Annotated in this window: 277 protein-coding genes (1 of these 277 only partly in view); 215 read left to right on the forward strand and 62 right to left on the reverse strand. The window is 54.6% G+C overall.

Annotated features, from left to right (window positions below):
• Positions 1-270: 270 nt before the first annotated feature.
• From rnhB to AC07V9_RS05445, 3 genes are read right to left on the reverse strand one after another with little or no spacing between them, the layout of a single operon-like run.
• On the reverse strand, positions 271-900 hold the full coding sequence (gene rnhB, locus AC07V9_RS05435; RefSeq protein WP_495014689.1) for a ribonuclease HII: 630 nt from the start codon (positions 898-900) through the stop codon (positions 271-273).
• A gap of 4 nt (positions 901-904) precedes the next feature.
• Positions 905-1,543, reverse strand: coding sequence for an SMI1/KNR4 family protein (locus AC07V9_RS05440; RefSeq protein ID WP_495014690.1), 639 nt, complete (start codon positions 1,541-1,543; stop codon positions 905-907).
• A gap of 31 nt (positions 1,544-1,574) precedes the next feature.
• On the reverse strand, positions 1,575-2,177 hold the full coding sequence (locus AC07V9_RS05445) for a hypothetical protein (protein ID WP_495014691.1): 603 nt from the start codon (positions 2,175-2,177) through the stop codon (positions 1,575-1,577).
• A 319-nt stretch (positions 2,178-2,496) separates the two neighbouring features.
• Here AC07V9_RS05445 and AC07V9_RS05450 point away from each other — a divergent pair, with 319 nt between their 5' ends.
• Complete coding sequence (locus tag AC07V9_RS05450; RefSeq protein ID WP_495014692.1) at positions 2,497-2,802, forward strand: hypothetical protein; 306 nt, start codon at positions 2,497-2,499, stop codon at positions 2,800-2,802.
• A gap of 103 nt (positions 2,803-2,905) precedes the next feature.
• On the opposite strand, the gene AC07V9_RS05455 is transcribed toward AC07V9_RS05450, so the two are convergent.
• A complete protein-coding gene (locus AC07V9_RS05455) occupies positions 2,906-3,322 on the reverse strand; it encodes a TraR/DksA family transcriptional regulator (RefSeq protein WP_495014693.1) in 417 nt (138 codons plus the stop codon).
• Positions 3,323-3,471: 149 nt separating this feature from the next.
• Here AC07V9_RS05455 and AC07V9_RS05460 point away from each other — a divergent pair, with 149 nt between their 5' ends.
• The 28 genes from AC07V9_RS05460 to AC07V9_RS05595 all read left to right on the forward strand — a co-directional run bounded on the left by AC07V9_RS05460 (position 3,472) and on the right by AC07V9_RS05595 (position 28,265).
• Positions 3,472-3,834: a hypothetical protein gene (locus AC07V9_RS05460; RefSeq protein WP_495014694.1), complete on the forward strand. Its 363-nt coding sequence runs from the start codon at positions 3,472-3,474 to the stop codon at positions 3,832-3,834.
• A 31-nt stretch (positions 3,835-3,865) separates the two neighbouring features.
• The gene (locus AC07V9_RS05465) at positions 3,866-4,186 is read left to right on the forward strand and encodes a hypothetical protein (protein WP_495014695.1); all 321 of its coding nucleotides are present in this window, start codon (positions 3,866-3,868) and stop codon (positions 4,184-4,186) included.
• Positions 4,187-4,311: 125 nt separating this feature from the next.
• Positions 4,312-4,587, forward strand: a complete 276-nt coding sequence (locus AC07V9_RS05470) for an HU family DNA-binding protein (RefSeq protein ID WP_495014696.1) — start codon at positions 4,312-4,314, stop codon at positions 4,585-4,587.
• Positions 4,588-4,843: 256 nt separating this feature from the next.
• On the forward strand, positions 4,844-5,338 hold the full coding sequence (locus AC07V9_RS05475; RefSeq protein ID WP_495014697.1) for a hypothetical protein: 495 nt from the start codon (positions 4,844-4,846) through the stop codon (positions 5,336-5,338).
• Between the two features lie 2 nt (positions 5,339-5,340).
• Positions 5,341-7,551: a helix-hairpin-helix domain-containing protein gene (locus AC07V9_RS05480; protein ID WP_495014698.1), complete on the forward strand. Its 2,211-nt coding sequence runs from the start codon at positions 5,341-5,343 to the stop codon at positions 7,549-7,551.
• The gene (locus AC07V9_RS05485; RefSeq protein ID WP_495014699.1) at positions 7,526-9,328 is read left to right on the forward strand and encodes a type IV secretory system conjugative DNA transfer family protein; all 1,803 of its coding nucleotides are present in this window, start codon (positions 7,526-7,528) and stop codon (positions 9,326-9,328) included. Before AC07V9_RS05480 ends, AC07V9_RS05485 begins: the two co-directional genes overlap by 26 nt.
• A 39-nt stretch (positions 9,329-9,367) precedes the next feature.
• Positions 9,368-9,709 (forward strand): hypothetical protein, encoded by a 342-nt coding sequence (locus AC07V9_RS05490; RefSeq protein ID WP_495014700.1) that lies wholly within the window; start codon positions 9,368-9,370, stop codon positions 9,707-9,709.
• Positions 9,710-9,798: 89 nt separating this feature from the next.
• Complete coding sequence (locus AC07V9_RS05495) at positions 9,799-10,149, forward strand: hypothetical protein (RefSeq protein ID WP_495014701.1); 351 nt, start codon at positions 9,799-9,801, stop codon at positions 10,147-10,149.
• The gene (locus tag AC07V9_RS05500; RefSeq protein WP_495014702.1) at positions 10,109-10,531 is read left to right on the forward strand and encodes a hypothetical protein; all 423 of its coding nucleotides are present in this window, start codon (positions 10,109-10,111) and stop codon (positions 10,529-10,531) included. The genes AC07V9_RS05495 and AC07V9_RS05500 overlap by 41 nt, the downstream gene beginning before the upstream one ends.
• Before the next feature lie 11 nt (positions 10,532-10,542).
• Positions 10,543-10,926 carry a hypothetical protein gene (locus AC07V9_RS05505; RefSeq protein WP_495014703.1) on the forward strand — a complete coding sequence of 128 codons (384 nt, stop codon included), beginning with the start codon at positions 10,543-10,545 and terminating at the stop codon, positions 10,924-10,926.
• A 2-nt stretch (positions 10,927-10,928) separates the two neighbouring features.
• Positions 10,929-11,561, forward strand: coding sequence for a hypothetical protein (locus AC07V9_RS05510; RefSeq protein WP_495014704.1), 633 nt, complete (start codon positions 10,929-10,931; stop codon positions 11,559-11,561).
• Between the two features lie 2 nt (positions 11,562-11,563).
• A complete protein-coding gene (locus AC07V9_RS05515; RefSeq protein WP_495015105.1) occupies positions 11,564-12,352 on the forward strand; it encodes a hypothetical protein in 789 nt (262 codons plus the stop codon).
• The gene (locus AC07V9_RS05520) at positions 12,349-13,911 is read left to right on the forward strand and encodes a conjugal transfer protein TraB (RefSeq protein ID WP_495014705.1); all 1,563 of its coding nucleotides are present in this window, start codon (positions 12,349-12,351) and stop codon (positions 13,909-13,911) included. The genes AC07V9_RS05515 and AC07V9_RS05520 overlap by 4 nt, the downstream gene beginning before the upstream one ends.
• 9 nt (positions 13,912-13,920) lie before the next feature.
• Positions 13,921-14,250 (forward strand): TraV family lipoprotein, encoded by a 330-nt coding sequence (locus AC07V9_RS05525; RefSeq protein WP_495014706.1) that lies wholly within the window; start codon positions 13,921-13,923, stop codon positions 14,248-14,250.
• A complete protein-coding gene (locus AC07V9_RS05530; RefSeq protein ID WP_495014707.1) occupies positions 14,238-14,714 on the forward strand; it encodes a hypothetical protein in 477 nt (158 codons plus the stop codon). The genes AC07V9_RS05525 and AC07V9_RS05530 overlap by 13 nt, the downstream gene beginning before the upstream one ends.
• Positions 14,707-17,586, forward strand: coding sequence for a VirB4 family type IV secretion system protein (locus AC07V9_RS05535; RefSeq protein WP_495014708.1), 2,880 nt, complete (start codon positions 14,707-14,709; stop codon positions 17,584-17,586). Before AC07V9_RS05530 ends, AC07V9_RS05535 begins: the two co-directional genes overlap by 8 nt.
• Positions 17,570-17,953 (forward strand): hypothetical protein, encoded by a 384-nt coding sequence (locus AC07V9_RS05540; RefSeq protein ID WP_495014709.1) that lies wholly within the window; start codon positions 17,570-17,572, stop codon positions 17,951-17,953. The genes AC07V9_RS05535 and AC07V9_RS05540 overlap by 17 nt, the downstream gene beginning before the upstream one ends.
• Complete coding sequence (locus AC07V9_RS05545) at positions 17,946-19,328, forward strand: hypothetical protein (RefSeq protein WP_495014710.1); 1,383 nt, start codon at positions 17,946-17,948, stop codon at positions 19,326-19,328. The genes AC07V9_RS05540 and AC07V9_RS05545 overlap by 8 nt, the downstream gene beginning before the upstream one ends.
• Positions 19,309-19,968, forward strand: a complete 660-nt coding sequence (locus AC07V9_RS05550; protein ID WP_495014711.1) for a hypothetical protein — start codon at positions 19,309-19,311, stop codon at positions 19,966-19,968. The genes AC07V9_RS05545 and AC07V9_RS05550 overlap by 20 nt, the downstream gene beginning before the upstream one ends.
• Positions 19,965-20,651, forward strand: a complete 687-nt coding sequence (locus tag AC07V9_RS05555) for a lysozyme family protein (protein WP_495014712.1) — start codon at positions 19,965-19,967, stop codon at positions 20,649-20,651. The genes AC07V9_RS05550 and AC07V9_RS05555 overlap by 4 nt, the downstream gene beginning before the upstream one ends.
• On the forward strand, positions 20,620-21,417 hold the full coding sequence (locus tag AC07V9_RS05560; RefSeq protein WP_495014713.1) for a sel1 repeat family protein: 798 nt from the start codon (positions 20,620-20,622) through the stop codon (positions 21,415-21,417). The genes AC07V9_RS05555 and AC07V9_RS05560 overlap by 32 nt, the downstream gene beginning before the upstream one ends.
• 7 nt (positions 21,418-21,424) lie before the next feature.
• Positions 21,425-22,306 carry a conjugal transfer protein TraF gene (gene traF / locus AC07V9_RS05565; RefSeq protein ID WP_495014714.1) on the forward strand — a complete coding sequence of 294 codons (882 nt, stop codon included), beginning with the start codon at positions 21,425-21,427 and terminating at the stop codon, positions 22,304-22,306.
• A gap of 1 nt (position 22,307) precedes the next feature.
• A complete protein-coding gene (locus AC07V9_RS05570; protein WP_495014715.1) occupies positions 22,308-23,720 on the forward strand; it encodes a hypothetical protein in 1,413 nt (470 codons plus the stop codon).
• Complete coding sequence (locus AC07V9_RS05575) at positions 23,720-25,852, forward strand: G protein-coupled receptor family protein (RefSeq protein ID WP_495014716.1); 2,133 nt, start codon at positions 23,720-23,722, stop codon at positions 25,850-25,852. Before AC07V9_RS05570 ends, AC07V9_RS05575 begins: the two co-directional genes overlap by 1 nt.
• Positions 25,853-26,035: 183 nt before the next feature.
• Positions 26,036-26,986, forward strand: a complete 951-nt coding sequence (locus tag AC07V9_RS05580) for a hypothetical protein (protein WP_495014717.1) — start codon at positions 26,036-26,038, stop codon at positions 26,984-26,986.
• A 176-nt stretch (positions 26,987-27,162) separates the two neighbouring features.
• Positions 27,163-27,531, forward strand: a complete 369-nt coding sequence (locus tag AC07V9_RS05585) for a hypothetical protein (RefSeq protein WP_495014718.1) — start codon at positions 27,163-27,165, stop codon at positions 27,529-27,531.
• A gap of 42 nt (positions 27,532-27,573) precedes the next feature.
• The gene (locus AC07V9_RS05590) at positions 27,574-28,020 is read left to right on the forward strand and encodes a hypothetical protein (protein ID WP_495014719.1); all 447 of its coding nucleotides are present in this window, start codon (positions 27,574-27,576) and stop codon (positions 28,018-28,020) included.
• Positions 28,017-28,265, forward strand: a complete 249-nt coding sequence (locus AC07V9_RS05595) for a hypothetical protein (RefSeq protein WP_495014720.1) — start codon at positions 28,017-28,019, stop codon at positions 28,263-28,265. The genes AC07V9_RS05590 and AC07V9_RS05595 overlap by 4 nt, the downstream gene beginning before the upstream one ends.
• Before the next feature lies 1 nt (position 28,266).
• Here the strand turns inward: AC07V9_RS05595 and AC07V9_RS05600 are convergent, their stop codons facing one another.
• Complete coding sequence (locus tag AC07V9_RS05600) at positions 28,267-28,869, reverse strand: hypothetical protein (protein WP_495014721.1); 603 nt, start codon at positions 28,867-28,869, stop codon at positions 28,267-28,269.
• Entirely contained in the window at positions 28,862-29,932 is a 1,071-nt protein-coding gene (locus AC07V9_RS05605; RefSeq protein WP_495014722.1) for a ParM/StbA family protein, read from the reverse strand. The genes AC07V9_RS05600 and AC07V9_RS05605 overlap by 8 nt, the downstream gene beginning before the upstream one ends.
• A gap of 168 nt (positions 29,933-30,100) precedes the next feature.
• Between AC07V9_RS05605 and AC07V9_RS05610 the strand changes: the two genes are divergently transcribed.
• Both AC07V9_RS05610 and AC07V9_RS05615 read left to right on the forward strand, forming a co-directional pair.
• The gene (locus tag AC07V9_RS05610) at positions 30,101-30,325 is read left to right on the forward strand and encodes a hypothetical protein (protein WP_495014723.1); all 225 of its coding nucleotides are present in this window, start codon (positions 30,101-30,103) and stop codon (positions 30,323-30,325) included.
• A gap of 1,140 nt (positions 30,326-31,465) precedes the next feature.
• A complete protein-coding gene (locus tag AC07V9_RS05615) occupies positions 31,466-31,948 on the forward strand; it encodes a helix-turn-helix domain-containing protein (protein ID WP_495014724.1) in 483 nt (160 codons plus the stop codon).
• 2,291 nt (positions 31,949-34,239) lie between these two features.
• On the opposite strand, the gene AC07V9_RS05620 is transcribed toward AC07V9_RS05615, so the two are convergent.
• On the reverse strand, positions 34,240-34,575 hold the full coding sequence (locus AC07V9_RS05620; protein WP_495014725.1) for a hypothetical protein: 336 nt from the start codon (positions 34,573-34,575) through the stop codon (positions 34,240-34,242).
• A 464-nt stretch (positions 34,576-35,039) separates the two neighbouring features.
• Here AC07V9_RS05620 and AC07V9_RS05625 point away from each other — a divergent pair, with 464 nt between their 5' ends.
• From AC07V9_RS05625 to AC07V9_RS05645, 5 genes are read left to right on the forward strand one after another with little or no spacing between them, the layout of a single operon-like run.
• Positions 35,040-35,771, forward strand: coding sequence for a helix-turn-helix domain-containing protein (locus tag AC07V9_RS05625; protein WP_495014726.1), 732 nt, complete (start codon positions 35,040-35,042; stop codon positions 35,769-35,771).
• Positions 35,768-37,156, forward strand: coding sequence for a hypothetical protein (locus AC07V9_RS05630; protein ID WP_495014727.1), 1,389 nt, complete (start codon positions 35,768-35,770; stop codon positions 37,154-37,156). The genes AC07V9_RS05625 and AC07V9_RS05630 overlap by 4 nt, the downstream gene beginning before the upstream one ends.
• Positions 37,149-37,460, forward strand: coding sequence for a hypothetical protein (locus AC07V9_RS05635; protein ID WP_495014728.1), 312 nt, complete (start codon positions 37,149-37,151; stop codon positions 37,458-37,460). Before AC07V9_RS05630 ends, AC07V9_RS05635 begins: the two co-directional genes overlap by 8 nt.
• 9 nt (positions 37,461-37,469) lie before the next feature.
• The gene (locus tag AC07V9_RS05640) at positions 37,470-38,132 is read left to right on the forward strand and encodes a hypothetical protein (RefSeq protein WP_495014729.1); all 663 of its coding nucleotides are present in this window, start codon (positions 37,470-37,472) and stop codon (positions 38,130-38,132) included.
• A gap of 12 nt (positions 38,133-38,144) precedes the next feature.
• Positions 38,145-39,383: a hypothetical protein gene (locus tag AC07V9_RS05645; protein WP_495014730.1), complete on the forward strand. Its 1,239-nt coding sequence runs from the start codon at positions 38,145-38,147 to the stop codon at positions 39,381-39,383.
• 62 nt (positions 39,384-39,445) lie between these two features.
• Here the strand turns inward: AC07V9_RS05645 and AC07V9_RS05650 are convergent, their stop codons facing one another.
• Entirely contained in the window at positions 39,446-41,002 is a 1,557-nt protein-coding gene (locus AC07V9_RS05650) for a GGDEF domain-containing protein (RefSeq protein WP_495014731.1), read from the reverse strand.
• Positions 41,003-41,218: 216 nt separating this feature from the next.
• On the opposite strand from AC07V9_RS05650, the gene AC07V9_RS05655 reads away from it, so the two are divergent.
• From AC07V9_RS05655 to AC07V9_RS05715, 13 genes are all read left to right on the forward strand, one after another.
• Positions 41,219-42,361 (forward strand): hypothetical protein, encoded by a 1,143-nt coding sequence (locus AC07V9_RS05655; protein WP_495014732.1) that lies wholly within the window; start codon positions 41,219-41,221, stop codon positions 42,359-42,361.
• A gap of 295 nt (positions 42,362-42,656) precedes the next feature.
• Positions 42,657-43,382 (forward strand): DUF8359 domain-containing protein, encoded by a 726-nt coding sequence (locus AC07V9_RS05660; protein ID WP_495014733.1) that lies wholly within the window; start codon positions 42,657-42,659, stop codon positions 43,380-43,382.
• 394 nt (positions 43,383-43,776) lie between these two features.
• Complete coding sequence (locus AC07V9_RS05665; protein WP_495014734.1) at positions 43,777-44,238, forward strand: hypothetical protein; 462 nt, start codon at positions 43,777-43,779, stop codon at positions 44,236-44,238.
• Positions 44,239-44,481: 243 nt separating this feature from the next.
• Complete coding sequence (locus tag AC07V9_RS05670) at positions 44,482-45,117, forward strand: hypothetical protein (protein WP_495014735.1); 636 nt, start codon at positions 44,482-44,484, stop codon at positions 45,115-45,117.
• 119 nt (positions 45,118-45,236) lie between these two features.
• A complete protein-coding gene (locus AC07V9_RS05675; RefSeq protein WP_495014736.1) occupies positions 45,237-45,461 on the forward strand; it encodes a hypothetical protein in 225 nt (74 codons plus the stop codon).
• A gap of 314 nt (positions 45,462-45,775) precedes the next feature.
• On the forward strand, positions 45,776-46,300 hold the full coding sequence (locus AC07V9_RS05680) for a hypothetical protein (RefSeq protein WP_495014737.1): 525 nt from the start codon (positions 45,776-45,778) through the stop codon (positions 46,298-46,300).
• Between the two features lie 93 nt (positions 46,301-46,393).
• Positions 46,394-46,927, forward strand: coding sequence for a hypothetical protein (locus tag AC07V9_RS05685; protein ID WP_495014738.1), 534 nt, complete (start codon positions 46,394-46,396; stop codon positions 46,925-46,927).
• A 137-nt stretch (positions 46,928-47,064) separates the two neighbouring features.
• On the forward strand, positions 47,065-47,412 hold the full coding sequence (locus AC07V9_RS05690) for a hypothetical protein (protein WP_495014739.1): 348 nt from the start codon (positions 47,065-47,067) through the stop codon (positions 47,410-47,412).
• Positions 47,413-47,589: 177 nt separating this feature from the next.
• Positions 47,590-48,156, forward strand: coding sequence for a hypothetical protein (locus tag AC07V9_RS05695; protein ID WP_495014740.1), 567 nt, complete (start codon positions 47,590-47,592; stop codon positions 48,154-48,156).
• Positions 48,157-48,534: 378 nt separating this feature from the next.
• Positions 48,535-50,406: a hypothetical protein gene (locus tag AC07V9_RS05700; protein ID WP_495014741.1), complete on the forward strand. Its 1,872-nt coding sequence runs from the start codon at positions 48,535-48,537 to the stop codon at positions 50,404-50,406.
• A gap of 245 nt (positions 50,407-50,651) precedes the next feature.
• On the forward strand, positions 50,652-50,993 hold the full coding sequence (locus tag AC07V9_RS05705; RefSeq protein ID WP_495014742.1) for a hypothetical protein: 342 nt from the start codon (positions 50,652-50,654) through the stop codon (positions 50,991-50,993).
• Positions 50,994-51,294: 301 nt separating this feature from the next.
• The gene (locus tag AC07V9_RS05710) at positions 51,295-52,710 is read left to right on the forward strand and encodes a hypothetical protein (protein WP_495014743.1); all 1,416 of its coding nucleotides are present in this window, start codon (positions 51,295-51,297) and stop codon (positions 52,708-52,710) included.
• 488 nt (positions 52,711-53,198) lie between these two features.
• Positions 53,199-55,304 (forward strand): hypothetical protein, encoded by a 2,106-nt coding sequence (locus AC07V9_RS05715; protein ID WP_495014744.1) that lies wholly within the window; start codon positions 53,199-53,201, stop codon positions 55,302-55,304.
• Positions 55,305-55,375: 71 nt separating this feature from the next.
• On the opposite strand, the gene AC07V9_RS05720 is transcribed toward AC07V9_RS05715, so the two are convergent.
• On the reverse strand, positions 55,376-55,834 hold the full coding sequence (locus AC07V9_RS05720) for a hypothetical protein (RefSeq protein ID WP_495014745.1): 459 nt from the start codon (positions 55,832-55,834) through the stop codon (positions 55,376-55,378).
• A gap of 37 nt (positions 55,835-55,871) precedes the next feature.
• Positions 55,872-56,150 (reverse strand): hypothetical protein, encoded by a 279-nt coding sequence (locus AC07V9_RS05725; protein WP_495014746.1) that lies wholly within the window; start codon positions 56,148-56,150, stop codon positions 55,872-55,874.
• A 474-nt stretch (positions 56,151-56,624) separates the two neighbouring features.
• Between AC07V9_RS05725 and AC07V9_RS05730 the strand changes: the two genes are divergently transcribed.
• The 5 genes from AC07V9_RS05730 to AC07V9_RS05750 all read left to right on the forward strand — a co-directional run bounded on the left by AC07V9_RS05730 (position 56,625) and on the right by AC07V9_RS05750 (position 60,980).
• The gene (locus tag AC07V9_RS05730; RefSeq protein WP_495014747.1) at positions 56,625-57,143 is read left to right on the forward strand and encodes a hypothetical protein; all 519 of its coding nucleotides are present in this window, start codon (positions 56,625-56,627) and stop codon (positions 57,141-57,143) included.
• Between the two features lie 322 nt (positions 57,144-57,465).
• Complete coding sequence (locus AC07V9_RS05735) at positions 57,466-57,666, forward strand: hypothetical protein (RefSeq protein ID WP_495014748.1); 201 nt, start codon at positions 57,466-57,468, stop codon at positions 57,664-57,666.
• 101 nt (positions 57,667-57,767) lie between these two features.
• Positions 57,768-58,130: a hypothetical protein gene (locus AC07V9_RS05740; RefSeq protein ID WP_495014749.1), complete on the forward strand. Its 363-nt coding sequence runs from the start codon at positions 57,768-57,770 to the stop codon at positions 58,128-58,130.
• Between the two features lie 112 nt (positions 58,131-58,242).
• Complete coding sequence (locus AC07V9_RS05745) at positions 58,243-58,683, forward strand: hypothetical protein (protein ID WP_495014750.1); 441 nt, start codon at positions 58,243-58,245, stop codon at positions 58,681-58,683.
• 239 nt (positions 58,684-58,922) lie between these two features.
• A complete protein-coding gene (locus AC07V9_RS05750) occupies positions 58,923-60,980 on the forward strand; it encodes a hypothetical protein (protein ID WP_495014751.1) in 2,058 nt (685 codons plus the stop codon).
• Positions 60,981-61,044: 64 nt separating this feature from the next.
• Here the strand turns inward: AC07V9_RS05750 and AC07V9_RS05755 are convergent, their stop codons facing one another.
• Together AC07V9_RS05755 and AC07V9_RS05760 are read right to left on the reverse strand one after the other, a co-directional pair.
• Positions 61,045-61,605, reverse strand: a complete 561-nt coding sequence (locus AC07V9_RS05755) for a M48 family metallopeptidase (protein ID WP_495014752.1) — start codon at positions 61,603-61,605, stop codon at positions 61,045-61,047.
• 94 nt (positions 61,606-61,699) lie between these two features.
• Positions 61,700-62,485 (reverse strand): hypothetical protein, encoded by a 786-nt coding sequence (locus tag AC07V9_RS05760; RefSeq protein ID WP_495014753.1) that lies wholly within the window; start codon positions 62,483-62,485, stop codon positions 61,700-61,702.
• 290 nt (positions 62,486-62,775) lie between these two features.
• Here AC07V9_RS05760 and AC07V9_RS05765 point away from each other — a divergent pair, with 290 nt between their 5' ends.
• The 5 genes from AC07V9_RS05765 (at position 62,776) to AC07V9_RS05785 (ending at position 65,652) form a co-directional block, all read left to right on the forward strand.
• Positions 62,776-63,204 carry a hypothetical protein gene (locus AC07V9_RS05765; protein ID WP_495014754.1) on the forward strand — a complete coding sequence of 143 codons (429 nt, stop codon included), beginning with the start codon at positions 62,776-62,778 and terminating at the stop codon, positions 63,202-63,204.
• Positions 63,201-63,569 (forward strand): hypothetical protein, encoded by a 369-nt coding sequence (locus AC07V9_RS05770; protein ID WP_495014755.1) that lies wholly within the window; start codon positions 63,201-63,203, stop codon positions 63,567-63,569. The genes AC07V9_RS05765 and AC07V9_RS05770 overlap by 4 nt, the downstream gene beginning before the upstream one ends.
• 461 nt (positions 63,570-64,030) lie before the next feature.
• Complete coding sequence (locus AC07V9_RS05775) at positions 64,031-64,591, forward strand: hypothetical protein (protein ID WP_495014756.1); 561 nt, start codon at positions 64,031-64,033, stop codon at positions 64,589-64,591.
• A gap of 328 nt (positions 64,592-64,919) precedes the next feature.
• Positions 64,920-65,453 carry an N-acetyltransferase gene (locus AC07V9_RS05780; RefSeq protein WP_495014757.1) on the forward strand — a complete coding sequence of 178 codons (534 nt, stop codon included), beginning with the start codon at positions 64,920-64,922 and terminating at the stop codon, positions 65,451-65,453.
• A 37-nt stretch (positions 65,454-65,490) separates the two neighbouring features.
• Positions 65,491-65,652: a hypothetical protein gene (locus AC07V9_RS05785; protein WP_495014758.1), complete on the forward strand. Its 162-nt coding sequence runs from the start codon at positions 65,491-65,493 to the stop codon at positions 65,650-65,652.
• Positions 65,653-65,820: 168 nt separating this feature from the next.
• Here the strand turns inward: AC07V9_RS05785 and AC07V9_RS05790 are convergent, their stop codons facing one another.
• The 6 genes from AC07V9_RS05790 to AC07V9_RS05815 all read right to left on the reverse strand — a co-directional run bounded on the left by AC07V9_RS05790 (position 65,821) and on the right by AC07V9_RS05815 (position 69,390).
• Positions 65,821-66,504: a hypothetical protein gene (locus AC07V9_RS05790; protein WP_495014759.1), complete on the reverse strand. Its 684-nt coding sequence runs from the start codon at positions 66,502-66,504 to the stop codon at positions 65,821-65,823.
• A 196-nt stretch (positions 66,505-66,700) separates the two neighbouring features.
• Positions 66,701-67,153, reverse strand: coding sequence for a hypothetical protein (locus AC07V9_RS05795; protein WP_495014760.1), 453 nt, complete (start codon positions 67,151-67,153; stop codon positions 66,701-66,703).
• Between the two features lie 206 nt (positions 67,154-67,359).
• Entirely contained in the window at positions 67,360-67,836 is a 477-nt protein-coding gene (locus AC07V9_RS05800; RefSeq protein WP_495014761.1) for a hypothetical protein, read from the reverse strand.
• A gap of 117 nt (positions 67,837-67,953) precedes the next feature.
• A complete protein-coding gene (locus tag AC07V9_RS05805) occupies positions 67,954-68,343 on the reverse strand; it encodes a hypothetical protein (protein WP_495014762.1) in 390 nt (129 codons plus the stop codon).
• Between the two features lie 430 nt (positions 68,344-68,773).
• Positions 68,774-69,019 (reverse strand): hypothetical protein, encoded by a 246-nt coding sequence (locus tag AC07V9_RS05810; RefSeq protein WP_495014763.1) that lies wholly within the window; start codon positions 69,017-69,019, stop codon positions 68,774-68,776.
• Between the two features lie 8 nt (positions 69,020-69,027).
• A complete protein-coding gene (locus tag AC07V9_RS05815) occupies positions 69,028-69,390 on the reverse strand; it encodes a hypothetical protein (protein ID WP_495014764.1) in 363 nt (120 codons plus the stop codon).
• 251 nt (positions 69,391-69,641) lie between these two features.
• Between AC07V9_RS05815 and AC07V9_RS05820 the strand changes: the two genes are divergently transcribed.
• Both AC07V9_RS05820 and AC07V9_RS05825 read left to right on the forward strand, forming a co-directional pair.
• Positions 69,642-70,130, forward strand: coding sequence for a hypothetical protein (locus AC07V9_RS05820; protein ID WP_495014765.1), 489 nt, complete (start codon positions 69,642-69,644; stop codon positions 70,128-70,130).
• A 74-nt stretch (positions 70,131-70,204) separates the two neighbouring features.
• Positions 70,205-71,458 (forward strand): hypothetical protein, encoded by a 1,254-nt coding sequence (locus AC07V9_RS05825; RefSeq protein WP_495014766.1) that lies wholly within the window; start codon positions 70,205-70,207, stop codon positions 71,456-71,458.
• A gap of 735 nt (positions 71,459-72,193) precedes the next feature.
• On the opposite strand, the gene AC07V9_RS05830 is transcribed toward AC07V9_RS05825, so the two are convergent.
• From AC07V9_RS05830 to AC07V9_RS05850, 5 genes are all read right to left on the reverse strand, one after another.
• Positions 72,194-72,418: a hypothetical protein gene (locus AC07V9_RS05830; protein WP_495014767.1), complete on the reverse strand. Its 225-nt coding sequence runs from the start codon at positions 72,416-72,418 to the stop codon at positions 72,194-72,196.
• A gap of 635 nt (positions 72,419-73,053) precedes the next feature.
• The gene (locus AC07V9_RS05835; protein WP_495014768.1) at positions 73,054-73,281 is read right to left on the reverse strand and encodes a hypothetical protein; all 228 of its coding nucleotides are present in this window, start codon (positions 73,279-73,281) and stop codon (positions 73,054-73,056) included.
• 14 nt (positions 73,282-73,295) lie between these two features.
• Complete coding sequence (locus AC07V9_RS05840; RefSeq protein ID WP_495014769.1) at positions 73,296-73,706, reverse strand: hypothetical protein; 411 nt, start codon at positions 73,704-73,706, stop codon at positions 73,296-73,298.
• 13 nt (positions 73,707-73,719) lie between these two features.
• The gene (locus tag AC07V9_RS05845) at positions 73,720-74,136 is read right to left on the reverse strand and encodes a hypothetical protein (RefSeq protein WP_495014770.1); all 417 of its coding nucleotides are present in this window, start codon (positions 74,134-74,136) and stop codon (positions 73,720-73,722) included.
• 38 nt (positions 74,137-74,174) lie between these two features.
• Positions 74,175-74,357 (reverse strand): hypothetical protein, encoded by a 183-nt coding sequence (locus tag AC07V9_RS05850; RefSeq protein WP_495014771.1) that lies wholly within the window; start codon positions 74,355-74,357, stop codon positions 74,175-74,177.
• Positions 74,358-75,524: 1,167 nt separating this feature from the next.
• Between AC07V9_RS05850 and AC07V9_RS05855 the strand changes: the two genes are divergently transcribed.
• The 6 genes from AC07V9_RS05855 to AC07V9_RS05880 all read left to right on the forward strand — a co-directional run bounded on the left by AC07V9_RS05855 (position 75,525) and on the right by AC07V9_RS05880 (position 78,736).
• A complete protein-coding gene (locus AC07V9_RS05855; protein ID WP_495014772.1) occupies positions 75,525-75,989 on the forward strand; it encodes a phage protein NinX family protein in 465 nt (154 codons plus the stop codon).
• A 28-nt stretch (positions 75,990-76,017) separates the two neighbouring features.
• The gene (locus AC07V9_RS05860; protein WP_495014773.1) at positions 76,018-76,248 is read left to right on the forward strand and encodes a hypothetical protein; all 231 of its coding nucleotides are present in this window, start codon (positions 76,018-76,020) and stop codon (positions 76,246-76,248) included.
• A 4-nt stretch (positions 76,249-76,252) separates the two neighbouring features.
• The gene (locus AC07V9_RS05865; protein WP_495014774.1) at positions 76,253-76,453 is read left to right on the forward strand and encodes a hypothetical protein; all 201 of its coding nucleotides are present in this window, start codon (positions 76,253-76,255) and stop codon (positions 76,451-76,453) included.
• 48 nt (positions 76,454-76,501) lie between these two features.
• Positions 76,502-76,843 (forward strand): HNH endonuclease family protein, encoded by a 342-nt coding sequence (locus tag AC07V9_RS05870; RefSeq protein ID WP_495014775.1) that lies wholly within the window; start codon positions 76,502-76,504, stop codon positions 76,841-76,843.
• 122 nt (positions 76,844-76,965) lie between these two features.
• Positions 76,966-77,409, forward strand: coding sequence for a hypothetical protein (locus AC07V9_RS05875; RefSeq protein ID WP_495014776.1), 444 nt, complete (start codon positions 76,966-76,968; stop codon positions 77,407-77,409).
• 205 nt (positions 77,410-77,614) lie between these two features.
• Positions 77,615-78,736 (forward strand): J domain-containing protein, encoded by a 1,122-nt coding sequence (locus AC07V9_RS05880; protein WP_495014777.1) that lies wholly within the window; start codon positions 77,615-77,617, stop codon positions 78,734-78,736.
• A gap of 14 nt (positions 78,737-78,750) precedes the next feature.
• Here the strand turns inward: AC07V9_RS05880 and AC07V9_RS05885 are convergent, their stop codons facing one another.
• Together AC07V9_RS05885 and AC07V9_RS05890 are read right to left on the reverse strand one after the other, a co-directional pair.
• A complete protein-coding gene (locus AC07V9_RS05885; protein ID WP_495014778.1) occupies positions 78,751-79,050 on the reverse strand; it encodes a hypothetical protein in 300 nt (99 codons plus the stop codon).
• A 166-nt stretch (positions 79,051-79,216) separates the two neighbouring features.
• Complete coding sequence (locus AC07V9_RS05890; protein WP_495014779.1) at positions 79,217-79,555, reverse strand: hypothetical protein; 339 nt, start codon at positions 79,553-79,555, stop codon at positions 79,217-79,219.
• A 293-nt stretch (positions 79,556-79,848) separates the two neighbouring features.
• Here AC07V9_RS05890 and AC07V9_RS05895 point away from each other — a divergent pair, with 293 nt between their 5' ends.
• From AC07V9_RS05895 to AC07V9_RS05905, 3 genes are all read left to right on the forward strand, one after another.
• Positions 79,849-80,541: a hypothetical protein gene (locus tag AC07V9_RS05895; protein ID WP_495014780.1), complete on the forward strand. Its 693-nt coding sequence runs from the start codon at positions 79,849-79,851 to the stop codon at positions 80,539-80,541.
• A gap of 106 nt (positions 80,542-80,647) precedes the next feature.
• A complete protein-coding gene (locus tag AC07V9_RS05900) occupies positions 80,648-81,283 on the forward strand; it encodes a hypothetical protein (RefSeq protein WP_495014781.1) in 636 nt (211 codons plus the stop codon).
• Between the two features lie 134 nt (positions 81,284-81,417).
• Positions 81,418-81,792 carry a hypothetical protein gene (locus AC07V9_RS05905; protein WP_495014782.1) on the forward strand — a complete coding sequence of 125 codons (375 nt, stop codon included), beginning with the start codon at positions 81,418-81,420 and terminating at the stop codon, positions 81,790-81,792.
• A gap of 139 nt (positions 81,793-81,931) precedes the next feature.
• Here AC07V9_RS05905 and AC07V9_RS05910 read toward each other — a convergent pair whose 3' ends face one another.
• The gene (locus AC07V9_RS05910; RefSeq protein ID WP_495014783.1) at positions 81,932-82,615 is read right to left on the reverse strand and encodes a GNAT family N-acetyltransferase; all 684 of its coding nucleotides are present in this window, start codon (positions 82,613-82,615) and stop codon (positions 81,932-81,934) included.
• Positions 82,616-82,833: 218 nt separating this feature from the next.
• On the opposite strand from AC07V9_RS05910, the gene AC07V9_RS05915 reads away from it, so the two are divergent.
• Together AC07V9_RS05915 and AC07V9_RS05920 are read left to right on the forward strand one after the other, a co-directional pair.
• Positions 82,834-83,070, forward strand: a complete 237-nt coding sequence (locus AC07V9_RS05915; RefSeq protein WP_495014784.1) for a hypothetical protein — start codon at positions 82,834-82,836, stop codon at positions 83,068-83,070.
• A gap of 112 nt (positions 83,071-83,182) precedes the next feature.
• Complete coding sequence (locus tag AC07V9_RS05920; RefSeq protein WP_495014785.1) at positions 83,183-83,671, forward strand: hypothetical protein; 489 nt, start codon at positions 83,183-83,185, stop codon at positions 83,669-83,671.
• Between the two features lie 826 nt (positions 83,672-84,497).
• Here the strand turns inward: AC07V9_RS05920 and AC07V9_RS05925 are convergent.
• The 6 genes from AC07V9_RS05925 to AC07V9_RS05950 form a co-directional block, all read right to left on the reverse strand.
• On the reverse strand, positions 84,498-84,950 hold the full coding sequence (locus AC07V9_RS05925; RefSeq protein ID WP_495014786.1) for a hypothetical protein: 453 nt from the start codon (positions 84,948-84,950) through the stop codon (positions 84,498-84,500).
• Between the two features lie 11 nt (positions 84,951-84,961).
• On the reverse strand, positions 84,962-85,201 hold the full coding sequence (locus AC07V9_RS05930; protein ID WP_495014787.1) for a hypothetical protein: 240 nt from the start codon (positions 85,199-85,201) through the stop codon (positions 84,962-84,964).
• Positions 85,202-85,246: 45 nt separating this feature from the next.
• Positions 85,247-85,615 carry a nitroreductase family protein gene (locus tag AC07V9_RS05935; RefSeq protein WP_495014788.1) on the reverse strand — a complete coding sequence of 123 codons (369 nt, stop codon included), beginning with the start codon at positions 85,613-85,615 and terminating at the stop codon, positions 85,247-85,249.
• Between the two features lie 653 nt (positions 85,616-86,268).
• Positions 86,269-87,006: a hypothetical protein gene (locus AC07V9_RS05940; RefSeq protein ID WP_495014789.1), complete on the reverse strand. Its 738-nt coding sequence runs from the start codon at positions 87,004-87,006 to the stop codon at positions 86,269-86,271.
• Between the two features lie 198 nt (positions 87,007-87,204).
• Positions 87,205-87,435 (reverse strand): hypothetical protein, encoded by a 231-nt coding sequence (locus tag AC07V9_RS05945; protein ID WP_495014790.1) that lies wholly within the window; start codon positions 87,433-87,435, stop codon positions 87,205-87,207.
• 100 nt (positions 87,436-87,535) lie between these two features.
• Positions 87,536-87,715, reverse strand: coding sequence for a hypothetical protein (locus tag AC07V9_RS05950; RefSeq protein WP_495014791.1), 180 nt, complete (start codon positions 87,713-87,715; stop codon positions 87,536-87,538).
• A gap of 243 nt (positions 87,716-87,958) precedes the next feature.
• Between AC07V9_RS05950 and AC07V9_RS05955 the strand changes: the two genes are divergently transcribed.
• The 11 genes from AC07V9_RS05955 to AC07V9_RS06005 all read left to right on the forward strand — a co-directional run bounded on the left by AC07V9_RS05955 (position 87,959) and on the right by AC07V9_RS06005 (position 96,935).
• Positions 87,959-88,258: a hypothetical protein gene (locus AC07V9_RS05955; RefSeq protein ID WP_495014792.1), complete on the forward strand. Its 300-nt coding sequence runs from the start codon at positions 87,959-87,961 to the stop codon at positions 88,256-88,258.
• A gap of 263 nt (positions 88,259-88,521) precedes the next feature.
• Positions 88,522-89,559 carry a hypothetical protein gene (locus AC07V9_RS05960; RefSeq protein ID WP_495014793.1) on the forward strand — a complete coding sequence of 346 codons (1,038 nt, stop codon included), beginning with the start codon at positions 88,522-88,524 and terminating at the stop codon, positions 89,557-89,559.
• Between the two features lie 100 nt (positions 89,560-89,659).
• The gene (locus AC07V9_RS05965; RefSeq protein ID WP_495014794.1) at positions 89,660-90,172 is read left to right on the forward strand and encodes a hypothetical protein; all 513 of its coding nucleotides are present in this window, start codon (positions 89,660-89,662) and stop codon (positions 90,170-90,172) included.
• A gap of 369 nt (positions 90,173-90,541) precedes the next feature.
• Positions 90,542-91,111, forward strand: a complete 570-nt coding sequence (locus tag AC07V9_RS05970; protein WP_495014795.1) for a hypothetical protein — start codon at positions 90,542-90,544, stop codon at positions 91,109-91,111.
• Positions 91,111-91,599 carry a hypothetical protein gene (locus tag AC07V9_RS05975; protein ID WP_495014796.1) on the forward strand — a complete coding sequence of 163 codons (489 nt, stop codon included), beginning with the start codon at positions 91,111-91,113 and terminating at the stop codon, positions 91,597-91,599. The genes AC07V9_RS05970 and AC07V9_RS05975 overlap by 1 nt, the downstream gene beginning before the upstream one ends.
• Before the next feature lie 143 nt (positions 91,600-91,742).
• Positions 91,743-92,909, forward strand: coding sequence for an ATP-binding protein (locus AC07V9_RS05980; RefSeq protein WP_495014797.1), 1,167 nt, complete (start codon positions 91,743-91,745; stop codon positions 92,907-92,909).
• Positions 92,910-92,928: 19 nt separating this feature from the next.
• Complete coding sequence (locus AC07V9_RS05985; protein WP_495014798.1) at positions 92,929-93,207, forward strand: hypothetical protein; 279 nt, start codon at positions 92,929-92,931, stop codon at positions 93,205-93,207.
• Between the two features lie 157 nt (positions 93,208-93,364).
• Positions 93,365-94,099, forward strand: coding sequence for a hypothetical protein (locus AC07V9_RS05990; protein ID WP_495014799.1), 735 nt, complete (start codon positions 93,365-93,367; stop codon positions 94,097-94,099).
• 133 nt (positions 94,100-94,232) lie between these two features.
• On the forward strand, positions 94,233-95,033 hold the full coding sequence (locus AC07V9_RS05995) for a hypothetical protein (protein ID WP_495014800.1): 801 nt from the start codon (positions 94,233-94,235) through the stop codon (positions 95,031-95,033).
• 146 nt (positions 95,034-95,179) lie between these two features.
• On the forward strand, positions 95,180-96,433 hold the full coding sequence (locus AC07V9_RS06000) for an HNH endonuclease (protein WP_495014801.1): 1,254 nt from the start codon (positions 95,180-95,182) through the stop codon (positions 96,431-96,433).
• Between the two features lie 100 nt (positions 96,434-96,533).
• Entirely contained in the window at positions 96,534-96,935 is a 402-nt protein-coding gene (locus tag AC07V9_RS06005; RefSeq protein WP_495014802.1) for a hypothetical protein, read from the forward strand.
• 110 nt (positions 96,936-97,045) lie between these two features.
• Here the strand turns inward: AC07V9_RS06005 and AC07V9_RS06010 are convergent, their stop codons facing one another.
• Both AC07V9_RS06010 and AC07V9_RS06015 read right to left on the reverse strand, forming a co-directional pair.
• Positions 97,046-97,354, reverse strand: coding sequence for a Txe/YoeB family addiction module toxin (locus AC07V9_RS06010; protein ID WP_495014803.1), 309 nt, complete (start codon positions 97,352-97,354; stop codon positions 97,046-97,048).
• The gene (locus tag AC07V9_RS06015) at positions 97,326-97,604 is read right to left on the reverse strand and encodes a type II toxin-antitoxin system Phd/YefM family antitoxin (protein WP_495014804.1); all 279 of its coding nucleotides are present in this window, start codon (positions 97,602-97,604) and stop codon (positions 97,326-97,328) included. Before AC07V9_RS06015 ends, AC07V9_RS06010 begins: the two co-directional genes overlap by 29 nt.
• A 390-nt stretch (positions 97,605-97,994) precedes the next feature.
• On the opposite strand from AC07V9_RS06015, the gene AC07V9_RS06020 reads away from it, so the two are divergent.
• On the forward strand, positions 97,995-98,903 hold the full coding sequence (locus tag AC07V9_RS06020) for a methyltransferase (RefSeq protein WP_495014805.1): 909 nt from the start codon (positions 97,995-97,997) through the stop codon (positions 98,901-98,903).
• Here AC07V9_RS06020 and AC07V9_RS06025 read toward each other — a convergent pair.
• Positions 98,900-99,415 carry a glyoxalase superfamily protein gene (locus tag AC07V9_RS06025; protein WP_495014806.1) on the reverse strand — a complete coding sequence of 172 codons (516 nt, stop codon included), beginning with the start codon at positions 99,413-99,415 and terminating at the stop codon, positions 98,900-98,902. The genes AC07V9_RS06020 and AC07V9_RS06025 overlap by 4 nt on opposite strands.
• A 328-nt stretch (positions 99,416-99,743) precedes the next feature.
• Between AC07V9_RS06025 and AC07V9_RS06030 the strand changes: the two genes are divergently transcribed.
• Positions 99,744-99,905, forward strand: a complete 162-nt coding sequence (locus AC07V9_RS06030) for a hypothetical protein (protein WP_495014807.1) — start codon at positions 99,744-99,746, stop codon at positions 99,903-99,905.
• A 124-nt stretch (positions 99,906-100,029) separates the two neighbouring features.
• On the opposite strand, the gene AC07V9_RS06035 is transcribed toward AC07V9_RS06030, so the two are convergent.
• Together AC07V9_RS06035 and AC07V9_RS06040 are read right to left on the reverse strand one after the other, a co-directional pair.
• Positions 100,030-100,716, reverse strand: a complete 687-nt coding sequence (locus AC07V9_RS06035; protein ID WP_495014808.1) for a hypothetical protein — start codon at positions 100,714-100,716, stop codon at positions 100,030-100,032.
• A gap of 63 nt (positions 100,717-100,779) precedes the next feature.
• A complete protein-coding gene (locus AC07V9_RS06040) occupies positions 100,780-101,283 on the reverse strand; it encodes a hypothetical protein (protein WP_495014809.1) in 504 nt (167 codons plus the stop codon).
• Between the two features lie 404 nt (positions 101,284-101,687).
• On the opposite strand from AC07V9_RS06040, the gene AC07V9_RS06045 reads away from it, so the two are divergent.
• Entirely contained in the window at positions 101,688-102,092 is a 405-nt protein-coding gene (locus tag AC07V9_RS06045; protein WP_495014810.1) for a hypothetical protein, read from the forward strand.
• Between the two features lie 151 nt (positions 102,093-102,243).
• On the forward strand, positions 102,244-103,395 hold the full coding sequence (locus AC07V9_RS06050; protein WP_495014811.1) for a hypothetical protein: 1,152 nt from the start codon (positions 102,244-102,246) through the stop codon (positions 103,393-103,395).
• A 713-nt stretch (positions 103,396-104,108) separates the two neighbouring features.
• Here AC07V9_RS06050 and AC07V9_RS06055 read toward each other — a convergent pair.
• Positions 104,109-104,606 carry a hypothetical protein gene (locus AC07V9_RS06055; protein WP_495014812.1) on the reverse strand — a complete coding sequence of 166 codons (498 nt, stop codon included), beginning with the start codon at positions 104,604-104,606 and terminating at the stop codon, positions 104,109-104,111.
• A gap of 53 nt (positions 104,607-104,659) precedes the next feature.
• On the opposite strand from AC07V9_RS06055, the gene AC07V9_RS06060 reads away from it, so the two are divergent.
• The 4 genes from AC07V9_RS06060 (at position 104,660) to AC07V9_RS06075 (ending at position 106,441) form a co-directional block, all read left to right on the forward strand.
• Positions 104,660-104,854, forward strand: a complete 195-nt coding sequence (locus AC07V9_RS06060; protein WP_495014813.1) for a hypothetical protein — start codon at positions 104,660-104,662, stop codon at positions 104,852-104,854.
• Positions 104,832-105,122, forward strand: a complete 291-nt coding sequence (locus AC07V9_RS06065; RefSeq protein ID WP_495014814.1) for a hypothetical protein — start codon at positions 104,832-104,834, stop codon at positions 105,120-105,122. Before AC07V9_RS06060 ends, AC07V9_RS06065 begins: the two co-directional genes overlap by 23 nt.
• 38 nt (positions 105,123-105,160) lie before the next feature.
• Complete coding sequence (locus AC07V9_RS06070; RefSeq protein WP_495014815.1) at positions 105,161-105,553, forward strand: hypothetical protein; 393 nt, start codon at positions 105,161-105,163, stop codon at positions 105,551-105,553.
• Positions 105,554-105,628: 75 nt separating this feature from the next.
• Positions 105,629-106,441: a hypothetical protein gene (locus tag AC07V9_RS06075; protein ID WP_495014816.1), complete on the forward strand. Its 813-nt coding sequence runs from the start codon at positions 105,629-105,631 to the stop codon at positions 106,439-106,441.
• Between the two features lie 267 nt (positions 106,442-106,708).
• On the opposite strand, the gene AC07V9_RS06080 is transcribed toward AC07V9_RS06075, so the two are convergent.
• Positions 106,709-106,897: a hypothetical protein gene (locus AC07V9_RS06080; protein WP_495014817.1), complete on the reverse strand. Its 189-nt coding sequence runs from the start codon at positions 106,895-106,897 to the stop codon at positions 106,709-106,711.
• A 43-nt stretch (positions 106,898-106,940) separates the two neighbouring features.
• Positions 106,941-107,789: a hypothetical protein gene (locus AC07V9_RS06085; protein WP_495014818.1), complete on the reverse strand. Its 849-nt coding sequence runs from the start codon at positions 107,787-107,789 to the stop codon at positions 106,941-106,943.
• A gap of 161 nt (positions 107,790-107,950) precedes the next feature.
• Here AC07V9_RS06085 and AC07V9_RS06090 point away from each other — a divergent pair, with 161 nt between their 5' ends.
• The 10 genes from AC07V9_RS06090 (at position 107,951) to AC07V9_RS06135 (ending at position 114,142) form a co-directional block, all read left to right on the forward strand.
• Complete coding sequence (locus AC07V9_RS06090; RefSeq protein WP_495014819.1) at positions 107,951-108,262, forward strand: hypothetical protein; 312 nt, start codon at positions 107,951-107,953, stop codon at positions 108,260-108,262.
• Between the two features lie 27 nt (positions 108,263-108,289).
• Positions 108,290-108,583: a hypothetical protein gene (locus tag AC07V9_RS06095; protein ID WP_495014820.1), complete on the forward strand. Its 294-nt coding sequence runs from the start codon at positions 108,290-108,292 to the stop codon at positions 108,581-108,583.
• Positions 108,584-108,941: 358 nt separating this feature from the next.
• Positions 108,942-109,832, forward strand: a complete 891-nt coding sequence (locus AC07V9_RS06100) for a hypothetical protein (RefSeq protein WP_495014821.1) — start codon at positions 108,942-108,944, stop codon at positions 109,830-109,832.
• Positions 109,819-110,469: a hypothetical protein gene (locus tag AC07V9_RS06105; protein WP_495014822.1), complete on the forward strand. Its 651-nt coding sequence runs from the start codon at positions 109,819-109,821 to the stop codon at positions 110,467-110,469. Before AC07V9_RS06100 ends, AC07V9_RS06105 begins: the two co-directional genes overlap by 14 nt.
• Entirely contained in the window at positions 110,466-111,230 is a 765-nt protein-coding gene (locus AC07V9_RS06110) for a hypothetical protein (RefSeq protein WP_495014823.1), read from the forward strand. The genes AC07V9_RS06105 and AC07V9_RS06110 overlap by 4 nt, the downstream gene beginning before the upstream one ends.
• The gene (locus tag AC07V9_RS06115; protein ID WP_495014824.1) at positions 111,223-112,407 is read left to right on the forward strand and encodes a hypothetical protein; all 1,185 of its coding nucleotides are present in this window, start codon (positions 111,223-111,225) and stop codon (positions 112,405-112,407) included. The genes AC07V9_RS06110 and AC07V9_RS06115 overlap by 8 nt, the downstream gene beginning before the upstream one ends.
• A gap of 82 nt (positions 112,408-112,489) precedes the next feature.
• Positions 112,490-112,810, forward strand: a complete 321-nt coding sequence (locus AC07V9_RS06120; RefSeq protein ID WP_495014825.1) for a hypothetical protein — start codon at positions 112,490-112,492, stop codon at positions 112,808-112,810.
• 31 nt (positions 112,811-112,841) lie between these two features.
• Positions 112,842-113,468: a DUF6012 family protein gene (locus AC07V9_RS06125; RefSeq protein WP_495014826.1), complete on the forward strand. Its 627-nt coding sequence runs from the start codon at positions 112,842-112,844 to the stop codon at positions 113,466-113,468.
• Between the two features lie 111 nt (positions 113,469-113,579).
• Complete coding sequence (locus tag AC07V9_RS06130; RefSeq protein WP_495014827.1) at positions 113,580-113,843, forward strand: hypothetical protein; 264 nt, start codon at positions 113,580-113,582, stop codon at positions 113,841-113,843.
• Between the two features lie 20 nt (positions 113,844-113,863).
• Positions 113,864-114,142 (forward strand): hypothetical protein, encoded by a 279-nt coding sequence (locus AC07V9_RS06135; RefSeq protein WP_495014828.1) that lies wholly within the window; start codon positions 113,864-113,866, stop codon positions 114,140-114,142.
• Between the two features lie 482 nt (positions 114,143-114,624).
• On the opposite strand, the gene AC07V9_RS06140 is transcribed toward AC07V9_RS06135, so the two are convergent.
• Positions 114,625-114,852: a hypothetical protein gene (locus tag AC07V9_RS06140; protein ID WP_495014829.1), complete on the reverse strand. Its 228-nt coding sequence runs from the start codon at positions 114,850-114,852 to the stop codon at positions 114,625-114,627.
• A gap of 373 nt (positions 114,853-115,225) precedes the next feature.
• Here AC07V9_RS06140 and AC07V9_RS06145 point away from each other — a divergent pair, with 373 nt between their 5' ends.
• Entirely contained in the window at positions 115,226-115,582 is a 357-nt protein-coding gene (locus tag AC07V9_RS06145; protein WP_495014830.1) for a hypothetical protein, read from the forward strand.
• A 93-nt stretch (positions 115,583-115,675) separates the two neighbouring features.
• Here AC07V9_RS06145 and AC07V9_RS06150 read toward each other — a convergent pair whose 3' ends face one another.
• The 3 genes from AC07V9_RS06150 to AC07V9_RS06160 form a co-directional block, all read right to left on the reverse strand.
• The gene (locus tag AC07V9_RS06150) at positions 115,676-116,356 is read right to left on the reverse strand and encodes a DUF4262 domain-containing protein (RefSeq protein WP_495014831.1); all 681 of its coding nucleotides are present in this window, start codon (positions 116,354-116,356) and stop codon (positions 115,676-115,678) included.
• A gap of 109 nt (positions 116,357-116,465) precedes the next feature.
• Complete coding sequence (locus tag AC07V9_RS06155) at positions 116,466-117,434, reverse strand: hypothetical protein (protein WP_495014832.1); 969 nt, start codon at positions 117,432-117,434, stop codon at positions 116,466-116,468.
• A 466-nt stretch (positions 117,435-117,900) separates the two neighbouring features.
• Entirely contained in the window at positions 117,901-118,479 is a 579-nt protein-coding gene (locus tag AC07V9_RS06160; protein WP_495014833.1) for a hypothetical protein, read from the reverse strand.
• A gap of 24 nt (positions 118,480-118,503) precedes the next feature.
• Here AC07V9_RS06160 and AC07V9_RS06165 point away from each other — a divergent pair, with 24 nt between their 5' ends.
• Complete coding sequence (locus tag AC07V9_RS06165; RefSeq protein WP_495014834.1) at positions 118,504-118,968, forward strand: hypothetical protein; 465 nt, start codon at positions 118,504-118,506, stop codon at positions 118,966-118,968.
• A 69-nt stretch (positions 118,969-119,037) separates the two neighbouring features.
• A complete protein-coding gene (locus tag AC07V9_RS06170) occupies positions 119,038-119,820 on the forward strand; it encodes a hypothetical protein (RefSeq protein ID WP_495014835.1) in 783 nt (260 codons plus the stop codon).
• A 1,286-nt stretch (positions 119,821-121,106) separates the two neighbouring features.
• Here AC07V9_RS06170 and AC07V9_RS06175 read toward each other — a convergent pair.
• Positions 121,107-121,841 carry a hypothetical protein gene (locus AC07V9_RS06175; RefSeq protein WP_495014836.1) on the reverse strand — a complete coding sequence of 245 codons (735 nt, stop codon included), beginning with the start codon at positions 121,839-121,841 and terminating at the stop codon, positions 121,107-121,109.
• Positions 121,842-121,903: 62 nt separating this feature from the next.
• Complete coding sequence (locus tag AC07V9_RS06180) at positions 121,904-122,296, reverse strand: hypothetical protein (RefSeq protein WP_495014837.1); 393 nt, start codon at positions 122,294-122,296, stop codon at positions 121,904-121,906.
• A 195-nt stretch (positions 122,297-122,491) separates the two neighbouring features.
• Here AC07V9_RS06180 and AC07V9_RS06185 point away from each other — a divergent pair, with 195 nt between their 5' ends.
• From AC07V9_RS06185 to AC07V9_RS06195, 3 genes are all read left to right on the forward strand, one after another.
• Positions 122,492-122,821 (forward strand): hypothetical protein, encoded by a 330-nt coding sequence (locus AC07V9_RS06185; protein ID WP_495014838.1) that lies wholly within the window; start codon positions 122,492-122,494, stop codon positions 122,819-122,821.
• Positions 122,822-122,987: 166 nt separating this feature from the next.
• Positions 122,988-124,817 carry a phosphoadenosine phosphosulfate reductase domain-containing protein gene (locus AC07V9_RS06190; RefSeq protein WP_495014839.1) on the forward strand — a complete coding sequence of 610 codons (1,830 nt, stop codon included), beginning with the start codon at positions 122,988-122,990 and terminating at the stop codon, positions 124,815-124,817.
• A gap of 131 nt (positions 124,818-124,948) precedes the next feature.
• A complete protein-coding gene (locus tag AC07V9_RS06195; RefSeq protein WP_495014840.1) occupies positions 124,949-125,131 on the forward strand; it encodes a hypothetical protein in 183 nt (60 codons plus the stop codon).
• Positions 125,132-125,284: 153 nt separating this feature from the next.
• On the opposite strand, the gene AC07V9_RS06200 is transcribed toward AC07V9_RS06195, so the two are convergent.
• Positions 125,285-126,289 carry a hypothetical protein gene (locus AC07V9_RS06200; RefSeq protein WP_495014841.1) on the reverse strand — a complete coding sequence of 335 codons (1,005 nt, stop codon included), beginning with the start codon at positions 126,287-126,289 and terminating at the stop codon, positions 125,285-125,287.
• A gap of 140 nt (positions 126,290-126,429) precedes the next feature.
• Here AC07V9_RS06200 and AC07V9_RS06205 point away from each other — a divergent pair, with 140 nt between their 5' ends.
• The 15 genes from AC07V9_RS06205 (at position 126,430) to AC07V9_RS06275 (ending at position 134,418) form a co-directional block, all read left to right on the forward strand.
• Entirely contained in the window at positions 126,430-126,897 is a 468-nt protein-coding gene (locus AC07V9_RS06205) for a hypothetical protein (protein ID WP_495014842.1), read from the forward strand.
• A gap of 293 nt (positions 126,898-127,190) precedes the next feature.
• Complete coding sequence (locus AC07V9_RS06210; protein WP_495014843.1) at positions 127,191-127,559, forward strand: hypothetical protein; 369 nt, start codon at positions 127,191-127,193, stop codon at positions 127,557-127,559.
• Between the two features lie 129 nt (positions 127,560-127,688).
• Positions 127,689-128,186, forward strand: coding sequence for a hypothetical protein (locus tag AC07V9_RS06215; protein ID WP_495014844.1), 498 nt, complete (start codon positions 127,689-127,691; stop codon positions 128,184-128,186).
• A 53-nt stretch (positions 128,187-128,239) separates the two neighbouring features.
• Positions 128,240-128,476, forward strand: a complete 237-nt coding sequence (locus AC07V9_RS06220; protein ID WP_495014845.1) for a hypothetical protein — start codon at positions 128,240-128,242, stop codon at positions 128,474-128,476.
• 73 nt (positions 128,477-128,549) lie between these two features.
• Complete coding sequence (locus AC07V9_RS06225) at positions 128,550-128,831, forward strand: hypothetical protein (RefSeq protein ID WP_495014846.1); 282 nt, start codon at positions 128,550-128,552, stop codon at positions 128,829-128,831.
• A 157-nt stretch (positions 128,832-128,988) separates the two neighbouring features.
• A complete protein-coding gene (locus tag AC07V9_RS06230) occupies positions 128,989-129,516 on the forward strand; it encodes a hypothetical protein (protein WP_495014847.1) in 528 nt (175 codons plus the stop codon).
• Between the two features lie 40 nt (positions 129,517-129,556).
• The gene (locus AC07V9_RS06235; protein WP_495014848.1) at positions 129,557-129,928 is read left to right on the forward strand and encodes a hypothetical protein; all 372 of its coding nucleotides are present in this window, start codon (positions 129,557-129,559) and stop codon (positions 129,926-129,928) included.
• Between the two features lie 99 nt (positions 129,929-130,027).
• Positions 130,028-130,453, forward strand: a complete 426-nt coding sequence (locus AC07V9_RS06240) for a hypothetical protein (RefSeq protein ID WP_495014849.1) — start codon at positions 130,028-130,030, stop codon at positions 130,451-130,453.
• Between the two features lie 97 nt (positions 130,454-130,550).
• Positions 130,551-130,811, forward strand: a complete 261-nt coding sequence (locus AC07V9_RS06245) for a hypothetical protein (protein WP_495014850.1) — start codon at positions 130,551-130,553, stop codon at positions 130,809-130,811.
• A 337-nt stretch (positions 130,812-131,148) separates the two neighbouring features.
• The gene (locus AC07V9_RS06250) at positions 131,149-131,847 is read left to right on the forward strand and encodes a hypothetical protein (RefSeq protein ID WP_495014851.1); all 699 of its coding nucleotides are present in this window, start codon (positions 131,149-131,151) and stop codon (positions 131,845-131,847) included.
• Between the two features lie 108 nt (positions 131,848-131,955).
• On the forward strand, positions 131,956-132,279 hold the full coding sequence (locus AC07V9_RS06255) for a hypothetical protein (RefSeq protein ID WP_495014852.1): 324 nt from the start codon (positions 131,956-131,958) through the stop codon (positions 132,277-132,279).
• A gap of 10 nt (positions 132,280-132,289) precedes the next feature.
• A complete protein-coding gene (locus tag AC07V9_RS06260) occupies positions 132,290-132,616 on the forward strand; it encodes a hypothetical protein (protein ID WP_495014853.1) in 327 nt (108 codons plus the stop codon).
• 168 nt (positions 132,617-132,784) lie between these two features.
• Positions 132,785-133,564 (forward strand): hypothetical protein, encoded by a 780-nt coding sequence (locus tag AC07V9_RS06265; protein ID WP_495014854.1) that lies wholly within the window; start codon positions 132,785-132,787, stop codon positions 133,562-133,564.
• Positions 133,561-133,872 (forward strand): hypothetical protein, encoded by a 312-nt coding sequence (locus AC07V9_RS06270; protein ID WP_495014855.1) that lies wholly within the window; start codon positions 133,561-133,563, stop codon positions 133,870-133,872. The genes AC07V9_RS06265 and AC07V9_RS06270 overlap by 4 nt, the downstream gene beginning before the upstream one ends.
• 72 nt (positions 133,873-133,944) lie before the next feature.
• Complete coding sequence (locus tag AC07V9_RS06275) at positions 133,945-134,418, forward strand: hypothetical protein (RefSeq protein WP_495014856.1); 474 nt, start codon at positions 133,945-133,947, stop codon at positions 134,416-134,418.
• Between the two features lie 38 nt (positions 134,419-134,456).
• Here AC07V9_RS06275 and AC07V9_RS06280 read toward each other — a convergent pair whose 3' ends face one another.
• Complete coding sequence (locus AC07V9_RS06280) at positions 134,457-134,675, reverse strand: hypothetical protein (protein ID WP_495014857.1); 219 nt, start codon at positions 134,673-134,675, stop codon at positions 134,457-134,459.
• Positions 134,676-134,908: 233 nt separating this feature from the next.
• Between AC07V9_RS06280 and AC07V9_RS06285 the strand changes: the two genes are divergently transcribed.
• Both AC07V9_RS06285 and AC07V9_RS06290 read left to right on the forward strand, forming a co-directional pair.
• Complete coding sequence (locus tag AC07V9_RS06285; protein ID WP_495014858.1) at positions 134,909-135,259, forward strand: hypothetical protein; 351 nt, start codon at positions 134,909-134,911, stop codon at positions 135,257-135,259.
• A 428-nt stretch (positions 135,260-135,687) separates the two neighbouring features.
• Positions 135,688-135,867: a hypothetical protein gene (locus AC07V9_RS06290; RefSeq protein ID WP_495014859.1), complete on the forward strand. Its 180-nt coding sequence runs from the start codon at positions 135,688-135,690 to the stop codon at positions 135,865-135,867.
• Positions 135,868-135,944: 77 nt separating this feature from the next.
• On the opposite strand, the gene AC07V9_RS06295 is transcribed toward AC07V9_RS06290, so the two are convergent.
• Complete coding sequence (locus AC07V9_RS06295; protein ID WP_495014860.1) at positions 135,945-136,349, reverse strand: hypothetical protein; 405 nt, start codon at positions 136,347-136,349, stop codon at positions 135,945-135,947.
• Between the two features lie 225 nt (positions 136,350-136,574).
• On the opposite strand from AC07V9_RS06295, the gene AC07V9_RS06300 reads away from it, so the two are divergent.
• Positions 136,575-137,219: an SOS response-associated peptidase gene (locus tag AC07V9_RS06300; protein WP_495014861.1), complete on the forward strand. Its 645-nt coding sequence runs from the start codon at positions 136,575-136,577 to the stop codon at positions 137,217-137,219.
• A gap of 93 nt (positions 137,220-137,312) precedes the next feature.
• Here AC07V9_RS06300 and AC07V9_RS06305 read toward each other — a convergent pair whose 3' ends face one another.
• Together AC07V9_RS06305 and AC07V9_RS06310 are read right to left on the reverse strand one after the other, a co-directional pair.
• On the reverse strand, positions 137,313-137,681 hold the full coding sequence (locus AC07V9_RS06305; RefSeq protein ID WP_495014862.1) for a hypothetical protein: 369 nt from the start codon (positions 137,679-137,681) through the stop codon (positions 137,313-137,315).
• Positions 137,682-137,815: 134 nt separating this feature from the next.
• Positions 137,816-138,226 carry a hypothetical protein gene (locus AC07V9_RS06310; protein WP_495014863.1) on the reverse strand — a complete coding sequence of 137 codons (411 nt, stop codon included), beginning with the start codon at positions 138,224-138,226 and terminating at the stop codon, positions 137,816-137,818.
• A gap of 151 nt (positions 138,227-138,377) precedes the next feature.
• On the opposite strand from AC07V9_RS06310, the gene AC07V9_RS06315 reads away from it, so the two are divergent.
• From AC07V9_RS06315 to AC07V9_RS06335, 5 genes are all read left to right on the forward strand, one after another.
• Complete coding sequence (locus tag AC07V9_RS06315) at positions 138,378-138,662, forward strand: hypothetical protein (protein ID WP_495014864.1); 285 nt, start codon at positions 138,378-138,380, stop codon at positions 138,660-138,662.
• Positions 138,663-138,987: 325 nt separating this feature from the next.
• Positions 138,988-139,977, forward strand: coding sequence for a ParB/RepB/Spo0J family partition protein (locus AC07V9_RS06320; RefSeq protein WP_495014865.1), 990 nt, complete (start codon positions 138,988-138,990; stop codon positions 139,975-139,977).
• Positions 139,978-140,032: 55 nt separating this feature from the next.
• Positions 140,033-140,308 (forward strand): hypothetical protein, encoded by a 276-nt coding sequence (locus AC07V9_RS06325; protein ID WP_495014866.1) that lies wholly within the window; start codon positions 140,033-140,035, stop codon positions 140,306-140,308.
• 105 nt (positions 140,309-140,413) lie between these two features.
• A complete protein-coding gene (locus AC07V9_RS06330; protein ID WP_495014867.1) occupies positions 140,414-140,773 on the forward strand; it encodes a DUF6283 family protein in 360 nt (119 codons plus the stop codon).
• A gap of 87 nt (positions 140,774-140,860) precedes the next feature.
• Entirely contained in the window at positions 140,861-141,331 is a 471-nt protein-coding gene (locus AC07V9_RS06335) for a hypothetical protein (protein ID WP_495014868.1), read from the forward strand.
• Positions 141,332-141,721: 390 nt separating this feature from the next.
• Here the strand turns inward: AC07V9_RS06335 and AC07V9_RS06340 are convergent, their stop codons facing one another.
• From AC07V9_RS06340 to AC07V9_RS06355, 4 genes are all read right to left on the reverse strand, one after another.
• On the reverse strand, positions 141,722-142,588 hold the full coding sequence (locus tag AC07V9_RS06340) for an ankyrin repeat domain-containing protein (protein ID WP_495014869.1): 867 nt from the start codon (positions 142,586-142,588) through the stop codon (positions 141,722-141,724).
• Between the two features lie 52 nt (positions 142,589-142,640).
• The gene (locus AC07V9_RS06345) at positions 142,641-143,159 is read right to left on the reverse strand and encodes a hypothetical protein (protein ID WP_495014870.1); all 519 of its coding nucleotides are present in this window, start codon (positions 143,157-143,159) and stop codon (positions 142,641-142,643) included.
• 80 nt (positions 143,160-143,239) lie between these two features.
• Positions 143,240-143,683, reverse strand: coding sequence for a hypothetical protein (locus AC07V9_RS06350; RefSeq protein ID WP_495014871.1), 444 nt, complete (start codon positions 143,681-143,683; stop codon positions 143,240-143,242).
• 441 nt (positions 143,684-144,124) lie between these two features.
• A complete protein-coding gene (locus AC07V9_RS06355; protein WP_495014872.1) occupies positions 144,125-144,463 on the reverse strand; it encodes a hypothetical protein in 339 nt (112 codons plus the stop codon).
• Positions 144,464-144,655: 192 nt separating this feature from the next.
• Here AC07V9_RS06355 and AC07V9_RS06360 point away from each other — a divergent pair, with 192 nt between their 5' ends.
• Both AC07V9_RS06360 and AC07V9_RS06365 read left to right on the forward strand, forming a co-directional pair.
• Complete coding sequence (locus AC07V9_RS06360; protein WP_495014873.1) at positions 144,656-145,081, forward strand: hypothetical protein; 426 nt, start codon at positions 144,656-144,658, stop codon at positions 145,079-145,081.
• Between the two features lie 717 nt (positions 145,082-145,798).
• Positions 145,799-146,656 (forward strand): BrxR family helix-turn-helix transcriptional regulator, encoded by an 858-nt coding sequence (locus tag AC07V9_RS06365; RefSeq protein ID WP_495014874.1) that lies wholly within the window; start codon positions 145,799-145,801, stop codon positions 146,654-146,656.
• 61 nt (positions 146,657-146,717) lie between these two features.
• Here AC07V9_RS06365 and AC07V9_RS06370 read toward each other — a convergent pair whose 3' ends face one another.
• The gene (locus AC07V9_RS06370; protein ID WP_495014875.1) at positions 146,718-147,401 is read right to left on the reverse strand and encodes a GNAT family N-acetyltransferase; all 684 of its coding nucleotides are present in this window, start codon (positions 147,399-147,401) and stop codon (positions 146,718-146,720) included.
• A 187-nt stretch (positions 147,402-147,588) separates the two neighbouring features.
• Here AC07V9_RS06370 and AC07V9_RS06375 point away from each other — a divergent pair, with 187 nt between their 5' ends.
• From AC07V9_RS06375 to AC07V9_RS06465, 19 genes are all read left to right on the forward strand, one after another.
• Entirely contained in the window at positions 147,589-148,179 is a 591-nt protein-coding gene (locus AC07V9_RS06375) for a hypothetical protein (protein WP_495014876.1), read from the forward strand.
• Between the two features lie 54 nt (positions 148,180-148,233).
• Positions 148,234-148,635: a hypothetical protein gene (locus AC07V9_RS06380; RefSeq protein ID WP_495014877.1), complete on the forward strand. Its 402-nt coding sequence runs from the start codon at positions 148,234-148,236 to the stop codon at positions 148,633-148,635.
• Between the two features lie 164 nt (positions 148,636-148,799).
• Positions 148,800-149,108 (forward strand): DUF5983 family protein, encoded by a 309-nt coding sequence (locus tag AC07V9_RS06385; RefSeq protein WP_495015106.1) that lies wholly within the window; start codon positions 148,800-148,802, stop codon positions 149,106-149,108.
• Positions 149,109-149,135: 27 nt separating this feature from the next.
• Entirely contained in the window at positions 149,136-149,459 is a 324-nt protein-coding gene (locus AC07V9_RS06390; RefSeq protein ID WP_495014878.1) for a hypothetical protein, read from the forward strand.
• Between the two features lie 424 nt (positions 149,460-149,883).
• A complete protein-coding gene (locus AC07V9_RS06395) occupies positions 149,884-150,426 on the forward strand; it encodes a hypothetical protein (RefSeq protein ID WP_495014879.1) in 543 nt (180 codons plus the stop codon).
• 90 nt (positions 150,427-150,516) lie between these two features.
• Positions 150,517-150,975 carry a hypothetical protein gene (locus tag AC07V9_RS06400; RefSeq protein ID WP_495014880.1) on the forward strand — a complete coding sequence of 153 codons (459 nt, stop codon included), beginning with the start codon at positions 150,517-150,519 and terminating at the stop codon, positions 150,973-150,975.
• 135 nt (positions 150,976-151,110) lie between these two features.
• Positions 151,111-151,908, forward strand: a complete 798-nt coding sequence (locus tag AC07V9_RS06405) for a hypothetical protein (RefSeq protein WP_495014881.1) — start codon at positions 151,111-151,113, stop codon at positions 151,906-151,908.
• A gap of 191 nt (positions 151,909-152,099) precedes the next feature.
• Positions 152,100-152,690 carry a glutathione S-transferase family protein gene (locus AC07V9_RS06410; protein WP_495014882.1) on the forward strand — a complete coding sequence of 197 codons (591 nt, stop codon included), beginning with the start codon at positions 152,100-152,102 and terminating at the stop codon, positions 152,688-152,690.
• Positions 152,691-152,734: 44 nt separating this feature from the next.
• Positions 152,735-153,142 carry a hypothetical protein gene (locus AC07V9_RS06415; protein ID WP_495014883.1) on the forward strand — a complete coding sequence of 136 codons (408 nt, stop codon included), beginning with the start codon at positions 152,735-152,737 and terminating at the stop codon, positions 153,140-153,142.
• 14 nt (positions 153,143-153,156) lie between these two features.
• Entirely contained in the window at positions 153,157-153,657 is a 501-nt protein-coding gene (gene ybiA, locus AC07V9_RS06420) for a riboflavin biosynthesis intermediates N-glycosidase (protein ID WP_495015107.1), read from the forward strand.
• A 57-nt stretch (positions 153,658-153,714) separates the two neighbouring features.
• A complete protein-coding gene (locus AC07V9_RS06425; protein WP_495014884.1) occupies positions 153,715-153,972 on the forward strand; it encodes a hypothetical protein in 258 nt (85 codons plus the stop codon).
• 991 nt (positions 153,973-154,963) lie between these two features.
• Complete coding sequence (locus AC07V9_RS06430; RefSeq protein WP_495014885.1) at positions 154,964-155,461, forward strand: hypothetical protein; 498 nt, start codon at positions 154,964-154,966, stop codon at positions 155,459-155,461.
• An 810-nt stretch (positions 155,462-156,271) separates the two neighbouring features.
• The gene (locus tag AC07V9_RS06435) at positions 156,272-156,523 is read left to right on the forward strand and encodes a hypothetical protein (RefSeq protein WP_495014886.1); all 252 of its coding nucleotides are present in this window, start codon (positions 156,272-156,274) and stop codon (positions 156,521-156,523) included.
• 64 nt (positions 156,524-156,587) lie between these two features.
• Entirely contained in the window at positions 156,588-157,043 is a 456-nt protein-coding gene (locus tag AC07V9_RS06440; protein ID WP_495014887.1) for a hypothetical protein, read from the forward strand.
• Positions 157,044-157,115: 72 nt separating this feature from the next.
• Positions 157,116-157,685: an oligoribonuclease gene (orn, locus tag AC07V9_RS06445; RefSeq protein WP_495014888.1), complete on the forward strand. Its 570-nt coding sequence runs from the start codon at positions 157,116-157,118 to the stop codon at positions 157,683-157,685.
• A 54-nt stretch (positions 157,686-157,739) separates the two neighbouring features.
• Positions 157,740-157,928, forward strand: a complete 189-nt coding sequence (locus AC07V9_RS06450) for a hypothetical protein (RefSeq protein ID WP_495014889.1) — start codon at positions 157,740-157,742, stop codon at positions 157,926-157,928.
• Positions 157,929-158,822: 894 nt separating this feature from the next.
• The gene (locus AC07V9_RS06455; RefSeq protein ID WP_495014890.1) at positions 158,823-159,347 is read left to right on the forward strand and encodes a hypothetical protein; all 525 of its coding nucleotides are present in this window, start codon (positions 158,823-158,825) and stop codon (positions 159,345-159,347) included.
• 514 nt (positions 159,348-159,861) lie between these two features.
• Positions 159,862-160,413, forward strand: coding sequence for a hypothetical protein (locus AC07V9_RS06460; RefSeq protein WP_495014891.1), 552 nt, complete (start codon positions 159,862-159,864; stop codon positions 160,411-160,413).
• A 6-nt stretch (positions 160,414-160,419) separates the two neighbouring features.
• Entirely contained in the window at positions 160,420-161,079 is a 660-nt protein-coding gene (locus AC07V9_RS06465) for a hypothetical protein (protein ID WP_495014892.1), read from the forward strand.
• A 111-nt stretch (positions 161,080-161,190) separates the two neighbouring features.
• On the opposite strand, the gene AC07V9_RS06470 is transcribed toward AC07V9_RS06465, so the two are convergent.
• A complete protein-coding gene (locus AC07V9_RS06470) occupies positions 161,191-161,616 on the reverse strand; it encodes a hypothetical protein (protein WP_495014893.1) in 426 nt (141 codons plus the stop codon).
• A gap of 228 nt (positions 161,617-161,844) precedes the next feature.
• Between AC07V9_RS06470 and AC07V9_RS06475 the strand changes: the two genes are divergently transcribed.
• The 53 genes from AC07V9_RS06475 (at position 161,845) to AC07V9_RS06735 (ending at position 200,471) form a co-directional block, all read left to right on the forward strand.
• Positions 161,845-162,261: a hypothetical protein gene (locus AC07V9_RS06475; RefSeq protein WP_495014894.1), complete on the forward strand. Its 417-nt coding sequence runs from the start codon at positions 161,845-161,847 to the stop codon at positions 162,259-162,261.
• A 327-nt stretch (positions 162,262-162,588) separates the two neighbouring features.
• Entirely contained in the window at positions 162,589-162,873 is a 285-nt protein-coding gene (locus AC07V9_RS06480; RefSeq protein WP_495014895.1) for a hypothetical protein, read from the forward strand.
• 114 nt (positions 162,874-162,987) lie between these two features.
• Positions 162,988-163,569, forward strand: a complete 582-nt coding sequence (locus AC07V9_RS06485; protein WP_495014896.1) for a hypothetical protein — start codon at positions 162,988-162,990, stop codon at positions 163,567-163,569.
• A gap of 93 nt (positions 163,570-163,662) precedes the next feature.
• Positions 163,663-163,941, forward strand: a complete 279-nt coding sequence (locus AC07V9_RS06490; RefSeq protein ID WP_495014897.1) for a hypothetical protein — start codon at positions 163,663-163,665, stop codon at positions 163,939-163,941.
• 74 nt (positions 163,942-164,015) lie between these two features.
• Positions 164,016-164,834, forward strand: coding sequence for a class I SAM-dependent methyltransferase (locus AC07V9_RS06495; protein WP_495014898.1), 819 nt, complete (start codon positions 164,016-164,018; stop codon positions 164,832-164,834).
• 26 nt (positions 164,835-164,860) lie between these two features.
• Entirely contained in the window at positions 164,861-165,181 is a 321-nt protein-coding gene (locus AC07V9_RS06500; RefSeq protein ID WP_495014899.1) for a hypothetical protein, read from the forward strand.
• Positions 165,182-165,240: 59 nt separating this feature from the next.
• On the forward strand, positions 165,241-165,888 hold the full coding sequence (locus AC07V9_RS06505; protein ID WP_495014900.1) for a hypothetical protein: 648 nt from the start codon (positions 165,241-165,243) through the stop codon (positions 165,886-165,888).
• Positions 165,889-166,688: 800 nt separating this feature from the next.
• Positions 166,689-167,099, forward strand: coding sequence for a YoqU family phage-derived protein (locus tag AC07V9_RS06510; RefSeq protein WP_495014901.1), 411 nt, complete (start codon positions 166,689-166,691; stop codon positions 167,097-167,099).
• A gap of 88 nt (positions 167,100-167,187) precedes the next feature.
• Positions 167,188-168,153, forward strand: a complete 966-nt coding sequence (locus AC07V9_RS06515) for a hypothetical protein (RefSeq protein ID WP_495014902.1) — start codon at positions 167,188-167,190, stop codon at positions 168,151-168,153.
• Between the two features lie 113 nt (positions 168,154-168,266).
• Positions 168,267-169,199, forward strand: coding sequence for a hypothetical protein (locus AC07V9_RS06520; RefSeq protein ID WP_495014903.1), 933 nt, complete (start codon positions 168,267-168,269; stop codon positions 169,197-169,199).
• 99 nt (positions 169,200-169,298) lie between these two features.
• The gene (locus tag AC07V9_RS06525; RefSeq protein WP_495014904.1) at positions 169,299-169,901 is read left to right on the forward strand and encodes a hypothetical protein; all 603 of its coding nucleotides are present in this window, start codon (positions 169,299-169,301) and stop codon (positions 169,899-169,901) included.
• Between the two features lie 51 nt (positions 169,902-169,952).
• A complete protein-coding gene (locus tag AC07V9_RS06530) occupies positions 169,953-170,141 on the forward strand; it encodes a hypothetical protein (RefSeq protein WP_495014905.1) in 189 nt (62 codons plus the stop codon).
• A gap of 266 nt (positions 170,142-170,407) precedes the next feature.
• Positions 170,408-170,881, forward strand: coding sequence for a hypothetical protein (locus AC07V9_RS06535; protein WP_495014906.1), 474 nt, complete (start codon positions 170,408-170,410; stop codon positions 170,879-170,881).
• A 232-nt stretch (positions 170,882-171,113) separates the two neighbouring features.
• Complete coding sequence (locus AC07V9_RS06540) at positions 171,114-171,803, forward strand: hypothetical protein (RefSeq protein WP_495014907.1); 690 nt, start codon at positions 171,114-171,116, stop codon at positions 171,801-171,803.
• Positions 171,804-171,831: 28 nt separating this feature from the next.
• On the forward strand, positions 171,832-172,029 hold the full coding sequence (locus tag AC07V9_RS06545; RefSeq protein ID WP_495014908.1) for a hypothetical protein: 198 nt from the start codon (positions 171,832-171,834) through the stop codon (positions 172,027-172,029).
• A 140-nt stretch (positions 172,030-172,169) separates the two neighbouring features.
• Complete coding sequence (locus tag AC07V9_RS06550) at positions 172,170-172,652, forward strand: hypothetical protein (protein WP_495014909.1); 483 nt, start codon at positions 172,170-172,172, stop codon at positions 172,650-172,652.
• A 26-nt stretch (positions 172,653-172,678) separates the two neighbouring features.
• Complete coding sequence (locus tag AC07V9_RS06555; protein WP_495014910.1) at positions 172,679-172,987, forward strand: hypothetical protein; 309 nt, start codon at positions 172,679-172,681, stop codon at positions 172,985-172,987.
• A 918-nt stretch (positions 172,988-173,905) separates the two neighbouring features.
• A complete protein-coding gene (locus AC07V9_RS06560; protein ID WP_495014911.1) occupies positions 173,906-174,262 on the forward strand; it encodes a hypothetical protein in 357 nt (118 codons plus the stop codon).
• A 360-nt stretch (positions 174,263-174,622) separates the two neighbouring features.
• On the forward strand, positions 174,623-174,979 hold the full coding sequence (locus tag AC07V9_RS06565; protein ID WP_495015108.1) for an Arc family DNA-binding protein: 357 nt from the start codon (positions 174,623-174,625) through the stop codon (positions 174,977-174,979).
• A 698-nt stretch (positions 174,980-175,677) separates the two neighbouring features.
• Positions 175,678-176,316 carry a hypothetical protein gene (locus AC07V9_RS06570; RefSeq protein ID WP_495014912.1) on the forward strand — a complete coding sequence of 213 codons (639 nt, stop codon included), beginning with the start codon at positions 175,678-175,680 and terminating at the stop codon, positions 176,314-176,316.
• Positions 176,317-176,818: 502 nt separating this feature from the next.
• A complete protein-coding gene (locus tag AC07V9_RS06575; protein WP_495014913.1) occupies positions 176,819-177,391 on the forward strand; it encodes a hypothetical protein in 573 nt (190 codons plus the stop codon).
• A 208-nt stretch (positions 177,392-177,599) separates the two neighbouring features.
• A complete protein-coding gene (locus AC07V9_RS06580) occupies positions 177,600-178,088 on the forward strand; it encodes a hypothetical protein (protein WP_495014914.1) in 489 nt (162 codons plus the stop codon).
• A gap of 52 nt (positions 178,089-178,140) precedes the next feature.
• Entirely contained in the window at positions 178,141-179,016 is an 876-nt protein-coding gene (gene rpoH / locus AC07V9_RS06585) for an RNA polymerase sigma factor RpoH (protein ID WP_495014915.1), read from the forward strand.
• Positions 179,017-179,528: 512 nt separating this feature from the next.
• Complete coding sequence (locus AC07V9_RS06590; RefSeq protein ID WP_495014916.1) at positions 179,529-180,515, forward strand: hypothetical protein; 987 nt, start codon at positions 179,529-179,531, stop codon at positions 180,513-180,515.
• Positions 180,516-180,716: 201 nt separating this feature from the next.
• Positions 180,717-181,040, forward strand: coding sequence for a hypothetical protein (locus AC07V9_RS06595; protein WP_495014917.1), 324 nt, complete (start codon positions 180,717-180,719; stop codon positions 181,038-181,040).
• Between the two features lie 71 nt (positions 181,041-181,111).
• Positions 181,112-181,432: a hypothetical protein gene (locus AC07V9_RS06600; RefSeq protein ID WP_495014918.1), complete on the forward strand. Its 321-nt coding sequence runs from the start codon at positions 181,112-181,114 to the stop codon at positions 181,430-181,432.
• A 27-nt stretch (positions 181,433-181,459) separates the two neighbouring features.
• The gene (locus AC07V9_RS06605; RefSeq protein ID WP_495014919.1) at positions 181,460-181,903 is read left to right on the forward strand and encodes a hypothetical protein; all 444 of its coding nucleotides are present in this window, start codon (positions 181,460-181,462) and stop codon (positions 181,901-181,903) included.
• Positions 181,904-181,963: 60 nt separating this feature from the next.
• Positions 181,964-182,476 carry a hypothetical protein gene (locus AC07V9_RS06610; RefSeq protein WP_495014920.1) on the forward strand — a complete coding sequence of 171 codons (513 nt, stop codon included), beginning with the start codon at positions 181,964-181,966 and terminating at the stop codon, positions 182,474-182,476.
• 62 nt (positions 182,477-182,538) lie between these two features.
• Positions 182,539-183,003, forward strand: a complete 465-nt coding sequence (locus AC07V9_RS06615) for a GntR family transcriptional regulator (protein WP_495014921.1) — start codon at positions 182,539-182,541, stop codon at positions 183,001-183,003.
• A gap of 509 nt (positions 183,004-183,512) precedes the next feature.
• Positions 183,513-183,755: a hypothetical protein gene (locus tag AC07V9_RS06620; RefSeq protein WP_495014922.1), complete on the forward strand. Its 243-nt coding sequence runs from the start codon at positions 183,513-183,515 to the stop codon at positions 183,753-183,755.
• 26 nt (positions 183,756-183,781) lie between these two features.
• A complete protein-coding gene (locus AC07V9_RS06625) occupies positions 183,782-184,324 on the forward strand; it encodes a hypothetical protein (protein WP_495014923.1) in 543 nt (180 codons plus the stop codon).
• A 199-nt stretch (positions 184,325-184,523) separates the two neighbouring features.
• A complete protein-coding gene (locus AC07V9_RS06630) occupies positions 184,524-185,075 on the forward strand; it encodes a hypothetical protein (protein WP_495014924.1) in 552 nt (183 codons plus the stop codon).
• A gap of 65 nt (positions 185,076-185,140) precedes the next feature.
• Entirely contained in the window at positions 185,141-185,623 is a 483-nt protein-coding gene (locus AC07V9_RS06635; protein ID WP_495014925.1) for a hypothetical protein, read from the forward strand.
• A 452-nt stretch (positions 185,624-186,075) separates the two neighbouring features.
• Positions 186,076-186,420: a hypothetical protein gene (locus tag AC07V9_RS06640; protein ID WP_495014926.1), complete on the forward strand. Its 345-nt coding sequence runs from the start codon at positions 186,076-186,078 to the stop codon at positions 186,418-186,420.
• Positions 186,421-186,492: 72 nt separating this feature from the next.
• Positions 186,493-186,909 (forward strand): hypothetical protein, encoded by a 417-nt coding sequence (locus tag AC07V9_RS06645; RefSeq protein WP_495014927.1) that lies wholly within the window; start codon positions 186,493-186,495, stop codon positions 186,907-186,909.
• Positions 186,906-188,843: a helicase gene (locus AC07V9_RS06650; protein WP_495014928.1), complete on the forward strand. Its 1,938-nt coding sequence runs from the start codon at positions 186,906-186,908 to the stop codon at positions 188,841-188,843. Before AC07V9_RS06645 ends, AC07V9_RS06650 begins: the two co-directional genes overlap by 4 nt.
• Positions 188,844-188,917: 74 nt before the next feature.
• The gene (locus AC07V9_RS06655) at positions 188,918-189,472 is read left to right on the forward strand and encodes a hypothetical protein (RefSeq protein ID WP_495014929.1); all 555 of its coding nucleotides are present in this window, start codon (positions 188,918-188,920) and stop codon (positions 189,470-189,472) included.
• 263 nt (positions 189,473-189,735) lie between these two features.
• Entirely contained in the window at positions 189,736-190,371 is a 636-nt protein-coding gene (locus tag AC07V9_RS06660) for a hypothetical protein (protein WP_495014930.1), read from the forward strand.
• Positions 190,372-190,822: 451 nt separating this feature from the next.
• Positions 190,823-191,287, forward strand: coding sequence for a hypothetical protein (locus AC07V9_RS06665; protein ID WP_495014931.1), 465 nt, complete (start codon positions 190,823-190,825; stop codon positions 191,285-191,287).
• Between the two features lie 58 nt (positions 191,288-191,345).
• The gene (locus AC07V9_RS06670) at positions 191,346-191,717 is read left to right on the forward strand and encodes a hypothetical protein (RefSeq protein WP_495014932.1); all 372 of its coding nucleotides are present in this window, start codon (positions 191,346-191,348) and stop codon (positions 191,715-191,717) included.
• A 72-nt stretch (positions 191,718-191,789) separates the two neighbouring features.
• Entirely contained in the window at positions 191,790-192,182 is a 393-nt protein-coding gene (locus tag AC07V9_RS06675) for a hypothetical protein (RefSeq protein WP_495014933.1), read from the forward strand.
• A 38-nt stretch (positions 192,183-192,220) separates the two neighbouring features.
• Positions 192,221-192,697, forward strand: a complete 477-nt coding sequence (locus tag AC07V9_RS06680; protein WP_495015109.1) for a DnaJ domain-containing protein — start codon at positions 192,221-192,223, stop codon at positions 192,695-192,697.
• 68 nt (positions 192,698-192,765) lie between these two features.
• Complete coding sequence (locus tag AC07V9_RS06685) at positions 192,766-193,737, forward strand: hypothetical protein (protein WP_495014934.1); 972 nt, start codon at positions 192,766-192,768, stop codon at positions 193,735-193,737.
• Positions 193,738-193,926: 189 nt separating this feature from the next.
• Entirely contained in the window at positions 193,927-194,349 is a 423-nt protein-coding gene (locus AC07V9_RS06690) for a hypothetical protein (protein ID WP_495014935.1), read from the forward strand.
• The gene (locus tag AC07V9_RS06695) at positions 194,337-196,010 is read left to right on the forward strand and encodes an SNF2-related protein (RefSeq protein WP_495014936.1); all 1,674 of its coding nucleotides are present in this window, start codon (positions 194,337-194,339) and stop codon (positions 196,008-196,010) included. Before AC07V9_RS06690 ends, AC07V9_RS06695 begins: the two co-directional genes overlap by 13 nt.
• Positions 196,011-196,084: 74 nt before the next feature.
• Entirely contained in the window at positions 196,085-196,516 is a 432-nt protein-coding gene (locus AC07V9_RS06700) for a DUF6283 family protein (protein ID WP_495014937.1), read from the forward strand.
• A gap of 145 nt (positions 196,517-196,661) precedes the next feature.
• Positions 196,662-197,129 carry a DUF262 domain-containing protein gene (locus AC07V9_RS06705; protein ID WP_495014938.1) on the forward strand — a complete coding sequence of 156 codons (468 nt, stop codon included), beginning with the start codon at positions 196,662-196,664 and terminating at the stop codon, positions 197,127-197,129.
• Between the two features lie 197 nt (positions 197,130-197,326).
• Positions 197,327-197,497, forward strand: a complete 171-nt coding sequence (locus AC07V9_RS06710) for a hypothetical protein (protein ID WP_495014939.1) — start codon at positions 197,327-197,329, stop codon at positions 197,495-197,497.
• Between the two features lie 8 nt (positions 197,498-197,505).
• Positions 197,506-197,952 carry a hypothetical protein gene (locus AC07V9_RS06715; RefSeq protein ID WP_495014940.1) on the forward strand — a complete coding sequence of 149 codons (447 nt, stop codon included), beginning with the start codon at positions 197,506-197,508 and terminating at the stop codon, positions 197,950-197,952.
• A 154-nt stretch (positions 197,953-198,106) separates the two neighbouring features.
• Positions 198,107-198,604 carry a hypothetical protein gene (locus AC07V9_RS06720; protein ID WP_495014941.1) on the forward strand — a complete coding sequence of 166 codons (498 nt, stop codon included), beginning with the start codon at positions 198,107-198,109 and terminating at the stop codon, positions 198,602-198,604.
• A gap of 100 nt (positions 198,605-198,704) precedes the next feature.
• Positions 198,705-199,265 carry an Arc family DNA-binding protein gene (locus tag AC07V9_RS06725; RefSeq protein WP_495014942.1) on the forward strand — a complete coding sequence of 187 codons (561 nt, stop codon included), beginning with the start codon at positions 198,705-198,707 and terminating at the stop codon, positions 199,263-199,265.
• A gap of 125 nt (positions 199,266-199,390) precedes the next feature.
• Positions 199,391-200,050 (forward strand): hypothetical protein, encoded by a 660-nt coding sequence (locus AC07V9_RS06730; RefSeq protein ID WP_495014943.1) that lies wholly within the window; start codon positions 199,391-199,393, stop codon positions 200,048-200,050.
• Between the two features lie 64 nt (positions 200,051-200,114).
• Complete coding sequence (locus AC07V9_RS06735; protein WP_495014944.1) at positions 200,115-200,471, forward strand: hypothetical protein; 357 nt, start codon at positions 200,115-200,117, stop codon at positions 200,469-200,471.
• A gap of 88 nt (positions 200,472-200,559) precedes the next feature.
• On the opposite strand, the gene AC07V9_RS06740 is transcribed toward AC07V9_RS06735, so the two are convergent.
• Positions 200,560-201,027 (reverse strand): hypothetical protein, encoded by a 468-nt coding sequence (locus tag AC07V9_RS06740; RefSeq protein WP_495014945.1) that lies wholly within the window; start codon positions 201,025-201,027, stop codon positions 200,560-200,562.
• Between the two features lie 138 nt (positions 201,028-201,165).
• Between AC07V9_RS06740 and AC07V9_RS06745 the strand changes: the two genes are divergently transcribed.
• Positions 201,166-201,579 (forward strand): hypothetical protein, encoded by a 414-nt coding sequence (locus AC07V9_RS06745; protein WP_495014946.1) that lies wholly within the window; start codon positions 201,166-201,168, stop codon positions 201,577-201,579.
• Positions 201,580-201,768: 189 nt separating this feature from the next.
• On the opposite strand, the gene AC07V9_RS06750 is transcribed toward AC07V9_RS06745, so the two are convergent.
• Both AC07V9_RS06750 and AC07V9_RS06755 read right to left on the reverse strand, forming a co-directional pair.
• Complete coding sequence (locus tag AC07V9_RS06750) at positions 201,769-202,149, reverse strand: hypothetical protein (protein WP_495014947.1); 381 nt, start codon at positions 202,147-202,149, stop codon at positions 201,769-201,771.
• Positions 202,150-202,280: 131 nt separating this feature from the next.
• Positions 202,281-203,621 (reverse strand): toprim domain-containing protein, encoded by a 1,341-nt coding sequence (locus tag AC07V9_RS06755; RefSeq protein ID WP_495014948.1) that lies wholly within the window; start codon positions 203,619-203,621, stop codon positions 202,281-202,283.
• Between the two features lie 278 nt (positions 203,622-203,899).
• Here AC07V9_RS06755 and AC07V9_RS06760 point away from each other — a divergent pair, with 278 nt between their 5' ends.
• Positions 203,900-204,709 (forward strand): N-6 DNA methylase, encoded by an 810-nt coding sequence (locus AC07V9_RS06760; RefSeq protein ID WP_495014949.1) that lies wholly within the window; start codon positions 203,900-203,902, stop codon positions 204,707-204,709.
• A gap of 107 nt (positions 204,710-204,816) precedes the next feature.
• Here the strand turns inward: AC07V9_RS06760 and AC07V9_RS06765 are convergent, their stop codons facing one another.
• A complete protein-coding gene (locus AC07V9_RS06765) occupies positions 204,817-205,077 on the reverse strand; it encodes a sulfurtransferase TusA family protein (protein ID WP_495014950.1) in 261 nt (86 codons plus the stop codon).
• Between the two features lie 608 nt (positions 205,078-205,685).
• On the opposite strand from AC07V9_RS06765, the gene AC07V9_RS06770 reads away from it, so the two are divergent.
• A complete protein-coding gene (locus AC07V9_RS06770) occupies positions 205,686-206,075 on the forward strand; it encodes a hypothetical protein (protein WP_495014951.1) in 390 nt (129 codons plus the stop codon).
• Between the two features lie 1,387 nt (positions 206,076-207,462).
• Here the strand turns inward: AC07V9_RS06770 and AC07V9_RS06775 are convergent.
• Positions 207,463-208,611 (reverse strand): replication protein, encoded by a 1,149-nt coding sequence (locus AC07V9_RS06775; protein ID WP_495014952.1) that lies wholly within the window; start codon positions 208,609-208,611, stop codon positions 207,463-207,465.
• Positions 208,612-208,900: 289 nt separating this feature from the next.
• Between AC07V9_RS06775 and AC07V9_RS06780 the strand changes: the two genes are divergently transcribed.
• From AC07V9_RS06780 to AC07V9_RS06815, 8 genes are all read left to right on the forward strand, one after another.
• A complete protein-coding gene (locus AC07V9_RS06780; protein WP_495014953.1) occupies positions 208,901-209,653 on the forward strand; it encodes a hypothetical protein in 753 nt (250 codons plus the stop codon).
• A 629-nt stretch (positions 209,654-210,282) separates the two neighbouring features.
• A complete protein-coding gene (locus tag AC07V9_RS06785) occupies positions 210,283-211,443 on the forward strand; it encodes a phosphoadenosine phosphosulfate reductase domain-containing protein (protein ID WP_495014954.1) in 1,161 nt (386 codons plus the stop codon).
• Between the two features lie 10 nt (positions 211,444-211,453).
• The gene (locus AC07V9_RS06790; RefSeq protein WP_495014955.1) at positions 211,454-211,972 is read left to right on the forward strand and encodes a hypothetical protein; all 519 of its coding nucleotides are present in this window, start codon (positions 211,454-211,456) and stop codon (positions 211,970-211,972) included.
• Complete coding sequence (locus AC07V9_RS06795; RefSeq protein ID WP_495014956.1) at positions 211,969-212,439, forward strand: hypothetical protein; 471 nt, start codon at positions 211,969-211,971, stop codon at positions 212,437-212,439. Before AC07V9_RS06790 ends, AC07V9_RS06795 begins: the two co-directional genes overlap by 4 nt.
• Positions 212,440-212,513: 74 nt before the next feature.
• A complete protein-coding gene (locus AC07V9_RS06800; RefSeq protein WP_495014957.1) occupies positions 212,514-212,822 on the forward strand; it encodes a hypothetical protein in 309 nt (102 codons plus the stop codon).
• Positions 212,819-213,907: a COG3904 family protein gene (locus AC07V9_RS06805; RefSeq protein WP_495014958.1), complete on the forward strand. Its 1,089-nt coding sequence runs from the start codon at positions 212,819-212,821 to the stop codon at positions 213,905-213,907. The genes AC07V9_RS06800 and AC07V9_RS06805 overlap by 4 nt, the downstream gene beginning before the upstream one ends.
• Before the next feature lie 1,153 nt (positions 213,908-215,060).
• Positions 215,061-215,252, forward strand: a complete 192-nt coding sequence (locus AC07V9_RS06810; RefSeq protein WP_495014959.1) for a hypothetical protein — start codon at positions 215,061-215,063, stop codon at positions 215,250-215,252.
• A gap of 66 nt (positions 215,253-215,318) precedes the next feature.
• On the forward strand, positions 215,319-215,627 hold the 5' portion of the coding sequence (locus AC07V9_RS06815; RefSeq protein WP_495014960.1) for a hypothetical protein. It continues 21 nt past the right edge of the window; 309 of the gene's 330 nt are visible here — the first part of the coding sequence; its start codon is at positions 215,319-215,321; its stop codon lies off the right edge, out of view.

The following is a 215,627-nucleotide window of genomic DNA, read 5'->3' on the forward strand; positions in this document are numbered from 1 at the left end:
CTGTCGGAATAGCTGGAGTCTGAAGCGAGCACGCCGTTCACTGGCCCACTGGTAGTCCACTTCCGGCAGCACGAGTTCTGGAAATTCAAATGAGGTCCGGTGAGCTCGTGCTCGAAGGAAGGACACCTGTTCTTCGTGCAACAGCCGTAGAGGTCACCTCTACAGTCGCCGTCAAGACGGCTTTTCAGAAGTCCCGTATTGATCTCCGACACTACGCGGTTTGAATCGATGCGGTACTCCTGAACCTATCAACCCCACCGCCGCGATGCTCTAAGCAATGCTTCCGCGAGTAAGAGCTAATCCATCAATGATCCGCTTCACAGGCGCATAGCTCTTGCGGTGAATTGGTGTTATTCCAAGCCGGCCCAGTGCCTCTAGATGCACTGGCGAGGGGTATCCTTTGTGGCCTGCTAGGCCGTAGCCGGGATATACGAGATCCGCCTCGACCATCTCTCGGTCACGGACTACTTTTGCGAGGATGCTTGCGGCCGAAATCTCCGGGATGAGCCCATCGCCTTTGACGACTGCCTGCGATCGCATGGGCAATGTCGGGCATCGGTCCCCATCGATAAGCGCCAGCGTTGGTTGGATGGACAAGCCTTGTACTGCCCGCTTCATAGCGAGCATCGTCGCATGAAGAATGTTGAGTTCATCGATTTCGGCGACCGAGGCCCGGGCTACGCACCAGCAGAGCGCCTTATCACGAATTTCGTTGAACAGTGCATCACGCTTCTTTTCGGACAACTTCTTTGAATCGTTCAAGCCCAGAATCGGCCTCGCCGGATCTAAAATTACAGCTGCGGTGACAACATCACCACAAAGGGGTCCGCGCCCTACTTCATCGACACCAGCAATGATGTCGCCATCGTAAACATCGACGCCTATCAGTGAGATCGACATGCACTCAGTCCTCCCATTCAGGGCGAACGTCGAACTCGATCTCGAGATCCGAAACAAGGGACTGACCCAATGAGTCAGCGACCTCTTGAGAAAGCAGCGACTGAACAATCCGAGTACCTGTGGGACGCTCGACAATATCACCATTCAGCAGCCCTTCTAGGAGCTCTCGATGCTCCGGCAAAATGATCGATGAGAGCAGACTCACCTCGCCTTTCATTCGAACAACGCCCTCGGCAGGGTCACAGTCCAAGTCTTGAAGATTGAGGCAAGCCTTAACATAGCGGTCTGTGATCCAGTGGCTAACGCTCGGAAACTCCAGGATTGACGTTTCTTCATCATGGATTACCAACGCGATGCCTCGGCCACCCTCCTCGAACTCTACATAGCAAAGCGCGTCCCCTGCACCGGTCTGCGCAAAGGGAAGCAAGGTGTAGTCAGCTCCACGTTGTTTCTTACGCCCCAGCCAATCCCCGAGAATGCGCTCCGCATCGCCAGCGTCAATGAACTCAATATCGGGAATGCTTGAAAGCGGTGCAATCTGACCAGGCTTACTCGGCCGTGCGACGAGCTCGATCAGCTGTCCAAGGTCATCGGGGAGGTCAATACCCAGGTCTTCTGCAATGTCTTCAAAATCAGCAAGCATGTGTAAATCCAAATTGAGTCAAAAAGGTTGGTTATTGGCGGACGTCTTCAGTTTGGTGACGCCAGTCCATTTGCTGAGTGGCCAATTGGGGCAGCATTACAGTGAATTCGGCATGATCAAGGTCGTCCGCTTCTGTCGAGAATTGGTCCCCGGTGCTCAGACGACCGTAAATGAGCGAACGGATAACAGATCTGTCATTGGCGATAAGCAGGGCTTGATAGTCGTCATATTCGGGCTTGGAGGATGCGAGATAAGCTCGGGCATTACTAAGTGCCTGCAGGGCAGCCTCGCGAACTTCCTGATCACCCGGGTGATCTTTCAGCCATCGGTATGCCGCGTTTGCACTGGCCATTCCTCCAAAGTAGGTCGTGCTATCAAGCATTGCTGCAATAGCACAGGCGCGCTCGGCGGTAGAGAAGAATTCTGTGCCTACCTCATCGTCACGACAGCCATTGATTCGGCTCACCTCTGACAAAGCAAACTCAGTTTTGGCCGTGTACGCGTTAATTCTCTCAGGGGATTGCAGCACGCACAATTTCTGCTCATAGGCACTCAGGTCCTCGTGAGCCCAGACCGTCAGCCCCGCAGCAGTTCCAATGACCACAAGGCCGCCCATCAGCTTTCTCTTCTTCATTCCAGGTAGTCCAGACATCCAGCATCATGCAAATAGGATGGGCTTAGGATAAAGAATCACCCTAGATGAACAACCCAAACCCTATGGTCGGAAATCAAAGGGGGACGGAGCCATTTTGAGAAATTCCGCATGCGGAACTTTTGGAATTCCTGCGTGAGGGTTTGTGAATTTCGGACACCTGTTTTGGGGTGCGCACAGGATACAGGTAGGTAGAATCCTGCTGACAGCCGGTCTTAGCGAATCCACTAGCAGTGGACCCCACCGAAAATGCGGAGGCTGACGCTTACGGTTCCTGATTGCGATATGAAAAGGCGTACTTATGAAAATCAAGGTTTCCGCAGCTTTTTTAGCTGTACTGATGGGCGTAGCCGCAGGCGCTTACGCAAACGAGGAAGCTGGTCAACGCCCTCTCCCTCCTCAGCCTCCTGCAGTCGCCTATCAAGCATGCGATGGTCTCGCCGAGGGCGAAAAAGTAGAATTCAGCATGGCCGACGGCCACGAATTCCATGGCGTCTGCACCGCCTGGGAGGGCCGGCTGGTGGCCATGCCTGAACATGGCATGCGCCGACACGAAGGGCGAATGCCAGCCCCACGTGGCGACCACCCGACACAGCCGCGCAGCTGAGTACGTAATAAAAATGCCGCCATTAGAGGCGGCATTTTGCTTTCAGCTATAACAGGATCAAAGCTAAGTTCGGTCAGCCACTACCGCGCAACTGAAGTCGTAGCTATGCGACTTCTGCTCGAACGTGACGACCCAGGCGTTCCATGCGCGCCTGTGCTTCTGTGGTTCTGAGAGCCGTGGGGCTTTTGAGCAATCGAGCAAGTCCGATAGGCTCACCTGTATCCTCACACCAGCCATATGAGTCTTCAGAGATTCGCTCGAGCGCGGCCTTGATCGCGATCGCCTCTGCTCTCTCCCCTTTCAATAGCCTCATTGTCAGAGTCCGTTCTTCTTCGATGCTGCCCGCATCAGAGGCGTCAGCAACCCGCTCGGTCACTCCAAGCGCCCGCTCCCGCTCAGATATTCGAGTGGCAAGCTCCTGGTGTTTTGAATGTAGCAACTCCTTGAAGAACTGGCGCTGCGCCTGGTCCATGTAATTTTCGCTAGGCTGCGCCAGCAGTGCGGATTCATCCAAGGTCATATGTGGGTTCCAGGTAGTCTGCAGATTTTAGGAATGGTCTCAGGGTAACGTCAGAGCAACGGAAGACAAATCCATAAACCATGCGCCAAATTCCACTGGTCTTCCAACCCAGAGACGTTAGGTTAAGGAGTGTCTAATTGGAGAATCACATGACTTTCACCACACACTCTTCCGGCACAGCCCATTTTCAAGCCACGTACGGCGCAGCCTCAATGGCAATTCTGGATCACACGCGCATTATGTATGAGCACCGCTCAGGCGTTGCGGTGCAAGCTTGGTCAACTGGGATTCACGACAACGGCCTCGTCGTGTTGCTGCCAGTATACGACTGCGTCGATGCACAAAAAGCACTGAACGACATCCATCCCGCTGCTGTATTCTCGAAAGCAGCGGCCATGGCCTACGAGGCTTTCTCTGCGAGTGTTGATATGGAGGATGACGATCAGGCCGCTCTTCCAATCATCTTGCTTCGTGCTTCCCGCAATGCAGATCAGTTGGCATCCGTAGCTTGATCTGCTTTGCTGGTTGGAAACCGGAGGGACTATGAACACAGTTGAAAAGAATGAGCCCGGGGACATCAAATTCGGGCGCTTCAGTTATACCCACGCTCGCTTTCTCATGGCTCTCATGTGCTTGGCCGTCGCGGGGTACCTGCTTGCTGACATTTTTGGCACTCCTCTTCAGCCTGGCTCAGGACTGGTGGCGAAGGTGACAAGCCACCAGATGATCTGGGGGCTGCTCATGATTCCCGTGGGTGCATTTGGTTACCTTTCGCTCAAGCGGTCGGGTCATCCTGTCACAGCTCGGTATTGCTTGATCGTGGCGATTTTCTTTGCGTTAGGGTGCGGATACTCGGTTATTTAAGGATGAATTTGGTGACGGGCTTTTGGCTCGCTACCAACCGGTACATCGCTATAATCAGGATTCGACATGGGGCGAATTAACAATATTTCGGCGCCTTGAAACCATCCAAACTGGAGTAGTTGATTTTGAACAAAAGTGAATTCGTGAATGCCGTAGCTGAGCGCGCAGGCCTATCCAAAGTCGATGCCCAAAAAGCAGTAGATGCAGTGCTGGGTACAATTGGCGAAGAACTCAGCCAGGGCGGGACCGTTGAGTTCTCCGGCTGGGGAAAATATTCGGTAAAACAAACACCTGCGCGTCAAGGTCGCAACCCTTCCACAGGTGCAGCCATTACAATCGCTGCCGCGACAAAGGCCGTGTTTACTCCCGGAAAGCAGTTGAAAGAGATGGTAAACAAGTAACCCGGAAGTCCAAAAGCCCTGAGTTTTCAGGGCTTTCATCATTAGCCTAGTACACAATCCAAACTGATGAGCCATTAGTCAAAATCCGACAACGGCCAATCCCTCAACAGAAATGCATCCAATCACTGTCGATACGGTGCACGACACCGGACGCTTACAGTGCCCGGTGTCTAAATTTTTTTCAGATTTCTTTGTTAGACAGGCCGAAAATGGGGCAGTCCATAGCCACTATTGGTTTAAGACCCCGAGGCCGACAATGCAACCAATCCATACCAACGAAGCAAAATCCCTGATCTCCGAGGAGTTCCCGTTTGAACATGGGACCCTTGTGAGAGGGACGCTTCGAAAATTCCTACACGACGGTTCGAGCGCAGTCTTCGCGTGCAAAACGTTTCGCCAACGAAAAGCGGCCTCAACGCTGTTCACGAGCGGCGTTGACGCGGCTACTAAAAAGATCCAGGCACTCGTCGACAAATATGCAGGCTTACCTACCGACGGTCTGTTTGAAGGCCTTGAGCCCGTGCCCGCTTATCCGCAAGAGATGATCTATTGGAATGACCTGCTGCGCGCTGCAGACCTGGTAGCCCTCTTCGATCAACTGATAGCTCTTACCTACAAATATCCAAGCCATCTCGACGAGCCACCTAAAAAGCTTCGCAAAGCCGCGCTGATCGCAACAATGCGCCCCCTGTGCAGGGTCCGCCGCGCCACGCGGATCGCGAATAGCGGCCGGGCTTTTGAACAAGGATGAATATGGAACGTGTACCCGAGGCAGTCGAAGGACTGCTGCGAGAACAAGCCATCCTGAGCTCCATTCAGTACCGCGATCCGTCTGGGCCATGGGGTATCGCGACGTTTCGCCGCGACGACGGGACTACCTTCACAGCTACCGGCAGCTTTGGGCAACCGATCCTCTACGAGGAGTTCATCCTCTACGGTAAGTGGAGCCCTGATATCCCGGGCGGGGATTTTGACACAGCCTCATTTTCGTCGATGCCCCCGAAGGGGCTCGAGACTCTACCCCGCTACCTCACAAGCCTGACGCAGAACCGCGTTCCGATCGCTGCGACGAATAAGGCTGTTCAGCACTTTGGCGAGAACCTGATCGACATCTTGGAGCGAGCGCCGGGCCGGCTTGAAGAAGCAGGCCTTTCAGAGGGGGATGCAGAGTTTCTAAGCTCCACCTGGGCGAAAGAACGCTCGCATCAGTTGGCGCTGGCTCAAATCGACCTTGAAGGTATCCCACCGGCGAAACTCGCCACTCTCCAACGCCGCCTCGGGTACATGACCGATCTGAACCTCGTGTTGCGTGAAGATCCTTACCTGCTCTACGTCCACTTCGACGACATGCCCTTCACGACCGCACAATCACTCGCCAAGCGATTTCGAGTGACAAATGACACTGTGTCCGCGGTGAAGGGTGCAGTTGTCGCTGTGCTTCGTAGAGAGGCCTGGCTGGGCCATAGCTATATTGAGGGTGTGCCGCTCATTGAAGCGGTCTCCAAGCTTCTCAACTTGGACCGACAAACTGTATTCCCCCTGATCAAGGAAGGAGTCACCGAGCTAAGCAAGGCAAAGGTTGCGCGTGCGGATGATCGTAAGCTTCAGCTATTCAACCTTTACGAAATTGAGAAGTCCCTCGTTGAGAAGGCGATTAACTGGACCAAGCTAAACGCTGATGAGCTTGGGGATCTCGTTCCGTCAGAGGAAATGGCTCATAAACTGCTGCGCCCACTGAAACTGGGTGTATCTGCGACGCGCACTTTAGCTGCCGGCCTGAGCAGCCTTATGGCTGAACGCCTGGCGCTGGTGCAATGCGAAACAATTCACGACCAACTGACCATCGTCGAAGGGATACATCTGTATCTGACGGCCTTTGGCTCTGACGCCCTGATCACTACTTCCACCAAGGAAATGGTCTCCGAGCTAAGCCGAGCGCTGGGCGATGAAGCGGCAGTCATTGGGTTTGGCGAATTGATCGGCATCGACCCCATCTCGGGTGTGCCCCAACAGCATCGTTCCAGCCCGATTCACGCTGAAGTTGTTGTGGTGGTGGGCGCTGACTCAATGGGCGTGGAAGATATTCACTATCTCCTAGAGGCCATGCCTAAAGAAGGCCGGCTCTTCATGCTCGGAGCACCAAAAGACCTCCCCTCTCAGAATGTTGGCCAGCCTTTTGACGAATTATCCCAAGTCCCTGAGATTCGAACATTCCTGGCCAGCTTCTGGTTGCCGGCAAGATCTGAACACCGCCTTGCTGCCAAGGCTATTTGGTCAGGTTCTATCCGGCCTGATGACACCTTCGATCCCACAAGACCCATCAGCTGGCTGAATACACCACGGGCAGACATTCCCGATGTCGTCAACGTTCTCTTGAGCGAGCTGGCCAACACGTGCCAGATTTCCCCGTTGCACGACATAAAGCCTGTCGTAGTAAAACAGCATGCTGACGTACCTGGTACGGACGCCATCGCTTGGCTCACCCAGACGATAGCCAACGAATTCGCAGAGCCGAGTGAGGCGATCGAGTTCCAAGGGAAACAACTCTACAAAGGGATGCCAGTTCTTATCCGGCAACCGTTGTCACTCGAGCATCCAGCATTCTCGATTTTCGATGCGACGGAGCTCTCCTCCGAGCGAATGGTTGCAACTCCTCGATCGGGCAACCCCGTAGTGCTCGACCTAAAGCGAAATCTGAACCCGTTTCACGGTGCGGTACTTACTCCGAAATTCATCCGCGGCCGGATCTACGAGTTCGTGATCCTGATTGTGCTCAAAGAACACATGGGCCTTTTCAACGCTGAGCTTTTGTCCACCTTGCTAAACAGTACCAAACGATCACTCGTGCTAGTGGGCGAGCTGGACGGGGTTGCTGAGAGTTTTCCCGGAAGCGAACCGACCAGGGTTCGCTCACTTCTTTCAAAATGGATGGCACAAAATGGCGATCAGATCTGCCCGGCTTGAGGCACAGGACACAGCCAGGCGTAAAACCCAACAAGCTCGAAATGTTGCGCTGAGTTTACCTCTGGTAGGTGCAGCAATTCCGTTCATGCCCCTCCCCCTTTCCATTGCCATTGCAGTCGGTTGCGCCGTTTGGACGCTGTATCTGGATCGGAAGGACGGAGAGGCGACGAAGCCTCTTGTGTGGGATCGCAGTTACACCCAAAGCGATCTCCAGGATTGCGACTTCCAACGTTCCACATTCCTTGGGAAGACCATGCCGTGGGTCGAGTGGAAGGAGCGTGTAGATGAAGTATCCAACCAGAAAGGGGTTTCGAGCGCCGACGACGTGCGTCAAACCCTGATCGAGGCATACCCCGGGATGATCCCATTCATGCTGTCTGATGACATCATGACACGCCACCTAGCGCTGCTGGCCGCCACCGGGACAGGTAAAACTGAGCTGATTTTAAGTATTATCCAACAACAAATCAAAAAAGGGGCAGGCCTACTGCTGGTCGAAGCGAAGGCCGATTCTGATTTGTCCGGGGCGATTTACGGAATGATGCAGGCAGCTGGCCGCCTGGATCAGTTCAAGCTCATCTCGTTTGAGTTCCCTGAAACGAGCCACACCTACAACCCATTCTTTTCGGGCGGCGTACGAGCAACTCTGTCGACCGCGATGAAAATGCAGGCCGCGTCCAAAGAGGAATTCTGGACCGACGTAAACCGTTACTCACTGTCGGCAGCAATTCTGTGTATGAAACTGCAGCCAGGTGAGCCGGCGTTTCACATCAAAGATCTGATTGCCGTACTGTCGGACTTCAACCTCCTACTCCGCTATGTGAAGTCAATTCGCGAGTCGGACTCCGATGCGCATAAAGACGGAAAGGAGTTCCTGTTCTCCTACCTACGGTATTGGTACGACGAAGAGAAGAACGAGTGGAACCGTAAAAACTTCAAAACGATGCTGCAAGGTGCCATTTCCAAGCTTTCTGCGTTCGCCCACTCTGAGTACTCGCGGATCGTTAACACCTACAACCCCGACGTCGATCTGAAGGACGCGATCCTGAATGGCGAGGTTGTAGTGCTGTCCATGTCGGCTCTGGCTGACAAGGATGGCGTTGAGTTGATGGGGAAACTCTTCATCTCGGACCTGGCGCGCGCCATCGGTGAAATCCAGCTGCAGAAGCTGAAGCCGCTGATGATTTGCCCGGCCATCTTCGACGAATACGGTTCCTTCGCAGAAGAAGGCCAGATCACGTTGTTCCAGTTGGCGCGCAGTGCCAACGTTCCGATCATCATCGCTTTCCAAGGCGTTGGATTCTTGCAACAGAAATCGGCGCCTTTCGTGGAAATGGTACTCGGTAACTGTTGGACGCACATCTATTGCGATATCCGTGATGCCGAGACGAGAGCTTTCGCCTGCAAGCTTGCAGGCACAACACTCAGGAAGTTTGAGCAGGAAACGCAAGGCACCAGCTCGGGGGCCAGTCACAGCTCAGAGCAATCGGGCCTGATCTCGAATGAAAACACCGGGGCGAGTTCAAGCGTCGGAGCCAAGTCCACCCGAGAGGACCTGCTCCAGCCGGACGACTTCCAGACACTCGACCAGGGCGACGGAATCATTATCGCCAAGTCCGGTACCTACCGAGTTCGTATGCCTCTGGTCCGTAGCACCTTCCCATCAGTCCATTTCCGCGACATGAAACTGACTCGCCGCCATTCTCGCGGTAAAGCCGGCATCAATGCATGGAAGGACTTCACCGACTTCAACCGGAAATTGCTTGGCGATATCTGACGAAAACATTTCGCATGCGGAAACTTATTGGGGGCGCGAATGACTTGGCTTGAGAAAATCAGAAACTGGGATTACAGCCTCGACGGGGTTATCGAATGGATCTTGAACCTGATGGAATTCCACATCCAGCGAGCTGGGCTACTGGGATACGTTGGGATCGTTCTTTTCATCATCGGAGTTGGTCTGGCATTTCCTGCGACGCGGGGCGTAACCAGCCTCGTAGTAAGTGGCGTTTTCAGGATGTTCTTCACTTTTATCCAGAACGTCCTCACCCTGCTTACGGCAGACCTTTTCAAATTTTTCGGCCGTGTGCTGTTGGCGATGTTCCATCGTACTCGCCGCTGGCTGATTGATCTCGCAGGCCGCGCACGACGCGACTAAAAGAAAACCCGGGCAATCCGGGTTTTTTTTCTTAGAACCATCAGAAATGGGGCAGTCGACTTCCACTATTTAGTGAAAGGAGATCCCTCATGAAAGCCGTCTTTCTAGCCATCTGCATTTTCGGCGTCGCGACCAACGCGGCTGCGTCGGACTATGCGGGTGATTCATACGTCATCGATCAACGAGATCCGAAGTACCAGGCTGCACTCGAGCACCTAGCGAGCGCAGCGCAGGCTCTTCGTCTTGCTCAAGACGAGTTGAAAAAGGCTGAGGCCTCCCACCCCCTTCCTGGATTGGAACTTGTGCGCATGTTGAGCCAAGTCCGGCCAGTGGAAGAAACCATCAACGTGATCCTGCGCCCGGAGAAAAAGCGCCTGCGCTACCAGGAGCTCACGCCAGATGGGCAGTTTTTTACAACCCCACCTCGACTCGGAGATTGAGACGATGACCGTCTATGGAAGTACCTCAAATATACGCCTGGAGGAAATGAGGCGGTTTATGGTCAGCATCCTGTTGCTGATGGCCGTAGCCGCCCTGTTTGTCTTTCCAGAGCTGGCGCACGCCGATGGCTCATGGAACGGCCAATTCGGCCCTGACGCAGCAACGACCAAGAACACCACTGCGAGCTTGCAGGGATGGTGGAAAAGCATCGCTGGTTGGGGCCTGTACATCTCGATTGGGTGCCTCTTGTTCTCCATCTTCTTTGCAGGTGGCAAATGGTGGTGGATCCCTGTCTGCGTTTTCCTGTTGTGCTTGTTCGGTGAAAAAGTGATCTCGCAGGTTGCTACTTGGGCTGGGTTCACAAACTTCACTACGACCTGACGAGACTGAAAATGCGCTTAAGAACCACAACAGATAGCGATACCTACGCCTATGCAACTTCCCCGCTGAATTTTGGCGGCGTGGAAAAAGAGGATCTTTTGATTTGGATGATCCCTATGGCGCTCACCAACTCGATCACGAACGATCCCATAGACGCGTTCGGAGTAGGTTGCTTCTGCTTGTGGCTCTATAAACGACTCACTCGGAATACCGCACCAGGTCATATGGTGCTGCGACTGAGTTTAGGGATGGGAAGAATAGAGAATGGCGAATTAGCTGAGCAGTATCCAGCAGTGAAACGCCTTGCTAGGGGCTTGAACAGTTTCCTGACGAATCTTTGGCTGGAAGTTGGCCTCCTGCCATCTCCAACTTATTGCAACCGATACGAGCCTTAAGAATGAGCGACAATTACGGCGTACCGCTTCAATTTTACAATCTCCTCGGAAGGGGTGAATTGCGGTCCAGCAGGATCATGGTTGCTTTCATTGCCGTATCGGTGGTGCTTACCGCTGTAATCGTGTTCCTCATTAACTCGAACACCAATCTGCAGAACACAAACGTTGAGCTCCAAAAACAGCGCGTTATGTATGGCTATCCAAACGCCGACGGTGTGTTCGTGAGCGAAAATGAAATACCTGAACGTCACATTGTTTCGTTTGTTTCGGTATTTCTGGATAACTTCTACAACTTCACACCTGAGTCCTCATTCGCTAACGCCAATGAAGCTCTGCGCCTGATGTCGCCTCGCCTCCGTGCAGTTCAGGAAGAAACCCTGAAGTTGGTAGCGAAGCAATCATCTGAACAACAGATTACGCAGGTATTTGTCCGCACTACCGCCTACAAAGTCGAGGCATCCCCACAAGGGTATATCGTCTCGTTCCAGGCAACTCGATACCGCGCAACCCTGAACACCGTATTCGGCAAAAGCAAATTCAATGTCCGCATTCTGCTGAAACCAGTTAAACCGTCCAAATACTTCGAGTGGGCTATCGTCGCCGACGACCTGCAAACTCAGGAGATCACCCAGTGAAAATGACACTCCTGGCTGCGATGGTTGCCGCAGTCCTTGCTTCACCAGTTTTTGCAGATGAGGAATGCAACCGTTCCCCCCGTACAGTTGTGTATCAAAACAGCCCCGTTGACGTATTCATTTCCAATGATAGCCAACGCGCGGAGGTAATTTTCCCGGAGTCATACCTGTTCGGTGTTAACCCTGAGGTCCCAACAGGCATGGAACTTTTTCCGACTCCGATCAAAAACAAGCTCGCGTTCACTAGTCAAGACAGCCAATACGTTGGGCTTGTCACAGTCGACGGCGCGTCAGGCCAATCCTATTTGGTCAACCTTATTACCCGTCCAGGATGTGCCGATAGCCAAGTCACCATTGCCCATGAAGCCCCAGTTGATCGATCTCAGCTTGATCGCAATGGCAAGGGGCAAGTTAAAGGGCTGATGAATTATCTGTTCGACGGTAAGGTGCCAAATGGATACCGGAAGAACAGCTTTTCCAAGCTAACTAAAGATCAACGCGTAGTCTTTCGGCAGGGCTCTGTCGAGTTTTCTCTCCAGTCCCAATTGGTTGGTCCTAAATACGTCGGCACCACTTACGAGATCGTAAATCGGGGTCGCACGGCTTTTAAGGTCGCAATTGATCAAATCGATTACTCGAATAAGGCAGTTCAGGAATCACTCGGCACTGCCCGCCAAGTTTCGATGCTACCTACGTCACGCATCCTAGGACCGTCTCCTGAATATGTGTCAGAGGTCTACGGGGACTCTCATCGCGGGTTGCTCTTCATCGTGTCGGAGAAGAGCAAATGAGTGATTCAACTCCTCGGCCGACAGGGCCCAATAAAAAGCTCATTTGGATCATCGCTATTGTTGGCGGTGGCTTATTTCTATTCGGAAAGTTTTACGACAATACCGTTCAGGCTCCCTCAACAAGCCAAACAAGGCCCGCAGCGATCGAAGCTGGCAATGCTGGTATTAACCAGATCACCGGTCAAGATAAGGACGCCGCCCTCACCCAGTTCCGCAAGCAGCTGGAAGCTATGCAGGCGGACGCAAACCGCGCGGAAGCAGATCGTGTAAAAAATGAGAAAGTCCGCGATCAGCAACTGCGCGAGATGCAACAGCAGAACAATGCGCAAAACCGGGCTTTGACCGAGAAAATTGCAGACCTTGAGAAAAAGGGAGTTGACGATCTTTACGCTGCAATAAACAAGAAGGACAAGAGCACCAATAGCCTGCCCGACATGCCAGCAGTATCTGGCATCAAAGTTCCTTCTGGCGGCTTGTCCTTTGACGGTGATCTCGACCTGGGTCCTGCAAGCGCACCATCGGTTGTTGCCCCACAGGCTGCTAAACCATACGGTCCAAATTACATCGTTCTGACCCCTCCAAACCAAGCTCAGACGACATTCCAGGGTAAGAGCGGTGGCGGACCAGGTTCGCAGTCAGAGACAACCCTTTTCAATGACATGTCAGCACCGTCTTCCACGAAAAATGGTGGGAGTTCGAATGCCGGCAACATGGATGCGCAGTTCAACGACGTTTACGGCAAGCCTGCTGGTCAAAATAACCAAGCCGGCCAAGCAAACCAACAAGCTGCAGCGCAGCCTGTTGCGCTGACGGCAGAGCAAGCAAAGGCAAAGAAAAAGGCAGAAGACACATACACGATCGAGGCCTTCTCGTACGTGGAAGTCACGACACTGCACGGTGTCAGCTGTCCTATCGGTGCCAATGCACCGGGCGCCTCAGACTCAACGAAGATCCCGGCGCGTCCTGTGGTGTTGCCAGTGCACGGCATTTTTCGGGGTCCGAATGGAGTCGAGCGCGACATTGGAACCGCTCACTTGATGGGTCTGTGTTCTGGCCGCCGGACGTCATCCTCCAGCACCGGCCGAGCAGTCATTCGAATCGAACAACTGAGCTACTGGGACGCATCGGGCGGCCCTCAATTGGTTAATGCTCCTGGTTACATCGTGGACATGCGCGACAACGAACAGGATGTCTACGGCAAGCTAGACAAGGCATCAGGTCGCACGCTGGCTCTCCAGGCAGCCTCCGCAGCCGCCGCAGCTTATGCAACGACATTGAGCTCGGCTGAGTTCACTAATACCTCATCTACACAAAACGGCACGACCAGCGCCACAAGCCAATTGACTGGTGATGCAACCAAAGCTGCCGTTGCTCAAGGCATTGGCTCGATGTTCCAAAAAATCAGTGAGCGCTATCAGGCGGAAGCTGATGCCGCGGTGGACACCATCTTGGTTGAGCCTGGCATCAGATTGCGATTCGTGACTGACCAACCTATTCGGGTTGTGAAACCACTTGAGCCTTTCGACATCGATGCGTCGATGTACGACACCCTGATTTAAGGACGCCATATGAACTTCAACAAGTTGTTCCTTCTCTCCATGGTTGCCCTGAGCCTCACCGGCTGCGCTGGTGACGAAGCTCCATTCCGCAACGCCGCAACGATGGATCAGATCTACGACACAGTTAACTCCACCGGTGGCCAGGACACAGTTCGACTGCTCCGCGAAGGCCTGCGGGCCAGGCCGGAACTCGGCTCCAGTGATCCGTACTACCCCATCCGCCACCCTGACGTCGTAGCACCGGTATGGGTTGTTCCCTACGCAGACAAGAACACTGGCGTGAAACACGGTGGTCGCTGGGATTACGTGATCATGGAGGAAGCAGATTGGGCAAATTGATCCTTGCCCTTGCAGTCCTGGTCGCTCCTTTGGCACATGCAGAGGGCATCACCCAGTACCACAAGGATGCAATTCGTGAGTACTACGAGAAGCAGATCCTCGGCAGCGGAAAGGATCTGACTGTTCGCCAGCCCGACGTGAATCTCTATCGCAAGATCTTCGAAAAGCCAAATGTGGTTGATACCCGACCGTTACCTCCGCCGGACGAAATCCCATGGCCTCAGATTTTCAAGAATCAAAACCTGACGCTGGGGGAAATCCTCCGGCTTGCATCAGCTGCAAGTGGGTATGAGGCCGAGTTCGACCCGTCGATTGATCAGAACCAAATCGTCCTGATCAACACCGCTCCGAACTCGCTCCGGGACATTGCTGAATACGTTTCACGCGTAAGTACTGCTCAGATAACCGTTTACCCAGAATCTCGAATGATTACTGCGACAAAGAAGGTATCTACCAATGGCTGAGAAGCTCGATCTGCATCTTTTCGACTCCGAGCTAGCCGGTTTGGGGCGCCGCAATTATCAAGGCGGAATGCCTATTCAGCTATTGTCGGACGCCTTCGTATACGAACAGCATGGCCGGTATTTTCACACCCAGGACGGCCGCTTCGCAAAGATCTGGAAGCTGTCAGGTATTGACGCATCAATGCTGAACAACGACGCCCTCTTCGGCGTCACCGGCTGCTTTGCGGACGTGATGAACAAGTATCCCGCAGGCAGCACCGGCCAGTTTCTTCGCCACACGCACCGCGATATCCGCAGCATCATGGCTTTGTACCAAGACCAGATCGACCCCGAAGCTGGAAAGTTTGCGGAGGCTATCGCGCACTCGATCATGGATCGGCAATTCAAAGCGGCTGTCTCATCGAACGGATTCTTCGGCGATGCGTCAGCCGAGACGATGAAGCAAATGCAAGCTGATGCATTGGCAGATCTTGGCGATGAGGTTGACGACGATGTACGGGAGACGGCGTCTGAGGCCATCAAGCGAGAAGTGCGCGAAGGCCGCTTCCCGTTCGTTAGCGACTTTTATCTCGTGTTCATGTGGCAGCCTGAGTACATCTTCGGGAAGTTTTTCGATACTGCATTCAAGTCTGCCCTTTCGGCGGTTGGGCTAGCCGACGCTAACAAGATGACTGAGCGCGCGTACAACTCGCACGCAAAGCTTTTTGGAGGCTTCAGCACGGAGATCGAACAAGCTCTTGCCACCTACAATTTCTACCCAGAAGTATTGACGGGCCAGGGTTTCGTAAACCTCCACTACTCGTTGATGAACCCTGTGCGCAGCTTCGAGATCGAGCCACCAAGATATCGAGCTGACATTCCAGTACTCGAAGCACTCAGCAACCCAAACAGTGTTGAGCACAGGGACAATCTCGCCGCGACGCCGACCTTCGCATATGTGGAAACTGAGCCAGAAGGTTGGACGATTCACGATCGTGGGGTGCCGTATTACATCCGACCTGTTTCTGTAATGGGCAAGCCTATTCGCAGCTCACCAGGCATGCTGCAAGAGGCAATGACCGGTATCGAATCTGAAAGCTTGATTACCATGAACTGGACGGTCCCAAGACCAGTCGTCGTGATGAGTCGACTCGCGATCCGCGGTCGAATGATTGCAGCTAAGGACTCGATGCGCATCGGTGATCGAGAAACACGTGATCGCCAGCGCAGCGACCTTGAGGCTGTTAAGAATAAGGTCTCTTCAGAAAATGCCAGCAGCCGGGAGCAATTTTTCGATCTCTCGGTGCACATCAATTTGATGGGCTTCAACAAAGAAATTATTGAAGACCAGGCCATGTCGCTAGAGCGCCGGCTGTGGCGTATCGGGCATAAAGAAGTTCTTCGGGGTGACGCGGTTGTTCGCAACAGCATGCCGTTCAACTTCCGTCAGACGAGCATGAAGCTGCTGAAACGCAGCATCCCACACCTAACAGAAAGCGCCTCTCACATGGCGCCGCTTTTTGTCGAATATCAGGGTGTGGCTGACCCAGCAATCCTGATGAATAACCGTGCAGGCCAGCCGATCTTTCTCGACCTTTGGGGTAAGGCTGTCAACACAGCCCACTCCTTGATCTGCGGCACTACTGGCTCGGGCAAATCGTTCACCTTCAACAATTTGCTAATGGCGCTTCGTGTCAAATACCGGCCTAAAGTCTGGATTATCGACAAGGGCGACTCATACGAGAGCCTGTGCCTCGTCCTTAACGGCAACTACGTTCGCCTGACCACAGAGCCGTTCAACGAGCCGGTATCGGGGCGTCGTATCGACCCAATTTGCATCAACCCCTTCGCTCTCAAACAGGACGAAGATGGGAACAACATTATGCCAGAGCTTGAGGAGATGTTCTTCATTGCTCGGATGCTGATCATGATGATGGAAGCTGGAGATGGGACAGGTTCAACGAAGTCGAACCTCACAAAGGTTACGTCTTCCCTGCTGTATCGCGCACTGGATGTTTTCTATCGCGATTGGATTCAACAGCGTCCTAAGGATGAACCACGTTTCAGAGACTTCATTCCGCGCTTGATCGAGACAGAGTTCGAAGAGCAAAAGGGCAAGGTACTGGCCGAAAACCTCACGCTGTATTACGGCAATGGTCCCTTCGCTGCAATCTTCGATGGCTTCCTGGCTGTGGATTGGGAAAACGATTTCACGGTGCTGGAAACCCAGCGCATGTCGAAATCACCTGCACTGGGCGTGGTCACCCTCGCCCTCTTCCGTCAAATCGATCTGTATTGCAAGTTCAAGCTCCAGCGGAGCCGCAAAAAGGTTGTGGCGGTCGACGAGGCCTGGGCAACGCTTTCCGATCCAAACGCAGCGAAAGCACTCTCGAGCTTTTATCGGGAACTGCGGCGCTACGGAGCCGGGTGCTTGCTGATCAGCCAGACCGTAAAAGACTTCGTGAACCTCATCAAAGCGGAGACGACAGGCGGCGGAGATTCGCAAGACGGCATTTTGGAGAACACAAGTCACTATTTCTTCCTCGCATGCTCTGAGTCGGACTACCGCGTTGCGCGGGATGAACTCGCGTTCACAGAAGAAGAAATCGATCTGTGGCGATCGCTCGCCTCGCTTCCTCCGATGTATTCGGAAGTGTTCTACCGGATGCGTACGAGCCAGAGCCTCTATTACTCAGGCGTCTATCGGCTTTTCTCTGCGCCAATGACTCTTTGGATCGCCAGCTCGCACCCTGACGACTACAACATGCGCGAAATGAAAGCCAAGGAGATCGTCGACCGTGATCAGGTCGACTCATCCGAAGCTCGCCAACAAGCAATCATTGAACTCTCAAAAACCCATCCATACGGAGCCCGTTATGGCCAAGTTGTTTAAGGCTGCTGCCTTTCTGTGCGTCGCCTTAATGGCTGGATGCTCAGATAAATATGAGCCACGCGAAACGATCGTCGACACCGACACCAAGCCAGTCAAGGAAATGTACGCCCCGAAAACGGAACTCGAGCGCCGTGCATATTCCGAGGGCGTTAGTCAGGTCCTCACGGACATGAAAGGCAAGATGCGGGCACGCGATCGGTTTACCTGGGACGCCCCACAGGTTCAGTGCGGTGTGAGAATTCCCGGCCGCGTGATTAACGGGATGCTTGTCCCGGAACATGAAGAGTGCGTCCAAATTGCGCCAGGCCGCTTCACCGAAGAGGCTCCAACATTCATACCAATGCTCGGGAACGCGACAAATGAGTGATCAAAAAAAGCAAAGTGGCCTCGGCGAAATGATGAGCAAGGTCCGGGCTGGAGCTGCAGCGTTGGCTGCTAAAAAGAAACCGGACCCCGTCCCGGAGACTGAGCCAACAATTGGCGCTGCAGGTGAGCAAGATACGCGCGAAGAGCACCGCCCATTGATTGATGATTTCAACGACTCAATCCTTATCGATGCTCAGGATCAGCCTGAACCGGACAAGCCAGCGAAGAAGCAATGGACGACGAAGAAAAAGGTCGTTCTGGCTGCGGTTGCTGTGTGCGCCGTGGTGATGGCCAAGAACGGTTACTTCACCCCCGGCACTCAACATCACACCCCTGCAAAGGACGTCGCTGCCACAACTCCAGCTCAAACGGCCGGCGGGTTTGGTCAAGAGCAAAAGTCACCTGATAAAGGTTTAGACGTTGGCTTGCCGTCTTTGGGTCAATCTACCGCCGCAGATCCAGCTGTTGGTCAAACCCTTGATCAGTTGAATCTCACTGGCCCTCTTCAGAAGCCTCTGGAATCGCATGACACAATGGCAGGCGTTCCACCTCAATCTCCACCCCCTGGCGATGGGTTTGGTTTCCCAGCTTCACCATCGGGTGCGGAAGCGGCGCCGTTGACTGTATCTGCTCCTGCAGCGATGCCAACTCCGCCACCTGAGCACATCGTAGATAGCAATGCGGGAAGCCCGTTCGCGCCTGATGTGGGCACCAAGTCGGCTCCGGGGACCTCGAGTGTTCCAACAGCTCCTGCAGATACAGCAACCCTGTTTGGCTCTATCCCTACACCGCCCCCTGCCCTCACCCCTACAACAGCTGCGACCCCAAGACCTTCGGCAGATCCAGCACCGATTCCGCCGGCTGAAAAAGGGGCACCTGTTTTGGGTAGCGCTTCATTTCAAAACCCGGATAGTAGTCACCAGCCGAGTTCCCAAGGCAGCAAGGCAGATGTGAAGAAGCTGGAGGCAGAGATCGTTCAGAAGGACAAACAGATCAAGTCCCTGAAAGATCAGCTGGCGAGTAAACAGGCACCAAAATCGGCGCCCGGCACCGCAAAGCACACTGTGGCTTCAGTTCCAAAGCATTCGCCAGTTGTTGCGCAACGATCAACCCCACGTGCGGTAACGCCCGTAGCCAAGATTGTTACGAGACCGAAGCTCTGTGTGAAAGCCGTAGCCCCACCAGCGCGTAACTGCACCACATGCGTAGCGCATGCTTTCGTTGTCGATTCAGGCTCCGAAAACATGGTTGGCCAGGGAGATTTCCTGGACGGGTACCGCGTTTCCATTACAGGGGATCGCCTCGATCTGCAGAACTCGGATGGCCTCGTAGTACACAAGTTCTGGAGTCAACCAAATGGGTGCCCGTCGATTTAACATTCATGAGCAGATCAGCAGCGCAGATGAGCTGTTTTTGGCTCGATTAGCTGCTGAGGTCTCGGAATGTCATTTCCGTTCACCTAACCTGATCGATGTGCGCTGGGGAATCCCCAGCGCAAGCGAAGCAGATGAACCAAAGCTGATTGCCGGGGAGCTGACTCCCGAACAGCTTGAGGCTTTAGAGACTGCGGTCGTGCTGTTCGTTAAGCAAGATTACGCATCAGCACGTGCAGCTCTTGAGCCGTTTGTAGAGATCAAGCACGAAGAGGCTTGCAAGCTCTACATCAAAGTCCTTCAGAAGCTCAGGGTCCCGGACTGGGATGAAATCGCCAGGCGTATAAATCGCGTTAGCACTGACACCCTTTACGTTCCTGCCGGCAGCACAGAAGTCATTGATGGCAAGAAGGTAATTCTGATCCATCAAGGGCTCAGTAAATCGTTGGGTCACGACGCTCCTCGGTGTGTCATCCGATACGTGACGCATCACGAGATGCTTCACGAGCACCTAGGGACTTCATCTGATGACCCGCACCCCCCCCTATTCCGACGCTTCGATCGAAGCTTTCCCGAACGTGCACGGTCGGTGCAGTGGCTGCAAAAACACAGCTTTTCTACGATCGACGGAGGCCGTCAGTGAAGGCCTTTATCGTTCCTTTGTTTATGACTGTTTCGTGTTGCGCGATTGGTTCGCCCTACGATCCTCTGATCGACTACGCCGCGAGGCAGGAAGGCGTAGATCCGATTGTCCTCAGGACGATCGCTGCGCACGAATCCAATAAGAACCCCTGGACATTCAATGCAGACGGCGAACCGTTTCAGTATCAGGACAAAGAGTCCGCAGTGAGGGTGTTGTGGTCACTGACGAAGGCTCCATGGATGGTAAAGGCGGTTCTGAATAGCGGTGAAAGGTCACGACGCTTCTTCGCCTCCGAATCAGCGGCGCTCAATTACGCACAGTACGAGAAATCGGCAGGAAGGCTGTCGATGCGTTCAGACGACAGCAGAGAAGTAAACAAAGGAGAGGTCCGAGTTCGCCAGCTGAGACTGATCAATACCGACATCGGCATTGCACAAGTCAACTACAGGTGGAACGGCCAAGGAATTGCGACGGTTCAGACGTGGTTTGATCCGGCCTACAACCTCACCTTCGCTGCAAAGCGCCTCGCTCAACTCAAGAAATCTCATGGTAGTGATCTTGAAGCTGCCGGCTACTACCACTCAGCGACACCGAAGGCACGCAAGCGCTATCTCGGTTACCTCATTCCCAAATACAAAGAGGAGAAGAGACTTGCGTCCCTATCTTTGGCTGCTGCTCGCTAGCCTGATTTCAACCAACGTTATGGCTGACCTAATCAAGCCAACTGACGACCAGCGCGTTGGCGAGGGGATCATGGCGATTCTCAAGGGAGAGAAGCAAAAAGCCTGGGACATCCTGTTCCCAGAGGCAAAGGCTGGCAATGTGATTGCCATGTATCACCTGGGCGATTTGATGCTTCGCTCTCCCGAATACCCAGACAATCTCACCCGAGCGGCGAAGTTTTTCAAAGCAGCGGCCGATCGCGGGCACAAAGGCAGTGCCGCGATGCTCTCTCAAGTCCAGGGCATGATCGCCAAGCAAGGTGGAGTGCCAAGCATTGCCGGCACTAGCGGACTACCGGTCCCTAAAGACATAGATGCAGCCAAGCAAGCCTTTGCGCGCATGCAGTCCCAAGTTGGACGATTTGTTGGCCAGCAGCCAACCGTTGCTCCCCTTGCGACGATCAAAATGTTCATCACAGACAACGCAAGCTCTGCTAGCGATCTGGTTGAAATAGGAAAGCAAGCCAGGGCTCGTTTCGGCGACAAAGTCGACTTTCAATATTTCGTATTGATCGACCAAGCCAATTGGGACCCTAGAAAGGTGTTCACACCGGCTGCCAGTGCTCTCCCTCTGACCGGGTTCAGACCGGACATGAATGGAGACGAAGCACGTAAATACGGTGTTCGATCGACACCAGCAATCGTGCTGGTTCCGCAGCAAGGGCAACCCAAAATCTTGAGTAGCGCTCAGGCTGTCATACCCGAACTTTCAGCCGCTATCCAGTAAGGACATTATGAAAATCTCATTCAAAATCGCGTTGGCTTTTATCGCGGGCGGCCTGGCCTTAAACGCCCCTTTCGTACTATCCGATTCAACCAATCCAAACGAGGAGCTGACGAATGCTATCGCGTTAGCTATGGCGAAGGTTGATAAGTACAACGAAGATCGTGAAAACGCAGAGCTCGATAAGCTTCCCAATATTCTGGACTGCCAGAAGATGGAATGGATGAAGAACTGCTCTGAGTTAAACCGCAGCGCCAAAAAGAATCCTCAGGCGCCAATGCGCATGCTTGGAAAGAACGGTATTGAGTTCAACTTCCAACCAGGCACGCCTAGTGCAGTAATTCGCCTCCAACTTGAGCAGACCCCAGAAGCCGCAGCAAACCTCGTCGCCTACATGGACAAGACTTGGGGCGAATACCACAAGTCAGCGGACCTGTACAAAATGGCGATGTGGAAGAACGGGGATCTCCAAAACATCAAAGGGCTCGACGCCGCTGCCGAAAAAGCGACCGAGGTCAAATACATCGACACTGACAACGTGAGCATGTCTGTATTTGTTGAGTCCACCTGCCCCGTTTGTGAGAAGCAACTCCAGATCCTCTCAAGCGTTCAGCAAAAATATCCAAAGCTGAAAATCAAGATTTTCCAATTGGACGGCGATCGCGATGCTTTCATCAAGCATGTCACTCAGCGCGGGCTGACTGGTCGGGTCCTCAGTCGTGAAGAGCGAATTAATATCACAAAACTGGGTGTCACCTCCTGGCCAATTTCCTGGATCGATAACACCAAGGTTCAGCGACGCAAAAGTCTCGTAGGCAACCGGACATTAAAACAGCTGGAAGATCAGTTCCAAGCGATGACTTACATCCAGGCAGAAAAAAAGGGCGCGTAAGATGATGAAGCAGAATCTCATTGGTTTGCTGGCGTTTGCTATTGCGTCATTGACCACTTACAGCGCGGTGGCCGCTGAAACTACTATTTCTGCCCCGACGATTTCTACTGGGTCCACATCGGACTCGGGCGACTCGCCCTGGACACGTCGTATGAATGACGTTACCGGTCTCTTCGGTGAGTCGATCAAGGGCAGCGCTGTAAGTGATGCCAGTAAGGGCGGTAGTTTTAGCTTCGATACATTCACGCCCTTTCAAGACTCACGCACTGGTGTAGTCAACGGTTACGGCGCCACCGAGGTTGGTGTTGGGTGCAATGGTTTGAACCTAGGCACCGTGCTTGACGGGCAAATCGGTCAATACCAGGAAATGGTTGAGCAGTTCATTCAAAATGCCCCAGCTCTGGCAATTATGTACCTTGCATACAGCCAGCCGACTGTCAAATCAGTAATCGACCAGCTGAACACTGTCGGTCAATTCGGTCTCGATCTTTCGAACATGACTTGTTCTGGTGTTCGATCGCTTGCTGATAAAGCGTACGAAGAGAAAAAACAAACGCTTGCTGAGGCTGATTGTACAGTCGATGAAGGTTACAAAAGCAGCAAATGCATGGCAGGCGACGGTCTAACTGGTTCCCTGCTTAGTCAAATGACTGAATTCAAGCAAAAGGCCTCCGATCGTGCAAACAGCTTGATGGGCCAGGTTTCGAGTTCAACCGGCGGCTTGGTCGGCTGGCATTCATCGGTATCGGCGGGTACGAACGCTGGGGCTGGAACCGGTTCTGGATCGACTTCAGGCTCGAAATCGTCGGTGTCCAGTAAGTCATGTTCCAACTCGGCTCCAGAAGGGAGCGCAGGGGTGGTACTAGCAGCTTCAGAACTTGGTTGTGATGACATCAAGAAATATGCCGGTTTGATCCCTTCGTACGGAATTGAAGGTGATGCGGCTTCGGTCACCCCCAAAACTGTCACCATCGAAAGCCTTTCAAAATCGCTGACCACGGAATACATGGATTTGTACAAGTCAGTGTATTCTGCTGACTCGACTTCGTTCACCAATACTTCAGCATACAAAAGCCTGGTTTCTCGAGGTGATATCGTGGTGACAGAGGCAGAGCATCAGTACATGAGAAACCTTGCCCGTGCGAATCCTGCTCTTTTCATTTCGACTGAACGTCAGCTGGCCACTCTGGGGATGATGAAAGAGCTGGACGATGTCATCTCTAAAATTGAGATCGGTGTCACCAGCGGCATTGCGAATCAACCGGATAGCGCCGTGCTTAGTGATGAGGTTGTAGGCAGAACCAAATATTCAGTCGTCGGTCTTCGCCAGCAATATCAGGCGCTAGAATCTCGCATCAAACATGATCAAGAACGCAACAAGGTTTTCGCTAGCGCCCAACAGGTAGCGAAATAATGGCAGAAACCAAATCAGAAATTGCTAATTACGACTATCTGCAGTTTGTTAACTCGAATTTTGCCGATCTCGTAAGCCACTACATAAACATGTGGCAAGCGTACAACCAGTCATTCACCCAGGCAGCGATGAACCTCTGTCTATGGGGTGGTTTGGCCTGGGTCAGCGTTCTAGTCCTCAAAGCTCCAGCCGATAAACTAAAAACCGCCGCAAGCGCATTTGGCGTAGTAATGCTTGTGGCAATGTTGCTGCAGCCCGGAACCTACAAAATCGGACCTGCGGGGGGACCAGTTGGACTATCAGCTGGGGCTGGTTGGTCAGTACAAATTGTGGGCAACATTTATCAATTGTTCAAAAGCGCGCTCGACAGCGTGAATAAGGAGCAGGCGCTCTCTCTCGCCTTTGATAATGCATATCACGTGACAGATCAAGGAACCATCGACAAGTTTGCGAAAAGCCCTGTCAAGGAGATGTACCAGGACTACATCGACATGTGTCAAGGAGCAGTCAAGTCGATCGCAGGGTCAGCTCCTGATACTCGCGCGGCCGGTCGCTCTGTAGGTCTATTTGGATCTACTGGGATCAATCAGGTAGAAGCGACAGCGTTGACTAAAGAGGCCTATGACAACTTAAAAAATGGCAAAAAGGTAAGTAGCGGTGCTGTGAACTATTTCCCAGGTTTCGGGGAGCCGAATATATCTGAAATCGTCAGCGATGCCGAGGTTGCACAAGGCGTAGACAAAGGGCGAGAAATGCTTGCAAAGATACCGGATGATGCAAACCCCTTCCGCGGAGCTAATAAGAGCTACGTGATGCCGTCTAAAGAGTATTGGGTAAAGCAGTATTTCCCGAAGCAAGCAAACGATAGCATTGACGAATACGAGAAAATCACGGACGGAGGTAACTCCCTGTACAAAAATCCGGCCTATACTGACGCAAGCACCACGCCACCAGACCTTCAGGCTCGCTTCTATCCTCAAGATTGTCTACAAATGTACGGAATGGTGTCACAGGCAGTTTCCAACTGGACGAAGGCAATTCAGCAAGAAGTTCCCATGGCTAACCAATCAGCTTACTTCCGTGACGGCAAGGAAGCTCAGGAGAAGATGGTTAACGACATCCAAAACATGGTAGAACAGAAAGAAAAGTATGCAGGCACTGACATTCCCGTGCTTGGCTCCATGAAAATGGGACGTCAAGACTTTGATTGGGGTATTGGAAATGCCGCAACTGCGATCATGACCAAAATTCAAGACATAGGTATGAAATTTAAGGAGTGGATGCTCACGTTCAAAATTCCGACAATGATCAACGGATGCGCCATGTTGGCAGCAATCCTCGTTGTTCTTTTTCCGGTTATTTGTGTATTCGCCGTATTTGTGAACCCGAGTATCTTAATTAGTTACGTTAAAATGCTTTGCTTTGCCTTCATGATTCCATTCGTCAACAATCTTGTCCTAACAATGGCTGCTACATTGCTTGCCATGAACAATGAGTTAATGTCTGGTCTAGAAGCTGGCAACGGTGGTCAGAACTATACTCTACTGATTTCAGCGGGTTCGGCTCAGTATATTATTTTCATGGCTCTAACGGTTGTAGAGATCATCATTGCCAAAATGCTGATCTGGGATGATGTCAAAGGTCTTTCTGGCTTCAATCCGGCTGGCGCAGCAACGGGTATGGCTGCCACGGGCGGGGCTGTGGTAGGGGCCGCGATAAAACTTGGAAGCATGGCACTCAGCGTGATGGGCGGCCCTGGCAAAATCGCCGGTGCCATTGGGAAAGGTATCGGCGGTGCGGCAGGTGCAGCTGGTGCAGCAGGCAAAGCAGCGGGGGGAGCAGCTTCTGGCTTAGGTGGATCCTATGGCCTGGCCAACACAAACGTGAGTATGGCCACACCATCAAAAAGTGCATACACGCAAGCTGGACGCCAGCTTTCTATGTCAAAAACACCTGCACCTAAGCAGTCTGGCTCGAGTACAGCCTCATCTACTTCATCGTCAACTCATAAATCGTCGACGACTACATCACCATCTACCACAGGCTCGCCATCGACGCCTTCGACTCCACCCACGTCGCCTCAACCACCACGTACACCACCAAAACCAAGACCGGAAGGACCAAAGAAGTAGGCCCATCTCAGGTATAACAAACCGAAGCCCGCCACCGTGCGGGCTTTTTTTCGCCCACGAGACAGTGTTTTTCGTGATAGCTATCCACACAAATAGCTTTGAAGAAAATAAAATAGGGCCTCAGGCTTGGAATCCTGACGTGGGGCGTTATACAAGTTCGTACCCCGACACCGGAGTTAAAAAATGAAGCAATTTATGGTTGTGGCACTGCTGACGGCATCCCTCGCAGGCTGCGGAAATTCTGAACCACCAAAATCCGTAAGCTGGATCGGTGGATCTTTAAAAGGGGAGCCCGAGTTTCGCATGCCTGGCGCTGCCTACGCTTTGAAAAGCAAAGAGGACAAAACGGCGCAGTCTGGTCGAAGCTGGTTTTTCGAGACTGCCCATTGGAAGCCAAAAGGCTGGTCCCTCTGGGTTGCCTCGAATGTGTACTCAGATTACAAGGCACCGAACAACAACCTTGAATACCTTCGGAAGGGGTTTAGCCGGGCTGATTCTGCAGCTGAGCGAGCTAAACAGGATTCCCACTTCATTGGCGGAATCACTCAATGGCTCAAGGAAAATCGTGTCGATGTAGAGGTCAACTACCTCGGCTACGACGCCATGCCCGCGTCACTGCTCCAAGGGAATGACGTATACAAGGGGTTTTACTGGACCTTTAACAATGCACCTTGTGAAAAGGCCTTTCGACTGTGCGTCAACAATTACTATCTGTCGCCGGCCGCGCGCTTCTCGGGTGATAAACAGTTGGGATTCAAAGAATGGCTCACGCCCTATCTGACCTTTGAGTCCAACACCAGCGGGATGGCTCAAAAGGATGTCATCAAGTCCCAGGGTGGCCTGGACGACGAAAAAAGCCCTTTCTACGATTACTGGCCAACAATGGTTTTCCTTGTGAATCCTGACGGAAATGTTGTGCGTGCATGGCTGCCACAAAAAAACGATGTCGCAACCGTTCAGCGAGTAGAAGGGGCAATCGTCACAGACATCGGAGGTCCGTACAAGGATTTGGAAATTTCCAAGGTTGATATCTCTCCTACCCCCCCGCAGTTCGCTTACTACGGGCAGTATTACATCGAAACTGGTGTGGGCAAGGTCCTCGAAACCTTCAACGAGATTCTCAACGCCAAATGATCGGATCATTATTTTTCGAATCTTCAGGTGCGGTACTACCGACCTACTGCCTGGATCTGCTTGGCAATTTGGTTCGCTGTAATCCGTCAGGGCCAAAGGATGGGCTCGTTCCTTACGCCGTCGAGATCGTGTCCTCGGCCGGGGAGCTGGCATGCCCTTACCCATGGACAGTTACCATGGAGTCCCTGCTCGAGCGACTGGCATTAGTGGCAGTGAGTCGACCTGAAGTGTGCACCGCGTATCCTGGACTGGTGCTACAGGTCGCAGCGTTCCCATTCGTCCCGCACATCGAAGTTGTTGAAACAGATGCACTGGTGCTGGAAGCAATCGAAACGCTGCCAAACCTTTCAGCCGAAGATGCTGCAGCCATAAGAGAACAGCTTAAGGTCTCTGGTGTTTTTGAGATCCCGGCGATGGAAGCTTTCGATGAGAAACTCCACGAGCCAACTGGCGAAGGACTGACAATGCCGCCAATCAAGTATGTGTCTGCTGGGTGGATGTCGAGCATGAAGGTTTACCGGAAGGCTTTGATTCGATCAGCCTAATTTGCTCCTCCCCAATGTGTGCCACCAGCAGGAAAATGAAAAATGTTGATTAAGCTTCGGAGCAAGTCAGAGATGAACATGTACAGCGTCGACACCGACTACCTCCAAGAGGACGATGCGTTCGACGTCAATCGACTGGTGGATGACTGGGAACCCGCGTCAAACGTTTTTCTGAAGCGTTCTGCAACCAAGGCGCAAACCGGTGCGCAAGGGTCTTTGAACCTGGATGAATTCGTACAGTGGGTTGGTGAGTTCGCTCGATCGCTGCCGGCCCACTCTGGTTCGGCCATAGAGTTGGATCTCACCTCTGACGGTTCGGAAGTTCAGGTCAATTACCAGGTCGGTGAACAGGTCTCCGAGATTGCCTCCCCTATCGAAGCGGACAACCCTGGCTTTTTGCGATACGCACTGAAATGGTGTTCAAGCAGGCGCGCCCGCATCCGGATTTATGTGACCGCAGGGTTGTTCTGGGTGGAGAAGCAGGTGTGATGGATTCTCAAGCACTCACCCATTTCATTCAGACCATGGGTAATTTGAATGACGGTGTACACGTTTTCTCGCTCAAGAATGGGAACACCGTTCATACAGACTCAACACCGCAAGTGCCCCTGCTCACCATGTCTGGTGAGCCTGATGATATTCGACGCCTAGTCGATTGCTTCAGTTGCTGGGACGGTGATGTCAGGGTAGCAGCCCTTCAGGACGAAGGGCTGCTAGACGTCTGGGCTTTTTGAATTAGGTGAAGTCCATGGCTGGTAGGCCAGCTAATGGATCGAGCATTTCTTCTTCAACCTTGATCGATGGTGTCTCCGCCTGGTGATCAAACACTTCGATCACTGGATCAGGTTTAGGTGGACTTGCTTTGGAGTTCAAGGCGCCTCCACCTACCTCATTTCTCAGACTAGAGCCGCCATCCACTGGCATTTCAATGGTGTCAGGCAAAGCAACCCCTGAATCAGGCTTTAAGCTCCGCCCCAGCAAAGCAGCGTTCAGCGCATCGTTCACTTTCCCTGGATCTGCATGCCTCATCATTTGATGCCGATTCAGCAAATTGATGATCGCCTGACCTTTCACACCTCTCGGCAACGCCATGTATAGAGCAAAGATCTTCGGATACTTGTCCTCGGAAAGAGTTAGCTTCACAGTCTGGGATTCAGCACCATCACTCACGTTGTAATCGGCCTCGGTGATTGGCCAAAGTCCAAGGCAAGCCTCAGACATGGCCAGCACCACCTGATTACCGGCTTGGCGTGGATACTTCGATAGCACTTCGACCAGGGCATCGTGGGAATCCGGATACAGTTTTTCCCGGATAACGACCCGACGGAGCTTAGCCACGCGGAGCTACCTTCACGCGCGCCTGGTCTTTGAAATACTGAGAGACATAGAAACGCCAGTAGCCGCGTACGATCGAGCCAGCAGGATCCTCTGCCATGAAAATCCGCGTGTTGATGTAATTGGTCAGGAGAGGACGACCGAGCACAGTTGCACCACCACCAGCGGCGATCATGCCATTCAGGAAATCGGTCGAACCCCAGATGTGCTTGATGCATCGAACCACAGCACCATCTGCAAACTCCTGCCGTGCAGGCAAACTGATCGGCTCGATGTCGATACGCTGACCACGCCAAGGGATGTATTTTTTACGCAACCAGGTATCCATGGTGTATTCGGTCGTCTGATTATCGAGAGCGAATTCTTTTGGAAGTCGCGCCTTCGCAGACAGCAACCCGTTCAATACTTCAGGTTGCTTCAGCTGCGCGTAGAGTTTCTTGTGGATGTCAGAGACCCCACTCGATTCACCGAATCGCAGCTTCTCATCACTGCTGACTTTACCGTCGACAAATTGTCCCCCGTCGGTGGTGCCCTGGCCGATGTCGATGATGCCGATTTTTCCCTCCATGACGACCCGCGGATCGATGGGGTTTCCTTCTGGATCAAGCAATTCTGGGTCGAACCACGCCCCTACGTATTGGGGAACGACTTTGACGTCAGCAGGTTGGTAGCCCTCTTCGATCGCCCATTTCCTGAGGTCGGCTGCAAACTCGTTACGACGGATCTTGAAGAACTCCGTAGGCAAGCCGGTCACGATGATTGGATTCTTTTGACCAACCTCTTTCAGGACTTTCAGTAGGAGAACCTTGATGTTGTCCGAGCTGTAGTAGCTGGAGTCCGTGCTGCGAGAGACGGCCCCGTCTTCACGGCAATCGTCGCCGATGTAGAAAGAGCCGAATTTAGTTTTGAACGCTTCACGCGTGAAGCCGCCCCCCAACCCCTGATTGGATTGCGCAGGTGCAACAAGGGAAGCAAATGATCCCCGCTGCTCACCTCCCCCCGCTATGTAGCTGGTCGTACCGTTGCCCAAATCGATGGCAATCAGCTGATCGATGGTATGAGACATGTTTCCTTCCTTCTACTCAGAGCAACGCTCGGATAAGGGCCCTAGATGCTGCCCAGTCTTCCAGAATCGCTGCCATTCTTTTTTGGTGGTTATTGATGCTTCCCGAATGCTTCCCCAGATGACAGTGAGCGATGATCTCCTCTGTCAGCCATGGGGAGGGTTTTCGGTTTGAACCTGACGACTGCAGCTGCGCAATTTCTGCAGCTGTTGGCTCTCGCCCATGCGCTTGTTTCAACTTTTCTTTTGCTTTCTGAAGCTTCAATCGCTGCTTATAAGACGCCACATCTCGACTGCTACGGCGGCCCGTACGCCGATCAAAGTATTCAACGACCCGATAACGCGGTTCAGCAGGTGAAAGCGGATCAAGCGTTGGGCATTCTCGCCTACAAATGATCGACCTGAATCTTACCGGTTGTCGCGCCTCATTGAACTCGAAAACTAGGTTGTCAATTTCATCCTCGAGAGCAAGGAACCTCTCGACCTCACCCGCAGCTCGAACACTCCTTTGCTCGCACAAGCTTGATACGGCAGCAATCCATTTTGCCAACCCGTATCCCTTTGACTTTGGAATGAGGACATCAAGGTCATCACCCGGAAATGCGTTGATCCAACGAACCGCGCGCCGAGCTGCCTCAAGGAAACTTTCCAAATCCTTCGAGAACGATTTCGTTAGCCTCCGACCGATCAACGGTGTCATGTGCTCTACCCGGTCATCGTGTCGACGTAGTGACAACCGCTGAAAGTCTCCATTGGTTTTAGTGCCCCGGGATAGATAGACCTCAATGCAAGAAACGCGGCCAGCTCTCTTGCTGGAACGCCAACTCCACATCAAAGACCATCCGGTCGCCGTGAGACGTTGGCGACGTCCGTTTTCGTATGCGAGAACTCGCTCTGCAGCCTTGCTCAACGAGTCATTAGCAAATGCCATCTGATCAACCAGTTGCAGAAGCGTGTCGAACCGGCGAGATGTCATTTCGGATTGCCGCTGCAAAAAGGGACCCGCCAGGTCCGTATCACGAATGTTCTTGCGCAATTCAAAGCCCTTAAAATCGGTTTTAGCTGTTTTGGACTATTTCGGGTGTTGGACTACACCTTTATTTCCCCTACCGCACCCGCATCACCCTCCCGATTCCCGTCAGATCACTGCGAACATCCTTCGGATGCCCACTGATTACTTTAAGGCTGGGCCAGAGGTTTTGAGCTCCAGCCAAAGACACCCCTGCTGGGACCCCTATCTCACACCTTCAACACCTTCCTGCACCCTTTCATTATCCTGATTATTCCTGCAAGCGCACTCCAAAAGCACCTACCCAAATCAATGGTGCCTAAGCCGATTCTTTTTGCACTTTTTTGTGACAGGACGCAGCAGAATCTGGTTATGATTTGCCCCGCTCAGAGAAAACTGTACGAAGGCAAAGTAGGCTAATTTTCGTCTAAATCCCCGTCTAATGTAATTATACGTCTTCGTTCAAAATCAGAGCGTTAACGCTTTCTGTCTGGTTTTTAACGAATAAATGCCAATGGTGAGTACACATGCCAAAGAAGCAGCCCAATATTTCCGCTACCGACAAGCATTCGGACCGTCTTACGACCACTGAAGTAAGCCAAATCCTAGGTATTCATCGAAACACTTTGCAGCGGATGGCTACATCGTTGCTCCTTCCACCTGATGGCAAAAGTGGAGGTGGACGCAGCTACTGGCTGAGATCCTCAGTGGAGGCGTACCGCCTTGGGACACTCACCGCCGCTACCGTGTGGCACATCAGTGGAAGTCCCATTGAGGAACTCAATCTTGTTCTTCAGACCGGATACCGAATCCTGGGCCAGAGCACTGCCAGTATCCCGTTATCAGCAAATTCAAGGACCGAGGCCCTTGCTCGGCTTCTGTCATTCATTGCCGAAATGAAACTGCATGCCTTGGCGCTTCCCTCGAGCACTGCTGACACCAGTACGCACATGGTTGTGAGAGACGCATGCCACGAAAGCGGGATACCGGTAATCCTCTATCCCGCATGACGGACCTGAGTCGATAACAGCGAACCCCAATGGCACTGCCACAATGACCAGCTGCCAGTGTGATTCCTACGAGTCTCGATCTGCTCTCCCAGGTCAGCGCTCCAGAGCAAGGTGCTCGAGTACCACTTACCTACGGCATCGAACACTGGCGCCCCTTCCCGGACAGGACGCCTGCCAGTAGTTCCCAGCCGCGCCGCATTAGAGTGAGTAAGGCACCCAGCCTTGCCTCAATTGAATGATGTCCCTCGGCTTTGAGGAGGACGACACCCCGATCACTTCGACCCATTTCGGACTATTCCGGCCGCGGCCCACGCCACCCGCCATGTGCGTGACATCCTCGAAAAGATCATGGGCGGGTGGGAGGAACAGCCGGTAACGGAGATCGCTAAAACTTGCGTAGGTACTGGCCAAACATTCCGCTACAGGAGACGGAGACGGAGACGGATCAAAGCGCTACAGAACTGCAGGGTGAGAAGCACTTCAGCCTAGGTGTGGGCCTGCAGTCCTCGGCCGAGATCGGACTCTTGAAAGGCAATCATTGGATGAACATCACGTCGAAACCCGCAACCATGCATCCGACTGGCCGAGCAAGGCCGCCACCATCAAGAGCTTCTTGCATTAGCGAATAGATGCAGCGCGACCGGATTGAATTGCTGAGGCTGTTCTGGCTCTCTAAATCCTGGCACAGGGGTATGCCGGAGGTGTTAGCCGTCTCAAATCCCGGCTTGTTCCATTCAAGCGTCCGAGGCGCGACTTGGTCGTGCGCTCCAGGACATTGCCTGGCCAGCAACACCAGGGCGACTTCACCACCATCTGTATGGGTTGCGACTAACTCAAAGACTTGGTCGCCACATTTGGCTACCACCGCATCACCTTCTACTACCCCGCGATCGTGAGGACAGCGATGCATGGCTAAACGGATTGCGCGAGGAGTTACGCTTTTTTCGACGGGGTTGCGGAGGAAGCGGTGGTCGACGACACAGTCGCTACGCGCATCGTGCCCGTCACCACTACTCTCGGCTGTGGGCACTAGCCGACGAAGACCAATTTCCTCCTTGCGCTTATCGTCCCTAACCCACAAACAACGAAGGATCAGGACGAGCGTCCAACAGCTACGCCAAAGGTTCCCATCACACCAATAGCAGCCATGATCAAGAGCGCAGGCATGCAACTGGACGTCTCAACAATTGACGCCCATATCGGAAGCCGGCTCGATGATTCGCGCATCAAAAGATTCATGGGGCTAGGCAGGAATCACGGCGTGCTGAGGAACACGACGTCTTGTTACTGCTACCGATCCTCAGGATGCGCATTCGGGGACTACCCCTTTCGAGGTTATGCCGCGCTCTACCGCATGAGAGCTTGCAGCGCACTCCCTCGGTTTACGATGAATCGAAAACCGCGACCAGCTCAATCTGGAGCGGATAGCCCAGGGGGGGGGTGGTTAGGCGCAACAACCCCCGATGGGCGCAAAGGGGGAGCCGAATTCCTGGTGCTTTATCGCTCGGCGAGGCTGAAGCACCCACCGAACTATCTCTCACAATCCTCGTGAACACGTCGCCGCTGCTCGTTCCCTTAACACTGGAGCACTGCGTATTGAACTTCCCCAGCAGCGGGCCTTGCGCGCATGTGCAAATGCGCTGGCAAGACTGAACATAGTCGAACACCCCGAGAACATCGTTTTGTCCTGGCCAGCGGTATGGGCAAGACTTAGGTGACTTTGGCATTGGTCTATCGGGCGGCGTTGGCTGGAATCGAGACAGGCTATCTGACCACTGCACCTCCATGCCGCACGCCGGCAGAATTTCCCGAAGGAATACCTCAAGCGTGCGGTGAAGGGTCCACGTCCGTTGGTGATCGACGAGATCGGGTTGCAGCATCAAGGATGTGATGCAGCTAATTAGCTCATCTACGTCGAGGCCTGCCGATCACTCAATGGGCAGGCAGTAGCGCATATGATCAGACGCTGCCGGGCGCGATGCGGAATCGAGTACAACAACACGCGCAGACTGTAGGAAATCCGGCGTCTACTATCCCTTCAAGAATATCTACAAAGCTGGTACCGGCCCTGATTGCGCGCTGACGACCCCGAAGACTTTAAGGATGCAATGCCCTGAGCGAGCTCATAAAAGTACTGGCATCACCGTCGATGCTGAACGATCTGAACCGCGCGTAATAGGCAGAGGTGAATTGTCTGCTCCCGGATGTCACATTGCCCCGGAAGCTAAAGGGGCGGCGTTTGCGCCCATTGGTGCCCGGGCAAGGACACCACACCGTTTGGGACGCAGCCTTTAATGCCTCGTAGAGGGCGTAATATTCAATGCCCCCGCCAGAAGACCAAGACCTTTAGCTCCCTGGCGATACACGTTCGACAAAGCAGAAACAAGTTCAGGGCCAGCGCCCGCGTTCTCATTCAGATGATCAGCCAGCATTGTGATCGCACCTTTAGGATCGGTGCCGGCCCAGACAACGGAGGCATCAACCAGTCCTTCTTCTATATAAGAAAGAGACACGAGCATTGCCTCGGCGTTTTCCCCGTTCAGGACCACCCAGCCTCGAAGCCGATTCCGAATGCTGGAATCCACTTCGCGCGCCGATGAGATTGCCTGCGTATACGCGTTATTCATGTGATCTCCTAACCTGATGAAACCCACCATAACGACCGGATTAACATTTTCCAGGACCGCGACGAACGGTAGTACATTGCCATCATCATCTCGCCTGTGGCCATAGGTGTGCCACTACCGCCGGAATCCAAGCGTCAAATTCCTTACGTGACGGGGGCTGTAGCCGTTTTTTCACTGAACGCTAATGCCCACAGTTGCGTACCTCATGTCTCATTTTCGTGTCGCCATGCTGGTTTTGCCTGAAAAATCAGGGCGTTTTATGAGTTGCCTGTCCCATCCGCGCCCAATAGAATCGCGCTCAATTACTTCGGTACACACCTACGGGGCGTCCGAGGAGCCAAGCGGTTGAGCATTGCTCACCGTATGTAGAAGGGGGTCGGCGGCTGTCGTGGCCACCGAACAAAGCAAATCTGGGGGACTGGATTTGCGCTTAGGAGCCGATCGTATGATCGGAGGAGGGAGGCATGCGCCTCGTTAGGAACAGTTGGCTCGCTGGGCTTACCCGCGACCAGTTCTTGAGTCTTGACCCGTGGGCATTCGTCGTACACGCCGAATCTCAACAGCAATGGGTGGCAGAAATCCGCTCGAAGCTTTCTGTACGTCTTAATGACGTCGAGCTTCTGCAGATCCTGTCAATCGGCCTCTATGAAGCCACCAAGAGTGCGATCAAGAATTACGCAGGCGGCGCCCCTGAGGGTCGCGGCAAGTGTCTGATTGGTTATGCACTCTCCTACATTCGCAAATATGGATGCGCCCTGGTTATCGATGAGGTACCAGGGGCCGGCGCCTACAATTTTGCAGACTTGGACGCGCTCGACTATGCACCGAAGGCGCATGGTTTCGAGCCGGACTATATCAACGCCGCCTCCAACTACACCGACAGCTTGTCGGCACTTCCCCAGTTCCTGTCTGACGGTATTGTCCTGAGTGACGAAGGTCTGCAAAAGCGCCACACATTTGTCGAGAAGTTGCGCCGCTTTCTCACCCACCGCGAGCATCAGATCCTTCGTCTGGCCGTTCTCGAGCAGCACTGTTCTGTAGACATGTGCACCATGCTCGGCCTCGGCGAGAAACAGGTCTGGAAGGTTCGGCGACAGCTGAACAGAAAGCTTTGCGAGATCGCGATTGATCAAGGGATTAGTCCCGAGATGGTCGCGCTCCTCCGTGGGAAAGAGTTGGCGGCAGTAGGCGAATGAAACAGTCGATAACAGATTTCATCAAGGACGTTGTCTATCCACGACTAGATGCCGTTGATCGCGGGTTGCTGAATCACCTCCACCCTAAGCAGCAGTCCGCGAACGGCTCCTACGTCCTCGATTGCCCGGCCTGCAAGAAAGATCGGGCGTTCTATTATCCAACTCGCTCCGGGATTCAATGCAACCGTAAGGGAAATTGCCCTTCGCCGTACACATCCTTGTGGGATGCACTCGCTGACTCGGGATTGTCAAATGGCGACATTGTCAAAGCCCTTTGCGAGGCGGTCGGCGTCGAGCCTCCTGACAATCGCGATCAGGAATCGAGTCAATCTCCTAGCCAGGCTAATGGCGGTCGCCCTCCCCTCACGACAGGGAAGGCAATCATCCACGTCACGCAGCAACTGGCTGTTGCCAACAAGCACATTCTCGCTGAATTCAAGAAAGCACGCGGCTACACCGATGAGGTGATGGCAGCCTTGAGGCTTGGTGTCTTCACAACCAACGAGGAGGTACTTTCCCATCTGCGCGCGCTGGGCATCTCAAAAGAACAGGCGCGAGAAAAGGGCATCGTCACGTTCAAGGACGAAACGCCAGACGATGTCTGGTCAGGCATGGAAGGCCGGGTCATTGGCTACTGGCCTCACCCTGATGGCGATGCTCGCATTTGGGGCCGAATCCCGTCGGGCCCTGGCGAAGGACGTGCAAACCCTAAGTACCGTTTTTCAACAAATTCTTCGAAAGATATCCCTTATCTTTTCAAGCAGCGCCAGAGTTCGATTCTGGTGTGTGTTGAAGGAACCCTAGACGCTTGGGCATTGCAGCTAATCGACATCTGGGGTTGCGCAATTGGGCAGTCTTCGATCAACAGCGCACAGGCAGCATATTTGGTAAGTCAGGGGGTCGTTGAAGCTGCTCACATGGTGGACGGTGACTCGGCAGGTTATGACGGTGCGCTGTCTTCGATTCGCGAAGCGGAGTCCGTTGGCATCACCCTCAGCATTATTGCGCTTGGAAAAGGCATGGATGACGCCGACGCAATGCGCACGGCTGGTCGTATAGATGAACTGCGCAGCCTCATTGCCAACCGCATGAACGCAGGCGAATACCTTGCTCGCTACTGTGCTGCCCTGTTGGACATGCGTATTCCAGATCTTCGCCGCGTAGCAAGAGTCCGTTCTATTGCGAACGCCCTTGGCCCTGTCTCTAAACGAAAGTGGCTCGACTTCAGCACCAGTCTGGGTATTGCTGTAGACGGCACCACAGAAGCAATCCGTGTTTTAAGCAACTTGATGGGCGGCGGTCTTTCGTTCGACGAGGCAAGCAATCTTGTTCAGCGCAAAACCGGGTACCACATCACCATCACTAAGGATGTCGCTCATGGCTGAATCCTCCTCCCAGGGGTCGTCATCCGGCCCGATCGTGAAATCCCTCAAGATCGTGCTCTTCTGCTTTCTTGTGCTCTTCGTTTCGAAGGTGTACTTGCGAGCCCCCGAGTATCGATACATCGAGGTTTGTTACTTCCCACATAAAGTCTTCCAACTTGCTTGGATTGATGCGTGGGGTTTGTTCGTCCCGGACGACAGCGCCAGCTACCTAAGTCACGCGAGTGACGTCAGCGACTTTTTCCGCTCATGCACCCAACAAGCTGCAGGTTGGGATTGGCTGAGAACAATTGGCACCCACCAGTAAGGTACCCCCATGGCTAACGATAACACCCAAGCTCGACCTAACTTCGCACCACAGATTCAAGAACGTACGCTTCGGATCGATGGCGAACGTACCGCCGCGATGTATGCCTTGGCCATCCGCGTGGCCCGTCTCGACAATCGCCTGCGCGATTTGGCGGGCAGCACTACCGTGGAAGGGCGGAAGCAATACCTACAGGCAAGTGAGTCGTTCACCCGCTACCTCGGAGCGTTTGCGGATGGTCTGGCGCTGGTAGAAAAGGACGCAGACATGAACTCGCGCCGTGGCCCACGCGGCCAAAGCAGGCAGCCACGCCGCCAGCCACCGCAGCAGGCCCAAGGTAGCCAAGAGAACGGCCAGAAACCTGCACCCAAGCCAGCAACAGCGGCTGCGACAACCCAGCCAGCTGCAACCACGGCAGCGGAATCTGTCGCGCCTGCTCCCGTTCCGAAGGCAGTAGACGCCCCAAAGCAGCAGCAGAAGCCTGCACCTCAAACTCAGAAGTCCAATGGTCAGCAATCCAAAGGCCAGCAGGCTAAAGGCAACGGCAACGGCAACGGCAACGGCAACGGCAATAAGAACTCGAACGCCGGCGGTAGCAAAGGCCAGCAACAATCCGCGAAACCACAGCAGCAGTCGAAGCAGCAACAGTCTGCGCCCGCCGCCCCTTTGTAACGGAGCAGGACAATGAGCAGTTGGAATAATCTCAAAGATGCGGGCCGGATGCTTCCGGCCTGGTTCTTCCCGTTCCTACTTTCGGGAGCAACCATCGGCCTCTACGTGGTCGCCCGCTACGTCACCACGGATAAACCTGATCAGCTGGTGAGTTTTGCAACCCTGTCCGCCATTGTCCTGTCCTTACTGATCGGATTTGCGTTCATGGTCAGCGCCATTGCCAAAGCGAAAGCTGGCAATGTCGTGGCCGCAATCGGTGAGGGCTTTCAACGAGGCCTTACCTTCGTATGGGTCACCACCGCGATTTGCCTGTGCGCTTACGTGTGTGCTACCCCTGCCTATCGCCTGGTTACCGAGAACGTTTTCTACACGGCAACGACAGTCGGCGTTCTTTGTTTGCTGGCCGTTGGATATTGGGCATCGGGCCTTCGCCCGAAACCCCAAGCAGAACAAACCGGTCTGGGCGCAACACTGGGTACCGCGGTCGCTCTGCCCGCAGCGTTTACCCCGACTACTGAGCAACGGCCGGCTTTTCAGGTAACGATGGCGGATATGAGCCGTCTCATGGTCCATCAGGCTGCACGGATCATTGCGTACAAAGGCAGCAATTGTCTGATTGCCGATTCATTCAGTGCCCACCTGGATCTGAACAAACGTACGGCCAAGATCTTTACTGATCTGAATCTGTTGTCGACAGCGGACATGCTTTACTGGCGGATGCACATGCTGCTGATTGGTAGCGCAGCGGAGCAAATCCTTCTGAAATCCGCGTCTGACGCGGCTATGGACGATCTGCAAAATTTCGACGACCTGGCCCTGCGATATCTGCAGATGACGAACAAAGGCAACTTCTTCAAACCAGTCTCTGACCACGAGACTTTGCTGAAAGCCAACCGATTGAATCTGCTTCGCGGCAACGTAGGCCAGCGCTGCCACGCAGCAGTGGTCCAGAACGAGAAATTGCTTCTTGAACTGGTGAAACTGATGCGGGGCCGCCCTACCCTCCTCTACATGGATATGAAACACATCCTTGATCGGGTGGAGATGCCTCAGGACTTCCCCAAAGCCGAGTTCGATTCCAATGAGGCAATGGAGCGGGTACTGATGCAACTCACCTTTGATGAGCCCGCTGACATCCAAGGGGTAGCAGGTGACGAGGACATTTCAGAAGGTACATTTACAGAGCCCCCGTTGCCATCCAATGTCCACCCTCTCAATGTTCTGCATCCCCAGCAGAGCTTCCAGGCCTGAACCTCGAATATGAAAAAGCCCCTTACGAAGGGGCTTTTTATTTCCAGTGTCAGGCTTCGGAACTAGCAGTCGACTACGACCTGATTCCTTCCCGCATGCTTGGCGCGATACAACGCTTCATCTGCCGCCTTGATCGCCATCGCAGTGCTGGTGGTCAGGGCGGCCACACCCGCGCTGAAGGTGCACGCAAACCATTTGCCGCTCATGCCGCCGTCCTCGAAGCCAGATTCGAATTGAAGACTGCTGAACAGATCCCGAATTCTGTCAATCACATTCCTGGCATCGTCAACGCCAGCGTTGACCATAACCACTGCAAACTCCTCGCCCCCCATGCGCCCGATGAAATCCGTCGACCGCAGGTTGTCCGACAAGATTTCTGCTAGCCCCATGAGCACCTTGTCGCCTACCGGATGGCCGAAGGTATCGTTCACCTGCTTGAAGTGGTCGATATCGATCATCACCATGCTGTGATGGATTGGAACCCCGGCCGAACAAACCCGAGATGCGGATGCGATCAGCTGCCCATGATTTAATAGCCCAGTCAGGGGATCACGGCGCATCCGCGATTCGAATGCTTTGGATCTCGAGATGAGGGCTTTAAGCGCAGTCAAGAACGCGCCCTTCTTCAGCGGCTTCCTGACGAACGCGTCCGCTCCCTTTGAAAGCGCCATCAATTGCTTCTCAGCATTCCGTTCGCTGCTCAGGAAAACGATCGGCATGGCTGAATCATTGTCCTGGCGGATCACGCTGGCCACCTGGTCACCGTTAGCGCCGGGCATGTGAAAGTCGGTTACAACCACATCAGGCCGAAATTCCTCGATGGCATCCAGAACCTCAGCTGGAGACATGATGTGCATGACCTCCATACCCTCTTCACGCATGTACTTGATCGCGTGGTAGGCGTCCGTCCTTGAGTCATCGAGCAGCAGTACTTTGTACCCGTTGATTTGTGAATCACGTGCACGGCTGCGAATAAGCGTTCGCAGAGCTTTGACATCGGCGTCCAGCCCAAGCAGCCTCACCGCGCCAAAGCGAGATGCCACCAGCCGCTGATCAAATGACAACGTCGATTCGACTGCAATAACCACGAGGAGATCACTGTCGTAATGGCTGGCCAGCCGCTCCAGCGTCAGGCATGCCTCGGGGTCGGAAACCACATCACTTCCGACCAGGACCAGACCTGAGGTCGGCATTCGTTCCCCCAGCTCGGCTACCGGATCTGGGCTCGAATTCAAATCCATAGTGAGGATCTGCAACCCCATTGAGGAAAGCCCCTCGGCAAAAAACGAGGCTCGGCTCCCAAAGCTGGGAATGTATATGGCTGAAGGTCCTTGGTCACCGGCTCGAGCGTCACTCGCTCGCCGGCTTGCTGCCTGTAAAGAATCCATCTGCTGATCAATACCTTCTAGTAATCGGTGAGTCAGTGATTGGTTGCTGCTGACCAGGGCTGAAAGAGAATTCAGTTCTGCAACGAATTCCGCTTCTAGGATCTGGCTCGAGTTGACGCGCGCCTTCAACACCACCGTTTTAAACTGCTCAAGCGAGTAGTCATTGGGCCTGGCCAGTACCTGTGAGCGCCAGGCGGACTGAAGGACGAGGTTGAGCGTTTCGTGGTTCATTCTTTCATGTCCTCCATACCCTAATAGTGGCGACCGACAGCCCCAGAATTGAAGGTTTGTAGAAATAAATTATTGGTCCACTTCATTTTGGGGAGGTAGTCGAACATCTACCCCAGGAGGAATGTCTGTTCAGCTTGAAAGCGGACGATTCGAGCAGGATGGCTTCAGGCACGTGGACACTCGATGGATGATTGCCCATCGACCGTAGGAGGCTCAATGGAGACCATCAACACACGCGCCCTGATCAATCGCGAAGCTATGGCCTTGGCCAGCCGCGTCGATCGCGACGTCCGAATTGGCATGACGTTGGCAGCAGCACTTAGGAAACGAGATGTCCCAGACGAGCTCCATGAGGATGTGGCAGCGATCATTGCCGCTGTGGGTGCCGGGTGGTTCGTTCTGCCAAAGGGCAAAAACCTCACGTTTAGCAAGGCCCAACATGGGTCTATGTCCCGGCTCACGGAGAAGGCACCGTGGTTGAACGACCTGATTGTTGAAGCTGATGCCTTTGCAGATCGCATACAGGGCTATGTTTGCATTTCCACACCTGCATTCGGAGTGGAAAGACTTCCCGACCTCAGCAGCGACGCGAGGGCCGCACGCAACCGCCTATCCAGGCTCCCACTGGACCATAGCACTGGCGCAATCACACTCGATTTATGGGTTCAGATCCTGCACGACACACAGAGCAAGGCTGAATACATTCGAAACCGTATTGAATGCCTCAAGCCGGCATGGATGTGGGACGCTGGCCACTCACTGTCTGAACAGGTAGCACGCCTCAAAGCATTCGGGTGCCTTGATCTGCTGATTGCGTTCATCTCCACCACTCAGAACAGATTCATCGACAGATTTGAACGCCGGCTGCTCGAGGATGTGCGCTACCGCGGACTCGGAATACAGGAGTACCAGGAGCGCTGGTGCGCGGAGCTGAAGCGCCGGAAAACTGAAGCAGAAACGGTGTGGAGGCAGAATTACAGCCTCATTCAAACCCTTGCCTCGGTGCTGGATGGAGCCACCAGTTACCACCACGGCACACTGTCTCGGAGGCTAAGACAGGAATCCAAAGGCGCCTTCAAGATCCTGCGCTCAGGCATCAACGATTCAGAGCTGGTCATTGAAATCCGGCACCATTACCACGTTGGTCAGGGTATGAAAATCGATACCCCATTCCTCCTGGTCAATTACTGTCAGGCGCTGGCCGAAGAGACCCTCAATGCTAAACCGACATATGACGCCTATCTCAATGCTTGCCAACGCGCCTACAGTCGTATTTCCACCGAGATGACCGAAACTGAGGCCAAGAGTGATTCAAGGCCTGCACGGCCTCCTGATGACTTCGAAAGCGATGCAGCCTAACCAGCTTCTCCACTAACCGCCTTGATTGGCGGTTTTCTTTTCCTTGCCTCGGAGCCTCTGGTGTCGCTGAATGGCGCTCGACTATTGCCGAATCTGTCAGGTGAATTCACTCCCGGATACGGGGTATGGAGCCTCACTTCAATACGGAACACTCAGAATCCCGCTGAGGGAAAGGATTTGTTTCCCGCTCAAGGCTAACCTTCGGATCTGACTTATGGACAAGAATCACCAGTTGCAAGGGTTCTGGCACATGGACGATGCGCGCAACCTGGTCTCAATTCACAGGAGACCTACCATGCAACTGACCGTAAATTTCAGCTATGTCGAGCAGATCGTTCCGCCTCGTTGCCGCAACCCACGGCGTGTGCGCTTCAATGACGGCGTTGAAGTGCTGACTTTGCGCGAGGTCGAGCCGATGGCCGCACCGATCGCAATCATCAGCTCCCAGACCAACGTAAGCCCTGAACTGGATACAGGGCCAATCGAATACCGCTGGTTCGAGGGCAAGCTGTGGACCGACTGCAAGGTATACGGCTGTACACGTCAGGGGCACACGGCGCGTGGTAGCGACTACGAGTTCACGCATCCTGGAAGCGAGGTTTCCCTGATCACTGAAAGCGTGACTATGAGCCGACATGACCTCGGCATTTTTGTGTCCGTGAGCGAAGGCAAATCGGCTATTGGCGACTACCTGCACAGATGGGCACTCGAACTGATCCTGATCGAAGGGAGAGTGTTCCGGCCGGCAGGTGAACCGCGTTACGTCGTGATGACCTTCGGCCTTAGCAACAACCACGGCGGCACTGCCCTTCTCTGTACCGATTTGTCTAACCCAAACATCAAAGAGGAAGCCTACTTCTCCCTCCTGCAGCTGGAAAAGGCACACCAATACGCAGGCCGCATTGCAGCCGGTCGTGGCGACACAAGGTCTTTCAGCTTGGACCCCGGGTTTACGTTCCGAATCCTCATCCCCGAGGCGATCCAGGTTCGAAACAACTTCGAACAACAGGTGGCTGCATGAGCCCGCCTGCTGGCCAACTCAAGCGTGTTGAGAAACCTATCCCGGACCACCTCTACATAAATCATCCAGCAGGATTCGCGTGTCCCTGGTGCAATTCGGTCAATGTGACGTTCTCCGGGACAAACCTCACTTTCAACGGCGACTCCATTGGTCAAGCAACCTCCTGCGATGACTGCGAACAGAATTGGGAGACGATCTACACACTGACCGGGTACGGCTCCTAGTCCGACCCCTTGCGTGCGGGAGCCTGGTGGTAGGACGTTAAAACCCTCAGGCTCACGCATCGCAATACAGCAGATCGGCTAATGCTTACGCCCGTGCCAACATCTGCTGATTTCTTGCTAACCTACCCTGTCGCCAGGCATGGCCAAACAAAACAGGGATCCCCGCCGATATGAAGACTTCCACCTGTGTAGCAATCATCGCTGCCGCCGTATCCTGGACCACCACCGCATATTCGGCAGACTCTCTTTCCGACCTGAGGGCGAGAATGAAAATCGAGGCCTATGATCGGGCCTTGCAGAATGCCGATCAGTCGGGGCTGGCGGGCCTTCCTGCCAAGGGCTTCAAGGGTGGAGCGGCAGGCTTCATGACTACGTTCGAAGTCTATCCAAATCCTCGTTACAGCTTCACCAACTGCGAGCCGGGCGCAGTGATCAGACCAAACGGCAACAAGACGGGATGCATCGTTTCATTCCGCCTTGCCAAGAAGAACCCTGACGGAACCTTCAAGGATTTAGGCATCCGAATTGAATACGGGGTGGCCGTGGGTGAGAAGGCTTTTCAAGAGAACAACTCGGCTTACGCAGAACACCTGATCAAAGGTGATGGCGTCTTACCCGCGATGCTTCAGTAAGCCTGCCTCCGAATGCGGGATGAATTGGCAACCAGGGCGAGGTTTTGAATGACTGAGCACCGAGGCCTGAGGGTGACGCCCAAATATTGGGATTGAAGCCCAGAAGCGCAGTCATACGGACCTCCGCACGCGCCAAAAGTCCGTCCGGCTTATAGCTGTACTGCGCAGCATGGCTGCTTCTGCCACGCACCGCCCGGCCTGATGATAACTCCACTGTCCAAACAATGACTCGGAGTCGTCACCATGTCGCCAGCCTTTGAAGAAGCCCTCGCCGCCCGCATGCTTTGGCTTGATGTCGTCGTGTTCGGAAGCATTGAAGAATGCGAATCCGAAACTGCTACCGCGCTTGAGGCGGCCTACAGCGCCGTACACATGCTTGCGCATAACGATGTCCATCTCTACCGCCATTACGGCCCCACGCCGCCTTTGATGCTGCAAGACGTGCCTGAGCTGGCAGAACACTACGAAACTGCCTATCTGGTATACAGCGAACTGCGGCTTGTAGAGATGCACGGGGGGCCGACCACAAAGCTCACTACCGTCTGGGGGAAGACGCATCCTCTCGCTCCGGTCCCATTCACCGAGTGGCTCGCGGAATCTCGCGTGACATTGGCCGCGATGATGGACGAACGCGCATACACGGTGAGTGAGGTCATGGAAAACCAGATTTCATCTTGTGTGTACGCATGGAGCCGGGGCGAATCTGCCACCTGGTGTGCCGAAGAGCTGCTGTCTGCCTATGAGTGCATGAAGGAGTTCGAGGAGGAAGAAGCGTACCGCCAATACTGCCAAGACATTGCCGACACTTACGACAGCATCGAAGCCGATCTTTGGGCAGGGTGGCGGCAGGAGTACGAAGAGGAACAAAGCGCGGCTTGAGGTGGCAACGCTTTAAAACGTCGTGCCCATCGGTGAACACGCGCCATTTGGCGAGCCAACAAGCCCGTTAAGCTATACAGCCCACAAGACCGATTCAACCCAGATGAAGGAACCGAAAGATGAGTGGATTTAACGTAAGCCCATTTCAGATCATGGTGCAGAAGGCCCAAGGCAATGGCTTTGCCGGCGACTTCTACCGCGACGAGCGTGAGGCCGGTATGCAGCTGCTCTGGACTCATCTGGTACACGCGCCGGACGGGGCAAAGGCACTTGCAGATTTGCGTGCTGAGCTGGACACCCACTTGGCCGACTTCGAGCGCCAGCTTCAGTCAGAACAGGCGTAGCCTCATTCCCGGGCGACCGGTAGGACAGAACGATGCCCTGCCGCTTCGCTTGATAGCCATGGTTGGTAGGCATTTCAAAGAGTTAGCAACATTGCCACGGGTTACCTTTGAGCCAGTCTCCCACGGCTGAATCATTCCCTCACTCAGGGACTAGCGCCAGACTGAGGAATCAACCCGTACCTACCGTCAGCAGTAACAACTGAGGGTCGCGCTCCGGATCCTATTGCCGAGGCCGGAGTGGCCCAGTAGTGGGTTCTGCCACACTCGATAGGCACCGATGATAGCTCCAACATCACCAGCGTTGGATATCCATCATGTCTCTGTATGAACACCTCTTCGCCACCCTGCGCTCGACAGGCTTCGTGACCAGCAGTCAGGCTGACAGCCTTTCCCATGCAGTTGAGGGGCAGATCCACACTCGCGAGCAAGCGCTTAACTCCCACATTTCTGCGTTGCAAACCCGCCTCGACGGCCTCAAAGCATTGATTGAGACCGCCAACGAGGGGACGGATGCGATGGACGCTGTTGAGTACAACGCTCGTTGTGTCGCCGCTTTCGAAGCGCTCTGCGCCCCAGGCCTCTTCGAGCCAATCGCCAAACCTGAACTCATGCCGGCCACGCCGCCAGAGATTGAGCCGATTCGAATTGTGATCGACATCATCGACGGCACGAAGATCACCTGTCATCCAGAGATGCCCGTAGAGGTCATTTGCGTTCACCGGTCCTACACCGACACCAGCGACGAGCCTGAGGTTGGCGCTATCTCCAAAGTGGAATGCAGCAAATACCCAGGTGAGGCTTTGGATCGCTACTTCGCAGAATTTGAGGCCAACGCTTAACCGTCGAGGTCGCGACCATTCGGGGTGGTTCTGGCACACCGGCTCCACCCACAGAATGCCCCACATCAACTCAGCCTTCCGGAGCACACCAAAATGTCGACCCTTACCCCCCAAGCAGCCATCAAGTTCACGAGCTTCGCTGTCGCCCGTTGCATCCGAGTCAACTACGAGAACGACGTGGCCTACATGCCAGTCCACCCCATGCAAGATGAATCGGTGCTGAGCGCTGTAGCTGGTATGGACTGCTTCGATGAGTCCGAGATGGGGATGTCGCTCGTGAGCGTCGAGGCAGATGGGACTGAAGGCTTCGTGGTCGCATCCGTCAACTGCGAGGCTTATGACATCGCCCACGGAAGTGACCGCACCGACATTACGCTGACCAGCGGAGAGTATGCCGGGATCTACTGGCGCATTCTGGCATTCGTCGGCGGCAGCGAAAGACCGGAGGACGCTTACCAGATGATGGTGGGCAACTGTGAAGACACCATTCGGGCGGCGTGTGCAGGCCTGCAATCACTCTTGGCGCTGCCAACAGCCATGCGCCAGCACATGGAACAACTGGATGCTGCTGAGAAGGCTCCAGACGGTGATGACTACAATGCCCTGATTGCCTTAGCGGGGATCTGACGCCTATCGAGATACCAAGGCCCGGCACAGTCCGGGCCTTATTGCATTCAGAGCCGTGTCAGCGCCACCATGGCAAAACCCGAGGGATGAAGGCGTTACACACCCTCAATCCAGATCGAACTCGTAGCGTGCGAACCATGAATCCTGAAATCGAAGCCATGCATGAGCGCCTGCGGATAGGAAACCTGGCACCCCACGCTATGACACTGGGCCAGTTCCTTGAGCGTGCCTGTGCAATTCCCGTGGATGGTAGTCCCAACTGCTGGGAGATTAGCCACGGTCGATACCTGTCGTGGGCGAAGGGTGATACGGCCGACGACGCCAAGGCCTCTATCCATCGGTCGGAGGTTGAGTTGGCCCTAAAGCAGAACCTCCCTGAGAGTGCAGGCCTCACTTACCGGCTGTCGATGCCAAGCCTTGAGGTTCTAGCGGACTACCCCGATCTGCGCTCTATGTATGACCGTATCGTTCCAGTTCAAACCTGAGGTCAGGGATCAGACCGCCATATGCAACGTTGGCCCGGGATGAAGTTGAGAATCTTGGTCAGCTGCACAGATACGCAGTCAAGAACAAAGCTGTGTAGGGATTGCTGCAAGGGGTTCTGACACCCTCCCCCGCCCCTGATACTGGTCCCCATCAAATACAGCCCCGGAGACCACAACATGCAAGCCACTCAATCAACTGCCCCAACTGAAACGCTCACTCCCGCCATCCTGGCCCCACACCTGCTGACCCAGGCTGAGTTCGCCGCCGCAGCGCAGGTCATTCGACTGGTGGACCACGGCCGCAAATGGGACGTGCGCTACGGCAAACACTCTGGTTTCTCTGATGCCGAGACCCCGGAAGCGGCGCTGATCGACGTTCACCATGCCTTCTTGAACAACGCCCTGTATTTCAACGAGCCCGACGCGCCAGAGATTCACGATAAGCCCTCGGTGCCAACGCGAGCGGTTCTAGCTGACTACCCAGACCTGGTGATCAAGTTCGCCCACGTCTTGAAGGCGTCGTCGGATGAACGCGTCATCGTACTGCCGGCATTGAGCAAAGCTGAGTACGACGCGGTTCTTGCGGGCTTGCGCCTGTTGGGCAATTGCATTTCCGGTGGGCTGGTGGGGAACGGCATTTCGTGCGAAATCGGTGACATCTTGACCGATTCAGAAACCCATGAGGGTCTGACCTCAGACGAGGTTCATGGACTCGGTGATTTCATCCAGGATGGAACGGTTTAAGACGCCGCGCCAGCACGCCCCTCTCCTTTTAATCGTCAGGCCCGGCACACGCTGGGCCTTTTTGTTGCTCGTGTTCATGTACTGCCAATTGAGGTCCGAACTGAGGTAGTGAAATTCAGACCTCCACTTTGGATAGGACAATCGGTACACCAATGCCAGTCTTAGGGACCGAAGATCAACAGTCACGAGCTTCTGGCACATCTCCGTGCCTCATACCCTTTAATCGCTCCACCATCACGTGGCCAACCTTGCGCTATCCCTCGATCCAGAGCCGTTGATGCCTGGTGATGGAAAGCGCGGATCTTTGTGAAGCAAGACGCGATGGTGGCAAAATGACGACCAGATACCCTCAACCGATATCTCCTCCAGGGAGCGGAAATGCCAGCAACATCAGGATTCACAGCAAACGATATCGCGCGGGCGATGGCGTCCAAAGCAGAGGACGCCTTCGGTGTACCGGTCATCGAGCCGTTCGCCGTCAAGGAGATCGAGCAACACCGTGCAGATGTCGTCTACACCGTCAAAGCCTCCTACTCAAGCACCTACGTTTCGCGGCCAGTGAGCTACGCGACAGGTCCAATGTTCTACCCGCAACAGCTGCCGGAAGTGTTCAACCAGCGCCAGCGAGAACTATTCGCTGAACCCGGGCTGCTTCGAAAACTCACGGAACAGCAGCTGTTGGGCAACGCGAACCTGTACAGAGAACCCACCAAACTCTTCCTGATGAGTGACAGTCAGGTTTGCTGCACGCTGGAAAACTGCCAAGGGTGTGCGGGTGACGGTACCGTGAATTGCCACCGGTGCAACGGTACGGCTCGCATCCAATGCAGCCGATGCCACGGAGCGCGGAAGGTCCATTGCATGGGATGTAGCGGCACAGGGCGAACCGCTCATACGCGCCATTGCTCATACTGCGGAGGAGTAGGAAGTCGCGGAGGACACAGCTGCAGCGCATGCAATGGCAGCGGCCTGGCTGGCCAACCCTGTTACCAGTGCGCATCGACGGGCAGCGCGAACTGCTACACGTGTCATGGGTCTGGAGACGAGACCTGCAATAACTGTCGCCGTGGCCAGGTGACCTGCGGTACGTGCAACGGTGCATGCCAGCTGATCTATGAGTACCACCTCGATATCTACGTCGACACGAGTGTTTCCTACCGGTGGAGCAATCTCACTGCCGGCTGGATGAATGAGTCCCTCACCGAGATCATGAACACGCCCCAGCGGCATTCCGTGTTCAGGGTTGAGCGAACTCAGGCCACAGATGAAGCGAACGTGTTCGCGGCGACAGGTCACGTTGCTGCAGCTCAAGCAACGGTCACTTACCAGTCGATTTCAGGCAACTGCCGCTTCATTGGGCCGGGCTTGACACCTGTTCACCTGGATGGCGTCCTGAGCGGGGGATTCAAAAAGGCCGTCGAGGGCGTGAAGGATTTCCAGGACATCAAGAAGGTCGACGCGGCATCGAGCAGTAAGATCGCACGCGAGCTGATCAAGGAAACCGATGATGGCGTTAGCGTTGCTCGCTCATCCCCGGTGCGCAGAGGGATTATCAGCGCGGATGACGCTGAGTCGTTCCTGTCATCACGGTACAAAGCGTTCGACTACGTTGAATCCACCTGTCGCGATTTCCGCTGGAAGGCGGTGCTGGGGATGTCGATCCCACTGTTCAAGGTGCTGGCCTGCTTGTACGCGATTATGGGAATCCTGACCCGTGGCGTACCAAAACCTCTCCAGGGGAATGAGGGAATGCTAGGACTGTTCGAGGTGGGCAAGTGGTTTCAAATGGAAGCTCATCCAATTTCGTGGATGCTCTACCGGGCCAATAACTACCATGACTACTGGCAGCTCGGGTGTTGGGTGCTCGCCGGCATGATGTTCAACCGATTCATTCTCTGGCTCATCGCGCCCCGGCTATGGAATTGGGCGGATGGCTCGTGGGGGCGTCTGATTCTGATCAGCGTGCCAGGCATGGTGCTTCTCGACCTGTTCATGACACTGCACCCTTCCGCATTCGTGGATCTGCGGTTCAGCACACTGATCCCGAGTATCCAGATGAACACCAGCCACATCCTCAGTCAGGTGATCACGTTCGTCATCGTGTACGTGCCACAGATCTACATCCTGGCGTTCGTGACGTCGCTGGTCCTATACAAGGCGGCCGGTGTGCACTGGGGCGTCAGAATGCTCCGGGTGCTGCAGCCGGGGCTGTCGATTCACTCCTACCGGCGAATGCTCAAGCGTAAGTAACAGGCCCGATCAACCCTTCACGAAGCCCGGAACCCGCCGGGCTTTTTCATGCTCGGCCGGCGAGTGTGGGTGAATTCATTCCCGAAGGCAGGCTTCAGACTTCTGGACGGGAACGGAAGGCGTAGCGCGGTTTGATTTCCGCACAGAGGGCTTGGGTGATAGAGGCTCTACACACGCCGGCGCTTCTGCCACAGGGGAAGCCAAAGGAGAATATCCTCACTTACCCCCACACACAGAGGTTCATAATGGCCGCGACTGAACACCCCTACTACGTTTTCTCACGGGTGGCCGGTCGCGAGGAGGTCATGAAAGCATCCCACTGGGCGTTCGACTCTAGAGTCAGGCCCGATCTGGCTGATTTCTTGAAGCGCATGTCGGATAAACAGCTCCAGATCTTCCAAGGTTTTGCCATGTGCTGGGAAGTAGACGTCGCCCTCACCCTCAGATTCCTTCCTGAGGAGCAACATGCACAGCAGCTGGTGGATATCGCAAAAGACGAAGCGGAGTTCGATGCGGTGCGCGCGGTGATCTTGGCCGAGGTCAACGGCCGCGGAATTCAATCAGTCCCCCCGCTGCCGTCCCGCTGATCTACGTTCTGCCTACCTGCTCCTGCACATCCCTAAATGCCTGGCACCGACGGACCAACACGAACCATTTTCTACCATCGTAGGCCTTGTTTCGTACAAGAAAGGACATCGAACCCGCCCTCAGCTACCAGATGCATGAAAAGGCTTTCGTCGGTATAATGGCGTCCGGCTACAGTCGCACGCCATCCGCCCGCAACGGAAAAACAGCCATAGCGACTTGATAAGTGTCTATCCATCACCTGAGCTTCCATACAGGCGTTGATTAAGCGGGCTGATCACCTTACGCCACTGTGGAGCTACAATGTCTGAACGAGATAGTCTCTCCCCATTCTTCGACGCGAATGGTCGCTTTGAACTCAGCAAGTACCATTATTTTCTTTGGGCCGATGACCCTGCAACGGCTGCCGAAGAGCTTACTGACCGAATCAAACTAGCCTCCAAGTTACTGAAAAAGGTGTGGGATGCACCTCGAACCAAATGCCTTGAAGCCATAGCAATTGGGGCCGGCTACTTGAACTGGTACGGCATGAATCATGCCTTAAAATCATTTATTGATGTTACCGACTCAAATACAAAAGAAGAACGATTTAAGAAGTTAGGAGACATGGCAACTTTGTTCGTTTCAGAGGATGCAGAGGTGCCGCTTGACGCTAAAAGACTCCAACTCCTTACGACATTCAGCGAAAGGATATCAAACTTCACCTCAATATCACTCGAGGCAATTCGCAACTCGGTTTGCGCAGGATTGTGCGACGCGAACTCATGGCGCGAGGTTGAATCGCGAAACCTTCTTGATGCTTCTAAACCTCTTTACAGTTTTCAAGTATCAGAAAACGGGAAAAGTGGCGTGTTCGAACCTTCCAGTGCATGCCATGCCCTATCTGAGGAGCTAGAAAGTTTCCAATCTCAATCACCTTACCAGACGTGGATTGTAGAAGCCCTTTTGCGACAGCCCTGCTTCATGAAGGGGGCGCTTGTCCGTGCAATTGATTTGCAAAGCGAGGGCCAGGATTATGAGGCATTTGAAATTGTAGATCAGACCATAGAACTTTTAGAAAAGATCATTCCAAAGGGATTTCGAGGGTTGATGGATCATGAATTCGGCGATAATCAACTGTATCAGGCTCTGCTTTATCACAGATCAATCTTCCTATGGGAATTTGGCGATCTTAAGAAATCCCTGCGAGACGCCCGAAGAATACTTCGTATCGACCCGTGGGACTCTATGGGCATTTCAATCCATTATCCGCTTATGCTATTAACTCAAGGTAATTACCAAGCAGCCAACCAAGCCATAAGACATATCAAAAGTGAATACCACTTAGCGCTTCCAACTATCGCTTTTTGTAAATATGCTGTTGGCGACCAAGCGGGCTTTGAACATTATCTTGCATTGGCCCTAATTGATATCCCCGCGATGCGATGGATATTACTCAATGAAGACGAAAAGCTTCCCAAAGGTGACGATGGTAGCCGTCACTATGATAGAGATGATGATGGAGTAGACGATTATTTCGATTGCGCTCAATTTAATATCTTATGTGTTCCCGGCCTAGAACGTGCATGTCTTGAGTTTCTATCTGCGCCTTCTACTAAGGACCTCGAGTTACGATTTCATAAGCTCTGGGCTAAGCATAAACGCACAGGGGGACCTTGGCATGAGGCAAGGGAAGAGTTTGCAGATCGACACCCTAAAAGGCGCGGCATTAGGTTTTAACTTGTAACGGCACATCTAGTATCACCACAAAGTGGCTCGTCTCGATATTCCTGGCGGTTAGGAAGAGGCTCAAACACCGAGCCACTCTAAAAGGGGTTTGACACCCTGCTTGAACATTCGGCTTCCTTACCGCTGATCAACGCTCTACCTACCTGCTCAAGCACATACCTGAATGCCCGGCACCCGTCGGGCATTTTTGATTTCTGGCTCTGGTCTGAGGGGTCGAATTCAATTCCGAGGTGAGGACTCCAGATTTGAAAGGCGAACTGTGGCTTTGAACCTTGCCAGGGACTTCAACAGCCATAAGGGGAACGCCCGCCGATGCTTCTGCCACAGGGAAAGCGGCCTGAAACTACACGCAATCCAGAGCTGCAAGCAGAGAGTGAATACCCATGCTTGAAGCCTGAGAACCCAATCGGGCGCGCACGGCAGCTGAAGGTTGCAGAGCTGAAGCGCCGGGCCACCAGAAGCACCAGTGGAGTATGAGCATGAACAACCAGACCACATCCCCACAGCCGGGCGCGGACGCTATCGCCCTCTGGGAACGCCTGACCGGTAAGAAGGTGGAATCCTTCGCCCTCGGTTCGGAAATGGATGGCTTCAGCCTCTACGACGCCAACAAACGCATCCAGGCGGCTATCAAGACTGGCGATGAGGCCATCATCACCCTCCTGATCCGCTCGCAGGTGCCTCTCTACGCCCGAGCCCTACGCTTCCCCCTCGACGAGTACCGTAAGGGCTCTGAGCGCCTCTCCAGCGCGCTGGCGACGATGAATGAACTGGACGCACTGTTTGATCAGTCCCCGGTTGCTAAGCTGCATGAGGAATTTCTGGCATATGCCGAAGGTTCATTGGCGTACTACCGCGAGCAAGAACGGTCCCAGCTATACCAGGCAACCCGTAGTTTCGTAGCCAGCGAGGGCGGGAGCATCGGCCTCGATGCGCTGAACTCAATCGACCGGCTGACCCGCTTGATGATTCAAGACGGGGTTCCCGCGCCAGCATCAGAGGCAAAGCTGGGACGTCATATCTACGAAATCGCTCGTATCGAAGACCTGTTGATGCACGCCTACCAGATCCCTACAGGTTTCTCCCTGTGCGTCATTCGCGGCGAGCGCATCTCGAGCAGCTACTTCGTGATGATTGTGCGTACCGGTACCCGCATCATCGCACTGACCGACAAGGGCAAGTTCGAGCACCCGCTGCAAGAGGAGCGAATGGCGTCGCGCAATGAACGGTTCAACGCATACCGGATCGATGGCAGTCATTTCCCCTACTCGCTTCTGAAGATCCAATGGCTGGATCGTGACCGCCGGGCCCAGGAGAGTGAGCCGCGCGATCGGACGCTGCCTACACACGCAGGCCTGCCGGTACTTGCGAACATCAGCGAGCTTGGTGACCGAGAACTGTTGTGGCTCCAACTCTTCATCGATCAATGCCGCCAGCGCTATTTCGTGCAAGGTGAAGTTGAGCCTCAGTTGGCCACCGGTTCGATGCTGAAGATTGCTCACAAGCTGGAATCAACTAGGGATCAATACCCGGCATTGCTCAGCGAGAGTGTTTCGCTGGTTCCGCGCACCAGTAAGGAACTGACGGCCGCATCCTTCCACGAGACAGAGCCGAACTGGGCAACCCAATCGAACCCCAATCTTTGGATGGAAGATCGATTCGCGAGCGACGTTCCTGATGAGTTTCTGTATATCCCTGAATCGGTGACACAAGCCGGACAGTTGCAGATCGGACAGGACTCGCACAGCGCACTGACGCTCAGCCAAGGGGAATCGAGTAAAGGGCTGTTCGTAGCAGGGTTGAAATCGATCGCGGTCGGCACGTTGGATACCCCGGAGCGTCTGGTTGCTGACGCCCACTACACAGCGAGACACAACCAGGTGGAGATCATTAAGGGGCTGGTCGCAGCGGACTTCGCTCAGCGGCAGGAGGATGTCAAAAAGTGGTTTTACAAGGCTGTTGCCAAGAATCTGCCGGCTATCCTCGACGACCTGTTGCTCGCCAACCATGCGCGTTTCCGCCTCCCACGGACGGAGAGTGGTCGGCCTATGATGGGAGTGCGGAGCAATAACACGCGCAACATCGGCTACATCTACGAGCCAGCCCACAAGCAGCACGGCCCAGACCCCAGGGACAAGATCCGGATGGAACACTTTATCGGGGTCACCAACAAGCACGCCCACCAATGGGATTGCTACCTGACTCCCAATGAGCACATCCAGGCAAACCTGTTCATCACTCTCAGTACAGACACCATTTTCGACATCATTGCCCTCACCGGTCTGGGACTGGAAGACATTCCTCAAGAGCTTCACTCCCGAGGGTTGGACATCTACACCGGTAACCACAACTTAGATCGCCTTGACCCATTGAGCCGGCTGACCAACCCGTGGGATGGAATGAGGCTGCGCTTCCGTCTGCCTATCAGCTTCAAGGCATTCAAGACCTACCGGGCAGAGCGTGGGCTGAAGACCCCAACAACCTCGGAACTCTACGCTTGGGGTGTTGAGGGTGGCAGGCCGGCCCACACTGAAGGCCTGGAGCCCATGGCAAACCCGCTGCTAGATCTCGTACTTAAGGGCTGATAGCCGCGTTGGATGAATATTAGCGAAACGGACATCAATACACGGGTAGATGTCCGTTTAAGCTCATCCATTCAGAGGGCGACGCTCCCTCGAAGGAGGTCGACGACTTCTTGTCCAGCGTCTCCATGCTTATGGACATATGCTTGTTCTACAGAATCTGGCAATAGCACTTCGAGCCCTAGCTTTCGTGCCTGGAACAAAGCGCTCGCTGCCGGCGCTATGACTTCTACCGCTTGCACTGCACCAGCAACGAAGAGCTCCAGGTTTCCAAGACCATCATCGCCTTCATACACCTGCGTTTCGATGAAAAGGTCGATGATCCGTTGCCCATCCTCGCCGTGCTTCAAAATGTAGGCCTCCTCGATCTCGTGAGGGACCACCACTTCCACACCGATCGTTCTGGCCTGGTGGAGACCCTGCGCGGCGGGTGCGATGGCCTCCAGAGCCTCAATGACCTCAGCTAACTGGCGCTCCGTAAACCGCAGGTGACGGCGCTCAGGGAAGTGGACGACATTGGTTTCATTGGTCATAGCGACGTCTCTCTGGGATTGCGGCGTGGTACATCGATCAGCAGTCAGCTACCCAGTCCGGGAGTTCTTCGCCCTCGCAGGGACTGAGATCATGCTCAAGCGGTTGGGTGTAATACGAGGTGTTGCGTTCAAAGAACTGCTCAAGCTCCTTCATCTCGTACCGGGTGGCGGGCGAAAACACACCGCCGGCGTCATCACGCTGAACCTGGGCGGCTATGAGTCTCCATGCCTCTACGTCAATGACGAAGCGGACATCTTCCTGAGCACTCTTCCATTCGAAGGTGTGACCCCTGACTCCAGTCATGTAGTGGCTCATCGCAGCAATCCTAAATTGAGATGCAGCTCATCGTAAGCCAGGCCGGCAGAGATCACTCCCCAAAACAGGGTGCTGAAATTCCAAAGTCCGCTGGTTCTGACACGCCCACCGCCCCTGCAGGATGAGACGTACATTTTCCAGGGCGGACATCCAGTGCGCCCTTCCGAACTCGCAGAGGCGAAAAGATGGAAGTCAAACCGAAAATTATTGAGCCCGGCGGACTTACAAAGCGTCTAGCCGGAACGATCAAGGCAGCAGCCAAATCGGCTGGGATTACATCCGCGTGTGAATGGCTGGTCAGCGAGGGTTACGCAACTGACAAGACTCACGCCCGTGAACTGGTCGAATCGTCCCTACAGTACGGCTAGTGGCCTGATTCGGTACCCAGCTTGAGGGCTAGATGCATGGACGGTGTCCTCAGTCCGGATTTCGATGGGGTGTTTTGGGCGGTGTTTGAATCAATGGCTCGTTAATATGGAAATGCCATTCAACGCCACCCGCACATCCTTCGATGAGACCTGGAGCCAGCTACGTATGAATCGAAAACACGCAAGTGCAGCGCTACTGATGACGATCGTCTTGGCAGGCTGCTCGACAAGCAGTCACCGTGTTGGATGCAATGCCCCTTCTCCAGCAGTCGGCGCGCCGCCGGCCGTGCAAGGGATCGGTTACAACCCGGTTGGGGCTACAACCCCCGCAGCACCTGAAATCGTCTCCCAGACCGGCAGCACGGTGACCTTCACGGATGGATTGGCACCAGCAACAGAGATGATGTCCTCCGAATCCGTGGCGAGTGCCAAACGCAGCGGAATTTATGAAGACCTCAGGCTTAACCTGGTACCTAAACGCTCCCAGGTCTGGGTCGGTACCGTCGTTACGAAAAGCAATGACAGATGCCTGGCGACTGTCAGCTCCATCGAGAAAGCTGCCAATGGCTCGGGGATGCCGACCATGAGCACTGCGCAACACCCGGTTGACTGTCCCTCCGCGTAATCCCCTCCCCTGTCTCAATCAATCCAGCAGATGGCCACGTGTGGGCCATCTCTGCTATTTCCGCTACTGCTGACGGGCCTGCAAACCACGGCCCATTCATTCCCCAAGTGAGGATTTCACGTCGATTGATTGGACGGCTGGAGGTTTGAGGTTGGACTTGGGGTCCGAAGCCAAACCGCTGTCCTGACATTGACGCAGGGGTGCAGTCCGTTTGATGCCTGGCATTCGCGCTCGGTGATGGGCTGCAACGCTTCTGTCACCCGCCCCTCCGCCAGACAATTCAGGAATTCATCAGTCCATCGGTTTAAACAGGAGCATCCGCATGAGCACCTATACAGAGTGGGAAGAAGCGGTAACCCAGGCAATCGCTGACCATCACGGAATTCCGTACTCGGACGCCGCCGGTGTTGTAGAGGGGCAACCTTTCTACATGCAGCAGTCATGGGGTAAAGGCTTGGATGCTGCCGCAACAGCCAGCAAGATCAGCGAGGCGGCCGGGTTTCCGCAGAGTGGGGAGAGTTGAGCGCCAGCCAGTCGAAACTGAAGTAAGGACCCGGTTCTGCCACAGCAGGGGCGGCCTGAAGATGGCTCATCAAAGCGAACTTCCTCTACAGGATCACGAAGATGGCCAACCTCACCGAAATCCAGAACACCCTCACCGCAGTTGGCTTCACTTTGCCCGCCGGCAACCAGTTGATCGGGCAAGAAGCCTTCAACACCTCTGGCCTGAGCGGTTTTGAAGTGGTTGAAACCGGCGGCGGGTGCAAGGCGCTGCGCCGCAATGCTGGCGAAATCTACATGCTGCTCACGGACGAGGACGGCGCCGATGTGCCCGACGAAAAGGACTGGGAGCAAAACCTGATCGGCGTCTATCGCGTTTCGACTGACCCTTCCGCAGATGACGAGGAGATCTTCTGCATGACCGCGCGGGAGCTGCTCGACCAGCTCAACGAGGCCAAGCGGATCGAAGACAAGCCAAAGGCCTAAGGCCGGGCTGAAACATCTCAATTCAAAACACCCAGTTAGAAGCCCTAGCTCCACGATGGATAGCTGTGGGCTCCGCTGGAACTCATGCCGCTTAGCCTACGAAGGTACCAAGATGACCAAGAAACCATCGCAAGTCGTCGACCTGAGCGACTCCAAGGTCACCAGCTACAGCATCTATCCGGAAGTCCAAACCGCCTTCGAGAAAATGTCGGCGCTGGGTATTGAGCTGGCGGCAGCACTGCGCGAAGCCCCACGAGGTCATGTCGCTTTCATCGCCGGTTACAGCTACTGGGTCTCGGACACCTACATTGCTGATGAAGCCATGTGCGTGCCTGCTGGCCCCGGGGCGTATGCGCCAACGGAAGACGAGTTCCCGATGTTTCTGAGCGACATCGAAGGCTTGGGCGCAGGTGAGATGGACGACATTTCAGAGGCGATCGGAGAGTGGCTGCGTGACCGCAAGCTGGAGCCGGTCGATGTTCAATTGCTGGATCGAATTGCACTGGCGACGGCAACCGAGTGGCGTGCCGGGCTGGATAGCAGCAAACGTTGATGGTCTGCTAATAATCACCACCCTCCTTTCCCACCGCCCTAGCCAAGCTGGGGCGCATCCCTGACCGCTCCAATGCAGGCTAACTGCAGGTCATCCCTTGATTCCCTGTCTGTGGAAACGGCATTGTACAATGCTGGAATACCCGACTTCTGTGAATACCCCAGACTCGCTCTCTTAGGCCCGAGCGCTCTGGAGTGGACTCAGTGGGTCCACAACATTCAAAGAACAAGGAAGCAACGATGGTCCGTCAGAAGAAGGTCAAAAGACCACCAGACCGCAACGCTGGTCTTATCAGCGATGAGATGATCCATTCCGTCGTCACCTCCCCGACCAAATATGTACTCCCGTTTACGTGCGATGAGGCGTGGACGAGTTGGTATGGGGCCACGGAGAATGTCTCCGCCTTAAGGGACGAGATCATCGAATCGGGTATCCGGCTTGAGGGTTTTAGTCGCAGTGATCTCAAGCTCATGCAGAACGGCATGCTGCTGTCGACTGTACTACTCGACGATGACCGACGCGCGGTACTCGAGAAAAGCCTTGGCGTGGAGCGCGTGCAGGAGTTGATGCCGCAGGCCAGGCTTGAGGACAGAACCAAGGAAATCATTGGCCCCGACCTCTACGAGAGCCTCCTGCAGCAGATCCAGTCAAGCTCACCCAGCGAACTGATGGCTATGACTGAGGAGGCTGTTCCCCAGCTTGGCGAAGTGATGGAAGTCGGTGGATTCAGTCACGAGCTCGCTACGGCAGCCCTGATGCTTGATGCGGTATTCGAATCTGTTAATGACTACAGCTCTACGGCCAGCAACATGAGGCTTCAGTTTTGTCTTGAAATGGTGGTCCATCTCTACCTGCAGATGATCCCGGTTCGCTTTATCCGAGAATGCATCCTTGTGGACCACCCACAGTTCTCAACAATGTATGTGGCCACACCAGAGCTTTCCGAAGAGATTGACCCCTACTCCCCAATATTCGAGACGGATATTTATTGGGGCGGACCGCTACTGTTGACTGCATCACTTAGCGCTTTGCAGAGGCGAGTGACAAAGGGTGCGGACCGAATAGACGCCGTCCTTGAAACCCTGCAGAGCTTCGCATTGGCGTCCTCGCCAGCATCCCGGTTCACCAGTTACGCCGTCTGGAGTGTGATAGAGGACGCGAATGAATGGTGGGAATACCTGTGCTTTGACCTGAAAGATCTGAATGTTGATGAAGCTGCTTTGGCGGCGGCTGGAATCAATTTCGAACTGGATCTCATCCCAGAAACCACCCTTCATACAGTGGTTATAACTCAAGACCTGGTAGACCGTGCGCGCATATTTCGAAGTGCGACACAAGAGGTGCTGGAAGATCAGACCTTCTCAGACAACGCTACGATCGTGGCCAGAGCCCTCTTGGATGTGAACAAGGAGATTTCGGAAGCGGTGGCGGGTGGTAAAGGCGACTTTGAATTGCTGGGCAGCCTAAGCAAGAAAGGAGCAGATCTCTCCCTTCAACGGAATGAAATGGTCACCAGAGGACTGAGCCGGGCCAAGACTGTTTTGGAAGCAGCTCAGATATTCATCAATGCTATCGATGCCGTGAAGGCTGCACAGTCCAGCACGGCGCCATCGCCCACAGACTTGCTAGGTGCTGATTCGCCCCGAGAAACCCCACCGCAGATCCAGCACACCAAAACCGACATCGAGACAGAGCTGCTCGATATAAATACTCACCTCGAAACTGAACTCAAGGCTGCGCAGGCAGAAATCTTCCGTCTCAACTCGGCAAACAGCGCACTCCAAAACCGCCTTGAGACCCCCAACGGGACATTGGATCAGTCATTCCAGGATTTAGCGCGCCGGCATGTGCAGGGGCAACGACTCAAGCCAGAGGACCTCTTGAGGTTTTACAGCCTGATGGCCCCCGATCGCCTCCTCGTACTCGAATCTGCCTGGAAGTCTGCTCGGCAATCTGAGAACTTTGCAAATCCTGAACGCCTCAGCGAGCATCTTTGCAAACTGGTATTCGATTACCTCGACCAGGTTCGCGCCGGCACACCCATGGGAACGGTCGGCAGAGAGTTATTTGCTGGAGCGTTCGCGGCGAAAGAGTCGCAGTCGGTTGCTCAGGACAGTTCGATGAGAGCTCAGCGTGAGTTTCACTACAAGGGTGAGACTCGATTCTTCGAGTACCGCCTACGGACTGGGAACGGTTGGGGTGCTGTGGAAGGGATGCGAATCTACTTCGACATCATCGATGACCGGATGGTGATCGCCTACGTCGGCCCTCACCTGGACCAGCCCAGCACGAATTGAATAATCCCCTCAGGTGACGCCGCACGACAGAAGGCCTGCGGCGATCTCCTAGTTCGACTACACCTCAGGCTGATTTCAGCCGTTGGATTCGAAGCTCAGCCTGAGCGCCCAACACACCGCCATCCTCAATTCTTGCCGCATCTCTCAGCGCACGCTCCATCGCACCTGGGGCCCCAGCTACAGACTCAGCAAACGTGTCTGCTGAGAACTCTTCGATTAATGATGCCGCTTCGTAGATCGGGGTGTTTATTCTGTCGAGATAGCCCGTCACCAGCAGACCGACTCCCATGGCAACAATGGCCTGCCAGCCTGCACCGAAGACCTGGTAACAAATGAAGGTCAATGCGCCGCCGATTAGCACACCCGCGATCGGAAGCACACTGAACCGGACGAAATTCCGGAGCATCTTCCCGCGCCGCTGCGCATGGCCGATTTCATGCGCGAGCAATGTGTCCAGCGCGTCGCGGTTCATCCCTGCTACCAACTGGCTGGAGAGATAGATGCGATGTGTGAACGGACTGTAGAAGACGTTCCGACCGCCAAAGACCCTCAGCCGCGGAGGCCTTATACGTGCAATGGAAGCCAGCTCGTTGACCAGCTGTTGGCTGGGCTCGATTGAGCGCATGGAGGATCCCCTTGGATTGGCTATGTTTACGCCCTCGGCGTGGGAAAGAAGGAGGTCAGTTGCAGCGCATTCTACTGACGAGACTGAGGACGCTCTAGACGTCGATTTCTTCTGCATTGGCCGGCGGCACAGGCAGCGCACGTATCAGTGAAAGATCTCGAATAATGACCTCAACCGATATCAACTGGGATACGGAATTGCGGGTCTCGCGGCTTACAAACTGACTGACCAATGCGTTGCCTAGACGCTGAGCGAACAGCGCCCGCAGAGCGTTACGGCTTTCAGGGCAATCCTGCACTCCCTTGTCGCCGTCATCGTTTAGCAGCACGAAACCACGAGCCTCAAGGCTTGCGAGCCATAGCGCCTTCCGCTCTTTGTGAGTTTTACCTTCGGGAGCTACCAGGTGTGGTTTGCATCCCACGAACTGGCAAGAAAAACTAACCTTGGCATTGTATTCGCCAAAGGCAATGTCGCTGACATGACCGAAGCCCTCCAGATCCCACCAGCCATTCAGCTGCTCGCACAGCGTTCGTAGCGCCGGCTGGATTGCCTCAACGGGCTGTGCCTGGCCTAGAAGGTGCTCAAGCTCACGCACCCGCAGGTTGGCGCGACGGATATCCCCATGACGCTGCTCGATGCGTTCTGCTGACTCGGTGGGTACACCGATAAGCTTGCCCAATACAGCCAGGTCACTCTCGGCCAGTTTAAGCACACTGCGGGCCATCTCCCTGGACAGACCTTCGTTGTCCAGAAAGAACGGGATCATTTGGAGGTGCTGCTGGACCTTCTTCGCGGTTGCACGAATGTCGGCTTGCTGGTCATTGGTCAACAGCAGCGGTTCCTTATCGGCTGCGGGTGTAACGGGGAACGTGAGGTCCACTGATAAATATCCTCAAAGCTGGGCTGAAAGATCGATTCGTGCAATGCCCAGTTCATAAGCATGATTGGTCGGCGATCGCATAAACCGCCCGCCAGACGGCGCAGTGCAGATCATAAATGCGACCTCATCATCACGACGAAATCTGCATACAGGCTTGAATATAACGACCGAGACAGCACCGTGTGCGCGGCCGAAAAACACAGCCTGTTTTTGGATGGCACTCGATTTTACAGAATTCTATGATTCGCCCATCGAAAGCCGAGTGCCGGTTTTCCAGCAGAGATGTGAGCATGATAGGACGAACCTGGTTTCCATTCTTCAAGGGAGGGAACGAACATCAGAACTTCGAAATCGCCCTCACGCACGTAAACGAGTTCATAGCGAAACACTCTCTGCGCGTGATCAATGTCGAGTCAGTGCACGCTGAGTTTCCGGTGACCGGCAGGCTAGATCCGATTGGGCTCCACGTATGGTGGCAGCAGGATCCCGAAACGTTCACCCCTCCAACCCAGGGCGAGGCCAACGAGCAGATCTCCGAGTCGCCCTCGCAGCTTTCCTGCGCCTGGACGTACCAGAAGGCGGATTTCATGTGGAACACCGCCTGCGGGACAGCATGGGCGTTTACGGACGAAGGTCCAAAAGAGAACGGCATGAGGTTCTGTCACTCCTGCGGCAAGCCTTTGACTGTGATCTCTACCGAAGCGGAGAGTGAGGAATGAGCGGATGCGCGTATCAGTCCGGTGACTGGGAATGCCGCGAGGGCGGCTATCTCTGGAACGCGGGTGACGGCGAAGGCTGGGATCCTGAAGACGCTACCTACATTTGCCCGCATTGCCGCACCGCGGATTATCTGGAAGCAGCGAAGGAAGAAGCAGAGTCCTGCTCCAGCTGGATAGACAATGGTCGCTCCGGCACCGGGGTGGATCTGTGGGCATCTGCAGAGCGCGAGGCACTGCAGGCGAATGAGCCGGCGGCAAGGGCTGCGCTGGCATCGCTAGGTGTCGTTCAAGCTCTTGAAGAGGACAGCAGCCCGGCTGGCTACTCAGTCGTGCTGTGCAATACCCAGGAAGCCAGAGCGGGCTGAGAAACCGCCTTCAGCCTCAGGTAAGAGCGGGCTTTTCAGAATGTGTGGTTTGACCGCTTGATCGTTGGACTTCGACTGAGCCTGATGCAGAACAGCTGGTTACAGTGAACACCGACGTGGCCCCATCATCGAGAGGGAACGGTTTGTCATGGAATGCACCTACTGCAACTTCAAAGCTTCGATCGTCAAATATTTCCCGGACACTGGCGTATTGGCCTGCAGGGTCTGCCAGGACATTGGCTTGGACGTCCCCAAACCCACCCTCCGCGGTTTGGGGTTGCTGCACAGGATAAACTGTCCATCCTGGCCCGTAGGGTTCCTGAAGTCGAAAGCTAAAGCCCTGATTGCGCACGACCGGGCGCTCCAGCTCCCTTAACGAATTCCGAACCTATATTTTGGGTTGCAGTGGATGTAGAGGTAGATACATTCACTTCAAACCCTTCATTAGGATCGCAAACCGCATGACACCAATCGCTACCTCCTCCCCGCCTACCGGCAAGCTCAGCAATCGACGCTCAACCCTGATGAAGTTGGTTGCAATATTGGTCACGGCCCTACTTGGCATGGCTGCTAACAAGCAATATTCCCGGTACACCGTCGACTTCGCGGCTAATACGAGCACTGCCATTAGTCTGCGATCTGCTCTCCATGAAGGCAAGATATCCACCGAGGCAGCGATGAGAGGGTTTGAAGCGGTCTACGCTACCCCTGGTGGTGGGATGGCTGCAGCCTTGGCGCTGATAGAGCTGAATCAGGCCCAGGACTATGACGCTCGATCTCGTTTGTTCCTTCGCCTGCTCTCCACCGTCCCCAAGTCAGGAGGCGAGTATCTAGCGACGGTTTATAGCGAACTGAACGCCGAGCATCCGATAGAAAAATCGCTGTCGCCTGATGACAAAGCCTACGCAGACAACTGCCTGTCAGGCTTGTTGCCACAGTGGGTTTACAGCTTCACGGAGGGTTTGTTTGGTAGCACACAGCCAATCTGCGCCCCTCGAGGGCAATCTGCAGCAGCTGCCTGATAGAGGCATTCGCGGGCGGTAAACCAGCGCCAACTGTCAGCCAGGAAATACCTTACACTTTTTGTAAGCTACAATTTTTGTAAGCTAAACCACCGACCCAGACAGACCTATTTCGGCGATGAATGTCCGTTTTACCTACTGCTTCGGTCGCGACACAGCAGCAGTTAACAGAAGCCCGCCAAACGCGGGCTTTTTGTTGGCAAAAAATCGAGAGGGTTAACGATGGCGAGGCTGGCGCATCGAGCGCCTGCAGCGGGCAGCAACACCCTGTAAAGATGCGGAATTCCCGTTATCCTAGCGGGCAATTGAATCCCGCTGTTGGTAACCCATGTCCAAGAATCGCGGCAACGAATACCGCTACCAGATCCAGAGGTCTGAAGCACGTAAGGCAGCGCAGGAGCTGGCGCACTCAAACGAGAACCTCAAGGCCCGGGGAATCGACACTTCCCAAATCCGCTTCGAAACCATCACCCAAACAGAGATCGATGCATCGTATCTCTGGGGTGAGCAGGCGACGCTCTACCCTTGGGACGATGTCCCTGAATGGAAGCAGGACGACACCCGCGGGTTTGATCTGTCGATCTGGTTTGGCCAGGAGTTGTGCGGGCTTTGCTACGCCACCCCTCGCAAGAGCAAGATCTGCATTAAGATCGTGATTCTTGAGGGCAAGCCAGACAAGTCACACCCCCTACGAGGTGCTGTGGCCGCGCTGGCGCTGACCGTTGTCGAGAACTACGCACTACTGATCGGTTGCACGGAGATCGAGGTCCAGGAGCCCGCAGCGGGTGCAATCCCGGTTTATGAGAGCCTGGGGTTCACCTTCGATCCGACGGACCGGCTTGTCATCGCTATTGCGCAGTAATACTATCCACCTAAATTCCGATACCCGAGAGGTGTCTATGCAGAAGCCTAAGCACGAACCGAAACCTCTGATGGCTGCCCGCTTCCAGGCTGAAGCCCGCGCGGTCCTTGCCCAGCGCTCCGGCAACGCCAGCCGTTTCCTTGATGCCGCACTGACCAAAGGTCGCGACATTGAGCCTGTTGGCCGTCTCGCTGGCTAATCCTCGCCATTGATTCCCAAAAAGCTGCCCCAACCGGCGGCTTTTTTTGTGCCTGCGATTCAGATTTCTTAACCGCTGGAGGTGTTGGCAATGATTGATTGGCGACGACATGGGGCCATTCTCAGATCAGAACGCCCCTGCCGGTTTGTACCAGCAGTGAGGATTGAATCAATCGGGCCTGAGTGCGGGTACCAGCCTGAGTAGATCCAGCCGGCCCATCAACCTCGCATAATCCTCTGACCACTGGCAGTAATGCTGTGCGTCGCCGTCACCCTCCCCGATAAGCACCAGCTGGTGATACACAAGCCCGGTCATCATCGGTATGTGCCGTACTACTGGGGTGTGCTGCTTGCCGGAAAAGTAGACAGCATCGGCAAATGTCAAAAGCTCAGATGGGTTTTCACTTTTGCGATGCTGTGAAGGGAGGATCGTGGTATCGATCACACACCCATTCTCCAAGGTGATCCAGGCATGAGCGTTGATCGGCCGGCCTACAGGACGACCGTTCTGGAAGTCCAGCCCATAGCCCTCGGCGACGTCATGCTGCAGCTGTTCGAGTGTGAGGTCGACATAGAGGCCATCCACCAGCTCGATGTCTCCAACCGTGACGGTATGCCGGACACCTAGATCAAACAGGATGTAGGACAGTTCCCGGGCAATCCTAAAGCACTTCCCGGGCAGCACGTCTGTATGCGGCAAAAAGCTGGATAAGTCGCGGGCGATAGCATCAACGATCGGAGGTACGTCGATCTTGAGCCCTGGTTGAATCTTCAGGGGATAGTTGGACAATCCAGCTGCGATCTCAGATGTCCGGGCCATAGCTTCCTTGAAGGCTTGAACGTACTCCTGCATTGCACTTGCTCCGACGATTTAGTGTCTACAGAGGCAGACAATACAGACCGGCCAAGGATCAGGCGACCCCAGCTAACCAATCCCATGGCTGGGTAACGACTTAGGCATATAGAGCAGGCTTTTCAGGATGAGTCGTATGGAGAGTGAAGCGTCGGCCAGCACTACGAATTACTGGCCGGCGTGGAGCGATCGCTGACTACATGCTCTCCGAGGGGATGCTTAGGGTCGACTGCACGATAAAAAATGCCTTCTCGCCAACCTCACCTTTCTGCAGGCCTTGCATGCCTTTGCTGTCAACGATCACCCCAGGTACATCAAGAGCGACGATGGATCCCAATGATTGCGCGCATGAAATGCTTGCCAGGCCGTCCTGAGATTGAAGGCGGCCGTCAGCGTCGCGATGGACGGCAAGGGTGAGGGTGCACTTGCTGGCCTGCAGCTGATCCGCGGCGTGGCTCCCCACCTTGCCGATACCCTCCGTCACATCGCCCAGGGAGCCCCAGTTTTCCACGTTGGCGCTAACCACTCCACCGGTGCTGCCCAAGACGAATGGGAGAGGAGTAAGCGCCGGGATGGTGATCTCGTTCTTTGCGGCAAATACCGGTCCTGCAAGGACCAACAGCAACAGTCCAGTGAGTGAGTTCTTCATCGGGGATCCGTTTGTGATGTTGGGAATTTAAGATTGTGCTTTGAGAAATTCAGTCTACCGAGAGGCCTGCCCTCATCAAGCCAAAACCAGGCATCGGATTTCATCATCGACAACCTTCAGGCTCACCAAGATCGGAGGAACGGTGAGCTCCTGGACATCCGTTAGGACGAGCATGCGTGAGTGGGGTCAAGACCCGACACGCATTTTTAGGTCGGATCGATCCGATCATCCTTTACCGCGAGTAACTTCTTGTACTCCGATCGATCGTACTCACCAACGTCCTTTGAGGTTTGAGGGACGTTAATTCCTGTAGCTCGGATTTCACCCGACCTGAACTGTTTCCAGAGGCTGGCTCTGGTTTTGGGGCCAAACAAGTCCTCCACTTCACTCAGCCAACCCGCGCCCAACATTGGCCACCAGTAGAAGAAGCAAAACCACATGTAGAAGGCAAACAGTGTCATTGACATGCCCACTGCATCCGATTGTGAGTTGCCCTCGCTTAGGGACCATTTGCACAAAAGGGGGATGATCACCAGCAATGCAATTTGAGGCAGATAAAAATAGCGGAATTTCTGACGGGAGCTTCGGAACGCAATAGACGTGTAAGTCCAGCGCTCGCTGTGGTTAGGCCGCTCCTCAGGCTCAATATAGTCCTGGGTATTGAGCTGCTTGTTGCTACTCATTCGCGAAGTCTCAAAGGTATGACCTGGAAAAGGTATCACCCAAGCACAGGAGCTCAAATTCAAAATGGCCAGCGCAAATTCAGGGCTACGAGACGAGCAGCATAATCACCGGCTATATCATTCATACCCGCAGACATGATCGCTTTCACCGTTGATCAATGCGACCAACGCGTCTTCGACTTCGTCCCAATCAGGCCGAGACGGCTTTTCAGCCCAAGCCCTTCTCGGAGGAATCAGGCCCAGGGCATTCGCAGCGCTGTCGATGTACCAACCACGTTCCCGTAGCCATCGATAAAGCCCTGCGTCGCGGCGAAGCGCTTCAAGTTCAGCATTCTCAGCGCCAGCTGTCAGCTCCGGGGACATGAGGGCACCCTTCTGATCAAGAACCCCATCCAGCGCATCACCACCCAACTGACAAACCGAAACGCTGGCGTTCTCCAGCACCTGAATCTCGCCGCCGGCCTGAGTGACTGTAGCCCCTGTCAGCTTTGTGGATGTCTGGGGCAAGTGAGCTGGTTCACCTCCGGACCTCGGTTCCAGATCAGCAACACGGAACAATTTATGACATGCCCGGGCCCGGCACCGAAGGTCGTTATGAATCGATGACGCTGGACCCTCGCGACGCACGGGCAAAGCGCTACTGCATGCCGCAGTCTCATCCGGACGCAGCGCGTGGTACTTCAAATTTGAGGTGCCCTCAGAGACCAGGCCCGCGAAAATTGTCATGACTCGATTCCGTGATCAGATGATGGACTTGCGAAATACAACTAACTTACTGCCCTACCAGGACCGGTGATGAAAACGTGGACACCTGCTGGCCGGGTATTCAAATCCGAGCACAACAATAATCCCTCTGGTGACGCTCAGACAGGTCATGATCGCACCTGAGCGACTCCAGATCTTTGGCAAGCCTGAGATGCCGCGAACTACAATTCTCTCAACTCGCAGCCCGATCGGCTCTGGCTTGATCGCTGAACTGCTTTGCGAGTGCTTCCCCTGCACCGGTCAGGAAGAAGTCACCATGAGAAGAGGTAAGTAGTCCCTGCTTGGCCAGTGCTTCGCAGGTTCGAAGTCGCGCTGAGTAACTCAATGGTCCGGTAATACCGAAGTCATCCCATCCCCAGCCATCGCTCAACTTCATCAACACGTTGCGCATCGGCTTACTGACCCGAATGGTCATCATTCGCCCCCTTAACTTTTGAGTACGAACAAAGGGTGCAGAACTTCGCGCCGGCCGGTCGCATCGCAAGCACGAATGTAGCCGTCATGCTTGAAAAGCTCTGATCGGCGGGCAGCATCCAAAACCGCCTTGATCTTATTCAACGGGTGGTGCACTCGACCCGCTGAGCGCTGGTAGGCAGAAATACAAAGGTCAGGATCACCTGCCCATGCCCTGTCGGCAGCACGCTCAAGCATTTCATCTCGTAAGTGTTCGGCTAGGGTCGACTTTTTTGCCATCGCGTTTATCCCGATTTCGAGCGGCCTGTGAGGGTTCGAGTTGTATGAAAGCCGGCTTGAGTTGTAACCGCTCTCGAACATTGAGACGGCACGCATAGCAGCGCTCCTGCTCAGGCAAGACAGATGCAACATAACTAGCGAGACCTTCCTATTCAAGGCAGATGCCCGCCATGGCCATCCAAAATGCCTGCAGGGTCGCAGAATCCATAACCACATCCTGCTGGGTGGCCCATTGGCCCGAACACACCAGTGCCCCAATCGTTTGAATCCCGATATGAGGATTTGGAGCTGAATGCTTACTACCCTCTGAACAGCGCCATTCGGTCAGATATCACCACAGCCTGACGATGCCAGCCATCAGGCTTCTGGCACGCGACTCCATCATTGAAGATGAGCGTTATGAATCGCGCACCTCTCAAAGGAATTCATCAATGAGTGCTTATACCCCGGACTACCGTCCGCAGATCGGTCAGACACTTTTCATGGCCTTCATGCACGAAGCGCCGTATCTGGTGAAAGTCACCGGCTATCATCACGATCCGCGTTTTTCGAAAGAGCAGATCGAATTCACCATCAGCGCCAGCGGCAAAAAGAACAGCTCAAGCATCGACTCCTACCGGTTCTACCCGGACGCGGCCCCCCACAGCAAATTTGTCTACTGCGTTGTTCAAACGTCTGATGATGGGAGAGAGACGCTTGAGGTTGAAGAGGCGTATTTCTTCGACCCGCAAACCGCGTTTGACTTCAAGGCTGGATTGGAATCGGGGGCAATCAAATCCCGGCTGCCCCTGCACCCTACTGATCGGGCGTTTCGTGTTCAAGTCGAGCAGCTCTGAACAGTCGGCACGGATATGGCCCTAAGATCATAGGGCCATTTGCACTGCCCTCTCTGTCAAACGGAAACCTCGGCTTGGCTTTCGATCTCGCTGATCAACATCCCTGCAACGGCTTCTGCCACACCCCCACCAGCCTCACGATGTACTCATTCCCAGACATAACCGAGGCGATCATGCACCCAACTACCGCGGCCCCATTCCCAAGCGCTTCTCCGTCCAAAGTGGCTGTGCAGATTCTCTCGCAATCTGACGATGCCGATGATGGAGCTGATAGGCCATGGAGCTATACAGCCCAGGTTGTCGCCGGCAGCGTTGATGAGGCCGCCGCCCTACTTGAGAACCAACTTGGGGGCAGCGAGAGTCTTGATGCTTTCAACGTCGAGAAGGATGGTATGACGCTCACGTTTCTTGCATTTTCTCATGCTGACGTCGGGACCGTTTTTTCAGTTAACTCCACTATCGAGTCTGCCAAGCAGCAGGCAATGGAACAGATCAACATCACCAATGAGTTGGACCGCTTGATCACTTGCGCTTTCATGGCGCAATTCCCAGCCCGACCTAAGTACATGCGCGGCTACTGGTGGGAACACATTCATCCAGACCCAGACAGCCCTACTCGGCACGATGCCTACGGTGTTGCTATTCAAGTCGGACAGCGTTGCAGTTACCGCTGTGAGACCACCGGTGAGTGGTGCGCCGGATGGGTAAAAAGCCTTTCAGATCGATTTGAACGCTCTGTCGCGGTGAGGGACATGGATCGTCGTGCATTCGGTGCCAGAGGATGCCGTCCAGGCGACATCATTGTGATCGAGGACTCAGCTGACGCAGGTCCTGTGATAGCGGCTATACAACAGCGGATCATAGACCGGAGGGAGGCCAAGGACTCGATCGGGCTATGCCAACTGAATACCAATCAGGAGCTCAGAGAACTGGTATCGACCTTGCTCAAGGCGTCGCCCGTATCTATCACTCAAGCAATTGAAGAAGAGAAAGCCCGGGAAACGTTCCTGGCCCCAGTCAATCATCCAATTCAAGGCCCTCAGTTTGGATTGCAAGAAGTGGATTACGTCGGCACCATTGACAGCAATCACCCTCCCTTAGAGATCGCGACTGAGATGCAAACCCTGTTTGGTAAACGAATCAAGCGTCTGAACGGTTTCCGGATGATACTCATCGTGATCCAGCTGCTCATGATGATTGGATCTATCTTCTACGTGCCGGCGGACGAAGCTTGGCGATACACCGCATTGGCCGTATTTGTACTGTGCTGCATTGGACAGCTTGTTTTGAGCAACAAGCTTGATAAGCTTGCTCCACGCCGCTACTGATCATTTCTGTCCGGCCGTTCCAGCGGCCGGCACAGCGTCCACGTTCATTCAAACTCGTGAACCGCGACACTGATGGTTCATCCCCTATCACTGAACTCGAATTCATCCTTGTCGACCATTCTTGACTCGGTAGTGACGGCACGCCGAGTCAAAATCCTTCTGATCCGGTGAGCCCTCAGGCCAAAACCTGAGGTAGGCAACATCGTTGGCCATTGCCCGATAACCAACGCGGAAGCCTGCAGTCGGGAACCACGCTGCAAGGTAAAACTGGATCAGCCCACAAGTAATGAGCCCTCCTACCAATGGGACTGCCAGGTGCATGTCTGCGGTCAGACAGCCTGCGAGCGCTCCGCCGGCGGCGGAGATCCAGAAACGGGCAGTTCGCGAGACGATCGGTTTGATTGTCTTCTGTTGCCCAGCGTACTGATGAGTCTGAGCCTCACGCACAGCACGTTGCCGCTGGGACGACTCATAAATTGTCTCGAGCTCCAAACCCTCATCTCGGCAACGAGCCTGGGCATTGGCAACTCGATCCCGCAACATGGCCAAGGTTTCCTCGGAAGCCACACTCCCTGAGTGGATCGCCCTCAGCAGCCAATGCTGCGCTGCATCGAACTCGTTCTTGAGCTCGCGCTGGCCTGGCGTCAGGGGTGATCTTTCGTTCATTGTCATTTCCCAGAATTGAACAGGGCTTGATCTGCAGGCCGTGTATCAGCGCCAGCTCAGAGGGTCGACTTACCGGCCGCGCCGGAGCCAGGATCGAAGCTTCGCAGCCAAATGCCGGGCGACCTCAAAGGCGAACACCATCAAGAAAAGTGTGAGGAGCGCGGCGATCACGACAATGGCGATCTTCACAGGTACAGGAGCACTACCGAAGTGATAGCCGATGACGCCGATCTGCCACGCCAGCGTAAAAAGTCCGGCAACGCCACCCAGTAATGCTGCGATTCGCGTCAACATGTCAGTGCCTCACCCCTCAGAATCGTGCCAGGTGGCCACCTCAAACTCACCCGGCCGCAGGCCAAGCCTTTTACCGTCCCCAAGGATTGCTGCGACAGCACCATGACTGTTCGTCCACACTGGTAAGGTTTGACTGATGATTGCGATTGGCAAATCACCCTCAATGTACCCGAACCCAATCACGGGCATAGGGTCGGCCGTGACGGTCTTGAGCATCCGGACGGTTCGAGGAACGCGGTCACCATATGGATATCCATCTGATTTTTGATGCAACGCAGGACAGTCAATTACCGCTTCCATTGTCATTTACCTACTACGCCGACGGCTTCCAGTTCGTTGCTAATGCCATGGTGAGAAGAACAATTGCACCCGCGGTATAGGGTGAACCCGATCCAGTGCTAATCAGTGGAACAGTCCCGCCCAGAGCAAACATCAATGAACTGCCACCAGCCAGAATCCAAATATTCAATTGTCGTTTCCTGCTCGATTCATGGGCCAAATTGCCCATCTCCTACGCACTCGGCCCCGCTTTTCAGGCCGGGGCTTGGGTGTACCTGGTACGGTTTCCGAGAACTCGTAAGTGGTTGATAAAACTTGTGACCTTACTCAATCAGGCGCGCATAGCAGCGGGGTCCCTAGAATTTTGTGCAGAGGTATTCTGCCAAAAATGAAGCCGCACTGAGCACTGCACAGACCATACACAAGCGCAAAAACCGTTGTGCCTTTGCGTCGGTGTCACCGGCGGGGAAGCCTACCGAGCTGAGACGTGCCTTAGCCTCAGGTGGATAGTTGCGAAAGAGCCGATAAAAACCGTAAAAAAGCAGTACCAGCAATGCAGCAAGCGAGCCTAAAAACTCAAGCATATGGTTCTCCTTGATCAATTTGTCGCCATGGCCTTGGCGGCTTGAGACGCCAAGAGTGAGTCGGCAAATACTCTGTCAATCACCTCGGCGACGATGGTGCCCTCGCCTGTTACACCCACCAGAAGCAGCTGATCCACTTGGCTAATCTCGCCAGTCATACCATTGCGGCTTTCGCGTCTCACAGCTGCGTGTATGTTACACACCAAGCCTTTGTCACCAATGGCATTGGCGGTGAAGTTTGCAATGATGACCCTTTGCTCCCAGCCGTCCAACTTTGCAGGTTGCAATGCGTCCACTACCTGACGGCTCCCACAGAGGACTTCCTGCAGGTAAGGATTATCAACGGTCGGTTGCTGACCGGCGTAAACGTACCCAGTGAACACTGCACATCCCATCAGCGCCAAAGCTGCCAATTTCTGTTGCATGACCTATGTTCCCTCAACTCTGCGCTGCAGCAGCAACAGGTTTTCCATCTGACGTCCAGAGCTTCATCGTGTCTTCGCCGTGCTCAACACGCCAAATCTCGTTGACCACACCACCATCTACCACACGCTGAATCCGTACCTGCTGGGTTCTAGACTGAACGACTACACAGCCTTTCAACCCTTGTTCGGGGTAGTCATATGTGCCGCCCAAAATGAACACCTTCCCTGTAACGGCCCTTGGGCAGATTTCGGTCCCATAGATTGGAAACGTCTGACCATCAACAGTAACCCTGTAGCCAGGAACCATGACAAGGATCATCGGCCCCAGTTCTTCTCTTTGCTGCTTGTCCAGCTTAGTCGCCCAATCCTTAGCGGCATCACAGCCCGAGAGAGCAAAGGCAAGAGCCAGGATTAGGGGTATGTGTCTCATGTTGTTTTCCTACCCAACTGCGTTCAGGTGCAAGTGGCTCAACCGGAGGTCTTGTCGCCGTCAGAAGACGGCTTCAAGCTAGGATGTGCGGAACGCAATACAGAAAGCAGACCACTCATGAAGGACCATGCCGAGCAAACGAAGCCAACACCGATGAGCGCTATCAGCCATTCATTAATTGGCTGGGTGATCTTGAGCAATCCCAAGCCGGTGATCAGCATTATTACAAACCAGTAGCAAACAGCTGCGTTACTCTTTCCCATGTTTCCCTCTGATAGTTTCTAGCTGGACGCGAAACCCGCACCCTTCTACTGACTTAGCCCGCGACTAGGCGGGCTTGAGGATGCAGCTGAGCGCTTGTCTGTGCTCCGGCAAGCTCTATTGGGGTCCTGCCAAACATTAATTAACGCTCCCTCCCTGGCTGGAAACCGTCACGTTCGCGTAGTCGCTTACCAGCCGCTTCCGTCTTTGCACTGGGAGGGTTTTCGTACTTGCGGCCCTTTTCAGCCAGCCAATGCGGGATAGCTTTAATACCGCGATAGCTCCAGAAGCAAACCCATCCAACGAACAGAGGTCGGAATCCGAACCGAGGCAGGGAATTGGAATACGTCAGCCATGATCTGAATCTCTGTCGTTGTCATCGGCGTGGCATGCCTCGCCATTTCGGCCGGCAGCTGGATGAAGAGTATAACGGTGGAGAGATCTAAAACCTGGAATCGAGGTGCGTCCAAAATTCTGTAGCCGTTAAACTGTAGAATCTTCCTAGGTCATGATTATCGATTTGAGGTTTTAGTATGCAGGACTGTGAAAAGGCGCTTCAGGTCGCCTGTGAAACCTATCGAAAGGCTGTTGAGCATTGCCGAGTCGTAGGGATACCGTTGTCATCCCGAGATGATCAGAAACACATCAAATCCCCGGAACAGCGGCGTGCTTACGATGCCCTGCTGCAGGCTCGAGAGGCGCACAGCAAGGCTGTTCATACATACCAGCTGACCCTAGGGACAGTTCCCGGCCACTACCTCCCGGCTGACACCATCGGAGGCCTGCACCTTGCTCCGAGCGATGACCGGTTAACGCCAGGGTATTTCCTCATGATGATGGTCGTCTCAATCATTTTGATCGTTGCCGTCTTGTGGCTATTCAACGAAGGACTCTTGCCTGGCACCGCACCGTACAGCCTGCGTACATCAGCGACAGCATCGAGTTCTTGAAGTCTGAGACCGGGTCTGCCGAAGACGCTGTCCACCATCAGCCAGACCCGGCAGATTCAACTGGACGAAAGAAGTTACGATCCCTTATTGGCCAAGAAAACGACCAAGGGTTTTGGGTTCTGACACGCTGGAAATACAGGCAGGATAGAACCATCTACTTACCGCCTGGACCCCAGCATGAACAATCACCTCACTAACACATCCTCCCTCCCGGCAGCTGATGCCTTCGTGCAGGTGAGCATCAACGACCTTGACGGTCCAGCTCTGGACTGGGCCGTTGCGAAAGCAAAGGGGCTCAACGTCCAGATCCTTCCAGCACAACTCCAAAACGTTCGCCGGGCGTATTGGGTTACCTCACGAGGGGCGGGATCGTTTCGTCCTAGCAGTGATTGGGTGGACGCAGGCCCACTGCTGCGTGAGTTCCAAGTTGCCCTCACTCCGGAATCTCATTTCGGCGCGGAAGGGACTGAGTCCTCAGAGCGCTGGATTGCTGATATCTACTATGCCGGCGGCGAACACTACACCACGGAGCCTTGCCGTAACGAGCTGGTCGCACTCTGCCGGGCGATCGTAGTGACCAAGTTTGGTGAAACGATCGCGGTACCCGTCGAACTCGGACTTACTGACCTACGACCTCGCTGATTCTCATTGATCGTTCAGGACTACCGTTATGGCCACGTTGGCGTTTTGTGATTTCGAAGATGCACTAGCAGCTATCGAGGGTGCACCGAGCGACGTGGCCATCACCTCACTGGTCGACCAGATCAACGACCAGTTCGAGGCCGGGTCGCTTGAGGTTTCCCCTACCAACTGGGCCCACCTGGCCTCGGCGGTCTTGCAGCGTTCTTTTGCGGTAAAATCGCAGGCTCCGACACCATCAACAAAGCCAATCAAGGACTGACACTATGGCAACGCCCAAAATCCACAAATACAGCTCACATGTCACTGCGGCCGAGATCATGCCTGACCACGTTCGCGAGCAGTATCACCGCGAGCGCCTATCCGGCACCCTCTGCGGATATGTGCGCCCCAACGACCAGGTAGTTCACGTAAACACTGAGGTGAGCTGCAAGCTGTGCTTGCGAGAGATCGCCAAGGCCAACTGATCGCAGTCGATGTGCTCATTAGCTATTCGCATTACAGAGGGCTAAGGCATGCGGCAGTTCGAGCGTGATGATGAAGTTCGGGCTGCCGCTGGCGGTGAGGATGCCCAATTGCGGGTTCAACGGCGCAAGGATGTTTTGAGGTGGAATTCCGACAAGCGCCGTGCTGCTCTGAAGATCGCAACGCCGGCCTGGGCTGATCTGGCCGCAATCGAAGCCATCTACGTTGAAGCCAGGAGACTGACTGCAGAGACTGGAACTCTGCACGAGGTTGACCACATAGTGCCCATTCAAGGCAGGCGCGTCTGCGGGCTGCATGTCGAAGCGAACCTGCAGATCCTCACCAAGATCGACAACGTGAAGAAGCACTCAAGATTCGACGACAGATCTTAGGAACTGAAGCTGGGGGGGCAAATTCCGACACCCGCTTTTGGGATGCAACGCTGGTGAGTCTCAGATATGTTGAAATCTCGACATTGGAGTGATCCCGTTCATTTCCCCAATAAGGAGTCAACATGATTGAAAAGACCATCGGCCATATCCTCACCGAGGATCCACCTGGGCGAATTCAGATTCTCAAAGCTATCACCGGGTTCAACCTTCTATTCATCGCGAGCCTGATCGGTCTGACCCGCATTGCCCCGGTGCAGCTAGCAACCTATCTCGCACACATCGACATTTTGGTGATGGTGTTTCTCATCGGGGCGGCGCTGGTCTACGACAAGCACTACACCAGAATGTCCGACCGTATCGCCAACTTCTCGATGGTTGTGATCTACATCTATGCCTACGTCGTGCTGCAGGGGCTGTACAGCGAAGATCTACCTTCCCCTCCGGCCGGAGCCACACTGCCGCTGTTCGTCAGCGTAGCAATCGTCATTGCCCTGGCTGCAGCATCCTCATTCGTGGTGCGCTGGGTTGCGTGGAGTGATTTCCGGCTGCGTATTGGCGGCATTTGAGCCGCTACGTCAGTTCTGAAAAGCCCAGCCGATGCTGGGCTTTTTCGTTGATGGTGTTAGGCATACTCACAACCGATCACCGGACCTTACCCACTTCCACATCTGACACGGTCCGCCTGGCCTTAACTATTAGAGAAATGGACCGATAACGTAGCAATCCCGGCATCTCATCGGCTGGCGCTGACACGATAAGGCAGCTGCATCAATGTTCAAAAGTCTGCGAAGAACTCTAAACGACCGCATTGGCTACGCCCTGGCCGGTATCGATTGGAAGCACCGTCCTGAGCCCAAACCCGATGACGGAATTGAGGCGCTATCCAATCCACTGGATGGACTGCTGAAGCCAATCTTCGCACGCTACGAGGGTATTGAGCGCCGGGCGGCGAACCCTCTCCGTGAGTTGATTGATGAAACCCTCTATGGTGCCGGGTGCCTCACGCCCACCAACTCATCACTGGTCAACCTCAACCTGGCGATTTATTCGATCCTTCTGCTGATGCAGGCTGGAGCCAATGTAGGCCCTGGCCCCTTCCCCGATCAGTTGCTTCGCGCCATCGAGCGCGACTGGGATCTGGCGCTCAAGCGATCGGAGGTGGTCAGCCCTAAAGGCAATCTGGTTGAACAGATCGGCAATCAAACCGAACGCCAGGCGTTCCTGATTCATCATGGCAGCGCTTCGAATGCGACCCAGCCTCAGGATCTCTATTACCACCGGGCCAAAGTGCTGGGGTTCTTGATCTCGTTGCGCTCGGAAGGCTTCCACTCTCTCGGCAGCCCAGGACCATCCACCGACGGTCATTTCATCTGGAGCTGGGCCTTTGGCCGAACAATGGAGCGCCAGCTTGCTCAGATGACGCCAGGCCTCATTGGCAGGCTGGTGGAAGCTACAAGGCTGGACACGCTTTCGCTTTACAGGATCGATGCAACGTCGAATCCCAGGGCTGAAATCATCCTCCGATGCCCGTCCTGTGCTGCGAACCTCAAACTGGCGCTACCCCTTAAGGCGAAAGCCGGGCGATGCGGCGGCTGCAAGACACTGTTCACCGTCGTGATAGAGGGTGACAACGTGCAGCTGAAGCCGGCAGTTCAGCCAGAGCAGGCCAACGTGCGTGATCCAGCGGTAGAGTCAGCGTTGGCAGTCCTGGGTCTTTCTGGAGAATTCGAGTCATCCGATATCAAGGCCGCATATCGGAAACGAATGTCCGAGTACCATCCGGATAAGGTCAGCGCACTTGGCCAGAAGCTCAGGGATCTGGCAGAAAGTGAATGCAAGGAGATCAACGCCGCAATGGATGTATTGCGTGCGGCCGGCTTGCTCACTGAGTAAACCAACAGTGCAAATCACAACCCAGCACCCTGCCCGCCTCGACTTTGAATCTCAGGTTGTTCAATTGCGGCAATGGCCCTGGCTAAAAAGGGCTCCATTTCCTGGAGTTCACGCGCGGCGTAGCGGCCCAGGCCACTGTCATGCATCCCAAGCTTGATGAATGCCGCCGATTCAGCTGCGTAGTTCAATGCCTCGACGCGTTCCTCATCGCTGATCCGCCGACCGATAAATTGCTGCAGCTCACCCAACGACTGTTGAGCGCTCCGTACGATCGTCGCCTCGAGTTTGGATAAAACAATCCCGCGATACTCCATGTCGCTCCCCTATTTGATGAGAGCTGATTCTCGCAACTTCTGGTGATCGGGGCTGTAGGAGGTTACAGCCGCGGCTGTATGATTCGTCTGAAACGGGGCGGGGCTTGGGCCCAAAAAGCAAAAGCCCGCAGCAAGGCGGGCGATTAGGTATGACGATTTTTTCGCTTCAGCCAGCTTTGGCGAGCGAGTCTCTGTCGCGTTTCACGCCGTCGATGACGCGATCCCGTTCAGACGTATTCATCGCCGAGCCAAAGCCTTCGGCGGTTGGAAACAGGCCGGATTTAGGGTTGGATTGAGCAACATAGTTGTAGACCGCGGCTTCAACGGCGAAAATCAGGTCGCAGGTATCGGCATTGAGGCCCAGCGCGCGAATATCCTGGATGAGTGTGGAGCAGGTCAAATCAATAGTCTTGCCCAGTGCCTTGGCGTCCTCGAAAGTCCCAGTGGGCGCGCCCTCAACACATGCCCGGAAATTCAAAAGCGCAGCGCTCGTATCTTTGCTCATCGTTAATGTCCTTTGCTGACCGGCGCGACACCCGCGCCCTGGCGTTGCCAAGGCCCGCGTAATTGGCGGGCCGATGGCGCAGTGGTATTGCCTCAACCGGTGTGGTCGATGAGGGGATAGTGCTGTTGACAGAGGTGTGCCAGAAGCATGCGCCGGAAATGTTTGTTCGATTCAAGCGTCGATATATGCACAGCCCCAGATGCTCCTGAGCCGCATCGAATTCTGAGCCACCCACAATCCCGGGGTGGCCAACTAGCTGGGATATGATCTGAGCCAACCATGGAGAGATCATCATGTCCGCAGACGTTGTTCCTATCAGACCCGCTATTACCAGCTGCTCGCATTGCGACGAGGCTGTTGCCGACGGTCACACCACCATGACTGTTACCGTGACCCGGGAAACCTGGCGCAGCGGCGAAATGCCGAGCGTTGAGGTGCACGAGGGACGCGCAGCTCTGATCTATTGCATGACCTGCGCTGACAAGCTTGATTTCAATGAGATCAACGTTGCTTCCCGAGCTTCAGAGACAAAGCCTGAGATTGCCTACGTTCCTTTCATTGACGGGCCTTGGAAAGGACAAACCATGCACTCGAGCATGGTAACGCTGGAAGTCGAGGATGGTTCGTCAGTTATCGCTGACCCGCTAACACTGAGCCCGGCCGGGGTGCGCCGCACCCGGTACTTCCTTCAGCTTAAGGCTGATTGCTGGGTTTGGAGTGTGGACGTCCCGGATAACGCGAATGAACTCCTGGCTGAGGAAGCTAAAGAGGTGTCGCGTTTACTCGGAGATCCCGTTTCCCCATCAGGCTTTGTGGCGACCTGGCGCTCGATCGCTCACACAGTCCAATACGCGGCCAGCGTTGCCAGTCATGTCCTTACCGGCAAACTGACAGGAAGACACGCGCTGCTTGCTCTTCGAACACGTCCACTTGCCGTCGCCAGCAAAGGCAAAGTGTGGGTTGTCGATCCAAGCTTTCAGGGCTGACACGTAGTGACGATAAGTGCGGTGACGCCACGCGCACCGCTTCTGGCACGGGCGCGCACATCTCAAGATGGCTCCATCCCATGATCGCAAACCCGGAGTTCACTTCATGAACGCAGCCTTCCGCGAAGCACTTGCCGCCCGCTTCCTCTGGACCGACTATCTCGTAATCCTTGCTGTCGGCGGCCGCGAGCCGCAGGTTGATGCGGCTTACCAGGCCGCTCATGCAGCCGTCGCGGAGCTCGCATCGAATGATGTGCTCTCCTACCGGCATTACGGCCCAGCAGCTCCACAACTGCTGCAAGACGTGCCGGATCTGGCCGACCATTATAATCTGGCCCACGAGATGTACTCGGAGCTGTATCACCAGAATTACCATGCTGGTTTGATCGGCGAGATGGAAGCACATTGGCTGCCGCCAGCAGCACCTCTGGATCTGCCGTATTCAAAGTGGATTGGCGCGGTTACGCGTGGTGTTGCTGACCTGATGAACAAGACTTGTCCAGAGGCTTCAGTAGCAACCTCAGGTCTTGACGCCGAGCTCTTCGAATGCTGGCGCAACAAGAGCGCCCCAGCAGACGCCGCGGCAACCATCTACGCCGCCTATCAGCGCCACACAGCCACGCTGGACGATGATGAACACGAAGCGTTCATGAGCGGCGTCGCTCAAGGGTTGGCCGATGCGCGCCAGCACAAGGACCATTGGCTTCGCTGCAGTTGTGTCGACCACGGGTTCAGCGGCTAAACGGAACAATTCGATTCAACCCCCGATCGTGTAGAGTCACGCATTAAGCCGAGCTGCCTGAAAACCAAGCGGCAGTTCGGTGAAAGCTCATTCGCCACGCGCCCAAACCGACTTGATCGAGCGACCGAACATAGATGAATAGCAATGCTGAAGAGTTCCTGTCCTGGATCGGTGGGCCGTATATGACCGCCTACCGCAAGAATCCGGACCAGGCGCTGCAAGAAGGCGTAAAGAAGGCAAACAAGCTATGCGACGCCGAGCGCCGTCGTATGGTTGGGGTGCTGAAAAACACCTGTATTCGTCTCGGACAGGTTGGGCTTCCGTGGGGAGGTGGAAAGCTGCCGCTTTGGGTGCTTGGTGCAGTGCTCAGCGGCGCGCTTCTATTTGCGGGAGGGGGGCTGCTGGGCACAATCCCCCTTTGGGCTATTGCAGCACTCGCGGCTTGGGATTACTGGCAATGCACGCGGAATATCACCGCGACTAAACGGCTGGTCTACGCGATAGAGTGAGCATGGGAGCAATCCCTGCGGCCTGCGCCATCACCGCGCCTAGACAATCAGTTGCTTGAGACTGGTCCGCTTCCGACCTCGAGCCTTGGATGTCACCAGCTGAAGAACGGCATTTTCGGATGCCGCAGTTCATCACCAGCTACCCTTTGTGAATCCCCCGGGATGCCAGATACTCCTGGACTCGCTCGCCCTCTTGACGCTGGGCCTTCTCAAACGCCGCGTAGACATCACGAACTTTCTTTCCGTATTTGTCACGTAGCAGCGAGCGCTGATGCAGGACGTGCGGCAGTTGCCCAACGTATTCCATGTCGACAGATGACATTTTCCCTTTGGGCAACTCAGCGTTCGCCATGGCGATGTGCGTACCGCGGTGTTCGATCGGGTAGAACCCCAGTTTTTCGTAAACTGGCACGTTCTCAATCGAGGCACTAAGCCCAAGGTTGGGAATTCGTTTCGTCAGCTCGGCCATCATTTGTCTCAGAATCCCCTGACGACGATGTCCCTCTCGCACCGCCGCATAATTCACGCCGGCGACTTTGCTACCGTCGAGGTAGGCGGTGACGATCATGAAACCCACAACCATTGCCGCGTCCTCAAATGGCTCGATCGCGATGACAAGAGATGTAGCCTTTCCAGGGTCACCAATCCACTCCAGATACATGGAGATCTCTGTCAGCAGCTCCGCCCGCGCCAGCGCGTAGAGCGGATCATCTAGCCCGACCTTTTGCTTCCTGAGCGAGTGAATATTGTCGCCAACGATCTCCATGATCGCGTGATGAAGGCTTTTCGGTATGTGGTGCTCATGGTATTCGATGGTAATCAACACTCTGCTCCTGGATGCAAATGCGCGCCGGGCTCAACATAACGGTCTGTTGCTCACACGGCAATTTACGGCTCCAATATCAGCCAAAATCTATGTCTTGCGCACGGCCCGGTAACGGTTCTGCCACGGGGCATCACGCCTCACAATAAGCGCATCATTTGTAGCGCGCCGCCCTCAACACGAGCATGAAGACACAAGCGACGGAGACCATTAGGGCTATGAGTACCAATATGCAGCAGTGCTGGGACTGGTTGCACGACCGCTCCAATTTAGCCAGCGTCGTGATCGACTACGAGCGCGGCGGCGCATACCGCCAGCATCGTGTGACTTGGCATGTGGCCAATTTCGGCTGGGTCGATGCGACTGGTCAAAGCTTTGAAGAAGCAGTCATGAATGCGATCAATACTCGCATTGATTTCGAAACTTTGGAGCATTTTCCGCCGGCTATGGAGTGAACTGATCCGCGATGGACAAGACACAACTGGCAAAACATCAGTCTAAGGGGTCATGGCGGCTTCACTGACACTCATCCATAATGGATTTTGGTCAGTAACCTTGGGTAGTCAGATGAAGAATTTTGTTAAATGGACTCTCGGCCTCGTGGTGTTCCTCGTCGTGTTGGGGGGCTTCTTCTTTGGGATTCTAAAGGGAGGCTTCTGGCTGCTTGCGCAATGGAAGGAATCAGCATTCCCTCTCGTAATCCTCGCGATGCTGTTCAGCGCTGGAAAAATTTATCTGCCCGCCAAACGTGTCTATCTGACGAAGATGGCGCGAATTCAACGAGACAGCGACACCAACCGCCGTGACACCTTGTTCCTGTGTTTTACAGCGCTTGTCCTGGTCACGAGCTATTTCTGGATTATTCCAGGGTACGTTGGCCTTGTAGCCTGGCTATTGATTGACACCGCAACCGATCTGCCCTTGATCTTCGGCCGAGAGAGCAAACGGACCAAATCCACACAGGATGTGCCAGGACTTGGCGATGATATTTTCGCTGTAATCGGACCCATCTTTTGCTACGTCAAAGACAAGCTGTCCAAGTACCGCATCATTTGATGATGCTAATCCGCCCGGCAGAGACACTCTGCCGGCGCGCACTTGAGATAGCACTCTCCAGGGCACTGCACTGCCCTTCCTAGACCGTGATGGTCCATCCCAGACAAGCACCCCTTGCCGGCCGAGTTCACACACCTGCAAGAGCCGGCATGCCCTGCTGCTTCAATCAAATGCATCCATCTGAGGGTTCTGCGGATCAAATCGTGGCCTCTGCAATCCGTGCCCCAACTGACGCTTTACTTCAGCTCGCCAAGCTTTGTACGGCGCATTTGCTCGGTCGCCCCAGGGGTACGCATGCGCAAGCTCTTTGCGAAGCACCGTCATATTGCTCCGCCCTACTCGCCTGATGACTTCAGCGACAATTGGCGCTGCCCGATCAGCCCATGACATGCTGCATCTCCTTCCAATCCGAAGTCAGGTATTCATTCCCGGTGGTCGACTCCGATTTTGAGTCTCAGAGTCTCTAAAGAGGGTAACTTCCGAGTTTCGGGATTCAAGCAGCAGTTGCGCATTTTTGGCGGCGTAGCGACAGGCAGGGCGGCCGGGCTCAACCGCTCGATTGGCTGAACTGGGTATGTTCCCTTTAGAGAGGCCACGTCTTGTCGACGTAGGCCATGGCCGCCTCTTTAGTTTTAAAACGCCGGCGCATTACCTGATCGGGATGACCTGGGTCGCTTCTATCGCCGGTGATGTAAGGTGACCAGGCCAACCAGTATTCCGCCTCGGGCTGGTCGTCAGGACCATGGGGCTGTGATGCCGCAGCCAAATCGCTCCGTGTCCAGCTACTGGGACGAAACTCTCGCCATCGCCGCTCGCTACCGGGCACTTACTCGGGCTCAGCCATGAGCGGCTCGGGCTGGAACTGCGCTACATAATCGAGAACGGCAGCAACCCTCTGACCAGTTGGACTCATCTTGTTAGCACACTCAATATAGGCCTGCCCCTTCTGGACGATTTCGCCCAAGAGCTCGGCTGCTGCGTCCAGGTACTTTTCAGTCTCATTGGTATGCGCGGTTAGTCGATGGCTGGCCTGTTGTGCATCGGCGTCACGGCGATTCATGGCTTGAACAATGCCAAGCAGCCTCTCTGTTCCGATTTCTTCGGTATCGCCCAGGCAGAACCGATCGCCTGCATCCTGAGTACATTGGCAATCGTCAGTCAGCACTTCCGAGCTGCCCACCCACCCGCAGACAGTGCACTCAACGGCATAGTAGCTACCCACAAGAGGCTCAAGTCCAATGGAGTGTGGAATCCGACCCATCATCTCAGTTCTGTTCATTCACTCAACCTTTAGGCTTCAATTGGCAATGGGATGTCTGTCTTACGCTTCCAGCCCACGCAATCCCGGTCACCCTTGAAAAACAGGCTGTTCGTATCGCTGAATTGAGAACACCGCGCGTCACGCTCAGCGATTTGTTTAGCCTTCTGTTCTGCTGAATGGTTAACCCAAAACAACATTCCCGCAGAAGCGACGATGAAGAAAGCTGTGGGAAACAGCACACGCATTGTTGAATTCAAAATAGTGGTCATGAGGCGTATCCAAGGCTCAAATGGAGTGAGTACACGGGTATTTTCCTACGTTCCCTGAGCTGGGAAATTGAGTTCAAATTCCGGTACAGCCTCGAGGATCGTAACCGGTGCCTCAGGCGACCTTTGCAGCATCAGCGCCCGGGCAAAATCGACCTTACGGGTATTCACCGAACGAACGCCAACCACTGCTGGAGAGCTTACAGTGGTGCCTAGATCATGTGCCTCAAGCAGCTTGTGGGCTGCTGCTAAGGTGAGGTCTACGCCATCCGGTACGGCATCTTTGTCGGCCAATATCACAACTGTGACACGCTGCCCTGGGAGTGGCCCTATCGCAACGTCGTGAAGGCGCATGGTCGAACCAGAGGGAAGCGCCTTCGCCATCTCTCGAAGCTGATCTTGATGTTTTTCATTCATCGTTATTTCCCTACTTTCGTGTCGCATCGGTGGATACAAGCCGTTCGAGCTCTGACTCTGGCCCACTCGCAAACACTGCCAGCCGAAAGGTAGAACTGGATTGTACTTCTTTCATAGCCTGCAGCTTTCCGAAGCGGAAGCCGAGGTCAAACACACCAATCATCACAATAAGTCCAAGGGATACATACAGACACGTCTCGACTGTCATACACCGGCACCTTTACTGCTAAACCAAAGTGTGTGGGCGGATAGGCGATGGGCCAACGGGACTTCGAGGACCTTTCCCGTTATCCCCGTCGTCTCCCGTGCTCGGCGGCTCGCCGTAACCGTTGTAAAGCGCTGCATTCATCTCGCGTGCACGCTGCGTCCGGATGACTTCGGCCCCTGTGCAGCTGTATCGCCGCCAATACCGTCGCGCTTCGCACCGATCCACCAATAGCAGTGGAAATTTCATGCGATGCGCAGCTGCCAACAAGCTGTCAAGAAAAGTGTCCCAGTCACAACAGCGGCGATCAATCCATGGCTCTTGCATGGGTTTCGGTTCCTATCTGCTCCGGACCTGAGTCCTAACGGATGGGCATGATCATTGCCAAGAGGTTTCGATGCAAACCAATCGCGCGGCGCCTTTCCGTCAATTCAACTGGCTGCGCCAATCAGGAGTTATGGGTATATGGTCCAGCTCGATCTCGAACAAACGTGTGTGCTGGATAACAAATCCGGCTTTGCGGTTTAAACTGGCTCTTCACCAGAGTGGCGTTCTGTCCGGTCATCTCGTAGACGCATTCCTTCTCACGACCATCCGCGTAGAGCAAGCGAGTGACGAAATGCGCTGCGCCCCCATCGGAATAGAATGAGCTGGTAATAGTCGTCCTGGGCTTCAGTTCATCGCCAGCAAAACGACCGAAATCGGCCGGATTACTGTTGCTGCCAACCTGCGACAGGGCAGGCTCGGAGCAAGGTATGGCGACTTTTTCAGTTTGCATTCGTGGCGCGCCGACCTCTGGTGCAGACGCAATGAATGTGGTGTTTGCAGTGCACTTTCCGTCTTCTCCTTTGGTGACGATCGTGCCGACCCATACCTTGCCGGTCTCCAAAGACACACTCTTCTGCAATTCGTCATAAGTTCCAAATTGCTTTGACCATGCAATCGCCTGATCAGACATACCCTCAGAGCCCGGATGAAGTTTTTCGATATAGGTCACTTGATAACCTACCGTGGAGATCACTTCGGACTCATACGTATTGCGGGAAGGCTGTTCGGCATCAACCTCGGAGGTTGGAACATTCTGGACGAGATCAATCTCCGGTGCCCGTTGGATAGATGTAGAACATCCAGAAACTGCGGAAAAAGCTGTCAGCACATAGAGCATCGACATACTCAGTTTATTCATAATCCATCCCAAAGTTGGCTAGCAGAGTCTCCAGGCTTAACTCTGCCTTAAGCCCGGTGGTATCAAACAAGTTGTAAGCCTACGTTTATCGGCACGAGGTCGGATAGCAGTAAATTCCTAACTCTGCCTGACGCGAAAACCCACGCCTTGGTTTTACAGTAGCCCTCAACCTCAAGGGTTAAGGGTGCACCAACTTTCCTACGGCTTGGATGCAGCCGCTGTGGCGTCGGAGGGCAGATCATCTTTCGACTGTTCCGGACGCATTGCGGAGAGCAGACCGTCCATGAAAAGCCAGGCCGAAGAAACGAAGACAAACACCGTCAACGCGGCTAACAGTTTGGGTTGGCCGGAGATACCTGGAATAATCTCCACTCCGGTCAACAGCATCGTTAGGAAATATAAGCAAATTCGCTCATTACTCGGTGCCATATCAATCTCCATCAATGAATTTTCGAGGGTACAAAATCTTTGCTCAGGTGTTGCAAAAGCCCGCTCCCAGGCGGGGTGGTTGAGCAGTGCAATTTCCGTGTTACTGGACGATGCCTGAATCAACGCTTAGGCGATCGGTGCTGGCCAGTCGCTCCTTCTCTGCTTCGATGAGTTCATCTTTCTCATCCTGTCCCAAGGCGTCCCACTGATTGAACTCATCAGCCCCAGCGTTCCAGCGATTTATGGCACTTTGAGCAACGCTCGGCCTGTCTGTAGTCATGGCGATTTCCTATGTAGATTGTAAGGCCTCTCGGCTCACGGGTTGCCGGGAATGCAAGTCCATCTTCGGCCTTTCCGGCGCGTGCCACCAGCCCCTGATCGTCATCCGGCCAAGTAGGCTTCGCCTGCTTGGTTGATATTCCACGTCAAGTTTCCAAACTTAGATGAGTCTCCAGGTTGAACTCTGCATTCTGGCCGGTCGAGGGTGCAGTGGATTTTCCTGCTCCAACCTAGGGAGCGAAAGGTGTCCCTGTCCTACGGTCTGAGCCCGCACGGGGCGGGCTTGGTGGTTGGCGGTTTCCAATTACTCGGCGTCGAGTTCTTCGAGGTGGCCGAAAAGCGCGATTTCGCCCAAGTGGGTTTGGTCGGACTTTGCATGTTCCAACTCGCGCAGAATCTTTTGAGCCACTGCAAGAGCTTGACCCTTTGGAACAACCAAACGAACCAGATCCGGGTAATGGGCCTTTCCGCCCCACATCTGCTGGCATTTACCGACTGTGAATTCTTGATCCTTGCTACGCATGATCGAATCGGCGTCAGCTAAGGCTGTTGAGTTGATTGAGCGCTTTAAGGTGGGGAAGGAATAGTCCACTTTCTTAACCATACATCCCCCAAGGCCCAGCAATCGCTGGGCCTCTTTTAAGGTGCAATTCCGAGCAGCCCCATCCAGCATTGAATGCCAAGGTCCAGAACTCAATCTTCAAATGCAGCACCAAAAGCTGCCGATCAAGGTGGTTCTGCCACACTCAGACCGCCAGGATACTGAACCCATCGAATCAAGCCCTAACGTACACAGGAGCGACACTCATGGGTTCTACAGTCTCTACCGGCAAGCTGATCAGCGCATTCCGCGACACCGATGGCCAACCCTGCTACATCATGTGGGAGCAGTCCTATGAAAAGAACTGCTATCCCCATACGCCCAACTGGTGCGCTCGTGCCATCGGCGGTATCGAAGTGATGATGAAGCGCATCTTCGGGATTGCCTCGGCGTGCGAGGGCGGGATGCTGCAGGGCACCGGTGGTCGCTACATTACCCCTGAGAGCCACGTGGGTGGCTGGTTGAAGGAATTGGCAAGCCCCGTAGCTATGCACGACTTGTCGTTGACCATTCAGGTAAGCGAGGGATGGTCCGCCACACTCACCAGCAAGGACATGGAGGTGGTCCAGCCCGCCATGCTGTCCCTCGGATACGAATCAGAGGCTGCAGCGTTGACAGCTGGCGCACCTATCACCGTCACTCTCTATGAAGACAGCAAGCTGTTGAGCGCGATCTTCAATGGCGAGATCAAGCAGGCCTGGAACATCATCAAGAGCACCCATCTGCCTACCTTCAGCCACCGCGACGAGTCTCTTGGCTATCAGCCCCCAAAAGCAAAGCGCTACGAGGTACTGTCCCCGCGCTGCCTGCGAGTCAGCCAGTCGAACGAGAACATTCTGATGCAGCAAGCTGACGGCAGCTGGCGCAGCTCGGGCTGGGCTTACAGCATCATCGGCCAATTCGTGCGCGATCTTTGGGAAGCGGAGATGCGCGAGCCAGGCAGCTACCGCAGTCGTATCAAAGCACTCCGTGATGCCATCCACGCCGCCCCAATGCTTTCCCCTCAAGGCGTCATGGTTGTTTTCGATCAAAGCCTCCCGGTCGAGAAGTATCAACAGAGCAGCGTCAGTGCTTTGCTGGTGAAGGTGAACCCTTCCAAGCACGGTGACGAGCTGCACTTCAATGTGCCGCAGGATGAAGACACCCTGTATTCCGTCACCGCACTCCCTGAACTGAACACCAAGTGGTTGATTCCGGAGTTCAAAAGCGCCCCAGTCGCTCAACTGGAACTTCTAGCAGGCTGATCGCCGGCCGTACGCCCAGTGACTGGTTATAATGCGGGTGATCAGTCGCTGGACCTCCCCATTCGTCCAGACATCACCCCATTGCTTAGAAGGTGACCTTGTGGCTTCAAAATTTTCAGATGCAGCCCTAAATGACGCTCTTGAAAAAGGGATCAGCGAGGGACTGTTTCCACGCCTCACCGATGAGGCCGCAAAGGCCCAACTGCTGGAATCGTTAAGCGCTATTTTGTCGGCGGCTTATGCGACTGAGCGCAGACTTGCAGAGGAGCGGGAAGAAGCCCGGTCGAATCCAATCAAGGTCGAGGACACTGCATCCATTCCGTTTGCAAAGGATGAAATCGTCTATCTCGAATCAAGAGATCAGCCTGACCAGACTGTTGCCCGCCGCATTTTTCGAGGCGAGTACGGCGAACCACAAGCAGTTTGCTTCATTGGCCGGCCACCTGAAATAGCCAAAGAAATGATCATCGTTGGCCACAATGTTTACGAACTACCTGACCGCTTCATCTTGGAAAGCGGTAGCCGACTAATTAAGGCCCATCGAAGCAGTGAGGGCACTCGCTGGATCGAGGTGCCGGTAGGCGAGACATCGAATAAGCTCAACGGATCGTAACCCCAGCAGCGAAGCACCAGCTGGAATTTCCGGAGGCTCCACTTCGATTCAGGGCGGTAGGTGCCGGTTACAATCGCCACCTACCCTGATCAGCTCATTTCAACCCTACCGCCGATCAAGGCTTCACTTCCAGAGGATGAATGATGCAAGAATTAACAATGAAAACCGCTGCTGGGGAACCAGTAACGATGGTGCTGCCTACACATGCGCTGGGATCGGGGAAAGGTAAATCATCTCTTCCGTCAATCGAACAGACCGTGGCTGCTTCGATGCACTTGTCTCCTGAGCACATTACGTTCGCTGAAGCTGCGCCAGGCACAGGCCGGGACAAATAACACCCCGTCTTCACGACTCTCACAAGGACCAGTCATGATCCCTTCCCCAAGTGTTGAGCGTGTCCTCGCTCTCAACGGACGAGACTTTGCCTCGCTGACCGCTGACGAATCCCTAAGCCTGGAATTCTATCGGGCCGGTACTCGCAAAGATCGCATCGTCGTTGACATCGTTTCCGAAACGCTCAACCCAATCGTGCTGTCGGGTATGACGCGCAAGGACGCTGACAATCGTCTTCGGGCCGTGCAGAGCACCGTAAAGGTATTCCAGCTGCCAGAGTCTCGGTCGGTACCGTCGCTCGCGCCAGAATTTATCCAGGTTGTTGGCAATTCTTTCGTTTTTCACTACCAGGATGGTGACCGCCGATGGGAACTGCCCCTTGGCGAGCACTACGATGCTTGGGCCATCGTGACGCGGTGCTTCATGCCGGTCGACAAACACTCGGCGTCATCCATGGCGGCCCTTCGAAAGCTGGGCGTACTCGAGCTGAATAGCCACGGAGGTATTTTGGAGCCGGTGGTACAGTCTGAACTGGGCTCTCGGCTTTGGCAGGCTATGGCAGAGACTTCCGGCGCGACACAGAACTCCATGCACCGGTTTAAATGATGGGCTCCCTCTACAAGTTGGAAGGGTATGCGAATGGTTCGCAGCCTTTATTTGCTCTTCATGGGATCGTCCAGTTCTTGGCTAAGGAGAAAATCCACCTGACTGGGGAATGCACGACTTGTGTAGCGATCTTGAAGAAACACCATGTTGACGGTGATTACTTCAAACTGCGCTTCAATCCTAGGGCTGTGAAGAGGCTTGAGCAGTTTCCAGGCGACATCCGGATGATGCAAATCAACGGCCTCCCCTTGGCGATTACGCCGGAAGATCCACGCGCGAAACTGGTCAAGCAGGTGACAGCTCACCTCTACCAAGACAAGCGGATTGTTCGCGCGATGCATTCCGAGGATCGGATGCCACTGCTCGTTTCTGAGGTGTTATCACTGATGGAATCTGACATGCAGCAGCGACAGGTTCGATTCTTGCCCCGGTGGGTGATCCGGCGGTTCGTGAGAAAGGTTGGTGTAGGCGTTCAGCGCCTGGAATGACTGTTCAGGCTTGGCAGACTGGCCCGGCATAGCCCGGGCTTATTTGTGGCCAGCAACTTGGACAACCTCCGGATCAGATTCGCCTATCTGAAAATATCCGCTACACTATAGATTATAGTCAGTCGGATATTTGAGGATATTCCATGTCATCCAAGCGACCTATCTTCCAACGGCCTGCGCTGGCCGAGTCATTGGCACGCGATGTCGCCGGTGAATCCTTTGTCGATTATAGCTCAGGTCTTTTCCTGGCAGCGCCCCGCCGCACCGGCAAGAGCACGTTCCTGCGGAACGACTTCATACCCGAGTGCGAGAAGCGAGGATGGCTCGCCGTGTACGTCGACCTCTGGGCCAACCGCGATACCGACCCGGCCGAACTCATTGCTGGCGCGATCGGCACCGCCTTGGGCGAATTTCAAAGCTCTGTAGGCAAAGCGGCTCGCAATCTAGGGATCGAGAAGATCAACCTACTGCGAACCCTCAGCTGGGACTTCACGAAGCCTCAGCTGCCGCCGGGCACTACCCTGGCCAAAGCCTTGGAGGTTCTCCACGAGGTCTCCGACAAACTGATCGTGCTGATCATTGATGAAGCCCAGCACGCATTGAACAGCGAGAGCGGCCTGAACACCATGTTCGCCCTCAAAGCCGCGCGTGATCACCTGAACAGCGGGCTGCAGGAAGACGGTCTGCGCCTTGTCTTCACGGGTTCAAGCCGGGACAAACTCGCTAACTTGGTGCTCAAGAGCAAACAGCCATTCTTTGGCGCGAACATCACTCCATTCCCTCTTTTGGGGAAGGACTACGTGGCATTTGCAACCCAGGTGTGGAATGGGCGACTGGCCGACACCAATCAGTTCCATGTGGAGGACCTGGCGCACGCGTTTGACCTAGTAGGCCATCGACCAGAGATGTTGAACCAGCTGCTGACAGAGGTCAGCGTCGGTCTTGGCGAAGCAAGCAATCTGGGGGAGCTACTCCGCACCGGAGCCCTCAATCACCAGGCTGGTGTGTGGAGCGACTACGAGAGCGCCTACAACGATCTATCCCCGTTGCAGCAAGCCGTTCTCGTGGTCATGGCTGAACGAGCAGTCAACAAACAGATTTTCGCGCCGTTTTCAGAGCAGACGTTTCAGGACGTCAATCGCAAACTGGAACTTGCCCAGGCCGAACCTAACGCATCGACCCCCAGCGTTCAGAAAGCCTTAGACGTGCTTCGAGAAAAGGAGCTGGTCTGGAAGGCCAACCGCGGCGAGTATGCGCTTGAGGATTCCTCGATTGCCGAATGGCTGACACGAACCACGCCGCGCTCATAACGACCAAAGGACAACGTCGATGAAATGGATCTCCAGGATCACAACAATTGCTTGCCTGGCTGCGCTGCCCGCTCTTGCACTCGCAGACGCCAGCAGCCAGTGCTATTCGATACAGGACAAGGACAAGCAGCGCTATTGTCTCGCATCGGTGAAGGGTGAATCGTCCCGGTGCTATTCGATCCAGGATCACGACAGCAAGCAGCTGTGCCTGGCAGAAACCAAGGGGCAACGGTCGACCTGTTACTCCATCCGGGACCGCGACACCCAGCGGCTGTGTCTGGCCAAGGTTCAGAACTGATCAAGTTAATTCCCGGCCTGAGAAAATCACTGCAAGGATTCATCTGTCCTTGCAGGTTTCTCCCGGGCCCACGGCTGCAAAGGCTGAGAAGGATTCTGCCACGGCCATTCGCCCCTGATGATGCTCATCAAATCACAGCATCATTAAGGACAGGCCAATGACCAACACTGCAATCATCGCCCCCGCTCCCCTGCACTTCACCAAGTTCGAGATTCAGCGCTGCATCCGCATCGTGACCGAGAACGGCGAGCACTGTAGTGCAGTCGACCCGCGCCAGTGCGAAGACATCCTCGGCCCCGTCGCTGGTGACGATTGCCTTTGGGGCGACAACTACTCGCGCCTCAGTCTGATCCAGATCGAAATTGATGGCGTGCACACTGCTGCGCTGGACATCGTGGATGGTGAGCTGTATTCCCTGGCGTCGAATGCGCCTGTAGAAGACCATAGCTACATCTTCTCTGATGGCTCCTACGGCGGAGTCTGCTGGCGGGTGGTGGGCTATCTCTCCAATGCGCCCACCGAAGCTGTGCAGCTTACCGTCAACAGCGACGAGAGCTTCGTGCGCAGCACTCTCAGCGCCTTCCAGCTGATGCTGGACGCCAGCAACCAAAAGAAGAACTCAGCGGCCAACGTCGCCGGGGTGGCTCCTCGCATCGTGGTCGACGTTACCGATGGCATCGTGCAGGGCGTGTGGGGCGATAAACCTGCCAAGGTTCTGATCATCAACGGCGATCAGGACATGAGTGATGAACAGCGGGCAAATGGCTTCAAGACGTTGTTCGGTGGTGAGGTTGCCATCTGGCAAGAGAAGGTGTGCTGCACGGAGCCAAACCATCTTGAAGTGGTGAATCACTTCTTCGGCGAGTTCGAAACCTCGACGCAGGTTGCATAAAACGGGCACCCATTGAGCGCCGCCCCCGCCGACTGGCCCACCGGTCGGCACACAATTCCAAAGTGAGGATTCGAGGGCGCTCAATCTCAGACAAAGCTTCTGCCACGTCGGGTCGACCACCAAACTGGTCCACATGAATCTCAAACCAACCGGGCACTTTATGGGCGTTCAATTCTCACCCAGCATCACCGCTTTCGATGTACAGCGCTGCATCCGCATCCAGCTGCCAAACGGGGAGCAATACCTGCCGATTGATCCGCGCCAAAACGGAGAAATCCTGGCGAACATCTCCAAGACCAATTACATCCCCGACCCGACAATCAGTCTGATCCTAATTCAGGATGAAGGCGTCGAATACGCAGCGATGGATGGGATCGGCGGCGCCTTCGGCGGCGTGTATTGGCGCGTGATCGGTTTAGTTGAAGGTGCCTCTCAGAGTCCGCTGCAGGTTCATACCTGCTTGGATGAGCCAGCCGCCCGGGAAATGTGTGCGACCTTTCAGGGGATGCTGGACGCCTTCAAGAAAGCGCAAGCTGAAATTGCTGATAAGCATGGGCGGGATGTGCCGCTGCAGACGCAGCGCACCCTCATTGCATTGAAGCGACTCCACCCCGAATTTGAGTTTTCACTGTGCCCAATCGGGAAGTTCGGCTATTACGCAGAGCTCGATGCCCCAGACGTCCTTGTTACCTTCGGCTGTTGGGACAGAGCGCTGCGATACGGAAGTGTTGACCCTTACGCAACGTACGGTGGCATCCCATGCGATCCCTCGCATTGGGGGCTATCTGAGGCAGCTGCACTGATCCTGCAGCGCCACAACCTAATTTTCAGGGCCAAGTACCCCAACGCCGACGGGCCAAAAGCTCAATTCGTTGTCGAGCCTTGGAGGCCAATGACAGAGGATGGATTCTTGGTTGGTCCTCAGTACGACTAAGGACAGTGTGTAGGATCAAGAGTGGGGCCATGCCGTACCCATAGGCGGGTCCCCCTCTGACCGAGCGACGGCTTACCGACAGCACCAGGGTACATTTCTGATATACGATCCCCAAAACTCTAAGCATTCCTTAAGTGATGGACCACATGAGTACACCGGTCGCTCGGCTGCGGGCCAAGCCCACTCGAAAAACCTACAAGCCAGGCAGTTCGCGGGCGGACTGGGGCGGGTACCGCAGGTGGGTTCAGCACGTCGAAGAATTCACTTCTTATGTTCAAGATGACGCTGACGCCAAGATCGATCACCTCTACTCCGAATGGGACAAGAACGGGCATGTCCTACTGTCCGAAGCGTTGGAGGGTGACCTCAGCGAGCTTCCTGCTCTCGGCCTGTTTTACGCAGCGTTTCCTGGAGCAGCAGAACCACAGGAGATCCCCGGCTATCTTTACGCCCTTGAGGCCGATGATCTCCTTGATTTCACAACTGAGGACCTGAAACTGGCATGGCAGCTTCGCTCCCAATGTTGCGGGTCGGTTGAGGCCGCAGCCGAGTTACTGGCGCTGGTCAGGGTGCTGAATGAGGAGGATGAGTTCTACCTTGGCGCAACGGCCTATCTGGACCATCCAGACGTTGTAGCCCTGTTCACCGTTTCAGACAATCATGAACCGGCAGTTCAGGCGGAGCACTTGATTGTCGAGGCAGCAAACGACTCAGAGCCAGCAGATACCTCTGAGCCACCCAGCCTGGCGCTCGCACATATCGGCGAGCTCACCATCGACGAGCTCAAATCTGCATGGGCAAACCGGCCTGAGAGTTTCGCCTCGCTTGAAGCTGCAGCCGAGACATTGGCTATCCTCCGATCGCTCAACGCCCAGGCACCTGAGAAGCCCAGTTATCTGCGGATGCTGCAGCACGATTTGATTATCGAGCTGGAAGACTCCCTTCCACTTGAGAATGTGGCACCTGCGCCCTCACCCGCCGTAGAGCTGGCGCTCCTGAAAGCCGATCGTCGGACGGTGCGCACCCAGGCATCGGTTATCCGGCCTGGCCAAGGCAACTTTCGGGCAGCGATGCTAGAGCGTTATGGCGGCGCGTGCTGCATATCCGGCTGCAGGGTCGACACCCTGCTCGAGGCAGCACACATCATTCCCTACCGCGGGGATCATTCAAACGACGTCACCAACGGACTGCTGTTGCGAGTCGACTTGCACAGGCTCTTTGATGCTCACCTGGTGACGATCGACCCAGCCACATTCACCGTGGTTGTGGCCAGCACGGTCGACGACCCGGTTTACCAGGGATTTCACGGTAAACGCCTGTTTAGCTTCAGTCCTAAGCCGAGGGTCTTATTCATCGAGGCGCATCACCAAGCCTTCAAGATAACTTCAGCTAAGGACTGAGCGACAGATTTGGTAGGGGTGTTTTGGATTGCAGGGGCTTAGGGGATGACTTACAAGAGTGCGTTTTCGGTCATTCCATCCACATCCTTCGGATCAATACATGCAACTCAAAGATCTAACCTCCCCTCAGCGGTGGTATCTGAACGGGGTTGTAGCGCTGTATCAGCTCGACACAAATCGACTTGCTCTTTTCGGGGCGGCTACAACACTCCTTTTGCTTCTCTACCCCTGCTTACAGCTCAAGGAGGCCTACGGAACAGTGGGCGCAATGCTTGGCCTGACGGCAGGCTATTTCATAACAGCGGGACCGTTCGGGCTCTATTTTTTAAATCCCCTGTGCGGAGTGGTAATCCTCAAGCAAACCGAGTTCAAGTTCGGCCCGAAGACGAGCAAGGCGCTACTTCAAACGGTCTTTGACGAATCCAGGCAGCTCGGCGGCGAAGCCAGCCCTGTTGACGTGCAAAGACTGGCAAGATCCGTCGGCGAGACTGCCAGGCGGTAACGCACGAACAAACAACAAAAGGGCCGCACAGCGGCCCTTTTGTTGTCCGGCAGAAACGCGCCGGCCTTCAGTGAAGGATTTCGCACACGCAAGCTAAATCACCGATCCTATCAGTCGTCGTAGTGGTAGCGGCATTGGAGGATGGTCAACACACCGCCTTCATAGAAGTAGACCAAGCGGTGCTCACGGGTGATGCGGCGGGACCATAAACCAGAGAGATCGCCTTTCAGCATCTCAGGCTTACCGGTTCCGATGAAGGGGTTGCGGAGGCATTCTTCGATCAAGCGGTTGATGCTGGCGAGAATGCCGAGGTCAGCTGTCTGCCAGTAGCAGTAATCTTCCCAACCGGGGTCGGTGAAGTTGACGCTTACGCTTTCGCGGGCGTGGGTCTTATTGCGTTGCTTCTGCTTGTTGTTCATTGATTGCTAAATCCCTGGATACGGCCTTTCCGTCCCGGAGCTGAGCAATGGATGAGCGTAGCCGTGCGGCGTTTTTGGTCGAGCCCAGAAGATACATGGTCTCTTGCATACCGTTGTAATCCTCAAGCGAGAGCATCACTACGGATTCGCCACGCTGGCGCGTGATTACGGCGGGCTCATGGTCCCGGCAAACGTCATCCATTGTCTGCTTTAGTTCGGCGCGGGCCTGGCTAAAAGTCAGTACGTGCATATCTATTTCCTTTCCAGGCACAGCCCGGAGCAGGTGGCCCTAAACCGCAGCTTTCGCTGCCAGGGCAGTGTGTTGTTTCTATGTCCGTACCCTCAGCTCGAATCCGAACGCTGAGAGTCGACGTGTTAGTAATTCGATGGCTGACCGCTTTAGCGCTAGGCGGTCGGGCCGTTGCTACATGCAACGCTGCCATTGTACAGAACGTGGTACGACTCAGTAAACATTGAAGCCCTCAGATTTCAGATCTTCTGATGGGTGGCCCTAGATACCTCCAAACGGGTGTATTCGGGAGTGGGTGGTGGCACGCTGATTCTGCCTTGAAACTTCTCTCCATTGTGAGCAACAGCTCAAGCACTCAAGCAACTGCCTGCGGCGGGAGAAGGAAGAATCATGGCCAAGCTATCGACGGCTGCTGCAAAGAAACACCAACAAGCCCTCGACCTCGTCCACTCAGACAAGGTACTGCGTGAGGATGATAAATACTTCATCCTGGACAACTTCCAAGAGTCGGCCTCGAGCATGAATGGCCTGTTCGGCGCCTTCTTTACGCCTGAGGGTCTTTCCAATGACTTGTGCGTAGAGGTCCCTGATTGTGGGTCGATGATTGACCTTTGCGCAGGGATCGGCCGCTTGGCCTTCGCTTGCCGCGACCGCGCAAAGCGCATCGTATGCGTCGAACTGAACCCCGACTATGCGGCGGTAGGCAAGCGCGTGCTTCCGGAGGCCGAGTGGATCGTGAGTGATGTCTTCTCCCTTGGTGATCTGGGCCGATTCAACGTTGCCATTTCAAACCCGCCCTTTGGGGCTGTGAAAACAGGCAAGGCGTTCGCCGGCAGCTACACAGGCGCGCGTTTTGAATACAAGGTGATCGAGGTCGCGAGCAAGATGGCTGACTACGGAGCCTTCATCATCCCTCAGTCCTCCGCACCCTTCCGCTATTCCGGCCGGCCTTCCTACAGCGTAGAGATCACCGCCGACTGCCAGAAATTCATGGACCAAACCGGTCTGGTACTAGACCACAACTGCGGCTTGGACACGTCCAGCTACCTCGAAGAGTGGCATGGCGTTAGCCCGATGTGTGAAATCGTCCTGTGCGACTTCAGTGAGCGCCAGCCGGCAGTGAGGGAGATCGTGAGCCACGTGGCCAAGCCTGCACCAGCACCTGCACCAGCACCAGCACCAGCACCAGCACCAGCCATGGTTGCTCGACCTATCATCGCCACGCCACAGAAGCGGCCGACCAAACAGCCACAAGTCGCACAGGCCCAATCGCAGCTCTCTCTGTTTGACGTTGCCTAAGCCCGAGCAGACTGAATCCTATCGATCGCGCGGGCCTTCCGGGCCCCGTGGACCGCCAAGATCGTGTACCGCTTGATCTGATCCAGATCTTCGGCCATTAGCGCTTGGGGGAGATTGTGGGCGGCATCCGAGAGCAGATATACCAACTCGGGCATGCCTTTTGACGCTCTGATGAGTAGCAAACAGTCCTTCAGCGACTTGAACGCAGTTTCGCGAAGTTTAATCGGGGTGAGATCCAGTGAGACTTCCACCTCCCGCAACTCTTCCTCCCGCAGCTGAAGCTGCCTTTCACACTCCTCAAGCTGCATCTTGACGCCGACCTTGGGGGCGGGATGCTCTTGATCTGGTACAGCTGGCGGCCGGCCGAATGCGGCGCAGGCTGCATCCCAGCTTGGATAGTTCTCCTCAACTGCGACCAATTCCAGAGCTTGTGAGTGAGTGACGGAAACACGGAGCAAGGCAGACAATCCGCGGCGTAGATTCTTCGCGCGGACTTTCAGGGCTTGAGACATTTCGTTGGTGTCCAATGTGAGCCAGGCAAACGATATACGTTGGCGGTGTCCTCATTCTCGCTGCCTGACATTGACTGCCAACAAGCGTGTTTAGCACCCACATTCACCGGACCCAGAATGGGCGAGGACGACAGGCTGTGGGCGGCCTTGATTGAATGGTATTTGGGATGGCAGCACCATGCCAAATAGCACTTCAGAACACCGGAATGTGTACCTACGCCCGGTGCACATCCGGTTGCGGGCTCTTGATCAAGCGGCGAATCCGCTATACCGCCGGCGCAGCGCTGGTCTCAGCCTTTTCGTCAAACCACTCAATGACGTTCCAGTCATGGCTGACCTCATCATCACCAGGCACAACGCGCCAGGAGCAATCACTTTCGTCCACCTTCCTCAAGCGATGCTCGGTGATGCCCTTAGTGTGCCAGTGCTGCAGCTTGCAGTTCATTTCAGTCCCGGTTGGCGGGAGTCGATCGTCGGCTTTAACCCATGACATGCTTGCTTTCCCAATGGTTGATAGGTGCCTGCCTCATGAGGGAACCAGGCCCCGAATCTCAGTATAACGATCAACGCCGACTCCTCCGGGTTTGGAGGGAGCCCGAAAATCCGTCGGTTTATTACTCAGGCTCGCCGGGCTTTTTGGCTGAGTCCATCAGCTTCTTTGCTGCATCAGCAAGGTCTTGGCTCTGGCCCGTGACGTAATCTGGCCATGGGGCGAGAGGCTGCGAGCTGTGGGAGCCGAACACTATAGAGGTCGGGCAGCGATAAGACAGCGGCCCTGAGCCAGTGTTGAAGTGGACAAATGCGATTTCACCGGGGCAGTTATCCATGTCCTTAATCAGCCCCATCTGCTTGAGAATTCCAACGTTGGCAAAGCCGTCTTTTGCACTCCGATAGAAAGTGAGGTGAGACAGAGATGTCATAGCACCTACAACAACCGCGAGCCCAAGAATCAGCGTGCGCCCAATCGACCAAAAGCCTTTGCGTTCATCTTCAAGTGTAAGTCTCCATCGCCGCAGTGCATAGGTCAGCACCAGTGCAGCGCCGACCAGCAGCCCCCACGCCATCGAACGGTTGTCATCCGATGGAAGCCCTTGCTCCGAGGCCATTTGAATGGACATTTTGAAGGTCAGGATTAATGGCAACATGTACGCAATGCACATCGCCATACCAATCATCGTGGTCCAAGGGCTGGGCTGAACATTATTTTTACCGGTGATAAAAGCGAAGTTCCCACTGATGAGGTCAAGCATCTCTTTCACCGTGATAAGCATCACTACGAAGCAACAGAACAGATACAACATTTCATTTCCTTCGATCAGAATTCGCTAGCTGCCAGCGAAGACAGCATGAATTTGTAAGCCCAGCTAAACGCCGGGGGTCGTGATTGCAGATTCAACCCTGTCGATATCAAAGTGCTTGAGTCGGTCCCGGACAGACACTGGAACGGCCTTAACCCATTCGATCGCCAATTCCAGTGCTTCCTCTATGGAGTTCAGAGGCATGCCGTTTGGTGCTGGCTCAAGAAAAGTGTCGACCCAATCCCTGTCAAAGCCAGGCATTGCAGGTAAAACGGTCTCTGGAGGGATGCTGTCGATCCACTCAAGAGTGAGGCGCAGTGCCTCAATCGTCGTCAACTGAGGGCTTGTGCGCAACGTAGCGTTCCACAGATTCATCATGCGGGCGGCGTCGGCCCGTGCGGCTGGCGAATCTTGTCCGAACAAAGCCACTGCGGTTCCTGACCCATCCTCGGCTTCCAGAACAATCTGGGGAGTTGTGTCCCCATTTTTTGCGACGCGCATTGTGACGATGAGTCGCTTGCGGGTATAGAGGGTGAGGTCAATTTCAAGGGGAGTAATCGAGTCTGACATCTGTTATCTCGAGTTCAGGGAAGTGGATGCCTGGACAATCGCTTCAAGCGAGCTTCCAGACTGTTGTGGCCATTTTTGGCCATCTGAATGTGTGCCACCACCCTGTAACTTCGGGTCCACGCCGCCAACTATCAGTTCGAGTCTTTAGAAGATAACGGCCGGGGCAAGGGCACGTGCTGTATCTGCTGAGTCAGAGATTTCTTGACCATTGCGGCACGAGCCCACTCAAAGCGGCCGTTCAAAGAGCATTCCAACCAGGCTGTATATCCCAGCGGCGGTCATTGCCCATTCCAGAGGATATTGAGCGAGCCGACACTCAATAAATGACCAGTCGATGGTTCTGACACACTCAGGCCGAACAGATACTGAGGGTATCGAAATTAACCCCATCAGAGGCGCATATCATGATTTCTTCTAACACTGGCCGCATGGATCTGGACGACGTCGGCGTGCTGTTTCTTGCGTTGGTCAATCACGTCGAAGAGCGCGAAGAAGTGACAGACATTTCAGTCGTCAATGTGGGGCACGGTGTTCTGTTGTCGCTAGCCGGCACAGCGGCAGCGGAGCTGAATGCGCAGGCTCCAGACGAAGCTGAGGACTACGACTCGTGCCTGTGGTTTGAACGTCTGGAACGATCTGACGAGGACAGTCTTGCCGCGGCACTACTCAGTGGCCTTGAAACCGCGACGGTGGTTCGCGACTGGCTGCTCGAATTGGGATATGCCCCTCGCGAGCACCGACTGGTCGCGCCAGAGCAGGCCACGCCCCCAGCCCTGCAAGTGTCGCTGCTTCCAAGCACCATTGCGTGAATCTGGCCTACAGCCGGAGATGGTCTGCTGACGCCAGCGGACCTTCTGGCTACTGAGCCTTCGCACCATTGGGTGGTGCACCGCACTTCAACCATGCAAAATCCGGCCTGCGGCTTTGAGTCGTACCGCTTTCCATTTCTATAGGTGCCATTTGACAACCATTACTTGGGATTTAAAGTCTCTCAGCGCGGACACCCTTGTCAGCATCGACGCCGCTTCTCTGACGGGAATACATTCAGCTCCGGACTGGGAAAACAACCCCAAGCTGTTCGCGCCAACAAAGCCCGTCACGTTTGAAAACTCACCAATCATCGCGATTGGAGCCGCTGGCAACGTCGGGGCTGGCAATCGGCTGATCAAGTGGTTACTCGACGGGGAGCGAGATGAGGACGTCTACAAGAGGCCTGCTGACCCTCTGAGCAACGATCTCATTCAGCATGCTTTGGAGGTCCAGAAAGATATCGTCCAACCTGCGTGGTTGTTTGTTCTGACGGACACTCACTGCTGGCAGGTGACTTCGAAGATCGGGATTACCCCTACCGTAGTCGACGTCACTAGGATCCCCTCTGCGATTGGGAGTGGAGCAAAATACGCGCGCCCATGTTTGCAGGCAGGTAAGGACGGAGTCGATGCGATTCATGAAGCCGCGATCCATCATGACGCTGAAACGAATTTCACTGTCGACTACGTCAGGCATAAGCCAGGGGCTCAAATCAAACGAGCGCTGCGATCGCTCACCACCTTCAAAAACCCGGTCCGCAACAACCAGCTGATCATTCGCGGCATCGCAGCGATGGGCACCCTACTTACGGCTGGCGGTGTGGTCGGCCTTCAAGCCAGCGGCCATGAGGGGCCGTTGCGACTGATGTGGGCTGTGTGCTGCATGTTCGGTATCGTTCAGGCCAGCTGGTCGATCCTTAACTCCGGCAAAGAGCTCTCGAACCTCCGGTACCCAATAGGGGTAATCGCTGTGCTGGTGCTCGCTCTGTTAATTCCGCCCACTGAGGCTATGATTCTGGCCCACCATCTGCAAGGTCCAATCCTTCTTACCTTTGGTGCCGTTTTCGTGCTGCTTCTGCTGAAATGCCTCGTGTCGACTGATTCCCGCAGCGCGCTGCACTATGGATCTGTGTTTGCGATGGGCGTACTGGCCGCGGGAACGTTGTTCAGTGATGCCCCATATGATTGGCCTTTGGTCGTGGCTGGTCTGGTTGGCGTTGCGGCTGGGCACATCACAGTTTGGGGCGCTGTCCGATACATGCTCGGCAAGATTGTACAGTTCCGAGTGCTGTTCTACCGGTAGGCACAAGCGCCCACTTCCAAGAGGACTGTTCAGGCTATGAATCCAGGAAAGACACTCGCCGTCGGGCTGCTCGGTTTGATACTGATCGCCTTGGGCTTTGAGACTACGATCTCCGTCCATTTCGCTCCGTTGTATGCCATCGGCAACAATCCTGCCTGGGGGTTTGGACCGAGAGAGCTTGCCCACTGCGTTGGCTTTGCCGGATGTACCCTTGCCGGGTGGGCGCTGATCCGATCTTTTGGGACCCAGCGTGGCCGGCGCTTGAACCTCATCGCTGCGCTGGCTGGCTTGTGCTTGTTCCCCTTGTTCTTGAGATGGCCGGACTGGATGCCATTGGCCCTGGATCGGGGCTTTCGAAAGTTCGCATGTACCATCCTCATCCCGTTCTATCTCATCGGCACGGTGATGATGCTTCAGTACGTGAAGGACTGCCCTGCCCTTGCAAGATCAATCCCGGCGGCGTTTATGAGCGCCGGAGCCATGTGGTTTTGGTCAATTTCTTGGGAGGTCGGCGTTCAACCCTTTGAGTCCGTTTACGGTGGGCCGCCACGGGGCTACATCCAATGGGCACAACTGATTTGCGACTTTGTAGGGATCTGGGCCCCAGCCACAATCTTTGTCGCAGCCCGGTACCGCGCGAGGGGTAACCCACGAGCAGAATTGCTACTGACGGCTGCCCAGCAATAAGCAGTGTCCTGAGGGAGGGTCATGGTTTAGAGGGTGGCAAGGCGCATTTCAAGAATGGCGTCGACCAATTCCTGGTCCGTAGCGTTAGGTCTCTGGTCAACCACCCCTTCAACCCAAGAACAGCCAGCAAGTCTCATATGGTCCCTCCAATTCCCCATCCAGGACTCCAACTCGTTTCCAGCTAGATTGATTGCCCCACCTTGAGTTACATGCCCCCCGCCAACGATCTCCTCAAAGACAAATGGTTTATCAGGTCGTTTCAGATCGATGTGGAAGCAGTAGAGGTGATCCGTAGGGTGGTACGACGTGGGTGCGTTGTTTCGCTGCCCGACCGTGATCAGCGTTTCGAGGTGGCCGCCCGCAGGTGCAGTGGCCACTGTTTTCTGGCCAGGCGCAGATGATTTGTTTGACATATCCACTTGGTCGCTCGTGATTTTCTGCTGCCCTGGAGGAGAGCTATCAATTTTGAGAAAGGCCACAACGATCGGTCCTCGTATGATTTCGATCTTCAGCGGTTCTGACACTGAGCATTCTGCCTGAAACTGAAAATCCCATTCAGCACATCAGGGCATCGGAAATGATCACCATCAATGACAAGCCTGTCAAAGCGATCAACGCCTACGCTTGCCGGCGCGACTTCTCTACTGGTCGCCGCTCGGCAATGCGAGACTGGCGGGTGACGGTGCAGTTTGCTGATGGTTCGATCTGGAATGACGGCGGCCATGGCACCAAAAAAGGAGCCTTGGCCTATGCCCAAAAATACGCACGCTGACGAATCTTTGAGTGCATTAAGTTACGAACACTATGACTTACTCGAGGTGCATGTGAGCAAATATCAAGACTACGACGACAAGCTGCTGGCGCTGATCAAGAGTGGACACACCGAGTTCAGCGCCCTTCGGGTGTTGATGGACGATCTGAACCAGGCGATTGAGCCGGGTGATGATGCCTTTCGAGTGACCGACCGCCGCCTGCAATCCCTGCGGAAGGCCGGAAAGATCACATTTGATAAACATCGCCGGCAGTGGTCGGCTGTATAAACAGCCGGAATACTCAGGCCTGTCATGTGGAGTAAGGTGTGATGGTCTCTGACCAAGATGCAGGCGTTAAATCCCAACCCCAGGAATTTGAATTAACCCTCTATCGCGTCGTCATGACTGCCACGTCCGAAGGCAAGTTGACCATCGACGTAGTCAGCATCCCTGCCCAGAAAAGCGAGGCGGTGTTCAAAACAGCACACCGGAAACGAATCAGAGTCGATGCTTTGATGAAGGCTGAGCTGATGCTCAGCAGAACTGAGGCAATGGTTTGCGTGTACGCAAGTTGCGAGAACGATGTTGATCGGGCAATCACGGTGGCCTCGACTGCTGCTCGCAACCACACAGCCCAGGCGCTGGAGGATGCTCAGGCATGCTTTCGAGCCGCGCATGGGAAACCCACGATCTCACGGAAAGCTTGGGCCCCGGATTAATAATCCCGGTTGCTTCTGGCACGGAACCCTCGCCAGCAGAATGTTTGCATCCGATCCATCCCAATCAGGTGAACGATGCAAACCATCATCAAAGCTCTTGCGCACGTCTCAAAGATCCACCCAACGGTCAGCCAGGTCCTCTACGGTGAGGACCTTCGCTGGCGCTACATGACTCCCGAGGGCACCCCTATCGCCTTTATCGGGACAGAGGACATCTATCTTCTCGAGACTGCCAGCGATGAGGCCGCGGCCCTGGGGCTAATCGATGTCCCAATGTCCCTTCCCCCGAAAGTCCCGCAGGATAAGGTTCGTCAAACGTCCATGCTGGAAAACGAACTGCTGACGGTTCGGGCTGAACACACGAATAATGAGGCCGGCCGTGCAATCGACAAATTGCTGCATCCGATCTCGGGGGCTATTGGCATTCTTACCGGCCGGCCAATGCGCAAAACCGAAGATGATTATCCAGACCGGCACGGGGAGCACAAAGCCGATGCCTGGAACAGCGCATGCACGGCCCATGATCCCTACATCAACGCTCTTGAAGCCGAGTTGGCGCACTGGAAAGCGGTGGCGACCGCATACGGCGAGACAGCCTTGTACCTGCAGGCTGATCGTAACAAGCTGCGTGACGACGTAGCCCATGCTGAGTCCAGTCTGGAACGGAATCTGAGCGTAACCCGGGCACTGCGAGCAACACTCCAGATCCGCGATGCGAACTTCCAATTTGCAGCGGGAGCACGCGACGAGCTTCAAATCCGAAACGAGAAACTGGAATCTCTGCTGAGCAAATACAGCCATCGTGGCCTATCGCCTGTGCTAACAGAAACCGAGCTTGACGAAATAGACCAAGCGCTGTCAGAAGCTCGCATTGCCGAAGTCACTTAAAGGGCCAATAGCCCCGAGCAGGGGCCTCAAAGATCGCTTGAAGAAGAAAGCACTCAGTATCATTCACGCCCGGTCGACATTCGTCGAACAGCAGTCGCAAGCTTCGATCGGGCGGCACCTGGGGAATCGGAACTAGCAGACTTCCACCGTCGCAACCAACACCTCAGAGCTACTTTCAGAGTGATCGGCCACTGCCGGGAGTGCTTGGCCTTCTCTAAAAACCCCAGCTCGGCCGGGGTTTGATCATTCATCATTTTCGGTAAGAGACTATCTGCGACCCCAGCGCAGGACGACAAGTACAACACCCATTAATACGATGACAACTGCCAGCCACATGATCAGAGACAGCATGCCATCCCGAGTGTAATCCATAAATTGGCCAATGGACGTCAGTCCATGCGCAGCTGAGAATAAGACAATGGCGACAACGGCAATGACGATAAACAGGTACTGCATAAATATTCCTTATCTAATCTGATTGCAAAAGTTGCCAGACCACTCAAGTGTCCTTCACCACTGCAGGTTCAGTTTGTGTATTTTGCTGACGAGGCTCAGACACGTCAAAATCCTCGAGGGAGCTTACAGATCGATCCGTCACTGCTTGCTGTGTTCTTCGAATTGTCTCTAAGCTCAAACTACGCGCGAACGAATCCAGCTCAGCTCTGTGCAAATCGCATTCTCCGATACACCGCAACCCCCAAAGGTATGCATTGATCGGGTCATGGTTATCCATTGAGGTATGGGCTGCCGTCGCCGCCGCAATGGTAGATCCGGCGAGCCAGGCCCGGTGCAGGTATTCAATGGCTTGTTGATAATCACGGTGGACGTAGCGCCCTTCAGCAGTCACGTATCCCGCAATATCAAGAAGAGCCGGATTTTCAGGGGATGATTTCGTAGCGTCCACCATGGTAATTAGCTTGGAAACATAGTCCCTTCTAATGGCTTCGATATCGGCCACGGACACTGCCCTGCTTAGAGCCCAGGGTGTCTTTACGTACAATTCGGAATAGGCTCGTGGGTCTGACTCGTCGAGCGCCTTCCGAAATAGGCTAAGCATCGTGCTATCGGCTGACTTCAGTGCGACGTAACGCCCATCAGAGCAAACCCCATTGCATTTGGACCAGCTAAACTCCATCTCCTCTAAGATCAGGTTGTATCCATCCCAAGGAGTGTCCTGCTTGAGGGCTGTCGATTTCAACGTATCAATTTCACTTTGGCCATTGTCTCCGCAGCCGGTCAATGCTAGTGCTGCCATCGTCAAAAACGTGGCCAGTAGCCCTCGCTTCATTCCAGTTCTCCTAATCAATTCCAAGGTGCGGTAAGCAACCAATTTAGCAATCCACTCCATGGCGGATTTAGGCTTCCAACCACCATAACGACCAGGTCACAGGATGACCAATCAGGGTTCGTAAAGCTTTCGGTCCCGTCATCATAGGAGGGGTTCTGGCACGCGGTGCCTGCAGTCATCATGGGTACATCAATCACGTACTCACGAGGACAAAAGTCACCATGAGCCTGTTCGTAGTTCGCGTCACATGCAGGGAGCTCGGCCAGTTCGGCTTTGAGTTCGGCACAATCGCAGAGGCCTATGTACCTGTTGAGGCCGTAGATGAAACTGAAGCCTGTAAGCGGGCGGTACTCTGGCACGGCGACAATGGTGAAGCAGTCGAGGATGCAGATCTCATCTGGACGTGCAATGACTCTTCGCGCCGTGTCGCATTTAAAGCAACCAAATGCCTGAAGGTCACAAGTGACGAGCTGGACACCTTCTTGTCGCTCACCCAAGGACTCACCAGCTCGATCGTTATCGGCCGCGAGTAGAATTTTTACAGTCAAGGAGTCGCACAAATGACTAGCGCTCACATCCTCACACTCGCCTCGGGCCTCCAGGTCCCGATTATTCAGCCGAACACAACTGTGGATGGCGAAGGGTTTTTCATCAGCCACAACGACCATGACATCAGCATTTATGGCTGCCAAACCACCGCTTTGGTTGTCGGACGGATGCAGGCCTTCTACATCCTGAACGGTGATCACCGCGAAGCTTACACAAAGCTGATCCCCTTAGGACTGGATGCGTGCATCTCCTATTTCAATGACAATCTCGCGCAGATCAACAAGCGCAGCGAGCGGCCGCAATGAGTGAGGTCGAGCAACTACGTTGCGCTCTCATTCAGGCAATTTCGGAGCGGGACGTCCTTCGTGTAGCACTGGCAGACCTTCTGGAGCATGAGGGTACAGTCGACCAAACGGCGATTGGCGAAATGCCCTCGGAGGCGCTGCAAGTGGCGCGTCGTCAAGCCATTACCGCCCTTGAGAAAGTCAAAGCACCCTCCTCCCCTTCAGATCCAATCTGAATCTTCCAATGAATTTGGTGACCCTGTTTTGGCTAGGGTTGCCTCACCTCTCGCGTTAGCCTTTATCTCAGGTAGTGCGTGCTTCTGGCACATAGTCACCGCCACCACACTGGACGCCTTACATTCGCCCCAGGGATACCGGCATGAACCGTATTGAAGCTCTTGAAAACGTCCTGCGCACATTGCGCGAGAACGCAACGCCTGCCGATCGACAGGCAATCGATTCCGTACTGGATGCCCATACCGGCGTAGCAGATTTTCTGCCCGGGCAGTCCCTCGTGCCTGAGCCCTATGGCTGGCTGCGGGAGAACATGATGCTGATCACCAACAAAGACCGCGCAATGACCTATCAGGCGGCTGGTCAGCCTCTCATCCAAATGTATGACGTGCAGGCACTCATCCAGGCAGAGGGGCGCGCGGCAGATCGGGAGACCATGATTGCCTACCTGCACGGCCGCGTGACCTTGTACAAAAGTCTCTACGACGGCGCGAAGCAAGCGACATCGTTTCGAATCTGCAACTGCGGCTTTACAGGGGAATTGCTCAGAGAGCGTTGTGGACAAGACAACGCCTACTTTGCGGTCCGCTGCCCCGATTGCAGAAAATCGGTCCAAGCCTTCACCGAAGCGGGACTTCCGCAGAACTGGAATGCCGTAAACCGCAAACATATCCCTCTCCCGCCGGAGTTCGTAGCACAGCCCGAGCTTGAGGAGATGCCGGCAATGACTGGCCGCCGCCCATACGGATCAATGCCTTCTGGCGATCAAGAGCTCGACTATGTCGAAAGCGATAACGACTGGCTGAGCAATAACCCCGGAGCATTAACCTGGCTGGCCGACAACCACGCGGCCATCCGTTCCGAACTGGGGATTGCTAACAAGCTGCGTCAGATTGCACAGGGCGAGAGTGACCGGGCTGGCTTGCTGCTGGATGCTCTGCAGGAGTGTGAGGCGCAGCGAGATGAGCTGTACGACCAGGTGGGCCGCGCCAAGGTCGACGTTGCTACGGGGGCCAACATCGATGCTGGCGAATAAACTCCAAGCCCGTGCCATTGAGTTCACAGCCCAAGAGGTCCGAGCAGCGCAAGACGGCACAAGCACCGTTGTCCGCCGCATTGTTAAGCGCGCTGCAGCGCAGTGGCTCATTGACCACACACCTGAGTGGGTCGCAAGCAAAGCGCACCAACTCTGCCCCTTCGGCCACCCCGGCGAGCCCATGTGGGTCCGCGAAGCCTGGAGCCAAGACTTCGCCAGGCACTATCCCTATACCGATACTTGGTATCGCGCCGACGACGATCGCAGCTATGAGATCGAATTGAAGGATGGTGTGCGCGGGATATACAGCCCGGAGCACGACGAGCACGTGCCATTCCGCTGGCGGTCAAGCCGGTGCATGCCGCGAAAGGCAAGCCGTCTGCTGCTTGAGATGACAAGTCTGAGCGTTGAACGCCTTCACGACATCACTGCTGAGCAGATCATTGCCAGCGGTGTTCGTCATCTTCGTGATTCCAGTGGCGTCTGGGCTGGGCGCGAAGGTCCCAGCCGTTTGGTTACCCCTTGGGAAACGGCGCGCGAAGCCTTCATTGACCGCTGGGAGCACAAACATGGCCTCAGAAGTTGGAATGTAAACCCTTGGGTCTGGCGCATCGAATTTAAGAAGGCACACGCATGATGAACAACGAACACCTCCAAACGCTAAGCCGGCAGTTCGCAACTGACTTCCCTGCGGCGGCAGCCAACATGGAAGAAGGAAAGTTGGCATCTTGGCTTGAGGCGAACTTCCAACCTACACAATTGGAGCTGCCTGGACACGCCGATTTGCCGAATCCCTGGCAAGTGGTGCATGAAGCAAGCTTGGAGGCGAGTGACGATGGCTTCCCGGACAAGACCGCTACTGCATTCATGCAGGATGAAATTGATGCCCTCAGGAAAGTGATCCACCAGCGGGATTCAGATTCGGCACATCTCAAGAACAAGCTTCATCGATTACAGAGCCGGATCGGGCTTGAAACCAGGGCTTCGAGTGGTGCGTTGCACGCCCTGAACGATGAGCATCTGGGGCAGCGCCAGGTGCTATTGCGGCTTTTGCAGGAGGCGTTCGATCACGGCAATTTTCCGTTCAATGCCTCACTGACGAAGCGGATGAAGACAGCGCTCGAAGGTGGTCAGGACATCATGTCCGACGCACTCCTGGTGCAGGCCTTGTGTGAGGCCCGATCGGTGCTGAGTTCGGTGAATACAGGCCGTGCTCACCGAATAAAGATCTCCAGCGACGATCAACCCGTTTTTTGGCAACGTCAGGAATGGGTGGTGTGGGCAACAAATGAGGTGCTGCCACAGATCGAAGCTGCCCTTTCCGCAGTTGGATTCGGAAACAAACTCAAAAATGCCGGCAGTGCTGCATCAGAGGAAAAGGAACTCAAAGATGAATGATGTCCGCGGCTGGAGAACTGTGCCGGTACCGCTTACTGATGATATGGAGGTCGCTTTCGCTGAAGCTTGGTACGCCAAACAGCGCTGCATCGACGATGTGAACATGGCCGACGCCTGGCAGGCGGCATGCGACGTCGCACCGCCAGCGCCTCCAAGCCCTCGCGAGGAGTCATTGGCACGTCAGCTCGATCGGCTGCAGGCAAGGTTTCGCACCACCGAAGAAGCCCGAAAGTCACTGCAAACCGCTAACAGCGAGATGCTTTCCCTTCTCAGGGAATCACTCAAAATAAGTGAACTTGGCTTTTACAACGTGGCCATGGACCCAGATTACCGTCTTCAGGTTCGCGAAGCAGTGAAGAAACACGAACCCGCGCAATCAAGCCCCCCGGGCGTCGTGAGTGATCACATCGAGATGCTTCAGGTATTGCTCGACAAGGAACGCCCTGGGTCGGGAGACATCAGGAACTTCCTGTACGACACCATTGCAGGCATCGAGGCTGAACGTGATGCGGCACTGGCTGAGCTCCGAGCACTACAGGATCAAAGCTCTGCTGTTGAGTTGACGCTCGAGCACCATGGTGCAGCGAGCGGTCAGCCGCTGATCACCTTCAGCCCTGAGTTCTCTCGGCAGTTTGAGAGCCTGCCGCCGGGTTCCGAAGTGTCACTGTTTACCCGCCCTGCGCCTCCACGCTTCCATGACGGAGGGCTATTCCAGTTCGCGTTCCCCACGATGCTTCGTCAGATGTGGTCTGGGACTGCCGTTCAGCAGTGGCTGGATGAGCAAGGGCCGGCGTACGCATGGCCATCGCTTCAGCGCGCGGCGTTTCAAACCCGTGTCGGCCCATGGCTGCTTGAATGCTTCGGGCCGGATATCGCTGCTGACTGTTCGGAGCGTAATCACCGGTTTCTGGAGGAAGCCTTGGAGTTGGTGCAGGCATGTGGAGCAAGTGCTGAAGCTGCTCATCAGCTGGTCGACTACGTTTATGCCCGCCCGGTTGGTGACAAGTCCCAAGAGGTGGGTGGGGTGATGGTTACCCTTGCAGCTCTATGCTGCGCGAATGCCCTACGGATGCACCAGGCAGGTGAGGAAGAGTTGGAACGCATCAGCCGGCCAGAGGTAATGGCCCAAATCCGCCAAAAACAGAAATCGAAGCCGGCACTCGGCCCGCTGCCCTGACGATCTGCGCCAGTCGGCGTTGGATCGGAGAACAACTTAAGGCTGCGCGCCAAGCCCAGCCTATTTAGATGAGTGAGGAAGCATGAGGCCCATAGCACGACTGGTCTGCCGCGGTACCGATGAAAAGGACGGTCTCCTGATAGGGGTAAAGTTAAAGGACGATTCGTTCTTCGAGCCAAACACGGTCTACGAGATTCTCGAAATGGATGGTCAGCACGTAATTCGCAAGGTTGGGGAGTCGGTAGTGGCCAACACAATGGCAGGTGAGAAGGCTATCGATAGCCCTATACGACATTCCTGGGGTTCAGATATCAACACGCTGCTCTGTAACGGGAAGGAATTATTTCTGAGCCGTGAAGAGTTCAATCTCGCCCATCCCCCTCGGAATCTCGTTGACGAATAATCCACGCTTAATCCTGACCTGAGAAGCCGACATGCCACTCGTACACTTCACACCTCAGATCATTGCTGATGCCAAACACGGTGAGGTCGCGCTCGTCGACGTCGTTTGTCCAGAATTCAACCTGGTGCTTCGAAACGGTAAAGAGATCGTCGCGCGCAGACCATTTCCCAACAAGGGATATCGAGTGGCCTGCCGCAGAATTGGGAAGAAGGCCATCGTGGGGCTGATGGTGGAGTGTGACCGAATTCCGACGGAGTTCACCGTAACAACCAGGTGGGCTGTTGCTGCTGAGGAGGTCCTCACCCATACCGTCTGTTACGTGATGCTGGACTGGGAATTCAACTTTGCCAGCGATCGTATGAGTCTCTGGTACCCCGCAGACCAGTATCCCTCTAGGTGGCCCGAAATCCAACAATACAGCGTGCCTGCGAGAACTCAGCCGTGTATGGGCTTAATCCCTTGGAAGGGTCGTCATGGCATTATCCGGGATGAGTCCGGGCTTGCTGGATTCCTTCGGAAAAGGCACGAAACCTTGTACATGCCAACGCTGCCCGACGGGCGTGTTGAGATCTGGGAGCGAGCTGATAGCCTCCCTGCACGCTCTGACGCATTCATAGCGTCACAAGGTGTGATCGCAGATTTGGAGGTTCCGTTCTAGACAGCCCTCTCCCGGGATATTCAGAACAAATTTAGTCCGAGCTGGTTCTGGCACAACCCATATCGCCTGAAAGTGACTCCATCACGTAACCACGCCGTATGGGGATTCGACATGAACGCTGCTGTCCATCAACTGCTCGCAAACTGGATTGAACAAGACGCGCCGATCGAGAAGATCAGCGTCGTCGAAGCCCCGGCCAGCTCGGCCGAATCCCTGGCACGTCGGGCCTATGAGCTCATCTGGAATTGGTCTGCGCCTCGCTACATCGGCAACGCCGGTACCGCACAAGATCGCTTCTTTGAGCGCTGCGGTCCGCGGGCGCTCGAGCGTCGCATTAACCGTGCTAAGTGGTTCGCAGCGCGCCTGTGCAGCTGATCGGACAGATGGGGAAAAACATGGTCGGCAACCAAAAACCACAAACTGCCGGCGACAAGAATTGCGGACGGTTCGCAGTCTTCGCTGGGTCAAACTACTACCCCCAAGGCGGGTTTCGTGACTATCGCGGGACCTTTGACACTCTTGCCGGGGCGAAGGAGAAAGCACAAGAGTTTGCGCTTAACACAAACCGCATCACTGGATTCGAGTGGGTACAGGTTGCGGATCTCGAAAGAAACGCTCTGCACGAGTTTCAGGAGGGCTGCTGGGTAGAAGTCCCGGCCGGGGATCGGCATTAGGCCGCGTTACCCTCGTATTCACTGACCGTAGCATAGATCTATTAATAGACCTATGCTACGGTCTCTTGGTAGGTCACAACCCTACCGCTTCCCTGAATCTTCGATTGACTGCCTCGCTTTCAAAGCACCCACCGCAGACCGCTCCGGTTTTAAAATGACCGACTAATTCAGCCTCGGACAAGACCGGCCTCCGCCGAAGAATGTCGAGGGTGAAATCAATAGTTTGACCACCCTCTACCTGCTGAAGGCCGCATGAAAGCTCACTTATGACGTGGCGTCTGCGCAGGTGAAGCACCCCCGCCAGGCTCAGAATCTCCAAGGCATTGCCGAGCTGGGACACCGCCCGTTCGCGTTGATCGGGGGACAGCTTGGACCAAAGCTCTAACCACTCTTTTGACGACATACTCATTGAAACGCAAGCCCAGGAAATAAGAGCCGGGAATTCTAATTCAGTCGTACGCCAAACGCTGCCAGAGCGATGCTTACTTTATTGCTTCGTCGTACGTTTTCTGCTGAACAGGCTTGGGCTTGCTAAGCTGGTGCCCAAGTTGTCGGGTCACCTCAGCACACCAGCCCTTGTAGGGCGCGTTTTCCCTTTCGCCCCATGGATACGCTGCAGCGAGCGCTTTGCGAAGGACCTTGATGTCTTCGCGGCCAACACGGTCGATAACGGCCGCGATGATGGGTTCCGCCTGTTCCGCCCAGGACATGTTTTAAACCTCCATTCCAATTTTTTTGTTATGCGCTTACCCAGGGTGCAGATACTAAGGATTGGTCCACGTTACATCAAACCCTAGGCCTCAGCGCGCTTGGGGATTCACCACTACACTTCGTTCGCTGGTCAGCAGCTTTTTGTCTTTTGGTGACCCTAACTGGACCATGGATCGAAGAGGTGCTTATGACTCTCCTGGAACTGAGTCAGCTGGCAAATGTTGTAGGGACGTTTCTCACGTTCGTGACGGCCGCCGGCACACTGGTGGTGCTTGGAAGTCTCTCAAACTCAGCGAACGAAGCCTTACCCTATCGCGGCAATCGAAGCAGTCAGATGTCCTGTTTCACTGTAACGAGAGATTCGGTCGAATCATGGAAATGCGGGGCAATGCAGACGTAGTCGCGAAGCCGATCATTTTCTACGAGCGCTTCTGGTCTCTGCAGCTCGACCAATACACCCACTGGCGCAACGGATTTGTCGATGCTTCGGTATTTGATAGCTGGCTTAGAGCTCGATATCGCCAGTGGCAGGACAACCCAGATCTTGGAGGGATGACCTATCGAGATGGGTTTGACCAGGCTGTAGCTTCGTGGGAGGCGGCAGAGTTCAAGAGCTTCATCCACGAACTACACATTCATGGCCCAGACGTGGCATTTGCCTGGTTGAGCAGTCGGGATGCTGATAGGGCCGTGGCGGAACAAAATGCCCGCCAGCGGCAATTGAGGTAGATGCGTGGGGAATGGAATGGGGCTTGGTAGCCAAATAGCGATCTTACCGAGAACGGCTTCGGGTAGCTCGACCGAAACCGAATTAAGTCGTCCTCAGGACAAGGGGCGCGGCAGCTTGGGCTGTCTGAAGGATTGATCGTAACCAGCTTCCAATGGGAAGCGGTTGTTCTTGTCAGCAATCAACACTTGGTAGACCCGCTTCACTTGGCCTCTCTTCTCGGTGATGAATTTACTGGTTACCACCATCGCCTCCACCGGGATGCACTTGGTTCGGCAGCCTTTACCGCTGGCGAGCTCAACCAAGTCTGTACGTTCGGCCTCTACATTTACGCCTGCCTTAGCCAGCTCGGCGTATTGCTCAACAACAGCAAAGAGCAATTCATGATTGCCGCCAGCCACTGCTATCAGTTCGAAGCCAGCGGTGCCTGTGAGGCCAATCGTATAGGCAAATGCTGGACTCTCCTCCGAGGCGAAGATTGGTTTGATGGAGTAGCCCGCTTCAGCGATTCGCCTGTCGAGTGCGGCATCCCAACTTGGGCGTAGTAGGGCAATTCGAATGGTCCGGACGATATCGACAAGGCTATCTTCCGTTACTAGGCCTGCGCTCACCATGTTCTGAAGCGCATCACGGACTGAAACGCCTTGCTGCAGCTGGAAATCCAGGCTGCTGGCGATCGACGTCATCTGGAATTCATTGATGATGGTCGCCACTTTTGGCACCAGCAACTTGAGTTCAGCCAATTGGCCGGGTGTTGCTTCCAGTTCAGTAATCATGGGCTCTCCTAAAACAGGCTCTGAGTTGGTAGTGCGTGCATTGTGCCCGCACTACTCCTGTGTCAGTAGCGGCCTCGGGGTATTTTCTGACGATCGAGGGTTAACCCCCCTATTGACTCTCACCCGGCTGGGCGCTGGCCGTCTCGATTGCCAGGATAGGAGCATTAAGACGGATTCGGTAAGACGGGGCCGCTTCACCGCCCCCCTGGCCATCCTGCTGAACACCGGCGGTAATTTCTAAGCGACTCCCGCCTGTGAGGGTGACGGTATGGATATCGTTGGTGAAGTGTGCGTCCCGAAGCTGCCCGCTATTGTGGGACAGGACGCTCATTACCACTGGCCCCAGTCCTAGCTCGAGCTCAGCTGGTCTCACCAACTGCGCTGGAGAACAAATCAGGACAGGAGATTTCCACGTGCGCGCGATATCTGCAACGGCCTCCATGCTCAGGCCGACCACGTCGCAGAATTCCTGCCTGAGGATCACAACATCACCCTCCGCCGGCTTGAGCTTAACCAAATCTCCGACGTTTGCTCCCAGCTTGGAATGTACGCGTCCAGGATATTCAGCCTGCAGATCGTCAAGGAGACAGCTACCACAGCTTTCGCCAGGTGCATGAAGGCTGCACATGCGAATCGGGATGGAATGGTTCAAGTAGTGCACAGAGGCTTTGCTGTGCTTCAGCTGCAGCTCAGCAAGGAGAAGTGCAATGATCAGTTGCCGATCAGTTGTAGGCGCGGTCAGGATCGCAATAGGCTTTTCAGGAGTGAAAAGAGCTGAACGAACCGTGCCATCAGCCAGTGGCAACTCAAAGGCAGTGGATTTGCGTTTGGCAAGAGAAGCCAGCGCTTGGGCCCATGGCAACTCGATGCCGTGATTCTTGGCAGCAAGATCTTGGGCTTCACTCAGCGTAACGCCAGCAGTGCGGCGAAGCTTTTTCGCATCCTTTTTCACTTGTTCCACGGATGCCCCGGACGGGAATCGAATTTCAATCGTCATAGCAATGTCTCCGCGACACATCAGCGCCACGCCCACGATGCGCACTGCCGCAAAGCAATGCTTGATGGTTTGAGGATTCAACAGGCCACGACCTGATCCGGTCTGCGCCCAGGGTGGGCGTGCACGCGCTGGCTATCGCGTTGAGCTAATAGTGCCAGCCATAGAAAGGATTACAATCCAAAATGGTAGCTCCGAATTCTTTAGCCAATCTGTCGTGGCCGGAGCTCTGTGCGAGTGTCCTTCAAAATCGCTATGTTGGTTATCACGCAAACATTCTCACCCGCCCTTGCCGCTAACATGAGTTAGACATGTTCTACGAGTCGACTGAATCTGCCTGGGCAGGTACGCCTGACGGCGGTTTGGCAGATATGGACCAGCACGAAAATGAACAGGCTATATCGTTTCTGCGGAACGATTCAGCCGTGGCCACATTTCCAAAAAGCTCACTACGAAGCTATTAGAGTTCGGACGCTACATATTCCACCAATCGCTCTACACCGATCTGAGTGCAAGCCCAGACAAGGATATTTCCACTTGATCCAATCTCTCAATGTCGTTTGACTTTCCATAATCCGCCGCTCGATGAACTCGATTCCACAGCGCCTTCACGAGCTTGCCGTTCTGACGGTGGTGCGACAAAAACAGGTGCTGGCCTATCTGGAACGTAGTCCCCGGTCTCCACTTCGCGAAGGAAACCGTGCCATTCGACCTCTTGAGAGTCATCGTGCGGGATCGGATGGCTTTGCGGCTTGAGGTCACGTTTGAGCTTATCCGTGCTAGCGATATCCATTGCGTAGGTATTCACTACATACCCTTCCTTGAGTTTTTCCTGCATTTTCTCCTCAAGCATTTTACTCAACTCGACCTTTGTCATAGTCGGCTCCGAAAAAATACCCATCAGGCTTCCGGCAGGATGCTGGAAAACAGATTTGAGACTAGGTGAGTGGCGGGAGGTGTCAAATACTCGCTCGAGCGAATCCTCACCGAACGTCGGATACCAGCCCCGGAGTTTTCCTTTCTCACTATTTGCCCCTACCTGAGGGTGGCCGGGCGTACGGTCGCATTCGCCTATGTCTTTCGGGACAGGGTTCTGGCACGCAGGAACGCGCGCCAGGATTGCGGTCATTGAACTTAACCAGGAGTAAGAGTGATGACCGTCCAACTGCAGAACAAACCCACCACTGCCACCCCGCCCCGCGGCGTCGTGATGTCCACCATTACACCAGGTGTAAAGGCGCTTGCCGAGGAGGCGCCCTCTCCTCTCTTCAAGCAACACTGCTGCATGGTGTGCGAAGACACCGGCCTTGTCGCGACCTCTCACCAGAACGCTTCCGGCGAGTACCTCAATGGTCGATGCTGGAAGCAGTGCAAAGCTGGCGATTCAGTGGTTTGGAGCCCGGATCAGGAACAGTGGGTACAACCAGGTGACAAAGTCCGCTTCACTTTGCATAAAAGCGAAGGCAGCAGCAAAAAACCATGGGTCGTCGAAGACACTCACTCCAACCCGGCCGAAGACCCAGTCATGTACCATTTTTCCAGTAAAACCCGAGCTGAGCGTTTCAAGGCTGACATGGAAGCCGAGTACTGCACTTCAAATGCGCCGGCGGCCCACTGAGGCTTCGGGTGTTACTGCCGAATAACTGCGGACGAACCAAACCTACCTGCTACCGATGAAGGAATCCACGTGTCGCTGAAATCCGCCTCCCACAAGCTCGAGCAACTCTGCACAGTACGAGAGCTGTTTGTTTTTGAACATGAGATCGGCAACCGCCGGGGTGTGATCCCTGTGATTACCGAGCATGCCCGCACCGCCCTTGATTTCGATCCGGACGGGGACTTCGAGTTCTTCCGGGCGCGGGCGGCACACCCAGGGGGGAGTCGTTCTTCCTGGCACACATGGCACAATCAAGTCCAGGTTACGTTGTGCCACAAAACCAAGCAGTTCAAGATCGGGCCTACTGGGCAACTGATCATGAGCAAACGCGGGATCCGTCTGGGGCCAACACTTATGGCCTGCGTGATCACTTGGCTGAAGAAACAGAAGGTCGACGATTACACCATTGATCCAGGTTCACTCTCGCAGGTTGATGCGGCAACAGACAGCGCCCGAGAACAGCGAAACCGGTTTTACATGGCCTTCGGTTTCAACCTCTCAAACTGGGATGGAAGCCAAACGGGCATCGACGTGGTTGACGGTTCGTTTTCCGCGGAGAATGCTGGCGCGCTGACTGTGCCGGAGCGGTATCAGAATCGACTGCAGCCCTGGTTCTCGTTTGAGCGAGACCTGCAGGACGAGCGAGAGTGTGGTGTACACAACCTGGGTGAGCTCAAAGACATCGATCGCTGGACGCATAGTCTGTCGTGGATGGGCCGATGGCTACTGCGCAAGTGGGGCTGGCCTGTGCGCTTCATTACTCGGCACATGCACAAGCGTAAGGCCTGGGAGCCGAAACCACCCTCCCGATAGATCAGAAACACGCTAGTACCGAAGCCAGTGAATGGGCCTGCCCAAACAGAGCCCACTTGAGTGCTTCCAGCGGCTCCGCCCTCGATCGAGCTGGGGTGCGTTGGCCAACTCCGCATGCACAAGCATCACGCCGTCAGGGTTCTGCCTATCCATCCCGCCCGCATGAAATACAACATCCAACCCTCGACGAGGTCTACCCTCAACGTAGTCATTGGACGTGAGTCATATTTCAGACATCAAAGCAGGGGGTCTCCATGAGTCTATTTTGGAGCAGATCCGTAGTCCTGGCGCTCATTCTCGCAGGCACAGCGGTATCCACGTCCCAGGCAGACCAGGCAGCGAGGGATCGAGGTCCATCACCGTCCGTAGCTCAATTCAAGGCCTGCGAGGGCAAAGAGCGGGGTGATCGCGCCAGCATGCGGAAAGCAAATGGTCATATCCTTAAAGGGTTCTGCAGACCCTACCGCGGGCAGCTCGCTCTTCACAGCCCGGCGCGGCCGAAGTAGTGAGGATCGATCAAGAAATTCTTCGTGCTCCGCCGGAGTCGTGACAGCAGGGTGAAGCCTCTTTCCTACAGAGGCTTCATCCTATGGCAATCAAACAGAAAACCATCATCTGCCGCCCGACCGGGTCAGAGGTCACCTTGAGCTGGGTGATCATCCACGCTTCTGGGATTGGCTCGCATGGCCGGCAAGCGCATTTCGATGTGGAGTGCAGCGCTCCTTGGCCGTGTCCCAAGCTTGGCAATGAGGCATGCCCTCGGCGCTTGCTGGACAAGATGCTAAACAAGAGTTGAGGGCCAGGCGGACATCTGATCGGGAGGATGTCCGCCTCGCTCACAAGGTGACTAAAGAGGATCAAAGCAGAAATCCGACACCCCGTTTTGGGTTGCCTTGCTCAGATCTGACGAGCACGCTTAGGTCCTCATTTTCTTGGACTCTGCAGACATGGCCCGGCTAATTGCTCAACGTTTAACAATGCTGATCGTTATGGCGGGATCTGCCGCAGGGCTGTGTGCGCCGGCATGCGCCAGCCAGGCTGCAAGAGATCGTGGTCCTGCCCCGAGTGCCGCCGCGCTGGCTGCCTGTGTAAATCACAAGGCTGGGGATCGGGTGTCGGTTAAAACAGCTTCCGGCAAACTGCTAGCGGGCACTTGCCGCCCCTACCGCGATCAGCTAGCTGCTCGAACTCATGTCCGGCACAAAAAGGATAAAGGCTGGATGCATACCATGATGTCTTGGTTTTAAAGACTCACTTGGGTGTCAGACGGACCAAGCTCACGAAATCTACCGGGATCTGGCCCTGCTGAGCACATACTCGATCCAGCCTGGCTCGCCACATGCCGGCGTTGCGAACGGTTTCCAATTTTCAGCGTCTTCGACAGAAAATGCCTGGCCCGCGGGAGTAATTCTGAAGCTTGATTTTCGAACATCGGCTTCGAGCAGGCCTTTCTTCGCAAGGCCGCGAGCAATTCCGAGCACAATCAAGGGATCCGGATAATAGCTGCGTCCGATCCATGGTTCGAATGGATCGAAGAACTCTGGGGGTCGCTGCTGACCCAAGTGCAGGATTCTGAGCGCGGATATCGACATGGGTTTGTCAACTTGAGCGAGTTTGGGCTTAACCATCGGGAGGCCTTTCACGAGGCGTGCCACGCGCCGGCCGTCAGTAGTCATCCGAACAAAGAGTGATTCCATCTCACCTAAACCAATGGTGCGCCGCTCTGTCATCAGAAGCCCGCGTTGTTCCAGTGAATGCCAGGTCGACCCGGTACCATGGCCGACAAGTTGCAGCGCATCGAGGGCGAGCCGCAGAGGGCCATCGTAAGTTAGCTTTCGAACCCGACCGTCAGGGCCGTACTCGAGCCATCGCCAAGAGCTTGCCTTTGAGCCTCCTGGACCGGCGTTGGCCTCCTCAGCGCGCTGGTCCAAATCATAGGCAACAGTGAGATATGCTCGCTGTCGATCATTGAGAGACTTGGCGATGCTGGATATGCGGGTGAACAGCTTTTCTTTCGCCATGGTTTAGCTGTGGTCTGGTCGATACCTCACTAAAGCACCGTCAAGGCGGTTTGTCTCTACCCTCACATGTCGGAGGGATCAAAGGATTCATTGGCGGCGCGAGGTGACTCGCTTGCTGATGACGCAATGTTGTGGCGCTTCAACCAGGCAGAGATCTTCTGCATACCCTTGGCGTCACCACTGGCGCTTGCAAAGACATGGCCGGAGCTGAGTAGTACGAGCACGCTCCGATCGTCAAACACGAACACAGTGAAATCAGCGGACTTTTCGTGATGGATGAACTTTGCCGCTCTCGCTGCCTGCGCAAAAATCCAGTCAAATCCCCTGCCGGCTGAAGGATTGACGGACTCAGTAAGACTAATCGCAAGGCGTTCAGTATCGATCACCTCAGTTCGCGATGAGGCCTGCAGATCTGCGTCGATCTGAGCTAAACGGTCGATCAGGCTGATTGGCACGAGGGGATCCTTCCGGCGTAAGGGGCGAGTGTCGTTCTGCGAAGGGCGCTGGACGCCCTTTGCCAGTCGCCATCAGTATAACCGCCCCCCTGCTCATACGAAACGTAGTGAAATCCGAGCCCAGTTTTTGAATCGCCATTGATGGTCCAGTCCGATAAATTGATGCCCTATTGTCGAGATCAAAGGATCATCACTATGAATCAGGCTAAACGAGAGTTGCAGGATCGTAAGGAAGCAAGCCCCAAGGTTCTTGGGATAGCCCTTATCATCGCCGGTGGTGTCATCGGCGCCGTCGGCTACAACTCTGTTCTGGGTGTAAATCAGCTCATTATTGACACTGTCAAAGCCGGGGCCCCTAACGCCGGCCAATTGGCAACAAACTGGCTCGATCTCGCGTTTGGGCTAAGTGCTTGCGTGGCTACCGGCGCGACCCTGCTGGCTGTCGCCGGTCTGCTGGTCCTTAAGCGTGAGATAACCTGGCGCGTCCGAGTTAAGCCGGTTTCCACAGGAAGCACTCCGGCCTGATCTCCTGATAGTTGCACCGTGAAGACTCAGCCCAAATGGTGGGTGTCTGCATAGACTGAAAGCAGTTGGTTGCCCCGCAGAAAATCATCCTGGCCAGGGTTCTGGCACACACGATGCGGTCTGATGATGAGCTCATTCCGAATTTGATTGAAGTGAGCTCCTTCCCATGACCACCGCACAGTCCACGCCGAATCAGACCATTCAGGCCGGCCTCTTTGAAGAGTTGAAGCCAGTGACCGTGCTCGCACCGGTGGTGGCAATGAGCTTCGAAGAAAAGGTATTGAGTGCTGTTGCTGCTATCAAGAAGCAGGTACTAGAAGGCCGTCACCTTGTATGTGCAGTTTCATTTGGGAAGGATTCATCAGTGATGCTGAATCTAGCTTTCACAGCCCTTCGTGAGCTGAAGGCTGAGGGGACCACCTTTCCAACCTTGCACGTCATTCATTCGAACACGAAGCTTGAGAACCCAGTCGTTGAGGCCTACAGCAAAGGGCAAATCGCCTCTATTGAATCCTATGCACAGTCGGAGGGAATTCCAACCCGCGTGTGGGTGGCTTCTCCTAATTTGAGCAATGATTACCTGGTCGGCCTCCTCTCGGGTCGAACTATCATGAGCGTTGGAAACAACACTAAATGTCAGCAGATGATGAAGGCAGCACCACTTGATCGCATCAAACGACAGGTTCGAGCATTCATCGCGCAGGCAGATGGTGTGAAGGCGAAAGACGCCAATCTGGTGAGTCTGATCGGTACCCGGTTTGAGGAAAGTGTCACCCGCGCAGCCAGAATGAAACTACGCGGCGAAAGCTCCACAGAGGCGGTGGACGCTATGGCAGATGGTCAGATGGTATTGAGCCCCATTGCCGAATGGGACACCTTTGACGTCTTCACTTACATCGGCTGGGTTCGGTCTAACAAGATCAAGGCCTACAACTCGTTTGACGAGCTGGTAGAAATTTACCGAGATGCCAACGGCGGAGACTGCATGGTGTCCGCTTACATTGCGGACAGGGAACCAAGCCGGCCGCCATGCACCGCGAGGACTGGCTGTTGGAGCTGCGGTCGCGTGTCAAGGGATTCAAGTAGTGATGCCATGATTGCTACTGAAGGTGGCAAATACGCTTGGATGGCACCGCTACGCGACCTCCGCGCTTACATGCTGGCGCGCCACTTCGATCCGTCTGCGCGCTGCTGGCTTGCCCGTTCTATCAACGAAGAGACTGGCACTGTCAAGGTCACGCCGAACGCGTACGGGCCTCAGTACTGCCTTGAGCTACTACGGATCATCCTGACGATTCAGATTCGCGAGGAGATCGCCGCAGGCCGTCTAGGCATCCCCCCACGATTCACATTGCTGGACGAGCGTCAGTTGATTGCAATCGACTTCATCTCCGCTCGCTACGGATACCAGAATTCGTTTGTGGCTCTGCGTACCTACAAGGAGATCTACGAGGGCGGGATGCGCTACGACATTCCGGCCCTGGATACGATGCCTGTATTCACTGAAAAGGATGTGGCTTTCCGGGCAGAAGTGCCATTTGTAGACGCTGAATACTACCGGGCATGGCGCGGATTCCGTAACGTTTCCCATGCCATGGCAGACTGGGAAAGCACCACCACACTCGCAGACGGCACAATCGTTCAGAACGCTAACTTGGGGGATGAGTTTGAGATCGACGAAGAAGGTGCAGCGCTGTTCATGGCCTTTGATCTGGACTACGCCCTGAACCGCATTGGCCTGCTGGATAATCCGATGGCTGTTGTCGATTACTTTGTGTCGCTCGGCACCGTCACGCTCTACAAAGGAAGCCTCGGTGAATGGGACCGTATGGCACGGATGAGCAACCGGATCTTCTACTCTGGCATCAAGGATGTTCTGAACGATCCACATGCCCTGGTCAAGGCATTACGTTCACAGTTCAACGTCGAGCCTGAGGTCGCCGCGCCCGCATTGTCACAGGAAGCTGCCTTGGAGCAGTTAGCATTCTGGCTATAGGATAATCCGTGACGCAAACCGCCACCTCTGCTTGAGATAATTCGCCGAGATAGTGCGCTGAATGACGTCTCGGCACCTGGCATTGCACTGGATCAAAGCAGCAGCAACCCATAAACCGAGTAGATTTGACGATGGCCATTTACGAAGAAATGCAAGCGCAGTTGCAGGAACTGATGGATCTCGTGAAACTGGATGAGCAGTACAGTGCTGCCGTCGCTTACGGCGCCCTCGTGGCCGATCACGAAACAGCCAAAGCTCACCAGAAGCGAGCGGTACGTATCGTCGAGCTCAAACGCATCTACGGACTTAATTAAATCCGAAAGGCTCATTCAAAAGGGCGTCAGGCTGTAAGCACACCGTGCTTGTGCTCTTATGCTGTGGTGCGGATAGGGGCAATGCGCTCTAAAACCACTCGCCCCTACCCCAATGCTGCCCTCGATGAAGGGCGTCTTGGGCCTGACTGATGTCTAGATCCCGTATCGTTTATTCCCGCCGGAGGTTATGCAATACCTGCCCCCGCGCGGCCCGTAGCAGACATTCCCACCGCTGCATGAGCAACTACTCCCACTGTAGCCTGTCGACTCCCGGGGCTGACTCGGAGCCTGGTAGGTTTCATGGTAGTGCTGCTCTCGTTCTTTGGCGGCGGCCTCTCTGACTTTCTTCCTCTGAAATTCTGCTGCTACCCGCTCCGCACTCAGTTTGTCTTGGCTGTACGTCAGCGGCCAGCGTGTGCTGATCTCGGAAGCCATCCCTTTGAACTGAGCCACGGACACAACCGCGAGCACCTCTGGTGGAAAGGGCTGACCAGCTCTATGTTTTCTGTTCGCGCGTAGCCACCCTTCCCTCAGAACATCATTACGATTCCCAAACTGGGAAGTGAAATGCATGTTGGCCATCTCATAATCGAACGCGGGTTTCTTCTCGTAAAACCGAGTGATAGGTTGGCCTTGTTCGCTTGCAGTCACCAAGGGACCCACAAGACTTTGCAAATCTGCGTAAGCTTCCTCTACTGATTTGAAATCTGCTTTCTGACCGGCAGAGCGCTTTGCAGTGTAAGCACGCATCGCAGCTTGGTACCTTGCGATCTTGGAAGCCATCAGACTCTTGGCTAAATCAACTGATCGGACGTATGCGTCGAGGTTGGAGGCGTCGGCATAGACCGGCAGCCTTGAGCTAGGCTCGCCATTCACGCCCAGCAATACCTTTTGAGCGCCCGGATTCTCATACTCTGTAGCTGAGATTCCCCGGGCCTGGGCCTGACGAGCCTCCTCAGCCCTGACGTTTCGATCGATGAACCTTGAGCAACTCTCTACGGCCTGGTCGGCGCTGGCGCACCCCGACCTTTGATAGTCGATGGAGCAGCGCAAAGGGATATCCATTCTTGGACAGGAAGCAACGTACTCACGGTGCTGAGCCATTTGACAGCCGGCCAGCAAGATAAAACTGAGAATGCCAATCGAGCGTTTGAGCATGGTTTTCCTTAGTGGTTAAGTGCGTCCTGATCACAGTTCGCATGGTATTCCAGCGTCTAACGGAAACCTATATGCCAGGGTTCTGGCACGCTCAGTCGTAGGCTAAAGTGCTCACCATTAATCCTTCAAGGCACTTCCGAATGAGCATCGACATCTCCCTCCTGCTTGCAGCAAACGGCATCAAAGTTGTCACTGGGCATCAAAGAATGGCTGCAGCTCTGTCCGTTGGAATGAGCATCACCGTGGTCGACCAAAAAGGTACCAAGCTCGATGTTGCGTTCCAAGATGGCAAGTTGGTGGTCAAGGAGGTGGCTCAATTCAAGGGCCACGCGTTGATGGTCCATCGGCAACTGATTTCACCTGTGTCTGTGACGTTCATTAACGGCAACAAGATGGATCTCCTGCCGGTCCCCATGTCTCACATACCATCCAATGACCCGATGAAATGGTTGGCATTCGTCGGCAACCAGGTCCCTGGTACGGAAATGAATGAGATCGAGGAGCGACGGCTGCAAAACTATATGCGCCAGCATAAAACTGAAGCACTCACCGATGGCAGCGCCTTTCTGACGTTGGCCGGGAATGTACTCGTGCTCTGCCACCCGTGATCGAAAAGCGACGATTCGAGGAAAGTACCCATGAAGCCAAGTCAACGAGATGCTATTCGATCAAAGGCCAAGCAGGCATCTGCAGCTATCTCGAGACTGGAACGCGCGTTGGTGAAGTTCACCCCGGGCACCCTTCCCCATACACGTCTAACGCTGAGCTGGCTCACGCAAAGGCCGAGAAACTGGCGGTTGAGACCAGTCTCGCGAATCGCAGCTAGCGACCCCAAACATTAGAGCAATTACGAATTGCTCAAACACATCAGATAACCGGAAAAGATAGTCGGGAGCAGATCATGAATATCGATTCGCTAAAACAAAGCCTTACCACCGTCATGCCTATTTTGGATGCGAATCTCTGCGCGGCGGGCAGAGAGTACAAGGCCGGTGACCTCGCCGCCGGTGCGTTCCATTACATTCGATCACGGCACGAGACCGCGCTCGAGGTTCTGTCCCGAAACGACCTCGACGCAGACGCCGCCTTTAAGGCGTGCGCGTTGTTGGCCATTGATTTGCGCAGCGGGATGAAAGAATCAACGGTCCAATCTTCGAACACCCAGGCACATGTAGATGCGTGGTGGCAGTGTTTTCGGGATGCTGGCTATACCGCCGTTAATCAGTACTTCAACGCACCGATGCTGCCAGCCCCAGCCACCGGCGCTTAAGGGTAAAGTCCCCAATCGAATTCCTATCCAAAGTCTGCACAATTATGGCAGTACTTTCTGGGCGGACGGCTTCTGCCACACGGTGATCCCCATGAACATGGGCTATCACTTTTTGCAGGAGCCGTATCAATGACCACCTCTCGCCCAACAGTTACCGTCGTAGCAGAATGCGTCCAAGAAGTAGTCGTCGTTTCCGCCAAACACCCATCGCTCGGAGCATTGTACTGGGCGATCAACGATGGCTCCGACCACAACGCCCCTACCAGCTACACCATCACGAATCGCATTGAGGACGCTCTGCGTCTGCGCAAGGGTTGGCGGGAAGGCATCATGGGCTGGCAGTACCGTGATCACATGGCCAAAGTGATGGCTGATGACTCGCAATTCGAGCAGTTCCACGACCTGGATGAGACCCTGGACGGTTCCTGGGCTACCACCACTCATCTGTACGGCATGTTAGATCTGCTGCAGCACAAAAGCGGGCAGGACGTCGAGGCTTTCGCCCAATGGCTGGAGACTGCCGCTTGGCGCGATGAAGTCACTCTCGCCCGCCCGCTGGATATTTCGGCGACATACGTTGTACCTCAATTGCAGATGGAAGCTGTATCGCGCCCATTCCAGCTTTAACACAGCTATTTTCGGGCGATTGATCGCTCAAACTCGATTAGAAGGATTACCCCATGCCTCACAATGAAATCCCGGCACTTGCGAACGCACTCAAGGCAGCCGACTGGTCAGGCGCAAGCATCGGAAACAAAGCCCTAGTCGAAGCCGCAGCCAGCGGCCTCGTCACGTTAGCCGAGAAACTTGAGTCCCGGCGCGTTCTCCTCGACAAACTCCGCAGCCACCTGATCGAGCATAACGTGCTTGCAGACTTCGGCCCCGAACTGTTCCACATCATCAATAACGGCAAATAAGCCGAAGGACCTCAGCTAAGTGGATGCTGGCGGTTCGAGGCATAAATTGAACGACTGATCGAGGAAAACCAGGATGACCAACTACATTAGCGGCCCATGGGGGCACATCTTCGAGGGCGAACAGCACGATCGCATGACCCGCATCGTCGTGAATGCAGACACCCGAAAACTGGTGTTCGCGCAGGTCCAGCGCATCAAATCGATGAACTCAAGCTTCAAAGAAGCCGAGCGTTGCGAAATGGAGGATCTGGAGGACTCTCTCGTGAATGCCAACGGCGAGATTTTTGACGCTCCAGAGGATCACGGATTGACACGGACGGTTGGCATTCCGAGTTGGGCAGTAAGTCTCGTTTAACTCCCACCTGGGTAATCGGAGTAACCACAATCCCGGACTCGGTATCGGAACCGAGCCGGGTCGCATCCGTGGCAGCGGAAATGCCATGAGTGACGCTTCTGGCACCTCACGAATTACTAGACGATGTCGTCTCCATCATCCTGATTCGGAGCCGGCCATGCCCGTCACACTCTGCAGCACCAATAACGAGGTCCGCTCCCGTGCTGGCGTCGTGGTTACGGCGACCCACCCTGTTCTGGGGGCGGTCTATTGGGAGTTCGTCTCAGAAGCGAGCGTAGGTGGTCCAGATTACTTCTCGCTTTCGACCAATATGACTCGCGCGCTTTTACTTGAGCCAGGCTGGCGGGAGACTGCAGCCTTGAGCTACCACGGCAACCACGTCAAGCGTGTGATCCGGGAGCAGGTCGTTGAGGGAGTACTGCACGATGAAGAGCACGGAGACTTCACTCATGTCGAGTTTGAAGGCGGGCTCGCAGAACTGTTCGGTAAGTCAGGGCAAACAGCCGAGGAGTTCCTTTCCTGGCTTCGGACAGCGAACTGGCATGACACTCCCGGCCCCGTTCGAATTGAGCACCTGATAGATCATGGATTCAGTCAAAGCTGGGAGATGCAGAGCCAAATCATCCCTTCGGCTGATCACGCCGAAGTAGTGGCTGGGGGTTCTGGCACTGCAGCTTCGGCGTGATGATGACCCCATTGAAACAGCCAATTCAGCAGGAATGCCAATGACTACCTTCACCGCCGATTACATCACCACCAAAGCCCGCATAGCTGAAGCTCTGGCCAACGCCGGCTGGACGCTAGGCACAGCGCGCGACATGGAGACTTGCTGCCTCATCGCTCGCAAGGAGTACGAAACAGCCGTCGGAGAGAAAACTGCCAGTTTGTCGTTGGAACCCTGGTCGTCGACGCTGATGATGGTTGGCAACTACCAAAGTGAAGGCAGGAACATCCTCAGCGCCGATATGTTGCGCGTGTCTGCAGAGATGTCCGATGGGGAACTCAACACCGCTGTGGCCAACTTCGTTGCCGGTGTTGAGAAATCAATCGATGGCAGCTACGCCCGAAGCATTCACCTCAACCACCGCGCTGCCTGAGAGACCTCAATCAGGGGCATCGTAACTGCCACCGCTTCTGGCACACCCCGATCAGGAAGAAGATAGCCCTCATCAACACCACTCAGCGGAATCAATATCATGAGCGACGACAAAAACCATCTAGCCCAGCCTCAAGACACAGCGGTATCTAATCAGGCAGATCAACACGCCGAAGTCGATAGCGAGGGCATGCCCACCATCTACCGGCCAGACCTGCTGGCATTCATCCATGAAGGGTTCGAGATTCGCAACCCATTCTTCCTTCCTGACGGTGTGACCCCATGCGAGCCAACCTACTACGGGTTCCGGCTCGACGGCACGGGGGGTACTGGTAAGGCATGGCATTTGTACAAAGCTGACGGCCACACCCTGATCATCTGTGACAATGAAGATGGAGAAACGCCTGCCACTGCCGAAACGTGGCCAGAGGCAGTCATTGGTCTGATGGACGAAGACTACGATCAGGTGGCCGGCTGGCCTCTGGGCGACGTGCCCGGCAAGAACGGACCTGCACCATCGAAATGAGCCCCTTCCCCGCCCTCGAGCACAGAGGGCGGGTTTGTTACCTCAATCGGTCGCTGGGTTATACTGGCCTCCAACCTCGACTCAAAGCGCATGCCCCATGTCACTGATCAAAGCAATTCGCCAAGAAACGGCTCAGTCGTTCTCCAACCTCACCGTGTGCGTCCTAGTAGCGATTTCAGCAATCTTCTGGATTGTTGTGGTGATGTCCGTCTTCTACGCGCTTATGGATGCGGGCCACTTGGGGCTTGGGATACTCGCGCTGCTCCCGCTCAGTGATGGCGCCATGCGTAATCCGGTTGAAATTCTTCGCTACTGCCGGCCCAACGGGCTCAATGCTGCGAAAAAGGTGCCTAGTTGATGGGTTGGACACTCAAGACAGTATCCGTTGCCCTTCCGACGTTAGTGGGATTGATGGCTATCGCTCACGGCGCGTATACCCTCAGGCATGCCGAAAGCTGTCAGATCGGACTGTGGGGTCTTCCTGAGGCAGCCTGGGCTGGCTCTGCTATTTCCCTTGGTCTGGCCTGTTCAGTGTCCGCCCTGTTTCTATTCCGACGCAGGGTGAAAGCCTACTGACTCATACCGACTTAATCGCATCGGTTACGCGTCAGTGAATTTCGATCCCCTGTTTTGGGATGCCAGCCTTAACGTTTACGGTTAGCCTCGCAGAGTCATTCAACTCTTGAGAGCGCCCAATGGACTCTGCTGCTAAACCCACCCTCGATCTCGATCAACAGCCCGATGCCCCGGCTTCAAAGATCAGCAATGCAATCGCATTCTTGCTGGTTCTGGCGATCTCCCTTTACCTCCTAGCCTGCTTGGTCAGTAGCTGCATTCTGAGCTTCAACATCATCATCCCTGTGACCCAGTACGACCTGGACAACAGTTCATGGCTGGGGATTTCGCCGGCCGGCTTTCTGTTCATGATGCGAGTGTTCAGTTCGATCTTCGCGCTGTACTGCGTTTTCTCGATATTGATTACCCAACGCTTCGGCATGGCGCTGATCTCAGCTCTACTCGCAGCTAGCCTGTTGGTCGCCTCCTTTCCAAGCAGCTCGTTTCGTTTGGGCGCATGGCAGGGCGATGCTCGGATCGGCTGTTATAGCTACCAATCCAAGGAATGCAGAGAGATGCTGAACGCTCCCAGTGAGGGCTTCCAGTCGATCTATTCTGATGACAAATCTTCTGCCGGCGAAGGACGCTTTGCGCCGTGGTATCAAGAGGTCCGGGCAGGGATCAAACCCAACCTTCGGTCTTCTATCCCCTCCGCGATTCCTGGGCTGCAATTCTTCAAAGCCCCATGGGTTCTTGCTCACGCCGACGAAATCAACGCAACTCTCGAAGCTCAACGCGCAGAATTGAAGACCGTGCGTAGCAGCTCAACTCTTCCTTGATCCCGCGATCGGCCGGACTGCGATTAGCCCGGCCACCCTCTCAAGATTATCCAGCATCCGCTTTTGAAGGGCGTGAATAGCATCCGCGCCCGGTAAGGGAACAGCCGCATGACCATTACAAACAAACTCCTCTCAACCGCTCTGAAGAACGGTGGAACGATTTATTTCGACCCCGAGAACCTTGAAAACAGCCCGTTCGCTGACGAAGTAGAGTTATTGCTTGGCGGCCTGCCCCGGACGATGTACGAGAACGGAACTGAGCAGTTCACAGAAGAGCACGACGGAGTTTCGTTCGTCTATTCGCCTCCACTCCCTCCTGAGGAGTTGGAAGCCTTCTGCGAAGCCCATATCGATCGTTACAGAGCTTTTGGCAAGGCTAATGTGGAATTGCTCAGCAGCGGGCGCGGCGTATCCCTGGACGCATTCTGGTAGGGGCACGGCCATGGAAACGTTGTTTCGCCTGGTCCTGGACCTTTGGAACGGTGCCAAGGTTGTACTCCCACTGTTAGGAGTGCTGCTGGTGAGCTGGGCACTGGTGTCGCTGATCACCTCAGGTGCTGACTTTGAAGATGCTCTATCGCTTGGCGTTTCGATGAGTGATCTCACCCAAGGTGCACTCATCACCAGGTGCTCGCTGTTGGCGTTTATGGTGCTGTTCAGCATGTCATACACAGGTCACCAGCAGCGCGTAGCTGTTGACTCGGCCATCACCCAGACGTCGCAGATCAAATGTCACCCTTCCGATGACGACACCATTTTCCGGGATTAGCTAAACCGCGTCTCGGGTGTCCTTTCATCTCCCCCGCTGGGAAATAAGCCAGCATTCCGGCGGGGTGGTAGCGGCTCTTACGGACCCAGCTAAAAAAACCGCAGTTCTGGTTCTGCCACGCCCGCCGGCGTATGAAGATGACCCTTAATTAATCGCGGATATATTGAAATGCTCACACCCAGCGCACTGACATTCAAAAGTATCTCTGAGGCTTACACCTCAGCGCTCCACGCCAATCCGGGGCAAGCTCTGTCCTATTCATCGTTTGCAGTGGTGCTGATCCGTGGTGGCCAACTCACACTTGCCCTGATGTCCGGGGGCATGATTGACCTCGGGAATTCCGTCGCGCTGAATGAAGCACGTTGGGACCAGTCGAGGGGCTGCTGGACTGACCATGCGTCTTCCGAAGTCAGCGCCGCCACTGTCAACATCCCAGACATGGTTGAGGTTAACTGCAAGACAGTGAAATCCTTCAACGCTGGCGATATCTGTTTCGAATTCGAGGGTGATGAAATCAAAGACCCTACCATTTCGGAGTGTGGGCGATTCGGCGTAGAGCCCTCTCATTATGGGTTCACCCATCGAACCCCGGGGATCTGGGAGTTGGGCCTGCCTGACGGCACTCAGATTCAACTCTGCGAGAATATTTTGACCCTGCATGACCATGCAGGGGACATTGTAGGGCGAGTGCTGCTGTCGGAGATTGAGTTCGAGGGCGATATCGACGACGAAATTCCCTCTGTTCCAAATCTTGCTGAAACGCTGGCCAATGCCGCCCGCACAAGTTCGGGAATGATCGAATACCCCGTTCCGTCGCGCACCGCCGATGCGGTCGCCGAGGGTTTCCGGTTAGGGCTGTTCGAGATCATCGGGAACGGGGTTGCCCAGATCACCGGGGCTGGCAAGCATCAAGCAGCCCAAACGCCGAAAGAGAACGGACGAGCATGAAGAAGCTCTACAACGCTGAGAAAGTTCTCTGGATCGCCACAGAGCCTAAGGGGCTGCACGTCTCCCCGAAGGAAGCCATCAACTTCACAGACCTTGATGGCCTGGTCGAGGAATTGGTTGAGAAAGGGTATCTGGAAAATGTCGCATCAGATGATTCCGGCGATTACTACCAGAGCACCCTAAGCGGCAAAATCGCCCTGTACGAGATGAAGATTTCTTGGCGTCGGGAGCACGCTAAGTCAACGACAGAAGAAGAGGCGATGTTGGCCAACCTGTTGTGTCAGCAGTCGAATCCCTCCCGAACCTGAACGTTTATGATATCCATCCCAGGGCTAGGGATGGATGCAAAATGCCCACGAATCGCAAACTGGAGAATTGCCATGACCCGCGAAGTAAGAATGGTCCCAGGAAACTGGGAGCATCCATCGGACGGACACTACCCAGACGGCTCTGTTCGTTACGATCCACTCTTTGATGGCGCTACTTACTCCGAGCGAGCGGCCCGGTGGGACGCTGACGCTGAAGCGTGGAAGCAAGGGGTGTATCCGGATGTTGAGGAGAAGGACCGGGGGCTCAGCTTCGAAGAATACGAGGGGCCCCGTCCTGACCCAGCTCATTTCATGCCGCTCTGGGACGATGCTGAACGCACCCACTACATGATGTATGAGCTCACCACCGAGGGAACTCCAATCAGCCCCGCATTTGAAACCGCAGATGCGCTAGCGATTTGGATGTTCGAGAACCGCAACGATGCGTGGGCAGGCAAAACGATCTCACTGCAAGAATGGAAAAACGTCTGCAGCCGATGTTTAAAACCAGTACCGACGGTGTTTAAGAAGACGCCGCTCGATTGATTGTTTGGTTGAACGCACTGTGGGCGGGCTGGGAAGGTTTAGTCGCCCACTGGCTGCCTAGCTTTTTTTTTGAGCTTCAGCGCATGACCGCCGTTTCCTTTCTTAAATTGAGTTTTCACTCCTAGGGTTGTTCCTTTTCGCACCCGGCCGCCGTGCTCACCAGCTCTGAACGCATCGCTCCGTTGCAGACCCAGATCGCTTGCCTTGCCAACGATCGAACCAAAAGACCGGTTCAGAGCTGCAATCAGTTCACTCATAGGCGTGTCAGCGTATCGCTCTCTGAGCAGCTTTTCTTCAGCGGTAGTCCAAAACCTCATTTCAATAAACTCCCAATGTCTGGCGGACTCTGTTTCCCTGCAGGTTAACGCCCCGCCAGCATTTGCCAAGCCAAAAGCCTGCCTCCATTTCCTGGCTCAGTCTGTCCCAGTTGGGCCTCCTTGTTGCGGTAATAATTTCGTGCAGCCTTTTTGACTTCCAGCAGGACAAATCGATGGGCACAATGGTCGCGCCACCTAAATCAGTCCACCCCGGATTGTTCTCTCCATATGAACACACTGAGGAAATAATGATTCCAAGCTATGTCGGCCGATTGTCCGCAGGGATTTTCTTTCTCCTGTCTGGCGTCAGTTCCATTTGTGCTCTGGTAGCTTTCGTGACCTGGGGGCTGAACTCCCTCGAAATCAGTTCGATCCTTTCACGCTGGTTCGGGCCCGGGGCATGGCTTCCATTCAGCGCCATGATTATCTGCAGCATTGGCAGTTGGCTGTTTACCCGACTGGCCACCTACCTCTACGAGTCCGCCATCATTGTTGCAGCCCAGGAACGCGCGGATCGCGGGTGAACTGAGTCTGAGATTCAAAACCGGGCCTATCCAAGGGACAGTCATGACCAAACAAATCGAAACACCGGCGGGCATGATCGGTGATCTGCAGAGGCTGCGTGCAGGCGAGATATTCATTCGCAACGCCCCACCAATTGAGATCTATCACGTCAGCAACTTGGACTCCCTTCCCAACGCAAGCGACTGTCCGGTTTGCAGAGTGGCATTACATCCGGGTACCGAAGCCCCCTCTCCGAACCAGTGACGGGTGCACGGGGCGTGCACTAGACATATCCCGGGATAGCCGGTCACAGCGCCAGCGTTCGTAAAATGTTTCCGCATGCGAAAACTTCTGTAGGAGGGGTCTACAGATGGTGCCAGTGCCCGGTTGGGGCACACCCCACCACATTTCATTATGGGGCCACCTAAACCGCTATCGGAGCAGCTACATGACCCCTTCCCAGCAGCACGTGATTCAACGACTCCGCGATGAAGGATATGCCATCGTGGTCTTTACCCCAGACGAGGTCGGAAACCTCGACACCGACGACCTCGAAAGCCACTTGGTTCGTGAGGGGAACGAGCACATCGGAAACCACAGCGATAGTGCTGGCATAGCGGACGACTGATTCTGATCAGTGCTGAGAGAAACCGCGCTCAATGGCGCGGTTTTTTTGTATTAGTGCTGATACTTGAAGGTCGTACATCAGGTGTACCCACTTTCCCAAACATCATCAGTCTCCTGCTGGCGGATCGATGAGGGTAAGACCATTCGCTTAACCAGCTCAGCAACGCTCGCAGTCGCCTGATAATAAACGTCTTGTGCGCGCTCAAAGTTCTCCTGAAGCGCTGACCGCTCGAATGGCGTGACGTCCTCATCCATGTCTGCCAGGGCTCGCCGTAGACCATCTTTGGCGCGCTCCACTTCCTTCAGATACGGCAGCAAGGCGCTTGTTGAGTACTGCTCTGGCTCCTCGGCGGCACCTTCTGAGTGAGCTATCACGAGCAAGGCAGCTTGCTCTGCCTGAGCGCGGGACGGTAGCAAGCTTCCAGCCGGATCGAGCTGGACCTTGTCCAAAGCGGCGGCAAGGATGTTCAGAGGTGCAGTCATGGATGTACTCCTTACAACAATCGGTTCTGCACTTGCTTGACCGTATCAGTACTTGGTGGGTCACACCGTTTCGACGAATGGCAGCAGTACGCTCTATGCACCCGGCGGGGATTATTTCCTCAAGCCGGTAATCACTTGGCCGATCCCTGTATGGCCCATACCTCGTGATGAGACAGATCCCATCGATCGCGGTCTATGCTATGACTCACCCACGGGAGGCAAGCCATGTGTTCACATTACGAGGCACCAACCGAAGAGCGCCTCAAGGCCGGCTTCGGTGTAGCACCAGCAACCCCCTATCAGCACGACCTTTGGCCAACCTACCTTGGAGCATTCATCCGTCTTCGCAGTGAAGAATCAACGGACGACTCTGAACCAGAGCTTGAAGCACTCACAGGCCAGTTCGGTCTCCTGCCATTCTGGGCAAAAGACAGAAACTTGGGCCGCCATACATACAACGCTCGCACTGAAACCGTTAGCGCCAAGCCTTCCTTCCGGGATGCCTGGAAGAAAGGTCGGCATTGCATCATCCCCGCTGCAGCCATCTATGAGCCCGACTGGCGTACCGGCAAAGCCGTACCGACCAGGATCACCCGAATCGATGATGGTGTTATGGCGATCGCCGGCTTATGGGATGAATGGCACACCCCTCAGGGAGAACGCCTTCTCAGCTTCAGCATGCTCACCGTCAATGCCGATGAGCATCTGCTCATGAAGAACTATCACAAGCCAGCAGATGAAAAACGCAGCGTAGTGGTACTGCCCAACGGGCTCATTGGCGACTGGCTTCGCGCGAGCGCGGACCAGAGCATGGACTTCATGAGGCTTTACCCTGCGGACAAGCTCAAGGCAGATCCTAAGCCCATGTGATAACGAGACCGGATCCTACCGACGCTTATCAGGACGTGCACCCCATAACAGGGTGTTCAAATTCAGCGGATCCAAATTTGGGGATTTTTAGGGTCACATCGCCTTCAATTTGCGGCGTAGCGGCAGCAGGGCGCAGCTCACGAGCAAAACGCCTGATGAAGCATTCCATGTCTCACTCTCACTCCCGATCGCGTTCAAGGCGACCACCACGGTCAAGGCAATGAGAATGGGCTTGAATATGTCGGACATGATGGCCAACTCCAACGGGGTGTCCCCGTGGATTTTGAACTGCCAAGGCATGAGAGTGACGACGATCAAGAGCAGCGTTGATATCACGCTTAGGGTAAAGCCAGCCTCGAAGGCTCCTGCGACCGTTGCGACCAGGGTGGCTAGTACCAAGTACAGGCAGACCCGCCTTGAAGCGATAGCCTGCCCCCAGAGGCTCTCGGCGTTGTTGCTCATCTGAACTTCCTCAGCTTCATCACGGTTACCAAGCCCTCAAAGGGCATCAGAGATCCATGCTAAGGCCTCGCTGCTCGACTCGCACGCCAAAACGCCCTCTCGAAAATACAGGGACTGATATCTGGTTGGTATCGTCAATGAAGAGACTGTTCAGCGGGTTGTGGCCCTACGGTGATGAAATCGCTGCCATAGGCTGCTGTTAGGGCCAAATCTAGGAACTCAGCGTGGCCGGTGGAAGCAGGGTCAGGTAACTCGGGAAAGAATGCATTGAGTGCATATTCCGTCAGGCCAAACTGTCCGAAGACCTCCGCACGGTCAACGTACTCGAGCAACAGGGCACTTCCCGGCACGGAGGCTACTGTGAAGTTTCCTTCCCCAATCTGGGCACCAAAGATTTTGGCCTTTTGGAAATGGATATTGACCAGCCCAGCCGGCCCTTCATCCATGAAATAAACGGACAAGCACCCGTCTAGGTCGAAAAGAATGCCAACCAGACAGAGGTCCGGATCCTCTTGCACGGCCTCAGTTGCCTCTTCAAACGTCATGTCGATTCCTCAGTCAGGACTGGATTTCATGCCAGCAAAACCAATGAGCTGCCAGCACTTCAGTGATGCTGCCTTATCAAAGGACAAAGCTTCTGACACAGGCTGTTCACTCTCAGTATGGGACACATCAATTCCACGAGGAGCTCAACCCATGTCAGAAGAAAAGACCATCATCACCCCGTTTGTCCCGTCGGCCGGGGAACCACGCGCTAACTTCGCAGTGTTCGCTGGGTTTAAGGGCAAACCCCAGGGTGGATATCGTGACTACCAAGGTGGATTTTGGGCTCTATGTCAGGCGAAGGCTTGGGCTGAAAAGCTGTTGTCCGACCATCCATCACAGGTCGAGTGGGTTCAGGTGACCAACACCTTTCACGGCGCGGTTGAAGAAATAATGGACGGGGTATGGATCGTGGTACGTGAGGACGACCCGGCCTAATTGCCTGCATGGCGGGGGCGTAACGCACTCGCCGCCATTACCCCAAGCTAACTACACACCCACTATTCAGAATCGCTCGACCGCAGCCGCAGAACGTCAATACAAAGCCTGACTGTTCAGGTGGAGCTGGTCGGCCCAGCCGGGTCATTAGCTCCACCTGATTCCCAGGATAGGGATTCAACCCATCGCAAGTCTTCAGCCAACTCAACACCTCCCAGAGGCTGATCTTGACCACAAGAAACATCAAAAAGAATGTAATTGAGGTGGTGGTGACACACCCCGGGTGGCTTGAAACTGTGTTCATCAACTAACTGGAGCAACACACATGACCGCCGCCACTATCGCCTCGAACCTGATGACAGTTGAAGCTGTAACTGCTCTGGAAGCATGCTCAACCCTGCGCAAATTCCACGATGTAACCCAGTCGCTGGTTAAGTCTCAACAGCTCGGCCTGGACTTCGCCCCGAAACGCAATAACGCCTTCGCCCTCCCTGTCGCGCTGCTGGTCTGCGACATGGCCGATGGGCTGCGCGACGAGTTGGATCAAGATGCAATCCGTGGCTTTGCGGATTCATACAAGGCTGGCGCACATGTTGATCCTTTGGGTGTAGTGCCAGAAAACGGCAAGCTGCGTGTGGTGATCGGTCTCACCCGCTACGCTGGTCTGATGCTTGCGATATCCGAGGGATCAAAGATCAAGCAGATCTGGGTCAATGAAGTCGACGGTGATCCCCTTAACGTTCTCACTCGCCAACTGGTCTCCAACAACCAAACGACGATGAAACCGATTGAGACCGCCAAGGGTTATCGCCGATTGCAGGAAGACTTTGGCCTGAGCGTCTCTCAGGTTGCGACTCAGGTGCGTGTGAGCGAAAAGCGCGTTCGCACTATGCTGGCCTTTGATCGCGTCCCTACGGAGGTCAAGGAGATGGTAGTTGCTGGGAACGTTTCGATCTCCAAAGCAGTAGCCGAGAACTCCAAGTGTGCGAAGGCGGGCCGTGACACGGTTGTTCACATGCAAGACGAGCTGGCCAAAGCTCGTGCGAACGGTAGCAACAAGATCACTGACAAGTCCACGTCCGCACCCTCCGCGCTCTACAGCCGAAAGGATCTGGATGCTTCGGTCCCGGCCCTTATCACCCTCGCAGATGCCCTGGAAAAGGCACTGCCGTTCATGGGCGCAACTCCTGATGAAGTAACACTGGAGTTGAAACTGGGCGGCGATCTTCAGGGTCTGTTCGAAGCGTTGGCCAACCTGCGTAACGCACACCGCTCCGCAAACGGCGAGCGCCTGCCGCGCGTCGCGAACAATTAATCAACCAACTTCTCTGCCCGGATCCGCCGGGCAGTTGCGGGCTAGGAGCTCAATCATGAACGCTGCGTTGCTGGCTCAAAGACTTAAGGCACTGGGAGTGCCCGTAATTTCATCCGAAGAACCTGAGTACCATGTGGACGGCATGATCACGGTCTCCGACCGCATCACTATCAGCGTTCCACTGGAAGGATCGACGCTCGAATTGCTCGAACAGCTGGACGAAGAGACGTTCGAGCACTGCCGCCGGACTCGGAACGTTGAACAGATCGCTCAAGATGCAAAGGCCATTCTGGCGCGCCATGCCAGTGAGCCGTCCTCAGCCGCTGGCTAATCCTCTTTCCATCGCTCAGATTGGGGCTTAGCCCCACATCTGAGATACTCATCTCTGATCAAATCCGAACACCAGGCCCCAAAATCCATGTCCGACTCATGCGCAATGACAACCCTGCGAAAACCCTGTGCCAGCTGCCCATGGAGGGTCAATCAGACCGCGCAAGACATTCCGAACTTCGAGCTGGCGCGCGCTGAGCGTTTAAGTGCGTGCAGCCCGGATGAAGATGGCATGGGACCTGAGTTCAATGCGAAGGTCTTCGCGTGCCACCAAAGTCGTGAGGACGACGAATTTCCTTGTGCAGGCTGGCTCGCTACCGTTGGCCACGCCCATCCACGAATCCGCTTTGCAGTCAGCCGTGGTCGTATCCCACCTGAAGCATTAAAGCCCAGAGCGGATTGGCCAGAGCTTCATACCAATTACCAAGACGTGCTGGCCAAACTGCGAGAAACCTCGGTCGAATGAAGCTGTTGAGCTGGCTCTGAAGGGGTTCAGGCACAAGGACTCCTCCCTCAAGCTGTGTCCATCAAGATCACATCTCCCGAGGCAGCAATGAAACTCAACAAGTCACTCACAACGACCGGCGTTTTCCGTCCAGGTCAACCTGATGAAATCTTTCACGAGTACAACGCGCACCTGAATCGCATGCAGTCACTTGCCTTTCGGATTGGCGAGCTTTTGGCTGAGCAGCCCGCCGGCCTGGCTGCGCGGGTAGGTGACCACGCGGAGATTTGCGTGGTCTCTCTCCGAGGTCAGCTAGAGACTGTTTTCCTCGAGCACTATGAAGCGTCCAGGCCGGACGATGAGGTTTGGTGGTATTGCATCACACGTCAGCGGTATCAGGACTGTGACTGGGGCGGCGAGGAGCAGCTTGATGAGTTGAGCGATAAGCTCGAAGCCTGGCTAGCAAACCCCGTATTCGAACCGCTAAGCGCTGGCGAAAGGATTCAGTCCTTGGCTACTGCATTGGAAAAGTGGATTGAAGATTACGAAAGCAAATTGCCCAGCCAAGGTGAGAGTTAACTCCACACTATTGATGCTCCCAAGACCTCCATAACGACGGCGACCACCAGCTCAGAGCAGGAGTCGCCGTCATCGTTATGCTGCTGCAGTCAGACTCAAGCGCTGGCATCTCAAAGCCAGCTTGGCGACGTAATCCGCGCCAGTGCAGGTTCGCTCCAGCCGTACGACCTCACCGAGCGTGGTAGCCGCGCCCGCAAGCTGCAACATCCTCCACAGCTCCTCGCACAATGCCACAACGTACCGCGGCGCTTTGTGCTCTGAATCCCAGCGCATAGCATCTTTCGACGTTCTTCGGCTTGAGAGCGCTTTCTCGATGAGAGACAAGAAAGGTATCAGGGTTGGGTTGGTCATAGTTCCTCCAATTATTTTGCTGCCGCCGGCTGTACCCGGTTAATTTCCGCCTTTGGACTTTAGATACTGAGCGACCTGGTTGTTTCCCATGGTCAGAGCTGCACGGTATGGGGTGTCACCGTCCTTATTCTTGACCTTCAGACTCGCACCACCTTCCACGAGCAGTTTCGTGACCTCCAGGTAACCTCCATATGCGGCTTTGATGAGGGGCGTGTCACCACCCTGCTCATCTGGTACGTCTACCCGCGCCCCTTTTGCTATCAGAGATCGCACGCAATCAGCTGCTCCGGCCTGAGCAGCGCTGCCGATCGGAGTAAAGCCATACTTCACGTCCTTCCGATCCGCCTGCGCACCAACGCTGAGGAGATAATCAACGACCTCGCACTTCTTGGCGGCCGCAGCTGACTGAATCGCCGGGCTACCCTTGATTCCTAAGCTCGGAACTCCGCCGCCCAGCGTGTTCACGTTGAAACCGGATGCCACATACTGCTTTATCGTGTCGAGATCCCCAGAGCTTGCAGCCCTTACGAACCCCTCAGCGGTCATTTGAGTTTTGGACAGGCTCCCCGCGACCTGGGCAGGCGCATGAGCCTGGCTTGCTGGCGACTCAGCTCTAGCTGCAGTCTTGGGCGGTTCGACTGAAGCTGATCCATTCGCTGAGCAAGATGACACGCCACGCTGCAACATGGACATCAACTCGCCCGGCTCGAAGTGCTCTTTTCCATCTTGCCAGCCCTTGGAAGCTGCAATCTCACGGGCGCTGCCATTCACCGCGTAGGTGGTGCCGTTGTCAGTCGCCGTTACAACGATCTTCTGACCGACCTGCTGGCAGTTGACCTGGTCGGCGGCTACGGCGACACCACATGCCAACATCGCCATGGGGAGAACTGCCCATTTACTTCGCATAGTTTCCATCCTTAGGGATTGAACAGACCCGTGTGGCCTGCACCGGTTTATCTCAGGCCTGAGGATCAGAAAGGACTTTTGCCAAGACGGCAAGCCCGAGCTCGGTAAAAACCAACTCGAAATCATTGTCTCGTGCAACCAGCCGATCTGGCATCTCGGCAATCAGCCCTTTGTCGAAGCAGGCCTTCGCAAGCCGGAACTCGTCCCTGTGCGCTGAGATGCGGCTTGTCAGGTCCAGATCGTCGTCAAAGCTTGAAAGGAACTTGCGTTGAGGCTCGGTGAGCTTACGCGCGATCAATTCTGCGCGGTTGTTCAACAGCCAGGCCGCCACTTCGCTTGCTGGCACCTCACTCTTTGCCCATGCAGCGAAGGAGACGCGAGTATTGTTCGACTCACCATTTTCGGCGCTCGCGGAGAGCGGACCTTTCCAGGCGTGAGCTTTATACCGAAGGCAGTCTTGATCGGTGACTTCTTCGTAGAGCTTGAACTGCGGGCCTTCAGCGATGACTTCGCGAAGACCGCCTTTGTTATCGGTGTAGAACCGGCCGACTGCGATTTCTGACTTCTTCAAAATTCTCTCCATTCTTGGATTGGTCATCAGTAAGGAAACCAGCTTAACGGCGCTAACGACGTGCCAACACCCCGGGCTCTTCAGCCGGCGTTTCCCTCTTCAGCCTCGATCTCACGACGTAGGTCTGCAGCTGCACTATCGACAGCGTCCTGATTTCCAGGAACGTACCTCGCAGGCAAATCATTCAAGGGTGCAACGATGACCTTTGCCAGCCCAAATTGGTCAGCGGTAATGTCAACGACAAAAGCAAGGTCACCGGCCTGGGCTTCAACCCAATAGTGCCCCTTGCCCTCCCTCAAGACATCAATAAACAGGCCGCCGTCGGTATCACCATCGCCCCCTCTGACCGTAGCTACAGCATCGGTGAACTTGTTTATCACGACACTGCACAGGACCGACGCATACAGGCAGGATCCGAGCGTTCTTTGATGCCCAAGCGAACTCAATAACATGTGCTCGAATAACTCTCGGGTGTGAGTAGCGATTCGCAGGAGATCCGCTGGCGCTTGAGGGTGTGAATCCATTTTCGAATCCGAGCCTGGGTTTGGAGGATGCATTGTAGAGGTCGGCGCCACGCTCTCATTCTTTGCGGAGTGAGAAAGTTGGATTCAGCCAGTTCGTGTTTAGGTTAGGCGCGCTGGCGAAGAACTGGACATACAATTCGACGCCGTGAGCAAGCAACCCCGGTAAACGGTATGCGTTTCATTGGCTGGTTTGTTCCAGTGAAGCCCGCCACGGCTGGCTGTATTGCTGATGGTAGGTGCGGCCAAGTTCGCTCTGAAACGTTACGACGATACTCCGAATGAGAGTCCGCACGGCGATCGGCTGGCGCGTCAATGCGGGTCATCCAGAAGCCCAGATTTGACTCCCAAGAGTCACACCAGTAGATGTGCCCATCCCACGCCTTGAATGTATGACCTATCGTGTCATGTTCTGGATGGGTGACCGGGGTTTTGATCACCGTTTCAGGCTGCATGAGATTTACCCTGAGCGGCGTCCGACGGCCGTTCAGGACGGAACACGCACTTGTTGTCGCCGTCGAAGTGGGCAATACATTTTCCCGTCTCATCGAAATACTTCACCCTCCAGGTCGGATGACAATTATGAGTATGCTTTCCATACGTGAGCTGGTTGGCGAAGCGAACGTCCAGATTAGCGCTGTCGTTCATTTTCACAATGGTACCGATTTCTCCGTCGACCTCGACCTGCATGCCGAGGCGAACGAATTCCAAGCCACGGTGCTTGGTCATGTCGGCAACAAATTGCTGTGCCTTAGTCAGTTTCTTGCGCGCTTCTCCCGCCATGCTTTACCTCTGATTGTCTTGCGCGGCCGATCTCGGCCTCGCTTCTATGGTGGCCATTTTCCGGCATCCAGAACCGTGCCACCACCCATCATGCGGAATTTGGTGTGATAGCTCTGAATTCGAATTCCTCGACGATGCGTTAAAATGCGGAAGTCGATTCAGGAGTCGCCTGATCACTATCACGGTATTCCCATGCAACGCGAAGACATCCAAAACTCAACTGGTCAACCCCGGCCATTCGCAGCCTTTTTCGCATACTCGGTTCTGCTCGTCTGCTCCACGTTCGCCACCGCCTACATCTTCGACGGGCAAGCTGCCGTGTACCTATTCATGTGCTTCCTACTTGCACCCTCACTGGTGGCAGCAAGCTGCATGAGGATGATGCGTCAGAAATACAACAACTCCAGTAGGCTCCCAGGCCTGCTTTTAGGCGCAGCTGTAGGGACTCTATACCTCACGTTGGCAGGTCACGCTTCAGCAACTGGTATTCCGTCAGTAGAGTTTTTGCACGTGGCCAGCGGCTTTCTGCTCGCTTTCGCCTGGCATAAGCTTTCTGAGACCGCCGTAAAATTTCTGATCTGGGACGACTTTAAGGTGAATAGTTCCTTTGATGAATGAGCCCAGCTGTATGCCGGGGGAATACTCCGTTGGGATGGAGTCAGTCGTCCAGGCACTGAGAGGCTCCGATCCTGAACGCCGAGCAAGGGCACAAGCATTTCAGCAGCTAAAAGTGCGTGAGGAACTCAGTGGCGTTGGATTAACTGCAGAGCCAGCCACCGCAATTGTTCGTTACCTCGATGGGGAACTGACAATTGGAGAACTTGTAGACCTTAGACTTCGGCCCGACCTTTGGACCTGACTCAGATACTGGCGCACCAGTGGGTGGTGGCACTGATAGATCGGCGTCACACTTCTGCCATCAATCATGAACGGAGCTTCCATATGTCTACCCCCACCACTGTCCCCTTCGTGCTCTGCGGCCACGACGCCCCGCAAATGGAGCATTTGTGGTCCAACGAAGTTGAGGGTATTGCGGCCTCTGGCCCCTACTACTCAACCCCAGAGCAAGACGATGAGGATCAGGTCTGGGGCATTGTTTTGATCGGGCCTGCGCATTCGGGTTATTTCGCCGGATGGTCAAACGGTGAGAAATCGGCATCGGCCTATAGTGATCAGCTGTACCCCGCTCTCGACGATGCAGCGAGGGCGGCTGAGGAATTAGCGCGGCACGAAGCAATTCGACAGTGCGCTGAGGCTCTATAGTAGGCTCACCCATCTCGCGAGCGTCGGCGGGGTACCGCCTGCCACAGGCTTACATCACTACCGGGCAATAAATTGAATACCAAAGTTGGAAATGAAGCTGACCGATCCATAAAGTGGGCACAACAAAAGCGCCTGGAATTCATCGACTACCGTTTGTTTTGGGAAGGTCGACTGAATCGAGCGGATCTGACTTCTTACTTTGGAATTTCGGTGCCGCAGGCATCCTTGGACTTATCACTGTACGCGGACATGGGTCCACAGAATCTGACTTACGACCCCAGGCTGAAGTCTTACGTAGCTGCCACTACGTTCCACCCGTTATTCGGGACGCAAACCGCGGAGCAGTATCTGACGGACCTTCAGGCCAGATCCTCAGCGTTCCTCTGGGCAGGCTGGAACCCTCCTATTGGGAGCGCGGCAGTCGTAATGAGACCGGCCGCGCCTGCCGTGGTGATCGCACTGATCAAGGCGCTACGGGAAGGCGAAGCAGTGACGTGCGATGTTTTGTCATCAAGTGATCTCGATTGCCCTGGAACTCAGATCATTTCACCATCTTCGTTCCTACATGATGGGCGTCAGTGGCGTATACGAGCTTACTGCTTCAGGACTATGCAGTACCGAGATTTCGTGCTGAGCCGATTCCAAAGCATCACTTCCCAGCTGCCGCCGCCGCTCGCCGTACCCGTCGACAACGAATGGGCCACGCAAATTGACGTCGTGATTGGAGTGAACCCAATCCTAGACTCGGCCCACAAAGTTCTGGTCGAGCACGATTACGAGATGTCCGGCGGGGAGGCCACGATCAGGACGAGCCTGGCGCTGCTTGACTACCTCAAGCAGCATTTGAGATCAGCGATTTGTGATACCTCATTACCTCCCGGTACCCAAGAGGTTCTGGTACTGCATCACCAAATCGTTACCTGCGAATGATCCGCAGCGTCCCCCGATGGCGCAGCGCCTTTAGGCCGCGACCCCAGTAAGGTCAGGTGCTCTACGAGCCCAGCTTGGACCGCACAAAGGCTTGAGCCTGCCGCGTCAACTGGTCCACGTGGCGTTGAAGCTGCTTCTCTGCATTGAGTATTTCTTTGCGCCCCCAGCGTTGCAACTGCTGATCGCGAATCCGCTGCGCCTGGGGTGACTCATAAATTGGCGCAACATCCACTATACCCATCAGTCCGGGAGTGCTGGCCTCACGGGTGTTCATCACCACTTGGGTATTATGGGTATCGATGACCCGAAAGCCCGCCCTTTCGTAGAAGCCCACTTTGGCAACTGGGCAAGTCAGTTCAACGTGCGGATATCGTCCAACGGCTTGTTTTAGCATCTCTTTCCCGATGCCAGTCCCTCGGTGAGATTTCTGCACAGCCATGTAAGTCACGCCACACGCGCCTGGATGTGAAGGCACAGGAAGGTAGAGGAGAAATCCGGTCACTTCAGATTCAGAAGCCCCTGAGAATGCGACTAAAAGCTCTACGGGAGCAGTCGCGTCCTTGCCGATCCGATCGATGTAAGCGTGCACCTCACACGGAAGAGCCCATTTGTACAACTCGTAATAGTGATTGCTCGGCGGGATGGCGAGCATGTGCAGGTCGGTCAGATAGTCTTCGACCATCACTAGAATCTGCCTGGTGATTGAGTCGGCTGGAGGAGTTTTGTCATACAGCGTGATCAGCATTGGCATCCTTAGCTGGCAATTGGGGGAGTCAGAGAGCGCCATTTAGCTCTGTGAAAGACTCAGTATAACCACCGCCCTCTCGCCTCCCACGCATTGAGTGGTTCATCAAGTAAAGAGGTTGTGGCACGGGCGATTACATCTAGGATGGGGTAGATCTTGACCATCCATTCCAACCCGAGCAGAACCAATGAAGCACTACGACGACATCATCAGCCAGGCACAAAACACCCGTGCAGCCGGTTCAGTCCATAGCAACCCGTATCCGGCCGGGAGTACGCTTCATGCTTTCTACGAGCATGGCTGGAACCTACCCAAAATGTCTGACGACTTGGCCGTCGCCGCATCCGAAATCAAACGCCTACGTTCGGAATTGGAATACGCTCGGACGTTCGAAACGGCCGCGGCCTATCAAGCGGGACGATTCGAGGGCGGCATTGACGCGCTACAGGCACACTCTGAGCATCTCGCACTGCTACAGGACGCTCGACATCGTGTTGCAAACCTCTCACGCGCCCAAGTGCCCTTTGAAGACCCTCTGGATGGCCCTGTTCTGCGTAGACTCGATGAGGCCACATCAAAACTGCGAAAATTGCGGCACCACTACCCTCCCCTAGACAACCGAGCGCTTGTTCGCCATCCGGCGGAACAGATTCAGATCTGGGCCGACATGTACATGAATATGGGCGGGCATGGTCTGATGGTGGATATGCTGTTGGCCTACGGCGCAATCGCAAGTCAGTGCAATGCACTGCCGGTTACTGAGGTTGAGTCAGCCTAATGCTCGTACCGAAACACGTTTAAATTGAATTGCTGACGCGACTGAGGTTTTGAATTGGACATTGAAGCGGTAATCAAAACAGCGAAACTCGGCCGGGCTCGGAAGGATGCCCAGGTGGACACTTGCTCAGTATTTGCCGCAGCGCTCTATGACCTGCTTTCAGGTGTAGTCCCGTGCAAAATGATCACCGTTGTGAATCGGAGCTTTGTGTCATGGGCACACTCCGTGGTTAAGGTGAACGGCCGCTATTTCGATTCCATGGGCGAGTTCTCATCTGATATCTACCGAGCGAGAGCCAAGATTCACCCGACGGTTCAGCTGAAGCTCAGCTTCGAAGCCGACACCCGGGAAGAGTGCTACGAGTCTGAATTCGACGAGTTGCATGCTTTCTACCTCGAAGAACTGACCAAGGCCTCCCTGAAGCTTGAGCCAGCCAAAGCTAGCGCTGTCGGCTAATCCGCGCCCGAATGATGGAACAATCCTATCTAAAGCCGCCCTGGCAGCATCCAGAGCCTTACGGCTCAAATCCGCACATTGACGCACTGTGTAGTGCTTCTGGCACGCCATGACTAGCAAGAAAATGAGCCTCATCAAGAACACATGAGGCTTTACCAGTGGAAATGCATCAACTGCCCACAATCAGCACCGCTCACCTTACGAAAGAGGTCGCAGAGCGACTCACTGCCGAAGGAAATAACAACCCGTGGATTACTTGTGCTGCCTGGGAGCGCGGTTTCTTCATCTGCACTCAAACGCTCTCCAAAGCCGAGGGTGAAGATGCGGCCCCCAAGTGCCTCATCGATCTGAAGGAATGGCTTGCCGGCAAAGCCTTGCACTGCTCCAACGGTGAAAGCAGCTGGCAAGGGGACTGGGTGCGTCTGGACCGTGATGCCGACGAGCAAGACGATCTACCGGCGTACGACTGGTAAGCACTCAATCCAAAAAGGCTCAATGAAATGACCAACATTCAGAAAATCATAGCTACCTCTGATGCTAGCGATATTCGCGGCATCAAGCTCACAGTGCCTGCTCTCTTCCATCGAGCAGACTTTCAACGCTACATCGAGTCAGCGCCGGTAACAGCTACTCGCGATCACGGCAAACCGCTCACTGAGGATGATTACGTCGATGTGGTCGTCTACGTAGATCCTTCACTTACTGGCGAGGGTAGCGACAGCGAGATGCCCGGCTGGGATCACATCGTCGACAAGCTCAGGGCCAAGTTTGGGCCAGGACCATTCAGCGGGAATCACTTCGTGGTGGTGCTGAGCAACTCTTAGGCCAGAAGGGTTCCGCCACACCAGAACGGAATCGATGATCATCAAATCACTACTCGGGTAAAAGCTTAAAATGACGGCAAATCAAACCACACCAACAGCGCCTGACGACTGGCAGCCAAGCTTCTCGCGTTGGAAAGATTGCGGATTCTACGTGACCAATGTGCAACGCGGAGATCGAGCTGTTGGTTGCGTCAGCAATCACTTTCCAGACGGCAAGTGGCGTATCGTGTGCGACCCTCGCCGGGGATCAGCCCTTAACGCACCAGGCGACTACAGCTTTGATACCCGCGACGAGGCAGCCCGGGCAGAACGCGATCTGTCAGTGCTGCTGAATGCCGAAGCGGCTGCGGCCTAACCTCATGGGGGTCTAGGCTGTGAGAGCATATGGCCCCCGATCTTTTACTATCTCCCCCGGCTAGAAATCATGGCAATTCAGCTCGATCCCCAGTTGTTGGCAAATCTTGACATCCCGGATCTCGTTCTGCGGGCTTCTGATGGCCCCATTGTTAGCACCCTGTCCCTGGGACTGACGGAATTGCCAGCGCCATTCGGTGAAGCAAAGATCTGGGTAGCTTGTCGCGAAGCATGGCCGCATAACGATCCAGACTTCGAAGGAATGATGTTCATCTCGGTAGTTGTCCAAGGAGCCCACCATTACAGCCAGCTGGGTCAAGGTAATGTGGTTGAGACAATTGAGGTCAGACCTGGCTGCGTATTTGCCACAAACCCGCTTGCACTGCATTGGCTGGAGCCGTTAGATCCAGACCTTGGTTTTATTGCCCTGCAATGGGAGGTTCCCTTTGGTGAGTACGAGCAACGCATGAGAGATATAGCAAGCTCGATCGCCGCCGATGCGCCGATGACTCCCTTGGATATTGCATCACAGCATGGCCTGATACCGGTCGACCCTCAAGAATATGTCTACGAGCCACCTGGGTTCCCACCGGTCTCCTCTTTCCAAATCTGATCGCTCCGAAATCGGAATAGGCATTTCGAGATGACACGCTGATTTTCAGCTGTAGTCTTGCGATGCCCCTGTTCAGAAAGCCTTGCCCGCATGCACACCTCCGCATTTTTAGATCGACTCGAAACCCTTGCTCAACTTTTGAATGAGGTGTCTGCCGGCACTTGGCATGCGACCCAAGCGATGGGGGCTGCACTGGGCCAGCCAGCAGCGTTTGTTTTGAATGAACAGTCATCGGATAGCGGACAAGGCTGGATAGGCAAAGCTCCGGTGGGATCAGATAAAGCCTTCTCGCTTTGTGCGATTGGCCATGCCTGCCTCGACGATCGATTCGAGGATCTGATCCTGACGCGACATGGGCCGGTCTATCACAACCCATCAGACGATCACGAACCAGCTTTCGGCTGGCGAGCGGTCCAATCGTGTTTTGGCCTCGATGAACCGACCGCTAAGCGGCTTTTTCATCCCTCAAGCTATGACGCGCCATCCCTGCACGCCGTAATCATGCGCCTGACCTTCCACATCTTCGAAGCACGCCAGGTCATGCCGTAGCCGCTGACCGCATAGAGTCAGTTCCTTCGCCGGGAAAGGAATGCCTGATCGCACTGAGTCGAGTTGTGAGCTGCTTCTGCCACACCCCACGCCGGCTGATGATGACTGCATCCTAAATCAGCTCGGAAACGCAAGATGACCGTCAATACTCGCAAATTCACTCCCGAAGACCTGATCGAGCTGCTGGGTGATATCCGCGCCGATCACATCGCTGGGGAAGTCAACGGCACTCCGTTCATCCCCGTTCGCCACCCCCTATACCTGGAATACGCTTTCGAACTGCTGCGCCAGCTTCTGCCTGAGGCAGCAATGGAAAAGTCTTATGCCAATGGGGCCTTAAATCGCGCGGATGACGTAGCAGATCATCAAGTATGCAACCGGGCTGTTCGGATGATGATTCAATTGGTGGATCGGGCCTTCTACGAGCGCTTCAAGCCGCTGCATCCCAAAATGCCAAAGCAGCTTACTGACCGCGAGTGGGGCACGTACATGCTTCAACTGCGATTCCACGGATGGCACAACGGTGTACCTGTGTATCCGAGCCTGGAAAGCGGGGTCGATGCAGCCCTACCACTGGACTTCATTACCGAGGAGCGGGATGCAATGGCGCGAATCGCGCAAATTCCTGATGGCGAGTTGATCGACCGCGACCCTTTTGACATAGCCAACGCCATCAAGGGTGGGTACCCGAACACTTCGTTAGCTGCATTAGTCCTAGTGGCAACAAAAGTTCAGAGCCTGAAAAAAGTGCAGCGTGTGGTGGAAACTGCGCGAACGCCATCCCCGACCTATACGTTCCCGGGCACCGTTGCGCTGACTGAGCAAATCGTGGACAGCGCAGTCATCCAGTTAGGATGGACACTGAGTCACGGTGAGCGAGAGAGCGCTGTACAAGCCTTGCATCTCGCACCTGCGCTAGCCAAGGCTGCGTAGCAGACCTCCCGATCGAGGAATTTAAACACCTTCGACATTGCCCGGCTAAAGGTCGGGCTTCTTACTTTTCGGCGCATTCATTCCCCAAGATAGGAAACGCGAAAGTGAGTAAAAACGGGCTTAAATCCTTGCAGGTAAACGCTGCTGCGTGTACTATTCTCACATCAGCCAAGCACAACGGAGTAGCAAAAATGTCCATTTCTACCATCACCAAGCTTTTCACTTCTGCCAACTGCGTTAAGTCGCACATCGTCAAATTTGCCGCCGAAGTAAAAGGTCTGGAATACGTTGAGTTGGACATCGCGGCGAATACCAAGCTGGCTTTGGCAGCGGACGTCACCGAATCACCTTCGCTCTCAGATCGAAACGTAACCACCTCTGAGATTGACATTATCTTGGAGTATGTCGAGGAGGTTCATCCTCAGCCCCCTCTCCTTCCTGCCAACGCTGCCAGCCGTGCGGTCTACCGCAAGCAGGTACGATCTTTCCACCGCGAATTGTTTCCACTGCTGGACGCTGCAAAGGCTGGCAACAAGTCGGCTCAGGAGTCGCTGCGCGAATACTTGCACCAGATGGACGGTATGGTTCAGGGCACTGCTTACTTCGCCAGCAGCCAGATCAGCATTATGGATGTGACCATTGGCCCGTGGCTGTGGGCAGCAAAAGAGGCAGGGCTCAGCCTGAAAAGCTTCCGAGACCTCTCCGCCTATGCTGATCGACTGTTCTCGCTTCCAGCATTTCAAGCCAGCATCGCCGCGAAAGCTGATTGCCAAGCTGCCTAATCCTTTCTCAGGGTCAGCCCATGCTGGCCCTCCCGAGGCAACACATGGACATTCTCGAGATCCTCAACCAGCTCAAGACAAATGGACTTATCGTTGTGTCCGGTCATCGGCAGTTAATCCGCCCGAGCGAGATCACCGCCTCTATGCTGGCGCTGGAACTGCCCGGAAAACACTTCCACCTGATTCATGCGGATGGCAGCGCCAGCTTGGCTGACGAGCAAGAGCGCAGCGCCAACCTATGTGGGATTGTGGTTACTGCAACTCCAGGAGCGAAGTTCGGGGAGCAACCCGAGAATGCTGTCCTTGATAGCTGGCCGCAGGGAGTGATGACGCGGGTGGAGAATGTTCGATCCTCCGAGCCGGGTCTGAATATCTACCACTGCTGCCGTTCGGCCGGATTCATTTTGGAACTCTTTAAGGACGCTCGAGCGAGCTACGGTGGAGCACAGTGATAACCGCCAACGGGATGCTCCTGTTTCACAATAGAGCAGAGATCTATAGCAACTGGTATCTGCGGCCAGTAACAATCCGAGGAAGGGTATTCGCCTGCATCGAGCAGTACCTCATGTTCGCCAAGAGCATGCTCTTCGGGGATGAAGTCCGAGCAGCGGAAATCATGGCTACCCCAGATCCTGCTGAGCACAAGAGGATCGGTCGCCTCGTCACCGGCTATGACGAGGCGATATGGGCCGCAAGACGAGGAACAATCCTCTGGCACGGCCTGTATGCAAAATTCACTCAACATGATGACTTGAAAGCCGCATTGCTCGAGACGGATCAGTTGCTACTCGTGGAGGCAAGCGGTAGCGATACGATCTACGGCGTGGGTGTTTGGGAAACAAACACCAGGATCTTCGACCAACGTAACTGGCGAGGATTGAATCTGCTCGGCGAGCAACTGATGAGTGTCCGAGGCGTGATCCAGGATGAAGTTTTGAACGGCTCTCCCCACAGGATTTATGCCTGAGCCCCGTTACAATTGAAACAAACCAGACCGATACTCACCACCAGCAATGGAGCGTTGATGATAACTCCCGTCACTAAACTGCCTATCGGAACGAAGGTCAAATTCACTGACTTGTGGCTTGCCCGTCTGACACTTGCGGAAAACCGACGCTACAAGAATCGTGCTGGCGAGATCGTCGGGTATCGTGGCCAGGCGACAAATGAGACACCGCTGCCAATTGTCGATTTTGAGAAGGCTGGTCGTTTCAAAGCCGAACGACTCTTGGAAGTACCTTGGGAACGAATTGAATTGGCCATTGAGCAACCGAAAATCTGAATCATGTCGAGCCCAACACATCGTCAATCACTTGCTTTCAGCGAAGGTCTGCGCGCTAAACGCGACAGTCTGACCCTTGAAGAATCTGCACTGAAAAACCTGAAATCGGGGACTCGCCAATACAATGAATATCTGGCTGGCTTCAATTCCCTCACTGAAGATTGCCAAGCTCGCCGGCAAGCATAATTCCGAACCTAGGTTTTGAGTTGCCACTCATGATGCCCAACCCTATAACGGGGCTCAGTTCATCCTCCGAGTGAAGTCATGCATGTCCTTGGTGTTAAGTTATCCAGCCCCTCACATGTCCGCACGTGCAAGGCGGTTCAATGGTTCGCCACAGTTCTGATTCTATTAGCGCTGATCACCGCGCTGAAAGGTGGCGACATCAGTCAGGTTCCAAAAGCTGGCCTCCAATGGTTGCCGATGGTTGTGCTGTGGAACTGGGGGTGGGACCCATTCAGACAGGGACCGGCGGCATGGCGACTCGGTGTCCTTGCCTGGATAGGATCGAGCATTTTGGCAGCGACGGTAATTCATTTCTTCAGGACTTAATCGCCGCTATCCCACCCCTTCGCGCCCAGGACGTTCCACGCTGGAGCCGAATGTCATCTGGCTGCTTCTGACACACGCCCTGCCGACAGAAGATAGGCCACCACTGACCGATTGAGGGCTTACTGATGTCCATTCTGTTCTGCAAAGGCGACAAGGTCGTAGCTAAGAACCCGATGCTGGGCCTTCCGATGACTGTTCAAAAGGTCACAACTGCAGGGTACTGCGTCTGCAATTTCGTTTTCAGCGATCGTCCAGCTGGGAGCTTCCTTCACCACGAATTGAAGTTCCAGGATGTCGAGGTGAGTGTCATCCCTCAAAGCACTCTTCCGGTAAGGACTGCCGATCGGTCGATCTGAGGCCTGAATTCCAGCAGCCTGTTTTGGGTTGCACAACCATTCAGTTCAATTAATCTCAGGCGAACTCCTAACCTGAGATGTCTATGAAATCTGCACTCCTTACAGCTGCCCTGGCCACCTTGTTTGCAACCACCGCTCACGCCGAGCAGTCTTACAAAGTTGAAGCACACTTCACTTTCAACGGAAAGCCTGCTGGGGACTATGTCGCTGAAATCCCGGAAGATGTGACTGGGCAATTCAGCAACACCCAACATCGACTGCAAACTGCCGAAATCATCACGACTGAAGGCAAAATCCCCAAACGAGTGAGCGAACCTTTAGTTACAGGATTTCAGTTCAGCGTAACGCCAAAAATGCAGACTAACGGCAAGATACTCGTGACATGCGATCTGGATTATCGAGCGCTTCTGTCCATTAAGCATGAGAGTGACGCCGGCTCTGGTCTGAAACTAGACCTGCCGACCACCCATCATATTGAGATGGGCAACGAATTTGTCGCTGAAAGCGGCGCTAAAACGGAGATGTCCGGTTCGGGTAAAAACGGGAGTTGGGAGCTGACGGTAGCTGTCACTAAACTCTGATGTCTGGGAATTGCCCATCGCGGTTGTTGAAGATGACGTGTGAAAAAGCCGGCGATTGCCGGCTTTTTGTTAGTCCTGAGTTATCAGGTGAAGACGTGAGTGTTGCACAGCTGTTGCGTTGCTGTTGCAAGCAACAAAGGCGGCGCCGATTCGCGCCGCTGTTGCTGTCAGATGAAGGTCTGACGCGCACCGCGGGGCAGACGATTGCGACCGGGAATTCGCGCCAGACGATTGCGCCACGATGCGCTGGCACTGATCTTCATTGTCTGCTTGGACACCTGCTGCTTCGCGCTAGTCGCGACCCGAGCAGGTTTGGCAGGCCGAGCATCGGCGGCTTTGACAGCGGTTGACGGCAAGCTGGTTGCCACAGCCTGTGCCGAAGGCTTACCAAGCGAACGCAGGCACGTTTTACAGCTGACCTGTTCGCGTTCCTGGGTAGTGGCGAGAGATGCACCGGTACGGCCGCAGGAGGAGCTGTTCAAGCCTTGCGAGTAATGAGTGACCATAAGTTCTCCGATAGTTTTGCGCGCAATATTCATTGCCTGCCCCCGGCGCGCTTTCGGCGGCAGTGTTCTTTGAGGTGGCCATCTTCAATCGATTTCGGGCGTGCCAGAACCCTCCTACCCATTTTTTTGCGCGATCATTGGACTCAAATCTGTACGGCTTACGAATACCCGGTCGTATCAGGGGTAACAGCAAGTGAAACCGTGATTGCCCCTTGAGGTGATCAGTTGAAGTAATTGCCGTTACACTGACAACGAACCGGCAGGCTGCTCAAGCCCTGGGTCAGTAATTAACAGAGGTTGAAAATTGGCTGATAAAAAAATCAAGCTATCTGTAGCTCAAGCCCGTGTGATGGAGTGGATGAGCCAAGGATGGAGCGCGCGGAACTCTCATGGTAGTGCCGTTGAAATCAACGGGGCTCGCGTCTGCAACGTCGATACCCTTGCCTCGCTCGAGCGGCTGGGCTTAATCAAACGGGACAGTCAACACAGCAACATCTGGGATGCAACGCCCGATGGGAGGAAAATGAGTCCTAACTATCAGGAGCCCGAGATTTAGGGTTCCGGCACACTCTGACGAACCCGATCATTGTCACATCTACTCAACGATCGGAGATTGCTCAATGGTTGCCAGCGTTTCAAACATCACATTTATCAGCGCCTACCAGGGCGAGCATCATTACCTGCTGCAGCTGCGAAGCGGGGATCAACATCGATTGACGGTTCGGGTCGAAACCCTGGCCTACGATCCGGCTCGTTGCGATCAGGACAAACAAACTTTTGACCTCGCAATCAACGGCCAGATTGGCTTGATCGCGTGCGGCGCACCCAGCGTGCTGACTGATGAATTGGTTGCTCACTTCAATCGCATCGCCTTCCAAGACTATGAAAAGCAACTGCACGCTATGCAGTCAGCTCCCAAAATCTACGGCAGTGTCGACCGAATCCCATTTCCTGTCGCCGTTGGAGGAAGCTTCAACGTCGAGTCTGGCACCTGGGCAGCAAGCCATAACTTCGAGACTATTCGAGACCTGGCCGGTATCCCTCCTGCACACTGCTTTGACCCGCGCTCAGCGTGAGATGATCGTTAGGGGCTGGTGGCACCTCCATTAGGCCACGACAATGGGACATCATCTTAGAGGAGCACCATGATGTCCCAGCCCGCTCGCAAGCTACCATGGCTTGATCTTGAGACCACCGGCTTCACCGAACTCAATAAGCGCAAGGTTTACGACCATCGCATTCTTGAGTTGGGGGCTGTTGTCACTGACGATCATTTCAACGTCCTTGGCACCTACTCGGTAGTAGTCCAGCAACCCATGGATCTGGTCCTGTCCCTGTGCGACGACACGGTCCTGCGCATGCACACAGATAACGGACTGCTCAACGATGTGGCGCATTCCGCCATTTCACTTGAGGCCGCTGAAGCAGGGTTAATTGAGTTCTATCGTGAACACGGTGTGGGGGTCAAAGGCGCCCCACTGTGCGGGAATGGCATTCACTTCGATCGGATGTTCATTGAGGCCCAGATGCCCGTGCTCGATGCCTACCTGTACTACCGGAATCTTGATGTGAGTGCCGTGAAGGAATTCCTGAAGTTGGTCTCCCCTGAGTTTGAGCCCGCCAAACGCAAATGCCACCGGGCGCTTGATGATATTCTCGAATCGGTGAACGAAGCTCAGATCTACCGTGGCTTGCTGGTGCCATTTCTTGGGTGTTAACAGGTAAAGCTCATAAATCCAGCATGCCACCCCGACCTTTTTGGAATCATCAAGATGAATACCATCCTGAACCAAGCCCAGCGCAAAAAGCGCGTAGCTCAGATCACACTGGCCCTAATCGAGGGGCAGGTAGAAGCAGGTACACTCGATCAAGACGACGATCAGGCTATGGATTTTGCCGTCCGGCAGGCTGTTCGTGATGCGACTGCTCTGTATGATGCGGCGGTTGAGTATGTGAGTTGAGTACACTCTGCCGGCTTCGCTCCCCAGGGCTTCTGGCACTCTCCCCCGAGGGTTACAGTGGGTCACGTCAATAACAGAGGTAAACCGCAGTCAATGAACACCCCTAATCCCCACGGAATTCAGGTAAGCCCTGTGCAGGGTCAGATTCGTGATGCCCTTGCAGTCCGCAGACGTGGAGATAGAAACGCGATTGTCTCGACGCTAGTTGCTATTGGCTCCGGTTACGTCAGCTTCCACTCGGGAGGATTCTACGTCCAACACGGCTCCATGATCTGCATGGTGCTGGCCGCGTGGATTGCAGCGTATAACGTCGACAAGGTGAGCGCCCTCTCCAGGCAGATTCAAGCTGCCAAGGTCAGTTCAAAGTCTCAGTGAGATTTCAAAGCCCCTGCAAAGGCATTGTCCATTCGGGGGTGGGGTAAGATCGTTGTTCACCCTTCACATTCTTGGCCTGATGACCTCCGCACCCATCACTCTCCCCCAAACGCCCAAGATGCAATCTCTACTGAGCATTGCGCTGGCCGGCACGAACATCGATAGCAGTCAAATCAGAACTACTGATCATTGCCTCAATGCGCTGGCCCAAGCACGACGCCCATTTCCATCCGATGAAAGTTTGGCGATCGTCGAACGCAGACGACTTAACGCTGTGCTGCAACTGATCTGTCTGGTCGGACTGGCTAGCGTCAAGTCTGGCCCTGCAGCTAAAGACGCAGCTCAACTCTTCAGTGACTTTGCAGACGGCGTTCATGTGACGGAAGCGAGGCTACATCGACACCGGGTGCTGTCGGGCCTTAGCGTGATAGAGGGTGGACGCAAGGCATAGCGTTAAGCTCTGTAAAGCAGATGCCCCATCTTGAGAACGTTTCAGTCCCACTGGAGGAGTTGGTCGAAATGAGCGAGTCCAAACCCAAGGTCTACACCGACCCGTTTTACATGCGCCGGCTGGATGGTGAGCTCTCTCGCATTCTTCGCGATCAAATTGACTATCTGGACCCAGTACTGATGGTGGGCCGAGATAAAGCGACCTTCGTGCCAGGCTTCGCATTTGAGGGCATGGTGCGAAATGCTTACCGTATCCGCTCACGGACGAAACTCTCCCTGGCCCCGAGTGGCGATACATGGTTCACCATCGCAATGGACACGACCGGAGAGTCGTGGCCCGTGACATACGTACTGGGAGCTGACAATCTCGTAAAGATCACGACCCCGGCAGCGGAGCTTTCCTGGGTACACGAGACAAGGGGCTTAGCAGAATTTGTGATCAGACCCCTTTTTGTCGATTGGGTGATGCGTAAAGGGCTGACCCGTGAGTATGGGGAAGGTTTTTCCGATGTCCTGCGTGATGATCATCCGTATCGGCGGTATAGCCGGGACCTCGTACTGCTGTACACCAAGTTTGGGATTCAATGTCGATAAACCTCCTGTCGAAGGTAATGTAGTAATTGTACGAATCCGACGTCACCACCTCTGCCGGCAGTCGGCATTCCCAACGTTCCACCCTTCAGTGGGCAGTGGCCTCACTGTTGGCCGGATGGGGCGGTATCTCAGCGGCTGACCATGTGTGGAAGAATGCGGAGATGGATGCCAGGCAATACGAAATAGTTGCCCGGACCTACTCTACGATCTCATCAAGTGCGCAGGCCAAGTTTAATCAAAAGCTAGTGCGAGGATTTCTGCTCAAAACTGACATGATGGATCTGATTGAGTACGCCCTCGATACTCAACCCGGCATCTCAATAGGGGCCGCTGATTCCAGCGAACCAGCTGAATCGGCACTCCATCAGACCTATCGGTTCCTCGCAGGCATTCCTACGCAGTCGCGCGCGAAGGATGACCTCATGGCCGAGAGCTCGAAGCTACGCTCGCACAGGGCTTCCGCCACACAATAGATCCGCTTTGAATGTGTGCCTGTGTGAAACAGGAGCCATTCATGTATCCGACTCGTTTAGCCAATCAGCTGCATCATTCGAAACACCGCGACGCGATGGTCTGCATCGCTGCAGTCCATCCGCGACTTGGACAGGTTTACTGGAGCCAAACAACCAGCTGTGGCCAGAGCGCTATACACACGCTCACAACGGATCCTTTTGAAGCACTGACGCTGCCTGCAGGGTGGAACGAGATGGCTTGGGCACGCTCACACGCTCAGCACATCAAGCGTCTGTGCTCCGATAAACATCAGGTCCTGGAGTTGCCAGTGGACTCGCCATCTGGTCCGGCCAAAGAGGCTACTGTCCAGTTCGCCGGACAGCTTGCTCGGTTGCAGCGCGCCAGCGGGCAATCATCCAATGAATTTCTCGCATGGGTAAAGCACTCGCAGTGGGCTGACGTGCCGGCTGCCGTACGGCGTGCATCCTGGAGTGATGAGGTTTTTGGCTGGCCGACCAGCAGCACGTTTGAATTACCCATAGGCCAGGTGCCTGACGACTTCGAAGTCGTGATCGCACCGAGGCATAATTCGTCCCATGGAACGCTTCACTGAGGCCTTATGCGCAGACATATCGAACTGGTGAGCATTCGCCACATCCCCACCCCTCCCCTTGAGAACTGCCCTTCTGATTTCTTGCTCAGGGCGCGAGTTCTTCTTGAGCTAGAGGGGATCTGCTACGACAACGTCGACAATGTAGTCTGGTTTCCGAGCGGGGTTATCGAAGGTACGCCGTCGCGAGTGCTCCGCACCATGCTTTCCAACGAGTCCGCGGTCATGGATGACGTATTTGCGTCGCGGATTCATGCTAGGGCGCTTCAGATCGTGGCGGCGGGCAGGCCTGAACCGCTGGGCGAGTCGACAATGATTCTGGCGCGTATCATTGCCGAGATTGCCGGCCTTGAATACTCAGGATTGATCACCGTTTTTGGGTCGATGGCTGCGCTGGCGGCCAATCCAGGTGATTTGGATCTGTGCGTGGACTTATCTGAAATCCAGTTCGAGGATTCCAATCAGCTTGCTGAGTTTGCACCCTTGCTGGCCATCGCAAGGAAGCATTATGGGTTGGTCGATCCCTTCCTCAAATTTCGGAATGCACTGCTTGTTCGAAACGACGATGCCACTGGCTGGGTTAGAGCAAGAAATTCTAAGGCGATCGGAGCCCAAATTTATAAGACCGGTCGCCCTCTAGCCGACGTGCTTACCCTTTACCCATGCTGAAAGCCGCTGCTGCCCTGCGTAAACATCAGAGCAGCAGGGGCTTTCCTGGGCGGCAGACACACCATCTGACGCGCATAACGCCGCCAGCAAGTCGTGAATGCGTTACAGGGTTCACCACCAGGGTTCCAGCGGCAATTTCTGCCCATCATCGATAGCCGCTTCGTTCGCCCTGTAAAACGCCTCATACGAAGCCATGTGCTGTTTACAGAACATTTCAAGCTCCTCCTTGGGCAACCGCGGCGAGTAGACATAATCGGAACTACCATCCAGCTCCGCAATGATTGATGTACCGTCGCCGAAATCATGGACCGAAGAACCGACGTGATCCATTGCGCGTGTTACCGCGTTGTCGGACAGATCAACCAATATCACAGGCATATTGGCTGGTGATGCCGGAAGATGAATTTGACCCTGCTTTTTGTAGGCGGGGCCAGTCACCTTGACCAGGCTGTCAGAGACAATCACTTGATCGCCCTCCTTCAAGTCGAAGACGTCGACCTTCTCAAAGCGATCCCAGTTGAAGCGTGAGACTTGCATGCGCATTTCCTAATAGAACGATCGAGCGCATTACCTTAAATCACTCATCTTCGATGAGCACCCCAAAACCTGCGGCCGGAATTTATCGCTCCGTCCTTGCATCAGCGGCCCCCATGTCGAATTTGGACATCAGGTTTCAACTCGGCATCTGGGTATCCCGTCGTTATCATGACCGGCGTTCAACTCCCGCAGCACGCGGGCTAGAATCTCAACGACAAGGATCGAAAAATGCGTCAGATGCTGGCTGTACTGATGGCCGCAACATTGCTCCAAGGCTGTGCATCCCACACTGGACGGCAGTGCGAGGACAACTTCCAAAGTCAGGGCAGCATTTTTGCCGGCAAGGAATTCTCGACCTATGCGGTTCTGCCAGGAACACCCTACGCAGACGCCTTCAAGAATGCCTCTCGCATGTTGGCTATGGAGGGATTCTTCGTCCAGAGCGCCGACGTAAAGACAGGGGTCCTGTCGGCTTACCAAAACGTGGCATTGAGTCAACGCACCGCCCCACTCAATCTGCTCGTATCCAAGGAAGGGGCAGGCTCGAAGGTCACGATGAAATTCATTGCCTCGGCTGGGATGTATACCCCCGAGAGTGGAGCGCGGGACCAATTCTGTAAGTATATGGACGAGGTAGGACACTGAGTGCAGCCTGGCCACAACGGCAACGACCACGGTACTGCTTGAGTTTTCTCAGCTCACCAAGATTGATAATCTAACTGCAGCATTGCGGATAGCTAGGTTCTCGGCCGGGATGAGGTTCTAGCAGTCAAACGGACTTAGAACCTAGAGTTTAAGTCCGTTTTGCTACTGAACGCCAGGATAGGCTTGCGACTTCGCCGATTCATAGCTTCTGCCATTTCAAACCCAGATTCACAATAAACTCGATCCATTGCTACGGTGAGAAGTTGAATCTGTACGGTCTGATCCCGTAGCACTCCTTACTACACTCCCACATGGAGCCGTTTGACCATGCAATATTGGCTTGAAGCCTCACACCTGCGTGATACCTGCTGGCTGCAGGCAAGCGACGGTTCGACTGTCGGGCGATTTGGCCGGTTTGGTATCGATTTGCACCACACCATTACCGAACAGATGGCAGGCCTCCCAGAGTGCCGTCTGTGTACTCACGGCCGCCCCTCAGCTGCCGATTGGCAACTATTTCGTGAGAAGGCTTTGGAATGGTGGGGCATTGAAGTTCCCATCGACACGTTCGATTCGAAGTATCTGAGCGATTCTGTTCAGACCGGGTCTTAATGCTGCATTCGGCATCGATCGGCACTCGGGGATCTGGTGCCGGCTGGGGCTAACCGCTTCTGCCACACCTCACGGGGATACATTCTGTAGGTCAACCTCCTAAGAGATGCCCCCATGTCTTCTGCATTATCTTCAAGCCACACTCAGCACCTGGTCAACTGCCTGGTTAACTCCATGCAGGACAAAGGGTGGGCGCTGCTGGCCATGAGCAGCATCACCGGAAAACGGACCATCCTGAATTCGAGTGACGGAATCACTGCGATCGTGTCACACCTCGCGGATCTGGATGTCGCTATTCTCGACTTCGCTCAGGATCCGAATGGCATCTGCGAGCAGGTGCGATTCGACAGCCAGGCGATGGCGCGTGATGCCATCTACGGCTGGACCGGGGAAGGAAGGCCCGGCTTTGGAGCCCTCGTATCGGATTTTGTAGCTTCAATCCCTTCTCTGATGCTCGAGCTGGAACCCGACCAAGAGCTCGACCCGGAAAGCCTCCGCCTCAAATACGAAGCTGCTGGTGAGCATCCGACTCACAGCAAGAAAGATTGGCAGTTCGAAGTCGCCGCTGAAGACACCCTGCGAGGGTACTGGGACTGGGTTTCCTCAATGCTGGAGGAAGAAGGGGTATTGAGTTCGGAAACCAACGCCAGCGGCTCGCATTCAAGCCCTACCTTAGGGTTCGAACATCACGGATAGATACACCCCATCAAAGCTAAATATCCAGCTGACTGGCTTCTGCCACATTGACTCCTAATCGATGATGAAAGCTCAACGAATTAGGAGATTTCCATGTTTGAACTCACACGAACCAACACCTCAGACGGTACGCCAGCAACTGGCAATGAGCCCTATGTCAACAGAGGTGAGCTGCCGTTCGATTACGAGGACCTGGGGGCAAGCAGAAGTGAACTGATTGCCAAATTTGCTGCCGCTGGGGAAGGTACTGGTGAGCATGAATGGCACACCCGAGAGAACTGGGAAGCGGACAAATCGTTCGCACGCACTCGCATCGAAGACTATTGGGACTGGGTGGTCGCTCAGATCAAGCAAGACGATCTCGATTACTGATCGACCGCGAGCGTGATCAAACATCTCAGCCGGTGCTAGACGCCGGCTGTTCCCCACTCTCCCAGAGTACTCACATGATTCAGCAACTAACGCCTCACGAACTTGGACAGTATCCGACACCAGCGTGGGCGGCCGCTGCACTTGTACGCTCCCACCTAAGCGACCTGACCAGCAATGACTTCGTACTTGAACCAACATGCGGTCCGGGCCGATTCCTACAGGCTCTGCCGGTCGACGTTCCAGCACTTGGCGTAGAGCTTTGCCCTCAGCTGGCTCAGCAAGCTCGTACCCTGACTGGCCGCACGATCATCACTGGTGACTTTTTGCAGGTCGACATTCCGGATCGGCCCACAGTGGTACTTGGGAATCCGCCTTTCGAGACGGCCTTGATTGAACGCATTCTCGATAAATGTCATCGCTTGCTAGCCGAGGGCAGCCGTTGCCTGTTTGTTCTTCCAGCCTACTTTTTCCAGACGGCCGGGCGGGTATCGCGTTATAGCGAATTATGGTCCCTGGCTCAGGAAATGATTCCGCGGAATATCTACCCCGGTCTAAAGCATCCACTTGTCTTCGCCACATTCACTAAAGACCAGCGCCGTCTGATGATTGGATTCAGCCTATACCACGAACAGGCCTACCTTCAGAGGCTGTCCAAAGAGACGCAAGCGGCTCTCGTTGACGGCCCAGCGACATGGCGCTCGCTGGTCGACAACGCCCTCGACCTGTTTGGCGGTGAGGCGGAGCTACGGCAGATTTATGAGTTCGTTGCTGATCGCCGCCCTTCTCAAAACCGGCACTGGAAAGAGCAGGTTCGAAAGGTATGCCAGCAGTCTGCCCGGCGTGTATCGCGCGGTCGCTACGCCAAATCCGAGCAGATGAGCTTGCTGGGCTGAAATCATTGTTGAGCTGGGAGACTGGAATGAGCTTCAACCGCGAGAACGTATGTTGGCAATCGAAAGACGGGAAATGGTCGCTCGCATTCTACGAATGCTTCGAGAATCCCGACTGTGATGATTCGGAATGGGACGTTACCTATGGTGATGATTTCGAGTGGGTGTCGACTGGCCACGCAACATTCGATGATGCTCAGAACAGTTGGCACGGTGCCAATCCCGGTGGGGGTGAAACCGTGGAATGGTCCACGAAAAATACCCAGTTGTGTGAAATCCTGGATTCGAAAGCACAAAGGTTTCGGGATGAGCAACGAGCGGCACGGACTCACGAGCCACGTCACTGGTAGCGCTTCTGCCACCCCTCACCTGCCTTGAAGATGGGTCATCAACAAACAAGGTGACCCACATGCTTACCCGCTCTCTGCAAGGAAACATGCTCAGCTTTTATCTAGCCTTGGCGCTCGATCTGCCGGAGAAGGCCCCGCTCCAGGCACCATGGGATGCTTGGGAATGCGACATTGGAAGCGAAGGACGAGACTTCGGGCCATTCGACACACCCGATGCCGGCAACAATCCTTACGCTCTTCTGGCTGTCATGCCAACGGTTTCGCGTTGGCAACTTTCCTCTCGCCCTTTGGGCTCAGGGCAATGGATCGTTGAGGCGCCTGATGGGAAAAGCTTCAGCGCACCGACTCTGATCCATTCGTACGCACTGGCTATCGTTGGTTGCATCTTTGGTGACGAGGTTCCGAATTGGTACGAAGACCGAATGTTCGCCAAAAACATCTTCTTGCCGCCGTACAACGTTCCCTATGGCCAAAGCGGACCAGACGATGCGGCTCCGCACGCAGGAACCTTTAATGCGCCACCAGCAGGCTCAGTGACGTATAGCGAAGCTCTCAATCAAGCAAGGGCGATGGTCGCCGGTGAAAGGGCTTACGAATACACATGTGACGGCCACTCGTGGGTTCAAGTGCGACTCCTCGACGGTTCAGTACACTCTCTCTACAGCGGAGAGAGCACAATCGGCCTGGCACCATCCCCCTCCACTTGACGGCATTTTCCGGACAAACGCCGGTCCTTACATCCGGTACACTTTCGCCACGCTGGAGGCAGTAAATTGTCGCCAGCATCCAAGCTTGTGAGGATTATAGTTTTGAACCGATCTGTAACATTTCCGCCCTCAACCATTCAAGGCAAGGGCATGGGTAAATCCGCAGTGGCCATGCTCGCCGCCCGTGAGTTGATACGCCCAAAGGGCACCTGGAAACACTACTGGACGCGCCATCTGTTGAACCTTTCTGCGAGCACCAGACTGCCTCGGGGATTCGATCAGAAGCTGAAAGATGAAGTCTCCATCCGAATCGACGGCGAACAACCAGTTCCGTCCCGCTGGATTGACCGAGAGCGCACTTCCATTCTCACGGCCGTAGCCAAGCTGGGTCCATCAGAGCCAGCAAAAAAACCAGCCCGGCGCAGAATCAAACCTGCTCCCTCTGCGGAGTAATCCTACCTGTTGCGCTCTCTGCGATAACCACGCAACGATCATGACGGATGATAGGAAAAAGCCCCAGCAATGCTGGGGCTTCTTCTTTCCGCCGGCCACAGGATTTCGGAGCACCGCTTTTCGCGGGATTGAATTGAAATCAAGGGAGAATTGTTACCGCGGCGTCGATTCAATTTGCTGGCTCGTTCTTCAAAGAGCGAATTGAGAACTCAAATCCGATGAAAGGGTTTGAAGCTGCATAAATAGCTCGACCTCTGAGCTCGCGGCCTGGCTGGACCAAACAGCCCTGGACTGCTGGTGCTCTGAGGTTAGATTGGCTCGCTCCCCCAACGCATGAGGAAAGAGGCTTGACTGACTCACTCGAAGATCGGACCGGACGCCTGGCCCTGGCCAACCAGTTCATTAATGAGATCGCAGGTTGCGGTCGCAAGTTTTTTCAACACAAAAGCAGCGGCCGGATTGCTGAGCTCCAGCTCATCAAGGATCGGGTCTTCATCCTTGATGAGTCCACCCAATCCCAGGTCAACACACATAGCGATCGGGATTGGCCGCGCTTCAGCCATGGCGGTGGGCTGCGGGACTTCATCCGTGCGGTGCGGGACTTCATCTTGACCGGCGACCAGATGCGTCACGAATATTTCACCCCAGCGCCCCCAGGCGAGCGTGAGTGGAACCACTGGGGCTACCCAAACGCAGATCTCGACAAAGTCCGCATGGCCGGCCAAAGGCTCGGCATTGTCACGCTGGCAAGCACTTAAAGGTTCTGGCACACCGTTTACCTGCTTAGGGTTGTATCCAGCTCTCCAATGGCTCGGCCATCTAATCCTCACATTAGGACTGAACAACGTGACTACTTCGCTGGATACGACAACTGATCTGAAGTCGGCCCTTCGCGTGGCAAACGATACACTCGATGCCATTCGACTCTTGTGGCAGACCATGCGCTCTAACCTCAAACCGGGCAGTGCCTCTATTGGGGAAAAAGGTGAAGAGCTGGTCCTGCAGTTGGATAACCTCTTGGCCGGGACGCTCCAAGTAGCTCAGGGGGCCACTGATTCATGGGATGTGAAGGGCTACAACAACTGTCTGACCCAAGGAGCGAGCGCCATTCGCCAGCTACTTGAGTCAGGCCCAGCCAGTGGTGGTCAGCAGTCGTTCAACCACGAGCATTGCATTCAGATCGCGGACGAGCTTGAACGCCAGGTTGAGATCAACAATAAGGCCTTTGCCAACGGCAATCGCTTGAGCCGAACACTTCGTGTGGTTCCAACTCCGCCACCTGCCCATCTGGTCGATGCTTCTACGGTCGTTTCTAAGGTCAAGTTCTTGCGACTTGCAGAACATGCGAAGGCGCAGGATGCGGATATCTCTCGACTCCGCGCAGAAGTCAACGAGCTCCGCTTTTACAACCCAGAAGAAGCTGCGGTATGGGTGTGGCAAGGCGATGGAGACGACCATCTCGAAACACTGGGATGCCCGGTGCTGATCCAGCCAAGAACTCTACTCACGCTAATCAACAGCCAGCGAGACGAAACTGCAGATGGTGGAGTCGCCATTCGTGGATTGTTGCTCAAGGATCGTGTTGGAAGGAAACCGATTACCGATCGATTCTATCTGGCTGAATGTGGGAAATGCGGATGGTTAGGCAGTTCTGCAGAATTGCGCGTCCATTCCAGTCCTCAAGATGATGGAGATGCGGCATGCCCAGGGTGCGGAAATTTCGAATGCGACGAAGTGGACACAGTCAGGGCGCTCGAGCTAATTCAAGCTCTTGTCCACGGTCCGAATCCAGCTAGCGAGGGTGCGGCCTGAAACCCGGCCATACTCCAGTCTGAGACAGGCTGAATTTTAGTGCCCTGTTTTGGGTTGCAGATGAAATCTCAACCTCGACAATGAGTGACAACCAACTCATTGAGAGCATAGCTATGGAACTCAAGCTGACCGTCTTTGCATCCGCGGCAGAGATCACCATCAACGTGGACAGCAAGGGTGAAGTCGAGCTTTCGGCACCTGGCTTTTTGTGTGACGTGAGAAAGCACCTGCTGTCGAACGGTATCTGTCTGCGCTCCGCTGAAGAGGATGTGGCGCGGGGTGGGTTTGACAGCAAGCTCTCCTACGTCTTTTCAGACGATCAGAACTCTCGGCCTCTTTGTCACTTCACAAGCCTGGGAGAAGCCAATCAATTGATCGCCAACATCGTCGAAGCTCGTAAGCCGATAGCGAGTGTCGAAGTGCGCGAAGAAAAACCTTATGTGCCCTACCGCAAGCCATGGTCCGACGTAGTTAAGTCATGCGTCGAGGCCAGCACAATCGCGCTTGCAGTTGGGTTTCTAGGGGCGGGAGCTGCAAACATCGGCTGGAACCTGACAGCTCCAGTGGCGGCCCGAATCGCCGGAATTCCTAGTGCTGCTGAGCAGTACGCCACCAGCCGGGCCAGCTATTCGACGCAACTCGATCAGTTCATGGGCGCCATTCAGGACACTGAAAGGGCAGCTAGCAATGAACGTGAGTCCCTCTCTCGACAGAGCCTCAATGAACAGGCTGCACTTGGGCACGTTGGGAGAGACAACGAACAGGATTTCAGTGATGCTTATGAAGCGGATGTGAAACAGCAGCGAGAACGCCTGAACTCAATGCTGACCCAGGCAAAAGACATCGATCCAGCAGACGCCGAGAAGGTGCTACAAGCATTGAGGCCCGGCTACCCTGACCCAGCCACCGGGTATCGTTCCGAAGCAGCGGAAGCTGAAGCAAGGCAGGCACTTCGAGAGGAAATTCGACAGCATATTCCACCTTTCGCCTTGACTCCCGAGCACACTGACTCGGACGACGTCAGCGCCCGGACCGTACAGAACTAGCATTCACCAGATGCGACTGACCGTCCTAGAAACCTTTCAGTCGCTTCTGCCACATCTGCCGCAACCCGATCATGGGTGCTCATCTTATCCGGGGGCCCCATGAAACCCATCCAGAAGCTAATCCATACGCTGCTTACAGGCGACTCGACGTTGGAGATCGACCTTCCCACTGAGCCGGGCGAAACCTGCCTGCAAGCGAGCTTTCTGACAGTAGCTCTGGACATCATCGCCCAGACTGACTGCGCCCTGGCCGTAACCGTTAACGGTAAGCTCGTTCACTGCGGGCTGTTTGCTCCCCACACTGGCCTGGTACTCGATATCACCGGGATTCGCCCGAAGGCAGCATTCAATGCGACCTGGATGGCGCGCACCGACGGCAAGGCCACGATCCGTGACATGACCATCGAAGATTTGACGATGCTCTGCCCTCCCGAGTCTGGGTTCTTTGCGCGTGCCCTATCAAGCTTTGAAAAGGTGATTATCAAGCACTTCCAAACATGCTCCAGCCCAGCAATAGTTGGTTTTCAGGTTGTTAACCGCCATGCCGAACATTGGGGCGACCGGCTCAAATTCGAAGTTCTGACACAGGATCTGGCCCGCTTAGAACTCATTGCGGCCCGCCTGGCGCGACCTGAAGCACATTGGTCAATGATCGCTGTGCTCGAGGGCGATATTCGCGACCCATCAAGCGTGAATTCGTAAACGACGATCGAACAGCTTTTAACGACCACCACCACACAAAGAGATGATTACATGACTCAGAATCTTGACCAGTTTGTAGAAGAGGTCAAAGCCGACATTGTGGCTTTCGCTGCCGACTACCGCGCCCGCCACGTTGAAAGTCCAGAGCACTATCCATTGCAGCTGGGCCCAGAAAACTCCGGGCTTTGGTTGGAGTTTTTTGTGGAGTTCATGACCAATGGCCCAGGCCCCACCGTTTAAAGGCGGGTGATCCTCTAACCCACTTTCGGTCTTTTACGTGGCGACGGACGCGTAATCTTCAGTGAAGTTCTCTCATTCACTGGTCCGCTCATGTTCTCATCGTTCACTCTGAGTGCCCGCAGACAGTTGGTGAAAGTTACCAATTCCTGAGGGCTGCTAGGACTGGGCCGCTATGGCTCCACGCCTAATGAGACTGCCTGCAGGGGCTTCTGACACCCCAGAAGCTCCACCACAATAGCTGCCATCGATCAACGCAGGCTGAACCCATGTCTAACTCGCTGACTATTACCCTTACCCAGTTTCAGACACTTGGTAGCTCGGAAATCCATTGTGGCTATGTCGCCAATGACGATCACGCCGACGCATCGTGTCGAGTGGCAGAAAACTGGGGCGCCTTCAAAGATCAGTTCCCAACCATGGAATCACTGATCGATCAAGTACTGGGGGAGGACGTATTCTCATCCCTTAACGTCTCTTACAGCGTGGACGGGCTTTGCATCGAAGTAGCCGAGTCGGACGACGATCTCACCTCTATCAGCTACATCACTGTCGAAGGCGCGGAATTTGTTTACGGTCCTACGCCAACGATCGCTGTCGCGGACCCCGCACCAGCGACACTGTCAGATCAGGTTGTACGGTTACGCGGTTTCCTCAACGAAGCATTTGAATTCACAGTTGGTGACCTGGATTACGATAATTTTGAGCTACTCAAGGAGAGAGCCGCCCCGCACCTTCGTTGAGCCAACTTTAGTAAAGCCCTCCGGCTTATGGAGGGCTTTACTAAACTGCAACAGCGGCTCTGGTTAAAATCCAAGGCTTTTCGACCTCATAGCCGACAGGCTACCGGGCTCGATGAGCCCGGTCCCCACCCTCGTTCCCAGGTGCAGAATTTACCGAGCCACGGCCGAATTGGGGTTCTGCCACACTCTTCCAGACCGGACACTAGGCTCAATCAAATCGAGTGGCCCCGTCATGTCTCAACAGCCAATTGCAGCACAAACTCTCGCCGGCGCTAAGCTGGATGGCACACTTGCGCCTCTTAACCGAAGCCGCCTGCGGGCTCAGCTGGGTATGGAAGACCAGGTAAATGCTGCAAACATCCGTCGCGCCACTGCCTTGGTCCTCGCTCGTATTCAAGACTACTACTGCGTTATCCAGTACACGGGCCCGGGCTACATCTACGGGCGCGTTGATAGCGAGTATCCATCCGCTCTGAACGCAGTCGCTAAGCACAACTACATGGATGACACATGGTCCCATCGGGAGATGACGCCGGACCATCCCACCTGTTCGACCGAAGAAGTATTCAATGAAGCTGGCTGGATGTGTGTTGATACCGCCTGCAAGGTCGCCTGCCATGAAATGGCATCAGAAGTCCCAGAGGCCCGCGAGATATTGCGCCAAGCACGGTATGCGATCAGTTCCATGTGCCAAAACCGTGAACTGTCGGAAGTCAATTGGACTGACTCCCGGCGACGCTTGGGCACCCCAGGGATTCGCAAGATCCTGAAAAGGCTGGTTGCGAAATTGCCTCATGTCCGCATTGGCCGAGGAGTGACCGTCCCCGTAATGCTTTCCGCAAGGATGATCGGACTGGCGTATTCGTATAAAGGCATCTCGGACTGGTCGTTTGAAGATCAACCGTTCGCTCAGGCTTGCTGAGCTACCCACTTAATTCAGGAGCAAAAATATGAATAAGTCTTGGACAGTCGTTCGTTTCCCCAACGGGAGCTGGAGCTACGGCGGCAAACCGACCGACCCAGATTATGCGGAGTGTGAGGTTTTTCGAGTCGAGGCGGAAACCTCGAGCGCCGCGGTTAAGAAAGCACAGGCCCGCCGCTCTGCTGCGGCCCGTAAAGCCAAAGCTTTGGGTGCCCAAAAAAGCTGATCAAAGCATGGTGGCAATCGCGATGTCTGCTTCACCACCAACTCAATGAAATTCTCAATATCCGCTTCTGGCACACCCAAGTCCCGCTCAGTATTTCCAAATCCCCTGGCATTTCGCCTGGGATCGGACGAGATCCTCGTATGATTAAAAGCATGTGGACTGTACTAGCAGGGGCAATTGATCGGGCGGGGCTTGCAGTGGCCAGTGCTGAGCATGCCTACAACCACTACGGCCAATCCTTCACCCGCTCGGTATTCTGCCGTCACTGGGCTGAGGGATTTTTTGAGGGGCTGGCCCTGGGCTTGAAGAAGGTTCGCACTGGTGAACCGGCGTTTGACTCGACGTACACGCCGTCGGTTACTTTCAAGATCGTTGGCGCGTCACTCCTCGTGGAAGCAATGCTTACAGACGCCGCCGGCAATGCCACGCCAGTGGTCAGCACTCTGAACTATGTGGAGACGATGTCAGCCGCGTCGGGCCTCGAAACGTTGCGTAATACCGGGGTTTTCGCACTGACTGACGACCAGGCGGCAGAATTGATCCGTTGTGCGGAACACATGCGCAGTAACCGCTCCTACATGTCACCCAAGAACCTGGGCTTGTCACGCCCCGCAACTCACTAAGCCAAACCCTCAAAAAGGAAATCAAGATGATTCAGGCCCCAGTTATCAACACCAACGCTATTACCAACCTGGCCGTAGTCGCTGCATTCATGGACGAGCTGGTAGTTCAAATGGAGGATTCCGCTGATACCTTGCGCACTTCCGCTATGTCGAGCGTCACCGGGAACGCAATTGCTCAGACTGTCAGCAGCATGGAGCTGCGCGCTCAGCAGATTCGCGACATCACTGCCGACTTTCGTGTGTCCGGCGATCTGGCCAACTTCGACGAAGCCTGCAAACTGGCCGGCTGGGTGCCTGACAGCCATGCACTCGCAATGCTGCAGGTCACTCATTGATGTCCTTGCAAGGCATCGTATCCCATCCCAAAACGCCCGCAGACATACCCAGGGCCGCCTTTAGCGGCTCTGCCCGGGGAGTTGATCGATCGCCTGAACACTCCTTCTGGCAACAATTTTGGGTAGCGCAAAAACTCTCTGTTCGCTATACCTGTTTCCAACATAGTCACTAGGATTGGCTGGGGGCTCTCGCCGCCAGGCGAACAAATGAGCAAAATTGCGATTCTCGACAGATTGGCGTTCGCCAAAGGCGTGGATATCACAAAGTCGTTGGACCTACAGTACGAGTCCAGGCGAGCAAATCGAAATGCGAGGCTCCATTTATTATTGATGCTGCTCACTACAACCGTCGCTATCCTCAACCTCTTACCCAGACTGCAACAGAACTCAGTTTGGGTCGCCTGTAGCCTCTCATCCCTTCTCCTCGCTCGATCTCTCCCAGTCGTTAGGGCATCCCTACGCACGAAGAAAATCACTCAAGAATCTGCGCTACAGCTTCAGTCTTTACTTGATCTAGATGAGCGAACCAGCGAGCAGGCCTTTGCCTACAAGATCTCGACGTTTCAACCGAATATGCGTTTGAGGGTGGCCGTGATCTCGAAAGATGCTCGCATCTTTATTCGTACCTACAGCGTCGCACCCGGTTTACCTCCGTCGCTCAAATCCGAAGAACGCCAGGTGTATTCGAAAAGGTGGCTATGCAAAACCTTCGGAGAAAAATGGTACGCGCTGGCATCCGATCGTCGCATTTCAACTCCGAGAGGTCGAAATCCTCAGGCCAGTTTTAAACAGTTGTCCGTTTCGAAAGCGGACTGATCCTGGACAGGGCTAACTTCAGTAATGTTTCCCGCCGGGCTGGTGGCACACCCCAACCAAATTGAAGATAGCTCCATCAAACATTGAGTTGGAGCTAAACCCGTGATCGAACAAATCCACCTGGCTACCCGTGAAGGCATCCGCACTGCAGAACTGTTCACTACATTCGACAGCTGCATCGCCGGCGAGACATTTTCGTTTGCTGTGCATCGCCACCTGTCCTGCTCCACTCACGTCAAAGTATCGGAGCTGATGACCGGCATGGGTGTCGCAGAAGTCCCGTTCGATGGTCTCGTGCCATTCGAGACGCCTATTTACGATGCCGCCGAGATGGCAACGAAAGGACAGATTGCCGTCAGCGGGCTCGTTGAAGCGCGCGGCGCGAGAGCTGTTGCTGATGTCTTGGTGAAAAATCGGTTGGCCGCCCAGGTTCTCAATACCCGTGGACGTACACACTGACGCACTACGTGTATCAGTCCGACCTCTTAAATGCTTGGCACGTGTATAGCGGAGACGACTCTTGGGCCGGATGTGCATCACACAGGCTTACCGCGCCCCACGCCTCCTACCTGATGCAGTGTCAAATTGAGTGACGAAGAACCAATTTCTTGTTCGACCAGGCGCCGGTGCGTGCGCTGCATAGCAAAGAACGACAATGGAAAGCTCAGTCAAATCAGAATTTTGGCACCCCTATTTTGAGTAGCCTTTAGCTATCGCCCCTCTAAAATCAACGCAATCGAAATTTTCTTGAGAGTGCTGGTGGCACGCATGGAAGCGCCTAAAACTGGCCTTCATGAGCCGGCACCAAGGCATGACACTATGAGGAAACAACCTGTGCACCAAACCAAATTCCCTGCCATCTCCAACAGCCGCAACGCGGACAAGTTCGTTGTTCGCTTGCCAGAAGGCATGCGCGAGCGCATCGCAGAGGTGTCCAAAGAGCGTCACCGCAGTATGAACTCAGAAATCATTGCCCGTCTGGAGCAAAGCCTCGGCGAAGACGACGGGGTGGCTACGATCCACGCGGATGCACAGTCGTTAACGACGAGCGAAAAGCAAATGGTCAAGGCGTTCCGTGCCATGAGTGCAGGCCACCAGAGAGCATTGATCGATCTGATTTCGCCCAAACACAACGCTGACACCACCCAGCTTGTAACTCAGTCAATAGTGGCTTAACGGTCACCGCCATATAGCCCGGTCCGCAGCTTCGAATCTGGACCGGGTGTTTGATTCCGCCAATTCCACCCTGCCCTGGGCATTGGAGACCTGTAATGGACCACGATGGTGAGCAATGTGACAGCTGCATGGCCGATCTGGAGCCATCGCAGATTGGACTCTGCGATGACTGCCAGGATGCCAACGCTGCAACTCATGAACCACAGACTTCAACGCCTGAGCCACAAGCGGCCTTTCGGGACGCAAACTTCTTTGCTCGCCCAAATACCCGAACTGCAAAAATGGCCCACATCGTTATTGGCGGACAAAAACCCGCGTGCGGATTACCAACGATTCTGGGAGATCCTGCTCCGTCCTCGGGCATATCTAAATACCTGCGCTGCAATCGGGCCGGTTGCCGCCAGCGATGGCCATTAGCGGTGCCTGAAGACAGCTGGATGTAGCCACTTGTCCACTACTCAAATTCGGAGATGATCATGAGTAGGCTCAAGCGACTAAAACAGCGCGCCGGGCGCGGCCATGTTGGGGGCTGCTCTGGCTCTCATTCCAGACGCAAAGCCATCCACCTGGGTGCACGTTGGGCAATGCCAACGCGGATTAGGCACTCCAACGTCACAGTCAGCTAAATTCGCGACATCAGGTTCTGGCACAGATCCAGAGCCTCCATCATGGCTCCATTCACTCATGGAGCCAAAAACATGCAAGCCAACGATCACGTCTGCTTCAATCTCAACGAAGCCTTTCACCGTTACCAGGCACTGGGTGTCATGCGCAACATTCGCCCTCGCGCACGAGTCTGCATCCAAGGTATGTCTTCCCGCTTAATCAAAGCTCTCCTTCTTGTTGACTACCAATCTGCATATTGGGAGCCCGGTTGCGCCAGCGCGTATGCAGTAGTTGCGACCTTCGTGATGGACGGTGTCAACGAGCGGAGCTATCAGCAGATCGTTAATCGCGCTATCTCTAAACATGGCCGAGGATCCCAAGGGCAAAGCTACCGTGCTGAGCTGGAGGCGTTCACCGAAGTACTCGCACACAGCGGTGCGGTATGCATCCAGCGTGACGAGAGCCTGGTGTCCGTACTGGCTTCGTCGTCTCCCTCACCAATTGTAAGGTTCCCTGAGGCACTCGAAGCCGTTATGGCCGCCGAGATGTATGACGGCAGTAGCGACATTTCGGGTTTGAAAGGCTCGTTCCGCCCTGAGCAAATCAACTGGTTGATTCGGGACACATTGGCGATCGGCCAGACGACTTTTACTGAAGATCGACTCGTGCGGGAAACTGGAGCAGGAGTGCACCCAGGCTGGCAGCTCGGCAAAATGAACCACGCCGCTTAATCCAAACCGTTGAACAACCTAGCTCACCACAGCAGTTCTAAGGAAACCGAGATGCGATTCGGCCACGCCCCATTCCCAAGGCATGCACCCCACATTGAAGCTGCGCTTTTGCGCGCCGCTAGTGAGAACGCAGACGGCGTTCTGTCGGCATTTCGATTACTGAAGGCCGATCGGAAAGGTTCTCTACATGGCGGAGGATTTGTGTTTGGCCGCGACGGCTATCCCGATGAATCCCCGATGCGTACAAGCATTGTTGAATCTGTGGAATTGGGATTGATCACTACGACTAGCGGACGTCGTTACGTCATTGCTGACTACTTCGAGGACGCGGAGCGTGAACTCAACGCATTGAAAAATAGCTTGAGTCCGTCCAAGTCCTCAGGACGGGGCTCAAAGTAGTTCGATCACTCAGTAATTATGGTTGGTGATGACGCCCTTGTGTGCTTCTGCCACACCCTTCCCTCTCTGAGAATGGGACACCAACTCAGAGGAGCATGAAGCCATGAACAACGTCATCATTACCCCGGGCAACAAGTGGATTCCAGCTGCAACTGTTGCTGCAGATACACCCACTCACGGGGACTTAGCTGTCAGTGGTTTCTATAAGCGCTATGCCGCCGGCATTCGATTCTACGACCTGCAGGGAGAGCTTTTCGCCTTTTTGGTGACCAACCGCCACGGCATCTTCTTCGTCACCGCTCAAGCCAGCCCTGAAGGAATCTGGTACATGCAAAGCACCACTACCGAGACCGAAAAGAAGCTCGGTATTGAGGGAATGGGTTACCGCGCTCAGAAGGAGCTGGAGGAGCGCATTGTGCTCGACCTGAATGTTTCACGCGCAAGCGCGACGCTGGCCAAGTACAGCCTCACCATCGAAGACTTTGCGGCAATGGCAAATCAGGTTCCTACCACCCAGGTCGCTCGGCAAGCATTCCTAAATGCTGGATTGACCTCCCAACTGGAAGGGATCGAGCAAGACGGCTATCTTCTGGCAACATCACTTGGCCGCGCCATGCTTCATGAAGCAGGTTACGACATGGTCCAGCATAAGTGGGTGAAGCGCCTGGCTGCTTAGCCACATCTCAATATGCTGCTACTCGAACCGGTGTGTTTAATTGGGGTAGCAGCAGCCGGCTTTGCATGCCTGACACTTCCCTCAAATCGGATCTGAAGCTCACGGCGATACAGCCTCATTTGCCCATGAAATGATTGCAAGTGCTGGTTCTGGCACACCTAATTCGCACCCACACTCTCCCTCATCAAATTTTCTGAGGGAGTAAATCATGGAACTGATCGAGAACATTAAGCGATCCCGGAAGGCAGGCGTCGAACTCAAAGCCTACAAAACTGCCAAGGGCATGGATGGCCAGATCTGGTCGGCCGACATTTACTTCCAAGGCAAGAAGGTCGGCGGCCTGGTGGATGAAGGTGTAGGGAGCGTTGCAACAGACGTCCCTGATGGGACCGTTTCGGCGGTGGTGGCAGCCCTAAAGGCTGTGGAGTACGTCCTCGATGCGGACATTGTAGGAAACTCCCCTTTTCGATCAAATGACCATGCCTATTTTGAATTTGCTGCAGTTTGCCTGGGCCTGGAAGTGGCCGAGTTGAAAGCGCTCAGAAAGGCCACCAAGCAGACCACACACTTTGTACGAAATGACGGCCTCACCTACATCATGAAATTCCCATTCGATGCCGAAACAGCCCAGCTGATTCGTCAATCTGAAGGTGCCCGATTGGTATGCATCATCAACGAAGAGCTTGCCGCTCTCTAACTTCTGCAGCCCGCCGGGAAGGCGGGCCAACCAACCCCAAGGAATTGCTCGATTGAACGCCTTATCTTTTCCCAACACTGCGGCAGCTCAAATCTCCATGTCTCCGGGCTCTAACGTGGATGCCTACCTCTCGGCTATCCAGGCGATCCCACAAATGAGCGCAGCAGATGAGCGCTTGCTGGCTGAACGTCTGCGCCAAGATAACGACGTGAATGCCGCCCGCCAATTGGTCGTGTCCCAACTGCGTTTTGTTGTGCATATTGCCCGAGGATATACCGGCTACGGGCTTCAATTCGCAGACCTGATCCAAGAAGGAAACGTAGGCCTGATGAAAGCTGTGAAGCGCTTTGATGCCGCAGCTGATGTGCGTTTAATTACCTTCGCAGTGCACTGGATAAAAGCGGAGATCCATGAATTCATCCTCCGCAACACTCGCATGGTCCGACTCGCTACCACCAAAGCCCAGCGAAAGCTTTTCTTCAACCTGCGCAAGCAGAAGCGTTCACGCACCTGGCTTACCGCAGATGAGATCCAGCACATAGCAGAAACGTTGAATGTGAGCGCGCGCGACGTGCGCGAGATGGAATGCAGGCTTGCGGGAAACGACGCTTCGTTTGATCCCGGTAATGATGAAGACGACGAAACGGCTCTCTTCAGCCCGTCGCAGCAGCTGGCGGATCATCGGTATGACCCTGCAGTCCAGTTCGAGATCGACGCGGATGGGGAATCGGCATCCGACAATCTGCACACTGCTATGGCCGCTCTCGACGAACGCAGCCGCGATATTTTGGACAGGCGCTTTCTTTCAGAGAACAAGGCGACTCTTCACGACCTGGCGACCCAATACAACGTTTCGGCCGAACGCATTCGCCAAATCGAAAAGCTGGCGCTGGCAAAGCTGAAAAATGCATTGCCGATCGCAGCCTAACATCTCACCAGGAGAATGAAGTCATGGGAATCAACGATCGCCTGCAACTTGCGACGTGGCTGAAATCGCGCGCAACCCTGGCAGAGGTTGAATCGGCCTCGGCCATAGGACTGGTTGGAAACATCCGTTTTACGCCAGCGGCAGTTCGAGCATTTCGCCTGATCTGGTCGTGGTCAGCTGCACGCTTCAGCGGGGAAGCAGGGAAGGCGCAAGATCGCTTCTATGAGCGGTGCGGCTCAACTGCGTTGAGTCGGCGTATGGAGCGCGCCCGAGCGCATTGTTCCCGACTAACATCCTAAGTCTGCGGTTGGCTATCGGTTCAACAGGTGCCGGCGCACCATGAGAATCGAAATCTTGGAAGGGGCCAGCAGCTCTGCTAGAGTGGCCTGGCTTCCCACCGAGTTCCGTCGCAAAGCGAAGCATGATCTCCCCATTTCTTGATTAATCATCAATCAATGCAGGTCGTAGAAGGCGGATTCAACGGCTCATCTGCATTGGACAGAGGATTAGTCATGTCTAAAGCACTTCTCAAATCTGTATCCAAGCTCTTCATTGCCGAGATGGGAAAACGTGGTGTAACGCTTAAACCCACGCTCAGCTACCAACTCATTTCAGCTGCCTTCGGATTTTGGTCACATGAAAGCCTTACTGGTTTTGAGCTACCTATCGAGGAGGTAAACCCTAGGGTCTACTTCTGTGCGAAGCCGCAGTTCCATACTGAATTGTTGCGCGAACGGATCGAGACTTTGTTGGAAGTGGATAGCAAGAGGTCTTTCGATCTCGCAATGTTGATCCAGGATCTGCTCACTCATCACATCCCGATCAGGGTCCAAACGCTGAGAGTGATGTTTGACGATCAATATGCTCAGCGCCGGGCACTGATATTCAAAATACTCAAACCCAAAAACAGCCACCATCCGACCCTGGCAACCGTGGCGATTGCCAACGGCTACCTTCCTCCCCTCCCGGCGTCATCGCTGGGTGAAAGCCTGAATCTGATGCGGTCGAAAACCATCGGCGGCGGCAAGGGCAAACTGACCATTGATACGTTTGTCCGCCGTGCGCGTACATGGATCTGGTGTTATCCCAGCGCGATGATTGCTGAAACTGCTCATTCACTAGCAGATTCCGCATTTCACGTGGCCACTGAGGCAGATGACTGGGTCGTCTCGGATCGCACCCATGAAACTGAAGTCGGGGTCGGCTTCGTGCTTATTCAGTCCCAAGATGGGGGGATTGAAGAAGCCAAATGCTTCACCATCGTTTCAGGTAACTTCATGCTTGAGGCCAACGGTACCGCTGTGGAGTGGTCGGATGTAAAGGTTCATGCCAGGGACCTACAGGAGAGGCGTACATTCCGCCAGAAGGCAATCGCCGAGGTTTTAGGCCACGAGGTTGAAATGCTTCCACTCCTGACGATCTGCCCTACATGCGGTCAGTTTCAAGCGAATGCTCCGGAGTCTGAAGCAATCATCCACTGCAACTGTCGGGCGCACTAAGGAAATACTCTGACCAGGGACGGTCAACATACGCTCGCCCCCCAGAGCACTTCTGACATCTCTACACAGGACGTCGCCCGCCCTCAATTGAGCTTGTGTTTGATGCTGTCTTTACCTGCGGGGAACCTAGCGGTCCGATAGCGTTTCATGCTCGGTCGTGACAGCATAGGGCAAACCATACCCGAGCCTGCTGGGAGGCCTATGTCCGATCCTGCCGTTTCTGCCGCGCTATGCTTGCTGCTCACCTGCAGCTCAGCCCTGGCTCAGGTTCCGACTCGTGGCTGCGTGCTGTTGAATCCGGTGCAGCCCAACACTGTTCTTGCTGCGGATCTCGCCTCAAAGGATCTCTGCACGCAAGATGGCAAGGTGATCAGCCTCTTAAACGTGCGTGATTCCCAAGCCTGGGAAGGCAAGCTCATCCCACCTTACAACCGGGTGACGATGAGACCTAAAGGAAACCCGACTGAAACGGACGTCACGATTCAAACCCCAAGCGCCAGCTATCAGGTGCACATCAAGCCTTAATTCCCTAATCCGGTTCTGCCACTCACGTTAGGGCTGTTCAATGACGAATCCCAATTTGAGATTTCGTCCCCATGGCTCACGATCCGAACCAGGTCATCGAAAAGATGATTTTTCTCACCGCAGAGGCAGGTGGTCATCGACGGCGCACTGTACGTTTGGACCAGGGGAAGAGTCCGCTGGCGACTTGCACGTACTCATATAGCCAGCTGGATGAGACAAAGGAACAGGTTGCTGAACGCATTGCAGCCCTTTGGAACCTCAGCAAGGGTATGACTACCGCGGAAATCGAACTGCTGAATTCGAAGGGCATGAGCTTGCACAAGCTGATTGATTTGGCCCTTGGAAAAATCAGGGCTCGAGCTTCTGCCACACGCAGTGCAAGTGAACAATAGGCACCATCACTTCAGAGGTGCCACACAATGTCTGCAGCAACCAAGCAAGTCCCACTCATTCCAGCCGAGTTGTTGTCCCGGGTAGGTATCAACGATTTGTCGAAGATGGTCAGCCAGACCTTCGACTCCCAGCCACAACTGGGCAATCGAACCATCACTTATCGCGAGCAAACAACGGTCTACGTCGATGACGTCGAAGCGCAATTACGCATTGTTCTTCGTCTCACCGTCGAAACGAAAAAGCGCGGAGCTAAACGTGTTCTAATCCCTGATAGCTTCCCCAGCGTCCAGGTGAGCACGTTGCGTGGCTACGACGCTTCAAAACACACGTGGGGTTCGGTTAGCCACACCACTGATTATCTGCCCGATCCAGAGCCCTCGGTTGCATGGGAAGCCCATCAGCAACTGGAGGCAATTCGGATATCAATGAGGAAAGACGGTCCGTATAACTGGTATCGGATCGCGGTCTGACGTGGATACATTTCGGGCTCCTCACCTCGGGGCCCTCAAGCACGAATAGTGGACATCGGCATGCCGAAACTTGATATACACCGGAAATCCATGGATGAGCTCCCCCTCTCAGAGTTTGGCTGGCAATGGTTGGGCGAGGTCGGCCGGGCTGGCAAAGCAGACAAAGTGCTACGGCCAGACTTCGAAACCAATGGAGGCCTGGTATCGGCATGGCGCGGAAATGATCTGACCTGTTACTTCGTCCTGATTCGGGACGCCTTCAACTGGAGTGACATGCACTGTCAGCCAGTGGAGGGCATGGTATCTCGTTCAGATCTGCAGGTAACCCGCCATGACAATTCCGAAGTTGCGGCCGCGATTGGCCATCAATGGTTAGTTGCCCACCAGTTAGGCGCACCCCTCTCCCATCTGGATGTAAACCGTGCCTCTGACGGAGCCTGTATCGTTTCGGTTTGGGAACCCTCCAGGCGGCTCCTCGCGTACTTTACGGTGATCCCGAGCCCGGAAGGACACCACTTTCTTGTCTGCAAACTGCTGTCCAACAAGTCCTCGAAATCCGAGGGTAGCTTTTGACTTGGTGATTCGCGAATCCGCCCCCATTATGGGCCGATCACCAGAGGTGAAGGCACACTTTAATGCAAACTCTTCAAATGAATCCCATGACAACTGCCCCAGTGGCGGGAAGGCGTGTGGACCCGATTTTCACCGCCATTCAGTCCGAGCGCCCTGCACCTGTAGACGCACGAGCTGTCATCGAAAGCCGCCTAAGGGAGGCAATTCGTAGCGGCAAGCTTCAACCTGGCACGCGGATAAGACAGCAGGCATTGGCTCAATGGTTTAGCGTCAGTCGCATGCCCGTTCGAGAAGCCCTGCGCCAGTTGGAAGCTCAAGGGTATCTCGTGAGCCAGTTGCATAAGGGGTATGTCGTCCATCCTGAGGGAGCTACCAGCGGCATGACGTCGCTATTGAGGCCCCTGCGCCAGCAATACGCAGATCTGTCCAGCGATGAAGATAAAAAGGCTTTTGAGGCAGAGATCCTTAGACTCATCCGTGGACACGAGCAAGAAACTCCAACCCCATTTGATGATCTCGATGCTTGATGCTCCAAGATTGTTGGCCCTGGCCATGGCGCTCTTGATGCCCGTCGCTCAAGCATCCCAGCCGATTGCCGTATCCAACCTTCAAACAATCACACCGGGAATGACACGCGCGATAGTTCTCAAGGTCATAGGATCACCGGCGGCTTGTACGTATCTCGGCCGTCTCATTCAACTGAAGCCTAACGATCCTGCCTCGAGCTGGGTCATTAAGGCCGACCAACGCAGTTGTTTGAAAACTCAAGGTGGGGACTTAACAATCAGCGATGTACAGGCGCTTGTTCCTCTGCCGGCCCTCCCGGTGCAAGCGCATACTGAGTTGTTGCTATACGTCCGAGACGGTAGTTAAGCGTCTAGCCCGCACTGCCTCAATTGTTTTCGCATGCGAAAACTTTCACAAAGGGCGATTGCCTGGCGGAGCCCACGATCGGATGGACCTCCATCGGACACCGGCCGCTGTTGCCACAGATCATCTGCAGGGAAGATACAAATCATTATTTGAGGAGATAAAAATGCACCGCACCACGATACTACTTCTCGCCGCCGCTGCATCGGCAGCGACTCTCAAACTGCTGAGCACGAATGGCGCACGTGCCGAGGGTGAACGCGATGTCTTCGCCGATATGGCGCACCGGGACCTGGTTGCCCTCCAGACGCACGTGCACGCGACTGGCGTAGACGTTCGAAATAACGCCTTGTTCAACATGGTTTGTGCCGCTCATCCTGGCGAATGCGAAGGCGTACTCCCCGCATAACGTACTTCAAGTGCATAGGACAGGTGATGGATTCACAAGCATTCAATGTTGCAAGAGCAGTCTGGTCAGTGAAACTGGTCACCAGCTATTTCATCGACGTCGGGAGGCTTTCTCAAGCGGTTTGCGAGGCACTGCCCTCTGCTGCCCGGGCCCAACATACAGCGGCTGTAGTTTCTGCGTTGCTGACGAGTGATCTGGCCATCCTTCCAGATCGAGCCGGCGGCTGGTATCGGACCGAGGGTGACCATGAATTCCTAGGCGTACACATCTTCGTTCGCCGCTACAGCCGATGGATTAAATCCTTAGGCGAATCCTTGGGTTTCGACACCTCCCTCCACTTGATGGAAGATGACTGGGTTACGGACTCTTTTCCTGAGCTCCAGGCCGTACTGTTCGGACTGATGGATAGAGTCCGGTCAGACTTATCTGAGGCCCGAGCCATCTCTAACCCGGGACAAATCGCTGAGCTTTTCAAAACTGCCAGACAGTCCGTAGAGAATGGCGAGCATCCAAACCAAACACATGTTCGATCCGCCTACATTACCCATGGATTGCGCCGTGTTTGCTGAGTGCCTTAAGGGGCATTCGCGCCCGACTAAATCCCACGGCCGGTTTTGAGTGGCGTCGCTCGGACATTCGGTTAGCGTAGGGCATGTTTACATGCCAGCCACGTGCCGAGACTCGAATGTTTGAATCCATTGTTGGGAAATCTGCTGACCAATCCCAAATTCACCCAAGCAGCGCGAGAGTGAGCGTCAGAAGAGATGCGTGCTCCCGCTCGAAACTCCAGCATTTACCGGCTGCCTGAGTGTGGACAAGATCGAAGTGCACCTCCCTCAAGACTGGGCGTCCGTCTGCGACATTTGCAAGATAGAAGCCCAAGAGGCCTACGGCTCAGGCGTAGCGAGCATCGCTATGGTGGCGGGACTGAGCTATGAAGCTAGTCGTGAGCTGTTTATGCGTTTGGGTTTGACTCGACGTAGAGGAGGCAAGCATCCACTCTCGACGAACATGTCAGAGATGATGATGCTTTTGTCCACCGCCGGCCGCTTAAGCGCACCACGCAAATGGCTCGGATGGAATCAGTTCCGAGGGCTTGGAATAATCAAAATCCGCCACCCCAGCATGATGCGCGGATGGTACTGGGCCGTTGCGTTCTCCCATGAATGTTATGACGTGGTTATGTTCGATCCTCATTGCGATCTGCCGGGACTTCGCCGATTACCACTGGACGTCATGGTTGTTAATCCCGAACGCTATCAGGTGATCGGAAAGTGGATTCAGGTCGAAAACTTTCACAAATCTAACCTTGACCAGTAATTGCCAGGGCTATTGACACGTCCCAGGCGGCCCCAGACTGGCTCCATTATCTCAAGGAGCGTCCCATGGCTTACCCCACACATGCGCAGTTGGTAACCCTTTACGAATCCCACGAAGAAATCGTCCAGTGCCTGACTCAACAGTCTGTGATCACTGCGGCCGATCTCAATGATCAGGGCAAGAACGTACTGTGTCGGCTCGCCAGCGATTACTGGTCGCTGATTTCGTTGGAGGGTCGTGCAACATTGCTCTCCCACCGTCATCATTTTGTGCGCAGTTGCGCGGTGATCAGTAAGAAACGACTGGAGGAGACACTCGTTGCAGACATCCAGGACCAGGCAGTTGATGAGCTCCGCATCCGATTGCAGGATCTCAATCGACGGGCGAACGAGATGGAAATGGACTTGACGATTCAAGCGTCAATTCTTATTGCCGGTTCGAAGGCTAATACGGACATGACGAAGCTCAACGTCGAACGCAACCAGGTCCGAAATCGCCTGCATGCACTCGGGCAGTCCGACACTCCTAAACACTATGTCTGGATTTAAACATGGGAATGCACGCTAACAGCCGTGGCCGCGCTCAAAGCATCTGCGCAGTCCATGTCAGGACCCGCACAGCGCCAAGATTACTGCGGATTCAGAATGTCCTGGTCAGGCATCGCCAGGCCTCCTCCGCACCTGAGTGCGCAGCAGCAGCTCAAGACATCTTGGCGTCCTTAAGACAGCAGATGCCCGGCCAGTGGTTGATCGAGGGCGGCGAAGAGTTCGATTTTGAATTGGCTCGACTTGTTGACGGGTTCGAGGCAATTCACCCCTTCGCATACCCAGCAGATCCGCCGGACCTAGCTCTTGATGATCTCAATGAGCTGTTGGCCAGGTTGTTGGATTGGGCAGATGACTCAAACATCAAACTCTCAGCGTAGACGCATGCCGCTTCTGGCATGTGTCGTGTGGTCTGCCGCGTAGGTTAGAATCACTGATCTTGGTAGGAACAAATCATGCCTTCAGGTCAGTCACGGAGCACCATCAGCGTTCGCGCCGGCAAGCATCTCCGCTTGCTGGTCCGGATTCAGTGGCTAACGCTCACAGCATCATTGATCCTAATTTGGATTGGCGTCTGGGTTCGACAGCCATTCTCTACACTGGGGATGGACTTCCCTCTCCTGGCCGTCTGGTACTGGTTGCGCAAAGAAGCCAAAGCCCAATCCGCCCGCAATGCTGCATTGCAAGCGGAGTCAGATCGCTTGGAATCGTTACTCAACGCATCGAAACATGGGCAAACCAATCCGGAGCGCGATGTGACCAACAAAGTTGAAGTGATCAGCCGCGGGAACCCGGGTTGAATGTCTCCGCTACAGAGGCTTTTGCCACGATCCTTCTAGGCGCAGGATGTACATTCAAGCCAGGAGAATCCCATGGTTAGCCATACAATCGATCCTGATGTACTCCCGATGCGGGAAGCGGCAGAAATGGCCGTATATCGCCTCTATGGCTTCTTAGGCGCAGGTGCCCGGCTCACTCAAACGCTTGAGAACCTTTCAGGCACTCAACGGTTTGTTGCGAGCCCATACCTTGACCGAATGGTCCTTCTCAAAGTTTGTGTTCTCGAAAGGCGCCCCGATGACCCTGTGCTTGTAATGGTAGAGCATACGCCGAGTGACGATTGTTCTTACGCGCATATAACGGCCCGCTCAGCTGCTCACATCGCCTGGACCGCAGTCCTGCAAGCGGTTCGCGTGAAAGGGCCATTTACCCTTGTGTCACTGACCGCCGACGGCAAAGCACTGGCTCTAGATTTATTACCACCGCAAGTCGAAGCCTCAACAAAATGACTCCCAAGCAGACCCTGTTTCTTCCACTCACAGAAGAGAAAGCTGATCAGCTTTCTGCGTATGACGCACGGCCGGCGGAGCTGTTCGCCAAGTGGACTATTGCAGAAATCGCCGCTGCCTCTGTGATTCAGAACCTTTCGGCTTTCGAAGGTCTGTCTCTTCGCGACGATAAAGCCGAGAAGGCGCTCGCCGAGTTGATAGACATCGGCATTCAAGTCAATGCATCCGGGTCTGATGGTGACTTTGGGACTGTTATGGCGGCTCGATTCAAGCGGGAGGCCTTCCAGGCGGGCCTGCTCAACCTCCGTAGCATTCCCGCTAGGCTGTTGGACCCCGAGCTGGCCGCTGCCGGCGGTTTTCTCTTTCCTTCCGGGGAATGGAATTTCGAATTCAAAACAAGGCTCTCGGCCGAGCTGAATCCCTTTAAGGAGCAATTTCACACCCAGGACGGCCAAGCATTCCAGCTGACCACCCAACAAGCACGGGCTTTTCGTGTATTCCAGACGGAACTGGATGAAAGTATGGATTTGCAGGCACTGGCCGGAACTGGCAAAACATTCATGATCGAACGAATGGTCGACAGCCTTAGCCGTTATCGCCCTCTCGTTCTCGCATACACGCAAGTCCAGCTGCAGGCCTTGATGGTTCGGATTGGCGCAGGCCGTGTAGTCGGTATGACCTTCGGTCAACTCGCCACCGAGTGCCTGGAAAGGGATCAACTCAAACCCCACCGTAGGGGCGGAAAGCGTGCAAAACCATCTCACCAGCTGACGCCATCAGTTGTTGCTGAGCGGTTGGGTTTTGGTCCAATCGGGTCTATTCCGCCCTGGCAGGTAGCGCAAACCTGCAATCGCATGGTGATGCGTTTTTGCCGGGGCAAAGACGCCGAGATCTCGGAGCGACATATCCCGCCTTTGGACATTACCCTCAGCGCATTGGAGAAGGTCGTGCTCGTGGAGTACGCCAGGACGTTCTGGCAGCAGACCATCGAACCTACAGATCCCAAACATGACCTCCCCCTGCGTGGCTACCACCGAATCAAGCACCTCGCGCTTGCGGATGATGCATTCATAGATCCTCGCTACACCCATATCATCATCGACGAAAGTCATGATCTGACTTGGCCGATGTGCACGTTCTTGGACCGGTGCACACAACCGGTCATCACGTTGGGTGACGCGTGTCAGCGATTGGATGGGAATTACAGCAAGCGCTCTGCAGCGGTTCGCCATAGGGAGGTGGTGCACTCAATCCGGGCAGGACGCCAAATTGAGGCCGTCATCAACCCTTTGATCGAGCAGAACCCGCTAGTCAGCGTGGGACAGCTGGAGGGCAGTCGTGAGCGCGACACAAAAGTCACTTTCTACGATAGTGCGGCCATCCCCACAGAGCCGACGACCATTCTCTGTAATTCTGAATGGGGCCTTTTTGAGTGGTTCCAGCGGCTGGGCAACGCCGGCGCGAAGTTCAGTTTGCTGCCGGGTGCAGACCGAGCATTCCGAATTTTCGTCCTCGACTGCATTGAGCTCTACAACAACAGGATCCGCCCAACTCACAATGCACTGTTCAAATACACCAGCTGGGCATCACTTAGAAAGGACATGGTGAATGACGATTCTGCATTTCTCCGAATCGACCGGATGTTGAAGAAGGGCTACAAGTCGACCGACTTTGAAGCATCTCTAAAATGGCTAGACGTCTCAGGCCGGGCACCGATCAAACTTGGAAGAGTCGCCGATGCTCGAAACTCGGAAATCAACTCGGTAATGCTGGCCCCCGATCTCTTGACCTCCATTGATCAAGGCGACCGTATCGGCGCAGCGAAAGCCCTGTCCGCCATTTACACCGGGGGAACACGGGCTCGTTTTCGCCTCATAGTGCCCGGAGATGTCCGCGATTGGGCAGCGGACTTAACGGCCAAAGCCAAGCGGTAAAAATCCTGGAGCCGGTTCTGGCACGCGGCAAGTGCACTGATCCTGTACATCAACCCACGATCACAGGAACAATCATGACCGCTCAAAAAACAAATGCCTCCGACACCTTCACTTCGCAGGCTTCAGCTTCTGGTTGGCGCGCAAGCGCTGACCTACCTTCTGGCGTGTGCGAAGCAGTCCCGGTATGGGTGTACTCTCACAGCTTTCACACTGGCAGTCGCCTGATTGCGCAGTTGTTAAAAGACATCTACGACAACGGTCTGCCGGCGGATTACGTGGAAGCCCACCCGGGGAAGCCCGGCGACGTTCTCAACGCCGAGCTCAATACTTACGATGGCTTGCCCGCAAACCTTCGTGAACAGGCCCATCAGAGCCTGACAGGGGGCATGGTTCACTACTCCCGCAGCACCAAGCTGTGGGCGATGCTCCCCCATTATTCCCAGACACCTGGCGTACACCTGGTCATTGTTGATTGGCATGCTGCAAACGCACATGTGATTCAACAGGGCGTGTGCTTGCAAGCTGACCCGCTTTCTCCTCAACAGATCGCAGACATCAGCAAGCAGGTAATCTCGGCACACGTAGCACGTCACCCTTACGACAAGCCTATCTCGCGTCGCTCTCATTGAGAATTTCGAGTGGTCATTTTGGTTAGCACTTGTTATCAACCAGTGCTCTAATGATTTTGCCCCGGGGTGGGCAACGCGGTAAGCCGCTTCACGGCCTTCGAGCAAGTTGCAGCAGATCGGAAAGTCTTCGGACATCCCCGCCATTTCCAAGCCCATGCCCACTCACCCCCGAGGCATGGGCTTTTTTCTTTTCCGAGGCTAGTGCCACATCCCAGAGCACCTGAAGATTTCCCAATATCGCCCAGACGACCAGGACTTTTCAGATGACCACCACCATGATCGAATCCAACTGCAACATTCCCCCCATTCTCAGCGAGCGTGAAACCCAGATCTTGGGAACCAACGTTCGTGCCGCCTGCTTCGACGCTCTCGCATGCGCTGATATGTCCTATCACGCTGCAGGTATCTCGTTTGTTCAAGACGGTCGTTTCACGAAAGCCAAAGTCCGCGGTCACACTGTCGCAGCACTTATCGGTCGGTTTTCCAAAGGCCTGCTCATTCAAACGATCCGGGACAACATTGCAGAGAGCGCGCGCGACGTCGGGACCGCCATCTTCCCTAACCTGAAAAGTGATCTCACGTTGCCAAGTGATCACGTGATCGGCTTCGACCTGGATGCCGATTTGTATCAGGTGGCCAGACGTGGCAGCCAACGACTGACTGCTTACATTTTTCAGGTGCCCGGCTCAACTGCACCCTCCTTTTTCGGCGAAATCCACGTCGACCTTCACAAGTGCCAGGCCAGCTTGTCATTCAAAGAAGGTGAACGCTGGAACTGTGGACGTTCGATGCTCGACGACGAGATCGAGGTCATGACTGCCGATACCTATGAGGATCTGTGCATATTGATCACAGCCGCTTTCAATAAGGCTGCAACTACCATCGGCAATCGGAAATAGGCCGCAGTCGGAAAACACAGCAGGCTTTTGACTGGCCTTTCTTGATCAAGCCGCTACTCTGTTGAACAGGTAGCACGGACGCCGCCCCCCAGTGTGTTGTCCCTGGCCGCGCCTGCGTCGCGGCACCGAGCCGGAAGCCCCTCCCCAGGGCTCCGGCTTTTTCATTTCGTCCTCGGACCACTCGCCCGATCAAGCTCAACAAGCTTCACTGGGATCAAGACATCAGGAGAGATCACCTTCCATCCCAAATCTTCGATCCCCGAGTCCGGATCTGGAGTATTTCTTGTTCATCACCGCCAGGGCCGCACGGCTGTGCCCTATCCCCAGCACAAGCGACGCTGATCAATGCGTGGTGTAGATCCACAAAGAGCATCAACTTTGATGCCTTCGATGGTTCTGCCACCCGATAGACGACTACATGATTGCTCCATCACAAACGATCAGGAGCCACATGATGACAACCATCCTTTTCCCGTATCACCCAAACACCGGCCTGCGACTCACACAGACCGTCGAGCATGTTCCAGCAACGTGCCCGCAGGACATTTTCAAGATGGATGGAATAATCCAACTCGAAAATGCCTCTGGCTCTTCCATGGATTGGAATAGTGCTGAGACCCAAGCTGTGGGGACAGATATTTATCTCGCTGACGAGCGTGGCACTCAATGTCGCGCCAGCGAGGCGGTGTGGAGTGAGGTCGACGCATACCTTATCGAGATTCATACACCCGGCGTGAACAGCCATCCGGAAATGGCAAATTTCCTGCGCAATCAGCTCATGGAGCTCTCCAGTGCTGCACGAGAAGTGATTCTCGACGCTCAGCAGGGAGTCGATACAGGTAAGTCGAGCGAGTTGCTCAAAGCCTTGCTAATCAAGCAAGGGCTCTGGGAGGAATTCAATCCTAAAGATGAGTAATAGTCCTTAACTCGGAGCTATTCAGCCCCGCCACCCGATCATCATCAGGAACCACCCAATGTCCCAGCAAAATAAAACGTTCACTGAAGGTCAAGACCTTACCCACGCAATTGTGTTCGCAGATGTGGATGAGTTTGAAAGCGTCCATAAGGGGCTGATCGGGCCTCTCTTCTTTGCTTCAGAGCAGGAAGCGCTCAAGCGATTTGCCGCTTACATCCAGCCCTATCTTGTTGAAGAGTCCAGCGTACGAAACTCGTGCGTTGCAGCCCTTGCTCGCCACGGCGTAGATGTAGGGGCCGAAATGAGCATCGAATCGATCCGTAGCTTGCCTCTGCAAGCGTTACAAGCTCTCTGCGACGCTTTTGTCTTAGAGCGATCCTGTGCAGAAGGCCGCCAGTGCTTTTTCGTCATTAAACCGATCCTGAGCTAGCCACCAAGCTGTCACCACTTAGAGGAGCTGACTGTTCGCGATCAGCTCCTCAATACATTCTGGACTGCGAGCGTGAGCACGCCGCGCTCTTCAAATACCGCCTCTCAATCATTCAGCCCCTCACTTAAAGCCGGAAAACGAGCACTGCTTTTGGCTGGTGGCACTCAACCAATGCATCGACAATCTCGCTATCAACTCAAGAGGCGGATGGTCATGGGATTCAATCTGACGCGATTTCTGGAATGCACCGGCACTGTCGCTGGCATCTCAGGTGCAGTGCTGCTATCGCTGAACACCAGCTACTCCCCTTTTGGGTACGTGCTCTTCTTGCTCAGCAGCTTGCTCCTGGCCGGCCACGCCCGCATGATCAGAGCCCGTTGGCTTCTCACGCTCCAAACCTGCTTTTTGCTGACCAATATGAATGGGATCTATCACTGGCTCCTGTTGCCGGTAATGGGGGGCTGATGAACCGCCCATCCCAACCACAGAACTCTCAAGCCTTTATGCCAACGCACTATCACCTGCTTCAGATAACCGAGGGCGCTGACCCTGCAGTCATCAAGGCTTCCTACAAAGCCCTGGCCCAGCGTTATCACCCAGATCGCAACCCAGAAGATCCCAAGGAAGCGGAACGCCTCTTCTGCCTCATCACAGAGGCTTACGAGGTGTTATCCAATCCAGCGAAGCGGGTGGAATACGATGCTCATCTCAAAGCAGAAAGAGATCGCGCTTTGAGTGATTCTAGGCCTGCGTCTGGGACCCCGCTCCGCCCAGCGCCAGGGCAGCCTTCCCGACCGGGATCGAATCCAAAGCCGTCCAGCTCTTGGGTCGCACATCGTATGAGCGCATTCATTAACAGTATCGTTTCCAATCCTCGGGCACCAATGGCGCTGAAGTGGCTGCTGTCACCGCCCTGGAGGCTGGTGTTAGTCCTTCAAATCCTTGTCGCGATTTATCTATTCAGAGACTTGCTGTTCTAGCTTCCGGTTCTGGCACACAGCGTTCGGATCGATGATGTCACCTCTTCTACTCTTCCCTGGAAATAACAATGGGTCGGATCAGTTACGAAATCAGCCACACTGCTGCTGTCACGTTGTATTCCAATTCCAGCCACGAGACTGAACACCCAGAAGTTCTCTTCCGAAGCCTGGTCAGGAAGCAGGTGGGCTGTCCGACTGCCCTAGTGATCGATCTGTTAAGCCAGTCCTATCAGAGCACCTCGGGAAACCATCGCGCCGGTGACCCGCTGTTCACCGTTGCCCTGTACCCGGGCGACGTGGAATACGTGTTGATCGCGGATGTTGAGGATGGCACCGTCGTTCGACGCGAAGTTGCACCGGTCGGGCTGGCGCAGCTCCCTACATCCTTTGAAGCTTGCGTAACTGCTTTTTTTGGCAAGGCTCGGGCAGGCGGAGCTATCGCTCTTTCCTTCTCACAGCAGATTGCCGCCAGTGCAGAACGCGTTACCCGGGCGATTGCAGAATGTGACGACGACGAGCTCATCGTTAGCGCTGCAAGCCTGAATCTAGAATTGACTGCTCTACTTGGGAGCAAATACACCGGATTACTCGATGCTTCACGCGAAGCCTTCATCGAGCTTCAATCTAATTCGCGCCTATCAGCGCCGGCTCCTTGCACATCAGAGACGGGAACCCTTCACCGCTGGATGCCTGGTAGCGAGGTAAGGCTCGGCGAGTACGAATTCGGGATTCTGTTCCGAGATGAAGGCACGACACTCCAGGTCCTCATTGAGGAAGGAATGTTAGTCACCTGGCCCCGGAACAAGGGAGGTCAGTCCGTTCAAGTCACCCATGTGATGCCATCATCGGACGAGGTGCAAATGCACTGCCGCAAGGCCGTGCCCTACCGCGGATTCAAGTGCACAGCATTTGGCGAGGGGCAAGCATTGTTCTCTGACGGTGAGATAGAGGCTCGCTACTGCGTTTCAGTGCATGAGCACTGGGAGCTTGAGGCTTGGGCCGGAGTTAAGATCGAGATCGATCGCCATTTCATGCACTAGAAAGTCAACGATCCCATGGGCGATTCCACCACGATCTTGAGACGCGGATTCAGCAATCGCACAACATGATGGCAGGTCAAAGCTGGCATGGAAGGAAGACGATCCAACGAATTTTGGCCATGTATTTTGGATAGCTAACTCGATGTAGTTAAGGTGTACTTGAGTGATCAACAGCCTTGGTACACCGCTATGTCAGCACTCCCCATTGAGGTCGTGAACAGCTCCAGTGAGCGAACTGCGGCCATTCGTTCGGCTATGACCAAAATCGCGCGATTCTGCAGCGCCCAGCGTGTCGAAATGCGTGACGAGAAAATGGCCCAGTCACAGTTAGAAGGCCATTTGAAAGCTGCAGACTTTGTTTTCGACCGTGAGCACAGGTTATCTGCTCAAGACATCCCCGATTTCCTGATTACCCAGGACGGGTTTTCAATCATCGTTGAGATGAAAACCCGCGCGCAGCGAATGAAGATCTTTCGCCAGCTGGAACGCTACTCGAAGCACGACAGTATTGACGGAATCATCCTGCTCAGCGGTACGGCACTGGGTATCCCTGATTTGATCGGGGACAAGCCGGCCATTTACGCTTCCATGGGGAGGGCATGGCTGCGATGAACACCTACGGCGCCCTGACCCTAACTGACGACAAAAAGACCTGGCTAATGCAAGGTCTGGCACCACATGTTGCGATCCGATTGAAACAGCTTTTCCCACGGATCTCCAAAACTCAGGTTGATCGCTTCACCTTCCCTAACGACTTAGAGCATTGCAGTGATCTAGATTGGTTTACCAGTCGTTACCCGTTGGCCATCAACGACTCGGATGCACGAGCTCTGAAAAAGGGTAAAAAAGGGTTCACTCAGCGCCAGGCTGAACTCGAACGAATCCTCCTGCCTGACTACAAGCCGAAACCTCTGGTTGGATTAAAGCCTGCCTGTCAGTCTCGACTCTATCAACAACAGGCAGCTGACCTTGCCCACGCTACCCGTACCCTGCTCTTGGGAGACGACATAGGCCTTGGCAAAACGGCTTCGGCGATGATGTGGCTGCTAAATCCGGATTGCCGCCCATCCCTGGTCGTCGTCGATACCCACCTTCAGAAACAGTGGCAGGAGAAGATCGAAGAGTTCTCCGACTTTTCTTCACACATCATCAAAACCTCAGCGCCGTATGAGTTGCCGGAGAGTGACGTCTACATCATCACGTACGGCAAGCTTGCAGGGTGGGTGGACATCTTCCAGAAGGGTTTCTTCAAATCAGCGTGCTGGGATGAGATTGGCGGATTGCGCAAGGGTAAGGAAAGCGTGAAAGGTCAGGCTTCAGCAGTTTTGGCGAGCAATGTGGATTTCAGGCTGGGCCTGTCAGCGACGCCGGTCTACAACTATGGTATTGAAATATATAATATATTTGAGGTCCTGCAGTGCAACAAATTGGGTACAAGGGGTGAGTTCCTCAGAGAATGGTGCTCAGACGATCAGCAGGTCTCAGACGCTGCGGCCCTTGGCTCCTATCTTCGGGAGCAGAAAGTATTCTTGCGGCGGACCAGGCAGGATGTGGGAAGAGAGCTCCCGCCCGTTAACACTATGGTCGAGGACATCGATCACGATCAGAAAGCTCTCAAGTCGATCGAAGAGATCGCACGCAAGTTAGCTCTGCGCTATGACCAAGGAACCTTTGAGGAAAAAGGTCAAGCTGGCCGTGAGCTCGACATGCTGGTGAGACAGGCAACAGGCATCTCCAAGGCTCGCTACATTGCGCGGTACGTCCGAATGTTCCTCGAAGACAACATTCCCATCGTGCTTGCTGGCTGGCATCGTGCGGTCTATGACATCTGGCTTGAAGAGCTTGCTGATTTTTCACCAGTGCTTTTCACAGGGACCGAATCACCGGCTCAGAAAAAGGAAACCGAGCGAAAATTCCTAGCCGGAGAAACGAACCTCATGATCTTGTCATTGCGTTCTGGCGCAGGACTGGATGGGCTTCAAGCCCGCTGCAGTGTAGTAATCCATGGCGAATTGGATTGGTCTCCAAAATTCCATGAGCAACTGACCGGTAGGCTCGATCGGGAAGGACAGCAATCCCCTGTTCTTTCCATCTACCTCTGCTCGCGCGATGGCTCTGATCCACCCATCATGGAACTGCTCGGAGTGAAAGCCTCGCAAGCAGCCGGCATTACTGACCCTGGCCGGGTATTTGAATCGAACGTTGCTGACACAGGGCGTATGCGAATGCTGGTTGATCGCTATCTACCAAAGGCGTCAAAATCCGCAGCCTGAGGTTCCGGCACACTCTCCGCTAACTGATCATGGGCGTACCCTCTCAATAAACGCCCATGAGCCACCTTCACGTCATGACCAAAACATCCAAGACAACCATCACCGAGGTTCGACACGCTGACTGGAACCACAATGTGGTAACGGTAACCGGCGGCGAAGGTGCGAGTTGCAAACGTCCGTGCAAGCGCTGTCCGTGGCGCAAGGATGCCGTGGGCGAGTTTCCGGCGGAAGCGTTCAGACATTCTGCACATACAGCCTACGACATGTCAGATCGGACTTTCGGATGCCATTCGCGTGGCACCGACAAGCCAGCTGTTTGTGCTGGTTTTCTGGTCGCCGGAGCAGATCACAACCTGAAGGTCCGTCTGCAGAGAATGCGTGGAAAATGGCTCGATTCCACGGATGGGGGTCATGAGCTATTCGCCTCATACCGGGACATGGCAATCGCTAATGGCGTCCCGGAAGACGATCCCGTCCTAGCGGATTGCAGAAACCCGAGTAGCTGAGGGTTCTGACACTTCGGTAAGCCCTGCAAAATTTCGGCATCAATTAATTAGAGATGCCGACATGCTCCCTCCCCGCCTCATTAACGGCATCCAGCGTGCCTTCACGATCGAATGCTTGATACCGACTCCATCAATGGAGCGTGACTTGGCCAAGCTCCCTGATTCGCGAAAGCTCATGCGTTTTACATTGCCGATCTGGCAACGTGATGAAGTGTGGACTGAAGCCCAGAAGGTAGAGTTCTTGGAAGGAATCTTTCTGGGCTTTGGCACCGGCTCACTCGTGGTGAACGGTCGTGAATGGACTGGAGCTGACGGCTGCCCCGCCCCAATGACCGGGTGGCTGATCGATGGACAGCAGCGCGTTTCAGCTGTTCGCGACTTTTTAGCCGGCCGGCTTCCGGTGTTTGGGTCTATCTACTGGGCAGACATTCCTCGTGTCGAGCAACTGCGTCGATTCCTCAACGTGCCTTTCCCTCACTTGGAAGTCGAATACATCGGCGACGAGCCGACGCTCAAAGATCTGTATCGCCGATTAAATCGAGGCGGGACAGCTCACACCGATGCAGACATGCAGCGCCTTGACCAGCAAACACTGCCACCAATTCATCACTGAGGTAACCTATGCCACTTTCGGTTCTCTGCCACTTCGACTGCTGCAACGCTCAAGGTGATACGCTCCCGGCTACCCGAGTGCTCCCCCAATCTACCGATCAAGGCCGGACAGTCGAATACGTTCCTTGCTGCGATGTTCATTCAATTGACTGGTGGGGTGGCGCTGACTGGGACGGCAAGCACCTGGAGAAGCCTCTGATGGACGTGGCCCAGCTAGAAGACTTCGTCGCCTCACATGGTTGTGGCGACGTCACTCAGCAGGGAATTCAGCTTGCCCAAGCGTTGATCGCTGCCGGCGATGACTACGCGACCGCCGCGGCTGAGATTACCGCTCGCGGCCTTACCTTTGACCCAGACGATTCAGACTGAATACGACCATGGCAAGCAAACCACCGATCCCTCCGATAATCAGTCTCGCTGAATTCAAACTCTGCCTGCGATTGAATACGCGCCCTGGCCATGAATCGAATCCAGATCTCGATGAGGCAATGCACCTGGTGCTAGTTAAGGGGCTCAGCCAAGCGGAAGCCCGCAAGGAATTTCCGCATCTGACCAAACAATCACTCTACAACGCGCTGGCCCGTATGAATGCGCAATACGTCTCAAGAATTGCCACGCTGACAGCTGATCAATTTGAATTCGGTGTAAGCGTGGTCTGCCCGGACATCTCAGCAAGGGCTAAGACATTGGCAAAAGCGCACCTTGGCGATCCTGCCTCGGAGAGCCCAACGGGTAGCTCTGACACCGCACAGGAAGCTCGCCTGGCTATCGAGATGCTGAGATCGTTTCACCTCAAAACGCTGCTTGCCTACACCCCACATTAGAGCTGCAGAGCCTCCAAGGGAGCCCGCTTGATTGCGGGCTTTCTGCATTTCTGAGGTGTTACACATTTCCCCATGCCTGATTTGAGCGTCTGGTTCTGGCACGCCAGATATCCGCTGAAGCTGGAAGTCCCCATAAGCAGTGGATTCCAAGCTCATGTTCGAATCATTAAAGGCCGCAAAGGCAGCTCAACTCACTCTCACCAACATGAAGGGGCCCGGCACGCGTGCGCAGCACAGAGCCTGGTCCTGCACACTTTTGTTTTTCGGAGCAATCGTAGGCTCAGCGTCCGGATCTGACCGGAAAAATGAGTTCACATTGGTCCTTAACAAAGGCCTCCAGGATCAAATCATTGAAAATCTGAAGAAGCATGGCTTCGAGCTGGACTTCACGAACATACCCTCGAATTCGATCGGGCCATCGACGCCCTCAAACTACATGAGACTGGCCATCGCACAGATTGCAGATGAGATGGACATCGTGAGGGAGATTCGAGACGCAACGACGAGCCAAACGTTAGTCGTTTTTGCAGCGGCCCCGGGTAAGGTTGAGGTTTACCCTTACAAATTCACCCCTGATGTAAAGGCAGAGCTGCAGAAGGCCCATGGGGAAAAAACCTTTGAAATCCTGAACGAATCCATTCTCGGATTGTAATTTGCAATACAGTTCACAGATTGGATATTCCCAACACGAAAAGACTGTGCTCACTGGTACAGCTCCCTGTGGCCATTCCGATAACAGGTAATTTGACGCCATGTTATTGACTAGCAAACAGGGGGCGATCTGTGGAAAATGCGGGCTCTTTAAAACTACCCTGCCTGAGAGCATCAAGATGCGCTCCACCAGCCTGACAGCAACTTCGGATACCGCTTTCCCTGCGGCCCCATCAAGGACGGCTGAAAAATTTGTGCTCCGCATCCCCATGGCTTTGAAGCAGGCCGTTGAAGATGTGGCGCGGAGACAATTCCGCAGCTTCAACAGCGAGGTTGCGTTGGCGGTAATCAGTCATCGCGAAGGACACCGGCGGTTGATCACCATGCGCAACTCTTTGGCTAACCGCCTGGGCCGCCGGGTGAGTGAGCAGCTCCTAACGAGCTTCAATCGTTTAAACCCTGACGACGGCATCATGCGCGACAACAATGTCCGATTCCCTGAGGGGCTTCGGAGCGAGCTGAAAGATTCAAGCGGTACAATGCGGGATTTCGTCGCCAATGCGTGCGCGGACTGGGTGTACTACAGCAATCAGATCGAGGCGCTTCTCAAGCGCTGCGATGATCCTGACATTCAATTCCCCTCACAGGGCGTGAAACACTAATATTTGCGCGGGCACTCGCAGCGCCCGCGCCCCTCGCCTACGCCCCTCTCGTGGCTCCCGCAGCCTTCACCGCGGCTCTTCGTCTATATTGATCACTCTGCTACGGCCCGCGCAGTGAGAGATCGATGGACGTGAATAACCCAACGAAAGCACCGACCTGTCCATATCGAATCAAGCCACGGACAGCCATCGCGGTTTGCATTCTTGTTGCAACAGCCGTGGGCTCAGTTCAGGTCGCACTACAGGTTCGCAAGTACAACGAATTCACTGATCAGGCATTTCGGCTGACGCAATCCTTCTCCGCGGCCAACGCAGCAGGCGGCCCCCTTACGGACTATAAGCCCGCCTTCGACGCCCTGGGACGGAGTGACCGAGCGATGGGCAGAATGTTGGCCATTGCCTACATTGAGCGCACTGGCAGCCTAGGAGAGCGTGACAGCGCGATAGTGACCGCTGCAAACACCCTAACTGGGAGGGACCTTTATAGGTTTCTGTCCGCAGCAGCACCGATGTTCGATCCCTCAGCTAGGGAAGAATACTTGGAGAGGCACACAAGAGAGGTCGAACTCCCTTTTGTAGACATGCGATCGAACACCCTCACGCCGGATCAGAAAACTGCGATGAGAAATTGTGCTGACCAGCTCAAACCCATCTACAGCGGCGACTCGATCGAGGCTCGTCTAAAATTTGCAGCCAGCCTCTACACAGGTGCCCGCTGGGAGACATGCTCTGTTCCTAAGCAGGGCGGCCAAAGTAGCAACATGCCACTCAGACAATCAATTTGAGCTTGCCGCTAGTGGCACAACGTGAACCTGGGACGATGGAGGACTAACAACCAGGAACTGCACCATGAATCCTCACGGCACAAATGAACACTGCAACACCTCAAACCACCCCGGTCGCGCTCATGAGCTACTTGAGCTTGGCACTATCGTAGGAACCCCCGGCTTCCTAGCGCTCTTCCCAAACCCGCAGGCGTCGCACGACGTTGTGAACGATGTTCTTAGCCGGTACATCAGTGCTGACTGGGGTGTATTGGATGCCAGCGATTGCGCGGCGAATGATGCGGCTTTGAACCCCGTGATCGGCGGGCGCATTTTTGCCAAATACGAAGTGATGCTTGAAGGAGGTAAGAAACAAGCGATCTACGTTATTACTGAGGCAGATCGCACTCTGACCACACTTCTGCTGCCCTCTGAATATTGAGATATCTAACCTGCGATTTTCGTCAAACATTTCTACGATAACGAAAAGGCCGCGACGATCATCGCGGCCTTTTTTGTGAGATCTGAACTTAGGCGGCTTTAGAGACTTCCACCTTCAGGCCGACCGTCTTGCACCAATCCGAAAGGACAGATTCGAGGGGAATTCTATCTTCACGGAGACCTTCAGCTGATGAAATCCAGTGGTCAGGATTTGCATCTAACCATCGCCAAAGGTGCGCCGGTAAGCTTTGGCAATCTGCCCGGCTGTGACCGGATGCGGCGTAATCTAGATACTCGTAAACCCAAACCGCACAGGCTAGCGATTCATCATTGAAAGTAGCTTCGATGACGGGTGGCAGTAACGACACCATGCGAGCAGAAATCATCATAATCGCTCGGAACAAACGGTCCTCTGTCGTACCAACTTCCTGTGCATAGCTATCTTGTCCTGCGGCTGATCGATCGGAACCATCATCACTGTGAATTCGCAGCATACCGTCAACCATGTATACCAACAAATCAGCATTTGAATGATCAAGAGTAAAAGACTGTTTCATTTTGAGCACCTCGTGAATTTGAGTATCTATTCTCTCCCTGTATTTACTGTGCCAGAACCATATTTATTATAAATCTTGGATGGTGCCACGCCTGGTTACACACGAATATGAACCTTCACAAACTTAAGGGTCATAGCAATGAATGCATCTACAAAGGTGGTTGGCGTACTTCAGGTTTGGGACAACGGTCTTTCGTGTGAAGCCGAGGTAACGCACGCTATCGTACTTGACATGGATGCCATGCTGGCCAGAGCTCGCGCTGGGCAGGCGCTAGCTCTAGCCAACGGCTTGAAGGCTGTTCGCATGGATTACCACCCTGATCAATGGGTTGGTTCTGAGACTATTGATCTGCTGGGTTTGGAAGTCACGAGCGACGGTATATTCACGTTTCTCCACACAGGATACGTAGGAACGGTGTCCTACAGTATTGAGGAAACCTCAGACGTCTTGAGCAAACTGAAGTTGGACGGTATCAGCTGGTTCTCCGATACGTTTTCCTTTGAAGAGGTTCAAGAGTTGCTGTCCGAAATGGGCATCACCCACCAGACCTAATTAAGATGCACGTGAAAATGTCTACGGGTTCTTGAAGATAACTGGCCCACCTAAAATCACGTCATTCAACCAGGAGCTTGGCATGAGAATTAGATATAGGTTTTGCTACGGAGAAAACGTTATCCCCTAAAACAGACTTAAAAAAAGGGGGCCGAGGGCCCCCTTTTCTTCGCCCTATTCCGGCGATTGCTACATGCCTGCGGCTTTGAGAAGCGGGTTGCTGGATGAACCGTTGCCGCCATTGGTCTTGTAGGCGTCGAGCATCTTGCCTGTTTTAGACCATTCGAAAACGGTTGCTTCGGACTTATTCTTACCGACGAAGGGAATTGCCGTTATGAGATTGTATTCATAACGCCACTCCTCTTTTCCCATCACTTCGTTTTTCGAACTCGGATATCCGATCTCTTTCACCACCTGCTCTTGGCTCGCATGAGCCGACTTGAGCTGCTGAACCTTCTCAGGTGAAACGAAAATACCTGTTTCATAGTCCAGCGGCGAACGGCCGTTAGCACATCCTCCCAGCATGGCCAGAGAGAAGACTGCGGCGACAAACAAAGCTGCTTTTTTCACGAACATGTTCCTGTGTCTATTCAGATCGAGCCGCGTCAATGCGGCCTCAGTGCAAGCCAGTGGTTGGCCTACCGATCAACATAACGGTTTGATCGTTGATCGGCGAGCCAAAATACGTGTTCGGAATCGGTCTAAACAGATGGAGGCTGGCTGAGTGCGACTTCAAAATCAGCAATGAATTGCTCGATCAAAAAGCCTTTACGTCCTTCGTAGCTCTCCAACGGATTCATGTAACGGACCAGATGCATGTATGTCGGGTTGAACATCCCATCCTCCATGGTCTTGAGGTCATGCGTGGTATTTGCAGCAAAGCAGGCCACAACCATCTCACGGTCACGGATCACCGTGTTGATAGCCACGCTTGTCATTTTCGACAGGAACGGTACCGCCACGGCGTTAATACCTGCTTCCCGGAGCGCCAGGGCGTGCATAAATCCTGTGACCAGAACCAAGGGGCGGGGATCAATCAAGTGCGACAGAAAAACCGTGTCCTTTGGATAATCAAGGCCAACAGTATAGGTTCCTGAAGCGAAACCCTCGCGCGCTCGGAGAGACTTCGGTCTGTAACCCCAAAAACTCGACGGGCCACCCTCCGGATCCTCTAGAAAAGTAACTACTAGACCATGGGCTTGAGAGCGGTCCCCTGACCCTATATACCCATGATGAGCCATCCACCCCAAAGCCTCAGATTGCCGACGGCTGATACCTACTTTGGCTAGCTCAGTAGCAACAGTTTCTGGGTCGCCGTAGTAGGCAAGCCTTAGCTCACATCCGAATGAGTGGGAATTACTCCAATGCTTTCCAAAGTGATTCTGAAGACCGAATTCCCGTGCAGCTAACTCCACAATGCCGTTTGGTGACGAACGACAAACCACTTCGAGAGGGCTCGGCTGATGATCAAATGGGGAGTATGTTACGAGCCCCAATATTGGGCGCTCAATCGTCCTGCTGATTGCCCACCGGACAGCGTGAAATGATTCGGTGCTCTGCATCAGCTCGCCAAACACCGCGAAAGCATGTACAGCAAGCCAGCTACCACATTTCGGACAGTGAGAGGTTTTGGGGTTAGATTTCTCCACGTTTTGACAGCTCGTGCACCGGTACCCGCTGCTATTCATGCCTGTAAGTTGGCTCCATAGGCTGCCACGCTCGAAGCATTCAAAAAGCGCTGCCCGAACCTCATCAATCTCTGCTTTCACCTCTGATGGCCAGGTCTCGGGTAATTGCTTGCCGATGTACTGGGCGAGTAGAGGTTGAGAGGACTCTCGCACCTTGCAGGGCCCAATCGACTTCGATGGACGTCCAGACTTGTCGTCAATCTTTGCGGTAGCGGCAAGGGTGTTCCAGTCGCGCACACCCTCCTGGACTGCTTGTGCTTCGAGGGCGATAGAGCGGGTGATTTTGATACCCAGGGACTGAAGGTGATCGCGCAGCCGATCGGCCCGCTTTTTGTACTGAGGAACGGTATGCATGAAATCTCTCCAGCGGCGCGCTTCCGTCGAAACGGATGGGCCCTCCATTGCCAAAGCACCGCCCTGAAGTTTCAAGGGTGATCTTTGGGTTTTAACTCAGTAATGAGGCGGCTTTCACCAGGCCATTCTTGGCGGAGGGGGCAGGCAGCACGCAGCCTGCTTCACAGCATAACTGGCACCCTAGCGTGTGCAACTCATAATCAGGCATCCATTTTCAATCGGTTCTGGCACAGACGAAATGCTTCGAAACTCCTCACATACCAGAGAGGAGACTTGAAATGCCGAGCGTCAAAGAACACTTGAAAGCGATGGCGGGTACCATCGACTCCATTCGTTACTACCCTTCAAGGAGTGTATTCACCGATTTCGTTGAAATGGCTGCGATCTGTATCCGCAACGCCTATGACATGAAGGGACACGGCGATCGTGAAGCGGTCTACCTGAAGCTGATTCAGAAGTACAAACCCGAAGACCATGCTGTATTCGCAACTCTACTCAAGCAGCTCACCTGTGCTTTGAGCGACCACCCAGCCGACATCCTTGGTGAGTTGTACATGAACCTGGGCTTGGCAAATGAAAAGCGGGGACAATTTTTCACTCCTCCATCCATTTCCGATCTCTTGTCTCGCCTGGCCATCAACCCGGATCAGGTTCGGAGTGAGGTGGCGCAACGTGGATTCATCACCCTTTCAGAACCAAGCTGCGGCTCTGGGGCAATGGTTATTGCGTTTGCATCGAACTTGCTGGATCTGGGAATCAATTACCAGCAGCACCTTCACGTCACGCTGGTAGATCTGGATGTTCGTGCAGTCCACATGGCGTTCATTCAACTCAGCCTGCTGCACATCCCGGCAATCGTTGTGCATGGCAACACGTTGACGCTCGAGGAGTTCAGTCACTGGGAGACACCAGCACATGGTATGAATTTGTTCCACCTTAAGCTCAAGCGGGGCTTTGCGATTGACAGCTCCCTGGGCGAGGCATTCATACGAGGTGTTGATCCAAAGCTTGCAGACAACGAAATGGAGCTCGCACTTCTGCCAACCCTGAACCAGACAGAGACTTCCCTCCAAGGCTTGGCCTTGTAACGCAGCGGCTTGATCATCCCATGTGCTGACCCACTGCACGTCCATTCGATACCACGACAGAGAGAATAGATCTGTAATCCCAGACCGACACCCGGTCTGGGAATCCCTCAAGCCCGCTGTATTTTCAGCCAAAAGCCATAAATCCCTTCCTGTTCCGCCTCCCCTATCAATTGATGTCCTGTCTGCAGTGCGAACGTGCGGAAATCTCGTTTGGTGGCAGCGTCCGTTGATAGCACATGGAGGACTTGTCCATGGCCCATCCGGTTGCTCTCCAGCCGCGCTTTAAGGATTGGCATGGGACAAGGAAGGCCACATGCGTCGACTATCACATCATGCTCTGGGTAGAACTCAGCAGTGGCATCTGACATCGGTAACTAATCCTTCAAGGGGTGCAGGCAGCCAGTGTAACTCGCATTTTGATAGGGGCTTCTGGCACAGGCCGCGCCAAATAATGATGACTCACATGCGCTGCGTTCCCAGGCAATTCTGGGAACCGCCTCCCCTATGTAGTCGCCGGCATATCCGACGTTGTCACTCTGAATCAAGGTATTTCCATGAAGCTCAAAATTGTCCGATTGGACCCGACTATCGTCCCAACCCGCGATCCACAAATGCTTAAGCGCCAGCACCATCAGTTGCAGGAGCAGCTGATGCGGTCAGCTCACACTGACCATCACACTCGTGCGGAGCGGGAGTACATGCGTGAAACGTTGGCTGGGTTGAGTGCGACCTACCTATCAATTACCGGGTCGGTATTGAAGTAAGTCAGAAGGTGGCGCACCACTACAATTACCCCTGGCAACTGTCATGAGAGGTCTGAGCTGTGATGCATGGTATTAATTCCCGTCTTTGCCGGCGCATGCCTCGCTACGGACTTAGGGATGTCCAAACCTCGCGAGCGCTTGATGTTCGCAGGCGCAATGGCATGTTCTCGAAAAATCGGATTGCATCTCGTGAAGCTGCAGAGGGCTAAAGCATGGCAACGATCTCGCGACTCGCTATCGATACTGTTCGCGACTACATCATCGAGGATGAAGGTTGCCGGCTTGAAATGGATTATCTGGGCAACCAGGTGGTACGCGCGGCAGAGGCTCAGCTGGAGCGTGAGGAAAGGGAAGCTTCCCCTTCGGTGCCTTTGTTGGAGTTCTTTGAGCGGTCTGACGACATGGGCCAGGGCCGACTTCGCATGATCCTTGATTGTGACTCTGACGTCATAATCGAGATCATCAGCGTGGATGGTGAATCCCTAGCTTTGGAATTCTGTACTTCGACCACAGGGGGTGGCCGATCGCCGAAGGTGCGTGAGGCTCTGTATCATCTGATGCAGGCTATTCGTGAGGAGAATTTGCGAAGACCTATTTTGTGATCGTTTCATTTTTGTCCCAGCACTTGAGCTTCTTCTCGAGTTTGAGTTCGACAGGTTGCGGAGCGGTTTTTGTTTCTCTTGGTTAAAAAGGCTAAGAGCGGATTAAGAGCGGATAGGGGCAAGGATTTGCCTCTGGAGCCCGCGAGAATCAAGGCTGTGCTCCTAAACTGCGGCGCATAGCACCTACATCATGCAGCGCTCAATACCTAAGACTATTGGCTCGCCAGACCTACAACCCTATTCTGGGGCTGTAAAATACCCACAGAGTTATCCACATTTAGGGCCTTTTTTGGGCGTTTTGTGGACCTACAAGCAGATTAAGCGCAACGAACCTACTACCCAATTGGCCGCCGAATCGACCTCAAGGTCCACATTCGTGGTTGCGGCGCAGCATACCTACAACCCTACCACTAAAAAGCAGCAATCGACCCTTCGTGATTTCGGGTTGGGCGCATCAAACCTACGACATCAGGGATTTAGGGCTCACCAGACCTCCAACTTTTGTCTGCTTACCCACAGGGTTACACACAGGAGCCCCTGGAACCTGCGCATTTGTATATGGACCTTGTCAGAGTACTAGGTTTGCTGCGCCCAATCTGATCGATGATTGCAGCAAGTCGTAGGTTTGCTGCGCTGTAATTCGCGGCAATCGATAGAGCGCACCAAACCTACATCCCTATGAGAATCATCTGGTTACAGAGAGTATCTAACCAAGAGTCAGAGGTCTTCGGTGTGGTTCACGGGCTGGAGGACGCGCCGGGGGCTTGTAGGTTTGGTGCGCTCAACCTATGCGGGTAATGGATGTTGGTTGTAGGAGTGCTGCGCCCTATCCCCCATCCAGACCCATGAGCTCGAAAGCAGTACCGTTCGTGTTTTTGCTATTCAGCACTGAGTGTTATGCAGGGTTTTGTAAGTTTTACCGAGATATACCCGCTAACCTGAGGATATTGATTGGATTTTTCAAATCAGGTCTGCGTGCGACCGACCACGCATGGACTGGGCGTTGGAGGTTTGCTGCGCCCAATTCAAACCCGATGTTGTAGGTTCAATGAGCTCTATTTTCTCACCGAATGTGGCGAGTGCCTCGTACCGTTCTGATCGCTCGTGCCGCGCCTGGGTTGTAGGTCCGGTGCGCCCTAAAATCCGCAATTTGAGAGAAACCGGTACGTTGAAGGTTTAGTGTGCCGGACTGTTAGTTATCTGCTGATTGTAGGGGATGGCTGATGTAGGTTTGTTGCGCCGGAATTCTATCGAGCGAGCATGCCTTGTAGGTTTGCTGCGCCCTTTCCAAAACGTTCGCGTGATGGGTGACAGACTCAATGCGCCCCGAGATTACTTCTCAGAACCCTCTCGGGGGACGCCTTATGCCTTTGTAGGTTTGATGCGCTCAATCGTCGAACACGTTGTCCGAGCCGTTATCCATGGGCTGATGTGCCCGGGGATCGTTTTCAGGTTGATTGTGCGGAGGAGACTCTGGTTTACCCTTCACAGCGTTCCGAGCGTCAGCGATACCAGTCTTGGCCCTGATTTCACTGGCTTTCTTGTTCGCTTTCATCATGTGCTTGATGAAATTGTCGTGCGGGTACAGGTCAAACTGAATGTCCTTGGTGATGCGTTTGTCGCTCTCATCCTTGAAAACCGTCTCCTTCCAATCAGGCAGGATTACATTCTGGTCCGCCAGGCTGGATAGAGCGTTACGCATCGCTCGAATGTTGTCTTTCATCCTCACTGAAAGCCCGCGGGGGCTTTGTTGAAGGAATGACACCAGCTTTGGCTGGTAAGGATGGTTCGGAGAGGCCTGGGTCCAATAGTGCGCTAGCCGCTTGTAGATGTATCTAGCAAGGTCAGATTTCAGCCCCATTGAGATGCTGTAGTCGTACAACCGGAATGCCTGAGTTTTCACGCCTAGAGTGACCAGCGGGTGGAATGTTGCGAAGCAGCGGGCTGATCCGTCAGACAGGTAGTCTGCTCGTGTCGTGATGGCCAGCTTAGGGAGTAGGTTGCCCCGGTAGCTATCCCGGCCTTTACCAGATCCTGTCGAGCATTCCAGAAGTGATGAACTCATAACGTCCAGTGCCTCGTGGACCTCTTGAGCACTGTAGGTATGCTTGGTCTTGGCCAACTCTTTACGGAGCTGACTGATCGTGAAATAGACGCCCACCTCTTTGTCATCCGGCGACTCAAAGGAATTTCCGTTCACCGCAATCTTGCGCAGAGCTTCCTCGACAATCTCCTCGCGAGAACCTGGGTAGAGAAGGACGCTAACGGTCTCCCCCTTGTCGTTTGTACGCTCAACGACTGCAGGCTTGATCTTGATGGTGTAGACAGCGCCACGGCTCTTCAGCTGCCTGGTGATGACGCTGTTTTCAGGATCAAGCTCGGTATTGGCCCAAACGTATTTAGGTAGAGCGTCATAGAGCTCAATGGTGTTGCTGTAATCAGAATCGGCGGCTTCCAATAGCTCGAACAAAGCGAGCTGAGGGCTCTTGTCACCCGATTCTTTGGTGGTCGCAATTCCCTTTTTGGAACTAGCCATTGATGAGCTGCCTCGGTTACGAGCGGTATCGAACTGCACGGCCAGGCTAGAAAGCGTCCAGTGGGCCGAGCATCATCCTCCCATTCTACATTTTGCGCAGACCACTCGCACTTAGGCTGGACGAGACGTGATCAGTGGATGGGCACCCGATTTTACAAATGTCGCACGATGTGTATGCCTACTGAGAGATTGGCAGCACCTAGGGCCTGAGAAATGGAAGGGTCACTTTGGCTGGTGCCACCGCTGGTGCTTGAGGATGATGTGCCCATAGTTGCTATGGAACGCAGTAATGAGCACTCGAATCTACAACGGCCGCATTTTAAAGAACGCCACCCTTACCGACGCATTGGCCAGGCTTCAAGGGATGCGCGCAGAGTGTGTACGCCGGGCACAAGCTGGCGTTGCAATGAGGGCTGCTAAATACCGCTATTTTTGGGCGGACATGGATGAGAATTATCTCCCCTACCCCAGGAAACACTTCGACAGTTTTTTCTGGCGGATCCTGGAAATCATCAAAACCGAGCGAACCAACGTGATGGCGCTGGGTGAACGAAGCACGGACTGGGATTTCACTTTCGATGTGCTTCTTTTACCTTTCGGCGAACACGTACTGTCACTCCATATTCTGGAAAACAACCCAGGCTTCACGGAACTCCTCACTGACGCCGGCTTTGAGGACTATCACTACCAAGATGCTACCGATGCTCCTGCGGGACTATCGGTTGCCGAATGGAGATCGAGGAAGGACGCCTGGGATCAAGCCATGCCGACCGGTGTACCTGCTCACTCTGGGTTGACCTACACATTGGTTTCTTGGGACGACATCAGAATGTCGATGTTTGATCGTGAGCTAATCCTCAGTACAAGACCCTCCGACGAATATCGTCGTAAGAGGGTTGCTATGCACCTGATCGACACTCTCCCCCTCCAGCCAGGAATCGAGCACATGGGGTTGTTTCAGAAGGCAAAGCTTGCCGAGGCACTTGCAGATGAACGAGCCCCGTACGTAATTCTGGCCAGCGATGAAACGGTCAACAGTTGAACAGGCCAACCGCCACCGCAGCGTGATTCCGAGCCGACAGTTTGTGAAATCGCTCACAAAGCCGACGAACGGTCTTAACTGATGAGCTTGCCTGCCGACAATTGGATCCAGAGCCAGTTAAGGCCGACGTTGCACTCAAAAGTGCACATATATGGATGGGGTCAATGACCCTGTAGAAGGATGTAGTGAAATGGCACTCCCCTCGACGCTCATTGCTGGAAGCAAAGGACGACCGTCGGGGTCGAACAGGCATCTGTTCAGGCACCGTATTGGCATAATGGATTTCAATATTTCGGACCATACACCCGAGCCAAAATTGTTTGGCTCGCGGGGTAAACGGCCACAGGCTGTTCGCTGGTATGAGACCGGCTGCATGATCGCCAGCTTCAACGCTGAGCCGGTTGCAGTGGTGCCCGGAGGCAAAGGTCAAAGCACCAAAGCGTCAACCCGTACAGGCAGACTGACGGTTGATTTGTAAGTCCAGGTCACTTCTTTCAGCAGTTAATACCCTCCCCTGATCATTTCCCAAGCGCGGATTCCTACACTCGAATCGAAGCACGTCCACATGCTTCTGCCACACACGCATCCAGTTGACCATGGCTCATCAAATTTTCCCAGGGAACAAAGTCATGACCAATCCCCCGGTGGCAACAACACCTGAAATCGATGCGCTCCTGAAGGCGAAGACTGTCTGCGCGGTCGGAGTGTCAGGTGGCAAGGATTCTCAGGCTTGCCTGATCGCAGTTCATCACCACCTGAACTCGATCGGCTTTGAGGGCCCTCGAGTTGCTATCCATGCAGACCTTGGCAGCGTTGAATGGGAGCAAAGCCTCTTCAAGTGCCAAGAGGCGGCAGACAAATTGGGATGGGAGCTTGTCGTTGTAAGCCGGCCCGCCGGAGGACTGATGGACCGTTGGTTGGTTCGATGGGAAAACAACGTTAGGCGTTATATAGATTTGAGTTGCGTCCAACTGATTCTCCCTTGGTCAACGCCCGGCATGCGTTTTTGTACGAGCGAGAGCAAGTCCAGCCCGATACGCAGTAACCTCAAGAAAATGTATCCGGATTACAACATTGTTAACGCAACAGGTATTCGTCGTGAGGAGTCTGCTAATAGAGCAAAGATGCCCGTTGCCAAACATGAGCCACAATCTGCACGTCGTGGATTTGATGCGTATCAGTGGAATCCGATCATCGACTGGGTCGTTTCGGACGTATGGGCCGTAATCGCTGACGAGGGTTTAGAGCCTCATGAGGCTTATTCACGCTATGAACTTACGAGGGTAAGTTGCCGTTTTTGTATCATGTCTTCGGCCGCTGACATGGCCAATGCAACACGAGATCCTGCCAGTCACTCACTCTACCGCCAAATGGTGGATCTCGAAGTGGAGTCAACCTTTGCATTTCAGAGCAATAAATGGCTCGGTGACGTAAATCCGAGCCTCTTGGACAGCGAGACTCAAGACCGCCTGCAACTAGCAAAGCAGGTATCCTTGCGTCGTAAAGCTCTGGAATCAGCCATTCCGAAGCACCTGCTTTACGCGAAAGGCTGGCCAACAGTCATTCCGACAGTCGATGAGGCTTCGTTGTTGGCCGACATCCGCGGAGAGGTCGCCGCCGGCGTGGGGCTCAACATCAAATGCACCACTCCACACAGCATCATCGAGCGTTACGAGGAATTGATGGAACAGAAGAGACTCAAGGGAGGTTTCTCGGTTGATGAGGATGAAGCCGTCATCCAGCTGATCCCGGCGTTACAAATCCAACCCCAGCAGCTCTCCTTCTTGTGAGGGAATGGCGATGAGCATGTTCCTTCCTCGCGCGCTGCGGCGCATTCGCTTGGACCCCAGCGTTGTTTCAGCGCTGGCGGTTCCCGCCCCTGCTCAGGCTTCTGCTGAGTCCTGGGAGATCGATGTGGTCGCCCTTGGGGATCAGGCGTTGCCTAGAGCGGACCTCGCTGACTGGCTCGGCTGCATACAAGCTCATCCGCACAATGATCCGGACTTCGCCGATTTCATTTTCGTCACTCTGGCTGTTCAAGCAGAACATCGATTCGAACTGATGGTTTCGCCCGGCCAAGTAGCGTCAATGACGATTCGCCCGGGGGATCTTTTCGCTTTCAACCCAGCGCACTTTCACTGGTTGCGGGCCGAGGGTAATGAGGGCTTCCTTTCTGTTCAGTGGGCAGTTCCAAAAGCTGACTTCGTAAACATCTATCGTGAGATCCGGCGGGGACTGGCGGTCTACGGCATCAAATCCTCCAAGGTGCAGGCGACACTCAGCAGTTGGAAAGCCAGCATCGGGGAGCAACTGCAGTGATTCTCTACACGTTCAAGAGAGGTGCAGTTGAGGCCGCCAGGAATGTTGGCGTGCTTTCGCCTATCGACTCTCCCACCACCATGTACCCAACGGGCGCAATCAGTGAATTGCCTGGGATCCTCAGTGCGGCCACCAGTTGGGTCACCTGTAACGAAATATGGCCTGAGCGTTTACCTTCGGATGCTGAAAGTGCCGAGATTCATTTGGCGATTTACGCGGACCACTCCTTCAGTGTGATCAACGATCAGCGCGGCACTCTGCAAGAAGTCGGCATTTTCAGCGAGACTCTCTACGCCCAGCCACCGGGACCTCTAACTTGGCTACGGCCGAATTCCGCGTTCAGTGTCGAATATCTCGGTCTGCGTTGGGTTGTGCGCCGTGAGTCGTTCGACTCGGAATTGGTACGTATTGTCGAGGGGCTGGGGAATTTGGCCGGCAAACCTGGAATGCAAATTCCTACCAGCTGAATTTCGGACACCGGTTATGGCACACGGGTTTTACCAGCATCATGCATCATGACGCATCGCATGAGGTACATACCATGAGCCCCACTTCCGCCCCAGTGCTGCATGTGCAGCACTACATCGAAATACCTTTCACCTGGCAGTCCGCACATCTCGATGACGACCTTTTTCAGTTCGAGACGTGGGAGCGCATCGAAGCGGAGGCGGAAAGACTCTGCGCGCTTTACGGACTTTCCCTTGACCCTGCGGGAGCCATGAGCGAAGACGGTATCCGCCTGAAAGGTCGCGACCTCGAAAGAGTCCTTGAGGCCGGTGCACACCTAGTGACGTTCTTGTCGGGCCAGGAAGGTCTGATATTTCTACAGCAGGCTGGGGAAAGCGCGTGATCCGTATTTTTCTCATCTTCGCCGCCCTCCTGTTCACTGCGACCACCACAGCCGCTCCCAAAGAAGGGGGGGCTGTCGACAAGCGCCTGGTGCCTGCGCAGATCAACTTTATTGCCCCTCAGACCCCCCAAGACATTCCTGAGATCTACATCGATGGCTACATTCACCGGCCAACGGTTGAAGCGTTCCGCAAAAACGGCTTTCTGAAAGACCGTCAAGTCGGCTTCGTGTATTTCAACTCCCATGGTGGGGATTTGATCGCGGCAATGGAACTCGGCCAACTGATCCGTCAGCGCGGATTTTCAACACGAATTGGCGTATGGAACGGCCCTCACTCGAATCCGAGTGCAGGTTTCTGCGAGAGCGCGTGCCCGTTTGCTTTTGCCGGCGGCGTATTCCGCTTAATGGATGGTTCATCGAAGATGGGGGTCCATCAATTCTTCAAGGCGAGCGGCGTCGCTGGCGATACGGACATTGCCACTGGCCAGATTACCTCAACGCTGTTGGCCAACCACCTACGCAATTTGGGGATCGATCTGCGCCTTCTTGAGGTAGCAGCCAAAGCTGGCCCTGCTGACATGAATTACCTGACCCCTCTTGAGGCGTATGAGCTGGACCTGGTCAACGCCGGATCACTGCCCGCAACCTGGACGATTCGAGCGGAGCACGGTTTGGTTTATCTGATGGGTGAGCAGACGAAGATCACCGGAACCGGCCGGCTTGGAATGGCCTGCAATGCGCACGGGGGCGTTTCAATGGCTGCGTTCTATAAAGCGTGGTATGACACTAGCCTGCTTGGACAGATGGATAGTCTCACTCTCACCGTTGATAACAAGCGCATCCCTGTACGTAATGCCCATGTCGGCACAGGCTTGAAGAACGGGTTTGCGTATCTCACCTTCGACCCCACATCTGAGCAGCTCGCGGCCTTCCGCACCGCCCGAACCGTTGGCTTCTCCTATGAAAAAGCTGGCACTGACATGAAAGCGCGCTTCACCATCGACGTGAATGACTCACAGGAGATGATCGATAGCTTTGCCCAGCTCTGCACGGGATCTCGGCCAACGTTCGCTGAGAAGATCTGAGGAGACGCCAGCCTGTCACCTTGACTGTCTGGCTCATTCCCGTGCGTCTGTGGTCAATGTTTCCGCAGATCCCCTAACACTGGATGGCAATGCCTCACGCGCATCTAATAAGTGCGAATTGTTGAAGTTGAACCTTCTATTCAAAGATTCTCTAAATTAACGATCCAAAATGGATTCCCTAAATTCTTCAAATCTGGTCCTGACTTGTCGCCCGGTTGCACCAGCTAATAGCAATACCTCGCAACATATCGCTAAATAGTTTCAAAGTCCCCAAACCCTACTGCTCACCTATGATTGACAGATTCCGCTAGGATTAAGGTCATGTACTTATGGGCGCTCGTGCGTCACTTGATCGGAGGTCAACATCAATGGGTAGCATGTATTTCTGGCTTCGTAGCCCTGTGGGCTTAGGTCTCATCGTTCTGGTTTCAATCATTCCGACCTTTTTGATTGCCCACAGCCTGGGAAACACGTCTGACTTTACCGCCCTTCTCGTTGGGATCGGCATAGCCGCAATAAGGCAGTTGGCCTGGATTCGGTGGGGGGATGAAACGCACTGAGGAATCAGCAACGCCTTCAGAAGCGACATTGTCGGATCACCACACTGTCGTTAGGTTAGATCGGTACTCAGCACTCTGGATAAGGGTGCTGGGATATCGAAGGTGGGGTCTACAATCCTTTACCCCATCGCAAACAAGCCGGACCCCCTTCCCGCCGGCTTGAGCCGACCCTGACTGTCCTGTTACGGGAGCTCTCCATCCCAGCCGCCTTGTTCATTTCCCGCTAGGGGAATCCGAAACCCAATCATTACGAGGCCCATGTTTGAATGTCCTGACCATCAACTTGATAGGCCGTTACTTCAATCAGATCAAGGCTGGGACCAAATCCTACGAGTACCGCCTCAGAACACCGTACTGGCGAAAACGGCTGGAAGGCAGGGACTACGACGCTATCCGCATATGTTTGGGCTACCCAAGGAAAGACGACGAAACCCGTGTTATTACGGTCCCTTGGCGAGGGTATGAACTCCAGACAATCCAGCATGAGCACTTTGGTGAGCAGCCGGTTGAGGTGTACGCAATCCGCGTTTGATGTGGCGCTTCTGGCACAGGATGGACCTGAGAAAATGAGCTATCTACTCAGGAGAGTCATTATGCGTCGCATCATTTTCAGCCTTGGAGCCGTACTCATTTTGCTGGTCGCTGTTGGCATGCAGTACCTCACCCTCACTTTCGGCTTGGTTGTTGAAGGCTTTATCCGAGACGCCTTTGGGTGGATCTCACTGGCCTTAGCCTTCATCGCTGGCGGAGCTATCACTGCGATGGCCGCCGGCGAAAATCCGTAACCCGCTTTTGGGTTGGGCAATGCCAGCAGGCGTTATAGCCTGTTGGCAAAACCCTTAGGAGGCCGCATGAGCCAGCACTATCTGAAATTCTTCCACGAGGCCAGTGCATGTGAAGTTCGAGTCCAGTTGGGCTGGGACCGCCCGCTGCAGGGCTTTTACATGATTGCTCTCAAGGACCAGGAAGATCTACCTGACGATGACGACGAAGTCGTCTACAGCAATCTCAACGACGTTGGGCATCCATCTACTCTGTCGCACTTCCGTGATGTCTCAGAACAGCTGGGCTTCCCGATTCCTGACTCAATGTGGCGAGCTGCATATAACGATTCGCAACTCAACATTGTAAACAAGCAGTCGTATTACGACGTGTCTGGC

The sequence above is a fragment of the Pseudomonas sp. GW821-FHT02A11 genome, assembly GCF_059421985.1.

Excerpts from the sequence above, each read along its gene's own strand:
- rnhB (WP_495014689.1), bottom strand. The coding sequence starts at position 900 with ATGTCGATCTCACTGATAGGCGTCGATGTTTACGATGGCGACATCATT.
- AC07V9_RS05440 (WP_495014690.1), bottom strand. The coding sequence starts at position 1,543 with ATGCTTGCTGATTTTGAAGACATTGCAGAAGACCTGGGTATTGACCTC.
- AC07V9_RS05445 (WP_495014691.1), bottom strand. The coding sequence starts at position 2,177 with ATGAAGAAGAGAAAGCTGATGGGCGGCCTTGTGGTCATTGGAACTGCT.
- AC07V9_RS05450 (WP_495014692.1), top strand. The coding sequence starts at position 2,497 with ATGAAAATCAAGGTTTCCGCAGCTTTTTTAGCTGTACTGATGGGCGTA.
- AC07V9_RS05455 (WP_495014693.1), bottom strand. The coding sequence starts at position 3,322 with ATGACCTTGGATGAATCCGCACTGCTGGCGCAGCCTAGCGAAAATTAC.
- AC07V9_RS05460 (WP_495014694.1), top strand. The coding sequence starts at position 3,472 with ATGACTTTCACCACACACTCTTCCGGCACAGCCCATTTTCAAGCCACG.
- AC07V9_RS05465 (WP_495014695.1), top strand. The coding sequence starts at position 3,866 with ATGAACACAGTTGAAAAGAATGAGCCCGGGGACATCAAATTCGGGCGC.
- AC07V9_RS05475 (WP_495014697.1), top strand. The coding sequence starts at position 4,844 with ATGCAACCAATCCATACCAACGAAGCAAAATCCCTGATCTCCGAGGAG.
- AC07V9_RS05480 (WP_495014698.1), top strand. The coding sequence starts at position 5,341 with ATGGAACGTGTACCCGAGGCAGTCGAAGGACTGCTGCGAGAACAAGCC.
- AC07V9_RS05485 (WP_495014699.1), top strand. The coding sequence starts at position 7,526 with ATGGCGATCAGATCTGCCCGGCTTGAGGCACAGGACACAGCCAGGCGT.
- AC07V9_RS05490 (WP_495014700.1), top strand. The coding sequence starts at position 9,368 with ATGACTTGGCTTGAGAAAATCAGAAACTGGGATTACAGCCTCGACGGG.
- AC07V9_RS05495 (WP_495014701.1), top strand. The coding sequence starts at position 9,799 with ATGAAAGCCGTCTTTCTAGCCATCTGCATTTTCGGCGTCGCGACCAAC.
- AC07V9_RS05500 (WP_495014702.1), top strand. The coding sequence starts at position 10,109 with ATGGGCAGTTTTTTACAACCCCACCTCGACTCGGAGATTGAGACGATG.
- AC07V9_RS05505 (WP_495014703.1), top strand. The coding sequence starts at position 10,543 with ATGCGCTTAAGAACCACAACAGATAGCGATACCTACGCCTATGCAACT.
- AC07V9_RS05510 (WP_495014704.1), top strand. The coding sequence starts at position 10,929 with ATGAGCGACAATTACGGCGTACCGCTTCAATTTTACAATCTCCTCGGA.
- AC07V9_RS05515 (WP_495015105.1), top strand. The coding sequence starts at position 11,564 with ATGACACTCCTGGCTGCGATGGTTGCCGCAGTCCTTGCTTCACCAGTT.
- AC07V9_RS05520 (WP_495014705.1), top strand. The coding sequence starts at position 12,349 with ATGAGTGATTCAACTCCTCGGCCGACAGGGCCCAATAAAAAGCTCATT.
- AC07V9_RS05525 (WP_495014706.1), top strand. The coding sequence starts at position 13,921 with ATGAACTTCAACAAGTTGTTCCTTCTCTCCATGGTTGCCCTGAGCCTC.
- AC07V9_RS05535 (WP_495014708.1), top strand. The coding sequence starts at position 14,707 with ATGGCTGAGAAGCTCGATCTGCATCTTTTCGACTCCGAGCTAGCCGGT.
- AC07V9_RS05540 (WP_495014709.1), top strand. The coding sequence starts at position 17,570 with ATGGCCAAGTTGTTTAAGGCTGCTGCCTTTCTGTGCGTCGCCTTAATG.
- AC07V9_RS05545 (WP_495014710.1), top strand. The coding sequence starts at position 17,946 with ATGAGTGATCAAAAAAAGCAAAGTGGCCTCGGCGAAATGATGAGCAAG.
- AC07V9_RS05550 (WP_495014711.1), top strand. The coding sequence starts at position 19,309 with ATGGGTGCCCGTCGATTTAACATTCATGAGCAGATCAGCAGCGCAGAT.
- traF (WP_495014714.1), top strand. The coding sequence starts at position 21,425 with ATGAAAATCTCATTCAAAATCGCGTTGGCTTTTATCGCGGGCGGCCTG.
- AC07V9_RS05570 (WP_495014715.1), top strand. The coding sequence starts at position 22,308 with ATGATGAAGCAGAATCTCATTGGTTTGCTGGCGTTTGCTATTGCGTCA.
- AC07V9_RS05575 (WP_495014716.1), top strand. The coding sequence starts at position 23,720 with ATGGCAGAAACCAAATCAGAAATTGCTAATTACGACTATCTGCAGTTT.
- AC07V9_RS05580 (WP_495014717.1), top strand. The coding sequence starts at position 26,036 with ATGAAGCAATTTATGGTTGTGGCACTGCTGACGGCATCCCTCGCAGGC.
- AC07V9_RS05585 (WP_495014718.1), top strand. The coding sequence starts at position 27,163 with ATGGAGTCCCTGCTCGAGCGACTGGCATTAGTGGCAGTGAGTCGACCT.
- AC07V9_RS05590 (WP_495014719.1), top strand. The coding sequence starts at position 27,574 with ATGTTGATTAAGCTTCGGAGCAAGTCAGAGATGAACATGTACAGCGTC.
- AC07V9_RS05605 (WP_495014722.1), bottom strand. The coding sequence starts at position 29,932 with ATGTCTCATACCATCGATCAGCTGATTGCCATCGATTTGGGCAACGGT.
- AC07V9_RS05615 (WP_495014724.1), top strand. The coding sequence starts at position 31,466 with ATGCCAAAGAAGCAGCCCAATATTTCCGCTACCGACAAGCATTCGGAC.
- AC07V9_RS05620 (WP_495014725.1), bottom strand. The coding sequence starts at position 34,575 with ATGAATAACGCGTATACGCAGGCAATCTCATCGGCGCGCGAAGTGGAT.
- AC07V9_RS05625 (WP_495014726.1), top strand. The coding sequence starts at position 35,040 with ATGCGCCTCGTTAGGAACAGTTGGCTCGCTGGGCTTACCCGCGACCAG.
- AC07V9_RS05630 (WP_495014727.1), top strand. The coding sequence starts at position 35,768 with ATGAAACAGTCGATAACAGATTTCATCAAGGACGTTGTCTATCCACGA.
- AC07V9_RS05635 (WP_495014728.1), top strand. The coding sequence starts at position 37,149 with ATGGCTGAATCCTCCTCCCAGGGGTCGTCATCCGGCCCGATCGTGAAA.
- AC07V9_RS05640 (WP_495014729.1), top strand. The coding sequence starts at position 37,470 with ATGGCTAACGATAACACCCAAGCTCGACCTAACTTCGCACCACAGATT.
- AC07V9_RS05645 (WP_495014730.1), top strand. The coding sequence starts at position 38,145 with ATGAGCAGTTGGAATAATCTCAAAGATGCGGGCCGGATGCTTCCGGCC.
- AC07V9_RS05650 (WP_495014731.1), bottom strand. The coding sequence starts at position 41,002 with ATGAACCACGAAACGCTCAACCTCGTCCTTCAGTCCGCCTGGCGCTCA.
- AC07V9_RS05655 (WP_495014732.1), top strand. The coding sequence starts at position 41,219 with ATGGAGACCATCAACACACGCGCCCTGATCAATCGCGAAGCTATGGCC.
- AC07V9_RS05660 (WP_495014733.1), top strand. The coding sequence starts at position 42,657 with ATGCAACTGACCGTAAATTTCAGCTATGTCGAGCAGATCGTTCCGCCT.
- AC07V9_RS05665 (WP_495014734.1), top strand. The coding sequence starts at position 43,777 with ATGAAGACTTCCACCTGTGTAGCAATCATCGCTGCCGCCGTATCCTGG.
- AC07V9_RS05670 (WP_495014735.1), top strand. The coding sequence starts at position 44,482 with ATGTCGCCAGCCTTTGAAGAAGCCCTCGCCGCCCGCATGCTTTGGCTT.
- AC07V9_RS05675 (WP_495014736.1), top strand. The coding sequence starts at position 45,237 with ATGAGTGGATTTAACGTAAGCCCATTTCAGATCATGGTGCAGAAGGCC.
- AC07V9_RS05680 (WP_495014737.1), top strand. The coding sequence starts at position 45,776 with ATGTCTCTGTATGAACACCTCTTCGCCACCCTGCGCTCGACAGGCTTC.
- AC07V9_RS05685 (WP_495014738.1), top strand. The coding sequence starts at position 46,394 with ATGTCGACCCTTACCCCCCAAGCAGCCATCAAGTTCACGAGCTTCGCT.
- AC07V9_RS05690 (WP_495014739.1), top strand. The coding sequence starts at position 47,065 with ATGAATCCTGAAATCGAAGCCATGCATGAGCGCCTGCGGATAGGAAAC.
- AC07V9_RS05695 (WP_495014740.1), top strand. The coding sequence starts at position 47,590 with ATGCAAGCCACTCAATCAACTGCCCCAACTGAAACGCTCACTCCCGCC.
- AC07V9_RS05700 (WP_495014741.1), top strand. The coding sequence starts at position 48,535 with ATGCCAGCAACATCAGGATTCACAGCAAACGATATCGCGCGGGCGATG.
- AC07V9_RS05705 (WP_495014742.1), top strand. The coding sequence starts at position 50,652 with ATGGCCGCGACTGAACACCCCTACTACGTTTTCTCACGGGTGGCCGGT.
- AC07V9_RS05710 (WP_495014743.1), top strand. The coding sequence starts at position 51,295 with ATGTCTGAACGAGATAGTCTCTCCCCATTCTTCGACGCGAATGGTCGC.
- AC07V9_RS05715 (WP_495014744.1), top strand. The coding sequence starts at position 53,199 with ATGAACAACCAGACCACATCCCCACAGCCGGGCGCGGACGCTATCGCC.
- AC07V9_RS05720 (WP_495014745.1), bottom strand. The coding sequence starts at position 55,834 with ATGACCAATGAAACCAATGTCGTCCACTTCCCTGAGCGCCGTCACCTG.
- AC07V9_RS05725 (WP_495014746.1), bottom strand. The coding sequence starts at position 56,150 with ATGAGCCACTACATGACTGGAGTCAGGGGTCACACCTTCGAATGGAAG.
- AC07V9_RS05730 (WP_495014747.1), top strand. The coding sequence starts at position 56,625 with ATGGAAATGCCATTCAACGCCACCCGCACATCCTTCGATGAGACCTGG.
- AC07V9_RS05735 (WP_495014748.1), top strand. The coding sequence starts at position 57,466 with ATGAGCACCTATACAGAGTGGGAAGAAGCGGTAACCCAGGCAATCGCT.
- AC07V9_RS05740 (WP_495014749.1), top strand. The coding sequence starts at position 57,768 with ATGGCCAACCTCACCGAAATCCAGAACACCCTCACCGCAGTTGGCTTC.
- AC07V9_RS05745 (WP_495014750.1), top strand. The coding sequence starts at position 58,243 with ATGACCAAGAAACCATCGCAAGTCGTCGACCTGAGCGACTCCAAGGTC.
- AC07V9_RS05750 (WP_495014751.1), top strand. The coding sequence starts at position 58,923 with ATGGTCCGTCAGAAGAAGGTCAAAAGACCACCAGACCGCAACGCTGGT.
- AC07V9_RS05755 (WP_495014752.1), bottom strand. The coding sequence starts at position 61,605 with ATGCGCTCAATCGAGCCCAGCCAACAGCTGGTCAACGAGCTGGCTTCC.
- AC07V9_RS05765 (WP_495014754.1), top strand. The coding sequence starts at position 62,776 with ATGATAGGACGAACCTGGTTTCCATTCTTCAAGGGAGGGAACGAACAT.
- AC07V9_RS05770 (WP_495014755.1), top strand. The coding sequence starts at position 63,201 with ATGAGCGGATGCGCGTATCAGTCCGGTGACTGGGAATGCCGCGAGGGC.
- AC07V9_RS05775 (WP_495014756.1), top strand. The coding sequence starts at position 64,031 with ATGACACCAATCGCTACCTCCTCCCCGCCTACCGGCAAGCTCAGCAAT.
- AC07V9_RS05780 (WP_495014757.1), top strand. The coding sequence starts at position 64,920 with ATGTCCAAGAATCGCGGCAACGAATACCGCTACCAGATCCAGAGGTCT.
- AC07V9_RS05785 (WP_495014758.1), top strand. The coding sequence starts at position 65,491 with ATGCAGAAGCCTAAGCACGAACCGAAACCTCTGATGGCTGCCCGCTTC.
- AC07V9_RS05790 (WP_495014759.1), bottom strand. The coding sequence starts at position 66,504 with ATGCAGGAGTACGTTCAAGCCTTCAAGGAAGCTATGGCCCGGACATCT.
- AC07V9_RS05795 (WP_495014760.1), bottom strand. The coding sequence starts at position 67,153 with ATGAAGAACTCACTCACTGGACTGTTGCTGTTGGTCCTTGCAGGACCG.
- AC07V9_RS05800 (WP_495014761.1), bottom strand. The coding sequence starts at position 67,836 with ATGAGTAGCAACAAGCAGCTCAATACCCAGGACTATATTGAGCCTGAG.
- AC07V9_RS05810 (WP_495014763.1), bottom strand. The coding sequence starts at position 69,019 with ATGATGACCATTCGGGTCAGTAAGCCGATGCGCAACGTGTTGATGAAG.
- AC07V9_RS05815 (WP_495014764.1), bottom strand. The coding sequence starts at position 69,390 with ATGCGTGCCGTCTCAATGTTCGAGAGCGGTTACAACTCAAGCCGGCTT.
- AC07V9_RS05820 (WP_495014765.1), top strand. The coding sequence starts at position 69,642 with ATGCCAGCCATCAGGCTTCTGGCACGCGACTCCATCATTGAAGATGAG.
- AC07V9_RS05830 (WP_495014767.1), bottom strand. The coding sequence starts at position 72,418 with ATGTTGACGCGAATCGCAGCATTACTGGGTGGCGTTGCCGGACTTTTT.
- AC07V9_RS05835 (WP_495014768.1), bottom strand. The coding sequence starts at position 73,281 with ATGCTTGAGTTTTTAGGCTCGCTTGCTGCATTGCTGGTACTGCTTTTT.
- AC07V9_RS05840 (WP_495014769.1), bottom strand. The coding sequence starts at position 73,706 with ATGCAACAGAAATTGGCAGCTTTGGCGCTGATGGGATGTGCAGTGTTC.
- AC07V9_RS05845 (WP_495014770.1), bottom strand. The coding sequence starts at position 74,136 with ATGAGACACATACCCCTAATCCTGGCTCTTGCCTTTGCTCTCTCGGGC.
- AC07V9_RS05850 (WP_495014771.1), bottom strand. The coding sequence starts at position 74,357 with ATGCTGATCACCGGCTTGGGATTGCTCAAGATCACCCAGCCAATTAAT.
- AC07V9_RS05855 (WP_495014772.1), top strand. The coding sequence starts at position 75,525 with ATGAACAATCACCTCACTAACACATCCTCCCTCCCGGCAGCTGATGCC.
- AC07V9_RS05860 (WP_495014773.1), top strand. The coding sequence starts at position 76,018 with ATGGCCACGTTGGCGTTTTGTGATTTCGAAGATGCACTAGCAGCTATC.
- AC07V9_RS05865 (WP_495014774.1), top strand. The coding sequence starts at position 76,253 with ATGGCAACGCCCAAAATCCACAAATACAGCTCACATGTCACTGCGGCC.
- AC07V9_RS05870 (WP_495014775.1), top strand. The coding sequence starts at position 76,502 with ATGCGGCAGTTCGAGCGTGATGATGAAGTTCGGGCTGCCGCTGGCGGT.
- AC07V9_RS05875 (WP_495014776.1), top strand. The coding sequence starts at position 76,966 with ATGATTGAAAAGACCATCGGCCATATCCTCACCGAGGATCCACCTGGG.
- AC07V9_RS05880 (WP_495014777.1), top strand. The coding sequence starts at position 77,615 with ATGTTCAAAAGTCTGCGAAGAACTCTAAACGACCGCATTGGCTACGCC.
- AC07V9_RS05885 (WP_495014778.1), bottom strand. The coding sequence starts at position 79,050 with ATGGAGTATCGCGGGATTGTTTTATCCAAACTCGAGGCGACGATCGTA.
- AC07V9_RS05890 (WP_495014779.1), bottom strand. The coding sequence starts at position 79,555 with ATGAGCAAAGATACGAGCGCTGCGCTTTTGAATTTCCGGGCATGTGTT.
- AC07V9_RS05895 (WP_495014780.1), top strand. The coding sequence starts at position 79,849 with ATGTCCGCAGACGTTGTTCCTATCAGACCCGCTATTACCAGCTGCTCG.
- AC07V9_RS05900 (WP_495014781.1), top strand. The coding sequence starts at position 80,648 with ATGAACGCAGCCTTCCGCGAAGCACTTGCCGCCCGCTTCCTCTGGACC.
- AC07V9_RS05905 (WP_495014782.1), top strand. The coding sequence starts at position 81,418 with ATGAATAGCAATGCTGAAGAGTTCCTGTCCTGGATCGGTGGGCCGTAT.
- AC07V9_RS05915 (WP_495014784.1), top strand. The coding sequence starts at position 82,834 with ATGAGTACCAATATGCAGCAGTGCTGGGACTGGTTGCACGACCGCTCC.
- AC07V9_RS05920 (WP_495014785.1), top strand. The coding sequence starts at position 83,183 with ATGAAGAATTTTGTTAAATGGACTCTCGGCCTCGTGGTGTTCCTCGTC.
- AC07V9_RS05925 (WP_495014786.1), bottom strand. The coding sequence starts at position 84,950 with ATGAACAGAACTGAGATGATGGGTCGGATTCCACACTCCATTGGACTT.
- AC07V9_RS05930 (WP_495014787.1), bottom strand. The coding sequence starts at position 85,201 with ATGACCACTATTTTGAATTCAACAATGCGTGTGCTGTTTCCCACAGCT.
- AC07V9_RS05935 (WP_495014788.1), bottom strand. The coding sequence starts at position 85,615 with ATGAATGAAAAACATCAAGATCAGCTTCGAGAGATGGCGAAGGCGCTT.
- AC07V9_RS05940 (WP_495014789.1), bottom strand. The coding sequence starts at position 87,006 with ATGAATAAACTGAGTATGTCGATGCTCTATGTGCTGACAGCTTTTTCC.
- AC07V9_RS05945 (WP_495014790.1), bottom strand. The coding sequence starts at position 87,435 with ATGGCACCGAGTAATGAGCGAATTTGCTTATATTTCCTAACGATGCTG.
- AC07V9_RS05950 (WP_495014791.1), bottom strand. The coding sequence starts at position 87,715 with ATGACTACAGACAGGCCGAGCGTTGCTCAAAGTGCCATAAATCGCTGG.
- AC07V9_RS05960 (WP_495014793.1), top strand. The coding sequence starts at position 88,522 with ATGGGTTCTACAGTCTCTACCGGCAAGCTGATCAGCGCATTCCGCGAC.
- AC07V9_RS05970 (WP_495014795.1), top strand. The coding sequence starts at position 90,542 with ATGATCCCTTCCCCAAGTGTTGAGCGTGTCCTCGCTCTCAACGGACGA.
- AC07V9_RS05975 (WP_495014796.1), top strand. The coding sequence starts at position 91,111 with ATGGGCTCCCTCTACAAGTTGGAAGGGTATGCGAATGGTTCGCAGCCT.
- AC07V9_RS05980 (WP_495014797.1), top strand. The coding sequence starts at position 91,743 with ATGTCATCCAAGCGACCTATCTTCCAACGGCCTGCGCTGGCCGAGTCA.
- AC07V9_RS05985 (WP_495014798.1), top strand. The coding sequence starts at position 92,929 with ATGAAATGGATCTCCAGGATCACAACAATTGCTTGCCTGGCTGCGCTG.
- AC07V9_RS05990 (WP_495014799.1), top strand. The coding sequence starts at position 93,365 with ATGACCAACACTGCAATCATCGCCCCCGCTCCCCTGCACTTCACCAAG.
- AC07V9_RS05995 (WP_495014800.1), top strand. The coding sequence starts at position 94,233 with ATGAATCTCAAACCAACCGGGCACTTTATGGGCGTTCAATTCTCACCC.
- AC07V9_RS06000 (WP_495014801.1), top strand. The coding sequence starts at position 95,180 with ATGAGTACACCGGTCGCTCGGCTGCGGGCCAAGCCCACTCGAAAAACC.
- AC07V9_RS06005 (WP_495014802.1), top strand. The coding sequence starts at position 96,534 with ATGCAACTCAAAGATCTAACCTCCCCTCAGCGGTGGTATCTGAACGGG.
- AC07V9_RS06010 (WP_495014803.1), bottom strand. The coding sequence starts at position 97,354 with ATGAACAACAAGCAGAAGCAACGCAATAAGACCCACGCCCGCGAAAGC.
- AC07V9_RS06015 (WP_495014804.1), bottom strand. The coding sequence starts at position 97,604 with ATGCACGTACTGACTTTTAGCCAGGCCCGCGCCGAACTAAAGCAGACA.
- AC07V9_RS06020 (WP_495014805.1), top strand. The coding sequence starts at position 97,995 with ATGGCCAAGCTATCGACGGCTGCTGCAAAGAAACACCAACAAGCCCTC.
- AC07V9_RS06025 (WP_495014806.1), bottom strand. The coding sequence starts at position 99,415 with ATGTCTCAAGCCCTGAAAGTCCGCGCGAAGAATCTACGCCGCGGATTG.
- AC07V9_RS06030 (WP_495014807.1), top strand. The coding sequence starts at position 99,744 with ATGGCTGACCTCATCATCACCAGGCACAACGCGCCAGGAGCAATCACT.
- AC07V9_RS06035 (WP_495014808.1), bottom strand. The coding sequence starts at position 100,716 with ATGTTGTATCTGTTCTGTTGCTTCGTAGTGATGCTTATCACGGTGAAA.
- AC07V9_RS06040 (WP_495014809.1), bottom strand. The coding sequence starts at position 101,283 with ATGTCAGACTCGATTACTCCCCTTGAAATTGACCTCACCCTCTATACC.
- AC07V9_RS06045 (WP_495014810.1), top strand. The coding sequence starts at position 101,688 with ATGATTTCTTCTAACACTGGCCGCATGGATCTGGACGACGTCGGCGTG.
- AC07V9_RS06060 (WP_495014813.1), top strand. The coding sequence starts at position 104,660 with ATGATCACCATCAATGACAAGCCTGTCAAAGCGATCAACGCCTACGCT.
- AC07V9_RS06065 (WP_495014814.1), top strand. The coding sequence starts at position 104,832 with ATGCCCAAAAATACGCACGCTGACGAATCTTTGAGTGCATTAAGTTAC.
- AC07V9_RS06075 (WP_495014816.1), top strand. The coding sequence starts at position 105,629 with ATGCAAACCATCATCAAAGCTCTTGCGCACGTCTCAAAGATCCACCCA.
- AC07V9_RS06080 (WP_495014817.1), bottom strand. The coding sequence starts at position 106,897 with ATGCAGTACCTGTTTATCGTCATTGCCGTTGTCGCCATTGTCTTATTC.
- AC07V9_RS06085 (WP_495014818.1), bottom strand. The coding sequence starts at position 107,789 with ATGGAGTGGATTGCTAAATTGGTTGCTTACCGCACCTTGGAATTGATT.
- AC07V9_RS06090 (WP_495014819.1), top strand. The coding sequence starts at position 107,951 with ATGAGCCTGTTCGTAGTTCGCGTCACATGCAGGGAGCTCGGCCAGTTC.
- AC07V9_RS06095 (WP_495014820.1), top strand. The coding sequence starts at position 108,290 with ATGACTAGCGCTCACATCCTCACACTCGCCTCGGGCCTCCAGGTCCCG.
- AC07V9_RS06100 (WP_495014821.1), top strand. The coding sequence starts at position 108,942 with ATGAACCGTATTGAAGCTCTTGAAAACGTCCTGCGCACATTGCGCGAG.
- AC07V9_RS06105 (WP_495014822.1), top strand. The coding sequence starts at position 109,819 with ATGCTGGCGAATAAACTCCAAGCCCGTGCCATTGAGTTCACAGCCCAA.
- AC07V9_RS06110 (WP_495014823.1), top strand. The coding sequence starts at position 110,466 with ATGATGAACAACGAACACCTCCAAACGCTAAGCCGGCAGTTCGCAACT.
- AC07V9_RS06115 (WP_495014824.1), top strand. The coding sequence starts at position 111,223 with ATGAATGATGTCCGCGGCTGGAGAACTGTGCCGGTACCGCTTACTGAT.
- AC07V9_RS06120 (WP_495014825.1), top strand. The coding sequence starts at position 112,490 with ATGAGGCCCATAGCACGACTGGTCTGCCGCGGTACCGATGAAAAGGAC.
- AC07V9_RS06125 (WP_495014826.1), top strand. The coding sequence starts at position 112,842 with ATGCCACTCGTACACTTCACACCTCAGATCATTGCTGATGCCAAACAC.
- AC07V9_RS06130 (WP_495014827.1), top strand. The coding sequence starts at position 113,580 with ATGAACGCTGCTGTCCATCAACTGCTCGCAAACTGGATTGAACAAGAC.
- AC07V9_RS06135 (WP_495014828.1), top strand. The coding sequence starts at position 113,864 with ATGGTCGGCAACCAAAAACCACAAACTGCCGGCGACAAGAATTGCGGA.
- AC07V9_RS06140 (WP_495014829.1), bottom strand. The coding sequence starts at position 114,852 with ATGTCCTGGGCGGAACAGGCGGAACCCATCATCGCGGCCGTTATCGAC.
- AC07V9_RS06145 (WP_495014830.1), top strand. The coding sequence starts at position 115,226 with ATGGAAATGCGGGGCAATGCAGACGTAGTCGCGAAGCCGATCATTTTC.
- AC07V9_RS06150 (WP_495014831.1), bottom strand. The coding sequence starts at position 116,356 with ATGATTACTGAACTGGAAGCAACACCCGGCCAATTGGCTGAACTCAAG.
- AC07V9_RS06160 (WP_495014833.1), bottom strand. The coding sequence starts at position 118,479 with ATGACCGCAATCCTGGCGCGCGTTCCTGCGTGCCAGAACCCTGTCCCG.
- AC07V9_RS06165 (WP_495014834.1), top strand. The coding sequence starts at position 118,504 with ATGACCGTCCAACTGCAGAACAAACCCACCACTGCCACCCCGCCCCGC.
- AC07V9_RS06175 (WP_495014836.1), bottom strand. The coding sequence starts at position 121,841 with ATGGCGAAAGAAAAGCTGTTCACCCGCATATCCAGCATCGCCAAGTCT.
- AC07V9_RS06185 (WP_495014838.1), top strand. The coding sequence starts at position 122,492 with ATGAATCAGGCTAAACGAGAGTTGCAGGATCGTAAGGAAGCAAGCCCC.
- AC07V9_RS06190 (WP_495014839.1), top strand. The coding sequence starts at position 122,988 with ATGACCACCGCACAGTCCACGCCGAATCAGACCATTCAGGCCGGCCTC.
- AC07V9_RS06195 (WP_495014840.1), top strand. The coding sequence starts at position 124,949 with ATGGCCATTTACGAAGAAATGCAAGCGCAGTTGCAGGAACTGATGGAT.
- AC07V9_RS06200 (WP_495014841.1), bottom strand. The coding sequence starts at position 126,289 with ATGCTCAAACGCTCGATTGGCATTCTCAGTTTTATCTTGCTGGCCGGC.
- AC07V9_RS06205 (WP_495014842.1), top strand. The coding sequence starts at position 126,430 with ATGAGCATCGACATCTCCCTCCTGCTTGCAGCAAACGGCATCAAAGTT.
- AC07V9_RS06210 (WP_495014843.1), top strand. The coding sequence starts at position 127,191 with ATGAATATCGATTCGCTAAAACAAAGCCTTACCACCGTCATGCCTATT.
- AC07V9_RS06215 (WP_495014844.1), top strand. The coding sequence starts at position 127,689 with ATGACCACCTCTCGCCCAACAGTTACCGTCGTAGCAGAATGCGTCCAA.
- AC07V9_RS06220 (WP_495014845.1), top strand. The coding sequence starts at position 128,240 with ATGCCTCACAATGAAATCCCGGCACTTGCGAACGCACTCAAGGCAGCC.
- AC07V9_RS06225 (WP_495014846.1), top strand. The coding sequence starts at position 128,550 with ATGACCAACTACATTAGCGGCCCATGGGGGCACATCTTCGAGGGCGAA.
- AC07V9_RS06230 (WP_495014847.1), top strand. The coding sequence starts at position 128,989 with ATGCCCGTCACACTCTGCAGCACCAATAACGAGGTCCGCTCCCGTGCT.
- AC07V9_RS06235 (WP_495014848.1), top strand. The coding sequence starts at position 129,557 with ATGACTACCTTCACCGCCGATTACATCACCACCAAAGCCCGCATAGCT.
- AC07V9_RS06240 (WP_495014849.1), top strand. The coding sequence starts at position 130,028 with ATGAGCGACGACAAAAACCATCTAGCCCAGCCTCAAGACACAGCGGTA.
- AC07V9_RS06245 (WP_495014850.1), top strand. The coding sequence starts at position 130,551 with ATGTCACTGATCAAAGCAATTCGCCAAGAAACGGCTCAGTCGTTCTCC.
- AC07V9_RS06250 (WP_495014851.1), top strand. The coding sequence starts at position 131,149 with ATGGACTCTGCTGCTAAACCCACCCTCGATCTCGATCAACAGCCCGAT.
- AC07V9_RS06255 (WP_495014852.1), top strand. The coding sequence starts at position 131,956 with ATGACCATTACAAACAAACTCCTCTCAACCGCTCTGAAGAACGGTGGA.
- AC07V9_RS06260 (WP_495014853.1), top strand. The coding sequence starts at position 132,290 with ATGGAAACGTTGTTTCGCCTGGTCCTGGACCTTTGGAACGGTGCCAAG.
- AC07V9_RS06265 (WP_495014854.1), top strand. The coding sequence starts at position 132,785 with ATGCTCACACCCAGCGCACTGACATTCAAAAGTATCTCTGAGGCTTAC.
- AC07V9_RS06270 (WP_495014855.1), top strand. The coding sequence starts at position 133,561 with ATGAAGAAGCTCTACAACGCTGAGAAAGTTCTCTGGATCGCCACAGAG.
- AC07V9_RS06275 (WP_495014856.1), top strand. The coding sequence starts at position 133,945 with ATGACCCGCGAAGTAAGAATGGTCCCAGGAAACTGGGAGCATCCATCG.
- AC07V9_RS06280 (WP_495014857.1), bottom strand. The coding sequence starts at position 134,675 with ATGAGTGAACTGATTGCAGCTCTGAACCGGTCTTTTGGTTCGATCGTT.
- AC07V9_RS06285 (WP_495014858.1), top strand. The coding sequence starts at position 134,909 with ATGGGCACAATGGTCGCGCCACCTAAATCAGTCCACCCCGGATTGTTC.
- AC07V9_RS06290 (WP_495014859.1), top strand. The coding sequence starts at position 135,688 with ATGACCCCTTCCCAGCAGCACGTGATTCAACGACTCCGCGATGAAGGA.
- AC07V9_RS06295 (WP_495014860.1), bottom strand. The coding sequence starts at position 136,349 with ATGACTGCACCTCTGAACATCCTTGCCGCCGCTTTGGACAAGGTCCAG.
- AC07V9_RS06300 (WP_495014861.1), top strand. The coding sequence starts at position 136,575 with ATGTGTTCACATTACGAGGCACCAACCGAAGAGCGCCTCAAGGCCGGC.
- AC07V9_RS06305 (WP_495014862.1), bottom strand. The coding sequence starts at position 137,681 with ATGAGCAACAACGCCGAGAGCCTCTGGGGGCAGGCTATCGCTTCAAGG.
- AC07V9_RS06310 (WP_495014863.1), bottom strand. The coding sequence starts at position 138,226 with ATGACGTTTGAAGAGGCAACTGAGGCCGTGCAAGAGGATCCGGACCTC.
- AC07V9_RS06315 (WP_495014864.1), top strand. The coding sequence starts at position 138,378 with ATGTCAGAAGAAAAGACCATCATCACCCCGTTTGTCCCGTCGGCCGGG.
- AC07V9_RS06320 (WP_495014865.1), top strand. The coding sequence starts at position 138,988 with ATGACCGCCGCCACTATCGCCTCGAACCTGATGACAGTTGAAGCTGTA.
- AC07V9_RS06325 (WP_495014866.1), top strand. The coding sequence starts at position 140,033 with ATGAACGCTGCGTTGCTGGCTCAAAGACTTAAGGCACTGGGAGTGCCC.
- AC07V9_RS06330 (WP_495014867.1), top strand. The coding sequence starts at position 140,414 with ATGACAACCCTGCGAAAACCCTGTGCCAGCTGCCCATGGAGGGTCAAT.
- AC07V9_RS06335 (WP_495014868.1), top strand. The coding sequence starts at position 140,861 with ATGAAACTCAACAAGTCACTCACAACGACCGGCGTTTTCCGTCCAGGT.
- AC07V9_RS06340 (WP_495014869.1), bottom strand. The coding sequence starts at position 142,588 with ATGCGAAGTAAATGGGCAGTTCTCCCCATGGCGATGTTGGCATGTGGT.
- AC07V9_RS06350 (WP_495014871.1), bottom strand. The coding sequence starts at position 143,683 with ATGGATTCACACCCTCAAGCGCCAGCGGATCTCCTGCGAATCGCTACT.
- AC07V9_RS06355 (WP_495014872.1), bottom strand. The coding sequence starts at position 144,463 with ATGGCGGGAGAAGCGCGCAAGAAACTGACTAAGGCACAGCAATTTGTT.
- AC07V9_RS06360 (WP_495014873.1), top strand. The coding sequence starts at position 144,656 with ATGCAACGCGAAGACATCCAAAACTCAACTGGTCAACCCCGGCCATTC.
- AC07V9_RS06370 (WP_495014875.1), bottom strand. The coding sequence starts at position 147,401 with ATGCTGATCACGCTGTATGACAAAACTCCTCCAGCCGACTCAATCACC.
- AC07V9_RS06375 (WP_495014876.1), top strand. The coding sequence starts at position 147,589 with ATGAAGCACTACGACGACATCATCAGCCAGGCACAAAACACCCGTGCA.
- AC07V9_RS06385 (WP_495015106.1), top strand. The coding sequence starts at position 148,800 with ATGCATCAACTGCCCACAATCAGCACCGCTCACCTTACGAAAGAGGTC.
- AC07V9_RS06390 (WP_495014878.1), top strand. The coding sequence starts at position 149,136 with ATGACCAACATTCAGAAAATCATAGCTACCTCTGATGCTAGCGATATT.
- AC07V9_RS06395 (WP_495014879.1), top strand. The coding sequence starts at position 149,884 with ATGGCAATTCAGCTCGATCCCCAGTTGTTGGCAAATCTTGACATCCCG.
- AC07V9_RS06400 (WP_495014880.1), top strand. The coding sequence starts at position 150,517 with ATGCACACCTCCGCATTTTTAGATCGACTCGAAACCCTTGCTCAACTT.
- AC07V9_RS06405 (WP_495014881.1), top strand. The coding sequence starts at position 151,111 with ATGACCGTCAATACTCGCAAATTCACTCCCGAAGACCTGATCGAGCTG.
- AC07V9_RS06410 (WP_495014882.1), top strand. The coding sequence starts at position 152,100 with ATGTCCATTTCTACCATCACCAAGCTTTTCACTTCTGCCAACTGCGTT.
- AC07V9_RS06415 (WP_495014883.1), top strand. The coding sequence starts at position 152,735 with ATGGACATTCTCGAGATCCTCAACCAGCTCAAGACAAATGGACTTATC.
- ybiA (WP_495015107.1), top strand. The coding sequence starts at position 153,157 with ATGCTCCTGTTTCACAATAGAGCAGAGATCTATAGCAACTGGTATCTG.
- AC07V9_RS06425 (WP_495014884.1), top strand. The coding sequence starts at position 153,715 with ATGATAACTCCCGTCACTAAACTGCCTATCGGAACGAAGGTCAAATTC.
- AC07V9_RS06430 (WP_495014885.1), top strand. The coding sequence starts at position 154,964 with ATGAAATCTGCACTCCTTACAGCTGCCCTGGCCACCTTGTTTGCAACC.
- AC07V9_RS06440 (WP_495014887.1), top strand. The coding sequence starts at position 156,588 with ATGGTTGCCAGCGTTTCAAACATCACATTTATCAGCGCCTACCAGGGC.
- orn (WP_495014888.1), top strand. The coding sequence starts at position 157,116 with ATGTCCCAGCCCGCTCGCAAGCTACCATGGCTTGATCTTGAGACCACC.
- AC07V9_RS06450 (WP_495014889.1), top strand. The coding sequence starts at position 157,740 with ATGAATACCATCCTGAACCAAGCCCAGCGCAAAAAGCGCGTAGCTCAG.
- AC07V9_RS06455 (WP_495014890.1), top strand. The coding sequence starts at position 158,823 with ATGAGCGAGTCCAAACCCAAGGTCTACACCGACCCGTTTTACATGCGC.
- AC07V9_RS06460 (WP_495014891.1), top strand. The coding sequence starts at position 159,862 with ATGTATCCGACTCGTTTAGCCAATCAGCTGCATCATTCGAAACACCGC.
- AC07V9_RS06465 (WP_495014892.1), top strand. The coding sequence starts at position 160,420 with ATGCGCAGACATATCGAACTGGTGAGCATTCGCCACATCCCCACCCCT.
- AC07V9_RS06470 (WP_495014893.1), bottom strand. The coding sequence starts at position 161,616 with ATGCAAGTCTCACGCTTCAACTGGGATCGCTTTGAGAAGGTCGACGTC.
- AC07V9_RS06475 (WP_495014894.1), top strand. The coding sequence starts at position 161,845 with ATGCGTCAGATGCTGGCTGTACTGATGGCCGCAACATTGCTCCAAGGC.
- AC07V9_RS06480 (WP_495014895.1), top strand. The coding sequence starts at position 162,589 with ATGCAATATTGGCTTGAAGCCTCACACCTGCGTGATACCTGCTGGCTG.
- AC07V9_RS06485 (WP_495014896.1), top strand. The coding sequence starts at position 162,988 with ATGTCTTCTGCATTATCTTCAAGCCACACTCAGCACCTGGTCAACTGC.
- AC07V9_RS06490 (WP_495014897.1), top strand. The coding sequence starts at position 163,663 with ATGTTTGAACTCACACGAACCAACACCTCAGACGGTACGCCAGCAACT.
- AC07V9_RS06495 (WP_495014898.1), top strand. The coding sequence starts at position 164,016 with ATGATTCAGCAACTAACGCCTCACGAACTTGGACAGTATCCGACACCA.
- AC07V9_RS06500 (WP_495014899.1), top strand. The coding sequence starts at position 164,861 with ATGAGCTTCAACCGCGAGAACGTATGTTGGCAATCGAAAGACGGGAAA.
- AC07V9_RS06505 (WP_495014900.1), top strand. The coding sequence starts at position 165,241 with ATGCTTACCCGCTCTCTGCAAGGAAACATGCTCAGCTTTTATCTAGCC.
- AC07V9_RS06520 (WP_495014903.1), top strand. The coding sequence starts at position 168,267 with ATGGAACTCAAGCTGACCGTCTTTGCATCCGCGGCAGAGATCACCATC.
- AC07V9_RS06525 (WP_495014904.1), top strand. The coding sequence starts at position 169,299 with ATGAAACCCATCCAGAAGCTAATCCATACGCTGCTTACAGGCGACTCG.
- AC07V9_RS06530 (WP_495014905.1), top strand. The coding sequence starts at position 169,953 with ATGACTCAGAATCTTGACCAGTTTGTAGAAGAGGTCAAAGCCGACATT.
- AC07V9_RS06535 (WP_495014906.1), top strand. The coding sequence starts at position 170,408 with ATGTCTAACTCGCTGACTATTACCCTTACCCAGTTTCAGACACTTGGT.
- AC07V9_RS06540 (WP_495014907.1), top strand. The coding sequence starts at position 171,114 with ATGTCTCAACAGCCAATTGCAGCACAAACTCTCGCCGGCGCTAAGCTG.
- AC07V9_RS06545 (WP_495014908.1), top strand. The coding sequence starts at position 171,832 with ATGAATAAGTCTTGGACAGTCGTTCGTTTCCCCAACGGGAGCTGGAGC.
- AC07V9_RS06550 (WP_495014909.1), top strand. The coding sequence starts at position 172,170 with ATGATTAAAAGCATGTGGACTGTACTAGCAGGGGCAATTGATCGGGCG.
- AC07V9_RS06555 (WP_495014910.1), top strand. The coding sequence starts at position 172,679 with ATGATTCAGGCCCCAGTTATCAACACCAACGCTATTACCAACCTGGCC.
- AC07V9_RS06565 (WP_495015108.1), top strand. The coding sequence starts at position 174,623 with ATGAGGAAACAACCTGTGCACCAAACCAAATTCCCTGCCATCTCCAAC.
- AC07V9_RS06570 (WP_495014912.1), top strand. The coding sequence starts at position 175,678 with ATGCAAGCCAACGATCACGTCTGCTTCAATCTCAACGAAGCCTTTCAC.
- AC07V9_RS06575 (WP_495014913.1), top strand. The coding sequence starts at position 176,819 with ATGAACAACGTCATCATTACCCCGGGCAACAAGTGGATTCCAGCTGCA.
- AC07V9_RS06580 (WP_495014914.1), top strand. The coding sequence starts at position 177,600 with ATGGAACTGATCGAGAACATTAAGCGATCCCGGAAGGCAGGCGTCGAA.
- AC07V9_RS06590 (WP_495014916.1), top strand. The coding sequence starts at position 179,529 with ATGTCTAAAGCACTTCTCAAATCTGTATCCAAGCTCTTCATTGCCGAG.
- AC07V9_RS06595 (WP_495014917.1), top strand. The coding sequence starts at position 180,717 with ATGTCCGATCCTGCCGTTTCTGCCGCGCTATGCTTGCTGCTCACCTGC.
- AC07V9_RS06600 (WP_495014918.1), top strand. The coding sequence starts at position 181,112 with ATGGCTCACGATCCGAACCAGGTCATCGAAAAGATGATTTTTCTCACC.
- AC07V9_RS06605 (WP_495014919.1), top strand. The coding sequence starts at position 181,460 with ATGTCTGCAGCAACCAAGCAAGTCCCACTCATTCCAGCCGAGTTGTTG.
- AC07V9_RS06610 (WP_495014920.1), top strand. The coding sequence starts at position 181,964 with ATGCCGAAACTTGATATACACCGGAAATCCATGGATGAGCTCCCCCTC.
- AC07V9_RS06615 (WP_495014921.1), top strand. The coding sequence starts at position 182,539 with ATGCAAACTCTTCAAATGAATCCCATGACAACTGCCCCAGTGGCGGGA.
- AC07V9_RS06620 (WP_495014922.1), top strand. The coding sequence starts at position 183,513 with ATGCACCGCACCACGATACTACTTCTCGCCGCCGCTGCATCGGCAGCG.
- AC07V9_RS06625 (WP_495014923.1), top strand. The coding sequence starts at position 183,782 with ATGGATTCACAAGCATTCAATGTTGCAAGAGCAGTCTGGTCAGTGAAA.
- AC07V9_RS06635 (WP_495014925.1), top strand. The coding sequence starts at position 185,141 with ATGGCTTACCCCACACATGCGCAGTTGGTAACCCTTTACGAATCCCAC.
- AC07V9_RS06640 (WP_495014926.1), top strand. The coding sequence starts at position 186,076 with ATGCCTTCAGGTCAGTCACGGAGCACCATCAGCGTTCGCGCCGGCAAG.
- AC07V9_RS06645 (WP_495014927.1), top strand. The coding sequence starts at position 186,493 with ATGGTTAGCCATACAATCGATCCTGATGTACTCCCGATGCGGGAAGCG.
- AC07V9_RS06650 (WP_495014928.1), top strand. The coding sequence starts at position 186,906 with ATGACTCCCAAGCAGACCCTGTTTCTTCCACTCACAGAAGAGAAAGCT.
- AC07V9_RS06655 (WP_495014929.1), top strand. The coding sequence starts at position 188,918 with ATGACCGCTCAAAAAACAAATGCCTCCGACACCTTCACTTCGCAGGCT.
- AC07V9_RS06660 (WP_495014930.1), top strand. The coding sequence starts at position 189,736 with ATGACCACCACCATGATCGAATCCAACTGCAACATTCCCCCCATTCTC.
- AC07V9_RS06665 (WP_495014931.1), top strand. The coding sequence starts at position 190,823 with ATGATGACAACCATCCTTTTCCCGTATCACCCAAACACCGGCCTGCGA.
- AC07V9_RS06670 (WP_495014932.1), top strand. The coding sequence starts at position 191,346 with ATGTCCCAGCAAAATAAAACGTTCACTGAAGGTCAAGACCTTACCCAC.
- AC07V9_RS06680 (WP_495015109.1), top strand. The coding sequence starts at position 192,221 with ATGCCAACGCACTATCACCTGCTTCAGATAACCGAGGGCGCTGACCCT.
- AC07V9_RS06685 (WP_495014934.1), top strand. The coding sequence starts at position 192,766 with ATGGGTCGGATCAGTTACGAAATCAGCCACACTGCTGCTGTCACGTTG.
- AC07V9_RS06690 (WP_495014935.1), top strand. The coding sequence starts at position 193,927 with ATGTCAGCACTCCCCATTGAGGTCGTGAACAGCTCCAGTGAGCGAACT.
- AC07V9_RS06695 (WP_495014936.1), top strand. The coding sequence starts at position 194,337 with ATGGCTGCGATGAACACCTACGGCGCCCTGACCCTAACTGACGACAAA.
- AC07V9_RS06700 (WP_495014937.1), top strand. The coding sequence starts at position 196,085 with ATGACCAAAACATCCAAGACAACCATCACCGAGGTTCGACACGCTGAC.
- AC07V9_RS06710 (WP_495014939.1), top strand. The coding sequence starts at position 197,327 with ATGGACGTGGCCCAGCTAGAAGACTTCGTCGCCTCACATGGTTGTGGC.
- AC07V9_RS06715 (WP_495014940.1), top strand. The coding sequence starts at position 197,506 with ATGGCAAGCAAACCACCGATCCCTCCGATAATCAGTCTCGCTGAATTC.
- AC07V9_RS06720 (WP_495014941.1), top strand. The coding sequence starts at position 198,107 with ATGTTCGAATCATTAAAGGCCGCAAAGGCAGCTCAACTCACTCTCACC.
- AC07V9_RS06725 (WP_495014942.1), top strand. The coding sequence starts at position 198,705 with ATGTTATTGACTAGCAAACAGGGGGCGATCTGTGGAAAATGCGGGCTC.
- AC07V9_RS06730 (WP_495014943.1), top strand. The coding sequence starts at position 199,391 with ATGGACGTGAATAACCCAACGAAAGCACCGACCTGTCCATATCGAATC.
- AC07V9_RS06735 (WP_495014944.1), top strand. The coding sequence starts at position 200,115 with ATGAATCCTCACGGCACAAATGAACACTGCAACACCTCAAACCACCCC.
- AC07V9_RS06740 (WP_495014945.1), bottom strand. The coding sequence starts at position 201,027 with ATGAAACAGTCTTTTACTCTTGATCATTCAAATGCTGATTTGTTGGTA.
- AC07V9_RS06745 (WP_495014946.1), top strand. The coding sequence starts at position 201,166 with ATGAATGCATCTACAAAGGTGGTTGGCGTACTTCAGGTTTGGGACAAC.
- AC07V9_RS06755 (WP_495014948.1), bottom strand. The coding sequence starts at position 203,621 with ATGCATACCGTTCCTCAGTACAAAAAGCGGGCCGATCGGCTGCGCGAT.
- AC07V9_RS06760 (WP_495014949.1), top strand. The coding sequence starts at position 203,900 with ATGCCGAGCGTCAAAGAACACTTGAAAGCGATGGCGGGTACCATCGAC.
- AC07V9_RS06765 (WP_495014950.1), bottom strand. The coding sequence starts at position 205,077 with ATGTCAGATGCCACTGCTGAGTTCTACCCAGAGCATGATGTGATAGTC.
- AC07V9_RS06770 (WP_495014951.1), top strand. The coding sequence starts at position 205,686 with ATGGCAACGATCTCGCGACTCGCTATCGATACTGTTCGCGACTACATC.
- AC07V9_RS06775 (WP_495014952.1), bottom strand. The coding sequence starts at position 208,611 with ATGGCTAGTTCCAAAAAGGGAATTGCGACCACCAAAGAATCGGGTGAC.
- AC07V9_RS06780 (WP_495014953.1), top strand. The coding sequence starts at position 208,901 with ATGAGCACTCGAATCTACAACGGCCGCATTTTAAAGAACGCCACCCTT.
- AC07V9_RS06785 (WP_495014954.1), top strand. The coding sequence starts at position 210,283 with ATGACCAATCCCCCGGTGGCAACAACACCTGAAATCGATGCGCTCCTG.
- AC07V9_RS06790 (WP_495014955.1), top strand. The coding sequence starts at position 211,454 with ATGAGCATGTTCCTTCCTCGCGCGCTGCGGCGCATTCGCTTGGACCCC.
- AC07V9_RS06800 (WP_495014957.1), top strand. The coding sequence starts at position 212,514 with ATGAGCCCCACTTCCGCCCCAGTGCTGCATGTGCAGCACTACATCGAA.
- AC07V9_RS06810 (WP_495014959.1), top strand. The coding sequence starts at position 215,061 with ATGCGTCGCATCATTTTCAGCCTTGGAGCCGTACTCATTTTGCTGGTC.